The 230,686-nt window shown below is 42.2% G+C and carries 237 protein-coding genes, 7 tRNA genes, 3 rRNA genes, 1 riboswitch and 2 other annotated features (2 of these 250 cut by a window edge); of the genes, 53 read left to right on the top strand and 194 right to left on the bottom strand.

The window, feature by feature from the left end; all coding sequences use genetic code 11:
• The 5 genes from MKY11_RS01845 to MKY11_RS01825 form a co-directional block, all read right to left on the bottom strand.
• Positions 1-891: the 5' portion of an MFS transporter gene (locus MKY11_RS01845; RefSeq protein WP_058336338.1), read on the bottom strand. It extends 486 nt beyond the left edge of the window; 891 of the gene's 1,377 nt are visible here — the first part of the coding sequence; its start codon is at positions 889-891; its stop codon lies beyond the left edge, outside the window.
• A 120-nt stretch (positions 892-1,011) separates the two neighbouring features.
• On the bottom strand, positions 1,012-2,019 hold the full coding sequence (locus tag MKY11_RS01840) for a LacI family DNA-binding transcriptional regulator (protein WP_017358562.1): 1,008 nt from the start codon (positions 2,017-2,019) through the stop codon (positions 1,012-1,014).
• A 77-nt stretch (positions 2,020-2,096) separates the two neighbouring features.
• Entirely contained in the window at positions 2,097-3,044 is a 948-nt protein-coding gene (locus MKY11_RS01835; protein ID WP_272511976.1) for a dihydrodipicolinate synthase family protein, read from the bottom strand.
• 412 nt (positions 3,045-3,456) lie between these two features.
• On the bottom strand, positions 3,457-4,014 hold the full coding sequence (locus MKY11_RS01830; protein WP_007498270.1) for a shikimate kinase: 558 nt from the start codon (positions 4,012-4,014) through the stop codon (positions 3,457-3,459).
• Between the two features lie 85 nt (positions 4,015-4,099).
• Positions 4,100-4,873: an IclR family transcriptional regulator gene (locus tag MKY11_RS01825; protein WP_079920407.1), complete on the bottom strand. Its 774-nt coding sequence runs from the start codon at positions 4,871-4,873 to the stop codon at positions 4,100-4,102.
• Positions 4,874-5,016: 143 nt separating this feature from the next.
• Between MKY11_RS01825 and MKY11_RS01820 the strand changes: the two genes are divergently transcribed.
• Positions 5,017-6,378, top strand: coding sequence for a hypothetical protein (locus tag MKY11_RS01820; protein WP_041508219.1), 1,362 nt, complete (start codon positions 5,017-5,019; stop codon positions 6,376-6,378).
• Positions 6,379-6,620: 242 nt separating this feature from the next.
• Here the strand turns inward: MKY11_RS01820 and MKY11_RS01815 are convergent, their stop codons facing one another.
• From MKY11_RS01815 to MKY11_RS01775, 9 genes are all read right to left on the bottom strand, one after another.
• Entirely contained in the window at positions 6,621-7,931 is a 1,311-nt protein-coding gene (locus MKY11_RS01815) for an MFS transporter (RefSeq protein ID WP_342501775.1), read from the bottom strand.
• 45 nt (positions 7,932-7,976) lie between these two features.
• On the bottom strand, positions 7,977-9,179 hold the full coding sequence (locus MKY11_RS01810; RefSeq protein ID WP_008342089.1) for a CoA transferase: 1,203 nt from the start codon (positions 9,177-9,179) through the stop codon (positions 7,977-7,979).
• An 87-nt stretch (positions 9,180-9,266) separates the two neighbouring features.
• The gene (locus MKY11_RS01805) at positions 9,267-9,647 is read right to left on the bottom strand and encodes a cupin domain-containing protein (RefSeq protein WP_024718975.1); all 381 of its coding nucleotides are present in this window, start codon (positions 9,645-9,647) and stop codon (positions 9,267-9,269) included.
• A 23-nt stretch (positions 9,648-9,670) separates the two neighbouring features.
• On the bottom strand, positions 9,671-11,431 hold the full coding sequence (locus tag MKY11_RS01800) for a thiamine pyrophosphate-binding protein (RefSeq protein ID WP_342501774.1): 1,761 nt from the start codon (positions 11,429-11,431) through the stop codon (positions 9,671-9,673).
• 38 nt (positions 11,432-11,469) lie between these two features.
• Positions 11,470-12,243, bottom strand: a complete 774-nt coding sequence (aroD, locus tag MKY11_RS01795; RefSeq protein WP_041508216.1) for a type I 3-dehydroquinate dehydratase — start codon at positions 12,241-12,243, stop codon at positions 11,470-11,472.
• Between the two features lie 9 nt (positions 12,244-12,252).
• Positions 12,253-13,686, bottom strand: a complete 1,434-nt coding sequence (locus tag MKY11_RS01790) for an aldehyde dehydrogenase family protein (RefSeq protein WP_217967579.1) — start codon at positions 13,684-13,686, stop codon at positions 12,253-12,255.
• The gene (locus tag MKY11_RS01785; protein ID WP_025206709.1) at positions 13,683-14,540 is read right to left on the bottom strand and encodes a citryl-CoA lyase; all 858 of its coding nucleotides are present in this window, start codon (positions 14,538-14,540) and stop codon (positions 13,683-13,685) included. The genes MKY11_RS01790 and MKY11_RS01785 overlap by 4 nt, the downstream gene beginning before the upstream one ends.
• Before the next feature lie 324 nt (positions 14,541-14,864).
• Positions 14,865-15,686, bottom strand: a complete 822-nt coding sequence (nadE, locus tag MKY11_RS01780; RefSeq protein WP_024718980.1) for an ammonia-dependent NAD(+) synthetase — start codon at positions 15,684-15,686, stop codon at positions 14,865-14,867.
• A gap of 195 nt (positions 15,687-15,881) precedes the next feature.
• Positions 15,882-16,478: an urea carboxylase-associated family protein gene (locus MKY11_RS01775; RefSeq protein ID WP_144679673.1), complete on the bottom strand. Its 597-nt coding sequence runs from the start codon at positions 16,476-16,478 to the stop codon at positions 15,882-15,884.
• An 82-nt stretch (positions 16,479-16,560) separates the two neighbouring features.
• On the opposite strand from MKY11_RS01775, the gene MKY11_RS01770 reads away from it, so the two are divergent.
• Entirely contained in the window at positions 16,561-17,910 is a 1,350-nt protein-coding gene (locus tag MKY11_RS01770; protein ID WP_268373329.1) for an amino acid permease, read from the top strand.
• On the opposite strand, the gene MKY11_RS01765 is transcribed toward MKY11_RS01770, so the two are convergent.
• Positions 17,905-18,663, bottom strand: coding sequence for a YqcI/YcgG family protein (locus MKY11_RS01765; RefSeq protein ID WP_342501773.1), 759 nt, complete (start codon positions 18,661-18,663; stop codon positions 17,905-17,907). The genes MKY11_RS01770 and MKY11_RS01765 overlap by 6 nt on opposite strands.
• A gap of 229 nt (positions 18,664-18,892) precedes the next feature.
• Between MKY11_RS01765 and MKY11_RS01760 the strand changes: the two genes are divergently transcribed.
• Positions 18,893-19,174, top strand: coding sequence for a DUF2651 family protein (locus tag MKY11_RS01760; RefSeq protein ID WP_342501772.1), 282 nt, complete (start codon positions 18,893-18,895; stop codon positions 19,172-19,174).
• Here the strand turns inward: MKY11_RS01760 and MKY11_RS01755 are convergent.
• The 6 genes from MKY11_RS01755 to MKY11_RS01730 all read right to left on the bottom strand — a co-directional run bounded on the left by MKY11_RS01755 (position 19,169) and on the right by MKY11_RS01730 (position 24,881).
• The gene (locus MKY11_RS01755; RefSeq protein WP_041508211.1) at positions 19,169-19,552 is read right to left on the bottom strand and encodes a UPF0715 family protein; all 384 of its coding nucleotides are present in this window, start codon (positions 19,550-19,552) and stop codon (positions 19,169-19,171) included. The genes MKY11_RS01760 and MKY11_RS01755 overlap by 6 nt on opposite strands.
• 119 nt (positions 19,553-19,671) lie before the next feature.
• Positions 19,672-20,301 carry a LysE family translocator gene (locus MKY11_RS01750; protein WP_024718986.1) on the bottom strand — a complete coding sequence of 210 codons (630 nt, stop codon included), beginning with the start codon at positions 20,299-20,301 and terminating at the stop codon, positions 19,672-19,674.
• Between the two features lie 125 nt (positions 20,302-20,426).
• Positions 20,427-21,614 (bottom strand): MFS transporter, encoded by a 1,188-nt coding sequence (locus MKY11_RS01745; RefSeq protein WP_255816843.1) that lies wholly within the window; start codon positions 21,612-21,614, stop codon positions 20,427-20,429.
• Positions 21,615-21,671: 57 nt separating this feature from the next.
• Positions 21,672-22,718, bottom strand: coding sequence for a Gfo/Idh/MocA family oxidoreductase (locus tag MKY11_RS01740; RefSeq protein WP_047945856.1), 1,047 nt, complete (start codon positions 22,716-22,718; stop codon positions 21,672-21,674).
• Complete coding sequence (locus MKY11_RS01735; RefSeq protein ID WP_159145373.1) at positions 22,715-23,581, bottom strand: HAD-IIB family hydrolase; 867 nt, start codon at positions 23,579-23,581, stop codon at positions 22,715-22,717. Before MKY11_RS01735 ends, MKY11_RS01740 begins: the two co-directional genes overlap by 4 nt.
• The gene (locus MKY11_RS01730; protein ID WP_135010183.1) at positions 23,556-24,881 is read right to left on the bottom strand and encodes a DegT/DnrJ/EryC1/StrS family aminotransferase; all 1,326 of its coding nucleotides are present in this window, start codon (positions 24,879-24,881) and stop codon (positions 23,556-23,558) included. Before MKY11_RS01730 ends, MKY11_RS01735 begins: the two co-directional genes overlap by 26 nt.
• A gap of 109 nt (positions 24,882-24,990) precedes the next feature.
• Here MKY11_RS01730 and MKY11_RS01725 point away from each other — a divergent pair, with 109 nt between their 5' ends.
• Complete coding sequence (locus MKY11_RS01725; RefSeq protein ID WP_255816840.1) at positions 24,991-25,980, top strand: LacI family DNA-binding transcriptional regulator; 990 nt, start codon at positions 24,991-24,993, stop codon at positions 25,978-25,980.
• A 52-nt stretch (positions 25,981-26,032) separates the two neighbouring features.
• Here MKY11_RS01725 and MKY11_RS01720 read toward each other — a convergent pair whose 3' ends face one another.
• The 3 genes from MKY11_RS01720 to MKY11_RS01710 all read right to left on the bottom strand — a co-directional run bounded on the left by MKY11_RS01720 (position 26,033) and on the right by MKY11_RS01710 (position 30,294).
• Positions 26,033-27,655 carry an L-lactate permease gene (locus MKY11_RS01720; protein WP_041091225.1) on the bottom strand — a complete coding sequence of 541 codons (1,623 nt, stop codon included), beginning with the start codon at positions 27,653-27,655 and terminating at the stop codon, positions 26,033-26,035.
• A 43-nt stretch (positions 27,656-27,698) separates the two neighbouring features.
• Positions 27,699-28,646, bottom strand: a complete 948-nt coding sequence (locus MKY11_RS01715; protein WP_025206699.1) for an L-lactate dehydrogenase — start codon at positions 28,644-28,646, stop codon at positions 27,699-27,701.
• Positions 28,647-28,863: 217 nt separating this feature from the next.
• Positions 28,864-30,294 carry a YfcC family protein gene (locus MKY11_RS01710; RefSeq protein ID WP_007498311.1) on the bottom strand — a complete coding sequence of 477 codons (1,431 nt, stop codon included), beginning with the start codon at positions 30,292-30,294 and terminating at the stop codon, positions 28,864-28,866.
• 153 nt (positions 30,295-30,447) lie between these two features.
• Here MKY11_RS01710 and MKY11_RS01705 point away from each other — a divergent pair, with 153 nt between their 5' ends.
• Positions 30,448-31,575, top strand: a complete 1,128-nt coding sequence (locus MKY11_RS01705) for a M20 peptidase aminoacylase family protein (protein ID WP_256688976.1) — start codon at positions 30,448-30,450, stop codon at positions 31,573-31,575.
• Positions 31,576-31,622: 47 nt separating this feature from the next.
• Here the strand turns inward: MKY11_RS01705 and MKY11_RS01700 are convergent, their stop codons facing one another.
• The 15 genes from MKY11_RS01700 to MKY11_RS01630 form a co-directional block, all read right to left on the bottom strand.
• Positions 31,623-32,345, bottom strand: coding sequence for an SDR family oxidoreductase (locus tag MKY11_RS01700; protein ID WP_024718996.1), 723 nt, complete (start codon positions 32,343-32,345; stop codon positions 31,623-31,625).
• Between the two features lie 85 nt (positions 32,346-32,430).
• Positions 32,431-33,306 (bottom strand): alpha/beta hydrolase, encoded by an 876-nt coding sequence (locus tag MKY11_RS01695; RefSeq protein ID WP_342501771.1) that lies wholly within the window; start codon positions 33,304-33,306, stop codon positions 32,431-32,433.
• A 39-nt stretch (positions 33,307-33,345) separates the two neighbouring features.
• Positions 33,346-34,227, bottom strand: a complete 882-nt coding sequence (locus MKY11_RS01690) for a glycine betaine ABC transporter substrate-binding protein (RefSeq protein ID WP_024718998.1) — start codon at positions 34,225-34,227, stop codon at positions 33,346-33,348.
• Complete coding sequence (gene opuAB / locus MKY11_RS01685; RefSeq protein ID WP_024718999.1) at positions 34,227-35,072, bottom strand: glycine/proline betaine ABC transporter permease subunit OpuAB; 846 nt, start codon at positions 35,070-35,072, stop codon at positions 34,227-34,229. Before opuAB ends, MKY11_RS01690 begins: the two co-directional genes overlap by 1 nt.
• Before the next feature lie 10 nt (positions 35,073-35,082).
• Positions 35,083-36,351 carry a glycine/proline betaine ABC transporter ATP-binding protein OpuAA gene (gene opuAA / locus MKY11_RS01680; RefSeq protein WP_045034621.1) on the bottom strand — a complete coding sequence of 423 codons (1,269 nt, stop codon included), beginning with the start codon at positions 36,349-36,351 and terminating at the stop codon, positions 35,083-35,085.
• A gap of 400 nt (positions 36,352-36,751) precedes the next feature.
• A complete protein-coding gene (locus tag MKY11_RS01675; RefSeq protein ID WP_024719000.1) occupies positions 36,752-37,846 on the bottom strand; it encodes a toxic anion resistance protein in 1,095 nt (364 codons plus the stop codon).
• Between the two features lie 14 nt (positions 37,847-37,860).
• Positions 37,861-39,477, bottom strand: a complete 1,617-nt coding sequence (locus MKY11_RS01670; protein ID WP_337903000.1) for a YceG family protein — start codon at positions 39,475-39,477, stop codon at positions 37,861-37,863.
• Between the two features lie 70 nt (positions 39,478-39,547).
• A complete protein-coding gene (locus MKY11_RS01665; protein WP_058336322.1) occupies positions 39,548-40,363 on the bottom strand; it encodes an HAD family hydrolase in 816 nt (271 codons plus the stop codon).
• Positions 40,360-41,469 carry a cysteine protease StiP family protein gene (locus MKY11_RS01660; protein WP_135010191.1) on the bottom strand — a complete coding sequence of 370 codons (1,110 nt, stop codon included), beginning with the start codon at positions 41,467-41,469 and terminating at the stop codon, positions 40,360-40,362. The genes MKY11_RS01665 and MKY11_RS01660 overlap by 4 nt, the downstream gene beginning before the upstream one ends.
• On the bottom strand, positions 41,462-42,793 hold the full coding sequence (locus MKY11_RS01655; RefSeq protein WP_135010338.1) for a phosphoribosyltransferase family protein: 1,332 nt from the start codon (positions 42,791-42,793) through the stop codon (positions 41,462-41,464). Before MKY11_RS01655 ends, MKY11_RS01660 begins: the two co-directional genes overlap by 8 nt.
• On the bottom strand, positions 42,777-43,970 hold the full coding sequence (locus MKY11_RS01650) for an HpcH/HpaI aldolase/citrate lyase family protein (protein WP_135010193.1): 1,194 nt from the start codon (positions 43,968-43,970) through the stop codon (positions 42,777-42,779). The genes MKY11_RS01655 and MKY11_RS01650 overlap by 17 nt, the downstream gene beginning before the upstream one ends.
• An 82-nt stretch (positions 43,971-44,052) precedes the next feature.
• A complete protein-coding gene (locus MKY11_RS01645) occupies positions 44,053-44,832 on the bottom strand; it encodes a TerC family protein (RefSeq protein ID WP_007498342.1) in 780 nt (259 codons plus the stop codon).
• A gap of 140 nt (positions 44,833-44,972) precedes the next feature.
• Positions 44,973-45,551: a TerD family protein gene (locus tag MKY11_RS01640; protein WP_342501770.1), complete on the bottom strand. Its 579-nt coding sequence runs from the start codon at positions 45,549-45,551 to the stop codon at positions 44,973-44,975.
• 41 nt (positions 45,552-45,592) lie between these two features.
• Positions 45,593-46,174, bottom strand: coding sequence for a TerD family protein (locus tag MKY11_RS01635; RefSeq protein WP_008342133.1), 582 nt, complete (start codon positions 46,172-46,174; stop codon positions 45,593-45,595).
• A 20-nt stretch (positions 46,175-46,194) separates the two neighbouring features.
• Positions 46,195-46,797, bottom strand: a complete 603-nt coding sequence (locus MKY11_RS01630) for a TerD family protein (protein WP_008342134.1) — start codon at positions 46,795-46,797, stop codon at positions 46,195-46,197.
• A 417-nt stretch (positions 46,798-47,214) separates the two neighbouring features.
• On the opposite strand from MKY11_RS01630, the gene MKY11_RS01625 reads away from it, so the two are divergent.
• Both MKY11_RS01625 and MKY11_RS01620 read left to right on the top strand, forming a co-directional pair.
• Positions 47,215-48,207, top strand: coding sequence for an LLM class flavin-dependent oxidoreductase (locus MKY11_RS01625; protein ID WP_045034624.1), 993 nt, complete (start codon positions 47,215-47,217; stop codon positions 48,205-48,207).
• 213 nt (positions 48,208-48,420) lie between these two features.
• On the top strand, positions 48,421-49,461 hold the full coding sequence (locus MKY11_RS01620) for an acyltransferase family protein (RefSeq protein ID WP_178929540.1): 1,041 nt from the start codon (positions 48,421-48,423) through the stop codon (positions 49,459-49,461).
• A gap of 19 nt (positions 49,462-49,480) precedes the next feature.
• Here MKY11_RS01620 and MKY11_RS01615 read toward each other — a convergent pair whose 3' ends face one another.
• Positions 49,481-50,263 (bottom strand): glucose 1-dehydrogenase, encoded by a 783-nt coding sequence (locus MKY11_RS01615; RefSeq protein WP_072367531.1) that lies wholly within the window; start codon positions 50,261-50,263, stop codon positions 49,481-49,483.
• A 112-nt stretch (positions 50,264-50,375) separates the two neighbouring features.
• Complete coding sequence (locus MKY11_RS01610; protein WP_008342138.1) at positions 50,376-50,804, bottom strand: cell wall hydrolase; 429 nt, start codon at positions 50,802-50,804, stop codon at positions 50,376-50,378.
• 539 nt (positions 50,805-51,343) lie between these two features.
• Between MKY11_RS01610 and MKY11_RS01605 the strand changes: the two genes are divergently transcribed.
• Positions 51,344-52,405 (top strand): DUF4352 domain-containing protein, encoded by a 1,062-nt coding sequence (locus MKY11_RS01605; RefSeq protein WP_024719008.1) that lies wholly within the window; start codon positions 51,344-51,346, stop codon positions 52,403-52,405.
• 230 nt (positions 52,406-52,635) lie between these two features.
• A complete protein-coding gene (locus tag MKY11_RS01600; protein ID WP_251211054.1) occupies positions 52,636-53,187 on the top strand; it encodes a hypothetical protein in 552 nt (183 codons plus the stop codon).
• Between the two features lie 56 nt (positions 53,188-53,243).
• Here MKY11_RS01600 and MKY11_RS01595 read toward each other — a convergent pair whose 3' ends face one another.
• Together MKY11_RS01595 and MKY11_RS01590 are read right to left on the bottom strand one after the other, a co-directional pair.
• Positions 53,244-54,425, bottom strand: a complete 1,182-nt coding sequence (locus tag MKY11_RS01595; RefSeq protein ID WP_046526598.1) for an ABC transporter permease — start codon at positions 54,423-54,425, stop codon at positions 53,244-53,246.
• Complete coding sequence (locus MKY11_RS01590) at positions 54,425-55,165, bottom strand: ATP-binding cassette domain-containing protein (protein WP_007498365.1); 741 nt, start codon at positions 55,163-55,165, stop codon at positions 54,425-54,427. The genes MKY11_RS01595 and MKY11_RS01590 overlap by 1 nt, the downstream gene beginning before the upstream one ends.
• Before the next feature lie 160 nt (positions 55,166-55,325).
• Between MKY11_RS01590 and MKY11_RS01585 the strand changes: the two genes are divergently transcribed.
• A complete protein-coding gene (locus tag MKY11_RS01585) occupies positions 55,326-56,027 on the top strand; it encodes a LytTR family DNA-binding domain-containing protein (RefSeq protein ID WP_007498366.1) in 702 nt (233 codons plus the stop codon).
• Between the two features lie 11 nt (positions 56,028-56,038).
• The gene (locus MKY11_RS01580) at positions 56,039-57,004 is read left to right on the top strand and encodes a GHKL domain-containing protein (RefSeq protein WP_251211055.1); all 966 of its coding nucleotides are present in this window, start codon (positions 56,039-56,041) and stop codon (positions 57,002-57,004) included.
• A gap of 35 nt (positions 57,005-57,039) precedes the next feature.
• On the opposite strand, the gene MKY11_RS01575 is transcribed toward MKY11_RS01580, so the two are convergent.
• Positions 57,040-57,969, bottom strand: a complete 930-nt coding sequence (locus MKY11_RS01575) for an aldo/keto reductase (protein WP_178896794.1) — start codon at positions 57,967-57,969, stop codon at positions 57,040-57,042.
• A gap of 498 nt (positions 57,970-58,467) precedes the next feature.
• Between MKY11_RS01575 and MKY11_RS01570 the strand changes: the two genes are divergently transcribed.
• A complete protein-coding gene (locus MKY11_RS01570) occupies positions 58,468-59,508 on the top strand; it encodes a DUF4352 domain-containing protein (RefSeq protein ID WP_008342147.1) in 1,041 nt (346 codons plus the stop codon).
• 48 nt (positions 59,509-59,556) lie between these two features.
• Here MKY11_RS01570 and MKY11_RS01565 read toward each other — a convergent pair whose 3' ends face one another.
• From MKY11_RS01565 to MKY11_RS01555, 3 genes are all read right to left on the bottom strand, one after another.
• Complete coding sequence (locus MKY11_RS01565; RefSeq protein WP_251211056.1) at positions 59,557-60,648, bottom strand: SEC-C metal-binding domain-containing protein; 1,092 nt, start codon at positions 60,646-60,648, stop codon at positions 59,557-59,559.
• Positions 60,649-60,841: 193 nt separating this feature from the next.
• Entirely contained in the window at positions 60,842-61,780 is a 939-nt protein-coding gene (locus MKY11_RS01560) for a response regulator (RefSeq protein WP_285529009.1), read from the bottom strand.
• A gap of 4 nt (positions 61,781-61,784) precedes the next feature.
• Positions 61,785-63,071, bottom strand: coding sequence for a sensor histidine kinase (locus tag MKY11_RS01555; protein WP_017358607.1), 1,287 nt, complete (start codon positions 63,069-63,071; stop codon positions 61,785-61,787).
• 517 nt (positions 63,072-63,588) lie between these two features.
• Here MKY11_RS01555 and MKY11_RS01550 point away from each other — a divergent pair.
• On the top strand, positions 63,589-64,569 hold the full coding sequence (locus tag MKY11_RS01550; protein ID WP_008342152.1) for a glutaminase: 981 nt from the start codon (positions 63,589-63,591) through the stop codon (positions 64,567-64,569).
• A 33-nt stretch (positions 64,570-64,602) separates the two neighbouring features.
• The gene (locus tag MKY11_RS01545) at positions 64,603-66,030 is read left to right on the top strand and encodes an alanine/glycine:cation symporter family protein (protein ID WP_017358609.1); all 1,428 of its coding nucleotides are present in this window, start codon (positions 64,603-64,605) and stop codon (positions 66,028-66,030) included.
• A gap of 39 nt (positions 66,031-66,069) precedes the next feature.
• On the opposite strand, the gene MKY11_RS01540 is transcribed toward MKY11_RS01545, so the two are convergent.
• The 4 genes from MKY11_RS01540 to MKY11_RS01525 form a co-directional block, all read right to left on the bottom strand.
• Positions 66,070-66,930 (bottom strand): alpha/beta hydrolase, encoded by an 861-nt coding sequence (locus MKY11_RS01540; protein WP_024719018.1) that lies wholly within the window; start codon positions 66,928-66,930, stop codon positions 66,070-66,072.
• Between the two features lie 157 nt (positions 66,931-67,087).
• Positions 67,088-67,453: a VOC family protein gene (locus MKY11_RS01535; RefSeq protein ID WP_008342155.1), complete on the bottom strand. Its 366-nt coding sequence runs from the start codon at positions 67,451-67,453 to the stop codon at positions 67,088-67,090.
• A 100-nt stretch (positions 67,454-67,553) separates the two neighbouring features.
• Positions 67,554-68,936: an amino acid permease gene (locus MKY11_RS01530; protein ID WP_019743569.1), complete on the bottom strand. Its 1,383-nt coding sequence runs from the start codon at positions 68,934-68,936 to the stop codon at positions 67,554-67,556.
• A 67-nt stretch (positions 68,937-69,003) separates the two neighbouring features.
• A complete protein-coding gene (locus tag MKY11_RS01525; RefSeq protein WP_061417791.1) occupies positions 69,004-70,512 on the bottom strand; it encodes an AMP-binding protein in 1,509 nt (502 codons plus the stop codon).
• Positions 70,513-70,774: 262 nt separating this feature from the next.
• On the opposite strand from MKY11_RS01525, the gene MKY11_RS01520 reads away from it, so the two are divergent.
• Positions 70,775-71,212: a MarR family transcriptional regulator gene (locus MKY11_RS01520; protein WP_007498406.1), complete on the top strand. Its 438-nt coding sequence runs from the start codon at positions 70,775-70,777 to the stop codon at positions 71,210-71,212.
• Between the two features lie 21 nt (positions 71,213-71,233).
• On the opposite strand, the gene MKY11_RS01515 is transcribed toward MKY11_RS01520, so the two are convergent.
• The 4 genes from MKY11_RS01515 to MKY11_RS01500 all read right to left on the bottom strand — a co-directional run bounded on the left by MKY11_RS01515 (position 71,234) and on the right by MKY11_RS01500 (position 75,725).
• Positions 71,234-72,367 carry a zinc-dependent alcohol dehydrogenase gene (locus MKY11_RS01515; protein ID WP_035390568.1) on the bottom strand — a complete coding sequence of 378 codons (1,134 nt, stop codon included), beginning with the start codon at positions 72,365-72,367 and terminating at the stop codon, positions 71,234-71,236.
• Between the two features lie 161 nt (positions 72,368-72,528).
• Positions 72,529-73,551 carry a quercetin 2,3-dioxygenase gene (locus tag MKY11_RS01510; protein WP_058336306.1) on the bottom strand — a complete coding sequence of 341 codons (1,023 nt, stop codon included), beginning with the start codon at positions 73,549-73,551 and terminating at the stop codon, positions 72,529-72,531.
• Between the two features lie 80 nt (positions 73,552-73,631).
• Positions 73,632-74,195: a TetR/AcrR family transcriptional regulator gene (locus MKY11_RS01505; RefSeq protein ID WP_024719023.1), complete on the bottom strand. Its 564-nt coding sequence runs from the start codon at positions 74,193-74,195 to the stop codon at positions 73,632-73,634.
• Positions 74,196-74,240: 45 nt separating this feature from the next.
• Complete coding sequence (locus MKY11_RS01500) at positions 74,241-75,725, bottom strand: amidase (RefSeq protein WP_342501769.1); 1,485 nt, start codon at positions 75,723-75,725, stop codon at positions 74,241-74,243.
• Between the two features lie 188 nt (positions 75,726-75,913).
• On the opposite strand from MKY11_RS01500, the gene MKY11_RS01495 reads away from it, so the two are divergent.
• On the top strand, positions 75,914-77,527 hold the full coding sequence (locus MKY11_RS01495) for a S8 family serine peptidase (protein WP_342501768.1): 1,614 nt from the start codon (positions 75,914-75,916) through the stop codon (positions 77,525-77,527).
• Positions 77,528-77,564: 37 nt separating this feature from the next.
• On the opposite strand, the gene MKY11_RS01490 is transcribed toward MKY11_RS01495, so the two are convergent.
• Positions 77,565-78,101: a DUF402 domain-containing protein gene (locus tag MKY11_RS01490; RefSeq protein WP_342501767.1), complete on the bottom strand. Its 537-nt coding sequence runs from the start codon at positions 78,099-78,101 to the stop codon at positions 77,565-77,567.
• A gap of 114 nt (positions 78,102-78,215) precedes the next feature.
• Here MKY11_RS01490 and MKY11_RS01485 point away from each other — a divergent pair, with 114 nt between their 5' ends.
• Positions 78,216-78,422, top strand: coding sequence for a hypothetical protein (locus tag MKY11_RS01485; protein WP_008342164.1), 207 nt, complete (start codon positions 78,216-78,218; stop codon positions 78,420-78,422).
• A gap of 57 nt (positions 78,423-78,479) precedes the next feature.
• Here MKY11_RS01485 and MKY11_RS01480 read toward each other — a convergent pair whose 3' ends face one another.
• Entirely contained in the window at positions 78,480-79,016 is a 537-nt protein-coding gene (locus tag MKY11_RS01480) for a GNAT family N-acetyltransferase (protein ID WP_008342165.1), read from the bottom strand.
• A gap of 211 nt (positions 79,017-79,227) precedes the next feature.
• On the opposite strand from MKY11_RS01480, the gene MKY11_RS01475 reads away from it, so the two are divergent.
• Complete coding sequence (locus tag MKY11_RS01475) at positions 79,228-80,445, top strand: multidrug effflux MFS transporter (protein WP_342501766.1); 1,218 nt, start codon at positions 79,228-79,230, stop codon at positions 80,443-80,445.
• A 13-nt stretch (positions 80,446-80,458) separates the two neighbouring features.
• Here MKY11_RS01475 and MKY11_RS01470 read toward each other — a convergent pair whose 3' ends face one another.
• Genes MKY11_RS01470 through MKY11_RS01460 form a run of 3 tightly spaced genes read right to left on the bottom strand, consistent with a single transcriptional unit; the run spans position 80,459 to position 81,523 of the window.
• Entirely contained in the window at positions 80,459-80,629 is a 171-nt protein-coding gene (locus tag MKY11_RS01470) for a hypothetical protein (protein WP_162835678.1), read from the bottom strand.
• Positions 80,626-81,213, bottom strand: coding sequence for a DUF1700 domain-containing protein (locus MKY11_RS01465; RefSeq protein ID WP_072367545.1), 588 nt, complete (start codon positions 81,211-81,213; stop codon positions 80,626-80,628). Before MKY11_RS01465 ends, MKY11_RS01470 begins: the two co-directional genes overlap by 4 nt.
• Positions 81,206-81,523: a PadR family transcriptional regulator gene (locus tag MKY11_RS01460; protein WP_008342169.1), complete on the bottom strand. Its 318-nt coding sequence runs from the start codon at positions 81,521-81,523 to the stop codon at positions 81,206-81,208. Before MKY11_RS01460 ends, MKY11_RS01465 begins: the two co-directional genes overlap by 8 nt.
• A gap of 426 nt (positions 81,524-81,949) precedes the next feature.
• On the opposite strand from MKY11_RS01460, the gene MKY11_RS01455 reads away from it, so the two are divergent.
• Entirely contained in the window at positions 81,950-82,138 is a 189-nt protein-coding gene (locus MKY11_RS01455) for a hypothetical protein (protein WP_253718706.1), read from the top strand.
• A 74-nt stretch (positions 82,139-82,212) separates the two neighbouring features.
• Here the strand turns inward: MKY11_RS01455 and MKY11_RS01450 are convergent, their stop codons facing one another.
• Entirely contained in the window at positions 82,213-83,043 is an 831-nt protein-coding gene (locus tag MKY11_RS01450) for a YitT family protein (protein ID WP_058336350.1), read from the bottom strand.
• 336 nt (positions 83,044-83,379) lie between these two features.
• On the opposite strand from MKY11_RS01450, the gene mmuM reads away from it, so the two are divergent.
• The 3 genes from mmuM to MKY11_RS01435 all read left to right on the top strand — a co-directional run bounded on the left by mmuM (position 83,380) and on the right by MKY11_RS01435 (position 86,501).
• Positions 83,380-84,318 (top strand): homocysteine S-methyltransferase, encoded by a 939-nt coding sequence (gene mmuM / locus MKY11_RS01445; protein WP_212339050.1) that lies wholly within the window; start codon positions 83,380-83,382, stop codon positions 84,316-84,318.
• A 46-nt stretch (positions 84,319-84,364) separates the two neighbouring features.
• A complete protein-coding gene (gene mmuP, locus MKY11_RS01440) occupies positions 84,365-85,768 on the top strand; it encodes an S-methylmethionine permease (protein ID WP_178896788.1) in 1,404 nt (467 codons plus the stop codon).
• 112 nt (positions 85,769-85,880) lie between these two features.
• A complete protein-coding gene (locus tag MKY11_RS01435) occupies positions 85,881-86,501 on the top strand; it encodes a hypothetical protein (protein WP_017360397.1) in 621 nt (206 codons plus the stop codon).
• A gap of 345 nt (positions 86,502-86,846) precedes the next feature.
• Here MKY11_RS01435 and MKY11_RS01430 read toward each other — a convergent pair whose 3' ends face one another.
• Together MKY11_RS01430 and MKY11_RS01425 are read right to left on the bottom strand one after the other, a co-directional pair.
• Complete coding sequence (locus tag MKY11_RS01430) at positions 86,847-87,329, bottom strand: hypothetical protein (protein WP_007498435.1); 483 nt, start codon at positions 87,327-87,329, stop codon at positions 86,847-86,849.
• 108 nt (positions 87,330-87,437) lie between these two features.
• On the bottom strand, positions 87,438-90,104 hold the full coding sequence (locus MKY11_RS01425; protein WP_255816830.1) for a S8 family peptidase: 2,667 nt from the start codon (positions 90,102-90,104) through the stop codon (positions 87,438-87,440).
• 242 nt (positions 90,105-90,346) lie between these two features.
• Between MKY11_RS01425 and MKY11_RS01420 the strand changes: the two genes are divergently transcribed.
• Genes MKY11_RS01420 through MKY11_RS01395 form a run of 6 tightly spaced genes read left to right on the top strand, consistent with a single transcriptional unit; the run spans position 90,347 to position 97,836 of the window.
• Positions 90,347-90,805 carry a PTS sugar transporter subunit IIA gene (locus MKY11_RS01420; protein WP_024719036.1) on the top strand — a complete coding sequence of 153 codons (459 nt, stop codon included), beginning with the start codon at positions 90,347-90,349 and terminating at the stop codon, positions 90,803-90,805.
• Positions 90,802-91,131 (top strand): fructose PTS transporter subunit IIB, encoded by a 330-nt coding sequence (locus MKY11_RS01415; RefSeq protein WP_007498438.1) that lies wholly within the window; start codon positions 90,802-90,804, stop codon positions 91,129-91,131. Before MKY11_RS01420 ends, MKY11_RS01415 begins: the two co-directional genes overlap by 4 nt.
• Before the next feature lie 36 nt (positions 91,132-91,167).
• Positions 91,168-92,286 (top strand): PTS fructose transporter subunit IIC, encoded by a 1,119-nt coding sequence (locus tag MKY11_RS01410; RefSeq protein ID WP_017358746.1) that lies wholly within the window; start codon positions 91,168-91,170, stop codon positions 92,284-92,286.
• Positions 92,287-92,314: 28 nt separating this feature from the next.
• Positions 92,315-94,978 carry a mannosylglycerate hydrolase gene (gene mngB / locus MKY11_RS01405; RefSeq protein WP_342501765.1) on the top strand — a complete coding sequence of 888 codons (2,664 nt, stop codon included), beginning with the start codon at positions 92,315-92,317 and terminating at the stop codon, positions 94,976-94,978.
• 57 nt (positions 94,979-95,035) lie between these two features.
• Complete coding sequence (locus MKY11_RS01400) at positions 95,036-95,920, top strand: ROK family protein (RefSeq protein WP_072367550.1); 885 nt, start codon at positions 95,036-95,038, stop codon at positions 95,918-95,920.
• Entirely contained in the window at positions 95,917-97,836 is a 1,920-nt protein-coding gene (locus tag MKY11_RS01395) for a BglG family transcription antiterminator (protein WP_041091186.1), read from the top strand. The genes MKY11_RS01400 and MKY11_RS01395 overlap by 4 nt, the downstream gene beginning before the upstream one ends.
• Positions 97,837-97,897: 61 nt before the next feature.
• Here MKY11_RS01395 and arr read toward each other — a convergent pair whose 3' ends face one another.
• Positions 97,898-98,314: an NAD(+)--rifampin ADP-ribosyltransferase gene (gene arr, locus MKY11_RS01390; protein ID WP_041508172.1), complete on the bottom strand. Its 417-nt coding sequence runs from the start codon at positions 98,312-98,314 to the stop codon at positions 97,898-97,900.
• Between the two features lie 294 nt (positions 98,315-98,608).
• On the opposite strand from arr, the gene MKY11_RS01385 reads away from it, so the two are divergent.
• The gene (locus MKY11_RS01385) at positions 98,609-98,926 is read left to right on the top strand and encodes a hypothetical protein (RefSeq protein WP_052320704.1); all 318 of its coding nucleotides are present in this window, start codon (positions 98,609-98,611) and stop codon (positions 98,924-98,926) included.
• 21 nt (positions 98,927-98,947) lie between these two features.
• On the opposite strand, the gene MKY11_RS01380 is transcribed toward MKY11_RS01385, so the two are convergent.
• The 3 genes from MKY11_RS01380 to MKY11_RS01370 all read right to left on the bottom strand — a co-directional run bounded on the left by MKY11_RS01380 (position 98,948) and on the right by MKY11_RS01370 (position 103,320).
• Positions 98,948-100,369: a glycoside hydrolase family 1 protein gene (locus MKY11_RS01380; protein ID WP_342501764.1), complete on the bottom strand. Its 1,422-nt coding sequence runs from the start codon at positions 100,367-100,369 to the stop codon at positions 98,948-98,950.
• Between the two features lie 18 nt (positions 100,370-100,387).
• The gene (locus tag MKY11_RS01375) at positions 100,388-102,247 is read right to left on the bottom strand and encodes a beta-glucoside-specific PTS transporter subunit IIABC (RefSeq protein ID WP_342501763.1); all 1,860 of its coding nucleotides are present in this window, start codon (positions 102,245-102,247) and stop codon (positions 100,388-100,390) included.
• A gap of 236 nt (positions 102,248-102,483) precedes the next feature.
• Positions 102,484-103,320 carry a PRD domain-containing protein gene (locus tag MKY11_RS01370; RefSeq protein WP_008343858.1) on the bottom strand — a complete coding sequence of 279 codons (837 nt, stop codon included), beginning with the start codon at positions 103,318-103,320 and terminating at the stop codon, positions 102,484-102,486.
• A 185-nt stretch (positions 103,321-103,505) separates the two neighbouring features.
• Here MKY11_RS01370 and MKY11_RS01365 point away from each other — a divergent pair, with 185 nt between their 5' ends.
• Positions 103,506-103,706, top strand: a complete 201-nt coding sequence (locus MKY11_RS01365; RefSeq protein WP_024719046.1) for a hypothetical protein — start codon at positions 103,506-103,508, stop codon at positions 103,704-103,706.
• A 33-nt stretch (positions 103,707-103,739) separates the two neighbouring features.
• Here the strand turns inward: MKY11_RS01365 and MKY11_RS01360 are convergent, their stop codons facing one another.
• Positions 103,740-105,359, bottom strand: a complete 1,620-nt coding sequence (locus MKY11_RS01360; RefSeq protein WP_024719047.1) for an APC family permease — start codon at positions 105,357-105,359, stop codon at positions 103,740-103,742.
• 343 nt (positions 105,360-105,702) lie between these two features.
• Positions 105,703-106,671, bottom strand: coding sequence for a rhodanese-related sulfurtransferase (locus MKY11_RS01355; protein ID WP_007498459.1), 969 nt, complete (start codon positions 106,669-106,671; stop codon positions 105,703-105,705).
• A 199-nt stretch (positions 106,672-106,870) separates the two neighbouring features.
• Between MKY11_RS01355 and MKY11_RS01350 the strand changes: the two genes are divergently transcribed.
• Positions 106,871-107,953 (top strand): iron-containing alcohol dehydrogenase family protein, encoded by a 1,083-nt coding sequence (locus MKY11_RS01350; protein WP_058336291.1) that lies wholly within the window; start codon positions 106,871-106,873, stop codon positions 107,951-107,953.
• 253 nt (positions 107,954-108,206) lie between these two features.
• On the top strand, positions 108,207-108,344 hold the full coding sequence (locus MKY11_RS01345) for a hypothetical protein (RefSeq protein ID WP_156409652.1): 138 nt from the start codon (positions 108,207-108,209) through the stop codon (positions 108,342-108,344).
• Positions 108,345-108,591: 247 nt separating this feature from the next.
• Here the strand turns inward: MKY11_RS01345 and MKY11_RS01340 are convergent, their stop codons facing one another.
• From MKY11_RS01340 to MKY11_RS01325, 4 genes are all read right to left on the bottom strand, one after another.
• On the bottom strand, positions 108,592-109,419 hold the full coding sequence (locus MKY11_RS01340; protein WP_008343867.1) for an aldo/keto reductase: 828 nt from the start codon (positions 109,417-109,419) through the stop codon (positions 108,592-108,594).
• A gap of 180 nt (positions 109,420-109,599) precedes the next feature.
• On the bottom strand, positions 109,600-110,061 hold the full coding sequence (locus MKY11_RS01335) for a DUF523 domain-containing protein (RefSeq protein WP_160758225.1): 462 nt from the start codon (positions 110,059-110,061) through the stop codon (positions 109,600-109,602).
• Positions 110,058-110,300: a hypothetical protein gene (locus MKY11_RS01330; RefSeq protein ID WP_235632430.1), complete on the bottom strand. Its 243-nt coding sequence runs from the start codon at positions 110,298-110,300 to the stop codon at positions 110,058-110,060. The genes MKY11_RS01335 and MKY11_RS01330 overlap by 4 nt, the downstream gene beginning before the upstream one ends.
• A gap of 109 nt (positions 110,301-110,409) precedes the next feature.
• Positions 110,410-110,868 carry a MarR family transcriptional regulator gene (locus MKY11_RS01325; protein WP_024719151.1) on the bottom strand — a complete coding sequence of 153 codons (459 nt, stop codon included), beginning with the start codon at positions 110,866-110,868 and terminating at the stop codon, positions 110,410-110,412.
• A gap of 207 nt (positions 110,869-111,075) precedes the next feature.
• Between MKY11_RS01325 and MKY11_RS01320 the strand changes: the two genes are divergently transcribed.
• Both MKY11_RS01320 and MKY11_RS01315 read left to right on the top strand, forming a co-directional pair.
• Positions 111,076-111,843, top strand: a complete 768-nt coding sequence (locus MKY11_RS01320; RefSeq protein ID WP_251211351.1) for a GNAT family N-acetyltransferase — start codon at positions 111,076-111,078, stop codon at positions 111,841-111,843.
• A gap of 137 nt (positions 111,844-111,980) precedes the next feature.
• Entirely contained in the window at positions 111,981-112,358 is a 378-nt protein-coding gene (locus MKY11_RS01315) for a hotdog domain-containing protein (protein WP_024719150.1), read from the top strand.
• 42 nt (positions 112,359-112,400) lie between these two features.
• On the opposite strand, the gene MKY11_RS01310 is transcribed toward MKY11_RS01315, so the two are convergent.
• The gene (locus tag MKY11_RS01310) at positions 112,401-113,573 is read right to left on the bottom strand and encodes an MFS transporter (protein WP_285528951.1); all 1,173 of its coding nucleotides are present in this window, start codon (positions 113,571-113,573) and stop codon (positions 112,401-112,403) included.
• Positions 113,574-113,650: 77 nt separating this feature from the next.
• Positions 113,651-113,750, bottom strand: a riboswitch (purine riboswitch).
• A gap of 400 nt (positions 113,751-114,150) precedes the next feature.
• Here MKY11_RS01310 and proS point away from each other — a divergent pair.
• Both proS and MKY11_RS01300 read left to right on the top strand, forming a co-directional pair.
• Positions 114,151-115,584, top strand: a complete 1,434-nt coding sequence (proS, locus tag MKY11_RS01305) for a proline--tRNA ligase (RefSeq protein WP_274660737.1) — start codon at positions 114,151-114,153, stop codon at positions 115,582-115,584.
• Positions 115,585-115,874: 290 nt separating this feature from the next.
• Positions 115,875-116,051: a hypothetical protein gene (locus MKY11_RS01300; RefSeq protein ID WP_164071373.1), complete on the top strand. Its 177-nt coding sequence runs from the start codon at positions 115,875-115,877 to the stop codon at positions 116,049-116,051.
• 52 nt (positions 116,052-116,103) lie between these two features.
• Here the strand turns inward: MKY11_RS01300 and MKY11_RS01295 are convergent, their stop codons facing one another.
• The 10 genes from MKY11_RS01295 to MKY11_RS01250 all read right to left on the bottom strand — a co-directional run bounded on the left by MKY11_RS01295 (position 116,104) and on the right by MKY11_RS01250 (position 121,626).
• Entirely contained in the window at positions 116,104-116,880 is a 777-nt protein-coding gene (locus MKY11_RS01295; RefSeq protein ID WP_274660736.1) for a sulfite exporter TauE/SafE family protein, read from the bottom strand.
• A 58-nt stretch (positions 116,881-116,938) separates the two neighbouring features.
• Positions 116,939-117,169, bottom strand: a complete 231-nt coding sequence (locus MKY11_RS01290) for a sulfurtransferase TusA family protein (RefSeq protein ID WP_256688959.1) — start codon at positions 117,167-117,169, stop codon at positions 116,939-116,941.
• Positions 117,170-117,203: 34 nt separating this feature from the next.
• Positions 117,204-118,331, bottom strand: coding sequence for an MBL fold metallo-hydrolase (locus MKY11_RS01285; RefSeq protein WP_342501762.1), 1,128 nt, complete (start codon positions 118,329-118,331; stop codon positions 117,204-117,206).
• A gap of 15 nt (positions 118,332-118,346) precedes the next feature.
• Positions 118,347-118,907 carry a sulfurtransferase TusA family protein gene (locus MKY11_RS01280; protein ID WP_342495165.1) on the bottom strand — a complete coding sequence of 187 codons (561 nt, stop codon included), beginning with the start codon at positions 118,905-118,907 and terminating at the stop codon, positions 118,347-118,349.
• Between the two features lie 52 nt (positions 118,908-118,959).
• Positions 118,960-119,316, bottom strand: coding sequence for a rhodanese-like domain-containing protein (locus tag MKY11_RS01275; RefSeq protein WP_008343884.1), 357 nt, complete (start codon positions 119,314-119,316; stop codon positions 118,960-118,962).
• Between the two features lie 14 nt (positions 119,317-119,330).
• The gene (locus tag MKY11_RS01270) at positions 119,331-119,813 is read right to left on the bottom strand and encodes a DsrE/DsrF/DrsH-like family protein (protein ID WP_342501761.1); all 483 of its coding nucleotides are present in this window, start codon (positions 119,811-119,813) and stop codon (positions 119,331-119,333) included.
• 125 nt (positions 119,814-119,938) lie between these two features.
• On the bottom strand, positions 119,939-120,199 hold the full coding sequence (locus MKY11_RS01265; RefSeq protein WP_003217059.1) for a metal-sensitive transcriptional regulator: 261 nt from the start codon (positions 120,197-120,199) through the stop codon (positions 119,939-119,941).
• Between the two features lie 122 nt (positions 120,200-120,321).
• Positions 120,322-120,786, bottom strand: a complete 465-nt coding sequence (locus MKY11_RS01260; protein ID WP_138278038.1) for a DMT family transporter — start codon at positions 120,784-120,786, stop codon at positions 120,322-120,324.
• A 13-nt stretch (positions 120,787-120,799) separates the two neighbouring features.
• Positions 120,800-121,228 (bottom strand): DMT family transporter, encoded by a 429-nt coding sequence (locus MKY11_RS01255; protein ID WP_008343887.1) that lies wholly within the window; start codon positions 121,226-121,228, stop codon positions 120,800-120,802.
• Positions 121,229-121,311: 83 nt separating this feature from the next.
• Positions 121,312-121,626: a metalloregulator ArsR/SmtB family transcription factor gene (locus MKY11_RS01250; protein ID WP_008343888.1), complete on the bottom strand. Its 315-nt coding sequence runs from the start codon at positions 121,624-121,626 to the stop codon at positions 121,312-121,314.
• Positions 121,627-121,794: 168 nt separating this feature from the next.
• Here MKY11_RS01250 and MKY11_RS01245 point away from each other — a divergent pair, with 168 nt between their 5' ends.
• The 5 genes from MKY11_RS01245 to MKY11_RS01225 all read left to right on the top strand — a co-directional run bounded on the left by MKY11_RS01245 (position 121,795) and on the right by MKY11_RS01225 (position 128,404).
• Positions 121,795-122,775, top strand: coding sequence for a DUF4917 family protein (locus MKY11_RS01245; RefSeq protein ID WP_041091708.1), 981 nt, complete (start codon positions 121,795-121,797; stop codon positions 122,773-122,775).
• A gap of 115 nt (positions 122,776-122,890) precedes the next feature.
• Positions 122,891-124,954: a thioredoxin domain-containing protein gene (locus MKY11_RS01240; RefSeq protein ID WP_342501760.1), complete on the top strand. Its 2,064-nt coding sequence runs from the start codon at positions 122,891-122,893 to the stop codon at positions 124,952-124,954.
• 152 nt (positions 124,955-125,106) lie between these two features.
• Positions 125,107-125,877 carry a SurA N-terminal domain-containing protein gene (locus MKY11_RS01235; RefSeq protein ID WP_008359353.1) on the top strand — a complete coding sequence of 257 codons (771 nt, stop codon included), beginning with the start codon at positions 125,107-125,109 and terminating at the stop codon, positions 125,875-125,877.
• A gap of 218 nt (positions 125,878-126,095) precedes the next feature.
• Positions 126,096-127,430, top strand: coding sequence for a glycerol-3-phosphate transporter (gene glpT / locus MKY11_RS01230; RefSeq protein WP_008343899.1), 1,335 nt, complete (start codon positions 126,096-126,098; stop codon positions 127,428-127,430).
• Between the two features lie 92 nt (positions 127,431-127,522).
• On the top strand, positions 127,523-128,404 hold the full coding sequence (locus tag MKY11_RS01225; RefSeq protein ID WP_342501759.1) for a glycerophosphodiester phosphodiesterase: 882 nt from the start codon (positions 127,523-127,525) through the stop codon (positions 128,402-128,404).
• Between the two features lie 40 nt (positions 128,405-128,444).
• On the opposite strand, the gene MKY11_RS01220 is transcribed toward MKY11_RS01225, so the two are convergent.
• The 14 genes from MKY11_RS01220 to MKY11_RS01155 all read right to left on the bottom strand — a co-directional run bounded on the left by MKY11_RS01220 (position 128,445) and on the right by MKY11_RS01155 (position 140,087).
• Positions 128,445-129,833, bottom strand: coding sequence for an amino acid permease (locus MKY11_RS01220; RefSeq protein ID WP_342501758.1), 1,389 nt, complete (start codon positions 129,831-129,833; stop codon positions 128,445-128,447).
• Positions 129,834-130,403: 570 nt separating this feature from the next.
• The gene (locus tag MKY11_RS01215) at positions 130,404-130,913 is read right to left on the bottom strand and encodes a hypothetical protein (protein ID WP_274660731.1); all 510 of its coding nucleotides are present in this window, start codon (positions 130,911-130,913) and stop codon (positions 130,404-130,406) included.
• 30 nt (positions 130,914-130,943) lie between these two features.
• Positions 130,944-131,459, bottom strand: a complete 516-nt coding sequence (locus MKY11_RS01210) for a stage II sporulation protein M (protein WP_274660730.1) — start codon at positions 131,457-131,459, stop codon at positions 130,944-130,946.
• Positions 131,437-132,045 (bottom strand): ATP-binding cassette domain-containing protein, encoded by a 609-nt coding sequence (locus MKY11_RS01205; RefSeq protein WP_274660729.1) that lies wholly within the window; start codon positions 132,043-132,045, stop codon positions 131,437-131,439. The genes MKY11_RS01210 and MKY11_RS01205 overlap by 23 nt, the downstream gene beginning before the upstream one ends.
• Positions 132,035-133,525: a hypothetical protein gene (locus MKY11_RS01200; RefSeq protein WP_274660728.1), complete on the bottom strand. Its 1,491-nt coding sequence runs from the start codon at positions 133,523-133,525 to the stop codon at positions 132,035-132,037. The genes MKY11_RS01205 and MKY11_RS01200 overlap by 11 nt, the downstream gene beginning before the upstream one ends.
• 41 nt (positions 133,526-133,566) lie before the next feature.
• Positions 133,567-133,866: a circular bacteriocin, circularin A/uberolysin family gene (locus MKY11_RS01195; protein ID WP_274660727.1), complete on the bottom strand. Its 300-nt coding sequence runs from the start codon at positions 133,864-133,866 to the stop codon at positions 133,567-133,569.
• 394 nt (positions 133,867-134,260) lie between these two features.
• Positions 134,261-135,151, bottom strand: a complete 891-nt coding sequence (locus MKY11_RS01190; protein ID WP_342501757.1) for an AraC family transcriptional regulator — start codon at positions 135,149-135,151, stop codon at positions 134,261-134,263.
• Between the two features lie 93 nt (positions 135,152-135,244).
• Complete coding sequence (locus tag MKY11_RS01185; RefSeq protein ID WP_342501756.1) at positions 135,245-136,192, bottom strand: alpha/beta hydrolase; 948 nt, start codon at positions 136,190-136,192, stop codon at positions 135,245-135,247.
• 55 nt (positions 136,193-136,247) lie between these two features.
• Positions 136,248-136,547 (bottom strand): hypothetical protein, encoded by a 300-nt coding sequence (locus MKY11_RS01180; protein ID WP_008343907.1) that lies wholly within the window; start codon positions 136,545-136,547, stop codon positions 136,248-136,250.
• Entirely contained in the window at positions 136,544-136,759 is a 216-nt protein-coding gene (locus MKY11_RS01175; protein ID WP_008343908.1) for a helix-turn-helix transcriptional regulator, read from the bottom strand. The genes MKY11_RS01180 and MKY11_RS01175 overlap by 4 nt, the downstream gene beginning before the upstream one ends.
• 184 nt (positions 136,760-136,943) lie before the next feature.
• On the bottom strand, positions 136,944-137,549 hold the full coding sequence (locus MKY11_RS01170) for an ABC-2 transporter permease (protein WP_035390634.1): 606 nt from the start codon (positions 137,547-137,549) through the stop codon (positions 136,944-136,946).
• Positions 137,533-138,408 carry an ABC transporter ATP-binding protein gene (locus MKY11_RS01165; protein ID WP_274660725.1) on the bottom strand — a complete coding sequence of 292 codons (876 nt, stop codon included), beginning with the start codon at positions 138,406-138,408 and terminating at the stop codon, positions 137,533-137,535. Before MKY11_RS01165 ends, MKY11_RS01170 begins: the two co-directional genes overlap by 17 nt.
• 5 nt (positions 138,409-138,413) lie before the next feature.
• The gene (locus tag MKY11_RS01160) at positions 138,414-138,785 is read right to left on the bottom strand and encodes a GntR family transcriptional regulator (RefSeq protein WP_008343911.1); all 372 of its coding nucleotides are present in this window, start codon (positions 138,783-138,785) and stop codon (positions 138,414-138,416) included.
• Between the two features lie 174 nt (positions 138,786-138,959).
• A complete protein-coding gene (locus tag MKY11_RS01155) occupies positions 138,960-140,087 on the bottom strand; it encodes a DUF418 domain-containing protein (protein ID WP_138278030.1) in 1,128 nt (375 codons plus the stop codon).
• A gap of 386 nt (positions 140,088-140,473) precedes the next feature.
• On the opposite strand from MKY11_RS01155, the gene MKY11_RS01150 reads away from it, so the two are divergent.
• Positions 140,474-143,476, top strand: coding sequence for an amino acid adenylation domain-containing protein (locus MKY11_RS01150; RefSeq protein WP_342501755.1), 3,003 nt, complete (start codon positions 140,474-140,476; stop codon positions 143,474-143,476).
• Between the two features lie 120 nt (positions 143,477-143,596).
• Here the strand turns inward: MKY11_RS01150 and MKY11_RS01145 are convergent, their stop codons facing one another.
• The 9 genes from MKY11_RS01145 to MKY11_RS01105 all read right to left on the bottom strand — a co-directional run bounded on the left by MKY11_RS01145 (position 143,597) and on the right by MKY11_RS01105 (position 150,525).
• Positions 143,597-143,794: a hypothetical protein gene (locus tag MKY11_RS01145; RefSeq protein ID WP_243173187.1), complete on the bottom strand. Its 198-nt coding sequence runs from the start codon at positions 143,792-143,794 to the stop codon at positions 143,597-143,599.
• 70 nt (positions 143,795-143,864) lie between these two features.
• Positions 143,865-144,257 (bottom strand): RidA family protein, encoded by a 393-nt coding sequence (locus MKY11_RS01140; RefSeq protein WP_274660723.1) that lies wholly within the window; start codon positions 144,255-144,257, stop codon positions 143,865-143,867.
• Positions 144,258-144,383: 126 nt separating this feature from the next.
• Positions 144,384-144,896 carry a PadR family transcriptional regulator gene (locus MKY11_RS01135; protein ID WP_041508142.1) on the bottom strand — a complete coding sequence of 171 codons (513 nt, stop codon included), beginning with the start codon at positions 144,894-144,896 and terminating at the stop codon, positions 144,384-144,386.
• A 5-nt stretch (positions 144,897-144,901) separates the two neighbouring features.
• The gene (locus MKY11_RS01130) at positions 144,902-147,367 is read right to left on the bottom strand and encodes an FtsX-like permease family protein (protein WP_342501754.1); all 2,466 of its coding nucleotides are present in this window, start codon (positions 147,365-147,367) and stop codon (positions 144,902-144,904) included.
• Complete coding sequence (locus tag MKY11_RS01125) at positions 147,336-148,055, bottom strand: ABC transporter ATP-binding protein (protein WP_342501753.1); 720 nt, start codon at positions 148,053-148,055, stop codon at positions 147,336-147,338. The genes MKY11_RS01130 and MKY11_RS01125 overlap by 32 nt, the downstream gene beginning before the upstream one ends.
• 155 nt (positions 148,056-148,210) lie before the next feature.
• Positions 148,211-148,975, bottom strand: coding sequence for an ABC transporter permease subunit (locus MKY11_RS01120; protein ID WP_342501752.1), 765 nt, complete (start codon positions 148,973-148,975; stop codon positions 148,211-148,213).
• On the bottom strand, positions 148,972-149,889 hold the full coding sequence (locus MKY11_RS01115) for an ABC transporter ATP-binding protein (protein ID WP_342501751.1): 918 nt from the start codon (positions 149,887-149,889) through the stop codon (positions 148,972-148,974). The genes MKY11_RS01120 and MKY11_RS01115 overlap by 4 nt, the downstream gene beginning before the upstream one ends.
• A 14-nt stretch (positions 149,890-149,903) precedes the next feature.
• Complete coding sequence (locus MKY11_RS01110) at positions 149,904-150,095, bottom strand: PLD nuclease N-terminal domain-containing protein (protein WP_017358881.1); 192 nt, start codon at positions 150,093-150,095, stop codon at positions 149,904-149,906.
• A gap of 157 nt (positions 150,096-150,252) precedes the next feature.
• Positions 150,253-150,525, bottom strand: a complete 273-nt coding sequence (locus MKY11_RS01105) for a DUF2200 family protein (protein ID WP_144668367.1) — start codon at positions 150,523-150,525, stop codon at positions 150,253-150,255.
• 417 nt (positions 150,526-150,942) lie between these two features.
• On the opposite strand from MKY11_RS01105, the gene MKY11_RS01100 reads away from it, so the two are divergent.
• Together MKY11_RS01100 and MKY11_RS01095 are read left to right on the top strand one after the other, a co-directional pair.
• Entirely contained in the window at positions 150,943-151,485 is a 543-nt protein-coding gene (locus tag MKY11_RS01100; RefSeq protein WP_144668369.1) for a tyrosine-type recombinase/integrase, read from the top strand.
• Positions 151,486-151,524: 39 nt separating this feature from the next.
• Positions 151,525-152,757: a DNA cytosine methyltransferase gene (locus MKY11_RS01095; RefSeq protein WP_144668371.1), complete on the top strand. Its 1,233-nt coding sequence runs from the start codon at positions 151,525-151,527 to the stop codon at positions 152,755-152,757.
• 51 nt (positions 152,758-152,808) lie between these two features.
• Here the strand turns inward: MKY11_RS01095 and MKY11_RS01090 are convergent, their stop codons facing one another.
• The 13 genes from MKY11_RS01090 to MKY11_RS01030 form a co-directional block, all read right to left on the bottom strand.
• Entirely contained in the window at positions 152,809-153,633 is an 825-nt protein-coding gene (locus MKY11_RS01090) for a hypothetical protein (RefSeq protein ID WP_342501750.1), read from the bottom strand.
• Between the two features lie 731 nt (positions 153,634-154,364).
• Complete coding sequence (gene glmS / locus MKY11_RS01085) at positions 154,365-156,167, bottom strand: glutamine--fructose-6-phosphate transaminase (isomerizing) (RefSeq protein WP_282746396.1); 1,803 nt, start codon at positions 156,165-156,167, stop codon at positions 154,365-154,367.
• 579 nt (positions 156,168-156,746) lie between these two features.
• Complete coding sequence (gene glmM / locus MKY11_RS01080; RefSeq protein WP_008360584.1) at positions 156,747-158,093, bottom strand: phosphoglucosamine mutase; 1,347 nt, start codon at positions 158,091-158,093, stop codon at positions 156,747-156,749.
• 25 nt (positions 158,094-158,118) lie between these two features.
• Positions 158,119-159,525: a YbbR-like domain-containing protein gene (locus tag MKY11_RS01075; RefSeq protein ID WP_327862475.1), complete on the bottom strand. Its 1,407-nt coding sequence runs from the start codon at positions 159,523-159,525 to the stop codon at positions 158,119-158,121.
• The gene (gene cdaA / locus MKY11_RS01070) at positions 159,518-160,339 is read right to left on the bottom strand and encodes a diadenylate cyclase CdaA (protein ID WP_008344027.1); all 822 of its coding nucleotides are present in this window, start codon (positions 160,337-160,339) and stop codon (positions 159,518-159,520) included. Before cdaA ends, MKY11_RS01075 begins: the two co-directional genes overlap by 8 nt.
• Before the next feature lie 203 nt (positions 160,340-160,542).
• Complete coding sequence (gene rsiW / locus MKY11_RS01065) at positions 160,543-161,169, bottom strand: anti-sigma-W factor RsiW (RefSeq protein ID WP_008344028.1); 627 nt, start codon at positions 161,167-161,169, stop codon at positions 160,543-160,545.
• 14 nt (positions 161,170-161,183) lie between these two features.
• Positions 161,184-161,747: an RNA polymerase sigma factor SigW gene (sigW, locus tag MKY11_RS01060; RefSeq protein WP_007498553.1), complete on the bottom strand. Its 564-nt coding sequence runs from the start codon at positions 161,745-161,747 to the stop codon at positions 161,184-161,186.
• 185 nt (positions 161,748-161,932) lie between these two features.
• Positions 161,933-162,844, bottom strand: a complete 912-nt coding sequence (rocF, locus tag MKY11_RS01055) for an arginase (RefSeq protein ID WP_039170230.1) — start codon at positions 162,842-162,844, stop codon at positions 161,933-161,935.
• 137 nt (positions 162,845-162,981) lie between these two features.
• Positions 162,982-163,053 (bottom strand) — tRNA-Gln (locus MKY11_RS01050).
• Positions 163,054-163,057: 4 nt separating this feature from the next.
• A tRNA-Tyr gene (locus tag MKY11_RS01045) sits at positions 163,058-163,142 on the bottom strand.
• A gap of 28 nt (positions 163,143-163,170) precedes the next feature.
• A tRNA-Thr gene (locus MKY11_RS01040) sits at positions 163,171-163,243 on the bottom strand.
• A gap of 3 nt (positions 163,244-163,246) precedes the next feature.
• Positions 163,247-163,322, bottom strand: a tRNA-Val gene (locus MKY11_RS01035).
• Positions 163,323-163,328: 6 nt separating this feature from the next.
• Positions 163,329-163,403 (bottom strand) — tRNA-Glu (locus MKY11_RS01030).
• 220 nt (positions 163,404-163,623) lie between these two features.
• Here MKY11_RS01030 and murQ point away from each other — a divergent pair.
• From murQ to MKY11_RS01000, 6 genes are read left to right on the top strand one after another with little or no spacing between them, the layout of a single operon-like run.
• A complete protein-coding gene (murQ, locus tag MKY11_RS01025; RefSeq protein WP_342501749.1) occupies positions 163,624-164,535 on the top strand; it encodes an N-acetylmuramic acid 6-phosphate etherase in 912 nt (303 codons plus the stop codon).
• A 12-nt stretch (positions 164,536-164,547) separates the two neighbouring features.
• Positions 164,548-165,417 carry a MurR/RpiR family transcriptional regulator gene (locus MKY11_RS01020; RefSeq protein WP_007498558.1) on the top strand — a complete coding sequence of 290 codons (870 nt, stop codon included), beginning with the start codon at positions 164,548-164,550 and terminating at the stop codon, positions 165,415-165,417.
• Complete coding sequence (locus MKY11_RS01015; protein ID WP_008344031.1) at positions 165,414-166,793, top strand: PTS transporter subunit EIIC; 1,380 nt, start codon at positions 165,414-165,416, stop codon at positions 166,791-166,793. Before MKY11_RS01020 ends, MKY11_RS01015 begins: the two co-directional genes overlap by 4 nt.
• 12 nt (positions 166,794-166,805) lie before the next feature.
• A complete protein-coding gene (pbp4b, locus tag MKY11_RS01010; protein ID WP_168948421.1) occupies positions 166,806-168,161 on the top strand; it encodes a penicillin binding protein PBP4B in 1,356 nt (451 codons plus the stop codon).
• Between the two features lie 13 nt (positions 168,162-168,174).
• Entirely contained in the window at positions 168,175-170,094 is a 1,920-nt protein-coding gene (locus MKY11_RS01005) for a glycoside hydrolase family 3 protein (RefSeq protein ID WP_342501748.1), read from the top strand.
• Between the two features lie 11 nt (positions 170,095-170,105).
• Positions 170,106-171,353 carry a DUF1343 domain-containing protein gene (locus tag MKY11_RS01000; protein ID WP_017358872.1) on the top strand — a complete coding sequence of 416 codons (1,248 nt, stop codon included), beginning with the start codon at positions 170,106-170,108 and terminating at the stop codon, positions 171,351-171,353.
• Positions 171,354-171,391: 38 nt separating this feature from the next.
• On the opposite strand, the gene MKY11_RS00995 is transcribed toward MKY11_RS01000, so the two are convergent.
• From MKY11_RS00995 to MKY11_RS00965, 7 genes are all read right to left on the bottom strand, one after another.
• Positions 171,392-172,357 carry a bile acid:sodium symporter family protein gene (locus MKY11_RS00995; RefSeq protein WP_342501747.1) on the bottom strand — a complete coding sequence of 322 codons (966 nt, stop codon included), beginning with the start codon at positions 172,355-172,357 and terminating at the stop codon, positions 171,392-171,394.
• Between the two features lie 61 nt (positions 172,358-172,418).
• A complete protein-coding gene (locus tag MKY11_RS00990; RefSeq protein ID WP_342501746.1) occupies positions 172,419-173,858 on the bottom strand; it encodes a SulP family inorganic anion transporter in 1,440 nt (479 codons plus the stop codon).
• 361 nt (positions 173,859-174,219) lie between these two features.
• Positions 174,220-174,292: transfer RNA gene (locus MKY11_RS00985), tRNA-Thr, on the bottom strand.
• A 1-nt stretch (position 174,293) separates the two neighbouring features.
• A tRNA-Asn gene (locus MKY11_RS00980) sits at positions 174,294-174,368 on the bottom strand.
• 43 nt (positions 174,369-174,411) lie between these two features.
• A 5S ribosomal RNA gene (gene rrf / locus MKY11_RS00975) occupies positions 174,412-174,527 on the bottom strand.
• A 61-nt stretch (positions 174,528-174,588) separates the two neighbouring features.
• Positions 174,589-177,519, bottom strand: a 23S ribosomal RNA gene (locus tag MKY11_RS00970).
• A 183-nt stretch (positions 177,520-177,702) separates the two neighbouring features.
• Positions 177,703-179,251: ribosomal RNA gene (locus MKY11_RS00965) — 16S ribosomal RNA — on the bottom strand.
• Together the 16S, 23S and 5S rRNA genes with 2 tRNA genes alongside form the textbook arrangement of a ribosomal RNA operon.
• Positions 179,252-179,625: 374 nt before the next feature.
• On the opposite strand from MKY11_RS00965, the gene pdaB reads away from it, so the two are divergent.
• Positions 179,626-180,390 carry a polysaccharide deacetylase family sporulation protein PdaB gene (gene pdaB / locus MKY11_RS00960; protein WP_342501745.1) on the top strand — a complete coding sequence of 255 codons (765 nt, stop codon included), beginning with the start codon at positions 179,626-179,628 and terminating at the stop codon, positions 180,388-180,390.
• Here pdaB and MKY11_RS00955 read toward each other — a convergent pair.
• On the bottom strand, positions 180,383-180,985 hold the full coding sequence (locus MKY11_RS00955) for a KinB-signaling pathway activation protein (RefSeq protein WP_008345196.1): 603 nt from the start codon (positions 180,983-180,985) through the stop codon (positions 180,383-180,385). The two genes, pdaB and MKY11_RS00955, sit on opposite strands and share 8 nt — an antisense overlap.
• Positions 180,986-181,075: 90 nt before the next feature.
• Here MKY11_RS00955 and gerD point away from each other — a divergent pair, with 90 nt between their 5' ends.
• Positions 181,076-181,654, top strand: a complete 579-nt coding sequence (gene gerD / locus MKY11_RS00950) for a spore germination lipoprotein GerD (protein WP_007496366.1) — start codon at positions 181,076-181,078, stop codon at positions 181,652-181,654.
• Between the two features lie 38 nt (positions 181,655-181,692).
• On the opposite strand, the gene MKY11_RS00945 is transcribed toward gerD, so the two are convergent.
• From MKY11_RS00945 to MKY11_RS00935, 3 genes are all read right to left on the bottom strand, one after another.
• Positions 181,693-182,751 (bottom strand): Mrp/NBP35 family ATP-binding protein, encoded by a 1,059-nt coding sequence (locus MKY11_RS00945; protein WP_045035076.1) that lies wholly within the window; start codon positions 182,749-182,751, stop codon positions 181,693-181,695.
• Positions 182,752-182,854: 103 nt separating this feature from the next.
• A complete protein-coding gene (gene cwlD, locus MKY11_RS00940) occupies positions 182,855-183,568 on the bottom strand; it encodes an N-acetylmuramoyl-L-alanine amidase CwlD (RefSeq protein ID WP_017359175.1) in 714 nt (237 codons plus the stop codon).
• 58 nt (positions 183,569-183,626) lie between these two features.
• Complete coding sequence (locus tag MKY11_RS00935; RefSeq protein WP_035389125.1) at positions 183,627-184,070, bottom strand: YbaK family protein; 444 nt, start codon at positions 184,068-184,070, stop codon at positions 183,627-183,629.
• Positions 184,071-184,216: 146 nt separating this feature from the next.
• Between MKY11_RS00935 and MKY11_RS00930 the strand changes: the two genes are divergently transcribed.
• A complete protein-coding gene (locus MKY11_RS00930) occupies positions 184,217-184,786 on the top strand; it encodes a DUF4825 domain-containing protein (protein WP_327872193.1) in 570 nt (189 codons plus the stop codon).
• 37 nt (positions 184,787-184,823) lie between these two features.
• Here the strand turns inward: MKY11_RS00930 and MKY11_RS00925 are convergent, their stop codons facing one another.
• From MKY11_RS00925 to gltX, 63 genes are all read right to left on the bottom strand, one after another.
• Positions 184,824-185,822: a serine hydrolase gene (locus tag MKY11_RS00925; protein WP_327872194.1), complete on the bottom strand. Its 999-nt coding sequence runs from the start codon at positions 185,820-185,822 to the stop codon at positions 184,824-184,826.
• A gap of 110 nt (positions 185,823-185,932) precedes the next feature.
• Positions 185,933-186,406, bottom strand: coding sequence for a GNAT family N-acetyltransferase (locus tag MKY11_RS00920; protein ID WP_160758349.1), 474 nt, complete (start codon positions 186,404-186,406; stop codon positions 185,933-185,935).
• A 36-nt stretch (positions 186,407-186,442) separates the two neighbouring features.
• Entirely contained in the window at positions 186,443-187,189 is a 747-nt protein-coding gene (locus tag MKY11_RS00915; protein WP_342501744.1) for an amidohydrolase family protein, read from the bottom strand.
• 97 nt (positions 187,190-187,286) lie between these two features.
• Positions 187,287-187,802 (bottom strand): GNAT family N-acetyltransferase, encoded by a 516-nt coding sequence (locus MKY11_RS00910; protein ID WP_342501743.1) that lies wholly within the window; start codon positions 187,800-187,802, stop codon positions 187,287-187,289.
• 176 nt (positions 187,803-187,978) lie between these two features.
• The gene (gene rpsI / locus MKY11_RS00905) at positions 187,979-188,371 is read right to left on the bottom strand and encodes a 30S ribosomal protein S9 (RefSeq protein ID WP_007496354.1); all 393 of its coding nucleotides are present in this window, start codon (positions 188,369-188,371) and stop codon (positions 187,979-187,981) included.
• 20 nt (positions 188,372-188,391) lie between these two features.
• The gene (gene rplM, locus MKY11_RS00900) at positions 188,392-188,829 is read right to left on the bottom strand and encodes a 50S ribosomal protein L13 (RefSeq protein ID WP_003217042.1); all 438 of its coding nucleotides are present in this window, start codon (positions 188,827-188,829) and stop codon (positions 188,392-188,394) included.
• Positions 188,830-188,993: 164 nt separating this feature from the next.
• On the bottom strand, positions 188,994-189,737 hold the full coding sequence (truA, locus tag MKY11_RS00895) for a tRNA pseudouridine(38-40) synthase TruA (protein WP_342501742.1): 744 nt from the start codon (positions 189,735-189,737) through the stop codon (positions 188,994-188,996).
• 11 nt (positions 189,738-189,748) lie between these two features.
• A complete protein-coding gene (locus tag MKY11_RS00890; RefSeq protein ID WP_008345215.1) occupies positions 189,749-190,546 on the bottom strand; it encodes an energy-coupling factor transporter transmembrane protein EcfT in 798 nt (265 codons plus the stop codon).
• Complete coding sequence (locus MKY11_RS00885) at positions 190,543-191,412, bottom strand: energy-coupling factor ABC transporter ATP-binding protein (RefSeq protein WP_024718300.1); 870 nt, start codon at positions 191,410-191,412, stop codon at positions 190,543-190,545. The genes MKY11_RS00890 and MKY11_RS00885 overlap by 4 nt, the downstream gene beginning before the upstream one ends.
• A complete protein-coding gene (locus MKY11_RS00880) occupies positions 191,388-192,230 on the bottom strand; it encodes an energy-coupling factor ABC transporter ATP-binding protein (RefSeq protein WP_008345218.1) in 843 nt (280 codons plus the stop codon). Before MKY11_RS00880 ends, MKY11_RS00885 begins: the two co-directional genes overlap by 25 nt.
• Before the next feature lie 124 nt (positions 192,231-192,354).
• Positions 192,355-192,717: a 50S ribosomal protein L17 gene (gene rplQ / locus MKY11_RS00875; RefSeq protein WP_003216944.1), complete on the bottom strand. Its 363-nt coding sequence runs from the start codon at positions 192,715-192,717 to the stop codon at positions 192,355-192,357.
• Between the two features lie 75 nt (positions 192,718-192,792).
• The gene (locus MKY11_RS00870; protein WP_003217009.1) at positions 192,793-193,737 is read right to left on the bottom strand and encodes a DNA-directed RNA polymerase subunit alpha; all 945 of its coding nucleotides are present in this window, start codon (positions 193,735-193,737) and stop codon (positions 192,793-192,795) included.
• A gap of 175 nt (positions 193,738-193,912) precedes the next feature.
• A complete protein-coding gene (gene rpsK / locus MKY11_RS00865) occupies positions 193,913-194,308 on the bottom strand; it encodes a 30S ribosomal protein S11 (RefSeq protein WP_003217231.1) in 396 nt (131 codons plus the stop codon).
• 20 nt (positions 194,309-194,328) lie between these two features.
• Positions 194,329-194,694, bottom strand: coding sequence for a 30S ribosomal protein S13 (gene rpsM, locus MKY11_RS00860; RefSeq protein ID WP_003217023.1), 366 nt, complete (start codon positions 194,692-194,694; stop codon positions 194,329-194,331).
• Positions 194,695-194,715: 21 nt separating this feature from the next.
• Positions 194,716-194,829 carry a 50S ribosomal protein L36 gene (rpmJ, locus tag MKY11_RS00855; RefSeq protein ID WP_003156543.1) on the bottom strand — a complete coding sequence of 38 codons (114 nt, stop codon included), beginning with the start codon at positions 194,827-194,829 and terminating at the stop codon, positions 194,716-194,718.
• 31 nt (positions 194,830-194,860) lie between these two features.
• Positions 194,861-195,079, bottom strand: a complete 219-nt coding sequence (gene infA, locus MKY11_RS00850; protein WP_003217190.1) for a translation initiation factor IF-1 — start codon at positions 195,077-195,079, stop codon at positions 194,861-194,863.
• A gap of 310 nt (positions 195,080-195,389) precedes the next feature.
• Positions 195,390-196,136 carry a type I methionyl aminopeptidase gene (gene map, locus MKY11_RS00845; RefSeq protein WP_017359166.1) on the bottom strand — a complete coding sequence of 249 codons (747 nt, stop codon included), beginning with the start codon at positions 196,134-196,136 and terminating at the stop codon, positions 195,390-195,392.
• Positions 196,133-196,786, bottom strand: coding sequence for an adenylate kinase (locus tag MKY11_RS00840; protein ID WP_007496336.1), 654 nt, complete (start codon positions 196,784-196,786; stop codon positions 196,133-196,135). Before MKY11_RS00840 ends, map begins: the two co-directional genes overlap by 4 nt.
• Positions 196,787-196,841: 55 nt before the next feature.
• A complete protein-coding gene (secY, locus tag MKY11_RS00835; protein WP_007496334.1) occupies positions 196,842-198,134 on the bottom strand; it encodes a preprotein translocase subunit SecY in 1,293 nt (430 codons plus the stop codon).
• Position 198,135: 1 nt separating this feature from the next.
• Positions 198,136-198,576 carry a 50S ribosomal protein L15 gene (gene rplO, locus MKY11_RS00830; protein WP_003216888.1) on the bottom strand — a complete coding sequence of 147 codons (441 nt, stop codon included), beginning with the start codon at positions 198,574-198,576 and terminating at the stop codon, positions 198,136-198,138.
• Positions 198,577-198,606: 30 nt separating this feature from the next.
• Entirely contained in the window at positions 198,607-198,789 is a 183-nt protein-coding gene (gene rpmD / locus MKY11_RS00825; protein ID WP_003217067.1) for a 50S ribosomal protein L30, read from the bottom strand.
• A 13-nt stretch (positions 198,790-198,802) separates the two neighbouring features.
• Complete coding sequence (gene rpsE, locus MKY11_RS00820) at positions 198,803-199,303, bottom strand: 30S ribosomal protein S5 (RefSeq protein ID WP_007496332.1); 501 nt, start codon at positions 199,301-199,303, stop codon at positions 198,803-198,805.
• 24 nt (positions 199,304-199,327) lie between these two features.
• The gene (gene rplR / locus MKY11_RS00815; RefSeq protein ID WP_003216951.1) at positions 199,328-199,690 is read right to left on the bottom strand and encodes a 50S ribosomal protein L18; all 363 of its coding nucleotides are present in this window, start codon (positions 199,688-199,690) and stop codon (positions 199,328-199,330) included.
• A gap of 32 nt (positions 199,691-199,722) precedes the next feature.
• The gene (gene rplF / locus MKY11_RS00810) at positions 199,723-200,259 is read right to left on the bottom strand and encodes a 50S ribosomal protein L6 (protein WP_008345395.1); all 537 of its coding nucleotides are present in this window, start codon (positions 200,257-200,259) and stop codon (positions 199,723-199,725) included.
• 31 nt (positions 200,260-200,290) lie between these two features.
• Positions 200,291-200,689 carry a 30S ribosomal protein S8 gene (rpsH, locus tag MKY11_RS00805; protein ID WP_007496327.1) on the bottom strand — a complete coding sequence of 133 codons (399 nt, stop codon included), beginning with the start codon at positions 200,687-200,689 and terminating at the stop codon, positions 200,291-200,293.
• A gap of 31 nt (positions 200,690-200,720) precedes the next feature.
• Positions 200,721-200,906 carry a 30S ribosomal protein S14 gene (rpsN, locus tag MKY11_RS00800; RefSeq protein ID WP_008356542.1) on the bottom strand — a complete coding sequence of 62 codons (186 nt, stop codon included), beginning with the start codon at positions 200,904-200,906 and terminating at the stop codon, positions 200,721-200,723.
• Positions 200,907-200,928: 22 nt separating this feature from the next.
• Positions 200,929-201,468 carry a 50S ribosomal protein L5 gene (gene rplE, locus MKY11_RS00795; RefSeq protein WP_003217159.1) on the bottom strand — a complete coding sequence of 180 codons (540 nt, stop codon included), beginning with the start codon at positions 201,466-201,468 and terminating at the stop codon, positions 200,929-200,931.
• Positions 201,469-201,493: 25 nt separating this feature from the next.
• The gene (rplX, locus tag MKY11_RS00790; RefSeq protein ID WP_007496325.1) at positions 201,494-201,805 is read right to left on the bottom strand and encodes a 50S ribosomal protein L24; all 312 of its coding nucleotides are present in this window, start codon (positions 201,803-201,805) and stop codon (positions 201,494-201,496) included.
• Positions 201,806-201,840: 35 nt separating this feature from the next.
• Positions 201,841-202,209, bottom strand: coding sequence for a 50S ribosomal protein L14 (gene rplN / locus MKY11_RS00785; RefSeq protein WP_003216882.1), 369 nt, complete (start codon positions 202,207-202,209; stop codon positions 201,841-201,843).
• Between the two features lie 39 nt (positions 202,210-202,248).
• Complete coding sequence (gene rpsQ, locus MKY11_RS00780; protein WP_003216906.1) at positions 202,249-202,512, bottom strand: 30S ribosomal protein S17; 264 nt, start codon at positions 202,510-202,512, stop codon at positions 202,249-202,251.
• Between the two features lie 25 nt (positions 202,513-202,537).
• Positions 202,538-202,738 carry a 50S ribosomal protein L29 gene (gene rpmC / locus MKY11_RS00775; RefSeq protein ID WP_003217155.1) on the bottom strand — a complete coding sequence of 67 codons (201 nt, stop codon included), beginning with the start codon at positions 202,736-202,738 and terminating at the stop codon, positions 202,538-202,540.
• Positions 202,728-203,162 carry a 50S ribosomal protein L16 gene (gene rplP / locus MKY11_RS00770; RefSeq protein WP_003225801.1) on the bottom strand — a complete coding sequence of 145 codons (435 nt, stop codon included), beginning with the start codon at positions 203,160-203,162 and terminating at the stop codon, positions 202,728-202,730. Before rplP ends, rpmC begins: the two co-directional genes overlap by 11 nt.
• Before the next feature lies 1 nt (position 203,163).
• The gene (gene rpsC, locus MKY11_RS00765; protein ID WP_003217241.1) at positions 203,164-203,820 is read right to left on the bottom strand and encodes a 30S ribosomal protein S3; all 657 of its coding nucleotides are present in this window, start codon (positions 203,818-203,820) and stop codon (positions 203,164-203,166) included.
• Between the two features lie 3 nt (positions 203,821-203,823).
• Complete coding sequence (gene rplV / locus MKY11_RS00760) at positions 203,824-204,165, bottom strand: 50S ribosomal protein L22 (RefSeq protein WP_007496316.1); 342 nt, start codon at positions 204,163-204,165, stop codon at positions 203,824-203,826.
• A gap of 17 nt (positions 204,166-204,182) precedes the next feature.
• Positions 204,183-204,461, bottom strand: coding sequence for a 30S ribosomal protein S19 (rpsS, locus tag MKY11_RS00755; RefSeq protein WP_003216920.1), 279 nt, complete (start codon positions 204,459-204,461; stop codon positions 204,183-204,185).
• Positions 204,462-204,518: 57 nt separating this feature from the next.
• Entirely contained in the window at positions 204,519-205,352 is an 834-nt protein-coding gene (gene rplB, locus MKY11_RS00750; protein WP_007496314.1) for a 50S ribosomal protein L2, read from the bottom strand.
• A gap of 28 nt (positions 205,353-205,380) precedes the next feature.
• Entirely contained in the window at positions 205,381-205,668 is a 288-nt protein-coding gene (gene rplW / locus MKY11_RS00745) for a 50S ribosomal protein L23 (RefSeq protein WP_342501741.1), read from the bottom strand.
• Positions 205,668-206,291, bottom strand: a complete 624-nt coding sequence (gene rplD, locus MKY11_RS00740) for a 50S ribosomal protein L4 (RefSeq protein WP_007496312.1) — start codon at positions 206,289-206,291, stop codon at positions 205,668-205,670. The genes rplW and rplD overlap by 1 nt, the downstream gene beginning before the upstream one ends.
• A gap of 27 nt (positions 206,292-206,318) precedes the next feature.
• The gene (gene rplC / locus MKY11_RS00735; RefSeq protein WP_007496311.1) at positions 206,319-206,948 is read right to left on the bottom strand and encodes a 50S ribosomal protein L3; all 630 of its coding nucleotides are present in this window, start codon (positions 206,946-206,948) and stop codon (positions 206,319-206,321) included.
• 37 nt (positions 206,949-206,985) lie between these two features.
• The gene (gene rpsJ, locus MKY11_RS00730) at positions 206,986-207,294 is read right to left on the bottom strand and encodes a 30S ribosomal protein S10 (RefSeq protein WP_003156464.1); all 309 of its coding nucleotides are present in this window, start codon (positions 207,292-207,294) and stop codon (positions 206,986-206,988) included.
• Positions 207,295-207,512: 218 nt separating this feature from the next.
• Positions 207,513-208,472: an alpha/beta hydrolase gene (locus tag MKY11_RS00725; protein ID WP_072368411.1), complete on the bottom strand. Its 960-nt coding sequence runs from the start codon at positions 208,470-208,472 to the stop codon at positions 207,513-207,515.
• A gap of 108 nt (positions 208,473-208,580) precedes the next feature.
• On the bottom strand, positions 208,581-209,771 hold the full coding sequence (tuf, locus tag MKY11_RS00720; protein WP_007496302.1) for an elongation factor Tu: 1,191 nt from the start codon (positions 209,769-209,771) through the stop codon (positions 208,581-208,583).
• Positions 209,772-209,888: 117 nt separating this feature from the next.
• Positions 209,889-211,967, bottom strand: a complete 2,079-nt coding sequence (gene fusA / locus MKY11_RS00715) for an elongation factor G (protein WP_007496301.1) — start codon at positions 211,965-211,967, stop codon at positions 209,889-209,891.
• A gap of 54 nt (positions 211,968-212,021) precedes the next feature.
• A complete protein-coding gene (gene rpsG, locus MKY11_RS00710) occupies positions 212,022-212,492 on the bottom strand; it encodes a 30S ribosomal protein S7 (protein WP_003216884.1) in 471 nt (156 codons plus the stop codon).
• 121 nt (positions 212,493-212,613) lie between these two features.
• Positions 212,614-213,033, bottom strand: coding sequence for a 30S ribosomal protein S12 (gene rpsL, locus MKY11_RS00705; RefSeq protein ID WP_003216962.1), 420 nt, complete (start codon positions 213,031-213,033; stop codon positions 212,614-212,616).
• Positions 213,034-213,146: 113 nt separating this feature from the next.
• Positions 213,147-213,395, bottom strand: coding sequence for a 50S ribosomal protein L7ae-like protein (locus MKY11_RS00700; RefSeq protein WP_008345416.1), 249 nt, complete (start codon positions 213,393-213,395; stop codon positions 213,147-213,149).
• A 146-nt stretch (positions 213,396-213,541) separates the two neighbouring features.
• Positions 213,542-217,141: a DNA-directed RNA polymerase subunit beta' gene (gene rpoC, locus MKY11_RS00695; protein WP_007496298.1), complete on the bottom strand. Its 3,600-nt coding sequence runs from the start codon at positions 217,139-217,141 to the stop codon at positions 213,542-213,544.
• A 61-nt stretch (positions 217,142-217,202) separates the two neighbouring features.
• Positions 217,203-220,784: a DNA-directed RNA polymerase subunit beta gene (gene rpoB / locus MKY11_RS00690; protein WP_024718298.1), complete on the bottom strand. Its 3,582-nt coding sequence runs from the start codon at positions 220,782-220,784 to the stop codon at positions 217,203-217,205.
• Between the two features lie 255 nt (positions 220,785-221,039).
• Complete coding sequence (locus MKY11_RS00685) at positions 221,040-221,645, bottom strand: class I SAM-dependent methyltransferase (RefSeq protein WP_007496296.1); 606 nt, start codon at positions 221,643-221,645, stop codon at positions 221,040-221,042.
• A gap of 96 nt (positions 221,646-221,741) precedes the next feature.
• Positions 221,742-222,107, bottom strand: a complete 366-nt coding sequence (gene rplL, locus MKY11_RS00680; protein ID WP_008345418.1) for a 50S ribosomal protein L7/L12 — start codon at positions 222,105-222,107, stop codon at positions 221,742-221,744.
• Positions 222,108-222,149: 42 nt separating this feature from the next.
• Entirely contained in the window at positions 222,150-222,650 is a 501-nt protein-coding gene (rplJ, locus tag MKY11_RS00675) for a 50S ribosomal protein L10 (protein WP_003217048.1), read from the bottom strand.
• Between the two features lie 69 nt (positions 222,651-222,719).
• Positions 222,720-222,860, bottom strand: a sequence feature (ribosomal protein L10 leader region).
• Positions 222,861-222,906: 46 nt separating this feature from the next.
• The gene (gene rplA / locus MKY11_RS00670; protein ID WP_017359164.1) at positions 222,907-223,605 is read right to left on the bottom strand and encodes a 50S ribosomal protein L1; all 699 of its coding nucleotides are present in this window, start codon (positions 223,603-223,605) and stop codon (positions 222,907-222,909) included.
• Positions 223,606-223,704: 99 nt separating this feature from the next.
• On the bottom strand, positions 223,705-224,130 hold the full coding sequence (gene rplK / locus MKY11_RS00665) for a 50S ribosomal protein L11 (RefSeq protein ID WP_003216956.1): 426 nt from the start codon (positions 224,128-224,130) through the stop codon (positions 223,705-223,707).
• Positions 224,131-224,301: 171 nt separating this feature from the next.
• Positions 224,302-224,835: a transcription termination/antitermination protein NusG gene (nusG, locus tag MKY11_RS00660; protein ID WP_003217197.1), complete on the bottom strand. Its 534-nt coding sequence runs from the start codon at positions 224,833-224,835 to the stop codon at positions 224,302-224,304.
• A gap of 171 nt (positions 224,836-225,006) precedes the next feature.
• Positions 225,007-225,183 (bottom strand): preprotein translocase subunit SecE, encoded by a 177-nt coding sequence (gene secE, locus MKY11_RS00655; RefSeq protein ID WP_008345422.1) that lies wholly within the window; start codon positions 225,181-225,183, stop codon positions 225,007-225,009.
• A gap of 34 nt (positions 225,184-225,217) precedes the next feature.
• Entirely contained in the window at positions 225,218-225,367 is a 150-nt protein-coding gene (rpmG, locus tag MKY11_RS00650; RefSeq protein WP_008356502.1) for a 50S ribosomal protein L33, read from the bottom strand.
• A gap of 76 nt (positions 225,368-225,443) precedes the next feature.
• Positions 225,444-226,100: an RNA polymerase sporulation sigma factor SigH gene (sigH, locus tag MKY11_RS00645; protein ID WP_008345424.1), complete on the bottom strand. Its 657-nt coding sequence runs from the start codon at positions 226,098-226,100 to the stop codon at positions 225,444-225,446.
• 63 nt (positions 226,101-226,163) lie between these two features.
• Entirely contained in the window at positions 226,164-226,676 is a 513-nt protein-coding gene (gene rae1, locus MKY11_RS00640) for a ribosome-dependent mRNA decay endonuclease Rae1/YacP (protein WP_007496285.1), read from the bottom strand.
• 2 nt (positions 226,677-226,678) lie between these two features.
• Complete coding sequence (gene rlmB / locus MKY11_RS00635; protein ID WP_017359163.1) at positions 226,679-227,428, bottom strand: 23S rRNA (guanosine(2251)-2'-O)-methyltransferase RlmB; 750 nt, start codon at positions 227,426-227,428, stop codon at positions 226,679-226,681.
• Positions 227,412-227,843, bottom strand: a complete 432-nt coding sequence (locus MKY11_RS00630; RefSeq protein WP_008345428.1) for a Mini-ribonuclease 3 — start codon at positions 227,841-227,843, stop codon at positions 227,412-227,414. The genes rlmB and MKY11_RS00630 overlap by 17 nt, the downstream gene beginning before the upstream one ends.
• 3 nt (positions 227,844-227,846) lie before the next feature.
• The gene (gene cysS / locus MKY11_RS00625) at positions 227,847-229,247 is read right to left on the bottom strand and encodes a cysteine--tRNA ligase (protein ID WP_024718297.1); all 1,401 of its coding nucleotides are present in this window, start codon (positions 229,245-229,247) and stop codon (positions 227,847-227,849) included.
• A complete protein-coding gene (gene cysE, locus MKY11_RS00620; RefSeq protein WP_017366453.1) occupies positions 229,244-229,897 on the bottom strand; it encodes a serine O-acetyltransferase in 654 nt (217 codons plus the stop codon). The genes cysS and cysE overlap by 4 nt, the downstream gene beginning before the upstream one ends.
• A gap of 81 nt (positions 229,898-229,978) precedes the next feature.
• Positions 229,979-230,208 (bottom strand) — a binding site (T-box leader).
• Positions 230,209-230,686, bottom strand: the 3' end of a protein-coding gene (gltX, locus tag MKY11_RS00615) for a glutamate--tRNA ligase (protein ID WP_007496275.1). It continues 974 nt past the right edge of the window; 478 of the gene's 1,452 nt are visible here — the last part of the coding sequence; the start codon falls outside the window, past its right edge — the gene reads right to left on this strand; the stop codon is at positions 230,209-230,211.

Below are 230,686 nucleotides of genomic sequence, written 5' to 3'. Positions count from 1 at the left end.
CGTATTATAAAGACTCGGTAACCAGTTATTTAATCCATTCGATACAAAGTAGGCAGAAAACCATAGTCCCCATACGATCAATGTTCTTTTACGATAAAAAGTAGAAAAGAGCTCTTTCCAGTCGCCTTTTTCAGTGCTGCTGGACACTTGCTTTGCAACAGGCATTCGTTTGTCTGTACTAGCTTCAATCTCTTCAATGATTCCTTCGGCTTCATCTAACCTGCCTTTTGAAATAAGCCATCTTGGAGACTCGCGTAACATGAAAAAGAAGACAAAGACGATTAAACCGCCAATTCCACCAATCAAGAACATCCATTTCCACCCAAAGCTAGGTACAACAAATGCACCAATTTGAGCTGAGATCATTAATCCTAATGGAAAAATCATCTCATAGAGCATAAAAAATCTCCCTCTCCCTTGGGCCCGGGACAACTCATTGATATATGAGGCCGCTACTGGCACTTCTCCTCCTACTCCAATCCCCTGTATAAAACGAAAAATAAAAAGGGCCATAAAGTTACCTGAAAATACACATGCGATACTCATAATAGACATGAGAAATACAGTCCACTTTGCACTAAATACACGGCCACGTCTTTCTGCTAACCATCCAAAGAAAATAGCACCAATCGCTTGTCCGATATAACCAGACCCAATAAGAAGACCAATTTGAGCAGGTGATAAATTCCACATGCCGATGAGAACTGGGAGAACAAACGCTAAAGATAGTGCATCAAAAGCATCAAAAAAGGTAGCAGATCCCATAATGATACGAGGTTTTAAATGCCATCTCGAAAAAGGTACACTTTCCATCCTAGTCAATAGTTGCGAAGCTCTATCAACAACTTGCTCATCATGAGAATTTGAATTTCCGCTGAGTTCTAACGTCATGATATCTCCTCCTTAATAGAGGAAATGATGCAAAAGTACATGCTGATGAGCACAAAAGAAATCGCTTACATTTTAAATGAAGAGACATTCTAAAGCGATCATATGAGTTTTCAGCATCTATCATTTCTTTTTTGGCGTTCCCGTGGTGCCACGATCTACATAGTACATCGGGAAGATATGTTCCATCTTCTCTAACTGTTCTCCTTCTACTAACTGCGTTAGTAAAGAAACCGCTTTTCTTCCCATTCCAACTAAATCAACATGAACAGAAGATAAAGAAGGGGTTAGAAAACTTGCAATGGGCACATCATCAGCACCAACGACAGACAAATCATGAGGTATTGACACATTTGCGATATCTGCCGCTTTCATGACCCCTATCGCCAAAAAATCTGAAGAGCAAACAACTCCAGTCATGTGCTGGTTTCCTTGGAGAAATTGAGAAACCACTTCTACTACTTTTCCCCCATCAAATTCATCTAACTCAAACACAAGCTCTTTGTTCATTGTTAATCCTAAACTTTTCAGTGTACGCTCATACCCCTTGTAATACCTCACACTATGCATCGAACTCATTGGACCATTGACCAGTCCAATGGTTCGATGACCTTTATCAAATAAGGCCGTGACAGATTGACACACACCTTCCTCATCATCTGGCCTGACACATGGAAATGGAGAATCCTCTAAGTAACTTCCGACAACGATAATGGGAATAGCTAAACTTTTTAACCAATCCATGCTCAATTCTTCATTTCTTGGAGAAAATAAAATGGCACCATCTACAGCCTGCGTTTCAAGTAATCGCTGCTGCTGCACAGATGTAAATGACATCAACATATTAAATTCAGTCTCATCTAATTCCTTCGCTATCCCATCTAAAATCGTCGAAAAAAATGGATTATTCAAAATATATGATCCACGAGGAACCACGACAGCAATATTGCCAGTCTTTCTTTTAACGAGCCCTCTAGCTCCTAAATTAGGACGATAGCCTAATTCATCAATCACTTGTTTGATTCTTTCAGCCGTTTGAGCACCTACTCCTGGTTTGCCACTTAATACTCGGGAAACAGAAGCGATAGATACTCCAGCTTTCAATGCGACATCTTTAATACTTACTGACACATTTCATACCTCCGGGAGTCTGTTGTTTTATACTCTATTATAACCTGACTCACCTTCATCATGAAATCAATGGTCTGTTATTTACTAACGTTTTCCTTAAGTAAACCAACACTTTGAAGGCCCTGACGAATCTCTTCTTTTTCCTTATGAGTTAAAGGTAATACTGGCTTCCTCGCAAGCGAACTGCTGATCAAACCTCGCTGGAACATCGCTTCCTTCATTCGCAGATGAGAGGTAGAGGAAGGTTCATCCATTTTATACACAGCATGCTTTAATTCAAAGATTCTATCATACACTTTATTAGCCGCTACAAGGTCTTGTTCTTTCACACATTTCACAAGCTCAGCAATCAAATCTGGTACAAAACAGCCGAAACCTACAAGCGCCCCATCAATTCCTTGAACTAATGTTGGCAATAAATATTCATCGTGACATGTGAGCAACGATACATCTGGTGCATGCTTTTTCAGTGCGCGCACATCGACTTCATATTGCGCCATGTCTCTTTGACCGATTTTAAATGAGACAACGTTTGGAATCTCCGACATTTCTAATAATTGACTGGTTGTATAAGAGGTTTTTGTCCATGTTGGATACTGATGGACGATGATTGAAATATCAATGGCTTCTGCAACATCTTGAAAGAATTGGACAGGTGACTCAGGCTGCATACCGAATCTCAGCCATGAATGTGGCGGCATAAGAAGAATACCTTCTCCGCCAGCTTCCTCCACTGCTTTTGCATGCTGGATCGCTTCGATTGTCCCTTCAGCAGAAACCCCAGAAATGACAGGAATTTCTCCCTTTAATTCGTCGGCTGCAATACGCACAGCTTCAGCTCGTTCATGTGGCAGCAAAGTCATAATCTCGCCAGTATGTCCATTGACAACGATCCCATTAATCCCTTCGTGCTCCGCCACCCAGCGAACAAGCTTACGAAAAGCAGGTTCATCAATTGAATAGTCATCTTTAAAAGGAATTAAGACTGCCGGGAATACACCGCTCCATTTTTCTTTATTTTTCATCAACAAATTCCTCCCCATCCGTTATAGTAAACGTTTACGGTAAGCGTTTACGTTAATAATCATAGAATGATCTAACCGAAGGTGTCAACAATATTTTTAAAAATTATAATAATTCAAAAAATTATTATTAGAATTTAGATACTATTTTATTTTTTCAAAAAAAGAAAATGAGAGATATATTTCGTTTCCCACATCAATCAAAAAACCTCGTCATCTTGAACTCGTTGTAGTCTAATCACCACTTTTTTCAAACGGCTAGACACACCACATAAAGGATGCATACATTTTGATATAATGACGAAGGAAAAAACATCTTTTCTTCTTTTTTTCATCCATCATCCAACTTAGACTGTGATTTCTTTGACTACTCCTGATCTAATAGAAAAAGTCTACCCCCTTAGGATAGACTTTTTTATTTCGAATATAGATCCCAGCCAAGCTTGAGTGTGTCGACAATATAATTGGCGACTTCTTCAGCTTCTAGATGATCTGTTTCCACTCTTGAGTTATGAAGGGAATAAATTTCCCGGCGCTCTTCAAACAACTCTTTCATCTCGTCAAGCGTGCGGTTATGAAGAACAGGACGGTTTTCAATTAAAATATCCAGCCGCTGTTTCCAATTCTCCCAAGATAGGTCAAGGAAAAGAACCGTACAATGCTTTAAGCAAGATCGTTTGATTTCTTCCTGTTTAAACGCACCGCCTCCAAGAGACACGATCTTTAGCTGAGTATGTTCACATAAATCGACGATATAGTCCTTTTCAGCCTGTCTGAAGAACGCTTCTCCTTTTTGCTGAAACATTTCTGGAATCGTCATGTTGTACTTTTTCTCAATCTCCTGATCAACATCAATAAAATCTCTATATAACTTTTTGGCAACGAGCTGCCCAATGGTTGTTTTCCCAACGCCCATAAAGCCAATGAGGACAATATTTCGCTGTCTCACAGGAATCTCTCTATTGTTTTTCATGTTCGTGACACGTCCTCCTTACGACAAGGAATGCTACATAATGTTTCTATTATATGATAAATGGACTGAGAAAAGATAGGCATTCTTAAAAATTGTGTTTAACGACGTAACCGAGCTGTTCGGAGAGCTTCTCGGCATGCTCTTTCACTTTTTGCTGCAATTGAGGGATGACATCTTCAGTAAATCGTTGGGTCGGTCCAGATATGGATAAACATGCCTGCACCTCCCCATGAATGTTAAAGATCGGTGCCGCCACTGCCGCCGATCCGACTTCCCGTTCATCAATACTGCAAGCGGTATGCGTTTCAAGAATATGACGACATTCTTTTTGCCATTGCTCCATCGTCATGTGATCAGCCTCAGACGCGAAAACTTGCTGTTGAAACTCTTCGCTTTGGAAAGCAAGCAGCACCTTTCCACCAGCACCAGCGTATAACGGCAGCTTCTCACCGATTTTCACAAGATGCCGAATCGATTGCAGCCCTTCGGCTTGTTCAATACATACCCTGCTTTTGTGATCGAGCACATACAGGTTGACGGTTTCCTTTGTTTCATCACGAAGTGTGTACATGAGCGGTTTTGCCAGTTCCCTCAATTTGATGGACTTCCCAGCAATATAACCGAGAAGATAAAGTCTTTGACCGAGCCGGTACTTCATTGTCTCTTGGTTCTTTTCTACAAAATGATTCATTTCAAGTGCCTTAAGCAGTCTCGTTGTGGTAGACATTGCTAAGTTCATCTCTTTTGAAATGTCCGTTAGCGTCAGCTCTTGACGTTCTTCGCTAAAGCAAGAAAGAATATCCAAAGCGCGCTGAACGGTACGCAATCCTGATTCTTCTTTTGACTTTTTGTCAGCCATGTTCACTTTCTCCTTTTCCCCTTTGATTTCTTATCGACATGATTAACCAATTTTGCTATAATCCATTTTAAATGTTCCATTAAAAGAAAACAAATTCCATTGTACGGAATAAAACCGATAGATGTTTTGATGGAGGAGATATCATGATCTACCTGCTCATTTTCACACTTCTTATTAGCTTATACATCGTTCATCAACTATTCCCTGCTCCCATTCTCTCCTATTTGGTTGGTCTGCTGGCGGCTGCTTCGCTTACCATTTCCTTCAAGAAGGCCAATGGGCTTTATTTGAAAACGGGTGCTATGTTTCTCTTGATTGGATTGGTGTTATTTTTCTGGTCAGAACAGCCTTTGCATACGCTTTTCCTTCATTTTCATTCCATGCTAGGCTTGCTTTCTTTATTTTTCATGTTGCCATTTATTCATTCTCTCATACATGTTGGACATTTCGATACTCAATTAAATAAACTGCTTACCTTACATACAACGAGTACAAATCAGCTTTATCGCAAGAGTTCATTTGTCACTCATGTTCTTGGCATGTTTTTAAATATCGCAACGATTCCCTTATTATATACATCCTTGAAACCGTCGCTGAATGCCCTTCAGGAACAAGTCAAACAGCACCTTTATACGCGCAATCTTTTAAGGTCATATGCGCTATGTCTTAGCTGGAGTCCTGTCGAAGTACTGGTGAGTGTCACCATTGATGCAACCAAATTGAAATATTATCAGATTGCACCCGTTACCTTTTGTTTAATGGGGCTTGTGCTGTTGACGGATTGGTTGCTGTTTTCTCGTCAAAGCAAACGATTGCCGCATATCATCCAGCCGGCAGAAGCTCACTCCAACCCTCATCGCATCAAGAGAAAAACCATTCAGCTTGCTTTCATGCTGCTCAGTTTTATGACAGTCGTTTCGCTTGTTGACGCCTGGATTGGGAAAGGTTATCTGTTCGCTGTTGTGCTGACGATTATTCCTTTCGCTCTATTATTCTCGTCTATCATCAAAAAACGAAAACAATATGTAGCCGTCTCTATTCCCCATTGGAAAGAACGGACCCGCCAGCTCTCCAATTATATGTGTCTATTTTTAAGCGCGGGCTTCTTTGTCGATATGCTGCTTGTCACAAACAGCTTGCAGCCGATTCAAGCATTTATCGTCAGTATATCAGATCATGCCATTTGGGTTTATGGGGTCATCGGGCTGTATTTTCTCATCACCGCTCTTTGCGGTTTCCACCCGCTCGTTTCGCTTGCTCTCTTAGTGAGCTTGATGGCACCTGTCATTCATGAACTGCCTGCCCTTCCCATCGCAATCATGCTCATTATCGCTGGAACCTCAACGGTCATGTTTAGCCCATATAATGTATCTGTCTCCCTATTAGCCGATTTGATGAAGGTCAACCCTTACCGAATCACTCGATGGAATATCTGGTTTGCTGGTTTTTATATCAGCATGGGTATCGCATGTGCAACGATCATCACCGTCATCTTTTATTCATAGAAAAAGAGAACCCAATGAGTTCTCTTTCAAGTTTGTTGACAAGGGGCTAAAATGAATTTGATTTTAGCCCCTTGTCTTTTTTTCAGTGTGATAGAAAACCTTTGCAGCCCTAGGAAGGACGAGTACCGGCGCGGAGCGAATTTGACATTCGTGAGCACCGGCACGCAGGACTGACACCGAATGCGAGGGTTTGTCTACACGCTGAAAGAGAACCCAATGAGTTCTCTTTTTCTTACTCTCTATTATTTTAATTGAATCCGTTCAATCTTACCTACAATAAAGATATACGACAACGCTCCGCCTAATGCCACTAGGCTGACGAATAAAATACCGCCGTTGTAAGAGCCTGTCGCCGATACAATGAATCCGATGATCAGCGGGGTGATGATGCCGGATAAGTTAGCAAAAAAGTTGAATACGCCGCCAGCCAGCCCGACCATTTCTCTTGGTGCTACCTCAGACAGCATGGTCCAGGAGATATTAGACAGTCCTTGCGCAAAGGACGCGATGGATAAAATAGTCAGCACAAGCGGGATATTCGTTGTAAAATTCGCTAAAACAATGGTACTTGTCAGAAGCAGACCGACCACAACCGGCAGCTTTCTCGCTACATTGACCGATACACCCTTTTTAAGCAGCCAGTCAGACACATAGCCTCCAAACAGCACTCCAAAGAATGCAGCGATGTATGGCAGGGATGCCGCAAAACCCACTTTGAGAAAGGCCATATTTTTCGCCTCTGCTAAATAGGTCGGAAACCATGTTAAAAAGAAAAAGAGGGTAGACGCAACAGAAAATTGACCAATATAGAGTCCAATCAATTTACGATATTTTAAAAGTGCGGCAAAGTCTGCCCATTTCAGTTTCTCCTGTGATGCCACTGTCAGCCCTTCGCCTTGACGGATCAATTCTAACTCATCTTCATTGATCTTTGGATGCTCTTTCGGTTCGTGATAATACTTGTACCAAAAGAAAGCAAATATAATACCGAGCGCACCAGCAGTGATAAAGACGGTTCTCCAATCGAAAGTTGTCATGATCCAAAAAAGAAGAGGTGTCGCAAATGCAAGCCCCACATACTCTCCAGCGGTATAAACCCCTGTTGCAAATGCGCGTTCCCGCCTTGGAAACCATGTGGTCACAATGCGATTATTCGCAGGAAATGCGGGAGATTCTGTAATTCCGATAAACAAACGGCAGCCAAATAAGAAGGCAAAGCTGTTCGCAAACGCCTGTAAACCGGTGAAAATAGACCAAGTAATGAGTGATATTCCATACGTTACCTTTGATCCAAACTTATCAAGAATAAAGCCGCCAGGGATCTGCATGGCTGTATAGGTCCAGCTAAATGCTGAAAAGATGAGGCCTAATAAGGCAGGGTTCAATTGCAATGAAGACTGAATCGCAGGTGCAACAATGGATACACTGGCTCGATCAATATAGTTAATAGCGGTAATAAAAAACAACAGAATCAAGATGCTGAAACGAGCTTTTGTTGGTTTCGCATAAGCAGGCCGCAAGTCGTTCCCCTTCAGTTCTGAATGCACTTTCATAACCATCCTCCTTTGTTTCCGCAGCGTGCGGATCGGTTGAGTGTCTTAAATGACCCCTTTTTCTTCTAACTGTTTACACTCTTCTTCTGTGAAGCCAAGCATTTTCGTTAAGATTTCATAATTATGTTCACCTAAATCAGGCGCAATATGGCGAATACGGCCGGGGGTTTTTTCAAACTTCGGAATGATTCCAGGCACCTTCACTTTTCCAAGACGCGGATGATGCACCTCGACAATATTTTCTCGTGCTTTAAATTGCGGATGCTCAAAGATATCTCGAATGCTTAGAATCGGACTCACAGGCACACCATGTGTATCTAGAATGTCTAGGACGTCATCTCTTGTTTTGGACGCAATCCACTGCGAGACGATCGCATCCATTTCATCGTTATGCTTCAGCCTGGCTGCATTCACAGAGAATTTCTCGTTCTCTAGTAAATCTAAGCGATTCATCGCCTCTGCCAATCGATTAAAGGTCGAATCTGTACTCGTCACAAGAACCAAATAATGCCCATCCTTTGTCTCATAGGTGCCGGCAGGGCTTGAATGACCGCTTAACCCTGGTGAACGCTCACGTACCTTCCCTAGCTTGTCATATTCAGCAACCAAAAATTCTAACATGCGGAACACAGATTCATAGAGGGCCAAATCCACCATTTGCCCTGTTCCTTCTGGATGTGTGTCACGATAATACATCGCTGTCACAGTGGCAAACGCCACATAGATTCCTGCGATATAATCCGTAAGGGAAAAGGACGGGCTGACTGGATGCCGATCTGGAAACCCTTGAATATATGTAAAGCCGCTAAATGCCGTCGCAGGTGTACCAAACCCCGCCTTGTCCTTAAATGGACCGGTTTGCCCATAACCGGAAACACGAATCATAATTAAACGAGGGTTGATTTCTTTTAATACATCGTACCCAACGTCCCATTTTTCAAGTGTGCCCGGACGAAAATTTTCAATGATCACATCAACCTGCGCTGCAAGCTTTTTAAAAATGTCTTTTGCTTCTTCTTTGTGTAGATCGAGTGTAAGAGATTTCTTATTCCTTGAGAGCCCTGACCATCTCAAAGGTTCACCATCTGCAAAAGGGCCAACATGCCGCAGTGTATCCCCTTTTCCAGGAATCTCGACTTTAATGACCTCTGCACCGAAATCCCCTAGAAGCACCGCGCCGTATGGTGCAGCAATCATCGTTGAAACATCTAATATTTTGATTCCTTCAAGTGGTGTATTCTTATTCATTGCTTGACTCCCTTTCGTTCAATTGATAAAGGGCTAAAATGCTTTCTATTTTAGCCCCTTTTCTTCTTTCTCTCGTGCAAGGTTTCTTTAGTCCTTCGGAAGCTGCCCTTGCGGTGTATAGAGCCAAATCAGCCATAAAGGTTCGTCCCCTGTGTTCACATGCTGATGCGAGACACCGTCTGGAATAAACATAAAGTCATTTTGTTTAAATGATTGTCTTTCTCCATCGCAAATGACTTCGCCAGACCCTTTAATCACATAATCAAATTCCTCTGAACCCGGGTGATTGTGTACTGAGCTTGCTTCTCCCGGCTCAAAAATAGTGAGACCTGCCATCATATGCTCTGATCCAACGGTATCTGGTGTGATCGTTTGAAACACCTTCCGAATCATGTTCTCTTCTGGATGATCTAAACCTAACCATAATGGATGACCGTCTTGAAATGGATTTAACACTTTAATTTTCATTGTTGATTCCTCCCTATTCATGTTTAGTTCACACTGACATGTGAACGTTTTGTATTTGGTGAATAAATATCATTAATGTTCCAATGTCCATCAGTAGGCACAGGATCATTTTTCATCGCTACATCAATGACACATGGTTCCTGAGAAGCGATCGCTTCAGCCAAAGCTTCTTTGAATTCAGAAGCCGCCGTAATTTTGATCCCCTTCATCCCATAACCTCTTGCAATGGCTGCAAAATCAGGCGAATAGCTTTCTCCATCTTTTCTAAAAACAGTGCCGTATGTCGTTTCATAGTGTGCCATTTGCAAGCCGGCGATCGTTCCAAACGCACTGTTGTTCATCACAATCCACACGACAGGAATTTTTTCTTCCATAGCTGTTGCAAGAACAGATGGATTTTGACCGAATCCGCCGTCCCCGACAAGTGATACAACGACACGGTCAGGCTGGGCAATCTTTGCTCCAAGTGCAGCAGGAGCGCCAAATCCCATCGTCGCAAAACCACCTGGGGTTAAAATAGTGCCTGGGGTGAATACAGGAAATTGCTGTCCGACCCCATTTTTATTCCAGCCAACATCGGTTGTAATGAAGGCATCAGGCGGCAATACTTCCCGCACCTCCTGCAAAATACGTTGTGGTTTCATCGGGAAAGACTCGTCTTGAATATTCGTCAAATTGCTCTTCTGAAATTCCTCACGATATACCGCAATGTCCTTTTTCAATTGAGGGCGATCCAGACCTTCTGGCAGCCTTTCTTTCGCCACACGATTGAGTACGGTCAACGCCTGCTTGAGATCTGCTACCGCTCCAATTTCCGCAGGATAATTTCGGCCAATTTCATTCGGATCAATGTCAATATGAATGAGCTTGGTTGATTGGAAATTGAACGTATACTCCGATTCCCACGAACTCGCATCTGCTTCAGCAAAACGGGTGCCTAAAGCCAATATATAGTCCGCTGCTTTACACTGATCATTGATAAATTTCGTCCCCCAAAACCCTGTCATGCCAAGGGTCATTGGATGATCATCTGGCATCGCCCCTTTCCCCATCAAAGAATGGGCAACAGGGATACTCAAATGGTCAGAAAATGCCTTTAACTCTTCTGCTGCATCGGCTAGTAAAATGCCTCCCCCTACATATAAAAGCGGTTTGTCTGCCTGCAGCAATCGATCTAATATCCGATTCGCTGTTTGATCATCAATAGATGGTTTTTCAACGGTGTGTGTATGATGAGCGATTTGTTCAAATAACGACACATCTAAGTCTTTTGAGAACACATCCATCGGAACTGAAATCAGGACTGGCCCAGGGCGGCCGCTTTCAGCTAACTGAAACGCTTTTGATAAAATTTCTGGAAATAATTCTGGAATGTCGACTCGCCATGCTCTTTTCACAAACGGGCGATAAATTTCGTATTGAGAAGCATCGGAATGAAGATTGATTTCTTGGTGTGGGTGCTTTCCGTAGTAATGACTTGGAACATCTCCTGCAATGACAACCATTGGAATGGAATCGAGTGCAGCATTCGCTACGCCTGTTGCCGCATTGGTGAGTCCAGGACCTAAGTGACTGAGCACAACAGCCGTCTGTTTTTTCGCTCGTGCATAACCGTCTGCTGCATGCGCAGCTATCTGTTCATGTCTGACATTCACAAATTGAATACGGCTTTTTTCTAGCGCTGATAAAAAAGCAATATTCGTATGACCGCACAGACCGAAGATATGCTCAACTCCTCGATTTTCTAAATACTGAATGACCTGTGTAGATATATTCTTCTTCATGTTTCTCTCCTCTCACGGTGCAGCTATGAATCTGCTACTCACTGATTCTTTGAAAACACAATCGATAGAACGGTATTCAAATCCTGTATCGCAACTTGTCCAGGTGCTGAGCTTTCTTTCCCTACAGCAAAGGTCATGATAGACCCAAAGAGTCCACCTACCATTCTTGTGAAGGCGCCATATTCCCCCATCGCCATCGAAATAACGGGGATGGACAGATGCTTGTTCGCCTTGCCCGTCGCAGAAAGCAGTGTCAATGCATCCTCATAGGAATGCGGCATGACGGCGATCTTTGCGATATCGGCGCCAACCGATTCTGCATGGGTGAATAGCTCCACAAGCCGATCCGCCGCAGGGGTACGCTGGAAATCGTGGTACGACACAATCAAGATGACCCCGTTTCTCTTAGCCGCCTGACTGACTTGCTGGATATGCGAGACATCATGCATTAATTCAAAATCAACGGCAGCCACAAGCTGAGTGGAACAAAGCTCGACAAGCAGGGAAACCTTTTCATCCTCTGAGAGTGAGATGCGTTCGCCTCCCTCTTTTTCAGAACGAATGGTGAATAAAAATGGGATGCTATCTGCCTTTTCGATCATCCCTTTCAAGGTGGCGATGACTTGTTCCTTGTCATTGAGGTGATTGAAAAAATCCGCTCGCCACTCTATCACATCAGGCTTTTTCTCAGCTAACACCTCAACTTCAAGAAACAATTCTTCCTTTGTTTGTCCAATGAGCGGCGTACAAATCATTGGCTGACCGCCATTTTGCACATTTTTTAACTTTTGCTGAAAGACATTCACATCCATCTGCCCCCTTTATAGCCCATTTGGCAGCACAACCATTTTGGTTTCGGTCATCTCCTCGATGGCGAAACGTGGGCCTTCCCTTCCAATACCGCTTCGTTTAATCCCGCCATATGGCCAGTGATCTAGTCTGAAATTCGATGTCCCATTGATGACTACGCCGCCAGTTTCAAGCTCTTTTGCTGCGTGTAACGCAACATCTAGCTGATTCGTAAAGACACCTGCCTGCAAACCATATCGACTATCGTTTGCTTCTTTGATTGCCTCATCCAGCTCCTCATATGGGAGAATGCTGACAACTGGACCGAACACTTCTTCACAGACGACCTTGGCTTGTTTTGGCGGGTTTAGCAAAATAGCCGGTGTGATGCTTGCGCCATTTCGTTGTCCTCCAGATAGAAGCTCGGCACCCATTTTCTCTGCCTCTTGTATCCATGCCTCCACACGTTTTGCTGCCTGTACATCAACCATACAGCCGATATCACTTTCACTAGACAGCGGATCTCCAACGACAAGCTGCTCTACTTTTTGTTTAAGTGTCTCAGTAAATGACGACATAATTTGCTTGTGAACATAAATTCTTTGAACAGAAATACAGCTTTGACCAGAGTTGCTAAAGCCCGTTTTGGCACAAAGAGATGCGGCTTGCTCGATATCTGCATCATGATGAACAATCGTCGCTCCATTTCCTCCGAGTTCCAGTAGTACCTTTTTTAATCCAGCAGAGTTTGAAATATGTTCTCCGCCCACCGCACCGCCAGTAAAAGAAACAAGATTGGTTCTTTCATCAGTGACTAACTGTCTGCCGGCGTCTACTCCTCCAATCACAAGCTGCAGGCTCTTTTCTGGAAACCCTGCTTCAAGCAGGAGCTTAACAAACGCTGTGGCAACAGCTGATGTTTGCGGTGCTGGCTTTAAAATAATGGCATTCCCTGCCGCAAAAGCTGGACCGATTTTGTGACAAATTAAGTTGAGAGGCGCATTAAAAGGCGTAATCGCCAACACAACCCCAACCGGCACTTTAAATGTCATCGCCATTGCTCTCTGTCCACGGGAAGATACATTGCCAGGAATGGTCTCACCGATTAGTCGATTGGCTTCTTCGGCTGACTGCGCCAGCGTTTCAATTGATCGTGAGACTTCATCTCTTGTATTTTTAAGCGGTTTGCCTAATTCTAAAGAAATGAGTTTTGCAAAATGCTCTTTTTGTTCTTCCAATAAGGCAGCTGCCTTTGTTAGAAGCGTTGAGCGTTCTAATGCTGATATTGCCGCTAATTGTTTTTTAGCTTGCTGCGCAATAGAAAGCGCCTGTTCTATATCTTCTGAGGATGCAAGATAGGATGTACCGATCATTTCCCCAGAGTATGGATTGATAATGTCTTCTTTGACATGGTTTGCATCCAGCCATTCGCCGTTTATATATGACAACGCTTTCAATTCACTCAAATTCTCTCACCCTCCTTCAAGTGACGCGTCCCGACCCCCGCATAACGAACAAGTCTTTCTTCATTCGGACAAGGACCTTTCACTAGGGCACCTTTGGTCAGCTCTTCATATGCATGCGCCACGATGCCCATTCCTCTGGATAAGGAAAAGATGCCTTTTGCCGCTTCAGCTGGAATGTTTAATTCACATTGGATAGCAGCAGATACACCATCTATGTTCATCGTAATTTTTTTCCCTTTTAATTGTTCAAGTTCATGTCTAATCGCCTCAGCTAACCGTAAGTACGTTCCGCTGATATCACCTTGCTGCACATATGTTTGACTCAGCTCATACAGCCGTCTCACTCTCGGATCATCGTCATGCAGCTGATGACCGATTCCCGGAATTTTTTCCTTGCGGGCTAACCATGTCTGACATACTTGCTTTGCAGCAGACTTGATATCCTTGTGTTCATCGTAGGCTGCTTTGGCTTCGTATAACATACGCATCGCCTTTTCACCAGCTCCGCCATGAATATCACCTAATAGATTCACCCCTGTTGCAACAGAAGAATTAAACGAAATGCCGCACGTAACCGCCATTCTTGCCGCTGCAATAGACGGTGCTCTTGGCCCATGATCCGCACCTGCGACAAGAACACTTTCAAAAAGAGCTGCCTTCGAATCATCTAGTAATTCACCAACAAGCAGTAGATAAAGCATCTGTGGATACGATAATTGACCAATAAGCTCTTCAATTGGATAGCCCCGAAGTTCAATTGAATTTTTTTGAATATGACTAATCTCAGTCTCCCACCAAGCGCCTCCTTCTTTGTATATTTCCAGTGCACTTCGATTTTTCATTGTGTGAATCATTCCTTTAGCCACTTATTTGGAGATGAACGACTCCTTTTATTCCGTCTAGTGGAATTCAATTTCACTTTTTGGAATGTGTTTTCATTGTAAGCGCATTCGTTTTTATCGTCAATCATTTTTTCTGAAAATACTGTCTTTTGATGAGAAATTAAGTGAATCGAACTAATTATTTCACCACTTCTTCTTCAATTTACCCTTTATTTAGTCAAACAGACTTATGTAGATCGTTCTACTAATTAATGAACCATTTTCGTTTCATTCTGTCAAATTCAGCTGAAATTTGACATAAAAAAACCTCTCCATCTACTGGAGAGGTCACTTATTTTATTTCCACCAGTCATCAAACATGGAAGCGGGTACTTGACGTTTATGTTCTGATTGAACATAGCGTTTTTCAATCGCTTCTGCTGCTTGATCTGAAACTGGTTTTCCTTCTAAGTAATCATCAATTTCATTGTACGTAATACCAAGTTCTGTTTCATCCGTTTGCTGAGGTTTATCATCAAGCAGATCGGCTGTTGGTTTCTTTAAGTATAGACGCTCTGGTGCTTGCAGCGCTTCTAGTAGCGTCCGTCCTTGGCGTTTCGTCAGACCTGTGAGCGGAAGGACATCTGCACCGCCATCACCATACTTCGTGAAAAAGCCCGTCACAGCTTCAGCTGCATGATCCGTTCCAATGACAAGTAAGCCTTCCTGTCCACCGACGGCATACTGTGCGATCATTCTCATGCGTGCTTTGACGTTCCCTTTATTAAAATCAGACAGCGCACCGCCTGTTTCCTTTTGATATTGTTCACTGAATGCCGTCACGGCAGGTGCGATGTCATATTTCCAAGACTTGTCCGGCTGAATAAATGATAGAGCCAGCTGCGCATCGTCTTCATCTTGCTGCGTGCCATGCGGTAGACGGACTGCAATAAAGACAGCATCCTCTTTTCCTTCTTGACGAAGCTCACTTACAGCGAGCTGAGCGAGACGGCCGGCAAGCGTTGAATCCTGTCCGCCGCTAATACCGAGAACGAATCCTTTTGCACCGGTCTTTTTCAAGTAAGCCTTTAGAAATCCAACCCGTTTTTCGATCTCCTGCTTTGGGTCAATTGAGGGCTGCACATGCAACTCTTGGCTGATTTTTTTCTGCAAACTCATACACTTTTCCTCCTAAGCATCCTCTACATGAAGAGAACAGGTTTTACTTCCATTTCAATTGATTTACCTACGATTTTAGCCACTTTATTATATCATGTTTTGAAAAAAGATATTTTTTAGACGTTCCCCTTTTTCATAAATGATCAAACATTCACAAACGAAATAGACCAAGCCGTTTTGACTGGTCTTTCCTTTTCAATCAATCTCCACCCGGATGGATGTACAGCTTGAGCCATTGCATTTTCCAATGTCGGCAGGACATGCAGACACCGCGACGATGAGGTCCATTTCTGCACGCAGACGAATGTAATCACCGGAGAGCGATTTTGGTAGCTCGACAGACAGCTTTCCTTTTTCATCAATGACTGTATTCATAAACGCATTAAAAGGATAATACATATCTTCCTTTGGAATCCCGAATGGCTCAAAAGCCGTTCTGAGATTATCGTAGCATGTATGCATGACCTCTAGGTGCGTCCTGCCGTATAAGAGCTGATACATTTCTTGCCGGCACGCAGGCATATATAAATCATGACATTCGACTGTATCTTCAATGACCGTAAACATTGGTTTATATAAATTAGAATAAAGCTGATCTCCCTTTTTCACCTTGGAAGAGAACAGGCTATCCATTGTAGCGCCTTGATCAAATTTTTCATAAAAATCCTTTTCATGATAGGCCATCACGTCTGCTACTTGCTGCCCTTCGACATCAACCACTCGCATACATTGTCCTTTTCCTAACCGAAAGCCAAATCCATCCTTTGGTAAAATCACGTATTCTCCGTTCATCACATGCACTCCTTTCCATGTTGACAGTATGCCCAAAACGTCCTCTTGATCATGTATAAAAAAAAGAGGCGGTCACAAGCTAATGCTATTGAATCGGAAAGGTGTTGCACATGCATTGAAAGAAGAACAATCTTTATCTTGGTGGCAGCTTTCTCTTATCGGAGTCGGCTGTACAATCGGCACTGGTTTCTTCCTTGGTTCCAGCATCGCTATTACAAAATCCGGTTATTCCGTCTGCATTTCATTTTTGCTTGCGGCAGTCGGCACATATCTCGTCTTTAAACACCTGGCTGCGATGACAGCCGAGAACCCAGATAAGGGATCATTTTGTTCCTATGCCCGAAAAGCCTATGGGCGCTGGGCGGGTTTTAGTAATGGCTGGGTGTATTGGTTTTCAGAAATGCTGATTACAGGTAGTCAGCTGACGGCGATTTCTCTTTTTACTCGTCACTGGTTTCCATCCATTCCACTTTGGGTATTTTCAGCGATTTATTCCGCTCTTGCCCTGCTTGTGATTATCATTGGGCTTTCTTCTTTTCAAAAGACGGAAAATGTTCTTGCCGTGCTGAAAACTGGGGCGATCCTATTGTTTGTCGTCCTTGCCGTTCTTGTTTTATGCGGCATTCTCACAGAGCATAGGCCCACCCTCCACCTGCCAAATAAAGACCATGAATGGATGCCGCTCGGCCCACTCGGTCTATGGAATGGGCTGATTTATGCGTTTTATGCTTTCGGGGGAATTGAAGTCATGGGGCTGATGGCGGTTCATTTAAAAGACCCGAAAGACGCCGCAAAATCTGGACGTGTGATGCTGATCATTCTTGCTGTCATTTATATCGTCTCCATCGGACTTGCGCTTTTGCTTGTTCCAGTGACAGCCTTTAACGAGAATAGCAGTCCATTTATTACATCACTGGAACCATTTCATTTATCGATTTTCCTTCATATCTTTAATGGCATTTTCATTATTGCCGGGTTTTCCACATTGGTTGCCTCCCTCTATGCAGTCACGACATTGCTTGGCACGATGTCGGAACATCACGATGCACCTGCTTGTTTTAAACAAAAAGAACCATCTCATGTCAGATGGTCTTCGATCTTGTTAACTGCTGCTGGATTGATTGTCTCGATTTTGCTGGCACTCTTTTTGTCCAAACACATATATGAGCATCTCACAACAGCAGCCGGTTTAACTCTTTTATACACATGGGTGTTTATTCTGCTATCAAGTAAAAAGCTGTCAAAACCATCTACTCGTCAAACGTGTGAAACGGTTCTTGCCCTGCTCTTAATCGGTGCGGCCGTTACAGGCACTCTGACAGAGGCAAGCGGACGACCCGGCTTTTTTATAAGCCTTGGGATCATCGCCGTGATTGGCATCATGGTACTCTTTATGAGAAAAAAGTGGAAACAGGATCAGGCCGCATCATAATTTCATCATGTTTTTTAAAGCAGTAAATGGACATTTGGCGGAGGCTGGTTTCTCCGCCTCATCATCTGAGAGAAAATATTGCTTCCATTCATGATTTGTTGGATCACCGTACCATTTTAACGATGGATGGACGTCAACTTGATCATATGCTTTGAGCCGCTTGCGAACGAGCTGGCTCATTTTTTTTCCAAACTTGGTCGATCCATTCAATTTTTCGAACACCCATCTAGGCTGAAATGCCATCATGACATATGGAAAGTGGCGGCTCTTTCTGAGCTTATGAGCTGGTGTCGAACACAGAATAAAATAAGCCTCGCCATGAAAACAGTACTCCCATTCATGGTGATGAGGGTCCAGTGGAACCTCTTCAGGCCATGGCACTGCATCTTTTTGATGTAACCGTTGAAGCAATGACCAGAACTGCTGCTCAAATTCTTCAATTGAGCTTTCCTTTAAATCCTGCGGAGTTTCAAAAAAGCAGATAAATGAAGCGTATTGACCAGTTTGTTTAGCGCAGCCTTGATATTCTGTTAGCAGCTCTGCTAACTCATTCACTGCCCCGTCTCCCCGCAGATCACCGACAAATCCATAGCGTAAATGATCGAGAAAAAATCCTTGTCTGCCTGGTACACACGGAAATGTATCTGCCTCATCCCCTACCATCTCTCCAAACTGCGTGAAGGCATCCTGCTTCCATTCTTCGAGTGATCGTAGATTTTGATCAAGGCAACTTTTTGCATACAGCTGGGCCATTTTCTTCCACCTCGTTTTAGCGTCTTCTCCATAGCCTATGAGGAGGAAAAAGCTGTGGTGACTGTCCTTCAACGACTTTCACTGGACATTCACAAGGTGATTGATTTGCCGGATGAAGCAGGAATTCACTTCCATTTATCTAATCATGTATGAGTATGCTTCTGCATATCATCATTTAGCCGTCTCTATCTAATAGAGTTGGTCATTATAAAAGAAATGGGTGAATGACATGCGTCTTCTTTTTCTCCATCCGATGTATCTGATCTTATTTACACTACCAGTGATGGCTTTCCTTTGGGGATTTGTTGGTTATCTGCTATTTAAACAGATATGGCCTGTCCTCATATTAACGTCCGTGATTTCGATGATTTTCATCTTCGCTTATACTGGATTTGACCTTAGCAATCTATATTGGGTCCTTCTGATGACGGCTCTTGCTTTTGTATCAAGCGGACTCTCGAAGGTCATACACGTTCATGTTCAAGAGAAAAAACGGGAAAAGCCTTTATGATTGTTTCTTCTTTAAAAAGACGGAATCAAGCAGCCAATAAATAAAGGCCGCGCAAAAGCTAAATAGATAAACTTTGTAGCTAATAAAGACGACAACACCATAATCAATCCATAATGCGAGCGCCGTACAAACCACCCACGCCCCGATAAAATAAACCAATAAATCACGGCGTCGAAACTTCTCAGGATGACGGTGTAAAACCATTTGGATAGGTGCAGCAAATAGGACATAAGCGATCAAAATGAAAAGACTGGTGACCTCCACATAACTGAATCTCGTATCAGGTGGGGCAAACAACATGGTATAAACAAATGTCGCTGTGATCACAGACAAAATCAGCATACACACATAGTTGAATGCTGGCAGGAACATACGCATGGCAAAAACTCCTTCAATTTTATGTATCTTCCATCATTATTGAAGAGTGTCCTATTTCTGTCAAATATGAAAAAGGGCTAAAATGATTTAGATTTTAGCCCTTTTTCTTATCAACCATTCTATCCAATGAGCGCCATGATCCCTTGATATCCAAAATAGGCACCGAAGCCAAGTAAAGAGAGACCTGCCAGAACGGATAAGCCGTGCAACATTCGTTCATTTAAATACCGTCTAAACGTACTGGCGAGTAGCGCCATACAGAAATCCCATAAGAGCATGCCGATAAAAATAGCCACGCTATACATCAGCATTTGAGATGCTCCATACTTTTCGATCGTATTGGCTAAAATACTGCCATAGATTCCAAGCCAAAATAAAATGCTAAGCGGATTGGAAAGAGAAATGAAAAAGCCCGTCATGAATGAATGCCCGATCGACGTGTTTCCTCCATCCTTCTTTGGACTTTCCTGCAAATTGATTTTACGAAGGCTTTCAATACCGGTATAGGTCAGAACGAAAAAGCCGAACAGCCACAAAAAGGTTTTCACAAGAGGTGCAGTCAAAAGCTGGGCGACACCAAAATAGATGAGGAGCATATAGACAATATCCGCAGCCATAGCCCCCACACCAAAAATCCAAGCGTGCCAAAATCCACTTTTAATCCCTCTGTCGATTTGGGCTGCATTGACTGGCCCAACAGGCGCTGAAAGTGACAACCCTAAAAAGATATAACCAAAAAACACCGCCACATAGACGTCCTCCTTTTGATGCTGACTTGTACATGTTATTCACGCTTTCGTTGTTTTAGTACAAGTCCTTCGTCACCTTTTCTGAAGATATGCTATACAAAAGGAGGAGCCACCAGAGCAGCTGCTTATCGATCGGCTTTCATCGCCGGCGGCTGTGTGGGTATGGTTTCTTTTTTCCGAGATCGATTCATTTGAATGGCAGCCGCAAAAAGGAGAACAGCTAAAAAGGCGAAAACAAAGACGGCGCTTGCCGCACCTGCCCACTCAAGGCTAAACCCAATCAAAAAGGACAAACAAGCTCCACCTAAACTAGCGGCGGCAATAAAATAACTCGTGGCCTCGTCGATGGCATTTTCAATCATTAATGCAGAAGCCGTCAAGGCAATGGGGAACATGCCAGCTGCGCACAGACCGATGAAAAAGATAAGAATTAGCTGCGCGGCGATGTGGGTGGCTAGAGCAAATACGGCGAGTAGCACAATCATCAGCGCTGCGCTTAACTTTAAAAAACGAAGCGGATGCAGCTGATCGGCTTTTCTCGCAATGACAGTTCTGCCAATGACGATCGCTGTCCAAAAAGTAGAGACCGCAAAAAGACCCCAGTTGTCTCCCCCTTTTTCTAGCATGATCGACGGTAAAAAGTTCGCAAAGTTCGTTTCAATTCCTGCGTAGAAAAACGCAAAACAGATCATCAGCACCACAATCATTCGATTCCCTCGATCAAACAGCAAGGACGGTTTCTTCATGTCTTGAATAGGAGCCGCCATCTGCCCACGAGGGAGCTTATTCATAAAAGTAAGCCACAGCATAAGGAAAAAAGTCAGTGCACCGACTTGAAATAAAAACACATAATGCCACGTTTCCTCTGTCACAGTCAGCAGAATCAATAGAGGAAATAATAATGCACCTAATCCAAAAAAGACCTCCATGATGCTGATTCGCTTTGCACTGTTTGCCATTGAAATGACATACGCCCCGGCCGTTGTCTCAAGACTGCCAGCACCGCTCCCAAGGAAAAAACCTGCCACCACAAGAATCGTCCAACCTGGCACCAAAAGGCCAAGAAGAAGCGCTCCGATCATCAGCAGCAATCCCATCGTCAGAACAGCGCCGTAGCCTTTTTTCCTCACAAGAATGGGCGACAAAAGAACGCCTGTCAAAAAGCCAATAAACTGAAAGAAGATTAAAGAAGATAATTCCCCAGGACCCTTATCGTAACTAGACAGCAAATAAGGCGTTAAACTGCCAAAAAACACATGAATGGTCCCAATAAAAAAATAAAAGATACAGCCAAAATAAAACACCTTTTTCATCTTTTCACTTCCTCTAAAAAGGAGCGGAGTCATGATATCCTCCGCTCCACCTCTTCATTAATATGCGCGGGCAGAGACGACAGCCTCTTCCCTCTCGAAGCACGTATTCAGCGCAGCCTGCGCGCGATAACCATCTGCAAAATCAGCTACCTTCATATGAGATGGATATGAGTTTGTATTTACCCAATGCATCAGCTGATCACGGAATGTATCAGACCATCCATAAAATTCATTTGGTGGATCTGTCAGCAATGTTTGCGGCATTTGATGTCGCTCTACACACAAGCCATCACTGATCTCATATTCGTTTTTCATGTTTGTATGGTATTTAAAAACCTTGTCATGCCCCACCACTTCTACACTAAATCCACATTCCTCCGGCTGCGTACTTTTGGACGTCACCAAATGAAAGAACACTTGATTCTCCATTTGCCCAAAAATTTCGGTATGGTCATCAACCTGTACCTTTTTCTCTTCTTTTTCCTTTACATGTGTCAGCATCTTCGTATTAAGGGATTCTTTTTTCATTTCACTGCCAAATAAGTACCACAGCATATCAATCAAATGAATCCCTAAATCTCCTAATGCACCGCTTGTACGCAGACTTTCGCCGCTGTCTCTCCACGAAAATGTCTTTCTTCTAAGGGCACTATTTTTCTTAAAATGTGTCCGTACTGTCAAAACGCGTCCTAATTCACCATTGGCGATCAAGTTCTTCAAAATATTCACAAAGGATAAATAGCGATAGTTAAAGCCCATACTGGCTTGAATCTGGAACTGTTTGGCTGTCTCCACCATTTCCTTCGCTTCTTTTAACGATACAGCCATCGGTTTTTCGCATAAAATCGGCTGTCCTGCTCTAAGCGCCTGAAGGGCATGGTCCTTGTGACAGAAGTTAGGGGAAGCAATGATCAATCCATCTGATGCATCCGCTAGTGTTTCGATACTGGCATACACCCGTCCACCGTACTGTTTAATAAATCCTTGTGCGACGGATTCGTGCAAGTCATAGACCCCAGATAATTCTGTACCTTTGATCGTTGATAATGCTCTAGCATGTGCTTTTGCAATATTCCCTGCTCCAACAATTCCAATTTTCTTCATGAATGTGCCTCCTCATGTTTATACATCACTGTTTTCAATGTTTCATAGATTCCTTTTGCATACCCATGATGACAAATTTGATGATGGTGCCGTTTGGCTTCGGCTGTTGCATTTTGGACAAGAAAGCCGTGCGTGACGGATTGAAGCATCCGCAGATCATTCCCACTATCACCAAAAGCAAAGCCCTTATCTTTTGACAGGTTATATTGATTCAGCATAAACCGAACGATTTCATCCTTTCCTGTTCCCACTGGTAAAAAATCAACGTCATAACAATCCGCAGGGTCACCCGCAAGTGGGTTGCATTTGTTGATGTTCACCTCCACTCCCCGCTCCTTCGCAAGTGTTTGGATGAATGATAGATGATGGAGATCTGTTCGTTCATCCTGCTCCTGATAATAGAAATTCTTTTTATACCCAGAGCTGCCTAGCTGCGTTTGCGGCCTAAGGGTGATCCCCTTTTCACGTACGGCTTGCAGAATATCTTCAATTTTTTCGTCTGAAAAGCCCTGTGCATCAAGCCGTTTCATCCATTCTGCATCCGGCTGTCCAAATTTCCCATCTGATGTATACACGATTTCAGTTCCTAAATTCGACGCAATAAAATGCGGGAATTGATAGAAACCGCCTTTCTCCATTTTGCTCGTAACAGAATCAAGGCTGCTTCCCGTCACCCAGCCCAGCATGAGCTGTCCGGCTTCGCTCTTTTCTGCCACAAAAGCTTCCAGCCGTTTTACATCCTCTCTCTGCTCCTCGGTCATTCCGTGAGAATAATAGGTCTCATCGAAATCACAGAAGACGATCCACTGCGGATGTTGTGGTTGATGCACCAGCTTTTTATTGAATGGAAGATTTGATAACATGATGGACCCCCTCGATGACTTTCTCCTGATCTTGCAGCGGCATACCTGGATAAAGCGGCAAATGGAGTAATTGCTGTACGGCTTTTTCCGTATGTGGAAGTGCCGTTTGTTTATACTTTTGAGAAACAAGATTCGTTTGATGCTGATGCGATAAAATTGGGTAATAGACATCTGTTTCTATGCCCATTTCCAGTAATTTCTCTGCCAGCTCATCTCGGCTTCCCTTCACCACTCTGATCGGGAATAGATGCCATACATGATCCTCTGTTAGCTTCGGAAGCTTTATATAGCCCTCGTCCTCCAGCGTTTGCAGCTGATCTATGTATCTCTTTGCCAAGTAAAAGCGTTTAAAGTTTTGTAAACCTAAATATTTCATTCGTTCTAGCCCGATTGCGGCCTGTAAGTTATCAATCTTAGAATTAAAGCCATAGTCACTGCGCTTCACGTTTTTCTTTCCTGGTTCAAAACCGTGATAGCTGATTTCCATGCATTTTTCGGCTAGGGCTTCATCATTTGTCGCGATGGCTCCTGCCTTTCCGCAAACTCCAAGGTTTTTGTAAGGATTAAAGCTGAGAACAAGTCCATCCCCAAATTCCCCAAGCCCGCTACTGCCAATCGCCTGACAGCCATCCTCAATGATCGATAGACCATGCCGTTTCGCAATCGTCGAAATGGCCTTCATATCCGCTTGCTTTCCATACAAATGAACCGGAAGAATACATACTGTCTTATCTGTAATATGCTTTTCTATTTCATTCGGCGCTAGGCAGTAGGTGTCTGGATCAATATCGGCATAGACTGGAACCGCACCAATCGCAAGCACTGCATTTTCTGTTGCAGCAAAGCTGTTGGCAGGCAGGATGACCTCATCTCTAGGATGGACGCCTGCTGATATTAAACTGATCATCAAGGCATCTGTTCCACTTGATGTGGCAATGACATATTTTTTCCCTAAGTATGCTGCGAGCGTCTTTTCAAACTTTGGAATATAAGGGCCTGATGTAAAACGGCCTGAACTTAATACTTCTTTCAGCACCTGCATAATATCATCAATCTCATCCTCTGAAATCAGTTTATCGACCGGCAGGAACGGTATCTTTTTTTCCTTATTTTGTTTATAATGGAAGAGAATTTTTTCCAAACCTGTACGCGCAATATCTTGCTCAAGGAACGCAGCAAGCTTATCATTCGCTAGATTCTTTTCAACTGAATCAGCCTTTACTTGAACACCTTGATTGATCATATCCAGCAACGGTAGATAATCCTTGCTTTTACCTGATATCTTCGTCAATATTTGCATTCCATTCCCTCCAATTAATCAATTCCATTTGTTAATATTTAACTTGTTTCACATTGTAAATGATGTTATCGATTTCAGAACAATAACTTTGTGTAAAGGATTTGTTAATATGTGTACAATTTATGAAATTGCCAAACGCTGTGGGGTTTCAACGACCACTGTTTCTCGGGTGCTGAACAACCATCCATATGTATCCGAAGAAAAGCGCCAGCACATTTTACAGGTGATGAAGGAAATGGAGTATACACCAAGCTCAGCAGCCCGCACCCTTCGGTCACATCAGACAAAAACCATTGCTGTGTCTGTTCCAGCTGTGGACCATCCTTTTTTTGCACAATTGATTAAAGGCATTTCAAAGGAAGCGCTGGATCAAGGGTATAAAGCCATCGTGCTCCAGACGTTTTATCAAGAATCAGCAGAACTTGAAGGGCTTCAATTATTAAAAAGAAAAGAAGTAGATGGTGTCATATTGGGGGCGTTAGAAAATAAGTGGGCAACAATCGAGCCATTTTTAGCAAACGGCCCGATCGTCATGGCAAATGAATTTCATCAAACAGCAGACATTCCGATTATCGGATATGATGAGCGGGAAGCTGCTTATAAAGCGGTTGACTACTTGATTCAATCAGGGCGTACATCCATTGGATTTTGCTTTGATACAGAAAGCAGTGAAGCGCAAAAACAAAGAAAGCAAGGCTATCTTGATGCGCTTTCTGATCACGGTTTGCCGCTTAAAGAAGATTGGCTGTTCGGCGAGGCTTTTACCATTGAGGACGGCTTTCGTTTAATGGACTTAATCCACCGGATGCCGGATGCGCCGGATGCGATTTTCACCGGCAATGATCAAGTGGCAGCAGGCCTCATTAAACAAGCCATTTCATATGGATATCACATTCCTAAGGATTTAGCGGTGATCGGTTATGACAATCAAGACATTTGTGAGGTGACAGCACCAACGATCACGACCATCGACATCCCCATCGTCGAGCTCGGCCAGCAGGCTGTAAAACAAATGATTCAGCTGCTCCAAGATCAAAAACCATTACAACGTGAACATATTCAGCTACCTACTCGGCTTGTCACACGAGAATCCACATAAAAAAAAGACTGAGAAATCTCTCAGTCTTCCATTTTTCAATCAATCGATCAACCTATATAAATTGAGCAAGAATAAATGTCCATATACATACGATGCCGAGCAAAATGAAGCTGTACTTCACTGTTTTTTGGAAGAGCTCAGATTCTTTACCTGTTTCTCCAACAGCTGCTGTTGCAATGGCAATGGATTGTGGAGAAATTAATTTCGCCATCACACCACCGGTCGTATTTGCCCCGATTAACAAACCTGCCTGAGAGCCGATTTGAGAAGCGGTGACTGCTTGAAGGTTGCCGAATAAGGCATTGTTACTCACAACAGATCCCGTAATAAACACGCCGATCCAGCCAAGCACTGGGCTGACAAGCGGGAATAAATCGCCTGTTTTAGCAAGCGCTAGTCCGATAGCAGAACTTAGACCTGCAAAGTTCGCCAAATTGGCAAAGCCCATAACAAAACAAATTGTAAGAACAGGGACCCAAAGCTCTTTGACCGCTGCATTTAAGCAGGTAGCCCCTTCTTTTAATGTAATATGTCTGCTGAACAATCCTGTCAGCATCACTGCAATTAGAATAGCGGTACCTGTTGCACTAATAACATCAATTTTAAAGATCGCATCAATCGGTGTTTCTGTTTGGGCAATTGGCGGTAATTTCACAATTTGCTGATGCAGAAACGGCATTTTCACTAAAATGGTTGTCCAGTTAAGCGGTCCTCCTTCAGCAAATAATGCTTTAAAAGCTGGTAGGCTCCATACAGTAATGACGGCAGTTAAAATATAAAACGGAGACCATGCTTTCAGCACCTCAACCCCGCTATACGTTTGTTTCTTCTCAATGGCTGGTGCCCCTTCTTCACGATAAATATGTTTCGGCTGCCATTTTCGAAGAAATAAAGCCAAAATTCCCATACTCGCTAAAGCTGAAATAATATTGGCAAGCTCAGGGCCCATCGTGACCATTGTAACAGCCTGCAGAATCGCGTAGCTTCCACTCACAACAAGCAAGGCCGGAAGCGTTTCTTTGATCCCTTTAAAGCCGTCTACAATGAGAATAAGCAGAAACGGGATACAGAAAGAAATAAACGGAATGGTGTACACAAGGGTTTGAGACAGCTCAAGCGGCGTCATATTCCCCATTTGTGCTCCAGTAATAACCGGGATACCTACTGCACCAAAAGCGCCAGACGCAGCATTTGCAATCAAGCAAAGCATGGCGGCTTTTAGTGGTTTAAACCCAAGCTCTGTTAAAAGAGCGGCACTAATCGCAATCGGAACACCGAATCCAGCGGCTCCCTCTAAAAATGCGTTAAAACTAAAACCAATTAATAAGAGCTGTAACCGTTGATCTTGAGAAATTCCTGCAATACTAGAACGAATGACATCAAACTTTCCAGACTTCACAGCAATTTTATAGAGCCATACGGCCATGATGACGATATATCCAATCGGCCACAGCCCATTAGATACACCGAGCACCACAGCAGATAATGCTTTTTCAATTGGCATATGAAAGAAGAAAACAGCTGTTACAAAACTGACGATCAAGGTAAAACAAGCGGCTAATACCCCTTTTAACTTAAATACAGTTAATGCTAGTAGGAAAAACAAGATTGGAAGCATGGCCACCAATGCACTGACGAACTCATTACCAAACGGATCATATATTTGCTGCCACATAGTGATTCATCCTTTTCTGCTCAGATAGGTTGCCTTTGATTGATTAAAAATGAGGAGCTAAAATTTCTTTTAACACATTCACACTGTGTGCGAACTTTTCTTTTTCTGTGTCATTCAGTGCAAGCTCCATAATTTCAGTTGCACCATTTCGGTTCACGAGGGCAGGTACACCAATGTAGACATCTTCTGCTCCGTATTCTCCATCTAAATAAGTGCTGACAGTCAAAATGCTGTTTTCATTGTGTAAAATGGCTCTAGTAATACGGGCTAAACTCATCGCTACACCGTAATAAGTCGCGCCTTTTTTCTCAATGATTTGGTAAGCGGCATGACGGACATTTTCCATGATGTCGTCTAAATCTTCTTGTTTGTATTGGTCATTTCTCTTCATTAATTCTGTGATTGGTACACTTCCGATATTCGCATGGCTCCAAACAGCAAGCTCTGTATCCCCATGCTCTCCAATGATGTACGCATGCACATTGTGCGCCGCTGCTTCAAAGTACTCACTAAGCATGTATCTGAATCTTGCCGTATCAAGCGTTGTTCCACTACCAATCACTCGTTCTTTTGGCAGTCCACTGAATTTCCAAGTCGCATATGTCAAAATATCAACTGGGTTCGTAGCAACTAAGAAAATACCATCGAATCCGCTTTTCATCACATTGTCTACAATGCCTTTAAATATATTTAAATTTTTCTCAACAAGATCAAGTCTCGTTTCACCTGGCTTTTGGTTTGCACCAGCGCAGATACATACAATGTCAGCATCCTGACAATCCTCATAATCTCCATACCAAGTATTCACAGGATGCGGGGCGAATGCTTTCCCGTGGTTTAAATCCATGACATCACCCATTGCTTTGTCTTGATTCAAATCGATGACTACCAATTCATCTGTGATCGCTTGATTTATTAATGTAAAGGCATAACTGCTGCCGACAAAACCTGCTCCAATAAGTGCTACTTTGTTTACTTTTTCGTTTGTCATTTATCTCATCCTCCTGAGTAAAACTAGGTTGTTTTTCTTATGTGAAGTATTTCACATTCTTATTGTGCAATACTTCACAAACTTTTGCAAGGGGATTGCTCAAAAAAATAATGTAGCCATTTTGTGAACACTCTTATTGTGGTTTTAAACCGCTGTCCCCATACATTTTCTCATAAGAAAAAAGCCGCCAAACACTCTTTGGCAGCTTCTTTCTTATTTAATAAGGTCCCCAATTGATCATGACACCGATACAAATAAAGACAAGGCCGATGACGAACCAAATGAGCGCAAGCGGCACCATAAAACGCAGCCATTTCACGTAAGGAATCCCACTTGCAGCCAAGACAGCCATCAACACACCTGAAGTCGGATTCACGCAGTTGACCACCCCTTCACCGAGCATCACTGCTTCTACCGCTACTTGTCTCGTGATACCCATTAAATCAGCAAGCGGCGCAAGAATCGGTATAAAGACAACCGCTTCTCCTGATCCTGATGAAATCAAAAAGTGAAGGAGCGCACTGGCGATATACATGCCGATCGCACCAGCGATTGGACTAAACCCTGTCAGCATACTCGCAAGCCCATTCACCACAGTATCAAGCAGCTTGCCGTTTTCCAAAATGACTGAAATGCAGCGTGCCATGCCGACAATGAGTGCGCCGTATACAAGGCTTTGACAGCCGACAATAAACGTTTTTGCAATATCATTGGCAGCTAATCCCCCAAGCAGACCAGCAGCAATTGCCATGAAAATGAATACACCAGCCATTTCCTTATCGGTCCAGCCGAGCTGAAGCGCACCATATAAAAAACCCCCAAGCGACAAACCGCACACCGCTAAAATCAGCTTATGTCTACCGGTGAATTCAGGCTTGTCCACAGATTCCGCATCAGCTCCTCCTAGCCCTTTAGCTGGAAACCACTCGTCACCAAGCAGGCTTCCCTTTTCTTTATTTTTCAAGCGTTTTGTATATAAATAGATGTACACAATACTAGATAGAAGAAAACAAAGATAAATGATGACACGCAGCCCAATACCAGAAAAAATCGGCAGTTCTGCAATCGTTTGTGATAAACCTAATGGAGATGGAGACAAAATGGTTGCGTTAAAACCTGCATAACAGCCGATGTAAATAACCGCCGCTCCCGCCACTGCATCCCACTTTAAAGAACGTGCCACAATGATCCCAATAGGAATAAAGCCAATGACCGAGTTCACCACAATTCCGGTCGTCCCAAGTACAGAAAACAATCCGCCAACAATACAAATAAACAATAGCTGTTTCGTTTGGAACCGGCTGATGACATTGTGAATCATCCCGTTAATGGCACCTGTCTTTTCCAAAATCGCAATGGTTCCGCCAGTAAAAAGAATCAGAAAAATAATAGAGGATGAACCAACCATCCCTTCTTGAATCGCTGTAAAAAAACCAACCGGACTAACTGGTGATTGATCAATACGGTGATAACTGCCAGGAACAGCTGTTGTGATCTCTCCTGACGTTTTCCGATCAAATTCACCGGCTGGTACAAAATACGTTGCGATCGTACAAATTAAAGCAATCATAAATAAGAGTACATACGCATCCGGCATCTGAAGTTTTCTTTTTTGTTTCTCAGGTGCTGATACTGTTGCTGTTTTCATCTGTCAAAACCCCTTTGTCCCGATCGGAATTTCACTTAATTTTCTGAATAATCAAATGATGTGTTATATTATAAACACTGATGATATTTAAGATCAATATTATTTCACTAAAAGAATGTTTTGGCAGATTATCTGTCAGCAAGGAGGCTTCTCATGACAACTTTGACAAACGAGATGAAACAAACCGTGACAGACATCTTTGAACATCTGCACGCCCATCCAGAAATCAGCTGGGAAGAGACAAATACGACAGCTTATATTGAAGCTCTATTAAAGAAATTAGGCTGTAAAACGAGAACATTTGAAGACTGTACAGGGGTAATCGGTGAAATTGGGGAAGGCGCACCAGTGGTTGCTGTGAGAGCCGATATTGACGCACTGTGGCAGGAAGTAGATGGCGTATTTCAAGCCAACCATTCATGCGGACACGATGCACATATGACGATGGCACTTGGGACATTCATGGCATTGAAAGAAAAAGAACTTCCAAGTGGCACGATCCGATTCATTTTTCAGCCTGCCGAAGAAAGAGGCGGCGGCGCTTTAAAGATGATCGAAAAAGGTGTGTTAGCTGACGTCGATTATTTATACGGGGTGCATGTGCGCCCAATTCAAGAAACCTTAAACGGACGCTGCGCTCCTGCCATTTTGCACGGATCAAGTAATCATTACGTCGGGACCATTCTAGGGGAGGAAGCACACGGTGCACGCCCGCACCTTGGGGTCAACGTCATCGAAGTTGCGTCTACGCTTGTGCAGAGACTGGCGCATATCCATGTCGATCCACGAGTCGCCCATTCTGTGAAAATGACCAATTTAAATGCAGGCGGCGGCAGCTCCAACATCATCCCTGGCAAGGCCTCTTTTACACTAGACGTTCGGGCACAGACAAACGAAGTGATGGATGAATTAGAAAAGGAAATTGAAAGAGCATGCCATTCTGTAGCGGATGCTTTTGGCGCCTCTATCACACTTTCAACTGATCATCGTCTTCCAGCTGCGACATTAAATGAAGAAGCTGTGGAGATCATGTCACATGCCATTGAGCAAGTGCTAGGCAAAGAACAGCTCGATCCACCGATCGTGACGACAGGCGGAGAGGACTTTCATTTTTATGCAGCTGAAGTTCCGCATATTAAATCGACGATGCTTGGTTTAGGCTGTGATTTAAAACCAGGGCTTCACCATCCTTATATGACATTTGACCGCTCTGCCATTTTTACCGGAATTGAGATTTTGACGGAAGCTGTATACGAAACACTTCAGCAGCATTCATCGTAAAATAAAAAAACCACCCGTCTTTCCTGAAGCGGGTGGTCTCCTTTATTTTACGCATTCACATCTGTCATTGCCGGTACATTGATTTCTTTCACACAGGACACCCTGGATAGATGAATGACACATCTCGCCAGCTCGACAATATCTTGTACAGGTATTCTCGTTTCATCATACAGAGCAATGGCTTTTTCAGCGCCATCTTCGTACGGAACTTCTGCCGCCAGCTCTCCTGGATTGATACAGGTAACGGATATTTTATCTTTCCTTACGTGCTCTCTTAGTGCGTTCACAATACCACGAAGCCCAAATTTAGAAGCAACAAAAGAAACCTGAGGCAAATTCGTATGGTCAAGTCCAGCAGTAGAACCAATGACGATGATCTTTCCATTCTCAGATGTCCTTACGTGCGGAAGCAGGGCTTGGATGTAGGTAATCGTTGAGGTAACGTTCACATTGATTAAATGAGCGATATCCTCCGGTTGATCAAGATCGAAAGAATAATCATCTTCAAAGCCGCGTTTCTCCCATAAACCTACGTTATAAATGAGTACATCAATCGTTTGATTCTTCAATGCTTCGAGCATAAAAGGGATATGGGTTTGGCTTGATAAATCGATCTTCAGCCAAATTCTACGCACTCCATCATCTATGTTCAAACTGCTTGGTTCACTTCGTGACACAATCCATACTGTATCTCCACTTGAAGGAAGACCTTTTACAAAGGCATCCCCTAATCCTTGACTCGCACCAAATATGATATAGTTTTTACTCATGCTTCCTCCTTCATGGCTCACTTACAAGCTTCCATCCATACACCCATTCATCTGTAAGCGTTTTATACCTATATCATACAATGTCTTATACATGCCTGCCCCTTTTATGCTCATCTTCACTTTCTAAATGGCCTAGCTTCCTTATTTCCTTTAATTCCGCTGGTAACGCACGCTCTTCTATAAAGCTTTTGATCATGTCGACAAAAAGTTCTTTCTTTTCAAAAGTAAACGTATGTCCAATGTCAGGAACGATGAACCCGGCTGCATTCGGGTGTGCATTCGTGATTTTTTCTGCTGACCTAGTCATAATGCTCTTTTCCTTTTCTCCCACTGTCACAAGAATCCGTGCCTTCGCTTGTTGAAACGTCTCAGGGAGCTTGTAATGAAGATTTTCTTGAAACATCGTAAGCAATGTCTTCTTCTGCAATTGTTTGGAATCCGCTGCATAATGATCCAGTACATCGTTTGGAAGTCCCATCTTTTCTGCTTGCAGCTGGATGAACCAATCTTTCTTTAATAACGGATATGTAAGAGGTAAAATGGGCCTTACCATCAAATAGAGCCATGGTAATGGCAACACAAGGGCGCTATTGATAATGGCGATGTCTGCGATGTCTGGCTCTCTCGATAACACATCAACGGCTACCTGTGCACCTAGAGAGAAGCCAATTAGAATGACTGTACGACCATGTGCATGCTCCTTTATCCATGAAATGATTTCAAAAGCACTTTCTCGCATGGAAAACGATGTTTCATTTGCTCTTGTCCCGTGACCGATAAAATCAGGGGTATAGCATTCATACGTTTCCGTGAATATTTCCATATGCTCCTGCCACATCCAGCTGCTTACGCCTCCACCGTGCAGGAAAATCATCATTGGTTTTTCCACCATCGACAACTCATCCACCATCCTTATATATAAGAAAAAGCAGTCGCTTTTTGAGCAGACTGCTTTTTCCATATGCTCCCTTCTATTATAAGGGAACTGTTATACAATTGGCTATTTTTTCAAATCTTCGATCGAGTTGACGTTTTTCATATAAGTCGGAACAACGAGACCCATGCGAAGACCCTTCATACTTGTACCGAGGTCATCATATTTTCCTTTAAACTTCGCTGCATACGTTTTATGCGTATTTGGAAGCCATGCAGATAATGATGCATCAGCACTTCCGGTTGCAATTGCTGTCCACATTGGGCCTGCTTCAACCTGAGTCAAGGTCACTTTAAAACCAAGCTCACGCAATACCTCTGCGGCCACATTGGTACTTGCAATCTCACTATCCCACGCAACGTAGGCAAGATTGATTTTGTCACCGTTTGACTTTTTCACGCCTTTTGTCCATTTCGCTACTTGATCTTTATGCTTTTTCACATATTTAACAGCAGCATCCGTTGGTTTGACGCCATCTTGAATATCAAGCATCACTTCGCCCATATCATCTTGAGACCATTTAAATTGACTGAGCATTTTGGCTGCTTCCGGTTGATCCTTCGCAAATCCTTTACGTGAAATGGTGTGAATTTCTTCTTCTTCACCATATGATTTTTTCGGATCATCTAAATATTTTAAATCGTAGCGGGAAAACATCCAGTGAGGATTCCAGCCAGTGATGATAATCGGTTTTTTACGGTCATACGATTTCTTCAATGTCGCTGTCATCGCTGCACTTGAGGCAGACACAACCGTCCAATCCTCTAAACCGTAGTCCTTTTTCGCTTGATCCGTCAGCGCCATAATACCTGAACCCGGATCAATACCGATAATGGTTTTATTCACTTGCTGTGCTGCACTCGCATTTGAGTCCGACTTTGCACCACAAGCAGCTAGTAAAAAGACAAGCAGGGCGGTCATCCCAATGTAGAGAGACTTTTTCCACATTAAGCATTCCCCCTGGTTTTTTTCGTTTTAATGTTTTGTGTAATACGATCCAGTGTAATCGCCACGATAACAATGGCAATACCTGCTTCAAAACCAATCCCTGTTTTCAGCTGTGTTACCGCACTATATACTTCCGAACCAAGTCCTGGTGCACCAACCATTGCCGCAATGACGACCATGGATAGAGCAAGCATAATACTTTGGTTAATCCCAGCTAAGATGGTTTTTGTAGCAAGTGGAAGCTGAACTTTGAACAAACGCTGGAATGTCGTTGAACCAAAAGCTTCTGTTGCTTCAATTAAATCAGATGGTACTTGTTTAATACCGAGAATGGTCATACGAATCGTTGGCGGCATAGAGAAAATAACCGATGCCACAACGCCAGGTACTACTCCGATGTTAAAGAAGAAGATTGCTGGTAAAAGATAAACGAATGCAGGCATTGTCTGCATTAAGTCTAAAATAGGTGTGACAATTTTACGCACCGTTTCCTTCTGTGATGCCCAAATACCGATCGGAACCCCGATCACGATAGAAATGACCACAGCTGTCAGAACGAGCGCAAGTGTTTGCAGCATTGGCTGCCAGTAGCCTAAATAGTCGATCAGTAAGAATCCAATAAGTGTGAAAAGAGCAACTCCTCTTGTACTGATCCACCAAGCAATGCCGGCAAAGATAAGCGTTAAAATAATGGATGGAATGACGCCAAGTGCAGCTACAATACCATTTACTGTTCCAGCTAATCCATTTGTGATGCCATCAAAGAAACCACCAAAGGTTAATGTTAACCAGTCAACAAATTGATCGATATAATCCGCGAACGGAATTCTAGGTAAATCACTCATACTAAACATCTTATTCTACCTCCTGTGCAGAAGGCTCTTGTGCTTTAATTTCCTCTAGCTTGTTAGAAGACATGTTGATATATTCATCATTACCTGATAATGCACCAATCAATGCACCTCTGACCACAATACCCTTCATTCTGTTTTTCTCATCTACAACGGCAATTGGAATATTTGCCGCATCAGATACTGCATCAAAGATCTCTGTTAAATACGTTGATTCCAATACTGTCGTAAATTCTTTATCAAGAACAGTTTCTAGCGACGCACCCGTTTCTGCCGCTTTTTTCGCTGCTTGTGCAGAAATAACACCTAATAAATGCTTTTTCTTATCAACTGCATAGATAGACGAAATACCAAGGTTCTTCATGAGCGTGAGCGCAACACGTGCCCCTTTATCAATCTGAACTGTTTCTGCACGTTTCATAATATGACCAGCGGTTAATACTTTAGAAAGGTCTACATCTTCAACGAAACGTTCAACATACTCGTTCGATGGGTTCATCAGAATTTCTTCTGGTGTTCCGATTTGAACGATATTCCCGTCTTTCATGAGGACAATGCGGTCGCCAATACGAAGCGCTTCATCTAAATCATGCGTGATGAAAATAATTGTTTTTCCTACAGACGTATGAAGCTCAAGCAATTCATCCTGCATGTCTTTACGAATTAATGGATCTAGTGCGCTGAATGCTTCATCCATTAACAAAATATCAGGGTCATTAGCTAGTGCACGTGCCAATCCAACACGCTGCTGCATACCGCCACTTAATTGATTTGGGTACTGCTCTTCAAAACCTTCAAGTCCAACAAGCTTTAAAGATTCAAGCGCTTTAGAGCGGCGCTGTTCTTTCTCTACACCTTGCAATTCAAGCCCGTATTCTGTATTCTCCAGAATGGTACGATGCGGGAACAATGCGAAGTTTTGGAAGACCATGCTGATCTTTTTCCGTCTGACTTCACGCAATTGATCCTTTGACATATTTGTTATCATATCCCCATCAATATAAATTTCGCCGGAGGTTGGTTCGATTAACCTATTCAGCAGCCGCACAAGTGTGGACTTTCCGCTCCCTGATAGCCCCATGATGACAAATATCTCGCCGTCATACACATCAAAATTTGCTCGATTGACACCAACTGTTGCGCCGGTCTCTTTTAGGATTTCTCTTTTTGTCTTCCCTTTTTCAAGCATTTGAGATGCTTTTTTAGCATTTTTACCGAAAATTTTAGATACATTATTTATCTTGATTTTGATCTTTCTCTCTTCAGAATTCATTTTTTCCCTCCAAATTAGCATCTTTATAACCGTAACATAAGCGTTATGATGCGAACAATCTTTAGAATTCGCTTATTTCCGTACAATATGTATGAATTCCATATAGAGGTCTGGTGATTACAGTTTATACGCCGTATTACTCGTAAATCCTATAGAATGCTTCATAAACTACATATTTTACGGGGTATTTTCTCTCACCAGACAATATTTTACTGGAAATTCCTTATTGTGCTAAAAAATAAGTCGAATCCTTGTGGTAGCGGGCTTTTTCTTTCATGGGTGAACCATGCCCCTGAACAGGATTTACCCGAAAAAGGTCACATAAAAACCTTTTTTCTCAAATTTTAATCAAATTCATGAAAAAACTGCCTGCAACTTTCGTTACAGACAGCCTGTTTTTTTAGGACTCTAGGGCAGCTCTCTTAATATTATCTTGAAGTTCAAGCATACGTTTTGTTCCGTCCTCACGTAATCGTTTGTTTTCTTCTTCAATCTGCTTCGTCTCTTTCATCCCTTGTACAATCGTATTAAAGGATGATTCGATCGTTTCAATGTCGATGCTTGGACGACCTGATAATTTAGCAATCTCAACACTTTGACTTGAGATATTTTCAGCATTTCGTTTCAGCATTTCATTCGTTCTTCTATCCAGCTCACTCATGGAATCAGCCACAAGCTTTTGTCTCTTCGCTGTTACCGCTTGAATGATTCCATTTTTGAAAATTGGAATCGTAATGATGAAGGCAGAGTTAATTTTCCCGATTAATTTCGTATTACCACGCTGCAGCAAACGGATTTGTGGTGCCGTTTGAAGTGCCACCATCCGTGCCATATCAAGATCATATACACGCTCTTCAAGCGCTTGAATCCCATTACGAAGCGTATCTAGCTCCATTTGTGCCAGCTGGTTTCCCCCCGCCGCTTTTTCTTCATAAGAAGGAACCAATTGTTTTAATTCTTCGATCTTCATTTGCCCTGCGACGACATACTTTTCAAGCTCCATATAGTATTGAATGTTATGCTCATACATTTCTTCAAGCGTAACCGTCGATTTGGTCATTTCATCTTTGTATTTACTGATTTCCACATTGATTTTTTCAATTTCTGCACCGAGCGTTTGATATTTGCTGAAAATCTTCTCGATCATGCTGCCACCGCGTTTAAAGATTTTTGATAACAAACCGCCCTTTGGCTCGTCAAAATCATTTTTATCAAAACGATCCATAATCTTTCCAAGCTGTGTAAGCATCGTTCCTGAGTCTGTGACACTTGTTGAACGCATCATAGAGAGGATACGGTCAGAAAACTTAGAGATTTCGACAGCCGGCTGTTTTCCGTATTCAAGCAGTTCAAGCTGATTTTTGGCATCAATCTGTCTCGCAATGTTTTGGACTTCTGGTTCATTGCGCAGCTGAACGCGAATATCGTCTGCCTTTTCAATCGTGATTTCCTCTTTATCAATTGAAATGATGTCATTTCCGTTTGTATTTGTCATAAGCTTTGATCTCCTTATCGGTTTTTAATGGATTGAAATAACTTTCTCACAATGGACGGCTCTTTAAACTCTTGGTTCATGACCATTTCATCAAGCCAATGTGTATCAAATAATTGATCGTCTATATACCGCTCTATACACTGATAGCCGGCGGGATGATACACGAAGAGATCCACACCCATTTCATTTAGGAAAATCAGGGCAGCCGCATCAGAACGAGTCAGCTCACCATTATATTCCGTATGGTATAAAATCACTTTCGGCACAGTTTGGGCATAATCAAAGGTTTGAATGAGTTCAATTACATCTTGGTTCATATGCAAAAGCTGCTTGAATAAATAAATACGCACATCTAATTCGGTCTCATGGCCTTCTTTTAACAGCTTTGGATGCTGACATATGCGAGAAATGGCCTCTGCGATCGCACGCTGCGTGCCCTCATATAAATGCGAAAACTGCCACACATTGCTTTTCATTAACAAATCAGGGTCAACCTCTCCTGCTTTAGAGAGTGCATGCTGATAATGAAATTGATAATTCGAAGACACTTCTTGTGTGAAAGGGAAATGACGGATCGTTTTCGTTTCTTTCCCCTCCATTAGCGTATGGATACGGTCCCAATATTCTCGCTTGTCTCTCGTCACCCCCATCATCTTCGCAAAAAGATTCGGAATCTGTATGGTGTCACGGTCTGCTTTGAAATTCGGGCGGATAAACGACCGTTCCTTTGCAATTAAAAACAGCTCATCATACGTTGTCTTTAGCGTAATAGAATGAGGGGTATGATCTCTGAATTGCCATGGCTTATACAGCATGGAATCTTCTGTGTGAAGTACCTCTTCAAGCTCTCTTGTCGAACGGTACGCCACCGTTGATTTCCTCTCAGGCTTTTCAGTAGGGAACGGTTCAAGCTTTGACGTCCCTGGATACTGATCAATAAAAGTCAGCTTTTCTTCTGGATCTAATTCACGAAATTGATCCTTGCCTTCTGGATGAAACAGCACCACATCACAGCCAATCAGCATGACATAGTAAAGAAAATAAAGCTGACTTTTATTCGCCTCTCCATACCAAATGACAGCTGGCATTTTTTCTTCCAAATTGCCTTCCTTCAGCCATGGTCCTAGATGATTATTTGAAAACTTCACTACATCTAGCAGCACGCGGCGGAAATCAGGATGCTGGAATCCCCCTTCATGCAACTGCTTGAAATGTTCAAACACCTGGATTAACGAAAGGCGAATATGCCGGTTCATCACTGGGTTTGGATGACGGACAATGAGCTGTTCACCATCTAAGAAAGCCACAAATCGATTCACGGACAATCCCTTTTCTTCCTGATTGATCATATGAATCCGCTGGAGCGCTTGAAAGTGCTCCGGCTCAATATGCCGGTTGAGGGTTTCACTTAAAATATGCATGCCGGCAGTTTCGTATAATTCATGTAAATAAATAAAATAATCGGTTGCATCATGCGGAGTTCCAAGGACACGGGCGGCGAGACGCGGCAAGGATAAGGTGTGCTCGTCCTTGACGTAGCCGTCTCGTTCAGGGAGCGGCTTTTTCAGCAGGTTTTTCCAGGCTTCCTGTTTCGCCCGTGTCTGGGTTACATTGATTTCTTTATAGCTCACGCCGCTCCTTCCTTTCTCCTATATTTTCTCGAAAGCTACTACTATCATATCATTCAGCCTTCTACTTCTGCTATCGAATCGAAGGCTTTTTTGCTGTGTTCATCTTCTTTGCGACAGAAGCGGCGATTTCGTCTGCCGCCGCCATGCCAGAGGCTGTCGTCGGTTCAAGCGATAGATCAACATCTAAGACTTCCCCATGACTCGGAGCGAAGCCTTTATCCGCTTGACGTATGAGATCAGCATCTAACAAGGAGTCGCCCGCACCATATACATATTCAAGGTGTAGCCTTTCTTTTAGAAAAGCAACAGCAGCCCACTTATTGAGCGGCTTTGGAATAAAATACAGTTTCCGGCCTTGAAGGGAAACTTGCCAGCCTCTCTCCTCACCCCACAGCCTTAATTCAGCGAGCGGAATATGAGAAAGAAACTCGTCTTTCATAATTAAATAAAGAAATCTTCCCTCAGCTGTTCGAGTACGTTTCACCCAAGCGGCAACCGGAAGTTCAGAGATCGCCCGCAGCATATCTATCACTGGCATACACTCTTGCAGTCTCTCATCTACAATCGCCTGCCACTCCTCAAGTGGCTTGCCGTGATGAAGGATACAGCCGCCGTTTGTCGTGACGGCATACTCTGGTTTAATCTCTTGCTGAAAGAGAGTGATTCGTTCAAATTGTGCTGTCGTTCTTGTCGTCACTGGGATAAACCAGCCTGCTTGATGAATTGCCTGTAAGGATGCTTTCGTTTCAATAGACATGTAGGAAAGCGGCCGGTCGTCCAGCACCTCAATTAATTCGTATGCTCCCTTGTATGCATACTGCTCCAGCATTCGATGTGAGTATATCAGTGTCCGGTCTAAATCACTGGCAAATGCGATATTCTTCATGACGATTGCTCCAACGGACGGATGAGTCCGCAGCATGTGTAGGACATGTTGGCATATTCAATGACGGGCACGCCTCTGTCCTCTGCGAGTAGTAAAATGTGCTTGAGCTTTTCCCGAGATCCAGGCTGAATAAGTATTTTCCAAGGGACTCTTCTGAGCAGCACACGGGTCGTCTCACCGACGCCCGGCTTAATCAAATGTGTATTGTCTATTTTGAACTCCTGACCAATTGCTTCAATGGATGTCATCCCCCGCCAATCAGGAGGCGTTCCTTGTGAGAGCAGAGTCTCTGCTTTCTCTTGTACATTTGCCTTAAGTTCAGAAAATGCTTCTTCAATTGTATTCACGTACAGATTAGAGACATCCTCATCAATGAGCTCTTCATAATACTTGGCCCCATGGAAATCATCGGCATGGATCCAGCGGTTGTTTAGCACCGTTCGACTAACTAGGCCAGAGACCGTTGAATTCAAGCAGGCACTTGGAATGAGGAAATCCTCTCTCGTTCCGTAAACACTCGTACAATAACCAGGATCAGCAAGCACAGCTAGCTCACTCGAAAGACGAATTCCATATTTCTGTTCAAAATCAAGCACCGCTTTTTGAAGCTCTTTAGAAATAGCACCCTTTCCGGTCCAGCCGTCAATAAAGGCAATCTCAAAACCTGGATGTTCTTTGAGGATATAATGTAGCGCATTTTCATCTATTCCACGGTCACGAATAATAGAGATGCTATAATGCGGCAAATCGAGACCATACGTCTTTCTGATATACCGTTTAATGAGCACCCCGATTGGTGTCCCAGCCCGTGCCAAGCTGCACAGAACGGTTTGAAATCCTCGCTTTTTCACAATTTGTTCTGCGACAACCGCTACGGCTTCCGCTACCTTTTGCTTACTTTCTTCAAGAGATTGATAGAATAAGTCCATATAAGATGCCGTCGGCTTATATTCAATTGGCAGCATTTCTGAGTAATGGGCACCGCTCTGAATAGAGCGCTCCCGCTCCTCAGTACTTTTCTCCATCTCAATCGACGATAAATCCTTGAGTAAGAAGGTTACGTCCTGCTCTGGATAGCTTCCCATCTTTGTATACACGTTAGTCATTCACCTTCACCTCATCTGATAAAGTCACAATATGCACATGCTTCACATGCCGCTCAGCAAATAAGTGGATCAGCGGCATCAAAGCTTCTTGAGACACCTTTTTCTCAAAAAACAAAAAGACATCATCGTACTGATCTTTAGGGATATTGTACACATAGTGCTGAATGCGGGCATCTTCTGGACTCAAAAATGCGAATCCGTTTTGAACAGCGTACCCTTCCTTTTCAACCGGATGAATCGGACTTCTTGTCGTCGAATGAAAAAGGACACCTTCGCCCATATGAGTTGCAAGCCTCATCGGCACATACATCAATTCTCCTGTTCCTAAGCAGAGTGTCTGTTTTCCTTTTCGTTTTCGCTGAAGCTTCAGCCCAGCCTCAGCAGCTGCTTGATCAATGGCATCCGTGTCCGCTGCGCTTAAACCGAAACGACCTGTTTCATGGATATACGGCGAATGCCCCGCCGGATTGACTGCATGGGAAAGTGAATATGGCACTTGCTTAAAGAAGGATTGAAGAGAATGAAAAGAGAGTTCAGGTCTTTTCTCTTGCGCAGCAATTTCATACGAATAAGCAGGCTCATCCAGCGTTGTCCCCCGAAACATCATCTGCCCTTTTAATAAAGATAATGATGTGATATTTACACCTAGCTCCTCTTGAAGCTGAAGCATCGCTTCCTCGTGCTCCTCTGTTCTCCAATCTAAAATGGATAGAATCGTATAAGAGGATCTAGGGTGCTTTGCGTGCAGATCCCGAATGATGTTCATATTTGTCCGGCCTGTCGTGACCTCATCATCTACTAGCACAATCGGGCGATCCGTCCGAAGTAAGGCGTCGTCTGCGTAGCAAAGCTGATCTGTCGCATGAGAATGTTCCTCTTCAAATACGAGTGAAGGATCAAGATCCAACAGCTGTTCACGTGTCGTATGAATGTAAGATGCTCCTTCTATGACGTCATACACACCATGACCAAGCGCAGTTGCCGTTTCAGCAAAGCCGATCACAATCGGCTCGTTTACCGCCGAAAGCTTCTCTTTTTTGAGCGCAGCATAGGCTTCGGTTAACTTAACATGATCATTCGTTTTTAGTGCTTCTACTATATCGTCTTGATGCGGGGGCGTCTTGCCTGTTTGTTCTTTTGCATAAGCCATTGCCAAAAGACCTGAGACGAGGAGTGGTTTCAACGGGTGAACAGGCATATGTTTCCCGAGCACCTTACTAACAAATAAAAAGGCTCTCTTTTTGTTCACCCGTGCCGCCATGTCAAAAAGATGTTCTTTTTCAAGCTGAAGCGTACCCCCTTTGAGGTTAAGCTCCACCTCCATATGTTCCAAGATGTTCAGCGTATGCGGCTTCTGATTCTGTGAGTATGTCGATATAGCTTCTATTTTCATGAAACACCCCGTAAATGTCTGACTTCATTAAAATGTTTTCCGCCCAGCGATAGTGCGGCTTCGTTTCGTTCATTTTATTAGAGAAGGTACTCTTCATCACGCCGACTGTACCATCTGCATGCTCTAAAATACTTAATGCATCCATGTACTCTTCTTTTGTGACAACGTACATGCTTTGAACTGGCTTGAGATGCGTTGGATGGATGACTGTCTTGCCATGAATACCGTTTACCACATCCAGCCTTGTCTCTTTGAGCAGACCTTGCATATGATCGAGTTCAGATGAGGAAGACTCACCGCTCTTAGAAATTGCACGGATGAATGGATTTTGTTCTTTTCGTGCCGGTCCAAAATGCTCCCATACAGCACCTGATATCACAAATGAACGACCAAAATAATTGATGATATCTGTGATCAACTCAGCAATGACTCTGATCTCATAAATAGTGGTCTCGCGATCACGGCGAATGCCGTATAATCCACACAGATCCGTTGCCCCAATGCGAATATTCAAAATATATTCCTCATCATTCAGCATGATCTGCTTTAATTCAGACAACACCTGATATCTCGTTTCTTTTTCTAATAAATCTGGTGTTTCTAAAATGGGCATTCCGTAAAGTGTTTTCTGAGTTTGTGCTGAAGCCTGTTTCAAACTGTCCACATATTCCTTTGCATTGTGAACGGAGCACTTTGGAAACACAAAACCAGTCAGTAAATGAAGAGAGGGACCAAGCAAATCTGCCATTTTGAGCAGCTGTTTGGGCGAACGGACCCGAATAAATAAAAGCGGCAAATGCTCAGCCATTTCTGGAGAGTGATGAAATGTCTCAGAAAGGCAGGTCAATTGTGCCACTATATTCTGTTCAGCCATGTCCACTTCCTGATCACCAATGGCGTCCTCCAAGCAAAACACAACAGAGCAAAGCGCTTCATATTTCTGCGAAAGCAGCATGTCTGCTACATCCTGTCTTGTCGCAGGCATATACAAAGTAGCACCTAATGCATGCGCAAGTACATGCCTTGGCGTCAATGAATGAACTGCCGCCGGCCGCTTAAAAAAAATATCGTGCTGCCTCGTCTCTGATAAAAAACGAAAATATCGCATGCAGTGCCACCTCCTGTTGTAATGACTTGATGATTCAAAAAAGGATGGAGCCGCTAGTCAACTCCATTCCTTTTTGATCGTCCTATTCTTCTTTTGAAGCCGCAGCTTCGTTTGTTACACCTTGATGCTTCTTCTTATTGATTTTATGAACAATAAACGTTCCGATAAACGCTAGGATAATAATCGCAAAGAATGCAAGATGCGGGATTTCAATATGAGCAGCACTTAAGCCCATTTTGATGGCAATAATTCCAATGAGAATAAATGCCGTATTCTCAAGCTCTGGTATCCGGTCGATGAGCACAAGGAATAATTGTGCCACTGTACGCATCATGAGAATTCCAAGCATTCCACCTAAAAGAAGAATCCATACTTCCTCAGATACAGCGAATGCAGCAAGAATACTGTCTACCGAGAAGGCAAGGTCCATAATTTCTACAGAAATAACAGTTGCCCAGAAGACGCCAAATACACGAATCATCCAGCCTTCTTTTTTCAATTCCTTCGCTTCGTCATCTCCGTCACCTAACCAGAAGTGCTTAATGACCAGCCAAGCTAAGTATGCAGCGCCTAGAACCTTAATCCACCAAAACTTAATAAGTAGCATCCCTACGCCAATAAATAGAAAACGGAAGAAATAAGCGCCAATTAATCCGTAGGTTAATGCCTTTTTACGCTGCTTTTCAGGTAAATGTTTCACCATAACAGCTAATACAAGTGCATTATCCGCTGACAACAAACCTTCAAGCACGACAAGGGTCCCAATAAGCCCCCAAGAGACAGGGTTTGTTAATACCTCTGCCCACATATGCCAATCAAAAAACGAGGCATACGTGTCCAACATATGTTTCAAAATGTCCAACTGGTTTTCCTCCTATAAGTGTAGAAGCATCAGCAGGCTTTCGCCTGCTGTTATTCTTGATCGCTGTTTCTTTCTCACTTTGGAAAATACCCTCATATGAGTCATTGGCAGCGCCTCTTGAATGAAGTTGTTTCTTCTCTTTACACTTCTAACCCATAATTTTGACAAAGAGCTGCAAGACCGCCAGAGAATCCGCTTCCGATTGCGTTAAACTTCCAATCGCTGCCGTGTCTGTATAGTTCGCATACAACGACAGCTGTTTCAATTGAGAAGTCCTCCCCTAAATCAAAACGAATCAATTCTTCCCCGCCCTCTTCATTTACAACACGAACAAATGCATTAGAGACTTGTCCAAAATTCTGGCTGCGCGCCTCTGCATCATGAATCGTAACTGTAATTCCGATACGATCAATGTTAGCAGGAATTTTCGAGAAATCAACGAGAATTTGCTCGTCATCTCCATCTCCTTCACCCGTACGGTTATCACCGGTGTGAGTGACACTGCCGCTTGGATGCTGCAGATTATTATAGAACACAAAGTCTGTATCTTGTTGACAACGATTGTTTGCATCTACTAAGAAAGCCGAAGCGTCCAAATCAAATTCGGCTCCGTCTGAATATTTATTCGTATCCCAGCCAAGTCCGATCATCACTTTTGTCAGCCCTGGGTTGGTTTTCGTTAAATCGACACGTTGTCCTTTTGAAAGCTGAATCGCCATATTCGTATCTCTCCTATCTTCTGAAAATATGAAAACGGGCGTTACCCGATATCTAAGCCGAAGTCTGTTGCAATGCGGGCAAGTCCGCCTTGATAGCCTGATCCAACAGCTGAGAATTTCCACTCTCCGCCATGACGGTATAATTCACCTACAATAATCGCTGTTTCAATTGAAAAGTCTTCTGCCAAATCATAGCGAATGAGCTCTTCATTTGATGCCGCATTTAAAATACGGACGTAAGCGTTAGACACCTGTCCAAAGTTTTGGCTGCGTGCTTCTGCATCATGGATTGTAATGACGAAGGAGATTTTCTCAATACTTGCTGGTACAGTTGAAAGATCAACATTGACCTGCTCGTCATCTCCGTCTCCTTCACCTGTACGGTTATCGCCTGTATGTACGATACTTCCGCCACCGCCAGTTGTTTGATTGTAGAAGACAAAGTCAGATGGAGAGTTTGCTTTCCCTGCTGCATCTAAAAGGAATACGCTTGCGTCTAGATCAAAGTCATGTCCGCCATCATACTTGTTTACATCCCAGCCAAGACCTACGACTACTTTTGTTAAACCTGGATTCGTTTTTGTTAAATCAATTTTTTGACCTTTCGCTAAAGAAATTCCCACTAGGAACCTCTCCCTTCTAATTAAATGTAGTTTCTCGTAATATCGGCAAGCTTCGCATCGTTTGTACCATTTCCTACAGCTACAAACTTCCACTCATTCTCGTGGCGATAAAGCTCTCCAACGATTAATGATGTTTTACCTGCATATTCATCTTTCAAATTATATTTCACTAATTCTTGATTGTTTGAACGGTCAACAATTCGGATGTAAGCATTTTGAATCATACCAAAGTGTTGGTTTCTTCTAAGTGCATCATAAATGTTCACAACGAACACCAATTTATTCACATTGCCTGGCACCTTGCTTAAGTTGACGAGAACTTGTTCATCATCTCCGTCTCCTTCACCTGTCAGGTTGTCACCTGTATGCTCAACACTGCCGCATTTGCTTTTCAAGTTACCAAAGTAAATCAAATCTTTATTTTCAACAAACTTATCATTTTTCAGCATCAGCACTGAAGCGTCACAATCAATATCAGCGCCGCCTCCGCCGCCAAACAGCTTTCCAAGAAAACCGCCGCCTTGTGACACAGGGTCCCAGCCAAGTCCAACTAGAATATTGGTTAGTCCTGCTTTTCCTTTTGTTAAATCAATACGTTGACCTTTTTCTAATGTAATCGCCAAATCAATCACTCCTCCAGCATAATAAAAATCTATTTATTAAGCGATGGACCCTATTAAAATCATCATACATGAAAATTCGACAAAATTCATGAAATGACATTGGAGCCTCTTACTCTTTTTTCTATTTACTAGTATATACGATCTATGTATAAAAGAGGTTTCAATATGATGATATTTTTTTAAAGAAAGATCCATGGCAAAAATGATTCATGTCGTAAAAGAAGTGTTTCATGTGAAACATTGTCGAATGTTCCCGTTACACAGCCTCTCGCTTAAACGAAGGGATCGATGCCGCTTCATATGTTGATATAGAAAATTCATGTACATAGCTGTGATAAACCCTTTCATTTCCTTCCGTTCCTGACTTTCTTTATACTTATGAATAGAATTCAACGTATTGATGAAAGGGTGTTGATGATGCCATCACTTCATATATTAGATCAAGTCGCCATCCCTAAAGGCCAATCCGCACAAGAAACATTGGTTCATACGACAGAGCTGGCCAAGCTTGCGGAAACACTGGGGTATGAGCGATATTGGTTTGCTGAACACCACAGCACGAGAGGACTCGCGAGTACAGCGCCTGAAATATTAATGGCACATATTGCTTCACACACATCGACTTTGCGCACAGGCTCTGGGGGTATTTTACTCCCGCAATACAGCCCTTTTAAAGTAGCAGAAGTCACCCGCCAGCTTGAAGCCCTTTACCCTGGGCGGATTGAGATCGGGGTTGGTAAATCCCCAGGCGGAATTGAACGGACGAGACTTGCTTTGACAGACGGCGTGAAGAAAGAACTATCTCAATTTGACCGCCAGCTGGAGGACCTTCTTTTTTACTTATCTGACAGCCTGCCTTCTGGTCATCGGCATGCAGGAGTGAAAGCGGCTCCGCTCGTTGATTCTTATCCGCCAGTCTGGCTGCTTGGACTCGGGGAAAACAGTGCCATCCAGGCGGCATCACTTGGAATCAACTATATTTTCGGACATTTTATTCATCCTGCACGAGGCCGGCAAGCTTTTGAAGCGTATCGGTCACACTTTTCTCCATCCGTTTTCTCACGTCAGCCTCAGTCTATGTTTGCTGTCTTTGTGATCTGCGCAGACACAGACGAGGAAGCAAGCCGCATTGCCACCAGTACAGATTTATGGCTACTTCGGGTTGAAAAAGGGCTGGACAGCCGCGTTCCTTCTATAGAAGAAGCAGAGAACTATCATTACACTGAGCAAGAAAAGAAAAAAGTGTTACAAAACCGCCAGCGAATGATTGTTGGCTCAAAGCAAACAGTGAAAGAACAGCTGCAAATCTTAATGGACCGCTATCAAACGGACGAGATGATGATATTAAACAATTCATTTGATCCAATGGAAAAACAGCGTTCCTTTGAACGAATCGCAGAACTATTTTGAAGCCAATCTTTCATTGGCTTCTTTTTTACATTGTCATAAAAAATGGGAAATGTAACATCGAGATGTCAAAAAGCTTCCTTCTGTCATCTGATCGCAAATGTGTCTTCTAATCGTTAGCGAACTGTAAACGCATGGTAGGTGTACCTTTTATATAGTAGAGGTACATATGAAGTAACGGTTTACAATGCTGAGAAAGGAAGGAGATGACTGGCCATGAATAAACGACTCGACTGGGTGGATGCGGCTAAAGGAATCGGCATTCTGCTCGTCGTTATGGCACATGTACCCATTCCTGATTCATTCAAGCAATTTATATACTCTTTTCATATGCCACTCTTCTTTTTACTATCAGGTATGATGTTTCGATCATCCTCACAACCTGCTCTGTCATTTATACAGAAAAAAGCAAAAAGCTTGCTCTTACCTTATCTCTATTTCTCCATTATTACGTACGTTTTCTGGTTCACGGTGACCCGATTTTTCGCCTTTAAGGGGCAAACAGATATTGATCCCTTCGTTCCTTTTACAGGGATTTTCATTTCAAATGCCGATGAAGCAAGACTGACGCATAACCCAGCCATCTGGTTTTTAACGACGCTCTTTTTAGTGGAAATGTTGTTTTTCTTGATGCATCGTCTGACAAAAGGAAAACCAGCTGTATTGATTTTACTGACCGTCCTTTGCGGCGGAGCCGGATATGCTTCCACGCTATTGTTAAACCAGAGTCTCCCTTGGAATGCCAACGTTGCGTTAACGGCTGTTGTGTTTTATTCAATCGGATTTTTAGCAAAACAATGGTTTGTGGAATTAAAAACAGATCCTACCCTTCTGTTATGTACAGGTCTGCTTGTACTGACTGCATATATGCAAAGCTTTAATTCACGAATTGATATGCGGGTCAATGACTATGGGGATCTATTCATTTTTTATGCTTGTGCACTGCTCGGTTCAGCTGCTGTTATTTATTTAAGCTTCAAATTGAAAACGTCCACGATATTGACGTATCTCGGACGTCATTCCATTGTGATTCTCGTCCTGCAATTTGCCGGTATCGATATCATGAAGGCATTTGTTTATTACGGACTAGGCATCAATATCTCTGATACAGCGCAGCTTTCTTGGACGCTCTTTTATACGATCGGTACATTGCTGCTCATGGTGCCATGTATCTCTTTCTTGAGCAAGTATCCTATGCTGCTCGGCAAACCAGCAAAGTCAGCACACCGCTACAAAGAAAAAACATCCGCCGGCTAATGGGGCGGATGTTTTTCTATTATTCATCATTTAATTGAGAAGGATAAAGCGTCATTCCTCCATCAACAAATAATGTAGTACCTGTAATATAGGCAGCTTCTTTCGATACGAGAAATGCAGCGGCGGACCCAATCTCCTTTGGCTCGCCAAACGTTCTCATTGGAATTTTCTCAAGCTGCTTTTGTTTTTTCTGTTCATCTTGAAGGTCGTCATTTGATTCCGTTGCCATTGTACCTGGTGCAATCGCATTGACCCGAATACCCGCTTCGGCATAATCAAGAGCCAGCGTCTTCGTCATCATATTCATTCCTCCTTTAGAAGTAGAGTAATGAACATTGAACGGACGCGGGATCTCTTGATGGACACTGGATATATTCAAGATTGATCCTTTCACATCATGCTCCATCATATAGGCGATTGCTGCCTTTGCTCCTAAAAATGAGCCTGTGATATTCACATCAATGACCTTTTGCCATTGTTCCAACGTCATTTCATGCGGCATTGCTTCTTCACCATTAAATCCCGAATTATTGACGAACACATCTAGTGCGTTAAAATTCTCCAGCGCGGCATCCATTAACGCCTGAATCCCTTCCTCTTTGGAGACATCTGCGTGTACTTTCACCGCCCTACCTCCATGCTGCTGAATGGCTTGTACCGTTTCTTCAGCACCCTCTTCATCACCTTTATAATTCACAACCACGTTCATTTGTTCTTGTCCAAATCTCAAGGCAATGGCTTGTCCTATGCCTTTAGAAGAACCTGTCACAATGGCTGTTTTCCCTTTTAAATCTTGATACATCTTCATTTCCTCCAATCACGTGCTTCATCTTGTTGATACACAATGGTTACCCATTTTGAAAAAAAGAAAAACACAATCCTCTTGAATACAAAGGATTGTGCTGTTCATCAAGCTAAAAGGTGTTATAAACATTCTCACATGTTTCAGCTGTGGGCTGGTAAAAGCAATGTGACTTATACCTTGCCACAAACGGCTGATTGTACCAAGTGGATGGACAATTTCCAGGCGGTTTGAAATACCAAAGGCTGAATTTCGCAGGCCAAAATCGTTCACCATTAATGTTCCTCCGTGCAAGTGTCTTTTCACTTTCTCGTGCTCGCTGATAAAAATAGCCATGCGTGACTGCCTCAAACGCATGCTCCTGATAAATCATTTGTGGAATCGTACGCAGCCCTTTAAAGTCAGAACAGTTGGCACGCAAACGATTGATGCCTACATTTCCTACAAGCAGCATCCCTTGTTTCCCTTCACCTTCCGCTTCGGCTCTCAGCAGTCTGGCCATTAAATCAATATCAGAGCTTGTCGCTCTTACCACTGCCATACATCCACCTCCCATTCATTTCTCTTTTATTTTATGTAGGGTTTCTGTGTAGATGACTGCCATTTTGAAGGGAAAAGACACATTCCGTGTCGAGAGCCTGTCTAAATACCTCAACATTTCGCTGGACAAGTGTCTCTATGTCAACAACACACAAACCTAGTGATCATACACATCACAGGAAAAAATATTCATTACTAACGACTCATTTACAAGTCATAAAAATCCTTCTATTTGCTACATCTTCTTCAAAAACAGTCATTTGAACCTATTCAATAATCCGACTCAAAACCTTAAAATATAAAATGTTGAGTTTTTACAGGAGATTTCAAACAATAAAATACACATTTCTCCTCTCAACATAGTGTCATTTTTACTACTTGAAGTGGATGAACCTTTCGAACGCACTGAGGTATTGACAGTACTTTCGCTTCATTCTACAGTAAAAAACATACAGTATTTTTCTTTTTGTGCAAAAAGAACGATATGAACTAAAGCTTTCCAATGAAATTCACCATAAAACCCGAGGAGGAAAACATCTCATGTTTAAAAAGAAATTATCCCTGTTTCTTCTGATTTTGTGTGTAACTGTTGTCGCTGCTGCTTGTAGTGGTGGAAAAGACAAAACTGCTGCGAAAGAAAGCGATACAAAAAAATCCCTTGATGCAGCTGAAGTAAAAGTAGAAAGTGCTGAGTACACTTTACCACCTCAATACGATACATCTGTTCAGGATGATCAATATGTCCTAAAAGTGAATGTATCTGTAAAAAACATCAGCAAAGAACCATTGAATGTGGATAAAAGCAACTTTACGCTTTACCAAGATGACGCTCAGGTGTCTACCATCTCTCCTGATGACTACAACGAAGTATTATCTTCAAGCTCTCTAAATGCAGGTAAAGTATCAAAAGGCGGTCTTTTCTTTGTGGTTGATAAAGAAAAAGACTATCAACTTGTCTACACAGAGCCTGGTACTGGATCGAAAAAAGATGACAAAACACTAGAATTCGATATTAAAGGAAAAGACTTGATGAAAAAGGCAGATACACTTCAAGCGTCTGCAAAAGCCCTTTCTTCTTATATTGATGTCATGATCTTTGGTAAGAAAAATGACGATTTCGAAAAACTAACAGGTGATAACAAATCAACTGTCGTAAACGAATTTGATAAATCATTCAAACAAGGCTACATTTCTTCTTCTGGTATTTCATCTAGCTCAGCAAAAGACGAAAACCTTGATAAGCTTCTAAAAGCTGTGAAAGAAACATTAGCTGAAAAATCAAAAGTATCAACGAAAACAAAATCAATCAGCGGTGATAAAGCTGTCGTGACTGTGACACTTACACCAATTGATGCAAGCCCGCTTGTCGATCGTTTAAAAGAAAAAGCAACTGAATTCTACAGCAAAAACCGTACAGCATCTTATGATGATGCACAGAAATATCTACTTTCTATCTATCCAGATGAATTTAAAAAATTAGGACCATCATCTTCTGAAGAAACAGTAGAAGTGAACATGAAGAAAAACGATATCGACCAATGGAAACTTGATTTGAACGACTACAAAACAAGCTCATTGGTTGAAAAGTTCATCAAGAACTAAAGAAAAACCCCCGGTTCCCGGGGGTTTTTTGTTATAATTTATCATCTGGTTAGCGACAGACAAGAAGTGTTGCAGCTGGAGCTAATACAAAAGGTAAACCATTTAAAGAAATAGATAAATCAAAAACAAGCCCCAAAAAGGGTATTATTATCACTGGCATCCCTATAAAAGGACTCCAAAAGCTCATGCTTATTACGGAGGTCCTGTTAAATAGTAAATAGAGGTGAATCATGTATCATTACGAAAAGCTATATAAACAGTATTTATATAAAAAAGATCAATTGACTTTTACTAAAGAACAAGTCGTTGAGATGATAACGTCTAAATTTAAAGCTAGAGAATTTTCAAAAACAAAGATTTTAGATTTAGTAAATGATGATCACTTTGAATATACTAAGATATATAAATGTTTTGTCATTGATGATCCGAGTATATTGATTCAATTGTTTTCGAATGAGGAAAAAAAGGATCATCGTGAACAAGTACTTCATAATCGTCTCCATCCGTTAAATCCTAAAAGAGTAAAAGAATGGGATTATAATCATTTATTGCTTGATGAACAAGAAGGTAGAAGAATTGATATTATTTTAGAAAGTAAAGATGGAGTATATGTTTCAGAATTTACCGTAAGAGCTAGTTGCGAAAAGCTTGATAGGTATATAAATGCTTTAATTGTAGGTGCACTTATTGAAAATGAGTTAGAAGAATATCCAGTTGATATTCATGACGAGTATTTTCAATTTTATTTAGAGAACTTGTATCAATTCGGTTTCTTAGACTAAAACATACGGTGATCGGCATTCACTTGAAAACGCCCTCTATCATAGAGGGCGTTTCTTTATTTCGCAAGCATCCATTTCTCTTTCATAAACAAGCTTCTCACGATGACAAACAAAATCATCACTGTCAGCGCCGAGGAGCCGAGCGTCAGGGCAATCGACATCGGGTCAACGATGCCAAACATCAATTGCTTGCATAGTGCGTGAATATTAAGGAATGGGATCGCAAAGTAATACGTATCTAGCTGCGTAGCGCCTGCTCTCATGGTGAAAAACATCGGAATCACACCTAGTGTAATGATCATGGACATGTACGATTGTGCTTCTTTCACTGAGCTTGAAACGACACTGAGCAGCAGTTCAATCATGGATACCATGAATGAGAAAATAATTAATGCCGCTAACATAACGCCGATGATGCTCCACACTTGATCTCCGAAGTTCAGCGCTTGTTTCAGTTTTTCTGTAAAGAGCAATGTAGAGAGCAGAAGCATGCCAATCGCCACAATGCCACTTAATATACCAAACATAGAAACAGCTAGCCATTTTCCAATTAAAAGCTGAAGTCTGCTGGCCGGTGTCAGGAATAAAGCTTCAATTGACTTTCTATCCTTTTCACCTGCTACGATATCAAGCGCAGCTGGCAAAGCACCTGAGATCACAGAGGTCACTAAAATCATTGGAAGAAGAATCGACAGCAGCATGGTGGTCACCCCGTTTTCTCCATCCCCGTCCTCTCCTTCTTGCACATCAACCGATTGCACCTCAAACGGATGAATCACTGACGATTTGATCTGATCCTGTGCCAAACGCTTTTCTACGACTTGATTTTGATATTGTTCAAGCAATGATTGCAGCATTTGAACCGCAATCACTGAATCATCATCTGTTGGATACCCATGGACTTTAATGGCAAACGATGTTTGATGCTGAAGCATATCGCCTGCATCTTTTGGCATTTCTAGATAAGCATTTGCCTCACCGTCTTTAACGGCTTGCTGCGGGTCATCAAATGTTTCAAGTTTCAGGTTTTTCACTTCTTTGATCATGTCATTCATATCGGACGGAAGCTTTTCATTGATTGCGACTGTATACGTTTTATCGCCTGGATCAGCGATCATGCTTTCGTAGAAAAACACGAGTCCGAGCATCGTCAAAAGAGGGATCAACACTGTTAAGAGCAACGTTTTCCTGTCTCTGAGCGAATCTGTCATTTCTTTTAAAAAGACGGTTTTCCACATTATGCATTCCCCCTTGCGAGCTTCGACATAAAGATGTAATTCAAGTCTTCACTTTGTTCCTGTGCATATAATTCTGGAAGCGTTCCTTTGTACACGAGCTCCCCTTGATGAATCATCATGACACTGTCACAAAGCAGGCTGACTTCTTCCATGATGTGGCTTGAAAATAGAATCGTTTTATTTTGCTGTTTCAACTGATGAATAAACTCTCTGAAAATATTACTCGATGTGATATCTAAACCTGTTGTCGGTTCGTCAAACAAAATAATGTCAGGGTCATGAATCAATGTTCTGGCAATCGCCACCTTTTGCTTCATCCCTCTTGAAAATCCTTTTACCTTGCGATCCATGTACTGCCTCATCCCGAATCGCTTTGCTAAATCCTCAATTCTTGCTTTGATCTCATGCTGATCCAAGCCATATAATTTCCCAAAGTATTCAAGGTTTTCACGAGCCGTCAAACGGTCATAAAGTCCCGTCTCACCGCCAAACAAGACCCCAATTCGCTTTTTCACTTCAGTTGCTTCTTTGACTGTATCAAAGCCTGCAACATTGACTGTTCCATGAGTAGGCTCCAATAATGTCGCAACGGCGCGTAATAATGTGGTTTTCCCCGCACCATTTTCTCCTAAGATGCCGACGACTTCTCCTTCCTTCACGGAGAATGTCATATGTTTCATCGCCTTTACGACTTTTTTCTTATCTGTAAACCAGCAACTACAATCGCTGAGAGTAATCATTTGGTTCGCCCCTTTCGACTATCTACGTCTATGATAGAAAAAATACCGCCTGTCTGACATAAAAATGTCGCGAAACGTCCTTTTTCTGTCTTGAAATGATCCATTTTAAAAAACAAATGGTAAAATAGACAAATAATAAGAAGAGTCATAGGTGATTTTTATGATAAAAGTAGGTCTTGTCGATGATTACCGAGTGGATTTAGAAAAGCTGCATGCCATTGTCGGCAGAATGGATGCCGTTGACATCGTTTTTGTGACGCAGTCAGCGGAGGATGCATATGAGAAGGTCAAACAGGGCGACATTGATCTATTGTTTGCAGACATTGAGATGCCTGGCATGTCAGGCTATGAATTAGCAGACCTTATTCACTCTCACGCACTGAATGTGGATGTTGTATTTGTGACGGGAAACAGTGGGTATGCTGTCCATGCCTTTGATTTGAATGTCCATGATTATATTATGAAGCCTTATCAAGCTGATCGAATCGCCAAATCCTTAGAGCGCTACATGTCCACCAAGCAGGAGAAAAGCATTCACGGACGGCTTCTCATCAAGCAGCAATCAGATATCCATGTACTGCAAAAAAAGGATGTCATCTTTGTTGAACGTACTGGCAGGTCGACGACCATTGTCACAACAACAGGAGATATTCAAACATACCAAACTCTCAACGAGTTAAAAGGTGATTTAGCTGAGAAAGACTTTATCCGCTCCCACCGCTCGTTTATCATCAATATTCATTACATTAAGAACTTTTCGGCGTATGCCAAAAATTCATTTATCGTGTCTTTTGAAGGGACTGATAAAAAAGCCATGATGACGAAGCAGCAATTAGAATACTTTAAGAAATACTACTTTTAAGGAGAACGAACGTGAACGCTTTCTATCTTGGATTTCGCATATATACGCTCATCTGGCTCGGTCTTGCAGTTCAAGCTGCTGCTAAAGCTGTTCTGCCTTTGTCATCAAGCATGGTGTGGCTTCTGACCTTTTGCATCATGTGCCTTTACACCTTTTTCATTTACAAAAGGTTTTGGCTAGGTATGAGTGGTTACGTGATATTAGGCGCTTTTGTGCTCATCACCTGTTCAGGCATTTCACTTTTTCTCACGCACGGAAATGGACTAAGCCATCTTTTAACTGTCATCATCATTTTGACAGCCGATCTCCTTTCCTTCAAGGTGATGCAAACGGAGCAACGATTAAATGGACGGCTTCAAGAGCTGATCCATGCTGAGTCGAGGACCAATGACTTGCTGCTTGAGCTGCGAAGTAAACACCATGAAACAGCTAGACATTTAAATGCCTTTTCCGCATCGAATGACGAGCATGAGATCAAAGATTTGATTCAGCAATACGTAAAACATTTCCCTTGGATCAAAGGGGAAAATGCTTATTTGGCTTCCACCCTTCATTCCTTTTTCCAGCGGGCTGAAAAAGAGGACATTGCCCTTTCACTAGATCTTCAAGCACCCTTTTCTTCTCTTCCTTTTTCTAAGGCGGATCAGGTGAGTTTTACTGGCAACCTGCTTGATAACGCATTAGATGCCGCCATTGAAGCGAAGCAAGCTGGGAACGAGGGAAGCATCTCGATCACGACTTCCATACGGAGCGGGCTCTTTTTGATTCATTGTGAAAACAGTACTAAGGGCATGGAAAAACACGTATTAGATCATCTGTTCAAGACGTTTGGCCGCTCGACAAAAGGCGGTGATCATCAAGGTATGGGTACTTATATCATTCATCAGCTTGTTGAAAAGGCAGACGGCACGCTTGATTTTACGTATCGTTCTCCAAACCTGAGGCTCGTGATCAAGATTCCTCTCACAATGGCATAAAAAATAAGGTGCTACTTGGCACCTTATTTTTTATATTATGAAAAGATCTGATCGATTTCGTTGATTTCTTCTTTTGTTAATTGAACATCGTTTGTTTTCAAGTTTTGTAAGACTTGCTCGGCTCGTTTTGCACCAGGAATAATGGCATCAATGCCATCCTGCGCCAACAGCCACGCCAGCGCTACATGGGCTGTTTCGGCATGTTTTGATTGCGCAATGGTCTTCAGTTTGTCTACTTTTTCGAGGTTTTGAAGGAAAGCATCGCCTTGGAAAAGCGGGTCCTTTGCTCGAATATCATCAAATGTCGCATCCTTTGTAAACTTCCCAGTCAACAGGCCTGACGCCAATGGAAAATAAGGGATAAAGGAAATCCCATGCTCCACGCAGTATGGGAGAAGGTCTTGCTCGGCCTGACGTTTCAGCAGAGAATACTCTGATTGAAGCACGTCTAAGTATCCATCTCGATTAAAGGTTTGAAGCTGTTCAAAATCAAGGTTTGATGCCCCAATTGCCCGGATTTTCCCCTCATCCTTCAATTCCTTTAAAGTACCTGCCACTTCATCCAGCGGCGTGCGGCCGTCTGGGAAATGCATATAGTACAAATCAATATAATCGGTTTGCAACCTCTTCAGGCTGTCTTCGACCTGCTGTCTTAAGAAATCACGGCTATTGTCCAGTTCGATTTGTCCGTTTACTTCTTTATGAGCCCCTTTTGTCGCAAGAACCAGTTCGTCTCTGCCGCCTCTTTTGGCAATGATCTCACCAATCAATTCTTCTGAACGGCCCAGCCCATAAATAAAAGCAGAATCTAAGAAATTGACACCATGATCAAGAGCAGTTTCTACTAGCTCCCGCCCTGCATCTTCACTCAGATTCGGGAATAAATTATGGCCACCTACTGCATTTGTTCCAAGCCCTATCGGATTCACCTGTAAATCAGTTCGTCCAAGCGTTACTTTTTTCAAAAGCTCATCTCCCTTATCTGCTTAATCATCCTTATTTTCCCATGAATCATTTTCAACATTCAAGTATTCTGCTCTCTGAAAATCAATCTGGAGGTGGACGCTTTGAAAGAAAAAGATTCGTATGATGAAGATATACTTAAACGAAAAGCTTTGCGATGTGAATCCTAACACATCTTTTAAAATGAAAACTACCTCCATTTCAAGATTTTTACACACAAAACATTTAAAACTCATGATAAATAGATAAATTAATTCTTATTAACTAGTATATTCTACTTATTAAATTCCGTTTTTTATAGGTATTTGTGTAAAAATCTATCAAAGATAGGGACTACAACCTATTCCTCATCACGAATGAAATTCGATAGAATGAATAGTGCAAATCGTCATTAGGAGATTTTCCCCTTTAACACCCGAATATACCATTCTATCTGTTTCTTTTTTCTCAGTCAGATAGCGGGAAGAAAATGACGAAAGAAAAGCAAAGGAGCATCAACTGTGAATCTTAAAAAAATAAGTGCACTCCTCATGATTTCATTCGTGATGATCATCTCTGCAGCCTGCCAGAGCTCAGCAAAATCAACAAAGGCTGACCAAAAATCAACAAAAACAGCAGAGGTAAAAGTGAATAGCTACGAATATACGTTACCAGAAGACTCAACCACTACCTTGCGAGACAATGAATTGGTGTTAAAAGTCAACCTGACGATCACCAACAAAGGTGACAAAGCCCTTTCACTATATAACTCTGATTTCACCCTTTATCAGGACGATGCCAAAGTCTCTGATTTAAAATTCTACGGCAGTAAAGACCGCCTTGATCTTGGGTCCTTGAACAAAGGGAAATCACTATCAGGAGCGCTTTATTTCCTAGTAGATAAAGGCAAAAAATATCAGTTCGTGTACCAAGATAGCATCAAGAAAAACAGCGATTCGATCGAAATTGAACTAGATGGCGAAAAGATACTGGACACAGCGAAAAAGCTAGATAACCCAGCAAAAGCACTATCTGCTTATACAGATCTCATTGTTTTTGACAAAAAGAATGATCAATTCTCAGAATTAACAGGTGACAATCAATCAGATGTCGTTAATAAATATCACGAAATGTTTGTGAAAGACTTTAAAAGAAGTGCAGGCATATATGGAAACGAAGTCAGTGACCGCGATATTTTATCCATGTACAAACGCATGCAAAATACAATGAAGGATAAAGCGAAAGTGGAAACAAGTGTGAAAACCATCTCAGATGACGAAGCGAAGGTTGTCGCTCAAGTAACCGGTATTGATGCTTCTAACTTAAAAGACAAACTAGACAAACAAAGAGATGAGTTTTACAACGGCAAAATCCGTTCGAAAGAAGAATTGTATAAGAAAAGCTTGAATATGTACGCATCTGAGTTTGAAAAGCTTCCTCCAGTCTCAAGCCCTGCTGAGTATGAAGTGAAAATGAAACGTAACGGAGATGGTCAGTGGAAAATTGACCTCAATGATTATAATACAGAGCAATACATGAGTGGTTTTATTAAAACAAGATGATGAAAAAAAGACGCTGGCTCCTTGAAAGGTACCGCGTCTTTTTTCATGCTATGATACAGTCGTCTCTTGCTCTTCTTTGACCGCTTTTTCAATATCTTTAAATCGGCTCGATACAGTAGACGCACTAATGCCATACTTTTTAGCAACTTGTGCTTGAGAAAGCGGGGCATCGCTTGCAAGTGAATGAATATAATATTCGATTCCAGCAGCAAATGACGCCGCTTTCCGGATCACAGGTGCTTTCTGATCACAGTAAGCTTTCCAAACTGTTAAAGCGCCATCTGTCAGGCTTTGGTCACCGTGCTCTTTCATCCCGTCTTCAATCAGCTTGGCTGTTTCCAGCTGAACGTCACTAGCCCAGTCCATCCGATCTGCTGATAGTCCTACTGTACTTCCTTCTGTTTGAGCAGGCGCTTCTATTTCTTCAGCTTCTTGCTTCGCAAACATACACTTCAGCACTTCAGGGAAGGCTTCTCTCATAAATGTGCTACGTGCTCCTCCGTTTGCCTCATGTGCTTCAACGAGCTGGCGAACCTGAAGAAGAAGCGTATCAGTAAACTCTTTCGCGAACATCGTATATTGAATGAAAAACTCTGCTTTTTCTTCAAACTGAACAGGGAAACCTAGAACAAGACTACCTTTCTCTGGCAGCACGGTTTGATCCGGCTTCACATCAACTTCAACCTTCTCAGCTGTCACCATATTCTCAAAGTAAAGAGACTCGTCCGTTTTTTCATTTAATAAAAGCAAAGATGGCTCCATGTCTGTCCAAGATTCAACCACTTGTCTTGTTTTAGGACGGGTAATATCTTCTGCTTTTTTTGTCAGGAATTCTTGGAAGATAGTCTCTTTCTTATCTGTTAATGGGCGGAAGAAAATGCCCCATACACTCAAATGAAAGACTGAGATTTGTTGCGTTTCTTTATCCATATCTGCTAGGAAAGAAAACTCATTAATGAATTGATTGATCGCTCTCTGATGCTTAGAGAACGCATAATTCATTAAATCCTTTTGAACTTGTACAGCTTCCTTAAACACAAGCTCAGACGTTTGTTCTCCGCCTGACTTTTGACCACAGCAATGTTTATATTTTTTTCCGCTTCCGCATGGGCAGAGCGCATTTCGTTTAATTTTTCCCAAAATAAAACCTCCGACATTCTAGTCTAACCTCACTATTTTAACAAACGATTGCACAGGAGAGTTTTATTTTCAAGAAAAAAGAAAAATCAGAATGATCAGATAAATAACAAAGACGTCTAAAAGAGCAAGGCGGCTCATAGTCAAAAGCACTCTGTCTCTGTTTATTTTCTCCAATCATTCCAATAGATTTCCCTCAGCTCATCCCTTCGAATAGCTGCTTTGCTTCAAAATAAAAGATTTGCACGAACTTTTTCGTATTGACTCTGCCTGTTGACCCTGCGGGCGAAGAAGTCTTCTGCATTTCTTTCATTCTTTGGCTGACATCAGTGAAATCAAAAAACTTCGACGCATAGTGCTCAAATTTAGGATTTGAAAAATCTGTGAGCCCAAGTGATGCGAAATGATTTAAGGAATGATGGATGGCTCGTCTAATTCGCTGCTCTGCTGCTTTCACTTCCCGCATCACTTCCACATCCGCCGCACCACGACCAAGCTTTCGTTCCGCCGTTTTGATAAATAGTTGCTTTAATGGCGGAAAATTCACCTCATGAGAATTGGCTGTCTGCGTTTCATGTAAGTAGATCAATATCTCTAGTAAATCCTTAGAGCCACTCTCTCCGACAATTCCTAATTCAGATAGGAGGAATTCCCCTGCCTCTTTCATCGTTCTTCGCTTTGATCCAGTACCTGTCTCATGAGAAATCACTGGCTCTAATGGCAGCACATGCCGAAGAGAAGCTTGAATATCGTAAATTGATTTTTCGAGCTTGATCCGCTCCATGACCTTTCGAATGACACTGACAATCTCAATTCGATTGACGGGTTTATGAATATAATATTCAATTCCAAGTTCATAGGCTTCTGCCATCATCTCTTTTGCTTCTACTTGAGATATCATGATGACCTTTCCTTTGAATTCAGGGTGAATATGGCGTATGGTTTGAATGCCGTCTCTAGCTGGCATTAAAAGATCAATCAGAAGGATGTCTACTTTTTTCAGGTTCAATGAATTCGCTTCTAATCCAATGCCGTCATCAGCTTCATCCACGACCTCTCCTAGATCCTCATCCTCAATGATCTGACCTAAAATCGAGCGTATTGCACGATCATCATCTGCAATGAAAAATCGCATACACTCACCCTCTCTGTATTAAATTTTTTATCGGAAGGACAAGCTGAAAAGCTGTTCCTTTCGTTTCTTTCTGCTCAATCTGGATTTGACCGTCCAGCTCTTGAACCAGCTCTCTCACATAGGATAAGCCAATCCCAGTTGACGGTGTTCCATATGCATCAAATTTTGAGGTATATCCAGGATCAAATACAATCTCTCTCAATTTCTCAGGAATACCCGGTCCATCATCCTCAACCCGAATCTCTATTTTATCATGACTCCCTTTTAATACGAGTGAGATGGCTCCATCATCCTTGATTGCTTCAACTGCATTTGCCATTAAATTATTAATCAGCGATAAGAAAATGAACACATGATACTCATGCAAGTGAATGCCTTTTATATCAGATGTAAAGGAAATGTTCTTCCCGAGAGATAGCGCATATTTCTCTTGAATGCGAATCACGATTTGAACAAGATCCTCTGCCCTCATATAATCTTGCATATTTTCCTTTGAAATCAGCTTTGAAAGCCCAGCGTAAATACGCTGATTGTCCTTTTTGACTTCATGTATTTCCCCTGCAAGCTTCAGCAGCTCCTGACTCACTTTCTTTCCTGCCTCATGTTCATTCAGCAGACGATAGAGCCGATAGGATTCTTGCGTTATGTGCTCTGTATGATTTAACGTTTTCTTTAAATGAACTGTTTCCTCATATAAATTTGAAATGACCATCATCATATGCTCATTTTGCTTCATGATTTGTTTCTCTCTTGATTGTGCCTCATACAGCCTCATCATATTAAAAAAGCTGATGACCACGAAGCTGTGAGCAAATGCAATGAGGATCATATCACTCAGCTTTGAGAAAGTCATGGTTGTATCAAACACTAAAAATTGTACAAACAGCTCAACAAAATCAGCCAGCAGTTCAATCATCAGTCCGATCAGCCCAATAAAAATGGAACGTTGCTTGAAACGTCCTGTACGGACAACAAAGAAAAGAAAAGCATAAGTAAAGTAAAAAAAGAAGCTCGGAAACTGCTGATAAAATGACAGAGCCAGATCAGCTTTTTGCTGAATAAGATCTAAACCTACCCGAAATAGGACAATGGCTGCGCCTGTTAAAAACCCTGGCAGCAATGGTCTTGATTTTCTTAAAAGTAATAAGCAAAAGAAAAACGCAGGTGCCCCAAAACTAATACGAAATGTTTCATTCACAGGATAAAACTTCAGCTCTCCCGCAAGCGGCACAATGACGATCATAAAAATCAAAATAAATGCGTCTTTTTTGACAAGCTGGTTTAAACTCAAATGACTGACATCCCTTCCCCTGTTTACATAGCCACAGTATACAAGGAGACTCTTTGCTTCACAATGAGCAAAAAAATTATTTTCACGGCTACTTCTCTCTTCAAAATCATTTTTTATGACTATTCTCCGAGAAGGCAAGGTGACCTTTCAGCCATTCTACGATTTGGAGATTGTCTACAATAATGGGAATTGTTTAGACAATTACATGCAGACTGATTTTTATTTGTAAGTTTTTCTGTAGATTTTCGTCAGATTGTGTAGTTTCCAAGATAAATTGAATGAACAATTTTAGTGAAACTATATGTAAGCGTTTTCTGAATTTTCACTAAAAACCCTTTTTGTTGTTTCGCCGCCAAAGCCTTCATTTGAACATATATTTAGGTGTAAAGGAGTGGTACAAGCAGCGCATGACAAGTTCTTTGAAGATGTGTAACATGTTTTCGTGCCTATTTGATCGCATTTTTTGTCATCCGCCAATTCAATAGGGTACTTTTTGATTTTTGATTGGAGGAATCGTATGAAAACAGCAATTTCTAATAATACACAACACGCATGCCAGTCTTCTGTTGATCAATGGGCAGAAGAAATACGTCCGTATTACAAAAACGGGCAGAACGCTGGCTACATTCCAGCACTCGGAAAAGTAAATTCCTCTCAACTTGGTATCAGCGTGATAGGCCCAGATGGATCATCTGTACGTTATGGTGATTGGGACGTTCCCTTTACCCTGCAAAGTATCTCAAAAGTCATCAGCTTTATAGCTGCCTGTTTAGGAAGAGGCGTTCCGTACGTCTTGGATCGGGTAGATGTAGAGCCAACTGGTGATGCATTTAATTCCATCTACCGCCTTGAGATGCATAAACCAGGGAAGCCCTTTAATCCAATGATTAATGCTGGAGCTATTACCGTATCCTCCATCCTTCCTGGAAAGACTTCTACAGAAAAGCTAGCATATATTTTCGATTTAATCGAAAACTTAATAGGGAAGCGTCCTTCTGTTAATGAAGAGGTTTATCAATCAGAATGGGCAACTGCCCACCGCAACCGGGCACTTGCTTATTATTTAAAAGAAACCAATTACTTAGAATCAGATGTCGAGGACACGTTAGAAGTGTATTTAAAGCAATGTTCCATTGAGGTCACAACAGAGGACATCGCCTTGATTGGACTGATTATTTCAAGTGATGGCTACCATCCCTTTAAACAAGTCCAAGTCATCCCAAAAGATATCGCAAGACTAACAAAGGCATTGATGCTGACATGCGGCATGTACAATGCGTCTGGTAATTTTGCCGCTTTCGTAGGCGTTCCAGCCAAAAGTGGTGTGTCTGGAGGAATCATGGCTTGCGTTCCGCCAAGCGCAAGAAGAGAATTCCCATTTCAGACAGGCTGCGGTATCGGCATTTATGGTCCTGCCATTGACGATTGTGGAAATAGTATTACTGGTGTCATGATGCTGAAGAAACTCGCCAAAGAGTGGGATCTCAGTATTTTTTAAAAAGAACAGTGATGAATTCGAAGAGGTGATGTTATGAACGAAAAAGCTTTGCTATCTTATTTAACAACTACAAATGATTTTATTTGGACTTATCTAATCATTGCTCTGTTACTTGGAGTAGGGGTCTACTTCACATATAGATCACGCTTCCTGCAAGTCAGAATGCTCAAAGAAATGCTGCGTGTTCTAAAAGAAGGAAGAAAAGAAAAAGAGGGGATCTCACCGTTCCAAGCTTTTGCCATCAGTATGGCAGCACGTGTAGGAACAGGGAATATCACAGGGATTGCCATCGCTATTGCGATCGGTGGACCTGGCGCAATCTTCTGGATGTGGATCGTCGCAATTATCGGTTCTGCTTCAAGCTTTGTTGAAAGTACACTAGCTCAGGTGTATAAAGTAAAAGATAAAACAGGATTCCGCGGTGGACCTGCTTATTACATGGAAAAAGGGTTAAATAAGCGCTGGATGGGGATTTTATTTGCCATCCTGATCACGATCTCTTTTGGGATTGTCTTTAACGCAGTGCAATCAAATACAATCACCGTCGCTTTTAAAAACTCTTTTGGCCTAGATCGTTTAACTGTCGGAATCGTTATGGCTGTTATTTTTGCGTTCATTATTTTCAAAGGAATCAAAGCGATTGCAAAAGCATCTGAATATATTGTCGTTTTTCTTGCCGTTGCTTACATCGGGATTGCTTTCTTTGTCATTATCACAAATATCACTGAACTACCAGGTGTCATCAGTACGATTGTGAAGCATGCTTTCGGATTTGAACAGTTTGCCGGCGGTACATTAGGTGGAGCATTGTTACAAGGGATTAAACGCGGTCTCTTCTCAAACGAAGCCGGTATGGGTAGTGCCCCTAACGCAGCAGCAACTGCTGTCACGAGCCACCCAGTCAAACAAGGATTAATCCAAGCATTTGGTGTGTTAACAGATACGTTAATTATTTGTACAAGTACAGCCTTTCTTGTTCTGTTCTCTGATGCGTATAAAACAACCAATCTGGAAGGAATTGAGCTAACTCAGGCTTCATTAAGCCAGCACATTGGGCCTTGGGCTTCTGGATTCCTGGCGATCATGATTTTCTTATTCGCTTTTAGTACGTTAATTGGTAACTATTACTATGGTGAAACGAACATTGAGTTCTTGGGAGCGAATAAAATTTGGCTCAACATCTATCGTGTTGCTGTCATTGGCATGGTTCTATTCGGAGCCGTTGCCACTGTTCCTCTCGTTTGGGGTCTAGCTGACTTATTCATGGGTCTCATGGTCATCGTCAACCTCATTGCCATTACCATGTTGTCCAAAGTCGCCTTTGCAGCACTGAAGGATTACATGAGACAGAAAAAAGAAGGCAAAGATCCTGTTTTCTATAAAAATGCCGTTCCAAACAATGAAGAGATTGAATGCTGGGACGACGAACCGGTTTCCTTGAAAAAGAATCAAATCGGATAAAACAAATAAGCTCTGGTCATATGATCAGAGCTTTTTCCTTTATGCTAAAAATTCGAGAATGAGCTTATTCACGACATCTGGTTTCTCATGATTGATCCAATGAGTCGCATCATCGACAAAAATCAGCTGTCCATTTGGGCAAATTTTGATCGTTTCTTTTGCGAGCTTTCTGCTTAGAAATTTGTCCTCCATTCCCCAGATCATGCGGACAGGAACGAGAATTCGTTTGGAAATCGGTTTTTCAAAGCCGCCTTTTTTAATACCTCGATACCAATTCAACATGGACGTAATGGCTCCCGGCTGCGTCCATGCCAGCTTATAGCTTGAGACATCTTCCTTCGTGAACAGATGAGGTCTAGCAGACAGTCCAATGGCTTCATCCAGTCTTTGAAAGTGATTTTCTTGAAGGGCTGCCTCGGGTACATTTGGAAGCTGAAAGAACGCGATATAAGAGCTCTTCTTCCACTGCGGCGGATAAAACGGAAGGACCTTCATCATCACACGGGGATGCGGCATGTTGACGATGATTAATTTCTCTACATATTGAGAACGGGTTGAAGCAAGGTGCCAAGCAACCGCTCCGCCCCAATCATGTCCGCCGACAATAGCCTTTTGATTTGGGCTCAGCGCCTTAATTAATCCCACGATATCATCTCTTAATTTGTCTAAGACGTATGATTCGACTCCTTCTGGTTTGTCACTCAGATGGTATCCCCTTTGATCAGGAACAACGACACGATACCCCGCCTCAGCCAGGGGGAGGATTTGATTTTTCCAACCATACCAAAACTCAGGAAATCCATGCAGCAGAACCAGCAGTGGGCCATCTTCAGGACCAGCCATTGCCGTATGGAGCTTTATGCCGTTTGTTTGAATATATTGAAACTCAACTTGATCCATTCCTTTTCCACCCTTTCCCCATGTCTTATCATTCTTCCAACATAGCATATTTTCCATTTTTCAGAAAATAAAAACACTCACAAAAAAACCTTCACAAGGGTGAAGGTCTCAGATTACTGACAACGAATGCGAGGGTTTGTCTTCACGCAAAACGTCTTTATTTCATATAATTCAGCACCCATATCAGACCATTCTTCCGATCTTGTACTTGTCCATGAAGTGCGCCAAAAAACGTATCCTGTAATTCCACAAGGACATCTCCGTCAGCTTCAAGCGCCTCGTATACAGCCTTTAACTCTTCCTCATTGTCAAACTGCATGATCAATCGAAGATTCTCTGGTTTTGGTGTGCGGCCAAATGTATCTGAAAAGTGGAGCAGTGATTCTCCAAGGTGCAGCTCAGCATGCAATACACGGTCTTGATGTTCATTTAAGATACGAATATCTCCGCCAAAAATTCCTTGATAATATTGAAGAGATTCTTTGACGTCTTCTACGACAATATATGGACTAACGCTGATCATTTCCCTCATCCTCCTCTTGTTCCGTTCATTATCTCTTATATAGCTTATCCCAAATCGTATGAAAAAAGGCACAAATCGTCAACGGATTTGCACCTTTTTCTCAAGCAGATTTCGCTAATTCACTGTGTTTGTTAGAATACGCTGCGTACATGACGACACCGATAATCAGCCAAACCCCGAAGTACAGCCATGTCCGGCCTGGTAAATTGAGCATCAGAAACACACAACAGCCCATCGAGATAATTGGCAAAACCGGTACAAACGGAACCCGGAATCCCCTTTCCAGCTGTTTATGTGTCTTTCTCAAAATGAGTACGGATAAGCTCACCATCGCAAACGTTAATAATGCACCGATATTGGCTAGGTTGGACAGATCCTTCAAATCAATAAACCCTGAAATAACAGCTGTCATCCCGCCAATCACCCATATACTTGCAACAGGTGTATCACTTTTGTTTGTTTTTGAAAACACTTTAGGCAAGAGCCCGTCCCGCCCCATCGCAAAAGCAATTCGAGTTGCCGCATAATTATTGGCGAAAATCACAGCCATCAATCCAATCACAGCACCGACAGAAATAATACCAGCCACGCTATGTTGATGGACACTTTGCAATACATAAGACATTGCCTCTGTCACATTCAACTTCGTATAGTGCACCATGCCTGTCATGACCAAACAAACGACAATATAAATGATCGTACAAATGAGCAATGAACCAATGATACCAATTGGCAGGTTCCGCTGTGGATTTTTCACCTCTTCTGCAGAAGCTGAAATGGCATCGAACCCTAAAAAGGCAAAAAACACAGCAGCGGCTCCAGCAATAATCCCTTCCGTACCAAACGGCATGAACGGCTGCCAATTGGCTGGCTCTACATAAAAACCACCTACTACAATGAAAAGAACAATAATGCCAAGTTTCACAAACACCATGATATTATTGAATTTTTTACTTTCTTTCGTTCCTCTAGATAGGATCCACGCAATGAGTAAAGCAATGATAATTGCTGGCAAATTCATATATCCGCCTTGTTCTGGACCAGCTAAAAATTGATGTGGAATTGAGATTCCAAACCCCTCCAGCAGGCTGTTAAAATAACTCGACCAGCCACTCGCTACAGCTGAAGCAGTCAGCATATAAACAGATAATAACGTCCACCCCATGAGATGACCTACGAGTTCACCCATTGTGGTATATGAATAAATGTACGCACTGCCGAACACAGGCAGCGCGGAAGCCATTTCTGCATAACAAAGTGCTGCTAAACTGCACACAATCGCTGCGATCGCAAAGGAGAAAATAACAGCCGGTCCTGCATCCTTAGCTGCTGTAATTCCGGTTAACACCATGACCCCCGTCCCAATCACAGCCCCTATGCCAAGGAGCGTGAGATCGAGCCCGCCCAGTGTTTTCTTTACCTTTTGCTGTCTGCTCTGTTCTAACAAATCGTGAATGTGTTTCTTACGAAGTATATGTCGCAAACCCTTTCCCTCCAAAACGTTAGAAAAACAAAAAAATCATTCAAATTTCATTATAGCAGAATAGGTCCTACGCATTCACAACCAATTCACGTAAATCTTTCTTCATGATTTTACCAAGTTTATTTTTTGGCAGATCCTGCGTGAAATGAATGGATGGCACTTTGTAATCTGCTAAACGTTCCTTGCAGTAATTCACCACATCTTCTTCGCAGAAATCGACAGATTCGTCTTTTACGATATACGCACTTGGTACTTCACCATATAAGTCATCTGGTACCCCAATGACAGCAGATTCAATTACACCTGGAATTTGATCAATGACCTCTTCCACTTGGTCAGGATAAATATTATCCCCACCGTATAGAATCACATCTTTGTATCTCCCTGTGATGTAAAGAAAACCGTCTTCATCCAGATAGCCTGCATCCCCCATATGGAACCAGCCATCTTTGAGCACTTTCTCTGTCGCTTCAGGTTGATGATAGTAGCCTAAGAAATAAAATGGGCTTCTCATGACGACCTCGCCAATTTCTCCAGCTGGGAGCGCCTCTTCTGTCTCAGGATGCACGATTTTGACTTCTACATCCGGATCCACTTTACCAGCAGAGCCCATCTTATCCTCGCCCATCGCTGGATGCCACGCACTCACAACCCACGCTTCTGTACTTCCATAGCCATGCATCATCTGAATGCCTACTTCTTTGTAATCTTTAATTAAGCGTACCGGTACCTTCGTACCACCAGAAATCGCAATTTCAAAAGATGAGAGATCGTACGAACCGCGCTTCATTTCTTCTAGCATGTACGTATAAGCTGATGGGAAAGCCATCATAAACGTAATTCTTTCTTTCTCAATCGTTTCTAAAATGCGTTTCGGTGTTGCATCATGTAAGAAGACTAACGTATACCCTTCAATTGCAGCTGCAATCAAGTGATTAATAGAACTCATATGATACAGCGGATGACTTGCCAAGTACCGTTTTCCTTTCAGATCAAATCCTCGATTCCCACGTCGTGTTAAAAATTGATAGATTCGTCCATGTCCGACCATACAGCCTTTTGGATTGCCTGTTGTACCTGAGGTGAATAAAATCATGGCCAAATCTTCTTCTGATACCTCTTCAGCAAGATCACTTCCATCATTAGACGCCAATATGTCTTCAAACAGCTGTGTTGTTTTCGCATTGACACCAGATTCCACCATGAGACAATCTTCTAAAGACACATTCACTGCCGCAATGATGTCACGGAATTCACGGTCAAAAAATAAAGCCTTTGGCTCTGCTTTTTTCAAGATACCTTCTAGCTCAAAAGAGGTAAGCTGCCAGCTAAGCGGTACGGCGACTGCACCTGCTTTAATGGCTGCCAGCATAATCGTAGAAAAGTGATGATGGTTTTGACAAATAAAGCACACCCGGTCACCTTTTCGAATTCCTTTACGGTGTAAGTAATGTGCCAGTTGATCAATGCGTTTTGCATATTCTTCAAATGTATAAGACACACCTCCGCCAGTTACCGCTTCAATTTGTGAAGAGCGTTCCATTCTGTCGTTTAGTAATGCCTGTAAAGTATTCAATATCTTCATCTCCAAACGTTTGATGTCCAATAGCCAATTTCCAGAGAATTGGATTGGCAGATTTTATCTCATTCACATTCTAAAATAAAAAAAGGTGAAAGTAAAATCATTTCATTTTGGAATTGTTCTTTTTATTAATTGATAATATAGGTAATTTTATAGCCGTCTTCCATTTTGGTTTAAATGATGATGCTTATTATGATAAGATAGACCTAGTAATTGATCGGAAAATGCGAATGCAATAGGAAAAGAGGTATGGAGAATGCAACATTTCGAGCTAGAGGCAAGTTTGTTAGACCATGCACTGACAAAGTATTTAAAGGCGACGAAACGAATAGATGAAGAGAATATCCCGAAAAACGTCACGAATGTAAAAGGGTTTATTTTACGCATCATCTACCGCCATCAATCATGTACTGTGAAAAATATTCTGCAGGAAGTTTCATTATCTCCCTCCGCAACAACAACCGCTCTCAATCACTTAGAAGATGAAGGGCTGATTATCCGCTCTAGAAATAACAATGACCGCCGTACGGTATGGATTACACTCTCTGAATCAGGTGAACAAATCGCCAGACAAATGATCGACAATCGTCAGCTGCTTGTCAATCAACTGTTCAATCACCTATCAGAAGAAGATAAAAAAACATTTTTTGAATTAATCGAAAAAATGATGGACGAGCGCACATTAAAGGCTTAGGAAATATCCTAAGCCTTCTTTTTATGGCTTTAAGATGACTTTTATACAATCATCTTGTTTTTCATTGAATATGTGATACGCATGAGCTGCGTCATCTAGCGGTAATTGATGTGTGATGATCGCTCTAGGATCAATTTCCCCGGTTGTCACTTTTTGATAAAGCTTTGACATGTACCCTCTCGCTGGCGCCTGTCCCATTTTCAGCGTGACGTTTCTTGCGAAAAAAGCACCCAATGGGAACATATTGTAAAGACCTCCATACACACCCGTCAGCTGAACAGTCCCGCATTTCCTCACGGCTTTTGTGGCAATTTGAATGGGCCCTATCGTTCCGCCTTGCAGCTTGAGCTTCTGTTCAATCTTTTCAAGCGGTGACTTTTTCCCATCCATCCCCACACAATCAATGACAACATCCGCCCCACCTTTTGTGAGCTCTTTTAGGGTTTCTCCCATGTCAGGGTCTTCTGTAAAATCAAATACTTCTACGCCGCTCATTCGTTTTGCATGGTGAAGGCGATAGTCTATGTAATCAACAGCAATGACCCGCTCTGCGCCCTTTTGCCAAGCAAATTGCTGTGCCATTAACCCAACAGGTCCACATCCTAGCACAATAACCGTATCCCCCTTTTTTACACCTGCGTGTTCTACACTCCAATAAGCAGTTGGCAGAACATCTGATAAAAACAGCAATTGTTCATCCTCTAACTCACAATCATCCGGCACCTTAAATGGTGTATAGTTTCCAAAGGGCACACGTAAATATTCAGCCTGTCCTCCGGGGTAATTCCCATATTTCTCACTGTATCCAAAAAGTCCGCCTGAATCATAATGGGGATTTGAGTGATCGCATTGACTTTCTAAATGGTGATGGCAATACTGACATTGACCACACGCCACGGTAAATGGAATGACGACACGATCTCCCTTTTTCACCGCAGTGACATCCGGCCCGACTTCCTCTACCACCCCCATCGGTTCATGCCCAATCACATAGCCGATAGGAAGCGGGAAATTCCCTTGATATAAATGTAAATCTGACCCACAAATAGCTGTAGATGTAATTCGAACGATGACATCTTCACGATCTTGAATAGATGGTGCAGCTACTTCCTTTACCGCAATGCGGCTTTTCCCTTGATAGGTGACAGCTCTCATCTGCATTTCCTCCTTTAGTTCAAGTCAGCATTTCTATAGCTTCACCTTGAATGGATGGTTCATGCATATGAATATGGATGCTGTTCCATAAGGGAAAACAAAATAACCCGCCGATTGATTCAGCAGGTTGTTTACTTCAATATGTGTAACGCGTTACACAGCTATTTTTCTTCGACAAACACCAAATCATACTGAGCAGAGGTCTCCCCACCCTCCATCATGTTCCCTTCCTGTATAAAATAAGGGCACATACCTGGACTTTGTGCTTCTTCAAATTGTTCAAACACTTGCTCAATATAGCCAGGCAGCAGCAAAACCAAAAATTTATTTGAATGAGACACTAATTCATACGAGTGAACGGTATTCGGAGGAATATAAGCAAAATCCCCCGGCATCAAGCAAATATTTTCTCCGTTTAACTGAAGATTCATTCTGCCTTCAACACAATAAAGTGCTTCTGTATGCACTTCATGATAATGCGGACGTAAGCCTTTTCCCTTTGTCCCTTCAATCACAAAATAACTGAATCCGCCTCCTGTTGTTTCTGTTGTCGCAATCAGCTCATGAAGCTGACCTTCGACCAAGTATTGCTTTCCTTCACCAGCCTCCAGCACATATGGCTGCACTGCGCGCGGGAGCTGACTATGAAACAAAACAGCTGGCTTGGTTGTATTGGATAGCTCCCTTATGCCGTGCATCAACATGATATCGCTTTCTTTTTCAGCCTGATGAAAGCTGTCTGCATCAAATGGGTGATCAGTCATCGGCCATTCATTCTGCAACAGCCTCTTTCCGATTTGCTGATAGACATCTGTCATTTGCCCGCCCAGTGCATAAGAAATAAACCGTGTTTTGTGACTATGCATTCTATAGCCATGAATTGTTTTGGGCGGTATATGAATATAATCACAGGCCGTCACCATATACTTTTTACCGTCCAGTATCACTTCCAGCTTCCCTTCCAGCACAAAGATGGTTTCAAATAGCGTCTCATGACAATGCAGCGGAAAGTAAGCACCTTTCCCACCTGTGATTAAGACGAGCTCAAACAGTTGATTTGTTTGATTTGCTTCTGCCAGCACATGTACAAGCTGATTTTCCAAACCATACAGCTCCCCCGAACCTGACACGGTATAAAAAGAGGTATCTTCGGATTGCTTGATCGATTGTGGTTGCTCCGACATCCCATCACTCCTCATGACTAATTGACTATCTTTATTATATAGACCAATTGATATAATAGATAGGCAATATGCGAGAGATTTTACTCTTCTCGCATAAATAAGTGTCTAAGGTAACATTTTACGTGCTCTAAAGGTGTCGTTTGCTTTAATGCAGTAGTCATTGATAATCCGCCGATGACCATTGAATGAAGGAGAGATGCCCGCTCATCCGCTTTTGTTTCATCATATCCGCTATTCATCAACTTTTCTTTGACAAGCTCTTGCCAGCGAATCATTTCTTGTTTACATGCAGCATGAAGTTTTGTATGTTCAGGTTTTGACTCTGCCGCCAGTAAGACAATCGGTATCCCTCTTTCACTTTCTTGCTCCATAAAACCCCGAATGATATTTGTCATAAAATGATCGACGGCGACATATGGGTCATCAGAATAGGCAAAACTTTCTTCAATTTGATCGATGACCCTTTGACTAATATATTCAACGGCTGCTATGGCTAGCTCTTCTTTTCCATTTGGAAAGTAATAATAAAGAGACCCTTTCGGCGTGCCGCTCTCTCTAATGATTTGATTCAACCCTGTCGCATGATACCCCTGTTTACGTAAAAGAAGTGCGGCCGTTTGAATGATTTTGTCCTTCGTACTCACGTGTGACACTCCTTTCCTCCATAGACCAACGTCAATGCCATTGTATTATTGATTCAGTAATGGATGCGTTCCTTTCCATAATGAGGATGATTCTATTTCTGACGCCAGTCTGAGCAGCCAGTCCTCTTTTCCTTTTGGTGCTGTCACCTGTACGCCTAAAGGCATGCCTGCTTCTGTGAGATGAACTGGCACACTCATAGATGGCTGGCCGGTTAGGTTAGCCAGCTGTGTAAATGGTGTGTAGGTCAAACTCTTGAGGAACATTTCATAAATCAGATCCTGCTGTGCTTGCATTGAAAGGGATGACACACGTAACAATGCAGCCATTTCTTGATCGTTATGCATCAGCTCGCCAACCTTTGGAGCCGAATAGGCAGTAGCTGGGGTCACATATAGATCGTAGGTTTGATGAAATGCGGCCATTTTTGCAGCGGCCATATCCCATGCATCAAGACTTTCTGTATAAGCAGCAGCCGTCACATTTTTTCCTGCTTCCGCCAGTACCCATGCCACAATATCTGTCTCCTCCGGCTTCACCGGACGCCCGAATGAACGAGCCAGAGAGGTAAATAAGGCAGACATTTCACCGCTGTTCATGACGTAATATTGCTGCATCAGATGGACACCATCAATGTCCGGCTTCACTTCTTCTATTTGATGCCCTTGTTCACTCAGCCATTTCACAGTGTTCAAGACTGCCTGCTTTGCTTCCTCACTCACCTTCGTGCCTACTGGAGAGTCTACACTGTAAGCAATTCGCATAGAAGAGGTTCGTTTCACCAAATCCTCCTGATAGCTGCCGTCATATAATGGCGTTTGGAACGCAGCTTCTGGCTGAATGACTTGAAGCAAATCAAGCAGGGCTGCACTGTCTCGAACTGTTTTTGTGAGTGTAAAGTCAATGGAAGCTCCTTGCCACTGCCTTCCTGCACCCGGGCCGACCGGTGTTCTCCCCCTTGTTGGCTTGAGTCCAAATAAACCAGTAAAGGATGCCGGAATCCGAATAGACCCTCCGCCATCACTCGCTCCACCCGCAGGTACGATGCCGCTTGCCACAGCTGCTGCCGTCCCGCCGCTTGAACCGCCCGGAGAATAGTCAGCATTCCAAGGGTTTCTCGTCGGACCATATAAAAAGGGTTCTGTCACATTTCTCAATCCGAATTCAGGTGTGTTCGTATGACCGATCATGAGGAGCCCAGCCTGCTTCAATCGACGGACAAAGTGGGAATCTGTTTGCGCCTTTACATCCTTTAACAGCAAAGCACCCGCCGTCAAAGGTTCATGCTCCAGCCCCTGCGATATATTTTTCAACACAAACGGAACACCAGCAAAAGGCTGATCCGCATCTAGTGACTTCATGTCTTTGAACACTTGATCTCGTCTAGTCTGAATCACCGCATTTAGTACTGGATTCACTTCTTCCAATCTAGTAAATGCAGCTTGTACAAGCTCTTCGGGTGTGACCTGCTTTTTCTGCACAAGTGACGCCAGTCCCGTCGCATCATACATCATATACTCTTTTACATTCATCGGCATGTCCTTCTTTCTCATATTATGATCTCTCTATTGTCTACTAGAATTCTATGAAATTCAATTTCGGGATACGTGTGAAAAAAACTTTCTTTCTAGACTATGATTCTTCTAACCATCTATCTTATTTCTCCGATATAATAAAGAAAAAAAGACGGAGGTCACCTCATATGCAAGGAGCCATTGCCTTGAAAAAGAAAATCGTCGTGGTCATCGCGTTTCTTCTTGCTTTGACAACTGCTTTGCCCTTCCATTCGCAGGCAGCTGCACCACCAAAAGAAACAGATGTCATCATCGTCTATAAAAATCAAAAAGGAAAACAAACGGCTATTCAAGAAAGTGAAAAAGTGAACGCTCAATACATACATCTTCCAGCTGTAGCAGTGACAGCAGATGAGCAAGCTGTCACCTCACTTAAAAAAGACCCAAACATCGCTTATGTTTCAAAAAACGTTAGGGTCAAACTCGCTTCTTCTACCGTGAAAAAAACGGCTGCTGCTACTGGTCAGGATGCTTTGGTACAAAAATCTTATAACTTGCAGAAGCTCAATGTAAAGCAAGCAATCAAAGAAGGCGTGACAGGGAAAAATGTGAAAGTAGCCGTTCTCGATACTGGTATTTTCCCACATGAAGATTTAAAGGTAGCCGGCGGTAAATCATTCGTCGATTACACGTCTTCTTACAAAGATGATGAAGGACATGGAACACATGTCGCCGGTACAATTGGGGCGCTCAATAATGATTACGGTACGGTCGGTGTCGCTTCTGGTGTGAAGCTGTATGCTGTAAAAGTATTAGATAAAAAAGGAGAAGGCGACTTATACAGTCTGCTCCGAGGCATTGATTGGGCAATTAGCAATAAGATGGATATCATCAACCTAAGTCTAGGTTTTGAAGATAACATTCCGATTTTACGTTCAGCAGTTGATGAAGCATACAAAAAAGGACTGCTGGTCGTTGCTGCAAGTGGAAATGATGGAAAGAAGAATGGGATTAGTTATCCTGCCGCATACAATAGCGTCATTGCTGTTTCCGCAACGACTGACAAAGACAAACTCGCCTCCATCTCTAATACGGGGAAAGGAATTGAATTTTCCGCTCCCGGCGAGAACGTCATCAGTACCTATTTGAAAAATGAATATTGGTATGCAACGGGTACATCACAAGCGGCACCACATGTCACAGGAATGCTGGCGCTGTTAAAACAGCTACATCCTAAGAAAACAAATGTTCAGCTCCGCACTTTATTGCGCAGCTATACAGTGGATCTTGGCGCAAAAGGAAAAGATCCACAATTCGGCTATGGCCGCGTGCAATATGTGCCGCAGTCAACCTTTTTAAAGGCTGCGACAAGCGCAGTCAAGACAGCCGAAACATCTAAAAAACAGACAGATGTTGATCAAGCCAAAACGAAAATTGGCAGACTCACTGCCAGCAAGCAAAAAACCGCACTCACTGACCGAGTCAAAAAAGTCCAAACAGCCATTGATATTCGTGACGCACGAGCGAAGGTCAAATCAGCTGAAAAAAGTAAAACCCAAGGCTCGATTAAAAGTGCCCAAACGGCCATTAAAAAGCTATCCAAAGGCAAAGAAAAAACAAGCCTGCAAAACCGGCTCGACAAAGTCAAAAAACAAGTCGCCTATCAAAAGAAAGTGACAGATGCCAAACAAAAAGTCAAAAAAGCCGAAGCCAAACGAACAAAGAAAACAAAAGCAACCGCTCAAAGTGCGGTCAAACAACTAAAAGCATCTAAAACAAAAACTGCTTTACAAAAACGACTAAACCGGATCAAGGTTTGATAAAAAAACGATTCCTTTCAGCAAGGAATCGTTTTTTCTATTTCAACATCTTCTGAAAGAGGGTGTGATGATACTTCCCTTTCGCATCCAGCCTCACTTGATCGAGGATGTGCGCTAACGAATGGATGACATCACGGAGTGCTCGATGAACCGAGCCGTGTTCAAAGGAAGCTAAACTCTCCGGCAGTTCATCTTCATCCAAAACAAAGAAATCACCATTCGGAAGAACGAGTAGATCAATCAATAAATCTTCAAATATCACCACCCGTTCTTCAAACCATGTATGTCTGACGATATTCAAATAAGAGCCAAGTTCATTGCCTTGATCATCCCGCCAAAAATAGACATTGTAAGGCCGGTCCGTCCAATAATAGGCGGTCGTATAACTCCCTTTTGGAATCGTGACAGTGCCATCACCAGCAACCATTGTAAATGGTTCTTGAATTTTATGAAACAACACGACTTGCTGCTCCTGTGCATCTAACAGCTGACACGTATGTTCCACAACCTGATCATCATATTTGATTTTTCTCTCAATGACGTCCTCCCAAGAATTTGCATATAGCGGAAACAATCGGTCACAACCCCTTCTGCATCTACTTCTTATTCTAGTATACACTGCTTTCTTTTGAAGAAATAAAGGTTCACTGCTGCTGCCTATGGAAGACATATGGTGAGGTGAAAACAAATGAACGGAATCACAATCATCGAAACCGTAGCAGAACTCGGACAAATCATCTTGGTTTTTTGTGGCTATGCCCTTTACTGGCGGCTTGTGAAAACGAAAAGAGATCGAAAGCTGACCCCTTATGAACATGTGTTGAAATTCTTTGTCATGTTCGGATTAATCTCATGGTGCTTTTCATATATGGCACTGAACGTATGGGTATCATGAGAAAGAGGAAGAGCCCCGTCCATGCAGGACATGCTCTTCCTCTTCTTATACAGCGTGTTATGAGCCAGCCGGCTGTTCTTTTTTGATCACATACTGATAGCTCTTCACATGCGTCCCATTTTGATTCACAAATTCTTTATCAAGTGCCCGTTCAAAGCCCATTCTTTCATATAAACGAATGGCGGCCTGCATTTTATCCGACGTATGAAGGTACAGGACGTTCTCGCCCCACGATTGCGTCAGTTCTATACTTTTACGCAACAAGGACTCTGCAATACCTTTTCCTCTCACATCAGGATCTACCCCTAAAAACCGGACAATCGCTGAAGTAATGCCCATCTCCGGCTTGTCATATGCCTGTTCTGATGATCGGAACATTTGAAGGGTCCCCACGACCTTGCCCTCAAGCTCGGCCACAAGCATCAACTCCATGTTTGGGTTATCTACAGCCGCTCGCAGGGCTGCAGAATAATTTTGCCAGCCTTCCTCTGTAAATTGAGGCTCATACTGTGCGTATGATTTGATCAGCACATGTGTGATCGCCTCATGATCTTCACTCACCGCTTGACGAATGATCAACTCTTGCTGCTCCATGCCAGCACCTCCTGTTTGTCTATGAATGGATATACGTATCATGCAATCACTGCATGCCGATGATCTGATTCTTTTCTCTACTCATTCAATGTAAAGAGTCTTCTTTTAAAGATCAATTATTTTGCACGAAATTTTCTTTGAAAATTTTGATTGAAATGGAAAGCTTGATTCATTATGCTGATTTGAGGACGTATACGAGGAGTGTCATCATATGAATTCTTTATCTTATCCCCAAGAATCGAAAAAAAATCGATTCCTCCTTGCCGCGCTTCTTGGCTCTTTAACAGCCCTTGCACCGCTGGCAATGGATATGTATTTACCTGCTTTACCTAATATCGCCCGTGACTTTGAAGCAAGCACGGCGCTGTCTCAGTTAAGTCTCATGGCTTGTTTGATTGGACTTGCGCTTGGACAGCTGATTGCAGGTCCAATCAGTGATACAGTTGGCAGAAGAAAGCCGCTCATGATTGGATTGATCATTTTTATTGCGGCCTCTCTTTTATGTACAGTGGTCACATCAATTTGGACATTCATTCTTTTAAGACTGATTCAAGGACTTGCTGGTTCAGCAGGCATTGTCATTGCACGAGCCATCGTACGAGATCATTATGAAGGCTCAGAAATGACGAAATTCTTTGCTTTGCTCATGTTAGTCAACGGAGTGGCTCCAGCAGCGGCACCGATCGTGGGCGGACAAATGTTACGGTTCACGACGTGGCAGGGTGTGTTTGTTCTGCTAGGAATCCTCGGGGCGCTCATGCTTCTAAGATCGTTGTTTTCATTGAAAGAAAGCTTACCTGTGGAACGTAGACAGACTGGAGGCTTCAAACAGATCCTAGGTGCGATGAAAATTCTAGCGAGCGATCGACTCTTTGTCGGATATGCTCTCTCACAAGGACTTGTCTTCGCCGCCATGTTTGCGTATATCTCTGGATCACCGTTTGTATTGCAGGAGATTTTCAACCTTTCTCCGCAAGGCTTCAGCGCTGCCTTTGCGTTGAATAGTCTTGGCATCATCACAGCCGGACAAGTATTTGCCCGCGTTGCTGCGAAAATTGGTGAGGAGAAAGTCCTTCGCATTGGGCTGATGACAGCTGCTTTAGGGGGCGTCACCTTGTGTGTGATGATCTCTATTGATGCAGGGCTTTATGGCATCCTCATTCCGCTCTTTTTTGTGGTCTCAAGTGTTGGGATTGTCGGCACCTCTGCTCCTTCTCTTGCGATGCAGCATCACGGTGCGCATGCTGGAAGTGCCGCTGCCCTCATCGGTGTGGCACAAATGCTTCTTGGCGCATGCATGACACCCCTTGTCGGCTTAGCTGGAAGCCAGACTGCCTTTCCCATGGGGCTGATTATTATGCTCTGTGACCTTGGCGCACTCTGCTGTTATTTTTTCTTTGTTGCCAGAGCGAAAAAAAGACCCGCATAAGCGGGTCTTTCATTTATGGCTTGCTCCAATTGATCGTGCGGAACACATTGTTCTGGTCATTGTTTTGATATGCATCTAGGTCAAAGCCTGAAAGTCCAAAACCAATTGCCATGACAATTCCTCCGGCAACGGTGAAGATGATCCCCCATTTGATGCATTGCTTTTTTAAATCATTCACGTTCATACTCTCACGACCTTCTTTTTAAACATTCCCATGAATGCCTTAGTGGTTTGAACAGTCCCTTGCACAAATAGCTTTGTTAAATACGCCGTGGCTATGCCGCTTAATAATCCGACACCTAATAGAAGAATCCCAACTCCGATCTGCGTCACCACCACATGCAAACCATCCTGAAAAATAAATGGAGAACCAATGATACTCCAAAAACCACCGAGCAAACCAACTAGCGTCATTGTACCTGTCACGAGTGGAACGCACCAAATCACCATATACACAGAAAGAATCAGCAGGAAGACTGTTGCTAGAATGCTGCCCCATAACGGAAAGCCTAAAATGAGGATGGAGAGCCTTGTGGCTTTTTCTCCAAACGTCGGCACCTGAATGGTTTTGATTCCTTGTTCCTTCAAAATTCCTTCAGCGATGATGGCAGGCTGACCGACTTGATGAACTGCTTCCTGTTCACTGTAGCCATCTTCCTGATAATCCTCGATCATTTCATCGTAATACTCGATGAACCGATCACTTTCTTTTTCGCCTAGACGATGCAGGTGCTTCTCTAAGCTAGCTAAAAATTCTTTTTTATTCATTGCCCTGTCCTCCAGAAATAAAGTCGTAAATCGCCATCACTTGATCCCATTCCGCTAAAAATTGCGCGATATGCTCCCGTCCGTTCTTTGTCATCCGGTAGTATTTTCTTAATCGACTGTTATGTTCCTGTGAATAGGTCTCCACATAATTGTTTTGCTCTAACCGCTTTAATATCGGATATAATGTCGATTCTGAAATCTCAATACAATGGGACATATCTTTAATCATTTGATAACCATAGGAATCGCCTTTCTTTAATACCGCCAGTACACAGAATTCCAGTAATCCTTTTTTTAGTTGTGCATTCATGTTTACAACTCCTAACTATTTATACTATACAATACATAGTATGGTGTGACAAGAGGTATCTTTTGCAACTTTTCACTCTCAACGTCCCTATAAATTTTCATACAGGAAGTTTCTCTTTCTTCAAGGCTTCACCTAATCAAGATAAATCTAGCGTGTGTCTATTGTAGACAACAAACATACACAGGAACGAATATCATAGGAAACAACTCATTTAATCTCTTTATTTTAAAGGGATAAGCTGAATTGTATGGAATTAAGAAGTTCATTCACAATGGCTTATCCTTATGAACTTCATACTAAGTTTTACGAACACTCAACTCGAATTAAAGTGATGAGAACGGCTGAAAGTGGCTAGTTCTTTTCAACCCAACCAATACCGAATAATGGTAGACCTTAAAAAACGAGGAGCTGATGACCTTGAAAAAAATGTGGAGTAATTATCTCACTTTAGTCATTACACTAACTTTGTGTTATATCGTGTATTTGTTCATCTTCAAACAACCTTTTACCATTACACCCATCATCCTGTTTGTGGTGGGAGCGGCCATTGCTGAGTGTATACGTTTTTTCGTTCTGAAAAGTAACGAGAAAAAAGATGATACCTTGAAAAAATAGTCCCTTAAACATAAGATCACTCAACATATGAAAAGACACCCCCACTTTATAGTGGAGGTGTCTTTTTTCACTTTTTATATATTCACAAATCCTTCTCCAAACACATCACGCACGTCATGGACAACAACGAATGCGTCTCGATCAATTTTCTTAATGATTTTCTTTAAACGCATAAGCTCTTGCTTTTGAATAACCGCATAGAGAATTTCCTTCGATTCCTTCGAATAATGACCGCGACCGTTTAAAATGGTCACGCCTCGATCCAAGGTGTGATTGATTTCTTCTGCAATATCATCTTTGCATGAAGAAATAATCGTCACTGCTTTTTTCGTGTTAAGCCCTTCTATGACGAAATCCATCACCTTAGTCGCCACATACAGCATCACAATCGTAAACATTAATTTTTCCGCACCAATAATAAAGTAAGAAGCAAAAACAACGATCAGATCAAAGAACAAGATGGCGTAGCTCACGTTCCAGTCTAGATACTTATTCGCAATTCGGCCAAGAATGGCAGATCCCGCTGTTGTACCGCCCGCTCTTAAAACAAGACCAATGCCAATACCAATGATGATCCCTGCGAAAATAGAACCAATGATCAATTCATGGACATTCACCACCCATGTAGTGGTCAAATGTAAAAATAGAGAGTTACTTGCGACAGCTACCACTGTGTAGATCGTGGTCTTCTTGTCCAAGTATTTATACCCCACAAGTAATAAAATCGCATTCAACACAAGGTTTGTCAGCCACGGCGCAATCTCAAACATATAGTAGAAAATGATGGACAGCCCGGTTACGCCGCCTTCACCAAACTCAAGTGGAATGACAAACATGTTCACAGCTGCAGCAAATAAAAAAGAACCAACTAGAATCATTGCAATATCTTTTAAACATTTTTTCAATTTCTTCTTTCCTCCTTTTTTAAGCATATAAAAAACCCTCTTTCTGCACGAAAGAAGACAGTCGTTGGACAAAATAAAAATCAAAAGACGGCGCCTTTTGATGAAGCTTTCTGAAATGAACCTTTCCATAATATATATCTCTTTTTAGAGGCTGTCAATGACTTGGTTTTCTATTATTTCAACTGTATGTTTATGCACTCAAACCCGCATGTTTTCAGGGTTTTTCCGTCATGTGATGCTTATTCCTCTCCTTGACAAAAACACTTTAGTCATTTAAACTACTGCCTCATATCATATCCATTATTTCCGATCGACAAAGGAGGCTGTTTGATTTATATGAATCCTATTCAAAGCCGTTTACAGGCTCACACACCTTTGATTTTAGATGGTGCACTTGCAACGGAGCTTGAACGAAAGGGCTGTGATTTAAACGACAGTTTATGGTCAGCCAAAATCCTCATTGAACAGCCAGAATTGATTCAGCAAGTACACTTGGACTACTTCCAAGCAGGTGCTGACTGTGCAACAACAGCCAGCTACCAAACGACAATTGATGGCTTTGCTGAAAAAGGCTATACAAAAGAAGAAGCCATCGAATTAATGAAACGATCTGTCACGTTAGCAAAAGAAGCATGCGAGCAGTTTTGGCAGGATGAGACACATCGTAAAGAGCGGACAAAACCATTTGTCGCTGGATCTGTGGGGCCCTTCGGCGCTTATTTGTCTGACGGTTCAGAATATAAGGGAAATTACGGACTCACAGAACAGGCGCTCATTGATTTTCACAGACCAAGAATTCAAGCATTGGTAGAGGCTGGTGCAGATATTCTCGCTTGTGAAACCATCCCTTGTCTCATTGAAGCAATCGCTATCGCTAAACTGCTGCAGGATGAGTTCAGTGGTGTATATGCCTGGATTACATTTAGTGCAAAGGATGGTCAGCACATTAGTGAAGGAGATTTACTTAGAGACTGTGTACAAGCACTTGAGCCATATGAGCAGATCGCTGCTGTTGGCGTAAACTGTACACCGCCGCAATATATGTCTTCTCTTATTCAGGAGATGAAAAAAGGGACAAGCAAACCGATTGTCGTGTATCCGAACTCAGGGGAATTATATGATCCTGAAGAAAAGGTTTGGAGCGGCGATACGTCTCACCATACATTTGGTGAATGTGCGCAGCAATGGTATAAAGACGGTGCACAAATCATCGGCGGCTGCTGCCGGACGACACCAGAGGATATTACCGATATCTTAAAACAGGCAACATCGTAGCATCATGACTCAACACACATACTTTTAAGCAAAAGGGCGGGAAGACATGGAACAAGCAAAAGATCAGTCACAACAATATCAACGAAAAATGACAAGCCGTCACCTGTTCATGCTTTCTTTAGGTGGCGTGATTGGCACAGGACTCTTTTTAAGCTCAGGATATACGATCAATCAGGCCGGACCTGCGGGAACGATTTTGGCTTATCTGGTTGGGGCATTAATTGTGTACCTCGTGATGCTCTGTTTAGGTGAACTGTCTGTCGCAATGCCGGTTACAGGCGCTTTTCACACATATGCAACAAAATACATTGGGCCCGGCACTGGCTATACAGTGGCTTGGCTCTACTGGCTGACATGGACCGTGGCACTTGGTTCAGAATTTACAGCGGCAGGTCTTTTAATGCAGCGCTGGTTCCCGGACACATCAGTTTGGATGTGGAGCGGTGTTTTTGCCATTCTCATCTTTTTACTCAATGCTTTTACAGTTAAGTTTTTTGCAGAATCGGAATTTTGGTTTTCTAGTATTAAAGTCATGGCTATTATTCTCTTTATTATCCTTGGCGGAGCCGCGATGTTTGGATTGATTCCACTAAAAGGCGGTGAGGCCGCTCCGTTCTTCTCTAACTTCACTGGAGATGGGGGTCTCTTCCCAAACGGCTTTTTACCGATTTTAATGACCATGCTGGCTGTTAATTTTGCTTTTTCGGGTACTGAGCTAATTGGGATTGCTGCGGGCGAAAGCGTCAATCCAGATGAGACCATTCCCCGGGCGATTCGCACGACTGTGCTACGTCTTGTCCTGTTTTTCGTCGGAACGATCGTGGTCTTAGCCGGCTTAATTCCTGTAGAAGAAGCCGGGGTGATCAAAAGTCCTTTCGTTGTGGTATTTGACCGCATCGGTATTCCTTATGCGGCAGATTTCATGAATTTTGTCATTCTGACGGCGATCTTATCTGCTGCAAACTCAGGGCTATACGCCTCATCTCGCATGCTATGGTCCCTTTCTGAAGAACGAACATTACCTAAAAAGCTGGCAAAATTGACGTCAAAGGGAATTCCTTTGAATGCACTCATTTTGAGTATGATTGGGGGCATTCTCTCTTTGCTATCGAGTGTCATCGCACCTGAAACGGTGTATCTGGTTCTTGTGTCAATCTCTGGACTCGCCGTTGTTGTTGTATGGATGGGAATTGCAGCTTCACAGTTCATGTTTCGCAAAAAATTCTTACAGGATGGCGGACAGCTTCATGATTTATCTTTCCGAACCCCGCTCTATCCGGTGGTTCCGATTGCTGCCTTCCTCCTATGCCTTGCATCTGTGATCGGCATTGCTTTCGATCCAAATCAGCGTATTGCTCTTATCTGCGGTATCCCTTTTATCGCACTCTGCTATGCTGCCTATTACGTGACAACATGGATTCAGAAAAAACGAGAAAAACCTGGTGTATAGCACCAGGTTTTTTGTTTGTCCCAAAAAAGGATATCACTAGCAAAACAAAGACATTTTGGTATATGATAGGAATCTATGATTTTCAGGACGAATCAAGGGAGCTGTTTTTAATATGGAAATGACCATTACAAGAGCATTAAGTGAACTGAAAATGTTAGATAAAAGAATCAACCGAACGATTGATGAAGCTGTACTCGGTGGCTTGGTCATCGGGAAACATATACAGAACGGATTTCAAAATCAAGAAGAAGTAGAAAAAAAGGCAAAAGCAGATGACCAATCGATTCAAGCATTAATCAAACGCCGAAATGCCATTAAATCAGCCATCGTTGTGTCGAATGCTACGACAACGATTGAGGTGGCGGGTGTTAGCATGACCGTAGCAGAAGCCATTGAACGCAAGACATCCATAGATTACGATATTCGTTATTTACGAAAATTAAAAAAGGTCTATACAGAGCTGGTTGACCGGTCAGAACAAATCAATGAAGATGTGAAAAAGAGACTGGATCAACATTTAGAAACACTATTTGGGAAAGACGGAAAAACACAAGCCGCTGCCAACCAAGAGATCGTCAAGTCATTCCTAGCTGAAAATGAGGCGGCGATCATTGACCCTCTTCGTCTTCGAGTGAAGATTGAACAGCTTTCGAAAGAGATTGAAGACTTCCAAATGGAAGTGGATTTCTCCTTATCAGAAAGCAATACCTTGACAAAAATACAGATCGACTAGTCGATTTTGTTAGTGAGCCGAAAATCGATAGGACTAAACACCTCCGAGGGAAAGGTCATTCCCTCCTCATCTGATGATCATCTTAGGATGATCCATGATAAAAGCTCAAAGCTGAACGTTCAAAGCTGAAAGCTCAAGTATTCAAAGTTCTTATCCATCAAAGCTCAAGATGTAAAGCTCAATGCTCGATCGAATCTGGGAGAAACGGCTCATGAGTGTTTGTTTAGCGACTCTTTCGGTTGCCGCCCAGCAGGTTTGCTAACAAAAAGAAAAGGATGTCACTAGCTGACATCCTTTTTTCTATGAAAACGACAGGGCTTGCGCCAAGTCGCCTCTTCTAGCAGATTAGTAACGTGATGTATATGCCAAATGGTACACACTTGTCACATTTGAAGATAGCGTGATGTCGTTTGAAGTGAAAGTCACTGGAACGATATCGTAGTAATGTGTAGACCAGCCTGCATTATTGTATGTACGGTAGCCTGCACCTGCAGGAACTTGAATCGTTAGTGAAAATTGTCCATTCTCGTCTGTTGTACCTGTCGCTGTTTGAGCATATGATTTGATTGCTGCTTCAAAATAAAGCTGAATTGGCTGATTCGCCATGAGTTGACCACTTGTGTCCTTTAATGTTCCTTTAAAAGTAGCTGGATAATATGAACCTACACGATATTTACTGCCAGAACCGTAATTGACCATACCACCGTCTGCTGCTGTGACGCCTGTTACTTGTACGGATGCTGGTACTGCTCCTGTTTCCTCTGCATGTGCAAAGCTTGGGAAAACGAGAAGCAATGATAGAAAGAAAGCAAACATGATTTTTTTCATCGATAAATCCTCCTTTTTTTTCCTACTATATTACTATCGACAGTTATTGTCATTTTTCCAGTAAAAAACAAAAAACTTCCCTTTTTATTCAAAAGGGAAGCTACAAGACTATTTTTTCACAACAACTTTCACTGCTTTACTTTCTCTTTTTCTCACATCTGAAGCCGTCACATACAAGACGGTTTTGACTTTTTGCGGCTTGATTTTAGCCGTAAATGCGCCTTTGCTATTGGTTTTGACCGTTTGAATGACTTTCTTTGATTTGTTCTTCACCTTGATCGTCAAGCCTGCACCCGCAGTTCCTTTGACCGTTTTACTTTTCACTGTTACTCGATTCACCTTTGGCTTAGCTGGCGCTTTGCCCTTTTTCACGACCGTTTTGAGCGAAGTCGCAGCCTTTCCTTTTGACATCTTGATGTGAAGCACTTTATTTTTGTTTTGATGCTTGATCTTCACACTAAAGGTTCCTTTTTTGCTTGCCGTGCCTTTTCCAAGCAGGGTTTTGCCTCTATACACAGAAATGGCAGCGCCGGCTTTCGCCTTTCCTGTCACCTTTTGATGCTGATCTTCTACTTTGTTAACTGATGCGTTTAATTCAACAGCGCTTAACGCGGCAAAAGCATTGAGTCTGCCATGTCCTGTCATCCAATCGATACCCGGAATTTTCGGATCAACAACAGGCTCGTCATATTCATCATAGAAAATGTCATCTGTTCCATCAACAGCTTTAAATGAAATATCATCCGCTGTATTTTGTAAAATATTTCTCACTTGATTTGGTTTCAGGGTTGGATTTTTAGAAAGCAGTAATCCTGCTGCTGCTGCAACATACGGTGTAGCCATTGATGTCCCGCTCAGGTATGAAACATTCCCATCAGGCATTAAGCTTGGGATATCAGACCCTGGTGCAGACATGCTTAATCCTTTCCCATAGCTTGAGAATTCAGCGGCAATATCCATGCGATTGCTTGCACCAACTGCCATGGCGTACTTGGAAGTCGCAGGATAACCCATTTCTGGAATGCCATCGTTTCCGCTCGCCACTACCACTAATACATTTTTTTGTGCAGCATAGTTCATCGCATATTCAATGACCTTGCTGTAGTAGCCGCCAAGGCTCATGTTAATGACCTTTGCACCTTTGTCCACTGCATGTTTAATGCCAAGAGCAATATGCTCTGTATCTCCATATCCATACGCATCCAGCACTTTGACTGGGATGATTCCTGTATGTTGATTCAGCCCTGCCATGGAGTAATGATTATCGGCTTTTGCTGCAATGATACCTGCCACATGGGTACCGTGGCCATTGTCATCAATTGCATCTTTATTACGGCCAATCAGATTGGCACCTAAGTCTGTACGAACCGTTCCGCTTAAATCGGACAAACGGCTGTCGACACCTGTATCCACAACAGCAATTAACGTTTGCTTCATTTTGCTTGTGCCGATCAATGTATTCATTTGTTCAAACTTCACATCAGCGCCTTTTTTCCCACTGTTTTGGGCACTGTTTTTCAGCGGCCACTGGTAACCATACTGCGCGTCATTGCTGAGCGCACGATACGTTTGTACAGGCTCTGCAAATTCAACATTCGGCATACTAGAAAGCTTTCTCGCCGTGCTTTTGATCACAGCTTTGCCTGCTTTAAGCGTTTTGCCAGCTGATTCTTTCCCTGCCGGTACATCATAAACATACATTCCTTTAAATAAAGGATTTACTGACTGAGATGTCACACGGTTTTCTTGAATTCCGTAGCTTTTCATTTTCTTTTTTGCGGATTGGAGCGTTTGTCCATCCTTTAATTTAAAGATGATTTTGTTTGTGTTGACCTTTTCTTCTGGAACAAGCTTTTGTTTCTCTAATACATAACCGATCGATTTTCCTTCAAGCTGATCGATTCCTACTTTTTGCCCCACTGCTTCTAATTCCTTTTTTAAATAGGCTGGACTTGCCTCTTTGAGCATATCAAAAAGGGAACGGATCGCCTGTTGCTCTTTCTCTGTGACGATATGACCGCTGAATGCACCATTTTTCTCTACGTCATTCAGCAATGATTTTAATGTCAGCAAATGATTGTACACCGTTTGCTGCTTTTTTTGATTGTTGATGAGTTTAGATTTGAGAAACGGCTTTGTTTTTTGTAGCAGACGTGTAAGCTTCTGACCATCGGCTGTTTCATTGAATCGTTTGTCTTCGATCGTACGAATGGATTGAAGAATTTCACGTCCATGCTTTTTCTCAATAATGATGATCGTTGGCTCTTCTTCTTCAGGGAAAATCGGTTCAGATGGCGGAAGATTCGCACCTTTATACCCGATTGTATATGCTGCATCCTCTTCCTCATCACGGCTGTCTTCCTCTGAACCTAAATACAGCACTTTGACATAGTAAGGACCTGACCATGCATGCGGGAAGTTGATTTCTGTCTCTCCACTTGCTGTGTCCACACGATATCTCGAATAAGTGTCATCCTTTATCGCTCTATCCTTACTTGGGTAGACCGATACAGATAACACTTGTTTGCTTTTGACAGAAATTTGCATATGTGTATGTTTTGCCACATCATCTGCAGATGGCGTAATTTGGTACCATGACTCTTCTTTTTCATTCTGTAATGTACCTGAGATGACTTCACCATCTTTCAACCCAATGGCTTCATTGACACTTGTGCCTTTACTAACTGCTGATGCTTCGTACCCAGGTAATACAGCCATACATAGAATGATGGCCATGAGTACAACCACACAGGATTTGACCTGCTTTTTAAACATGAAAAGACCCCCTTATCTTTTACAATACCTTGGAAGAATATCACAGAATCCCTTTTAGTAGAATCTGTTTTTGACATAATTAAACTCGTTTTAAGCTAGGATTTGAGATATTCAGATGGCTAGTCTGATCGCTTCATAAACTTTTTGCCATTTCAAACGGAAAATGATGCTATTTAACCATGTCGAAAAGTACATTACAATCAAATTGTAAGCGCTTAACAAACAAGAGAGAAGGGATCAGCTTGTTCCAAAAAGATCATGTTTTTACACAAGTAAACGGTCGATCAAAGAATGAGATTTTACAATACATTTCCGAGAAAGCTGAAGACCTTCACATTACAAACGATCAGTCAGGGTTATTAACAGATTTGTTGAAACGCGAAGACGAAGTCTCAACAGGACTTCAGCAAGGTTTTGCGATTCCTCATACAAAAAGCTCTGCTGTTCAAACGGCTTCACTTCTCTTTTTAGAACTTGAACAACCCATTGAATGGGGAAGCTTCGACGATTTGCCAACAAGCTATTTATTTACACTGCTCGTTCCACTTGAAGAGGCCAATGTCACACACCTCAAATTACTGTCTGGCATTGCCACAAGTTTAATGGAGCCTGCTTTCATCGAAAAGATTCAACCCGGTCAAACAGCAGACTATTATTACGAAGTCATTGAACAACAATTGAAAGAGGGGATTACACAATGAAAATTGTCGGTGTCACTTCATGCCCAGCAGGGTTAGCTCATACACCAATGGCAGCAAAAGCATTAGAGAATGCGGGTAAACAGCTTGGACACGAGATTAAAATCGAACAACAAGGAATTATGGGACAGGTGAATGGCATTACAGCAGAGGAAGCTAAGCAGGCAGACCTTTGCATTATCGCCTCCAATCAGCACATTAACGACGCTGAACGCTTCTCAGGTATTCCTACTGTTCGTGTCGAAATCGGACGCGCCCTAAAAAATGCCGAGCAAATCATCACAAAAGCCGTTGCGCTGGTTGAAAAGAAAAAATCTGAATCCCAATAAACAAGAGCAATGCCATATAGAAAGGAGCAAAGCAGAATGAAAGCAAAATTAAAAGTCATTGAAGGCCACCTCATGACCGGTATTTCTTATATTCTTCCGGTGATCATCGGAGCTTCACTTATCGTTGGTTTAGCCAAACTAGTCGGGTTAGGTTTTGGTGTGTCAGATTTAAACGCCTATAAAGATGCAGGCGGCATTTTACATGGTGCCTATTTGATGGAACAGGTTGGCTGGACAGGCATTGGCTTAATGAACGTACTGCTCGCTGGCTTTATTGCCTATTCGATTGCGGATAAATCTGGTCTTGCGGCCGGCTTTATCGGCGGAGCTCTTGCCAGCTCAACAAATGCTGGTTTTATCGGCGCCGTCATTGCAGGTTTCTTTGCCGGATATGTCGCTCTCTTTGTGAAAAGAAAAATTCAAATTCAAGGCTCTGCAGCTGGACTCGTCCCTCTGCTCATCTTACCGCTCATTACTGTTGGCTTAACCGGACTTCTCATGTCCGTTCTGCTAGGCGGTCCATTAGGAGCCTTGAACACCGCATTAATTGAATGGATCAAAGGCATGGTCGCAGATGGAACGAGCACACTCGCACTTGCTCTCATTCTAGGTGCAATGATCGGCTTTGACCTTGGCGGCCCAGTGAATAAATCAGCTTGGATGGCTGGTAACGCACTCTTCCTATCAGGTGTCTATCTTCCTGCCATTCTCGTCAATATCGCGATTGTCATTCCGCCGCTAGGATACGGGCTTGCGACATTGATTCGAAAACGCAACTTCTCTCCTACCTTCAGAGAAGCTGGACGAGGCGGCCTTGTGATGGGGATTATCGGGATTACAGAAGGAGCCATTCCCTTTACACTCGTCAATCCTTTGAAATTGATTCCGCTGAATGTCGTCGCTTGTGCTGCAGGAAGCGGGGTTGCTGCCTTATTAGGTGTCCATGACATCATGCCGCCAATTGGTGGACTATACGGATTCTTCTCAGTAGGAAACTGGTGGGCGTATTTAATCGGCGCACTAACTGGCGCACTTGTTATTGGAATTGGCGCCAACCTACTTGTGAACTTCTCTGAGAAAAAAGAACCCCAAAAGCCAGAACATGATCAGAAGCAGAAAGAAGAAGATGATTTTGACCTTGTGCTAGAAGGATAATTTGAACAAAGAAAGGTGTCGTTACACAATGACTGTCAATGTACATGTGATTCCACATACTCACTGGGACCGGGAATGGTATTTTACCACCTCCCGCTCCCGTATCTACTTAATGAAAAGCGTAATGGACATATTGGACACCCTCGAAACAGATGAACGGTTCCATTACTTCATGCTCGATGCACAAGCATCCTTGCTAGATGATTACTTGAAATGGCGCCCAGAGGATGAAAATCGAATCAAACAGCTCGTCACAGCAAAACGCCTCATCATCGGTCCGTGGTATACACAAACGGATCAGCTCGTTATTTCTGGGGAATCGATTGTACGGAACCTGCAATATGGGATTGAGCGCTGTCAGCAGTTTGGGCATGTCATGAAGGTCGGTTATGTCCCTGATTCCTTCGGTCAATCTGCACAAATGCCTCAAATTTATCAAGGCTTTGGAATTGTCGATACAGCCTTTTGGCGCGGCGTTTCTGATCATATGACGAATCACACAGAATTTAATTGGCGCGGGGCGGATGGCAGTGAAGTGTTTGCAGTGAATCTGCCATTTGGCTACTACTACGGAGGAAATATTCCTGAGAAGGATGAAGACCTGCAAGCCTTTCTTTCTGAAAAAATCGGGGCGCTGCAAGCAAAAGCTACGACCAAGAATGTCTATTTCCCAAATGGCTTTGACCAAGCGCCTATTCGTAAAAACCTGCCTGACTTATTAGAAAAAGCCAATGAAATAGACGAGCACCACTATCAAATCAGCAGTTTAGAAGACTACATTGCAGCAGTGAAAAAAGAGCGGACTTCTTTTGAGACATTAGAAGGAGAGCTCATTCATGCCAAGCATATGCGAATTCATAAGTCTATTTTTTCAACAAGAGCAGATTTGAAAATCTTAAACAACCAAATTGAAAACTATCTTGTCAATGTGATGGAGCCGATCCTTACAATCAGCTATTCACTCGGACATGACTATCCGCATGACACGGTGCGTGATATTTGGTACCTCATGTTTGAAAATGCAGCGCATGACAGCATTGGCGGCTGTAACAGTGATACGACGAATCAAGACGTTTTCTTCCGCTACAAGCAGGCAAAAGAAATCGCCGAGAATCTGGTGGACTTACACATGCGTCTCATCGCCATCCGGCTGCAAACTGAGCAAGAAATCACGTTCACTTTATTTAACACACTGCCTTCAAAGCGCTCTGAAGTCATTGAAGTCGAAACCTTTATCACAGAACGTCCATTTACACTAAAAGACGCTGATGGACGAACTCTTCACTACACAGTCAAAAACAAAACCGATGTGACAGATTATGTCTTAGCACAGCAGATTTCACTTAACCCAAGCAAAGAAGTGTACATGCCAAAGCAAGTATGGAAAGCTGTTTTACTCATTGAAGCAGTCGACTTGCCATCCGTTGGTTATACACAAGTCAGCATGGTTTTCGATGAATCTAGTGAATCCATTTTGGAAAAAACAGAAGGTCGTGTCATTGAAAATACGTTTTACCGCATTGCAGCAAATGACAATGGGTCATTAGAAATTACGGATAAACAGACTGGACGAACGTTCTCTGAGCAAATGATCTTTGAAGACAACGGAGATGATGGGGATTCTTATAACTATTCACCACCGCGTGAGGATCTTTATGTATCATCTAAAGATATCTCATCAGCAGACATTACCGTATCTAAAAGCAGTTTACAGGAAGAGCTCACCATCAAGCTTCAATTGACTGTCCCATATGATTTAGAGGAACGTTCGGAGCAAAAGGGGACGATTTCCCTCCCGATCACAGCGAAGGTGGCTTTAAATAAAGAGGAAGCGGTCATCCGTTTTCATGTGAATGTGGACAACCATGCGCTAGACCACCGTCTACGGGTACTCTTTGATACAGGTATTGCGTCAAACGTATCACTCAGCGATCAACAGTTTGGCACCATCGAACGTCCAACGGAGCTGACGCAAGAGCTTGAATGGTGGAACAATGAACATTGGGAAGAAAAACCGATTACCATTGAACCCATGCAATCATTTGTTGCACTTCGCGATGAAGTATATGGTGTCTCTCTTTTGACGGACTGCGTCAGAGAATACCAAATCACAGGCGAAGACTACACAACCATTGCTTACACACTCTTCCGCTGTTTCGGAAAAATGGGGAAGGAAAACCTTCTTTACCGTCCCGGCCGGGCTTCTGGAGAAAAAATCGTGGAAACACCTGACGCCCAGCTTCAAGGATCGCTATCTTTCTCCTTTGGCATGCACTATAGCCAAGAAGCGGTGAGTGAAGGACACTTGGCTCAGCTTGCTAAACGTTACACCACCCCGGTTCAGTGCTACGAGCGGGCAGACTTTTTAAACGGTCGTTTAATTTTCTCTTTCCGAGATGAAAAAGAAGACTTACAATCTACTTATAGCCTGCTTGACATTGAGACAGACGGGGTCGTTCTAAGCGCTTTGAAAAAGGAAGAGCATGGAACAGGCATTGTCATTCGTCTCTTCAATCCATATTTAACACGTAAAACAGCCGCTTCAATCAATAGTTCATCTCTACAACATGGAGAAACAGCGAATTTAGGCGAAACACCTGAAGGACATATACTGAAAGCACAACATGGATCATTACACATTGAACCGCTCACACCTTGTCAGGTACAAACCTACATTGTAAAGAAAAAATGAACATGTAGGGGCGGGATCCATTTGGATTCCGCCTCTCTTTAATGGAGGGCATTGATCATGCGAATTGGAGGCATCGAAGCAGGCGGTACAAAATTTGTCTGCGGCTACGGAACAACAGACGGAACGATTAAACATATGACTTCCTTTGCAACAGGGAACCCAGAAGAAACATGCCGGCAAGTGATCGAATACTTTACAGAGCATCCAGTTGATGCGATTGGCATAGGCGCATTCGGACCTGTCGATGTAAAAGAACACAGCCCCAGCTATGGAACGATTCTCGAAACACCCAAAACAGCTTGGCGCCAATTTCCATTACTCTCAACCTTAAAACAAGCACTCGGTCTCCCTATGAAGCTTGATACGGATGTGAACTGTGCGGCGCTCGGTGAAGCTCGTTTTTCAACGGAAACAGATAGACCAAATTCCTTGATCTATATCACGGTTGGGACGGGAATCGGCGGCGGTGCCTATATTGAAAACCGCCTCATCCACGGACTGCTTCATCCAGAAATGGGACATATCACCGTTCAGCGCCACCCTCATGACACCTATGGGGGCTGCTGCCCGATCCACCATGATTGTTTAGAGGGACTAGCATCTGGACCTGCCATAGAAGGCCGCTATCATACATTGGCACAAATGCTGCCAGAGGAGCACCCTGCCTGGTCACTTCAAGCTTATTATCTTGGGCAAATGACCGCAAATTTATTACTCACCCTTTCACCAGAACGCATTATTTTGGGTGGAGGTGTCATGAAACAGCCGGCCTTGCTGCCGCTCATCCTTGAAGAAACAGACGAGCGACTTCATGGTTACTTACAACTACCAAAGCCATTAAATGAAATCGTCACAAAGCCTTCCTTTGACGGATTATCTGGTTTAATGGGAGCCATCGCCCTTGGAGCTGATGCCTTAAAGGAACAAGGAGCGGCGCAATGATGATGACGGCAGATACTCGAACCTACCAGCTCATTCAGCGGCTATTTGAAACGAAAGGGTTCGTGAAGCTGGAGGAGCTCACTGCCTCTTTTCGCTTATCTGACCGCTCCATCCGCAATTTAATCAAAGAAGCAAATGAGCTGTTAACACAAGCTGGAGCCATGATCAAGACCATCCGCGGGAAAGGGTATACACTCTTAACAAGTGACCAAGACGCTTTCCTGCTTTGGCTTCATCAGCAAAAGCTTCCTGCCCGCTCTCTCGTACCCGTCATGCCAGAAGAGCGCATACGATTTATGATGAGAAAACTATTGCTTCAATCAGACTACTTAAAAATTGATCAATTAGCAGAAGAATTGTTCATCAGCCGTATGACGGTCAGCAGTGATTTAAAAAAAGGACGGGAGCTGTTAGCCCGTTACGGTATGACCCTTGTCTCAAAGCCTGGATTTGGCTTAAAAGTAGACGGAGACGAATTGCAAAAAAGGACGTGCTACGCAGACTTACTGCTTGAAGAAGAACCCGCCCTATCTCATATAACTGAGCGGGAACAGCTTCATTTCCCTGACATTTCACTCGAAACCATTCGATCCATTGTGCTGACAAATCTATATCAAGAATCACTGCTCATTAAAGATATTGCCCTAAAGAATTTAGTGATTCACTTAGCGATTGCCATTCAACAAACGCAAAAAAAACAGCGGATACCCGCCAGTACCACTCACACACAAAGACCGCCAGTGTTAACAAGAATCGCTCAAAAGATCACTCATCAAATAAGCGACACGTTTCATGTCACCTTATCAGAGGATGAAACAGATTACTTGGTGATGCATCTCTTAGCGAATCAAACGTGGAAAGAAATTGATGAGCACCAAACGACAGAAGAAGTACGTCAGGCGGTGACACGATTTCTCCAGCACATTGAAAAAACAAGCGGTCATCGTTTTGTAGATGACGATATCCTGCGTCAAGATTTGATGCTGCATATGAAGCCATTATTAAATCGAATTCAATACGGCGTGTCTTTACAAAATCCGCTTTTGCATGAGATCAAAACATCTTACCCTTATCCGTTTGATTTGGCCGTCAGCGGGCTCAATGCCTTACAGCTGGTGCGGACGCCAAATGAAGATGAAGCGGCATATGTTGCCTTACATATTGCTGCTTCATTTGAAAGAAGTCATCTTGACACCTCGCAGAAAAAGAGGGCCATTATTGTATGCGGATCTGGACTAGGAACGGCACGGCTACTTGAAATTAAATTGAAGGCGGCCTTTCAACATGAGCTTGAGATTGTTGAGCTTTATTCTTATCAGGATTACGCTTTTAGCACCACTTTGCCATGTGATGTGATTATTACAACCGTACCTCTCGCACCAAAGGGGAAACCAATCATTCAAGTGAATGCTTTTTTTGAACATCATGATGTCCAGCGTGTGAGTGAGGTCATTCACCTGTTAAACGGACACGGTGCCCCTTCGCAGGAGCTGATGGCTTTTTTCCAAGAACGATTGACCTTGTTGGATGTGGACCTTTCAAGCAAGGAAGAGGTATTAGATACGCTTTGCAGCCGGCTGGAGGCGCATCAGCTTGTTTCATCTTCTTTTCGTTCCTCCGTGCTGGAGCGGGAGCAAATGTCATCTACTTATCTTGGCAAGGGGATTGCAATGCCTCACCCGCTCATCACAAATGAAGGCACCTCCTGCGTGGCAATTGCACGATTGAAACAGCCAATTGATTGGCAGGGCGATCAAGTATCTCTGATTTTCTTGTTAGCCATTCAGAAAGATGACGCTGCCTGCATGAATCAATTTTTTGAACAAGCTGTCGATTTGTTAGACAGTCCTGACCGCCTTCACTCCTTGACACATGCAAGGACATTTGATGAGCTAATGCATGTCCTGTTTCAATAGCACATAAGGCCGCCCAAGTGAAATCGGGCGGCCTTTTATTCATCTATTCCTCACATACGAATCAATCGTATATGACATTTTTTCCTTCTTCCCTTAACTTTTTCAACGACGTCAGCATATGGTTGATTTCTTCATCGGAATGTCTTTCCCAAGCACCTAATTCTGCGACAATTTTCAAAGGGGATTTCGATCGATAAGAACGGGTCGGGTTACCGGGAAATTTTTTGTCAGTCAAATTCGGATCGTCTTCAAACTCGCCTGTCGGTTCTACAACATAAATTCTCTCTTTTGCATCAGACCGGGCTAATTCAGCTCCCCATTTGGCTGCATTTAATGTTCCGGTGAAATAGATGTGGTTCGATTGTTTATCCTGATAATTGGATAAATGCAACGGTTCAAGCAGGTCCCCAATCTTCAATTCCGCTTTCGTCCCATGAAAAAACGGCCCAGGATCTAAAACATCTTTCTTGTCATTCATACAGCCACATCCCTTATCGTTTTTGACTTGCGTATAACAGTATACGGGCTGATGCGGGCGGAAAACAGTCTATAAATGAGATGAAATTCGGGGTATAATGATAGTAGAGAGTACGATGTGATTTATAAACTCCAGTAAGTTAAAATAACAGCAAGAATACATACAAAGCAGTCTTCTTGAAAGAGATAAAAAGCTGTTAGACGCCATAAAAGCCAAAGAGACGTTTGACGTTTTATGTGGTTGGCGTGTTGGCACATAATCAATTAAATTCTTCAGGAAGGATGTAATGAGAGAATGAAAGATAGAGATAAGATTTGTCATATATATGCTCAAAAAAGTTGGCATATGGATTCTTATATTATTGGTAATCGTGAGGGTTTAATTGAATTAAAGAGTGCTATTGACCAAGCATTGAAAAGTAATGTTGGTCAAGCTGAATTGTTTCCATCAGATTTAGAGGATTATACAACTTACGTTGCTTTAGTCAATGATAAAGAAGAGTTGGATTCACTTATTATGCCTTACACTGATGAGGATAATGATGATGAAAACTTGATACATCCAGTTGATATAGTTACAAGTCATGAAGAGAAAAAAACCCCTAAAAATTAGGGGTTTTTTAGTGTGATATTGTTACTTCCCGATGTTCTCTCCATTTTGCTCGATCAATGTTTCATACCAATAAGAGCTCTTTTTCCGAATTCTCTTCAGGTCTTTTAGGTCAAATTCATCACGGTTGACGTAGATAAAACCGTAACGTTTTGAGCAGCCTTGGTGTGTACTGATTAAGTCGATGGCTGACCACGGGCAGTACCCGAATACCTCAACACCGTCAGTGATCGCCCATTTGATTTGTTCAATATGTTTTTCTAAATAATCAATTCGATAATCATCCTGAATCGATCCATCCGCTTCTAACTTGTCAAAAGCGCCTAGCCCGTTTTCCGTAATAATAAGAGGCAGCTGATAGCGGTCGTAAATCTCACGCATCGTTGATCGGAAACCGGTAGGGTCAATCTCCCAGCCAAACGCATTTTTACTTAAGAACGGGTTGTTGCCGCCTTTGTAGACGCCATCTTCACCAGATTTCAAATGCTGATCTCCGCCGCGTGCAAATTCATCGTTGCCATCTCCTTTACTCGCTTCAACCGTTTGAGATGTGTAGTAATTAAAGGCAATGAAGTCTGGTTTTGCACTTTTCAAAATATCCATATCTCCCTCTTCAATCACAGGAAGAATGTCTTTTTCCTTCATGTATGCCCATGCAAGGTTGTTATAACGACCGAATACCGCCATATCAAGATATAGCCAGTTGCGGATCGCATTGTAATTAGCCGCAGCAATGACATCCTCAGGTTTTGGAGATGCCGGGTAAATAAGGGCAATGTTTGGCGCTGGCCCGATTTTCGCCTCAGGCAGCAAACGATGACAAAGCGTCATGGCTTTCGCCTGTGCCACAAGCATATGGTGGTTCTGCTGATATAATTCTTTTTTCGGATTTTCTAAATTTGGATCCAGTGTACCTAATGCTGACCCATGTAAGATCATCATGTTTTGTTCATTAATCGTCAGCCAATATTTTACCTTCTCGCCATACTCCTGGAACAAAACCTCCGCATAACGTTCAAACGCATCGACTGTCGAACGATTTGACCAGCCGCCTTTCACTTGAAGCGCATGAGGTAAATCAAAGTGATACATCGTCACAATTGGTTCAATGTCATAGCGGCGCAATTCATCAATGAGAGAATGGTAGAAGTCAATTCCCTTTTGATTGATCTCCCCATCTCCATTTGGAATGATCCGTGTCCATGCAATGGAGAAACGATAAGCCTTCAAGCCCATTTCTGCAAACATCTTCACGTCCTCTTTATATCGATGATAGTGATCGCTGGCTACCTTAAAACCAGTTGTTCCTTCAGGATAGCTTTCTCTCATATCAATGACTGAAGGCCCCTTGCCATCCTCGTTCCATGCACCTTCTACTTGATAGGCGGAAGTCGATCCGCCCCAGAAAAAGTCTTTTGGAAATGGTGCTAGTGTTGAATATCTCATGATTATGTCCTCCCTTTCTTAAACTAAGTGTAAAAATGATTGTCCTGGTGTCACTTGTTTTTCTTCTGTCTCAATGATATCGCTAAATTCACCGGAATTGGTAATAATCACAGGTGTTGTGACAGAAAGACCTGCTGCTTGAATGGCCTCAATATCAAACTCCGCAAGCAGTTCACCTTCTGTAATGGTTTGGCCTTGCTCAACCTTCGGCGTAAAATGACGGCCCCCAAGTTGTACAGTATCCAGTCCAATATGAATGAGTACTTCTGCTCCGCTTTCAGAGGTGAGACCGTATGCATGTCCTGTTGGGAATACCGTTGTCACGACTCCAGTTACTGGTGCAAACAGCTTGCCTTCTGATGGAATAATGGCTGCCCCCTTACCTAAAGCGCCAGATGAGAAGGCTTTATCTTGCACCTCTTCTAGCTTGATGACTTCGCCAGATAAAGGACTTTTCACATGAGCTGCTTTGACACCATGTTCATTTTCAGATGCTGGTGCAGAACTAGCTGCAGGAGCATCTTCTTCATCCACAGGGTCTTTGAATCCAATCAAATAGGTTAAGACGATTGAAAGGACAAATGAAACGGAAATTCCGATTAAGAATCCTGTAAACCCTTGACCATAGAAGATCGGAAGTGTCAGTAAACTCGGAAGACCTGATGCGATCGCAATACTTTGTGAATAACCGATAATGGCACCACCGACACCGGCAGAGATAACCGCTGCAATAAATGGTTTTTTCAAACGAAGTGTGACGCCGTATACAGCAGGCTCTGTAATTCCAAATACAGCAGAAACCGCTGTCGATCCAGCTAATGATTTCAGCTTTTTGTTCTTTGTTTTCAGCATAACACCGATTGAAGCACCGGCTTGTGAAAATACAGCTGGCGCAGTAGCCGGCTTAATATGATCTTTTCCATGAACCGCAATATTATTTAAAATGACTGGCACAAGCCCCCAATGGATACCGAAGATGACAAGAACCTGCCATGCCATCGCAATTAAAGCACCGGCAAGTGTAGGGCTAAAGGAGAATACTTTCAGCAGGACGGCTGCAATTCCGTTCCCTGCATACACACCAAATGGTCCAAATACGATCAGTGTCAGTGGAACGACCGTGACCAGTAAAATCAGTGGTGTAATAAAGTTTTTCACACTTTCATGAATGACTTTGTTAAAGAAACGTTCGATATATCCCATCACAAACACTGCCAAAATAATCGGGATAACCGTTGATGTATAAGACATTAAGACAACCGGAATGCCGAAGAACGACACATCTCCGCCGCCTTTTGTGAGCTCTTGAATAGTCGGGTAGATCAGTGCACCTGCAATCGTCACAGCGACAAATGGATTCGCTTTAAACTTCCTAGCAGAAGTGAATGCGAGCAGCAGCGGCAGGAAGTAGAACAAGCTGTCAGATGCGGCAAATAAAATTTGATACGACGTATCTTCAGGTGATAACCATTTTGCATTGATACAGACGCCTAGAAGTCCTTTTAAAATACCGGCACCCGCCATGACACCTAGAAGCGGTGTGAAAATTCCAGAAACAATGTCGACGAATTTTCCGAAAAGACTTGTACTTTCTTCACTTGATCTTGCAGATGAAGAAGTGGAATCCTCTAATAGATTCGTAAACTCCCCAATCTCTCGATATACCTCTGGTACGGTGTTGCCAATGACCACCTGAAACTGGCCGCCGCTTTCCATGACAGTCACCACACCATTTAATTTTTCAATGGCCGCTTTATCTGCTTTTGATCTGTCATTTAATGTGAAGCGAAGTCTTGTGGCACAGTGAACCAATGAATGAACATTTTTCTCTGTCCCGATATGTTTGATAATGTCTTCTGCTAATTGACGATGACTCATACAAAAACCCCCTTTTTTTCAAAAAAATACGTTTTTAGGCAAAATAAAAACCTAAACGGGCACCAAAAATAGTCGCAACTTGCTATTGCGCTTTTTCAGTGAACGTTTAGGTTTTGCCTGCCGAACAGTCACAATCCTCTAAGACGATCATTGTGAAACCGTATTCTTTTATGTTTATGAGCAAATAGTACCACTCACTTTTTATGATGTCAACGCTTTCTTTTAAATTTCTATCTTTATTTTTCTCGTTTGATGAGTCGATTCAAATGAATCGATAGATAGAGCATCTCCTCTGATGTCAGGTCGCGATGATACGTTTGATACACATATTCCGCGATTTTCTTTGCGCATTCGTACGCCTTCGGATATTTCACTTTAATCAGCTGATATAAATCTTGATCTTCACTGACGAGTAACGTTTCGTTGATGAGACGCTGTACGAAAAAGCGTAAATGTGTGAGAAAACGATAAAAGTTGAGCGAGTCTTCATCAAATTCCATGTTCAGATGATATTTCACAATGGTCAGTATGGCATTCACTTCTTTTGTGATATTGACCGTTGTATTCATGTCTTCATTGAGCTCTGCATTAATGATATGCATGGCAATAAAGCCCGCTTCATCTTCAGGCAGTTCAATATGAAGACGATCTTCAATCATCTCAAGGCATTCCTTCGCCACGAGAAACTCATCTTTGTATAAACGTTTAATCTCCCAAATCAGCGAATTCTCAATCAAGTGGTTTTTCTTTAATCGTTCAATGGCGTAATGAATATGGTCTGCCAGCGATACATGCAGACTTTCGTTTAATCTTCGGTTCAGCTTTGTATGTGCGTATTGGATCATTTCCTCGGTCACCTTGACGACATCATATGGAACCTCTTGAAGCAGCATTTTCATCCGCTCATGTACGGAATGATCTTCTAGGCGGAACACTTTATCAATTAACGCCTCGTCCACCGGGTCGCCGGGACGTCTTTGAAAAGCGATGCCTCTGCCCATGACGACGATTTCTTTTCCTTGTTCATCTATCACACTAATGACATTATTGTTTAGAACCTTTTGAATCTGCATCTCCAAACACCTCCGTCTATAACCAGCCATCTACACTCAAAATATGCTCTCATCTTAACACAACTGTCAAATCACTTGGCGTTTTTATCTGACTTTTGAAATAGATTTAACGATATTTTCACTTCTTTCTTGCTGGTCTGATCCTCCCTCGGCCTGCATACAATACCCCGAGGAGGTGACCTTCGATGAAGGCTTTTTTCTGGTCAGCATCTTTTTTATTCATGTTCATTCTGACTCTCTTTATTCTAGGTATTGTTTTTTGGCTTAGTGGACAAGGCTTAGATCAGCTATGGAGATATGCGCTTATCTGTCTTGTGACAGCCACCGTTCTACACGGCGTTACCACTTGGCTAAAGCAGCATGTCATGCATCACTCATCCAAATAAAAGGCTGCCCGCAGTATTCAGGCAGCCCTTCCGTTATTCCTTAGATGAGGCGGCTTCTTTCTGAGAAGCACGCAGTTCATCATTAATTTTTTTCGCATCTTCTAAAAACTCTGTTTCAAATCCACTTTTGAGTGCCCACATATAAAATAACAACGCCACAACTGCAATGAGCGCCATATCCCAGCCATAATGAATGACGTTATACCCGCCAAATTTATCACTGCCGAGACAAGAAATCGTCATCATCACAAGCAAATACACAACCATCCAAGCACCTGCTTTAAAGTGACGGCCAAAGCCCTTCCACTTCGCTTTTGCTTGATAGTAAAAATAGATTGGCAGACCGATGAGGATAATGAACAACACTTGACCCGTCAGCGGCCATCTCGCCCAGTAGAGTGTCAATGATGCAAAGACAAAACCAAGCGGAGCAATGATGCTGAGTCCTTTAATTCGCAATGGACGATATAAATCTGTGCCCGTCTTTCTCAGCGTCATCACTGTCACAGGTCCTGTCAAATAGGAAATCAGGGTCGCCACAGAGATAATTTCAGCGAGAACCCCCCATCCTCTAAACAAAAACAGAAAGATAAACGATACGCCTAAGTTAAAAAACATCGCTGGACGAGGCACACCGTAAATTGGATGCAGACGGCCAAGTACACTCGGCATGTACTTGTTTTTTTCCATCCCATAAATCATACGAGACGTCGTCGCCGTATAGGTAATTCCTGTTCCAGAAGGAGAAACGAACGCATCTGCATATAAAATAAGGACAAGCCAGTTGATCCCTAGCGCAATGGCAAGGTCAGCAAATGGCGAGTTGAAATTCAAATGCCCCCAGCCATTCACAATCATTGATGGATCGACAGCGCCAATAAAAGCGATTTGCAGCAGCACATAAATGACCGTTGCAATCAAAATCGATCCAACAATGGCGATTGGAATCGAACGCCCTGGATTTTTCGCTTCTCCTGCCATATTAATCGGGCTTTGGAAGCCATTAAAAGCAAACACAATCCCTGATGTTGCGACAGCTGTGAGCACACTCGCCCAGCCGTTCGGCGCAATACTTGTTCCAGAAGTAAAATTCTCACTATGAAAACCTACGAATAAGAGCGCACCAATTGTTAATCCTGGAATGACGATTTTAAAAACCGTAATGAATGTATTCGCCTTTGAAAACAACCCAACTGTCCAATAATTGAGCAGAAAATAAATCACCAGCAGCACACTTGCCACCATGAGCCCCTCGGTCGTCAAAACCCCTTTTGTGACCAAATGGCTTGTCCACTTTGCCCACTCCCAAGGCCATGAGCTCATGTATTGAACGGAGGCCACTGCCTCAACAGGAATCACTGATACAATGGCGATCCAGTTTGCCCAAGCAGCGATAAATCCAATAAAAGAGCCGTGTGAATATTGCGTATATTTGACCATTCCGCCTGCCTCTGGAAACATCGATCCGAGTTCACTATAAGACAATGCGATAAATAAAATAACAACCATCCCGATCAACCATGACAAAATAGCAGCAGGGCCGGCGATTTGAGCAGCCCGCCACGCACCAAAGAGCCATCCTGAACCAATGATTGAGCCAAGACCTACCATCATTAAAGCGAAAGTTCCCATCCTACGATGCAAATGATTCATGTTCATAACACCTTTCGATTAAAATACAGAGCATGTGTCGAGCAAGCGCCTTTCTTTTATAGCAGCTCACCATTCATTCCATTGGCAAATACTTTCTGATCTGAACTTTTATCTTTGTTCATTTTTTTGCCTGTTATATTATCTCTCAATTCTCCATTTTCTGAAATAGTCGAACATGCTTATTTCAAAAGAAAGCGCTTTTTCAACAGTTCAATCTATTAGACTGATTAACTACCTTTACCCTTATTTTGAAAAAAACAAAACAAAAAAGAAAGAGGAAATGACTTCCTCTTCCCTCTGAACACGTATCATTCAAAGAAAAAAGGATAAAAGGGAGACCCTCTTATCCTTGTGAGATTGCTTGTTCTTTTTCAATGACAGCTAGTCTTTCTTGAACTTCTTCTTCAGATAAATTGTGCTGTTTCACATAAAGGTTACGTTCGCTTGTGCGGCATTCATGGCTGCAGCTGCGCATATATTTATGCTCGCTTTCTTCTGTTGCAATCATTTTGCGGTTACACGCAGGGTTCGCACAGTTCACATAACGCTCGCAAGGTTCGCCAGTGAAGAAATCTTTTCCTACCACGACGTGCTCTGTTTGATTGACTGGAACCGTTAGGCGGTTATCAAACACATAACATTGACCGTCCCATAGCTTTCCTTGAACTTCCGGGTCTTTTCCGTATGTGACAATTCCACCGTCAAGCTGGGATACATCTTCAAAGCCTTCACGCTTTAACCATCCTGAGAATTTCTCACAGCGTACACCGCCTGTGCAATACGTCAGAATTTTTTTCCCTTCAAGAATCTCTTTGTTGTCACGGATCCACTCAGGTAATTCACGGAATGTCTCAATGTCAGGGCGCACAGCACCTCTGAAGTGACCGACATCAAACTCATAATCATTACGTGCATCAATCACGACCGTATCAGGTGATTGCATTTGCTCGTAAAATTCAACTGGGCTGAGATGTTTCCCCGTTAATTCTAGCGGATTCACATCATCTTCAAGACTTAAATTCACCAATTCATTTCGGTGGCGGACGTGCATTTTCTTAAACGCATGACCATCTGCTTCGTCAATTTTAATTGGCATGGACGCAAAGCGTGGATCTTCTTTCAATGCTTGCATGTACTTGTCCGTCTGCTCAATGGTACCAGAAACGGTTCCGTTTATGCCTTCAGATGAAACAAGAATACGACCTAACAAACCAAGTTCCTTACAGAATGCTAGATGCTCTGCTGTAAACGTTTCTGGATCCTCAATGGGGACATATTGATAGTAAAGTAATACACGATATTGTTTTTCCATATATATAAACACCTCTTAAATTTAATCAAAACATACCATTTTATATCATACAGGAAATACATACCTTAAGGCAATGTCAGCAGTTCAATTCCATAAAACGGAAGAGTCTATGGTCTCATATTGTCCGTTTATTTGACAGAACTTTCTGTAAAATGAGATGATTTAAGTACTATATGATTTCGTAAAGGAGCATAAGTCAATGATCCAGCCAGAAGAGATCGTCAGAAGCGGTCCTAACCAGTTTATTTCTCAAAAGGGGATTTATCATGAAATCGAGTCATTTGTTACTCCCTTTCAGTCACCAGCTATAGTGACAGGATATGACTCATATCAAGCCTTTTCACAGTACACAAAGCTTCCATCCGAGTGGCCTGTTGTTCAGCATAAAGGTTACAGTTCACCAAATGCGATCACACGAATTGCGGAAGAACTCAAGAGTTCAGACGTGATCATCGGGATCGGTGGCGGCACGATTTTAGATACAGCGAAGTCTGTTGCCGACGCTCTCCAAATTGAAGTGATCATGGTGCCGACGATTCCTGGGACATGTGCGGCTTCTACACCGCTCAGCGTCATTTATGATGACAAGGGGAATTTCATGAGGGTCGACTATCATAAGCGGTCCAGCTATCTCACGTTAATTGATCATACTTTTTTGCTTTCATCTCCTCTTTCCTATCTCCAAAGCGGAATTGGGGATACGCTGGCAAAATGGTATGAAGCGGAAGCCATTATTCGCAACACAAAAGGCACCTTGCCGCTCATGGTACATGCTGCATTAAAGCAGGCAGTGTACGTTCGTGACATTCTTCTGACTCATAGTGAAGAAGCCGTTAGCAGTTTAAAAACAGGTCAGCTTTCTCAAGCCTTTGCAGATGTAACAGATACGATCATTACGTTAGCCGGAACAGTCGGCGGCTACGGAGGACGTTATGGCAGAATGGCAGGAGCCCATGCCGTTCATAATGGATTAACATTTATTGATGAAACACATCATGTGTTACATGGACAAAAAGTGGCCTATGGCATTCTCGTTCAACTTGCTGCAGAAAACCGTATGACGGAAGTAGAAGAATTACTTGAGCTTTATCAAACACTCGGATTACCTAGAACGATGCGTGAGCTTGGCATCACAGCTCATCTAGAGGAAGCAGCACATACAGTGGCAAACCATGCTGCAAGTAAAGATGAAACCTTTTGTTTGATTGGAGACTATACGAAAGAGCAAATTGTCGACGCCATTCAAATCATTGAGACCTATCAGCCTCAAAAAACGGTCTGAACATACCGGCAAATAAAAAGCACAGGCATCTCGAAGTAATCCATTTCAACTAGACAGAATTAAAAAGACCCTTAGCAGCCTAAGTCCTATATATTTATATGGGCTTAGGTTGTTTAATGTCTTTTGAAATCATGGACGCGCTTTATTAATAGTAAGTATTTTCAAATAATGGTACGGTATTGAAAAGATTCGAATGATTTCAGTTTAATAAGACACAAGACAATTCAACATATTGTGATAGGAGGGAATTTGATTGTTATTTGTGGGTATGGCCATTTTAATTGTGGTGTGTATTTCTGGGTCTATGATCGAGAAAAGAATAAAAAACATGGAGCAACAAAACGACACCATCATAGAACTGTTAAAAGAACAATTGAACAATAAAAAATAAATGATAAGTTTAGAAAAACCCGTAAGCCAACTAAACAGTTAGCTTACGGGTTTTTAGCTTAGTTGTAATTTCATCTTGCATACATCTTATCTTTCTTTGCATATAGTGTGAGGGTTATTGAAACTGTATAAAGCCCAGCTTTATGTGAGAACTGGTTAGTATCATCAGCTCTTGCAGCTGCAGTTTGCGTTTCGTGTACTTTCTCTTTCTACTATAGGGAATCATATTACCTTACCCTTTTCTTATATTAAAAATCGAAGTTATCTGGGTCTGGACCCGTGCGCTCATCTTCATTGAGCTGATCAATGACACTCATTTCATGGGCGGACAACTCGAAATCAAATACGTTTGTGTTTTCGATGATTCGGCTCTTCGTCACAGATTTCGGAATGGTGATAATGCCATGCTGCAAGTCCCATCGAAGAATGACTTGCGCCACTGACTTCTCATGTTTTTTCGCAATATCTTGAAGCACCGGATGGTTAAGAAGTTTCCCGCTGCCTAATGGCGACCATGCTTCTACATGAATGCCTTTTGCCTTGCAGTAGTCACGTAAAGGCTCCTGCGTCAGCTTCGGATGCAGCTCAATTTGATTGACCATTGGTACCACTTCTGCCTCTTCTAATAAATCTTCTAAATGGTGCTGATGGAAGTTACATACGCCAATGGCTTTCACGCGGCCATCCTTATACAGCTTTTCTAGCGCCTTCCACGTTTCTTTATATTTGCCTTCAACCGGCCAATGGATTAAATAAAGATCCAATACATCCAGACCAAGTTTGTTCATACTCGTTTCAAAGGCTTCAAGCGTTGACTCATATCCTTGATCACTATTCCACACTTTTGTCGTAATGAACAGATCATCGCGAGAGATGCCTGATTGCTGAATGGCTTTGCCAACACCTTCTTCATTTTGATAGGCCGCTGCTGTATCTATACTGCGATAGCCCGCTTCTAGTGCGTCTTTGACTGCATTTACAGCCTCATCCCCATCTTTTACTTGCCATACACCAAAGCCAAGCTTCGGCATTTTCACTCCGTTTGCTAATGTGACTGTATCTGTTAATCCACTCATCAAACAAACCTCCGCTTCATTTTTGCTTACCATGCACTATACCCGAATGTGCGAAAGATCATGCATGAAAATAGACCATGCAAGGGCTACTATGATCTAATTTCATTTTCCACATACTAACAACACAAAATTTTTATGTAAATATATTTGTTTTTTAATTAAATAGATTTCTACTTATCCCTATACAAACAGCGAGGTCCAATCATCCTCCTCAGAGAATACTTGAATCCCATGCTGTTTCAGCAAGGCAGACGTCACACCGTCCCCAGCCTTTGTCTTCCCGTTAAACTCTCCCCGATAGATCATCCGGCTTCCGCAAGAAGGGCTGTACTCTTTTAACACGACGGATGTTGCGCCAAGAGTCTGAGCCTGCTTAAGCGTGGCTTGTGCACCATTTACATACATCTCTGTCACATCTGTTCCATGAACATCAACAACAGAAGCCTGCCCCCGTAAGACATCATGACCATCTCCACCAATAATTTCTGCGGGAGGTCTTGGTGTAGAGAAGCCGCCAAGCAGCTCAGGACAAACTGTTACCGCCTTTCCTTCCTGCACAAGCTCCTCGATACGTTGATCTAATCGATGGCTGCCATTATAACGGACCTTTAATCCCGCAAGACAAGCGCTAACAACGATCATGTATGTTCCTCATTTCTATGTATTGAACGTTTTTTGCTGACTTTAAAATAAATCCATAAAGGCAAACAGAGTATCGCGTTGATCAAAAAGGGCAGAGCACAATACAAAACAGCCGCCCACATGGACCCTTCAACTCCTGTCACTCCAAAAAAATAAATAAATAATAGCAAGCTGACAAACAATCCAACGAACGGCATGATAAATACATATTTTTTGAAATTTTCCATCATCTCTTCCACCAACACGGTTCCCTCCCTCAATCATCATCACGAATAACGTCAATATATGTTAATTTTACCATAAAAAAACCGAAAGCATCTAGTTTATAGAAAGCTTTCGGTCCGTTATTTATATCTTTTCCTTCCAAGCCTTTAAGAAGCGCTCAATAACCTGTAGTTCGTCTTCATTAAATTCATGGAGGAATTCTAAATAGGAGGAGACTGCCTGTTCATGAAGCTCATCATGCAGTGCCGCAAGCTGTGTGCCTTCCTCTGTGAGTGAATAATAGACGGATTTCTTGTCACCTTGCCGGTGGCAATAGTCGACCATGCCTTTTTCGATGAGCTTTTTCACAGCCTTTGTAATGGCTGGTTTTGATAGTTTTAGTTGTTGTGAAAGAAATGTATTATTGGATTCATTAGGGTTTGCTTGAATCATAGATAAAATATGAAGCTGTGTAAGTGTCCAATCTTGCTTGAGTGTATCAGTAGTGGTAATCAGTGGATCTGTTGGATCGTTCCGTTTCTTTTCCCTATGCATAATCAAATCTTGAATCGCTTTTAAGACAATCTGCTCGTTTGTTTCCATCTGAACCTCCACTCTTAACTGGTTAATAAAATGGTACTAATAATCAATAAAGGAGTCAAAAGAAATGTGGGGATGAGGAAAAGAATGGGTCATCAGACCTGATAAATAAGAGAACTTTTTTACTAGATTACAAGAGACCGCACAATTTCCTTTTCTTTGCTATTATTTATGATAGGTAACCCTCAATCAAAAAAAGAAGGTGAGAGAATGAAAACAGAGCAGCAAATGGCCATTCGCCAGTTAGAAGAAAAAATAAATTTGTTTTCTTCTGTTGTCAACGGATCATTCCTATCAACAGAAGATTTCGTTCTATCAAACACGCATATATCAACTGACACGTTCAATTTGTTATTACCCATTTCAGCGCACATACAAGATCAACAAAAAGCGGAAGCTGCCATCGAACAAATGCAGCAACAGCAACTAACATTCAGCACATGGATCACTCAAAGCCTGCTCCACCCCGATTGGTCGAATATCATGCAGAAATATGGGCTTCAAGAAGTGGAACGCAATACCATCATGATGCTTGAACATACAAACGACATCGATCAAAGGACCTCTCAATCGCTTACGATCAAGGAAGTGACTGACGATCAAACCTTTCTCTATTATCAACATTTATTTATCGAACTTTTCGAAGGATCACCTGAGGCAATCTCTTTAAACAGCTATTTCCAGCGCTTTTCGATTGAACGATTACACCCGAGTACCCGCATGTTCGTTGGATATGAACACAACAAACCGGTCACAACGGGCTTATTGATTGAAACAGCAGACAGCTACGGTATTTATGATGTCATCACAAAGGCAGAACACCGCGGAAGAGGACTTGGCAGTGACATGTTTCATTACCTTCTGACCCAGACAGATAACAAACAAAAGTGTGTGATGTTACAAGCCTCAAATGACGGCAAACATATCTATCAGCGTGCCGGATTTCAACCAATTGGAGAAATGGTAGTTTTTGAATAGAAGATGACATTTTTCCTGATTTATCAAGGGCAAAGAAAGGCATCCTGTCTCTTCTTTGCTTCCAACATCTCACCACAAAAATGAATGTACATTCATTCAGTCCTTTGGTACATTTAAAAAAAGGAGCTGAAGAACAGATGGTTCGACCAGGCGATCAATTTCAAACAAGCAAAACCTATACGCATGAAGATGTGATTCAATTTGGTGACATGACGGGTGATCTCGGCAAACATCATACCGAGCTAGATGATCAAGGCAGGCTCATGGTACACGGCTTTCTCACAGCAAGTCTAGCCACGAAGCTTGGCGGTCAGTTTCATTTTATCGGTCAAGAGATGACATGTACCTTCATACGCCCTGTTTATACAGGTGACACCATTACCTGTCAGATGGCCGTCACCAAAGTAGAACCCCTTGAAAAATACCATCGTGTCCACCTTTTTTCCCGTTATATCAATCAGCATGGAGAAGAAGTCATTACTGGTAAAAGTGAAGGTGTGGTTTTCAAAAAATAAAAAGCTGCCTATGATGAGGCAGCTAAACGATCTTATTCTCTTCTATTCAGCCTGATGCTGACGATCCATATAAAGCGGCGGTCTCTTTAATGAAATCACTGCACAGCTAAAGGCAATCAGCACAAAAATAGCGCCGAATTTAGCCAAGTCAACGGATGAACCAGTCATTGTAAACATGACGCCGCCCACTGCTGATCCAATGGAAATCCCAATTTGCAAAGCGGATGTATTCAAACTCTGCTGAATATCAGACGTCACAGGGTCTGTTTGAATCAAATAGCTCTGCAAAGCAGGTGTCAGTGCCCAGCTAAGAGCACCCCATAGGACAACCATCACCATAAAGAGCATAAACACTCCCGCTGTATAAGGAAGGATAAACATCACAATGGCAAACGTGATTGTCACCAGCAAAATGGCTTTCCCTGAACCAAGCTTGTCACTAAGCCAGCCGCCAAATCCATTCCCACCAATCGACGCAAGCCCGAAGACCAAATAACAAATACTAATCCAAAACGGAGTCATATGCAGAACTTCCATCAGAAATGGCGTGAAATAAGAATACAGCATATAATGACCAGCAAGCATGAACAAGCTAATCAAATGCGCACTGAAAATTTTTGGATGCCCTAAAGAACGAATTTGTTCTTTAAGCGGTGTGACTTTTTCAACAGGCATTTTCTCCAATAGAAAATAAATGAGCACCATGGATATGGCTGACAGAATACTGATTCCTAAAAACATCACTCTCCAGCCAAAGCTCTCTGTAATAAAAATACCGATCGGTACACCAAGAACAAGTGATGAGCTAATCCCAATAAAAATCAGACCTAATGCTTTCGCTCGATGCGCCGGTTCCACCAGCTTGGCGGTAATCGTCAATGATAACACCACAACAAGCGCTGTACTCATGGCAATCAAGACCCTAGAGATCATGACAAGGGCAAAAGTGGAACTAAAATATGTGAATACATTGCCTAATGTAAAGACCAATAATGCGATTAAATAAAGACGCTTTCGTTCGATTTTGGCTGTGACGGTCAGTAGCACCGGTGCTGAAATAGCATACACAATCGCAAATACCGTGATCAGCTGCCCAGCTGTCGCAAGAGACACATTGAGATCCTCTGCTAAACTTGGCAAAATGCCCCCGACCACAAGCTCAACTAATCCAACCGCAAAAGTAGAAACAGCTAATAAATAAACTCTCCAGTTCATGTCTAACATCCCTTCTCTATATCATGGCTTTCACTTTTGATACAGGGTGCAGACAAACAAAAAAACCCTGATTACAAAAAAGGAAAGCGCGCTTTTGTAATCAGGATTTATCGGATCCTGGTAGAAACCCTCAAACCATATTATTGAGGTTATACAAGTCTATTTTTTTCTTCAAATATATTAGCATAGCCTTCCATAACGTGCAAGCTGCAAAAATAGAAAATGTTTGCCAATGGCTCTTCGACATAAACGACCTCAGAAAGGCATGAAATGAACTTGCGGACCAACTTGCTTTCTCCCCCATTTACAGGTAAACTGATGAAAAATCAACGAACAAGGATCAACGTAGATCTGGAATAGTAGCTTGAATCGATCTTTACCAGAGAGGGAACGGTGCTGAGAAGTTCCTACTGACATCTTCAAGTGAACCTGCCGATTTAGTTCTGTTTCATACAGCGGTTCATACCGTTATCATGATCGAGTGTAAAGCTGTGCTTTAAATTAGGGTGGTACCACCAGGAATGGTCCCTAACTTAAAGCACAGCTTTTTTGTTTTTTTAAAAGGAGGAAAAAGACGATGTCAAAGAAACAATTTGTTGAGAAAATTACAAGCATGGAAGACGACTTTGCCCAGTGGTATACAGATGTTGTCACAAAAGCGCGTCTCGTCGATTATTCAAGCGTTAGAGGCAGTATGATTATTCAGCCATACGGTTTTAAAATTTGGGAGAATATTCGCGACGAACTTGATCGTCAAATCAAAGAAACGGGTCACGAGAATGTCTATATGCCGCTCTTTATCCCAGAAAGCCTTCTCCAGCAAGAAAAGGATCATATCGAAGGCTTTGCTCCTGAAGTGGCGTGGGTGACACATGGCGGTGATTCGGAATTACAAGAAAGACTCTGCGTCAGACCAACCTCTGAAGTGCTGTTCGCCGAGCATTATAAAAACATCATTCACTCCTATCGTGATTTACCAAAGCTATATAACCAATGGGCCAATGTCGTCCGCTGGGAAAAGACAACACGTCCATTCCTTAGAACCCTTGAATTCCTCTGGCAGGAAGGGCACACTTGTCACGAGACTGAGCAAGAAGCGATTGAAGAAACAGAAAAAATGCTCCATGTCTATGCGTCTATTTGTGAAGAGCTTCTAGCGATCCCTGTCATTAAAGGAAGAAAAACAGAGAAAGAAAAATTCGCTGGCGCTCGCTTCACCTATACGGTTGAAAGCTTGATGCATGACGGAAAAGCCCTGCAAACCGCCACTTCTCACTTCTTCGGCAACGGATTTGCCAAGGCGTTTGGCATTGAATTTTTAAATCGAGAAGGAAAATTAGAGCATGTCCAACAAACATCATGGGGCTTCACCACAAGAATCATTGGCGCTATGATCATGGTGCATGGCGATGACAGAGGGCTTGTCCTGCCGCCAAACATTGCGCCAACCCAAGTACGTGTTGTGCCAATTGCTTCCCATAAAGAAGGTGTCCTCGATCATGCCTATGAATTAAAGGATCGACTCGCCCGCATCGCACGCGCTGACATCGATGCAAGTGATAAACAGCCAGGCTGGAAATTCAACGAATGCGAAATGCAGGGCATCCCATTACGCGTAGAAGTAGGACCAAAGGATATGGAAAAAGGCCAAGTGATGCTCGCAAGACGAGACACTGGTGAAAAGCAAGCCGTCACATTAGATGCACTTGAACAAACCATCACGTCCACGCTTGAAGACATTCAGCAGACGATGTACGAAAAAGCAAAAGAACGATTACATGAAAAAACATCAAACGCCCACACAATCGAAGACATCGAGCAGCTTCTTACCGAAGAAAACAGGTTGATCAAAGCCATGTGGTGCGGTGATGAAGACTGCGAAAACGACATCAAAGAGAGAACAGGGGCGACATCACGCTGTATCCCGTTTGAACAAGAATCCGTTTCTGACACATGTGTCTGCTGCGGGAAACCTGCTTCTGATATGGTGTTCTGGGCAAAAGCCTACTAATCATACTTCAAATTGTTGACAAGGGCTAAAATGAACTTTATTTTAGCCCTTTGTCTTCTTTTCAGCGTGACGGAAAGCCTTCGGACTCTTGCGAAGCGAAATTAAAAATCATGAGCGCCAGCATGCAAGGCTGACAAAGACTGCGAGGATTTGTCTACACGCTGAAGCATCTTATACGATGCTTCTTTTTTGTTAAAAAGAGCCAAATATCCATTGACCTCCTTCACACAATCCCCTATAATTCATATTAATATAATCGGTTTTTAAGACTTTAACTGGAGTGGTGATCTATGAAGCGCTGGCTCTCAATTTTTAACGAACGCTGTCCAAAATGTAAAACAGCATTAGATGTCTCGAAGTCCAATGCCTTGCAAGGCAAAGTCGTGAAAACATGCCCCAATCTTCATTATCAAAAAGAGTACCACCCTGCACTTGAAACGTATATCGAGCACGATGACATAAAATAAAAAAGACCAACACATGGAAAAGAGCCCTTGCTCTCAGTTGTTGGTCTTTTTCTTATAATAAATCCACCCAGATTTTGATGGCTGTGGCTGTAATCATCACGGCAAGCGCCCATTGCAAATAAACGGCATTGATTTTCTGGCCAATTTTCGCCCCAATCGGCGCGGCCATCAAACTGGCTACCATTAAGATAAGCGCAGGCAAGAAAATGACTTGACCAGTCAGCACTTTCCCAGCCGATGCGCCGATCGCGGAGAGAAACGTAATCGCCAGAGACGAGGCAATCGTCATCCGCACAGGGATTTTGAGAATCGATAGCATCACCGGCACTAAAATAAAGGCACCGCCTGCACCTAATACACCCGATACACTTCCGATCACAAAGGCAATACCAGCCGCCAGTCCTTTATGAAAGGTCACCTCTCCATCCGCTTCTGCCTGCTGACCTTTTTTCGGAACAAGCATTAAAATGACAGCGACAATGGCAAGCAGGCCATAGACTACATTGATGCCTTTCTCTGGAAGGAAATGTGATAAATAGCTGCCTAATAAACTCCCTGCCAATATACTGCTCCCCATATATAAAATCAATGGTCGATGTAAAAATCCGCTTTTTCGATACGCCAGCACACCGCCGAGTGTCGAAAATAGGACTTGAATGGCACCAATCCCTGAAACCTCGTGTGCCGATAATGCCATCACTCCGACTAGAGGCGGGATATAAAGCAGCATGGGATAGTTGATCACCGATCCTCCTATTCCGACCATTCCTGATAAGAAGGAACCAATAAATCCGATGATAAATAAAGTAATGAAAAATGCAAAATCCACGCTGGTCTCCTCCTTTGCAAAAGGAAAAGGGGCTCCCTCATAGATACCCCTCTCCCCTTTAGGACCTTTTTCTCACCCAGAACTTCAGCACATGTCCTTCATCGGTCTGCGTGATCAATTCATGTCCGCTTGACTTAGCCCATGCAGCCAAATCAGCTTTGGCTCCTTTATCTGTTGCATGTATTTCTAATACTTGACCTTCAGCCAAGTCATTCATTTTTTTCTTCGTCCGAATAATTGGCATTGGGCATGCAAGCCCGGTTACGTCTAAAATGTGATCTGATGTCATCTGATCATCCCTCGCTTCTTTATTTTATTGAACATTATCGAATCGCACAACGGTTTGGACCAATTTCCATGTCTCGCTGCGCTTCCTCGTCTGGATGCAGCTTCCCCATATTGGTAGACCGAATGTCTTGATAAGCGTTTGGCTGTGCAGGTAGATGCTGCGTGACCATTTGTCTAAATACGTCTTCATCTTCAATGTTCAGCCCGTGATTTTCTTCAAACAAAGCGCCTAGCTCCTTCCAAACGCTCCCGTCTTCATTAAGCTCATCCACGATCATAAAATGTGCAGGCAGCACAATCAATTCTGCCGAAAGCGCCGTATATCGTGTATAAAGGGTTTCTCTCAAATCACCTACCCAGTCCTCCGCCATACCGGCTAGATCAGGTCTTCCGATCGAATCAATGAACAAAATATCACCTGAAAGGAGATAACGGCCGTCTACGATAAAAGAGGTTGAACCAATCGTATGGCCCGGTGAATAAAGGGCATGAATATCAATCTCCGTCGCTCCAATCGTCACACGCTGTCCTTCTTCAAGGTGATTGTAATCAAATGTCACCTCTTCGGCGTCTTTTGGCGGTAGCCAATAGATAGCACCAGTCTGTTCAGACAGCTTTTTCCCGCCAGATATATGGTCCGCATGAAGGTGCGTATCAAACACATGCGTCACCGTGACTTGATGTTTTTTAGCAAATTGCGTATAGACCTCCGTCATTCTAGCCGCATCAATAATCGCAGCTTCCCCATTCGACATGATCATATAGGACAAGCACCCCTTGCCCATTCGCACAAATTGGTACAACTCTCCACCGCCAGTTAAATCACCGATCTTCACTGGCTCTAAATACTCACTCCATGCCTTCATGCCGCCTTGCAAATAATGGACCGTTCTGCCTGCCTCTGACAGCATCTCTGCCACCATAATAGAAGAGCCTTCTTTCGCACAAACGACCAGTACATCTAGGTCATCCGGTATGTTCTCCACCATATCCTCTACGCCATCAAGAAGCTCAAAGTAAGGCACATTTAAATATTCAACGGCTTTCCCTTCAATTTTCCAGTCCTGCACATCTGATTCGTTTCGTACATCCAACAAAAAGATCGGCTCTTTGTTGATGATCTTTTTTGTTAACTGTTCTGCTGTCATTGCTTTTACAGTCATTGGTTCATTCAGCTCCTATTTTTCAATCTCTCCTGTCCAGCTGTTCATGCCTGGCACTACATTGATCAATTGATGAAATCCTTTTTCTTTTAACTTTTGTGCGGCTAATTCACTTCTTCTGCCTGAATGACAGATGAGGTAAATGAGCGTCTCTCGGTTCAATTCTTCAGCACGTTGTTCCACCTCACCGAGAGGGATGTGAACAGCTCCTGGAATATGACCCGCTTCGTATTCATCTGGCTCTCGTACATCTAAAATAAACAATGACTGATCTTCTTTTACCTTCTGTTGAAACATGTTCAACGACATTTCCGAAATCGTTGACTGCTCCTCCTCCTGTTTCGCTCCGCCTTTACGAATCAAATGATGAAGCACCTGTCCTTCTACTTTTGTTCCTAAAAATTCATGACCGGCGCTTTTTGACCAAGCTGCTAAATCCGCTGTAGACCCTTTATCGGTTGCTTGCACTTCAAGCACATCTCCTGGCAAGAGCTCATTCATTTGTTTTTTCGTTTTGACAATGGGCATTGGGCATGCCAATCCTTTTGCATCTAGAATTGCTGTTGGTTGCTGCATTGTTTTTCCTCCTTTTATAGGGGTGGGGGTATATTTTAAAGCCTATTTATACCTATAATCGCCAAGCATTCATGCCACCCTTGATATTCGTAATGTGGGTAAATCCCTGTTTTTTTAACAATTTAGCCGCCTGCATACTTCTCATCCCGCTCTGGCAGATCACATACACTTCTTTGTCTTTCTCAAGCTCATGCGCTCGATTCCTTAACTGTGGTAAGGGGATATTTTGAAAGCCTTTTATATGATTTGTTTGAAATTCTAAAGGTGATCGCACGTCTATCAGCTGTTGGTGCCGACTATGCAATTTAGGTTTCAGATGAGCTGCGTCCATTTGTTTCACACCCCGTACGGGAAGAAAACGGCTCACAAGCAAAGCGATCACAATAATGAGCAAAAGCGTTTGAATCATGTATGGACACCCCCCTAGATAAATAAGTTCACATTCCCGATTTCTGCCTCTGCTAAATACGCTGCCACACCGGCATATTGAATGTCTGCTAATAATTCATTCTCCTGCATCCCTAAGAGATCCATCGTCATCGTACATGCCACGAGGTTGATCTCTTGTTCCTTCGCCATATCAATGAGCTGCGGCAGGGTCATGGCATTGTGTTTGTTGATCACATGCTTGATCATCTTCGGTCCCATTCCTGCAAAATTCATCTTTGACAGCCCCATTCGATCAGCGCCGCGCGGCATCATTTTGCCAAACATTTTTTCTAAAAATCCCTTCTTCAGTGGCACCATCTCTTCCTTACGCAACGCATTCAGCCCCCAAAAAGTATGAAAAATAGTCACCTCGTGATCATAAGCTGCTGCGCCATTTGCAATAATATAAGCGGCCATCGCTTTATCATAATCTCCACTAAATAAAACAATTGTCGTTCGTTTCTTTTGTTCTTCCATCATGCTCCTCCTTATATCAATTACCCATAGGGGTATACTAAAAACAAAAAATATATACACATACCGGTAAGGGTATGTTATAACAAGTAAAAAAATTCGTCAACCTCCAAAGGCTGAGGAATTTCTTACCGGCTTTTCACCAAGAGCTCAACCGCTTCTTTGACAAGCCCCTCTGTATCCTTACCCTGCTCAAGACTTTCACGGACACATTGTTCAAGGTTTGTACTCACAATCACACCCATTGCACGATCAATGGCATTGCGTGATGCAGATAGCTGCGTCACCACCTCGCGGCAATCCTTTCCCTGCTCCATCATCGCAAGAACTCCTTTAATCTGCCCTTCAATCCGGCGAAGACGATTCTTCATCTGCTGATTATACTCCACGTTTAACACTCCTTTCTCTTTTCCCTATGATCAGATAGTATACCCTGATAGGTATTTAGTCAAACATGATGAATCAGTATAAAAGAGCTGCTGAGAGCAAATGTCGCAGCAGCCCGTTCTCTTTAAGCACTCGCTTCTTCTCGAGAGCGCTTATTTCCTTTGTAAATAAAATAAAGAGCGATCAGCATAAAGAACAATGCCAATATGCGTTTGAGATCAAGTGAAATCACCAAGCTATGGAACCAGCCAAAATGATCAATGACCATTCCAATGACAAGCTGCCCAGCAATCCCCGCAATATTCGCAGCAATGACACCGATTTTCGGAACAGCGATCACTGTCAGAATTAAATAAGCCGTTCCAAGAAAAGCCGCACTCAACTGCCACTTCGGCGCATGCAAGAGATTCAACAGATGGCCGCTCCCAAAGAATAAAATCAGAATGGTTAAAAACATCGTACCCGTTAAAAAGGTCAAAAAGGTCGTTTCAATCGTACCCGCTCTCCTGCTAAACGTACCGTTTATGGAAGATTGCGCACTTAACGTAATGCCTCCGATTAAAGTAAATAAAATTAACAATAATGCCATATCGACTTTCCTCCTAATGAATAAGAATAAGGGCAATGATCATCGAAATGACCGCAAATACCTTCTCTTTGTTTACTCTCGTTCTCTGACTCCCAAGCCAGCCAAAATGCTCAATCACCATACTCATCAACAGCTGACCAATAATGACAGCGACCATCGTTACCCCCACACCAACGAATGGAACACTCACCACAATAGACGTTAAATACACAACCCCCATCGCTCCGCCAAGTAGCGACCATTTTGGTGCCTTCAACGTATAGGAAAGGTCACCTTTGCCAAAAAAGAGCCACAATAGCCCCATAATAATTGAACCGACAAAAAAGTTATAAAAACTCGTTTCTAACTGTCCGATCGACTTCCCAAGCTCCGCATAGATGGCTCCTTCAAAACTAAGTGCCGCACCCGCTAATAGTGCAAGCACATAAAAAATTAAACGCATCATTAAATCTCCTTTTATTCATATATTTATATATCTAGATAAACAGATATATAGAATAGAAAAAAACAGAAATCACACATCCTTTAGATCTCTGTTTTCATATATTGTCCGATCTGTTGGATAAATTCTTCATTTCGTCTATAGTATGTCCATTGTCCATGCCGTACCGATTCAAGCAGACCAGCCTTTTGCATCAAATGTAAGTAGCTAGAGACCGTTGATTGAGAAATTTGCGCCTTTTCTTGAATATCCCCAACACAAACGCCCCCCTTATAACTAACCTCCTTCGGTAAATGAGCGCCTTGCTTAGGAAAATGCTTCTCAGGTTCCTTAAGCCACTTTAAAATATTCAACCTTGTTTCATTCGATAATGCCTTAAACACATCAATAGGTTCCATGGCAGACATTGTATATCCAGAAATACCGATATGTCAAGTAATGCTGTTTTGGAAGAAATTAAACCAGAAAATTATTCATAAGAGCTTTATATGAAATTTTTGGGAATAAGTGAAATGCTTCTGTTACAATAATAATAAAAATGGCTCCAAAGAAGAGGAGAGTTATCGATGATTGAAAGCTTTCAAGATTTATACGAAACTAAAAGAATAAAAACTGATCACTTACTTATTGGGAATGGTTTTTCAATTGGCATTTGGCAGGACTTTAATTATAAATCACTATATGATAACCAAAAGGAGTCACTCAAAAAACAAGATAGATTATTATTTAGTGAATTAGAAACAACAAACTTTGAGTATGTCTTAGAGAACTTAAAGCGAGCTATAAGTATAAATGAAATATTCAATCATAATAATGAAGAACTTTCGTACAGTTATGAAAATGTTAAACAGGCATTAATAAATGGAGTTGCAAATGTTCACCCCAATAATTTTGATAGACAGTTATATAGTAAAATCGGAGCTAATCATACGTTTAATATATTTAAAAAGAGTATCTTCACAACTAATTATGATCTTATACCTTATTGGTTACATATTAAATTGTCTAAAAAAGAAAGGGCAATCAATGATTTTTTCAGATTGAATGGATTAGATTTCTTAAATTTTGCACCTTCAAAAAATACCAATTCCTTAAACTTATATTATTTACATGGCGGACTACACATTTTTGTTAATAAGGTAGACTTAATTGAAAAAGTTAAAAAAAATAATCAGAAATACCTAATTGATGCAGTCATTGATTCTATGGAAAATAATAATATACCGCTCTATGTTTCAGAGGGCAATTGGGAAGATAAGTTAGAGCAAATTCAGTCAAATAAATATTTAAGGTTTTGTCACGAAGCACTATCAGAAATAGACGGACATCTAACTATTTATGGACATGATTTAAGTGATTCTGCGGACAAACATATAGTAGATGCAATTAACAAATCTAAAGTTGAAGTTATCGCGTATGGTATTTATGAATTAGATAAAAAAGAGTCAATTTCTGAAAGAATTAGAGCGTACTTCCCTAAAAAGAAAATACATTTTTTTAACTCAAACAGTTTTGATAAATCAGTTGAATTTTTAGCCAACCTTTAGTTCGGGTAGATAGTTTTCAAGTGTAACACAATTGAAAAAAGACATAGATGATGCAAATCTTTTGTGATGAATATAAACATACCTTTATAAAGAAATAGAAAGTAGGTGATCTCCCATGCCAAACAACCAAACACCCAACCCACTCATCACGGAAAAATCACCTTATCTCCTTCAGCACGCTCACAACCCAGTTCACTGGTATCCGTGGGGGCAAGAAGCCTTCGACAAAGCGAAACGTGAAAATAAACCGTTGCTTGTCAGCATTGGCTATGCCACTTGCCACTGGTGCCACGTCATGGCACACGAAAGCTTTGAAGATCAACAAGTCGCCGACATCCTAAACGAGCATTTCATTTCAATCAAAGTCGATCGTGAGGAGCGTCCAGACATTGACTCGATGTATATGTCCGTTTGTCAGATGATGACTGGGCAAGGCGGCTGGCCGCTCAACGTGTTTGTCACGCCTGATCAAAAGCCTTTTTATGCGGGGACATACTTTCCAAAAAGAAGTGCTTACGGCCGTCCTGGCTTCATTGAAGCACTGACGCAATTACTGGATGCGTATCACAACGACCGAGATCATATTGAATCATTGGCAGAAAAGGCAACAAATAATTTGCGGATCAAGGCAGCAGGGCAGACAGAAAATACGCTCACTCAGGAGTCGATTCACAAAGCCTATTATCAGCTCATGAGCAGCTTTGATACGCTGTATGGCGGCTTCGGTTCTGCGCCTAAATTTCCTGCGCCTCATATGCTCTCTTTTCTCATGCGTTATTTTGAATGGACAGGGCAAGAAAATGCGCTATATGCTGTCACAAAAACGTTAAACGGTATGGCAAACGGCGGTATTTATGATCATATTGGTTCTGGATTTACTCGATATTCAACAGATGAAAAATGGCTTGTGCCGCATTTTGAAAAGATGCTGTATGATAACGCCTTGCTAATAAATGCCTACACTGAAGCCTATCAAATCACTCAACACCCTGAGTACGAAAAGCTTGTCCAAGACCTCATTCATTTTATCAAACGAGACATGATGAATCGTGACGGCTCTTTTTATTCGGCAATCGATGCCGATTCAGAAGGAAAGGAAGGGCAATATTACGTTTGGACAAAAGAGGAGATCATGACCCATTTAGGCGATGACCTCGGCACTTTATTTTGTGCGGTCTACCACATCACAGAGGAAGGGAACTTTGAAGGACAGAACATCCCTCATACCATTTCCACCTCATTTGATGACATCAAAGCAGCTTTTTCAATCGACGACAAAACCCTTCATTCCAAACTGCAATCCGCTCGACACATCTTACTCACTGTAAGACAGCAGCGGCCTGCACCGCTAATCGATGACAAAGTACTCACCTCGTGGAATGCGCTGATGATTTCCGCACTTGCCAAAGCAGGGAGTGTCTTTCATGAAGAAGAAGCCATCTGCATGGCAAAACAGGCAATGTCTTTTCTCGAAACACAGCTCGTTCAACAGGGACGCCTCATGGTCCGCTATAGGGAAGGGGACGTAAAGCATCTAGGCTTTATCGAAGATTATGCTCACATGCTCACAGCGTATATGTCTTTATACGAAGCGACCTTTGACCTAGATTGGCTGACAAAAGCCAGAGCCGCTGCTGAAAATATGTTTGAACTGTTTTGGGATGAACAAATCGGGGGCTTTTTCTTCTCAGGCTCAGATGCAGAAGCGCTTATTGTTCGTGAAAAAGAAGTATACGACGGGGCCATGCCGTCTGGTAACAGTACTGCACTCCAACAGCTTCTGAAACTAAGCAGAATGATCGGACGTCAAGACTGGATCGAAACACTAGAGAAGATGTTCAGCGCCTTTTACGTCGATGTCTCTTCCTATCCAAGCGGACATACCGCCTTTTTACAAGGACTATTAAGCCAATATGCCGTAAAACGAGAAATCATTATTCTCGGGAAAAAGGGCGATCCGCAAAAAGAACAGCTTCTACAAGCATTGCAAAAACGATTCATGCCATTTGATCTCATTTTAACTGCCGAAACAGGGCAAGAATTAGCAAGGCTCGCACCTTTTGCAAAAGATTACAAAACGATCAACGACAGCACGACGGTCTATATTTGTGAAAACTACAGCTGCCGCCAGCCGATCACCAATCTCGACGAAGCGATGGAACAATTATTCCAAACTTGAGCTGTCATATGATGACTATGAGAAGACAAAATGAGGACAAACAGATAAAAAAAATGTCAATCCGCTAACAATTCGTCTATACGGTTTTATTTTTCCTCTAAAACGGATAGAATGCGCACTAGATGTTCTCATACCGAAGGGAGAGAAAATAATTGAAAAAAGTATCATATACACTCATTGCTTGTCTGTTATCAGTGGGGCTTGCAGCCTGCTCATCAAACGATGCGAAACAGGATAAGCAAAACGATTCAGCCAAAAGCAAGGAAACAACACAGGCTGACCAAAAAGAGCAGCAAAAGCAAATGGAAGAGATGCAAAAGAAATTAGACGCACAAAAAATTGATGATCAAAAGGTCGTTGCGACCGTCAACAAAGATAAAATCACAGGAAGTGAATACAATAGCGCTCTATCGACCATTCAAGGTCAACTTCAGCAGTCAGGACAAGACCCAACATCTAAAGAAGGCGCTAAAGCTGTCAAGAAGCAAACCATTGATGCGCTCGTAGGTCAAGAGCTCATCCTGCAAGATGCTGAGAAGAAGGGCTATAAAGCCTCTGACAAGCAAGTCGATAAGCAGCTAAAAGAAGAAAAGAAACAATTTAAAGACAATGCTCAATTTGAAGAAGCACTCAAAAAGAGCGGACTGACAATGGATCAGCTGAAAAGTGATATTGCCGACAGCATCAAATACAGCCAATATGTCGACAAAGAAATCAAATCAGCCTCTGTGTCTGAAAAAGACGTCAAAGCGTACTATGACCAATACGCCGAACAAATGAAAAAGCAAAAACAAAAAGCACCTGATTTCAAAGACGTCAAATCACAAATCAAGAAGCAGTTAGAATCTCAAGAAAAGCAAAAAGAAGTACAAAAAGAAATTGATCAACTAAAGAAATCTGCAAAAATTGATGTATCAATTTAACCACTATTAAAAATCCGCCATTGTGCGGATTTTTTTCATCACTTCATGAACTGTTTTTCCAAAATAATGACAAAAGCCTCATCATAAACATCTTCTCCATCCGATATGATGGGAGTACAAAAGAAAGCGTTATCAATTCTTTTGTCTCTGAAAAAGTACAAGATCAAAGACAGACCTCGTACTTTTGTTTCAGTCATATCTACAAGAGGAGGATGTTTATGTTCAAATGGTTTAAACCAGCTCCGCATATCGACAGGCTCGATGATGCCAAAACAGACGAAACCTATAAACGGTTGCGGCTGCAAGTCTTTTTGGGAATCTTTATCGGATATGCGGGCTACTATTTGCTGCGCAAAAATTTCGCATTTGCCATCCCTTATTTACAGGAAGAGGGGTTCACAAAAAGTGAATTAGGCTTTGTACTGGCGGCTGTTTCAATCGCTTATGGCTTTAGTAAATTCATTATGGGGATGATCTCAGACCGGTGTAACCCAAGATACTTTTTAGCCGCTGGACTCTTTCTATCAGCTCTTATCAATATTCTATTTGTCTCATTTCCATGGGTGACATCCAGTGTATGGATCATGTTTTTATTCATGTTCTTAAACGGCTGGTTTCAAGGAATGGGGTGGCCGCCATGCGGACGAACGATGGCGCATTGGTTTTCGGTGAGTGAACGTGGTACGAAAATGTCCATTTGGAACGTCGCTCACAATATCGGTGGGGGAATTCTTGCACCGCTTATCACATTAGGAATTGTTTTGTTTGCGACGTGGAAAAGTATCTTTTTCTTCCCTGCCATCATCGCCATTATCGTCTCCTTCGTCATCATTCTTCTCGTACGGGACACCCCGCAATCCGCTGGTCTTCCGCCAATCGAAGAATACCGAAATGACTATCCGGCACAACAATATGAAGATCAAGAAAAAGAATTAACCGTAAAAGAGATTTTGTTTAAATATGTACTCAACAATAAATTCCTTTGGTATATCGCCATTGCCAACGTCTTTGTGTACTTTGTCCGTTACGGGGTCGTAGACTGGGCACCTACCTATTTAACAGAAGCAAAAGGATTCTCACCAGAGCATTCACGCTGGTCTTATTTCCTTTATGAATATGCAGGCATCCCTGGTACATTATTGTGCGGGTGGATTAGTGACCGCTTCTTTAGAAGCCGCCGCGCACCTGCTGGCGTACTCTTTATGATTGGCGTATTAATTGCGGTTCTTGTGTACTGGTTAAACCCTGCTGGCAATCCAATGGTTGATAACATTGCCCTCATCAGCATCGGGTTTTTAATTTACGGACCCGTCATGCTCATTGGACTGCAAGCCATTGATCTCGCTCCGAAAAAAGCCGCTGGCACTGCTGCCGGGTTGACAGGATTCTTTGGATATATTGGTGGCTCTGCTTTTGCTAATGCCATGATGGGCGTCGTCGTCGATCACTATGACTGGACAGGAGGTTTCATTTTACTAGTTGGTTCTTGTATCCTTGCGATTGTGTTCCTCGCCATGACATGGAATACAGGAAAGCGCGTAGAGCAAGCTTAATGAAAATCACATAAAAGATTCATCTCCGCCCAACATGCCCTTTACATCTATTTCTTATGATGGAGGCAGTTACCGTAAAAGGAGGATAAAATATGAAGAAAAGTAGATTACTTGCTTTCGTGTTACTCTCTTTTGCTTTACTGTCTTTTGGTTGGGTGCCGACCACCATATCGGCACATGAACATCTTTTATCTCCAGATCGCATTTTAACCGTTGCACACCGCGGAGCATCAGGGTATGCCCCAGAGCATACCCTAGCTTCCTACAAGCTCGCCACAAAGATGAATGCAGATTACCTCGAACTCGACCTTCAAATGACAAAGGAGGGACACCTCATCGTCATGCACGATGAAACGGTTGACCGGACGACAAACGGAACCGGCTGGGTCAAAGACCTCACACTCGCCGAAATCAAACAGCTTGATGCCGGTACATGGTTTAACGAAACCAACCCCGACAAACAAAATGCCCACTTTATTGGACAGCAAGTCCTCACATTAGATGAGGTATTACGCTACTTCGGTAAACGAGAAAATTATTATATTGAAACCAAAAAACCAGACATCTATCCGCAAATGGAAGAAAAACTATTGGCCGTCTTAAAGAAACATCATCTTCTTGGAAAACATACGAGAAAAGGGCAGGTCATTATCCAATCTTTCAGCCAAGAAAGTCTATTAAAATTGCAGAAACTCGCCCCTCGGCTTCCAAAAGTACAGCTATTAGATAGAGCACAAATGACGTCTATTACAGATGATCAGCTCGACTTCATCAAATCGTATGCAGTGGGGGTCGGACCGAATTTTAGAGCTTTGACACTTGAAAATGTACAGCAGGTCAGAAGCCATGGACTCCTCCTTCATCCATATACGGTAAACAGCGAAGCAGACATGACACGTCTTCTGCAATACGGCGTCACCGGTCTTTTCACAAACTTTCCAGATGTCTTTCAGCGTGTCAAAGCTTCTCTGTAAACGACAAAAGCCTTACGGGTCCACTCCGCAAGGCTTTTGATTATTTCACCGTTTGATCAGAAGAAGCTGTTTCAATCGGTTTTCGTTTACCAATTCCAAATACAAAAAAGCTAAGCGCCACTAAAATCAAGAACCCAATTGCCACAATGAGAGAAATTCGTGTATCCTGATTAATCAGCATAAACACAAGCACCATCAGCAAGAATCCGATTGTCAAATAGTTAGAAAATGGCGCAAGCGGTAGCTTAAATGGATGCTGATCAAGCGCTGCCCCCTTCGCCTTTCTGAAGCCAATGTGACTAATTAAAATCACAAACCAAGGCACCATACCAGGAAGGACACTCGCACTATACACATAAACGAAAATGTTTGGCGGAGAAACGTAATTTAAGACCACCCCAACCGCTAAACCAATCAGCACAGCAAATGTCCCAAAATACGGTACACCATTCTTCGAAATTTTTGTAAAGAAAGCAGGTGCCTGTCCATTCACACCTAATGTATAAAGCATACGTCCCGCACTGAAGATTCCACTATTACAGCCGGACATCGCTGCTGTAATGACAACAAAGTTAATAATACCTGCTGCTGCCGTAATTCCAATTTTCGCAAACGTCGCCACAAATGGACTGCCGAGCGTATTCAGCTGATCCCACGGATACACCGTCACGATGACAAATATCGCACCGATATAGAAAATCAAAATACGCCAGATGATGCTTTTGATGGCATTTGTCAGCGTCTTTTGCGGATTTTGCGCCTCACCTGCAGTAATCCCAATGAGCTCTACCCCTTGATAGGCAGCAATCACTAGGGACAATGCAAACAAGAAACCGCTAAATCCACCTGTAAAGAATCCGCCGTGCGCCCAAAGGTTAGACAAACCAATCGCTGTTCCACCATTGCCAAACCCAAAGAAAATAATGCCTAAACCTGCAATGATCATTAAAATAATCGTCACAATCTTGATCATCGCAAACCAGAATTCAAACTCACCGAATGACTTAACCGAAATCAAGTTGGCCGCACCTAAAATGATCATGGCGATTAATCCGGGAATCCACGCCGGTAACTCCGGGAACCAATATTTCATATAAGCACCTACGGCGATAATCTCAGACATTCCAACAATGACCCACTGGAACCAGTTACTCCAAGCTGTCATATACCCCGCAAGCGGATGAATATATTGATGCCCAAATGTAGCAAACGATCCCGTACTCGGTTCAAGATACAACATTTCTCCCATCGCACGCATAATAAAAAAGATAAAAACACCACACACTGCGTACGCTAGAAGAACCGATGGACCTGTCCACTGAATGGCTTTAGCTGACCCCATAAATAAGCCAACACCAATTGTGCCGCCAAGCGCAATCATTTGAATATGACGAGCACTTAATCCTCTCTTTAATTCCTTTTGAGCCACTTCTATTCCCCCTCATCAACAAACAACATAAAAAATAAAAAATCAGAATTTTCATTCTGATTCAAAATCTTCAATCTTTCGATGTATATTATCATAATAAATCTACCCTTAAAAAACAATTGTTTTTTCGAGGAAAACACCGTTATTATAATATTCAGATATTTAAATTCCTTAAATTTTGTTATTTGCATATAAAAAGTTAGAAACCTTTTATAACTAAATATATTTTTAAAACACGACATTCTTCTACTAAATAAAGACCAAACAACGATAATCAAAAAGACATAATCAAATGACTATGCCCTTCAATCATATTCTCATAATATTTCTAAAACACCGTACGCTTAATAAAGACTCTACTGCTTTCTATCTTTTTTTTCTCTAGTAAGAATCTTTATTGTAAATAAGGAGACTAAGCCGATTAATATCAACACGACCTCCATCGTACCGGAAATATGACTAAACTTCAAAAAGGCAATAAGTAGAATAACAATTCCAACACCTATATAAAAGATTAAATCATTATTTTTTTTTGATTTCGACATATACTAAATCTCCTTTTTTGTATATTTAAATAAATACAGTTAAAGATTTATATATACAAATAACAGTCGCAATCACAATTATTTGTACATTTGGTTTCTTCTCAACATATCTTAACCACAGACTAACAACAACTAAACCTAGATAAAAGAACGGATTGAAGAAGATATTCGTTGAGAAATTTTCTGCTGTCAAATTATTTGCGTTTGATAACACAATAGTGTCTAACACTTGGTTTACATTTAAAATGAGATTAAATAAACTAGCAATGAAAAAGCTTTTCATCATATTTACTCTAATGTTCATCATGACAGAGCTAATATGAATGAGTAAAGAAACAATCACAACATCTATTAATGACGCTAAAATTAAAAGTATAATTGTCATTAAAATCACCGTATTGTCCCCTACATTGATAGATGATTTTTTTAATAAGGGGGCAGAAATAGCATCTGTAATGTAAAGCGATACAATGAAATGAATGAATATAATGACGCTCCAAATGAATAGTAAATTAAGCTTTTCTTTTTTTAACATGTCCATCTCCCTATATACAAAAGAAGTTCACTATAATAAGAATTCAACCACTGCAGCTAATAACAATAAAGCTGTCCCATAAGTAAAGTATCGGATGACTGTATAAATATCTCTCCAAAAATCAAATCTGTGATCAAAAACGAAATATTTCAAAAACAAACTGACTGGATAAATACCGATTTTAAAGAAAAAATAAATTGCAGGAAGTTCAATCACTCCATGCAAAATATGATAAAGAACGTATCCTATATCATGCCCTAACAATAGAGCTCCCTTCATTGTCACTCCAAGCAGATATGCATTTGAAGCGATGAGAAAAGTGGTGAGCAGGCCTGCTGTAACGACACCAACGACAAGAACCATACAGTATAAAAAATTGTTAGTAAAATAAAGGAACACACTATCCTCTACATACATGACATCCGAGGGTGCTTTTTTAGTTATTATAAAACCAATAACACCGAATACTACATGAAGGAGTATAAATGATAGAGTAGAGACTGCTGAAAGTCTAACTTTAATTTTATTTATGAACAATTTCTTCATACTGCTCCTCTAAATAAAAAACCTTATCACATATCCCTCTTAATGTTTCAATTTGATGTGTTGAGAATATAATCGAACACTGTTTGCTCGCAAGTTCTTTAAATTTTTCAATGATCACTTTTTGACTTTTCTCATCAATACCTGTAAGTGGCTCATCTAATAATAAATAATGAATATTTTCATTGATGAGTGCGGCACAAAGCGCCAATTTTTGTTTCATTCCGTGAGAATAATGTTTGATCAATTTATCCTTATTCGGATATAGAGTATAGTCCTTTAAAATACTATGAATCTTTGCAACATCTTTTTTCTTAGAAACAGACTGTATAAATACAAGGTATTCATATCCTGTTAAATATTCATATGATCTAGGTACGTCAGGCACAAACACTACATTTTCCTCGGCCTCTTTCACGATATCACCACTATGTAACTCATAAATACCAGCTAAACATTTTAATAATGTCGATTTACCCGAGCCATTAGAACCAACTACAGCAACAATTTCGCCTGGTATTAACTCTAAATTGATCTTTTCAAAGATCAAACTGTTTCCATAACTAAAAGATGCTTTCTTAATTTGCATTTTTCATTACATCCTTCACCTTGGTATTTCTCAAATACAAGATCGCGACGACGAGAATTGAAATTTGGATCACGATTAACGTCACTATGTACTTTCCTAATTGAAATGGCATCTCCAGACTAAAAATTTCCATGATGAATATAAAGGAAAGCAAAATAGAGATTATGTACAAATAAACATTTTCAAATACGACTGCCTTACTTGAGTTTCCTATTTCATAATCACTCTCTGGATTTATTTTCGGAAAGAGTATGGCACCAATCGTAGCAGCTAGCCCCATGTTGATAAATACAAAAACAATTAAAAGAGCAACGCCAGTAATGAATGAATAAGGAATATGTAAGATGACCATAGTTATGGCACTAAAGATTACTGGAATCCCAGATAAAATCAAATAGATATATACTTTCTGAACCAAGATTTCATTTAAAGAAATATTCCATGCAGTATTTGGTGGCAATGCAAAAAATTCAATATCAGGGCTAATCACCTTTTTTAGATAATCTGTTATAAAATTTGAGAAAGCCACAGCGATAAATATGATGGATAACATAATATAGGAATCATTCCCTTTTAATAATAAACTAACCAATACCGGAACTATCGCTAAGGCACATACATGTAGGACATATAAATATTTCAAAAACCTGAGTTTATTGTAGTAAGTTCTTTTTATAAGTAAGATATCTTTGTTAAAGAATACCCTCTTTTTAAACCCCACCTTATGCTGAACAACAGTTTCCTTTGCATTTAACTCTTCTTTACCAATTTTTCGAAACACCTTATGATGGTGAAACACCATAGACAAAATAAATAGAACTAAACAGGTAATTAATAGTTCAGTCAAGATGTTGAATAGATCAAATTGAAAATGATTATAGACTTGTATAATCTCCGATTTAAAATAATGGAAAATGGCTAACAGTACGATATACGCAGTAAAACATACTAAAATGAGCTTGACTAACCGTATATTTTGGCCAATACCTTTTTGAAAGTAGCTTCTATAAAAATGATAAGAAGAAAAGTTCATCACTGTTATAATGATGATTATCACTAATAACACAAAATAAATAATGTTTAATTGATTCTCAACCATAAACATAGGCACAAAAAAAATCAAGGAGAATTTAAAGACAGTTTTACCGAAAAAATAAAAATAAATATGCCGATAAATTTTTCTAAATGATTCTGTTCTATCCACAATTACATTTTGATGTAACGTGTAAATCAAATAATTCTTTATAGGGAAATCTCTCGCATCTATAATTGCTAAGATGCAACATAACGTACTTATAAGGGTCATGTCTAATATACGAGCTTTTAAAACAAAAAATAAACCTATGCCTATTGCAGGGTAAATGATGAAAAATCTTAAAGATAGAAATAAATATGTAGCATGACCTAACCATTGTGGTAATGATGCTTCATCTATTTTCTTCCTAAGATACATTTTTTCAAATAGTAAAGCTAATCTCATATATATCACCTAATATAGTGTATTGGGGGAGAAGACAAAGCTTAGTAGTTAATAACTGCTTTTCTTCCCTGTGCCTTTGCTATTGCTTTTAAAGCACCGATTGCTCCAGCTAGAGCAAGTCCTACACCTGTGGCTGCGCCAACAATACCAATAATAGATGCAATTGTTCCGCCTGCCATAATAAGGTCTGCAATTTTTTCAGCTGTACTTAGTTCAATGCCAAGCTTCGCTACTAAAAAGTTCTGATTAATACTCATAAAAGCAACAGAAGTTGCAGCGACCGTTGCGATTAATGACATAAAACCTAATCCAAATAATTTTTTACGTGTTGATAAGCTCATAAGTATTCCCCTTTTCTTTGATTATTTTCTCCCCCTTATTTATATCTTGTCATTTAAATTGTATAATTTCAACATTAAATACAAATTATATTATAATTAGTAAATTAATACTATTACACTAGGTCTATCAATTAAAATGAAAATGAGAATTAAGACTGTTCTTGAAATAGGAGACATTGTAAAAAATAAACCTAAAGACCCCGAAATCATTTCGTCAAAAAGATTGTCTACACACTATAATTCTAGTATTTACTACTAGGTCCAGCTCACAGTAGCCTTTTATAATACCTAAAAAAGTTGTAACACGGATTAGTTAATTTCAATCAGTTCCATAAGGTAGATCATATCAAAAAAACTCGTAGAGAAACTTTGTTTCTCTACGAGCTGAGACCGCTCACACGGTCTTCTCAAGCTCAAAATGCAAATTCATCGGCACATCTGGCAGAGCCGAAGCCTCCACCATATTCGTTGTAGGTGTTTTCTCATCCACTTCCTCAAATCGAAAACCGTCAGCCCAGACTGTTCCATGACCGCTGAGTAGCACTCCAAAATGAATGGATTCACTACGCGTAGGAACATCTAATATGATCGCATATTGATTCCATTCCGTAGAATCTGTCACAGGTCGATTCTGCATATTATCAAACTGCACCGTATCACCCTTTCCGTCATCTACCCGCATCCAAATTCCTGCTGAAGATACATTCTCTGTTTTCAAGAAAGCAGAGAGCTTCAATCGCTTGCCTACATACTCTTTTGCTTGAAACCCCTGCATCATCGTCGCAAACTGTCCTTCTTGTACGCCTTCTTTAGATGATAAAACACCTGATTGCTTTCCCGTATGAAACTCTGCTGTATCAACACCCATCTCATACATATGCGGATGTGAACCACTCAAACCCCAGCCAGGTACTGCTTCATGTAATGTCATCGAATCTTCCTCCTTTTTCATTTGCATGTCTCTCATCATGGACCTGTACATTCCGGGAGGTAAAGAATAAAGATGCTTAAAAGCACGCGTAAAGGCTTCCTGCGATTGGAATTGTAACGAAAAAGCGATGTCTAAAATCCCCTGATCCGTATACAAAAGAAGCTGTGCAGCCGTAGCTAATCTTCGTTTCCGCACATATTCCCCCATCGACAGCCCGGTTTCTCGTTTAAATACACGCAGCAAATGAAAATGTGAATATCCTACTTTCTCATGCACCTGTTTCAGCGACAGCTCATCCATCAAATGCGACTCCAAATAAGAAATCACCTCTTGCGTCACCCGACTATACATCATCTCCCTCACCTCTTCTTGATCATAAAACAAATCAGTTCATTCGTTTTGATCAAAATTGCGATGTTTCATCTGTCCAGCTGAGGAGGAAAAACGCTAACGTGAGCGCTCGTTGTTCGATAGAAACTCCCTCACATCATCTGCGATTTCTTTTGATTTCGTATGATGCAAATAATGGCCGCCTTTGAAAGTAACGACTTTTCCGTGGTCTACATTTTTCAGCAGCTCTTCATGCATTGGTTTCCAGTTTGGTGTTTCTTTCTCCGTTTGATCCGCTAGATAGAAAGCAACAGGGAGCTTCTTAGGGAAATGTAGGCGCTGAGCGTTTTTAAAATTGTTTCTAAAGTTTTCTGCCTCACTAGCTTGGCTTTCATCCAAGAAATTTCGGAAAGTCAGCATTTTAATCTGAGCTTTCGTTTGATCATCTACTTTAGGCATCACCAGTTGATCTGGATTCATTTTCACTATCAATCTGTAAAAGCCGGATTGATGAAGCAGCTGTAAGCTGGAGACTGGCAATTCATCTGCATCCTCCTGCTTAGGAAAACTACTATCAATTCCAACAAAGGCTTGGACTTCTTTTTCGTATTGATTCACATATTCTAATCCATAAATGCCAGAAATCGAATGACCCATCAGCGTATATTTTTTAATGTTGAGTTTCTGCAAACATTCATGAATCTCATCCACAATGTTTTGACTTGTCCTTACTTTATCTGTGTCGTCACTTAAACCATAACCAAACGGTTCAATCACTACGACTCTATAATATGGCGATAACTCCTTGACTAACGGTTCAAAATCCAGCACGGGTGAAGCAGTTCCATAGCCTGGTAGAAGGACAATCGTTTCTTTCCCATCGCCTTGAATGAGCACATTCATCTGCTTCCCATCCACCAAGACCTTTTGCCCATAAGCTTCTATTTTCCCTTTCTCCCGTTCATTACTAATGAGGTTTACAAAATAAACACTAGCTAGAAAAACAACCATGACCGTGATAATGGTGCCTATGGAGATCAACATGATTCTCAATATTTTTTTCATTGGTTTTCTCTTCCCTTCATGATGAAGAACTCTAGCTTACATCCATCGATGAAAATTAATATTTTCTTTCACAATAGATGATGCCGATTGTATTTGCGCAAACACTTGATACATACATAAACGTAATTGCTATATAAAACCACTCTGTTGGAGATGAGAATTGATGGACCAAAGATTGAACGACAGCAACCAATATATAGGCTAAAGCCACACCTATAATGGAAAAACTTCCGGCTTTCGCTAAAATAAATTGACCTCGTTCATCATGTTTATATTCACGGTTTTTCTTAAATTGAAAGGCCGTGCTTAAAATAGAAAGGGTAATGAGAGAATAAAGTATGATCGTCGTTATCATTGTTGTTCCTCCTTGTCGACCTCTTGAAATACGTCATACAAATCAACTTCAAATGTCCTAGCAATTTGAAATGCTAATTTTAAAGACAAAGAATATTTACCATTTTCAATCGCTGCCACAGTTTGACGAGTCACACCTAACTTCTCTGCCAAATCCTTTTGTGTCCAGTCTCTTTCTGCCCGTAATACTTTCATTCTATTTTTAATTTCCATTTCAGATTCCTTTCTTAAAGGATGTTTTATTTAACATAATGTTAAAAATAATTAACATTATGTTAAATAACAATAACCTCTTTTCTTCTGTATGTCAATTTCACCGGATGCAAAAAAGAATCATCCATTTTGAAAGGTCTACCTCAAAATGAATGATTCTCTATAAATGATGTGATCATCTGATTTAAAACACTTTCCTCTGGTAAATCGCAGTAGAAAGTCCCCAAGACAGCAAGTAGATGAGCATAATCAGTACAGTTGACCCCGTATATACAATAGGGATCGATAAATTCATGATAAAATCAGTGATCCCACTGAATTGCTCTGCTAAATAGAAAACAACAGGCGGTCCCATAGCAGATAATACGATAAAGCCAATGATCACTGCCGTTGTGATATAACCAGGCTTTAAGATATAAAACAATGGAAACGTACATGCTGCGAACAATAAAAACAACCCGCTGCCAATCGCAATATCTGACAGCGAAAACAGCTTCCCAAACACAAATAATGCAGCACTTGTCAGCACGATCGCAATACTCATATAGAAAATGGCGCCAAGATAACGTGATGCGATAATTTCTTTACGTGTATAGGGCAAGGAATTTAATAGAATATTCGTTTCTGCCTTCTCATCATAAGCATATGTGTTAAATGGAATAAAGACACTAGCGACTAGAAACGTTAAAACTGGGTGGACATCCATGAAAATGAAAAATAAGATAAACGGAATAAAAATAAGTAACTGCTTCTTTTGCAAAATCACATCACGCTTAATTAAATGAAACATGCGCAACCCCGCCTTTCAAATAAAACATGATATCCTCAAGCGACGCCGGTTCAATCACAACAGCATCCCCAAAAATAAGTTTCACCTCATCAATCCGATCTGTTAATGCTTCAAATCCGGCTGCCGTACGCTGAATATGGATAAACGCCTTTTCTGTGTCTCGATCCAGCAAATCCAGGCTCCCCTTCACCAGCGCATAATTCTCCGTCACCTCATGAATCGACTGTTGAAAGACCAATCTTCCATTTTGTATAAACGCAATATAATCCGCGATGCGATCTAAATCAGTCGTCATATGCGTTGAGAAAAAAATCGTTCGATTTCCATCAATCATCAATTCTTGTAACGTGCCGAGCAGCTCTCTTCTAAAGACCGGATCTAGCCCAGCAGTTGGTTCATCCATAATAATCAGCTCTGCATGGTGCGACAGCGCAATCGCAAGCGATGCCTTCATCTGCATCCCTTTTGAAAATGTTTTAATCGCTTTATTCAGCGGCAGGCCAAACTGTTCAATATATTGATAAAATAGTCTATCATCCCAGCGTTTATAGGCAGGTGCCACAATCCGTTTGATGTCTTTTAAATTCAATCCTGGGAAAAAAACGTTAGCATCGTAAACAAAGCCAATTCGTTCCTTAATCTCTTTTTCATGGGTGCGATAATCTAATCCAAAAATTTTAACCTCACCAGAATCTGGTTTTAACAAATTCATGATCATTTTAATCGTGGTCGACTTACCGGCTCCATTTTCTCCAATAAACCCTGTAACAAAGCCCTTTTTGACCTGTAAATCAAGATTCTGCACAGAAAAGTCTTTGAACCGTTTTGATACTCCTTTGAATTCAATCACGTGCTCCACTCATCTCACTCCTCATACAAGAACTTTAATAACTGCTGCAATTCATCAAAAGATAAGCCTAATTCCTTGCCGTTTGTAACAACCGCTCCAAGCTGTTCCTCAATCACCTTCAATTTTTTCTCTCTCATGACCTCTAGGTTTTGCTCGGCAACAAATGATCCCTTACCGACAATCGAATAAATAAATCCTGCCTTCTCTAACTCTTCATATGCACGTTTTGTTGTGATGACGCTGATTTGTAAATCCTTCGCCAGCTTTCGGATAGACGGCAGTCCCGCACCTTCTGCAAGCTCACCCGTTAAGATCAACGATTTGATTTGCGTCGTAATTTGCTCATAGATAGGCTCCTTAGAATGGTTAGAAATCGTAATTTGCATATAAAAAACCTCTTTTTTCTGTACTGGTATTCGCAATGAAATATTGTATATACACTATATATACATTATATACACACTGAAAAAATATTCAACTCCTTTTATTAACTTTTTTGAATGCGATCCAACTAAAAAACCGCACAGCTCTTCAGCCATGCGGTTCCTCAACAAATCAATTTATCTCCAATATACCCATTTTCCCATAAGCCATTCCACAGGCCCTCTTCTCCACTTTTTCAAATATAGATAGCTGATGAACAGCTGAGCTGTGTAAAGTCCAACAGCAAGTAGCAGTCCAAACATTGAGCCCATTTGTCCGAATAACCCAAGTCCGTAAGAATAGAAAATCGTTGTACAAATAATAGATTGAGCCAAATAGTTTGATAAAGACAATCGGCCCAGTCCTGCAAGCAGACGTTTCAACCCTTGTGCAGCCTTTGAATAGTAAAAGACAATGAAAGCTTGAATATAACCGATCGTCAGGACATAGGCTCCTAACGTCAACACCATTTCACTCCAAGGAGCATCACTGAACGTTGCACATTTTAAAGCGAGCCCGATGATAATCATCCAAACCCAGCCTTTACGATAAGCCATGCCTCGATCTTCTTCTGTCAAATGACCTTTTTTCCCGATCGCCATGCCAAGCAGTGCAAATGGACCGATCATGATAGGAGCATAGAGAAGACTTAAAATTGGTGTCAGAGTAAGTGTTACAATTGCCATCATGATGGAGACGATTACCATATCATCTTCGATTGTAATCCGGCTCAACACAATATCGCCATATGTACCAGTTCCATATACATTTGTTAATAATTCAGAATTTCCGTAAATAAAATTCATTAGAGATGGATAAATCACTAAAGATACGGCACCTAAAATACCCGACCATATAAACACTGTTTTGATTCGGCTGTGTATAAACATCATTAGGAAAAACGTACAAGCTCCATAATAGAGAAGAATGTCACCATTCCAAATAAAGATTAAATGCAGCATCCCAAGCACAATAAGACCAAAGCCGCGGCGAACGACGATGGCATTCGTATTCAGCCCCTTTGCCTTTGTGGATTCAATCAACTTGATAAAAGAATACCCAAACAAAAAGGAGAAAATCGGATAAAATGACCCCTGGAACAAGATCTCCGTCACATATACCCCAAACTCCTGTCCCCATATGCTCGGATCAAACATCTTCTCAAAATCATAATCATATTGAAAATTAAGCATATTCACAATCAAAATACCTAATAAACTAAAACCTCGTAAACTATCAATAAACTCAACCCTAGATCCCTTCAACACGACAGCTCCTTAAACAATATATAACAAATTTAAGATATACCTGTATATTTTACCAAATATTTTTCGAAATAGTATATATATTTCTAATAAAAAAGTGATCTTTCATCCTATCAGTGAATCCAGCCTATCTTATGATTCAATTTCCCCCTATTTTCATCTCCTCTTGATCATCAAAACGCTCATTCAAGGAAAAAGCCGAGGGTCCCATACATTTTATCTCTAAATAGGACAATATATCTGCATATTATTTCAATTATTATATAAATTTTACATTTTATTGTTGATATGACCTTCATTGACAATGAATATTTCTTCATATACACTTTGGGTGGATTTAGGAATAACATTCCTAATCTATCAAATTCTAGAGGGGGAATATCATCATGAATGATCAAAATTTATGTGATATCATGAGACACCACGCCACTCACACGCCGCATCATCCAGCTTTAGCGTGCAACCATCAGAACATCACATATGCTGAACTTGAGAAACAAAGTAACCAGTTCGCCAATTACCTTATCAAAATGGGCGTAACGAAAGCTTCTCATATTGGCCTAGCCTTAGAAAGATCACCACAATTGATTGTCTCTATTCTCGCTATCACCAAAATAGGAGCCGTTTATGTGCCTATAGATATAAATTACCCTAGTGAACGTATTCAATTTATGATTGAAGATGCCGAACTATCGTTTTTACTCACAACATCCCATGTCACTCAAAGCCTAACCTCCTTGCCTATTCCTACTATCTACTTAGATAAAGAAAAACATCTCATCCTTACACAATCAACGTCAAACCCGTCTTTTGATGTCAAACCTTCTGATGCCGCTTATATCATGTATACCTCTGGCACAACAGGAAAACCAAAAGGTGTTGTCATTACACATAGATGTATCATGCACCTAACGCATAACCCTTCCTTTCTGCCCGTTAATTCTTCTGATACCTTAGCATTATTATCTACCATCTCTTTTGATTCCTCTACATTTGAAATATGGTCCGCTTTATTAAATGGAGCGACACTCGCTATTCCTCCTTCTGGAAAACTGACTCCTGAACTCGTCAGTCAAACCATTAAAGACTATGATGTATCGATTCTTTTTTTAACTACTGGATTGTTCAACTTGATGATGGAGTCACACCTGAACGATATCAAATCAGTTAAATACATCGTCTCTGGCGGAGATGTCATGTCTCCTCAAGTCGTTCATCAAGCATTAAAGGAGCTCCCACATACGACCATCATTAATGGCTATGGCCCGACAGAAAATACAATCTTTACAACAACTTTTCAACTGCCAGACACCTGGGATGATCTCGTCAGTATACCAATTGGCAGACCTGTAGCAGGAACCATCATTGACATCACAAATGAACAAGGTGAATCTGTCTCTCAAGGACAAATAGGGGAACTCATCACTTCAGGAGATGGACTAGCATTAGGCTACTGGCGAAGAGAAAACCTAACAAAGGAACGTTTCATCGAACGGGATGGAAGAACCTATTACAAAACAGGGGATCTTGTTCGACAACAACCTGATGGGCTGATTGAATATATTGGTAGAAAGGATGACCAAGTCAAAATTAGAGGCTTTCGTATTGAGCTTAGCGAGATAGAGCATGTGTTGATCCAGCACCCAAGTGTTAAATCCTGTTTGGTGACAGCCACAGAAGTGATACCTGGGGATAAACGCATCATTGCATACATCATTCCGTCCAACAAAAAGACATGGGATCTATATACCATTCAAACTTATGCAAAGAAAACATTCCCTGATTTCATGCGCCCTGCACATTATGTTCTATTGACAAACTTCCCTACGACCACAAATGGAAAAGTCGATCGAAAAGCACTACCAAGACATCATTTCGACAGACCCAAACTGCAAACTGAATATGTCGCACCAACTAATCAAACCGAAGAAGCACTCTGTGAAATATGGACAGACCTATTAAAGGTAGAGCCCATTGGCACAAACGATCACTTCTTCGACTTAGGAGGAAACTCCATCCTTGCCGCCAAAACCTTAATGCGTATGCAGGAAACATTACACGTTGAACTACCTGCCAGCACCCTTTATGAACATCCTACGATTCAACAAGTTCATCTTATGCTACAAAATCAAACACCTGAGCCGAAACAACAGCTCACATCAGAGGGATTTTTAGATGAAAAGATTCAGCCAAAGCACCTATTCGATTCTAAATCCTTTAAGCAGAATGCCGTGTTATTAACAGGAGCAACCGGCTTTCTAGGCGCTTATCTCATTAAAGAGCTTGTTCGAATGAATCCCTCCATCCAAATCTATTGTGTCATCAGAGCAAGAGACAAACAGCACGCAAGACAGAGAATACAAGTAAATATGGAGAAATATCACCTATGGGACGAACATTATCTGAAACAACTAAAACCGATTGTAGGTTACTTGGACAAGCCTCAACTAGGACTCTCAACAGAGGAATTTCAACAACTCGCCCAAACCATTGATGCCATCTATCATAATGGAGCAAAAGTCAATTACGTTCAGCCCTATCACATGCACAAGGATACAAATGTCACCGGCACAGAAAATATCATCAAACTCGCCTGCACAGAACAGGTAAAGCCTGTTCATTTCTTATCGACCATTGCCATATTCGGACCTACCGGGTATCTAGATGGCACGACCGTTCTTTTTGAAGATACATCCATCGATGCTTATCTTCCTATTGTAGAAAAGGACATTGGGTACTCTCAAAGTAAATGGGTGGCAGAAAAAATCATGTGGGAAGCAAAAAAACGTGGCGTGCCGATCACAGTCCTTCGCCCCGGCTTCATCATGGGCGACAGTCAAACAGGCGTTCATAATACAGAGGATTACATGGCGAGACTAATCAAAGGATGCATCCAATTAAAGGCTTACGGTGAGCTACCGAATCAACGAAAAGAATTCGTACCCGTCGACTTTGTTTTAAAAGCAATTACAACCATATGCAAGGATCCAGCCAACTTCGGCAAAGCCTATCACCTCGTCCCACCTCAAGAAGAAAGCATGGAATTAGGTGAATTTTTTCAAAAAATCACAGAAGAAATAGGCTATCCATTAGAAAAGAAAGCATATAACGATTGGGTAGAAGCTCTCATTCAAGCAAGCGACCAACACGCAGACAACGCCCTTACGCCATTTCTTCCAATGCTCACTGAAAAGGTAGAACGAGACAAAACAGTCTGGGAACTATACGAAAACATGGCGCACTTTGACTCAACAAATACTCAAACAGTTCTCCAAGCACATGGAATGACCTATCCCCCTATGGATGCTCATTTAATCAAACGCTATTTCAAATACATGGAGGATATTGGATTTTTAAAATTTGATTCAAACACTGCCCTGAGAATATAAAAGCATTCCCTTGTTTTTAAACTCAATACAGGAAGTAATAAAAGGTTGGATTCAACATCCAACCTTTTATTACTTACCTTTCATCAACTGTACCTTTCTTAAATCACCTCGGTAGAAAACTTATGCCTTATGATCTTTTTCTTCTTTAAAAAGCACACGCTTCACATAAAACAAAATCCCCAATCCAAACAAAATCAACGGCAACTCCCAGTCTGCAGAAATCGGCAGCCATTTCAACACCATGAGAATCAGCAAAACAGCTCCCACACTTGCATAAAAGACCACCGTTTTTTTCAATTCTTGGTTTGATTGAAACAAAAAACCACCTCTTTATTAACACTTTTTATACCATTTTTAGCATATTCAACTGATATAAACAATCATTTCATCAATCCATATCCCGACAAGCCCAAGCATCCACCTCAACCTTTAAAGCAGGTGAAGCCAAAGCCACCACATAAATCATCGTCATACAAGGCAGCTGATCCCCTAAAAACTGACCCATGATTCGTTTTCTACTCTCGGCATCAAACTCACCTACCAAATAAAACACAAGCTTTGTTATATCTTCTACTTTCATATCTGCCGCTTCTACATTGCGTTTTACATTCTCTAACGCTAGCTCGAGCTGTTCCATCGGGCTCGCTGGGATGGTCCCATCGACTTCCATCCCCACTTGTCCTGATAAGGTTAACCAACGCTGCGGCCCTGTTGTCTCTATTTGATGGATGTACGGTGCAACTGGCGCGTGAATGGTCTCAGGATTACGTGATGTTTTCATTGATCAAACCCCTTTTCTGAAAATACAATCAATTTACACCTATCATACCAAACTTTCTTCCCATCCTATCTGCGTATGCTCCGAACGAAGCCAAAAAAAAGACCTTTCTTCAAAAGAAAGACCTCTCTAAAATGATGCTCCGCTCCGATGCTCAATTTGATGAATCCAATTCAAATCTGCCTCTAAATGAAGCAGCGTGCCAGAAATCAATAAGTACCGACTCTCATCACCTTGCACAAGACATTCTGTTTTCAGCTTCGTGAGTTCCATCACATCTTTCATGATGACGGCTTTCTGCTGCTGAAGCATTTCTTTTTCTTGATGAAATCTGATTTTCCGTGCACAGCCCCATTTAAAGTGAAAATCATCCTTTACAGCATGATACGGAACAGGCGCCAACAGCCATGATTCCAGCTCTTGTCTGCCTTCTTCCGTCACGTCGTACAACTTTCGATCTTGGTCATCTATTCCCACTGCTGTCACCAATTGATCACGAATTAACCGATCAAGCGTTGTGTAGATTTGACCCGGATTGATTTTTCCTTTTATTCCGAGCAATGACTCCAGCTCTAGCTTTAATTCATATCCATGATGTTGCTGCTGACAGAGCGATGTTAAAATTCCGTATTTCACTGACATATGATTTAACCTTCTTTGAGAGATGATATCATCTCTATTTTACTCGCTGTCGCACTAGAAATCCACGAAGCCGCTAAACTGAGCGCAATTCCTGCGATCACTGCCAGCAACACATGCACAAATGGCAGCTGAAATGAAACAAATCCACCGAGCCAATCAGATTGGCTTGAGACATATAGAAGAATCACACCAAATAAAATGCCGCCAATCACACCTGATAACCCAATGAGCACACCTTCTCCGACGATCATTTTTCTCACCTGCTGCTTTGTCAGCCCAAGCGCCCGCATGGTGCCAATGTCAGATGTACGTTCAAGCGTATTCATCAGCAGTGTATTGGCTGTTCCAATGCTCGCGAGCCCCATAATGAAAATGAGCATCATAGAAATTAACTCGTTCATACCAGTTAAAGCCGATGTCGTTGATTCAATCTCATCCTCTACTGTTTTCACCTTTGAAAGCCGCTGCCCAAAGTCTTCCCATAGTTGATCTCGTAAAGTCTCACCGGCACCTTTGTCTTTTAACGTAAGCAGTAGATCAAGGGGCTGCGTCCACCCTAAATCCTCTTGTAAAAATGTCTGATCGACAAATGCCACATAACCCGAATGATGAGAAGTCTTGACCACATCAATGACTTGTAACTGCTGCCGACCAGAAGGTGCATTGAGATACACACTCTCTCCAATACGCCCACCCCATTCATCAAACGCACGCTCTCCTAACACGATAGAGGGCTTTTCTGCTAAATGTTGATACAAATCGCCTTTATTGTCATCTTCTATAAAAGACGGTCCCTTTTCCTCTACGCCGATCAGAGAAAATTGTCTTTTCTCTCCATCAGCCGTTTCCCATGTCAAAGGAGCCGCTTCCATCATCGCTTCCACCCGCTCAACAGCCTCATAGGATGACAGCTTTTCTTGATCCGCTTTCGTCCATGGGGCTTCAGAAGTAACCCTGAGATCGCCTCCATACGTTTGACGAATCTCTTTTTCGTAGCCATCTGGAGCCGATTCAATGACCGCACTTAAAAGCAAGATCACAGCAATCCCAACAGCTAGAATCGCCGCCGTATTAGCATTTCGATTCAGTTGCTGCGTGACATGCTGCGAGGATAGATGACCCGGGTAACCAAAGACAAACTTCAAAAGAGGCGCCAACAACCGGTTCAAAAAGAGCAGGAAAAATGGGAATAACAGAACCATGCTGGCTAAAATGGCAAGATAAGCAGCCGGATGATCCACCCATACAAATGAAAGCAAGCCTATCCCTATCGCCGCTCTAATGACCGATTGTTTCTTCGGTGCAGAAGGTTGGGTGGTGGATTTTAAAGTCAGCAGCACAGACGTTTTCCCTGCATAATAGATCGGAAATAACGAAAACAGCACAGGGAACACAATACCAATGATCACTGCTATTACAACAGGCACTTGCCAATCTAACGAATACACCATATCAAAAGCAAACACACCAAGCAGTGTTTGCATGAACACATCCCCAAGCCAAACGCCAATCGGCACCCCAATGACGGTTCCAATACAAGCCAAGATCAAAACCTCAATCAACATCAGCTTAGAAACAGAACCCTGTGTATAACCGAAGCTCTTCATAATCGCAAATTCTTTTTTTCGTTCCATCACACTCGTATAAATCATATTAAACACGATAAAACCGCTCATAAACATCGACAGCCCTGCGATGAGGTAAAAGAACGTGTACAACCCGCCAATGTCATTACTTTGCCGGTCATCCGCCACCACAGGCTGGACAAAAACATCGGCATCCTTGAACTCTTTCTGTAAAGATTGAAAGAGCTGTTCCCCGCCTTCATTTGTCTGAAATCTCATATAAGAAAGCTGATCATCCATTCCCGTCCAGTCTCTCAATATATCAAGCGGCGCCATCACACGAAAGCTCGATGATTCTGCACCCTCCCAGTCACTTGGACTTGAAAGCAGCTGTGTATATTCCACAATGGCAGATACCTTCGCTTCGCCCAAATCAGAAAAACGAATGGTATCTCCCACTTTTTTATTCAGCAGCTTCGCCACAACATCTGGTATGACCAACCCCTGATTATCCAAACGCCCTTCAATCACAGGCAGCTTCAGTAAAGAGCTCGTTTGATCTTGCACCCCGGTAATGCGCACCGCCCGTTGGTTAAGAGAGTGATCACCTTCTACCTCAAAAAACGTCTGTTTATCCAGCGCTAATAATGATCCTGTCACATCAGGATGTTTTAAAATGGAGGAGATCTGTTCCTCATCATACGTATGATCATCACTCAACACCCAATAATCTGCATCAGCGACATACATTTGCTCATAGTAATGAAACACATCATTTGTCGTTCGATCGGCAATGAGCATCGACGTGACAAAAGCGATCCCCACCATGATGCCTAAGACAGAAATGGCGAACCGCTTTTTATGCTGAAGCATGTTACGCCATGAAATTCGCCACATACTGAGCATAATCATCATCCTTTCTAGAAATCACTTGATCAATAACACCGTCTTTAAAAAGGATGATTCGATCCGCAAACCCCGCTGCGAAAATATCATGCGTCACCATGATAATCGTCTGCTTGCTTTCTCGATTGAACTTGCACATTAACGCCAAAATATCCTCCGCTCTATGCCGGTCCAAGTTCCCCGTCGGCTCATCTGCTAACAGCACTGACGGCTGATTGACTAGAGCTCTTGCAATCGCTACACGCTGCTGCTGCCCGCCGCTCAGCAAACTAGCCCGTTTCCGCCCAAGCCCATTCAAGCCAACAGCCTCTAACAGCTCTACAACCGTCTGTTGATTCTCCTTTGTTAAACGTCCATCTGCATGCAGCGGAAACGCCACATTTTCTTCGACAGTTAATGTAGGCAGCAGCTGATAATTTTGAAACACAAACCCAATCTGTTTTCTGCGAAAAATCGTTCTCTCTTTCTCAATCATCTCACTTAACTGATGCTCATCTATCAAAATCTCTCCATCAGTAGGCAGATCAAGCCCGCCTAACAGCTGAAGTAATGTACTTTTTCCAGAACCACTCGGTCCCATCACCGCTACAAACTCCCCTTCTTCTACCGTCAAATCAACGCCCCTCAGCACCTCAGTCCGCTCCTGGCCTTGAATGAACTCCTTCTTCACATGCTTGATCTGAATCATCTGCAAACTCCTCCCATCCCTTTACGGAGTAATTATATACTAAGTATATATTATTTCAACATTTAAATCATGATAATATGTATTTATATCTTATTTATTACTTACTAAATATATAAAAAACCCTTTAGATTTTCATATCCAAAGGGTACACCATGCTACAATTCTTGTTTTCTAAAAAGAAACCATCCGATGAGAAAAAAGAAACCAATCAATACCGATACACCAAGAAAGCTTGTAAGCGCCTGATCCGAATAAGTCCCTCTATGAATCATCTCCTCAGCCGCACTTGTGACGCCTTTAGGTGCAAACTTCCCTAATGCATCCTCATAAAACGAAGGAACGGTAAACAGGATGAGGTTGATCAAAAGGGAAACGCCGCCCGCAGTCACTGAACGCTTAAAGAATGCCGATGCACAAATGGTCGACACCACAATAAGCAGTAGGTTTGGATAATACAAAAGCGTTCCTTTTAACACATCGCCCCAAGCCACATGCCCAAATTGAATGTTCACATAATAAACGGAAGCTAGCACCGCCACTATCAAACTAAACAAAGTTAAACAGGCATAGGCGCATACTTTTGAGGCATAATAACTCATTCGACTGATCGGTTTCACCATAATCATCGCCGTCACCCCAGAGGCACGCTCTCCAGCAATCGTCCCCATCACGATCATAATCAGGATAAACACGCCGAGCGAATCAAATTTACTCAATGCACTGGCTAAAGCTTCTCCAGCACTAGGCTCTGGTATATAAAATGTAGACCCTTCAGGTAAATTCGCTGATTTCGACAAAAGATCTGGCAGCATTTTGAGTGTAATAGGCTGTGTGATCATTAAAATCGTAAAAATGATTGGCACAAATAAGATTTTATAACTAGTGAATAACTCCCTAAATTCCTTTTTCAACATCATCATGCCGTCACAACCTTCATAAAAATATCTTCAAGCGTTAGCTTAGATAGTCGATATTGGAGAAGAACACCGCCAGCTTCAGTGATGAGACCCGGCAGCTCTCTCAATGCCATTTGTTGATCTTTCACTCGTACCTGATAAGTGTCCCCTGTCTCCATGCATTCCTCCACCCAATCCCGTTCTTTTAACAAAGCCACTAGTTTCGGATTCTGTTGTTCTAATTGAAATTCAATCACGGGCTGGATATAGTCTTCTTTGAGCTGTTTCATCGAAGAGGACATCTCAATTTTGCCGCTGTTGATCATGATAATATGATCCGCCACTCGTTCAATGTCATCTAAAATATGGGTCGACATAAAGATCAGCATCTCATGCTTTAGACGCTCAATCAAAGTCAGGACGTCTTTTCTCCCCATAGGATCAAGTGCCGACACTGGTTCATCTAGTATGAGGACCTTCGGGCTGTTGATCAATGCCTGCGCAATGGCAAGTCTCTGCTTCATCCCTCCGCTGTAGCTGCCAATGGCACGATCCTTCGCCTCATACACCCGGCAAAGCTTCAACAGCTCCTCTGTTTTGGAACGAATGGTGTGTTTCTCTAATTGAAATAACCCGCCAACCCAATGCATCCATTCCTGCCCCGTCATATCCTGATAAAATGCAGGATGCTGCGGACAGTACCCAATCACCTGACTGATTTGATCCATGTCCTTTTCGACATCAAAACCTGCCACCTTCACAACGCCAGACGTAGGACGAGCAAGCCCAGTCAAAATCCGGATCGTCGTTGTCTTCCCCGCTCCATTGGCTCCTAAAAAGCCAACACATCCAACCTCCCCAACAGAAAACGAAACATCTTTTAACACTTCATGCCGTCCATACGATTTCTTCAGCCCGTGACACTCCAACATATTCAAGCAAATCCCCCCTACTAAGATTGTTTACGACCAAAAATGAAATACGCAATAGGACCGGCACTCGCCACAAACACAATCACCAAAGCCCAAACCCACTTCACTTCTCCCCTAATCCTCGATGGATCTCTTTTCAGCAAATCAAACAAACCAATCACCATTAAAATCGCTTGCAGCAAAATAAGAGGTAAAATCAGCTTCATATCCATCCACACCACTCCCTTTTCAAACGCCAATTTGTTTTGGTATTACTTCTTTTGACGACATGAAAAGTGAATTCGTTCAAATGGATTTTATTTTTATTGGTCGAATGGTCTATAAATATAAAAAAGCCCAGTGAAAGTTCACTGGGCTTGATTGTGATGATCATGACGAATCTCGCAAAATCTTTTCCATTTTCTTTTCTTTCGCTAATTCATCAATCAGCTTAGAAGGATGAAGCTCAGGAGCCTCAGCAAAGAAGGTTTCAACGTCTATCTGTTTGTTCAACTGTTTGTGTAACTCATCTGGACTGTAACCCGTTAACCAGCAAATGATCGTATCAACTTCAGCCTTCGTTCGTCCCTTTCTCTCCACCTTTGCGATGTAGAGAGGATAGACTTTTGCGAAGCTCATTGTGTAAATTTCGGGGTTGGTCATGTGTTCTTCTCTCTTTCATTTTTGAATATTCAAGCTGTATTACCTTCTCTAGGTGCCGCTCTCTTAGTATGCCCATTCCCTTTTTATTACCTGCATCTTTTTTGAAAGACCTATATTTAAGAAATTGAACGAAACAGAGTCTTAGAAATACACAAATCGGTCCTTCAACGGTAGCAGGACCACAAATCAACAAAAAAGAGCTTATAAACAATGCGATATAAACGATTAAGAAAAAAATAATTCCCCATTTTTCTTTTTTTAAGTACCGATAAAAATGACATCCCCCCTTATAAATGTGCATCTCTAAAAACACGATAAAGTTCTATAATGTAGATATATAGTATCTCATAATATGTAGACAAAATTAAGGAAAAATGATACATTGAATGTATAGTTTTATTCAAAAGGATGATAGTAATGGTAAAAGTAAATAATGTTCAACCACTACGTTCAATAGAGGACATACAGAAAATGAAAAACTCTCTGATTAGATACTGCTCCTATAGAGACTATTTTTTATTTGTTTTGGGTATCAATACAGGCTTTAGAATTAGCGATATACTTCCTCTAACAGTCAAAGATATAAGAGATAAAAAACATATAGTTATTAAGGAAAAAAAAACAGGCAAACTTCGGTCAATCCATGTAAATAAGTGTTTAAAGAAAGAGATAGATGAATACACCTCTCTCATGAGTTATAGAGAGCTTTTATTTCCTTCTCGAAAGGGATTAGAACCAATCACTTTAACGCAAGCTTATCGGGTGCTACAAAAAGCATCTAAGATTGCAGGTATTGAGCATGTCGGGTCCAGAACACTCAGAAAAACGTTCGGTTATCATCATTATCAAAAACACAAAGATATTGCAGCACTTCAAGAATTTTTTTCTCACCCTTCTATACGAATTACTAAATTGTATATTGGAGTTATAGAAGATGAAATTGAAGATAAATTAAAGTAATTTAGTTAATAGTTTAACTAGTAATGGAGGATTCATATAATGATAAAGTTACAAGAACGAGGAAGAGGTAAATTTAAACCTGCCCCAAATTATAAAATAGATGAAGTAAAAGCTATATTGTATGAAAAAATAGCTGAAGAAACACAAAATGTTAATGATGAACCAGATAGTTATCAACTCGAGGACTTAATGTATGCTACTGACAAATTCAATATAGTTTCACTTTTCTGTGGAGCTGGTGGTTTAGATTTGGGGATAGAATTAGCAGGGCTTGATGTAATTATAGGAGAAGAGAATACTAATGAGTCATTTGAAAACAAGGAAAAGTTTGAGATGGTACGTGCGAATGGTCTATTTCATCATTTATATTCTAATGATTTTTTCAAAGAAGCATTAGAAACATACAAAAAAAACTTTCCTGATTCAACCTACACACATAATAAAGATATAAAAAAGGTAAAACAATTCCCAACTGGGGATATTGTTCTCGGGGGATTTCCTTGCCCTGGCTTTTCAGAGGCTGGACCTCGCCTCGTGGATGACCCAAGAAACTTTTTATACATCCATTATATTCGTTGTTTAATACAAACAAAACCAAAATTTTTTATAGCAGAGAACGTTAAAGGGATGCTGACTCTAGGTAAAGGAGAGGTATTTAGACAAATTAAAGAAGACTTTGAGGCCGCAGGATATCGAGTTTATCATAAACTTGTTAATTCAAGAGATTATGGAGTCCCGCAAGTGCGAGAAAGGGTATTTTTAGTAGGTGTTAGAGAAGATATTGATTATGAATATGAATTCCCAGAACCTACACACGGTCCAAATTCTGATTTGTTCTTACAACCATACGTTACATTGAGGGAAGCCATTGGTGATTTGGAGAATAACCCTGGTCCTTACTTTACAGGGTCCTACTCTTCAATCTTTATGAGTCGTAACCGTAAGAAAAATTGGGAAGAACAGAGTTTTACTATCCAGGCTTCTGGCAGACAAGCTCCAATACATCCTGGTGGTCTCCCTATGAAAAAAGTTGAAAAAAATAAATGGACTTTTCTTGATGGTGAAGAAAACAATCGCAGGTTATCGGTCAAAGAAATAGCAAGAATTCAAACTTTTCCTGATTGGTATGAATTTAGTGACGGTAATAATGATAAGATGTCTGTAAATGGACGTTTAGATAAGATATACAAACAAATCGGCAATGCAGTTCCTGTTCAGTTAGCTCGTGCCATTGCAAAGCCAATTGCTAACTGGTTATATGAAAACAAATAAGAGTGACCATTTGAGATTTGATATTCAAATCTCAAATGGCCATATTTAATTTTAAAGCTCTTCTTTAACTGGTATGTAAATATTGTAATCACTCTTTAATTCTTTTAATAGTCTATTATGATTCAGAGCGTTAGGACTGACCTTAACATATTCACCTAATTGGTTTAACTGAGATAAAGTTGTCACTGTTGTCATTTGTGGGAGACGATTATAAGGTTTAAACTGAGTATATATGCCTTTTCCTCTATTAGTTCCTTCAGTCAAAGGATTAATCGGTCGATAAATAATTTTAAAATTTCTACTTAAACGCAAAATTACCTCTTCATTGATTGGCTCTAGGTTTGAAAACAATTCATTAATATTTTGTGGCGATCTTTCTGAAACGTATAAGCAATTAGCAACATGAAGCCCTGAACCAAACCCTGCCACCACAGTTAAAATATCTTCATATGTAAAGACTTCTGTAAACTCTTTCGCAGTATTACCAGAACGTTTTCCGAAACAGATACTTACACCAACATACAGAGAAGCTGACGGATGGTCTCTCCACCAATTAGACCATTCAGTGCAGTCTAAAGTCAGTCTATTAAATGCTTCTTCTCCAAACTCTCCAATCACTCGTTTATGAGAATACCAATTCCCGAAATAATCAGCACTACTGAGTTTTGCTGATATTTTGATTGGCTCAGAGTTCTCTAATTGGATAATGACATCAGTTTTAGAACCTGAACCCCCAACTCTTTTCACTTCAATAATTCTTGCACCAGGTCGTACTCCTATATCCTCCATCCACTGTGGTATATTAAAAGGTATTGTTGAACTACTTCGTATGGATTGAACAATATCGTGTTCAAACTGGTCAGTTATTTTAGACAATTAATTCTCCTCCTATTATTTTTGGCAAATAGTCTATTTGTCATTAGGTATATACTAACATCCATTACTGAGGAAAAAAAAGCATTTCACTATAAATTATTAAATGAACAAACCTTTAGAAGATGAACAAAATAAAAAATACTCACATATATATTACAAATTCTTCTTAATTATTTTGAACATGTCTTGATAATCCACAGCTCATCGATTTTGATAAAGCATCGTCCAATTCCGTATACTGTACTTGTTTCCACTCATCTTCTCACTCCCCTCTTTCTTTTAATTAATTCAATTTCTTGACCATGATTTTCGAGTGATTCAGGAATGAATATTAGCGATCATACTTATTTTCTTATTCTACAATCTTTTTTTGTGGACCTTGCCTGTACTTAAGTGAACAATCGTCCACTGTTTATAAATAATGGCTTTAAAATTACTATTATCTCACCTCTCTGCTCCAATTGATTATTGAACTTGCACTACCGAATATTGTAGTTTGACTACTACAATTAATGAATGCTCCTATATTTCCATTAATCAATAATTTGCGACCATTTCGTATTTACCGCCTTCTTTTCCAAAAAAATCTTTACTCAATCTTTTCATACAACAAAAAACACGAGCGAAAATCGGACGTGGTGATTCCAATTTTCGCTCGTGTTAAGGGAACGTTTTATTTGACCAAGAGTACAGTTTATTCTGGCTAGAGAATGAATTGCTCTAAAACTTCCCTACTCCACCGTCACACTCTTCGCAAGGTTACGTGGTTTATCCACATCACACCCGCGGTGAAGGGCTGCGTAGTAAGCGATCAGCTGTAATGGCACAACAGATGCAAGTGGTGCAAGTGCTGGGTGTACAGCTGGAAGGACGAAACGGTCGCCTTCGTCTTCTAGGCCTTTTAGTGAGATGACACATGGGTTTGCACCACGTGCAACGACTTCTTTGACGTTACCGCGAATGCTGAGGTTCACGTGCTCTTGCGTGGCAAGGGCAATGACCGGTGTGCCTTCTTCAATTAAAGCAATGGTGCCGTGTTTGAGTTCTCCGCCAGCAAAGCCTTCTGCTTGGATGTAAGAGATCTCTTTTAATTTTAGTGAACCTTCAAGGCACACATAGTAATCAAGTCCTCTTCCGATAAAGAATGCGTTACGTGTCACTGTGAAGAAATCACGAGCGATTTGTTCCATTTCATCCTTTTGATCGACAAGGGCTTCCATTGCGTTTGCTACAATTCCAAGCTCTTTCACAAGATCAAAGTCAAGAGATTGACCATTTAATTCAGCTGCAACGGATGCAAGGATCGCAAGAACAGCGATTTGCGCTGTGTAAGCTTTTGTTGAAGCCACTGCGATTTCTGGTCCTGCATGAAGAAGCAATGTGAAGTCTGCTTCACGAGAAAGCGTAGATCCTGGTACGTTTGTGATCGTTAATGCTTTATGACCAAGCTCTTTGACTTGAACAAGTACAGCACGGCTGTCCGCAGTCTCTCCAGATTGAGAAAGGAAGATGAACAACGGCTTTTTCGATAGAAGCGGCATGTTGTAAGAGAATTCACTTGCTACATGGACTTCTACAGGTACTTTCGCCCAGTCTTCAATGTATTGTTTACCAACAAGTCCAGCATGGTAGCTCGTTCCACAAGCCACGATGTAAATGCGGTCTGCTTCTGCTACTGCGCTTGCGATATCGCCAGCGACTGACAACTTGCCGTTTTCGTCTTGATATTCTTGGATGATTTTGCGCATCACTAGCGGCTGTTCATCCGTTTCTTTTAACATGTAGTGAGGATATGTGCCTTTCTCAATGTCGCTTGCATCAAGCTCAGCGATATAAGAAGGACGTGTCATGATATCACCGTCAAGGTTTTTAATGATGACCTCGTCTTTTGTGACAATGACCATTTCTTTATCCATTAATTCCGCATATTCGTTTGTTACTTGAAGCATCGCCATTGCGTCAGAAGCCACAACGTTGAAATCTTCGCCGAAACCAACCAATAACGGGCTTTTGTTTTTCGCCACATAGATTGTTTCTTTGTTTTCGTTATCGAAAAGGGCAATTGCGTAAGAGCCTTTTAGTTGAAGAAGCGTTTGACGGAAAGCTTCCTCTGTATCAAGACCTCTATTCACAAATTGTTCGATGACTTGAACAACAACCTCTGTATCTGTGTCGCTTTTTAGTGTGACGTCTTGTAAATATTCGCGTGTCAATTGTACATAGTTCTCGATGACACCGTTATGAACAAGCGTAAAACGGCCAGAAGCACTTTGATGCGGATGCGCATTTAGATGGCTTGGTACACCGTGTGTTGCCCAGCGTGTATGTCCAATTCCTGCTGAAGATGCCACGTTTGTATCAACGACTTCACGAAGCTCAGCGATACGTCCTTTTTCTTTGAACACATGCACGCCATCTTCGTTTGCCACAGCGATACCTGCTGAGTCATACCCACGGTACTCAAGCTTCTCTAAACCTTTTAATAAGATTTCCTTCGCATCATTCTGACCAATATAACCTACGATTCCACACATAAATATTCTTCCTCCCGATCATGTGAAAGGGACAAAGAAAGCCTACTAAAATAGAAGGGACATTTCTTCGTCCCTCTCTACATGTTTAATTTGGGAGATCATGTGTATTCCCTTTGTACAAAGAGTCACCTCTTTGCTTTAAAGAAACACTTACGGCTGTGATCTCTATATTTGATCAGCCGGGAGGCATCCGCCGAAAAATTCGATAACCTCCATCCTCGTCAACTAAGCATCTGTCTCGTTCGATCGCTTAGTTCGGGCGCTATAATTATAAGAGTGGCTGAACATCTACCCTGCCTTTCCTGCTAGAATAAAAATCCAGTAACACAAGGATGATTGTACTATAAGGTCTGACCTCCGTCAATCACAATTTAGCGGGTGATCCCCATCATGTTAGAAAGTAAGACCTCCCTACACTATATGCGATGAGGCTTGTCACGTTCTACCTTTGATGTGCTCTCTTATGTATGAAAGCAAGCAGCAAATTGCCCTCGCTTATATCATTCGTATAGAACTTTCCTCTTATGACGTTTATTCGAAAAAAAGCAAACCGCTGCTTAGCGATTTGCTTTACATCAATTACTCAATACCCATTTCTTCTTTGACAACAGCCGTAATGCGAGCCACGTATTCATCACACAGCTCTTTTGTTTTCGCTTCTGCCATGACACGTACAAGCGGCTCTGTTCCTGATGGACGCACAAGGATACGTCCGTCACCGTTCATCTCTTTTTCAACCTCTTGGATCACAGCTTTTACTTTTTCATTTTCTTCCACTTTATACTTATCGGATACCTTCACATTCACTAGAAGTTGCGGGAATTTCTCCATTTCAGCTGCAAGCTCTGACAATGTTTTTCCTGTTGCTTTTAGTGTATTCACCAGCATGATCGCAGAAAGCATGCCGTCACCTGTCGTATTATAATCAAGGAAAATCAAGTGGCCTGACTGCTCGCCTCCGACATTATAGCCATCCTTTTTCATCGCCTCGACCACATAGCGGTCACCAACAGCGGTTTGAATGCTCTTAATGCCTTGCTTCTCAAGCGCTTTATAGAAACCTAGGTTACTCATGACCGTTGACACGACCGTGTCATCCTTCAATCGGCCTTCACCCTTTAAATAACGTGCGCATATGTACATAATTTGATCGCCGTCTACAATATCACCTTTTTCATCAACTGCAATTAAGCGGTCGCCGTCGCCATCAAACGCAAGACCAATATCCGCTCCTTTTTCTTTCACAAAAGCAGAAAGTGCCTCTGGATGAGTAGAACCTACGCCATCGTTGATATTCAATCCGTTTGGTGATGTTCCCATTGTTGACACATCTGCATCTAAATCTGCAAATAAATGTGTTGCAAGAGAAGAGGTTGCACCATGTGCACAATCAAGCGCTACGTGAATACCTGTGAAATCCTCGTCCGCTGTCTGTTTCAAGAATTGCAAGTATTTCTGACCGCCTTCAAAGTAGTCATTTACTGTTCCAAGATCCGCTCCAACTGGGCGTGGCAATTGATCGACCGGCTGATCCATCAGCTGCTCGATTTCATTCTCCTGTTCATCAGACAGCTTAAAGCCGTCACCGCCAAAAAATTTAATTCCGTTGTCTTGAACTGGGTTATGCGAAGCTGAAATCATGACACCTGCTTCTGCATCCATTGCCTTCGTTAAATAAGACACACCAGGTGTTGAGATCACACCTAAACGCATGACTTCAGCCCCAATTGAAAGTAAGCCTGCTACGAGTGCTCCTTCTAACATATGACCAGATACACGCGTGTCTCGTCCAACGAGTACCTTTGGACGTTCTTTATCCTTCGTGAGCACATAGCCGCCAAATCTCCCAATTTTAAATGCGAGCTCTGGCGTTAATTCGCTATTAGCCACACCCCTTACACCATCAGTTCCAAAGTACTTGCCCATGTTTCAATCGCTCCTTTTTTACCATTCAAGAGGACGCTGCGTCCTCTTTATTATCTTCTTTGACCCGCTGTCTTTGACTCGATTCTTTTTTTGCTTTATCTTGTGTTGATTCCTTTTGACTCTTCTCTTCCTGATCATCATCGGATGATTGATCTTTCCGACCATTCGTAGAAGCCGGCTGATCTTCTGTATCAGTAGAAGTCAGTTTCACTTTGACCTTCGATCTAGATAATGTCCACGTCACATTTTGAGGGCCATTCACTTGTACTTTGACCTCATGTGTTCCTTCGTTTAAGTCCCCGACATTGATATAGGCTTCAATATCTGAAGCCTTTAGTTTATCAATTGCACTCTTTGATCCTTTTGCTGTTAGTGTGAGACGCCCAGAAGACGGACTCACAAATGCAGAGCTAAGATCCTTGCTCAGACCCACGACAGAAATTGGGACATTATCGATCTTTTTTTCTTCAGCTGTTGCAACCTTCACTTTGATTTTAACAGTTTCAGGTGATACCTTTTTCACACCATCTGGCAGTGGAATGTCGGCATCAATCTCTGTATCATCTTTAATCTTGCTTAGGTCGAGCTTAACGCCGTCAATAAAATCAAGTGCATCCAGCACCTTTTGAGAACCGTAGACTGTCACCTCACTTGGGCTTGTCTCGATGCTTGAGATACTGATCCCATCTGGCAAGCTGCCCGTCCGCTCAATCTTAAACGGAACTTTCTTGCTTGGACTCGTAATCGGGACCGTAATATCTACCACAGACGGACTCACTTCGACCGGCAGCTCATTCCCACTGCTATCATACACAGTGAGCTTCGCTTCTTTCTCAATTTGCTGATCGACATCCTCTAAGTTAACAAATGCTTTAATGACAGAAATTTTGTCGATCACGTCTTTTGAGCCAGTAACCGTGACATTTTTCGGATTCACAATAGGCTGCTCTGGTGAATAGCCGTCTTTGATTTTATTTTGATTATAAAATTCAGTTTCAACAGGAAATTCAGCTGTCGTTTTTTCTTGTATCGTCACAGTCGTCACAGACGGATTAATCGTTAACGTGATTCCTTTCGATACATCTCTTGCCTTCAATTCGACTTTATGTGTACCTGTCGTCAGGTTTTGCATATCTGCGTAAATTTCAAAATTTTTCGTTTGTCTTGCTGTTTTCACAGCACTAGTTGATCCTTTAATCGTGACATTGACTGTCTGCGGCACACCAGTGACTACATACTTTTCGTCGTCATAATATGCTTTAACAGGTATGTCCGTTAAGGTTGCTTCGTCTGTTGTCGATGTTGGGAAAAAGGATTCACCGATTTTTTTCGGCGTGGGCGCTTGCGCTGAATTGACTGCACCATACAGCAATAAAGCGAAGACCAATGCAAGAAACTTAACGGCCCAGCGATTATTCAAAATCTTATCCATTTTTCTTGCCCCTCCAATACCATTTGGTCGAGGAAGCATCTTTGCTGTTCTTACTAAACTCAGCAATCAGCATTTCTTCAAGCGCTTCTTCTGTCAATTCTCGATGGAGATCACCATTTCTTGCGACACTAATGCCGCCTGTCTCCTCGGAGACAATGACGGTTAAACTGTCCGTTACTTCACTAATACCAACTGCCGCGCGGTGACGTGTACCGAGCTCCTTAGAGATAAAAGGACTTTCAGACAGCGGTAAATAACACGCTGCAGCTGCAATCTCATCACGCTTCATAATCACAGCGCCGTCATGGAGCGGTGTATTCGGAATGAAGATATTAATCAGCAGCTCAGAACTGACCTTTGCATTTAAAGGAATTCCGGTCTCTATGTAATCATTCATCCCAGTATCGCGCTCAATCGTTAATAGCGCGCCTATTCTTCGTTTTGCCATATAGTTAATTGCTTTTGTAATTGCCTCGATCGTTTTCTGCTGCTGTTCCTCTACAGGTGTTCCGCTTCTAGAGAAGAAACGGCCGCGCCCAAGCTGCTCAAGCGCTCTCCTTAGCTCTGGCTGAAAAATAATAATGATCGCAAGGAACCCCCACGTAATCGCTTGATCCATCAGCCATTGAAGTGTGTTAAGACCGAGATACGCACTTCCCATCCTGACGAGAACAATGACGACAATTCCCTTTAAAAGCTGAACCGCTTTTGTTCCGCGGATGACCATCATTAATTTATATATCACATACCAAACAACGAGAATATCAACAGCATTACCGAGGTACTGCAAAAAAGGAATATCCCCTAAAGCCATTTCCTCGTCCTCCAGAATTTTCAGTTATTCTTCGTTCGATTTATTTTTTATAAAAAAAGAGCCTATGTGTAAGTACATAGCGTGGCTATTATACCACATTTTGTTTCAGCAAGGAAAATAGTTGCCATATCTGGCTAGCATTCAAGTCTGTCCATCAATAGAAAAAGAGCAGTCCCTTAGAGACTGCTCTCAAACTGTTTGATTTACTTTTGCTCCTCTGGCCCAATGACCCGCATCACGTCTTGTGCTGTAGACTTCATTTTGTACCAAACCCAATCAAACACTTCATTAATTTCATTGATTTGACCAGTGACTTGTCCGGCAGAAGCAGTCAGCTGTTCTCCATTGACGACTGTTACGTTTCCATCAACCTTGCCTTCTACAATCAGCTTGCCATTTTTCACAGTGACATCACCTTTGACGGTTTCCCCTTTAGGTACCGTCACTGTATCATTTTCAACCACGAGATTCGGCTGCTTTGACACACTGAAATTATGATCCGTATTCCAGCTAGTAAACAGACTGCCTCCCATCAATATGACAAAGAGGGCAGCGGCGACCATTAGCGGATGAGCTTTGATCCATCTTTGAATCGACACACGCTTTTTCTCCTTTGGAAGACCTGCCATCACCTTTGCAGTGAAATCAGATGGTGCTTCTATATGAGATGTACTCTGCACGAGCGCGATGGATTTCTCAATTTGTTGAAAATGAGTACGGCATTCCTCACACGATTGCAGATGGCTCTTTAATTCTTTTTCATCTTCGGGCTCTATATCCCCGTCTAAATACTGATGCATAAGCAGGACGATTTTTTCCTGACAGCTCATCAAAATCACCTCACTCAAAGGTCTCTCAACTGTTTCCGGAGAGCCTCTCTACCCCTGTGTATTCTCGTTTTCACCGTACCAACTGGTATATTCAGAATCTCACTAATTTCTTTTAACGAGAGTTCATCAATATACTTTAATACGATGACCGAGCGATATTTATCGGGTAATCTTAAAATTTTTTGCTGAATGGTGCTCGATAATTCAAGCGACACCACCTCGTCCTCTGGCAAAATGCCGTCAGCCGCAATTTGAGAATACATATTCAGTCCTTCTGTCCCTGCCACCTCTGCATCTAAATAATAATCCGGCTTTTTTTTACGAATACGGTCGATGGTCAGGTTGGTTGCAATGCGGTACAGCCACGTGGAAAACTTACGATTCACATCAAAGCTCTCAATATTCACATAGGCACGAATAAACGCCTCCTGCGCAATATCTTCTGCTTCATGTGCATTCCCAAGCATACGATAGCACAGCTGATAAATTTTGTCTTTATACAGGTCTACGATGTCTGCAAATGCGTTCTGGTCGCCTTTTTTCACTTGCTTAATTCTCTTTTTAATCATTGTTTCCATAGTATATTCAACCTCTGCCTTCACCGGTCTTTATGTATACGAACCTCGTTCCAAAAGGTTTCATTCTCCTCTAAAAAATAGTGTAACAAATTTTTGACAGCATGTTACGCTTATCAGCCGGTAAAAACCTTAACATATCCTTAAATTTCCCCAAAATTAAAAAAAGAACGGGAACAAGTCCCGCTCTATAATAGCTTTTCACCCATTAAAGAACCAATTAATGCAACTGCCGCTTCTGCTGTTTTATTTTTCTCATCTAATACGGGATTCACCTCAACAAACTCAGCAGATGTCAAAATACCTGCTTCCTCTAAAAGCTCCATTGCAAGATGACTCTCTCTATAACTGATGCCGCCAGCAACCGGCGTTCCCACGCCAGGGCACTCTGCAGGATCTAGCCCATCTAAATCAAGCGACAAATGAACACCATCTGTTCTTTCTTTTAAATAGGCAATGGCTTCCTCCATTACTCTCGTCATCCCTAATCGATCGATTTCATGCATCGTATACACTTTAATGCCTTTTTCTCTAATCAATGCCCGCTCTCCTTCATCTAAAGAACGAGCACCGATCAAGATCACATTCTCAGGCTTTACTTTAGGTGTATAACCGCCAATATTGATTAAATCAGCATGCCCAAAGCCGAGACTGACAGCGAGCGGCATCCCATGAATATTTCCAGAAGGAGAAGTTTCCTCTGTATTTAAATCACCGTGCGCATCATACCAAATGACACCCAAATTTTCATAATGTTTGGCTACACCGGCTAGTGTACCAATTGCAATGCTATGATCCCCGCCTAAAATCAGCGGAAACGAACCTGACTGCACAATACTGCTAACCTTTTCAGCAAGAAGCTGGTTTGCGCCAGCATTCTCCGTTAAGTTTTTCAGTTTTTCACTTGTATAGAGACCTTTCTCATCATCTCTTTGCTCAACAGGAATATCCCCTAGATCTTCAACATCAAATGAAAGCGATTCCAATTTTTCTTTTACACCAGCACAGCGAATGGCACTCGGCCCCATATCGACGCCCCTTCTCATTTGACCGAGATCCATCGGCACCCCAACAATCGTGACCTTCTTTTGATCTCCCATATGTACATCCCCTTTCCGTTCATGCTTATATTTTACTTTCTCGGTGCCTTCTGACTCAACTCAACAATATTTTGAATAGTTATACATTCCAATCGTCAAAATAAAAAAAAGACACCTTTTTAAAAAAGGTGTCTTAACTGGGCTAGCTGGATTCGAACCAACGCATGACGGAGTCAAAGTCCGTTGCCTTACCGCTTGGCTATAGCCCAAAAATGGTGGAGGGGGGCGGATTCGAACCGCCGAACCCGGAGGGAGCGGATTTACAGTCCGCCGCGTTTAGCCACTTCGCTACCCCTCCACATATGGAATTGATAAAAGAAAAACAGTGCCGGCAAGAGGACTTGAACCCCCAACCTACTGATTACAAGTCAGTTGCTCTACCAGTTGAGCTACACCGGCATATGGTGGAGGATGACGGGCTCGAACCGCCGACCCTCTGCTTGTAAGGCAGATGCTCTCCCAGCTGAGCTAATCCTCCACATGATGGTGACCCGTACGGGATTCGAACCCGTGTTACCGCCGTGAAAGGGCGGTGTCTTAACCGCTTGACCAACGGGCCAGTTTGTCAAGTTTACTGTTTCCGTGAAGCTGACAAAAGTTATTATATACAGGTTGTCCCCCTTTTGTAAAGGGGATTTTTATTTTTTTTATTTTCTAACTATTCAACCCTCATCAGCACAACATTTCGACTGAAATATAATTTCAGTATTTAAATATAATATTGAAATTTCATGTCATACTCAATATACTGAAAATGAAGAAATAAGGAGGTATGTCACATGCAGCCATCTCAACTGCGTTCTTTGACAACAGAATCAAGAAACCCTAACACCATGAGAATTTCACAAGCAAGCCCGCTAGAAATACTCCAAATGATCAATGAGGAAGATATGAAGGTCGCTCAAGCCGTCAACCGTGTCCTTCCAGACGTAAAGACAGCAAGTGACTTGGCCTTTGAATCCATCTCGAATGGGGGCAGACTCATTTATCTAGGCGCTGGAACAAGCGGCAGAATTGGGGTAATGGATGCGGTCGAATGTCCACCTACCTATAGCATTTCACCTGATGTCATCGTAGGCATCATGGCCGGTGGAGACTCTGCCTTTTCACATGCAGCAGAAGATGTGGAAGACAGTGAAGAAGCTGGTCAAAAAGATTTAGAACACATTCACCTGACATCAAAAGATACGGTTGTCGGCATCGCGGCGAGCGGTAGAACACCCTATATCATTGGCGCTTTAAACTATGCTAGAACCATTGGAGCAAAAACAGTAGCCCTCAGCTGCAATGAACAAGCAGAGATTAGCGAACTAGCAGACTGCGCCATTGAAGTCGTCGTAGGAGCAGAAGCCATCACTGGGTCAACACGAATGAAAGCCGCATCCGCTCATAAAATGATTTTAAATATGCTTTCCACCTCTGTCATGATCAGACAAGGCAAAGTATATGAAAACCTGATGGTAGATGTAAAAGTAAGCAATCATAAACTAAAAGAACGCGCCATCACCATCATTCAGCATGTGACCAATGCTTCCTACGAACAAGCCGTAAAAGCCCTTGAAGCAGCCGATTTAGAAGTTAAAACAGCCATCGTCATGCTCCAAACCAAAACAGATAAAAAGACAGCCAAAGACCTGCTCAACAAAGCAGATGGTCACATCGACAAAGCCATCTTACGTCATCAATCTTAAAGGAGGAAACTCATGTCAGCAGGCGGACTCACCCTACTACACACAATGAAATCAAAGCTTCCCCAATCTGAAAAAATCATTGCAGACTATATCCTTGCCCATCCTGACAAAGTCATTAAAAGCACAGTGCATGAAATCAGTCAGGCTGCCGGTGCAAGCAGCTCTGCCGTCATCCGCCTCTGTAAGTCTCTCGGGCTGGATGGCTATCACGATTTGAAAATGCGGATCGCTGGAGATTTAATGCACACTGATAAACAAGGCTACCGGGATATCGAACAAGATGAACCACTTCAATCCATTATTCAAAAGACAGCAGGAAACACCATTCAATCGATCAAAGATACAGCCTCTATTTTAAATGTAGAAGCTTTAGAAAAAGCTGTTCAACTGCTGCTGAATGCAAACCAAATCCATTTTATCGGTGTGGGTGCATCTGGCATCGTCGCAGCTGATGCCCAGCAGAAATTTCTCAGAATCAATTATGCAGCTACAGCCTTTACTGACATGCACATCGCATCTACGGTCATCGCAAATGCTGGAAAGAATGACATTGTGTTCGGTATATCCTTTTCTGGAGAAACGTTAGACATCATCCAAGCCCTTCAGCTCGCCAAAGAAAATGAAGTAAAAACCATTGCTTTAACGCATCCAGGGCATACAAGCGTTTCTGCATTGTGTGATGTTCATCTATCGACGTCTGGTTCCAATGAAGCACCTTTTCGCAGTGCTGCCACTTCCTCTAGAATGGCACAGCTCTATTTAATCGATGTCTTGTTCCTCAGTTTAGCCTCTCGTCAATATGAACAGACGGCACAATATATTGACAAAACAAGGCATGCCATCCGCTCCATGAAACGAAAAACAAAGGGGGATTCAACATGAGTCATCAAAAGAAATATCAGCAGTTGGCGAAAGAAATCCTTTCACTCTGTGGTGGTTCTGAAAACATTTCTTCCCACACACATTGTATGACACGTCTCCGAATTACACCCATTGATCGTGAAAAAGTGCAAACCACCGCGATCAAAGAACTCGATGGCGTCATTGGCGTCGTCGAAGCGGAAACACTGCAAATCATTTTAGGAACAGGTGTTGTCAACCAAGTATCAAGTGCATTTGAACAGCTGCTCAATGCCTCAGGTTCATATGACTTAAACAACGAAGCACAGAAAAACAAACAAGCCATTTCACAAAAGAACCGCACACCATTCAAGCTGTTCTTACGGCGGATCGCCAGCATTTTCATTCCCATTATTCCAGCACTCGTTGCATCGGGTCTTATAACGGGTATTACAAAAGCGGTCGTGCAAGCAGGCTGGCTCGATGAAAAATCTCAAGCTGCGATTATCCTAACCGTTATAGGCTCAGGCTTGTTTGCTTATCTCGGTATATTAGTAGGAACAAACGCCGCAAAAGAATTTGGTGGCTCTCCTGCATTAGGCGCATTAGCAGGTATTCTCATCATTAACCCAGCTGCCGCTGATATTATGTTATTTGGCACTAATATTCTACCAGGTAGAGGCGGACTTATCGGTGTTCTTCTTGCAGCTATTTTTATGGCACTTGTTGAGACCCGGATCAGACGCTTCGTCCCGCAATCACTCGATATCATCGTCACACCAACCATCACACTACTCATTACAGGCATTTTCACGTACGTTATCTTCATGCCAGTCGGCGGATTTATATCTGATGCCATCACCTCTGGACTTACTTATCTATTAAACATTGGCGGTATTTTTGCCGGATTTGTTCTTGGTGCGACCTTCCTTCCTCTTGTTGTCACTGGACTTCACCAAGGCCTAACACCTATTCATATGGAACTGATTAATTCAATTGGAGATGACCCGCTTCTGCCAATCCTCGCTATGGGAGGCGCAGGACAGGTCGGTGCTGCCTTTGCCATTTATATGAAAACAAAAAAGAAAAAGCTGAAAAGAGCCATTGCAGGCGGACTTCCTTCAGGAATGCTTGGAATTGGAGAACCGCTCATTTTCGGTGTCACACTCCCGCTCGGAAGACCCTTCCTCACTGCTTGTCTCGGCGCAGGAATCGGCGGAGCATTTCAAGCCTATTTCCAAATCGCCACTAAAGCAATCGGGGTATCAGGTCTCCCATTAACCTTTATCGTTCACACACATCAAATGCTGCTTTACTTAATAGGTCTCTTCATTGCATATGTCGCTGGATTTATCTTCACATACTTATTTGGATTTCATGATGATATGGCTGTTGAATTCGAGGAAAATAAGCAATAGGAGGTCTAGCTCTTGAAGAAATATTTTCTCATCATCACAACTCTGTTCATGCTCCTAGGGTTACCAGTACAAACATTTGCAACTAGCTCCCATCCTGTATCGTCTTTGTCTAAAACAGCACCTGAAGAATATCCCGTCTTAAAAAAAGCAAAACGACCGGAACAAGTAGGTTTTTCTTCTAGGCAGCTTAGGAAGGTTGATCACATGATTCAAAACGATATCAAAGCAGGGTTCCCGGGGGCAGCACTCATCATTATCAAGGATGGTCAGATCATCCATCAAAAAGCCTATGGCTATAGACAAAAATATAAAGGGACAACAGAACTCAAATTCTATAAGAAAATGAAAAAGAACACACTGTTCGATTTGGCATCCAACACAAAAATGTATGCCACCAACTATGCCCTGCAAAAGTTAGTATATGAACAAAAACTAGATGTAAATGAAAAAATACAAACCATCCTGCCTGACTTTCAAGATGAACCAGATGCAAAGGTAACCGGCAAAGATCAGCTTCGAGTCAAGGATCTTCTCACCCATTCTGCCGGACTGCCTTCCAGTGTTTTATTTTATAGCAAAGAGCAAGCGGGCTCTTTTTTCTCTCAAGATAGACAAACAACCATGAAATGGCTACCAAAGGTGCCTCTGCAATACAAGCCAGGCACTCAGCATATTTATAGTGATATTGATTACATGCTGTTAGGCATGATCATTGAGAAAAAAACCGGTATGCCACTTGATCAATATGTAGAGTCGACGATTTATCGACCGCTTGGTCTAAAACATACCATGTTCAATCCGCTGAAAAAGGGATTCAAGCCAAAGCATTTTGCAGCAACCGAGCGTCTAGGCAATACACGCGATGGTGTCATCGATTTTGAAAACATTCGCAGGTATACCTTGCTAGGTGAAGTCCACGATGAGAAAGCCTATTACTCAATGGCAGGTGTCTCCGGACATGCTGGACTTTTCTCTAATACATCAGATATGGCCGTACTGCTTCAGCTGATGCTCAATAAAGGAGGCTATGGGAAAACAACCATCTTTGACCAAGCTTCTATCGATCTCTTTACGGAATCATCAGACACGAACCCAACTTACGGGCTAGGCTGGCGGAAAAACGGCAATACTGACATGGAATGGATGTTTGGGAAATACGCAAGTAAAGAAGCGTATGGACACACAGGCTGGACCGGAACGATGACTTTGATTGATCCAAAACACAATCTAGGCGTCGTCTTGCTGACAAATAAAAAGCATTCACCCGTCGTTTCACCTGAAGTCAACCCAAATCAATTTGAAGGTGACCTTTTCCCAACTGGTACTTATGGAAGCATCATGACTGCAATCTACGAATCTTTTAAGTAAAAGGAGGAATTCGATGTTAAAAGCTCTGTTCCCCGCTGCACTCGTTTTGGCCCTGCTCACCTCTTCCATTCCAACGGAAAAGGTGAGCTCCGCCCCTCTCCCAACTGCCAAACAAATGGTTCAGGACATGTCCTTGGATGAAAAAATTGGCCAAATGCTCATGCCAGACTTTCGCAATTGGCAAGCAGAAGGTGAATTCGCTCCTACAGGCTTCACAAAAATGAATAAAGAAGTTTCTCACCTTGTAGAGAAATATCATTTAGGCGGTGTCATCTTATTTGCAGAAAATGTCGTTGATACGAAACAAACCGTCAAACTCACACATGAATTTCAACAAGCATCACCCAACATTCCTTTACTCATTTCCATTGATCAAGAAGGCGGAATCGTCACAAGACTACAAAAGGGAACACATTTCCCAGGAAATATGTCGATTGGTGCCTCTCGAAGTAAGAAAAATGCTTATGACACTGGAAAAATCATCGGCAAAGAATTAAACGCTCTAGGTATCAATACAAATTTCTCTCCTGTTCTTGATGTAAATAATAACCCGAATAACCCCGTCATCGGTGTCCGTTCCTTTAGCTCTGACCCTGAACTTGTCACAAGACTTGGTCTGCAAACCATGAAAGGACTTCAAAAGGAAAAGACCATTTCCACATTAAAGCATTTCCCGGGACATGGTGATACAGCTGTTGATAGTCACTACGGTCTTCCGCTTGTCGAACATGATCTAGATCGTCTTAAAAAGGTGGAGCTGTATCCATTTCAACAAGCAATCAACGCAGGGGCAGATATGGTCATGACTGCTCATGTTCAATTCCCAGCCATTGATGACACAACGTATAAAAGCAAAAAAGATGGCGAGGACATTATGGTTCCAGCAACCTTATCAAAAAAAGTCATCACAAATTTATTAAAAGAAGACATGGGCTTTCAAGGAGTGGTTGTAACAGACGCCCTCAATATGAAAGCGATTGCAGATAACTTCGGACAGGAAGAAGCTGTGGTAATGGCTATTAAAGCAGGCGTCGACATTGCCCTCATGCCAGCACCTGTCACGTCCTTAAAGACAGAAAAAAACCTAGAGAATGTGTTCAATGCTTTAAAAAGAGCAGTTCTCACAAACGAAATTCCGATATCTCAGATCAATCAATCTGTCGAAAAAATCCTTCAATTAAAGATCAAACGCGGCATCATTTCCGCCAATAAACCAGTAAGCCTTGAGAAGAAAATCAAAAAAGCCACACAGCTCGTTGGTCAAAAGTCGCACCGAAAAGCAGAACAAAAAATGGCACGTGAAGGAATCACTCTCCTTAAAAACAACGACAAAACCTTGCCTTTTAAGCCTAAAAAGAATGACAAAATCTTGTTCATGGCACCGTACGAAGATCAAACAAAAGCAATGTCCGTCACAATTGAATCACTAATCAAACAAAAAAAGATCAAACCTGTGCGTATCCAATCATACGCATTTGCAGATAAGAGCTTCTCCAAAGAAACAGCCAAACTCATTCAAGATGCTGACTATGTCATTACCGGCTCTTACGTTGTCCAAAATGACCCGGCTGTGAATGATGGCGTCATTGATGACGGTGTACAGGATCCGAAAAAATGGGCAACGGCCTTCCCTCGTGCTGTCATGAAAGAAGCAGCAGCACAAAACAAAAAATTGGTCATCATGAGTCTTAGAAACCCTTATGATGCGGCAAATTTCGAGGAAGCCGACGCCTTACTGGCTGTGTACGGTTTTAAAGGGTACTCAAACGGACAATTCAATCAACCGAATATTCCTGCGGGACTAGAAGTGATTTTTGGAGCGGCCTCACCTAAAGGGAAATTACCCGTCGCTATCCCATCAGTCACTCATCCTAATCAAACCCTTTACCCATTTGGCTATGGACTCAATTTAAAAGGAAAACAGATCAAATAGGAGGGATTCTCTTGAAAAAGACAGCAAGCTTGATACTCGCTAGCATTCTCATGATCAGCACATTGACCGCCGCCTCCCCCGCAGATTCAGAACGAACAGATACAAAAGGAAAAAAAGCAACAGTCAAAACAGGTATCGAAACATTACTCTCAAGTAACCTCTCTTGGCTTAAAGGGAAAAAAGTAGGGCTTATTACGAATCCTACAGGCATTGATGCAAACATGAAAAGCAGTGTCGATCTGCTATTTGAACACCCCGATATTAAACTGACTGCCTTGTATGGGCCTGAACATGGCGTGCGTGGTGATGCACAAGCAGGAGAAGGCGTCGAATCGTATACTGACGAAAAAACAGGCCTGCCTGTTTACTCTCTTTATGGAAAAACAAGAAAGCCAACTCCTGAAATGCTCAAAAATGTAGATGTCCTGCTATTTGATATTCAAGACGTTGGTGCTCGTTATTACACCTATATTTACACGATGGCCTATGCAATGGAAGCAGCTAAGGAAAACAACATTCCATTTGTTGTCTTAGATCGTCCAAACCCAATAGGCGGGCTAAAAGTAGAAGGACCCGTATTAGAGCCAGAACACGCCTCTTTTGTAGGTCTCTATCCCATCCCATTAAGACATGGGATGACGACTGGAGAACTTGCATACATGTTTAATAAAGAGTTTCATATCAACGCTGATGTAAAAGTGATCAAAATGAAACATTGGAAACGATCCATGACGTTCGATGACACGAAGCTGCCGTTCGTCCTCCCTTCACCTAACATGCCGACCGTTGATAGTACCTTTGTTTACCCAGCAACAGGATTAATCGAAGGCACAAACGTTTCTGAAGGCAGAGGAACGACAAAACCGTTCGAACTCATTGGCGCTCCATATATCAATAGCAACGAGCTAGCAGATCATTTAAATGGGTTAAAACTAAAAGGCGTTCAATTTAGACCTGTTTCATTTACCCCTACCTTTTCAAAACATGCCGGGACTTTGTCTCACGGGGTACAGCTTTATGTCACAGACCGAAAATCATTCGAAGCAGTCAAAACAGGTCTATCCATCATCAAAGCAATACATGACTTGTATCCTAATGACTTTCAATTCCTACAAACAGGCAGCTTTGATAAACTCATCGGGAATAGCTGGATCAAAGAAGAAATCAATAAAGGCACTTCCATCAAACACATCATGAAACAATACCACCATGACCTGAAAACGTTCGAAAAGAAACGGAAGAAATACCTCATCTATTAATCGCAAAAAAGCCTCCACCTTAAAGGATGGAGGTTTTTTCATGATAAAGACTTAGTCACAGCAGGTACTTTCAGCTCGAAACGATGAAGTAAAAAGCCAAACAAGGCTGCAAGCACTTGCTGAAACAGCATGCCAATCACAACAGGAACAGCAACAGCAGGCGGGAAAAAGCTAATGGCAAGCACAGCACCCGCGCTAATGTTCCGCATACCGCCCGTATACACAATCGCCACAATTTCTCCTTGGGTACATTTCATCGCCTTTCCAATCAACCACGCAAACGCATACCCACTCATCGCAATGAAAAAGACAGTCGCTGCTTTGCTAAAAAATGCAGCATCCAGTTCACGCAAATATGGGGCGACAACAGAACTGTTAATCGATACGACAACAAACAAGCCTAATTTTGAAAAAGGAGCCAAGGTCTGACTCATTGCTTTTGTCACCGATGGCTTTGCATACTGACGAACGAGCATCCCTAAAATAGAGGGCAGCACCACCATACCGAATAGTCCTTTCATGATCGCCACCATGTCCATATGGACCTGTGTACCAACGAAGATTGACAAGCTTACTGGTACAATCAATGGCGAAAGCAATGTATCAATTAATATGATAGATAACGTTAACCCCACATTCCCTTTATACATTGCCGCCCATATTAAACTAGACACACCTGTCGGAATCACCATCGCAAGCGTCAAACCGGTGATCGTCATAGAATCACCTGCAAATATCAAATGCCCCGCCGACCATGAATAAAGGGGCATCAGCACATGCAAAATCACAAACGATAAAATCAAAGGCAATGGATGCATCACCGTATGCTTTAAAGCTGAAAAAGTAGATGACAAGCTCCCTGAAAATGTCATCACAGCAAACACCCAAGGCACCAAAAAGGTGAAATCTTTTAAATACGCCGCCAATAATACACCAAGTAGCACGCTGACAGGCGTAATGAGCGGCATCATCCGGCCGAGCACCTGATTCAAACGGACAAGCATGCCGGCCACCTCCATCCTTCACTTTCTTCCTTGTTCTATTGTAACAAACAGAAAAGTCTTTTTAAGATCCGATCACTTGTTTCATAAGTTTTTGACTAGACATATCCATTCCAACTACGTCCACCTCTACACCAGCTGTACGATATTTTTCCTTCACACGTTCAATTGCGGCCACACCTGATTCGTCCCATATACGCGCTTCAGACAAATCAATCACAACCGTTTTCAGGTCGTTTCCATGATGGAAGGCTTGAATCAATTCAGTCACGGAAGCAAAGAAAATTTGTCCCTTAATTCGATAAATCCATGTACCAGCTTGGCTTTCTGTAGAGGTGATATGAAGTTTTGATATTTTAGCTACAAAGAATACGGCACTAAGCAGCACCCCCGCAAAAACACCCTTGGATAAATCATGAGTGAACACCACCGTCACGACCGTGACAAGCATCACAAGAGAATCTGTTTTTGGGTTCTTTTTTAGCTGCTGGAATGTACTCCAATCAAAGGTACCAATAGAAACCATGATCATGACAGCCACAAGAGCAGCCATTGGAATTTGAACGACTATATCACCCAAAACAAAAATCAATACCATTAAAAATGCACCAGCCACAAAGGTAGAAAGCCTACCTCGTCCCCCTGCCTTTGTATTAATCACAGATTGACCAATCATCGCACAGCCAGCCATACCGCCAAAAAATCCTGCCACCACATTGGCAATTCCTTGGCCTCTCGCTTCCTTATTTTTACGACTAGACGTTTCCGTCATATCATCTACAATCTGTGCTGTTAATAAAGATTCAAGTAAACCAACCATCGCAAGTGCTAAGGAATAAGGAAAAATGATAGCAAGTGTTTCCCAGCTAAACGGTACATTGGGAATAAGAAAAGTTGGCAAAGAGCTAGGAAGCTCTCCCATGTCCCCAACTGTTCTGACATCAATATGCCCAAATACAGCAATCATCGTCATCACAATAATCGCAATGAGTGGAGAGGGAACAACTTTGATGACCATCGGTAATACATAAATGATGAACAAAGCCCCACCTGTCATGACATACATAGCCATGGATTCCCCAACGAAATGCGGCAGCTGTGCCATGAAGATCATAATTGCCAATGCATTAACAAAACCAACCATCACAGACCTCGGAATAAATTTCATCAAACGAGAAACACGGCACAATCCAAACACAATTTGAATCAAGCCTGTTAAAATCGTAGCTGCGAACAAATACTGCAATCCATGATCTGCAATCAAATTGACCATAACCAGCGCCATAGCCCCAGTAGCGGCAGAGATCATACCTGGCCGTCCACCAACAAACGAAATCACAATCGCGATACAAAACGAAGCATATAAACCGACCTTAGGATCAACGCCCGCAATAATCGAAAACGCAATCGCCTCAGGAATCAAAGCCAAGGCCACTAAAATACCCGCCAGCACATCCTGACGCACATGTCCAAACCATTCTTGCTTTACAAATAAATCTTTCAAACCATCTACTCCTTTTTATATACATACCGTACAAGGAAAAAGTAGGCGAATAAAAAACCGGAGATACAAAAAGGAAAAAACAATAACCATTCAATTTCGGAGAAAAAGAGGAACGTACAGAGTCTTTTGTAAGAGAGGAAGTCATCACTTTAGTAAGGATAAAAGAAATACGCCGAAGAATCAAGAACAAATAGAAGGAGTATATAGAAAGCTAAGGCAAAGCTTCCATCAAAATCGCTCGAGTCATTTTCTATTTTCATGAGTAACTAAGATCAATAAACGTCAACTTATTTTAAAACAAACAAAAAAAGCCTTCTCATCAACGAGAAACCTTAACATTTACCATTATCATATAGAGGAAAGCTTCCAAGCGGGCTCGAACCGCTGACCTCTTCCTTACCATGGAAGTGCTCTACCTACTGAGCTATGGAAGCATGGCTCCGCAGGTAGGACTCGAACCTACGACCGATCGGTTAACAGCCGATAGCTCTACCACTGAGCTACTGCGGAATGGATAAAGTAACTTCTTCCATTGGAAGGATATAAACAAAAAGCTTGGCGGCGTCCTACTCTCACAGGGGGAAACCCCCAACTACCATCGGCGCTGAAGAGCTTAACTTCCGTGTTCGGTATGGGAACGGGTGTGACCTCTTCGCTATCGCCACCAAACCTGATGGAGAGAATGTTCTCTCAAAACTAGATAACAATGTTCATTTTTCACATTAGAATATAGGTTAAGTCCTCGATCTATTAGTATCTGTCAGCTCCACGTGTCACCACGCTTCCACCTCAGACCTATCAACCTGATCATCTTTCAGGGATCTTACTTCCTTGCGGAATGGGAAATCTCATCTTGAGGGGGGCTTCATGCTTAGATGCTTTCAGCACTTATCCCGTCCGCACATAGCTACCCAGCGATGCCCTTGGCAGAACAACTGGTACACCAGCGGTGCGTCCATCCCGGTCCTCTCGTACTAAGGACAGCTCCTCTCAAATTTCCTGCGCCCGCGACGGATAGGGACCGAACTGTCTCACGACGTTCTGAACCCAGCTCGCGTACCGCTTTAATGGGCGAACAGCCCAACCCTTGGGACCGACTACAGCCCCAGGATGCGATGAGCCGACATCGAGGTGCCAAACCTCCCCGTCGATGTGGACTCTTGGGGGAGATAAGCCTGTTATCCCCGGGGTAGCTTTTATCCGTTGAGCGATGGCCCTTCCATGCGGAACCACCGGATCACTAAGCCCGACTTTCGTCCCTGCTCGACTTGTAGGTCTCGCAGTCAAGCTCCCTTGTGCCTTTACACTCTGCGAATGATTTCCAACCATTCTGAGGGAACCTTTGGGCGCCTCCGTTACATTTTAGGAGGCGACCGCCCCAGTCAAACTGCCCACCTGACACTGTCTCCCTGCCCGATAAGGGCAGCGGGTTAGAAGGTCAATACAGCCAGGGTAGTATCCCACCGATGCCTCCACCGAAGCTAGCGCTCCGGTTTCCAAGGCTCCTACCTATCCTGTACAAGCTGTACCAACATTCAATATCAGGCTGCAGTAAAGCTCCACGGGGTCTTTCCGTCCTGTCGCGGGTAACCTGCATCTTCACAGGTACTATAATTTCACCGAGTCTCTCGTTGAGACAGTGCCCAGATCGTTGCGCCTTTCGTGCGGGTCGGAACTTACCCGACAAGGAATTTCGCTACCTTAGGACCGTTATAGTTACGGCCGCCGTTTACTGGGGCTTCAATTCGCACCTTCGCTTACGCTAAGCGCTCCTCTTAACCTTCCAGCACCGGGCAGGCGTCAGCCCCTATACTTCGCCTTACGGCTTCGCAGAGACCTGTGTTTTTGCTAAACAGTCGCCTGGGCCTATTCACTGCGGCTTCTCGGGGCTTTAACACCCTAAGAAGCACCCCTTCTCCCGAAGTTACGGGGTCATTTTGCCGAGTTCCTTAACGAGAGTTCTCTCGATCACCTTAGGATTCTCTCCTCGCCTACCTGTGTCGGTTTGCGGTACGGGCACCTCTCACCTCGCTAGAGGCTTTTCTTGGCAGTGTGGAATCAGGAACTTCGCTACTAAATTTCGCTCGCCATCACAGCTCAGCCTTCACGGGAAACGGATTTGCCTATTTCCCAGCCTAACTGCTTGGACGCGGATATCCAATACCGCGCTTACCCTATCCTCCTGCGTCCCCCCATTGCTCAAATGGTGAGGAGGTGGTACAGGAATATCAACCTGTTGTCCATCGCCTACGCCTTTCGGCCTCGGCTTAGGTCCCGACTAACCCTGAGCGGACGAGCCTTCCTCAGGAAACCTTAGGCATTCGGTGGACGGGATTCTCACCCGTCTTTCGCTACTCATACCGGCATTCTCACTTCTAAGCGCTCCACCAGTCCTTCCGGTCTGACTTCACTGCACTTAGAACGCTCTCCTACCACTGTTCGTAAGAACAGTCCGCAGCTTCGGTGATACGTTTAGCCCCGGTACATTTTCGGCGCAGAGTCACTCGACCAGTGAGCTATTACGCACTCTTTAAATGGTGGCTGCTTCTAAGCCAACATCCTGGTTGTCTAAGCAACTCCACATCCTTTTCCACTTAACGTATACTTTGGGACCTTAGCTGGCGGTCTGGGCTGTTTCCCTTTCGACTACGGATCTTATCACTCGCAGTCTGACTCCCAAGGATAAGTCATCGGCATTCGGAGTTTGACTGAATTCGGTAACCCGGTAGGGGCCCCTAGTCCAATCAGTGCTCTACCTCCGAGACTCTTACCTTGAGGCTAGCCCTAAAGCTATTTCGGAGAGAACCAGCTATCTCCAGGTTCGATTGGCATTTCACCCCTACCCACACCTCATCCCCGCACTTTTCAACGTGCGTGGGTTCGGGCCTCCATTCAGTGTTACCTGAACTTCACCCTGGACATGGGTAGATCACCTGGTTTCGGGTCTACGACCACGTACTCATGCGCCCTATTCAGACTCGCTTTCGCTGCGGCTCCGCATCTTCTGCTTAACCTTGCACGGGATCGTAACTCGCCGGTTCATTCTACAAAAGGCACGCCATCACCCGTTAACGGGCTCTGACTACTTGTAGGCACACGGTTTCAGGATCTATTTCACTCCCCTTCCGGGGTGCTTTTCACCTTTCCCTCACGGTACTGGTTCACTATCGGTCACTAGGGAGTATTTAGCCTTGGGAGATGGTCCTCCCGGATTCCGACGGAATTTCACGTGTTCCGCCGTACTCAGGATCCACTCTGGAGAGAACAACATTTCAGTTACAGGGCTGTTACCTTCTTTGGCGGGCCTTTCCAGACCTCTTCGCTTATATCGTTCCTTTGTAACTCCGTATAGAGTGTCCTACAACCCCAAGAGGCAAGCCTCTTGGTTTGGGCTGTTCCCGTTTCGCTCGCCGCTACTCAGGGAATCGCATTTGCTTTCTCTTCCTCCGGGTACTTAGATGTTTCAGTTCCCCGGGTATGCCTTCTCATACTCTATGTATTCAAGTATGGATACTACTCCATTACGAGCAGTGGGTTTCCCCATTCGGAAATCTCCGGATCAAAGCTTGCTTACAGCTCCCCGAAGCATATCGGTGTTCGTCCCGTCCTTCATCGGCTCCTAGTGCCAAGGCATCCACCGTGCGCCCTTTCTAACTTAACCATTTCTTACTTTAGAAAGAATCACTATGTGTGATGAACTTTGCATTGCATTCAATGTGAATGTATTACTTATTGTTATCTAGTTTTCAAAGAACAATCCTGTCTCGCTAGAGACATGTTTTGAAGGAATGATCCTTCAAAACTAAACAAGACGAAAAACGTACGCTGCTCCATATATCCTTAGAAAGGAGGTGATCCAGCCGCACCTTCCGATACGGCTACCTTGTTACGACTTCACCCCAATCATCTGCCCCACCTTCGGCGGCTGGCTCCATAAAGGTTACCTCACCGACTTCGGGTGTTGCAAACTCTCGTGGTGTGACGGGCGGTGTGTACAAGGCCCGGGAACGTATTCACCGCGGCATGCTGATCCGCGATTACTAGCGATTCCAGCTTCACGCAGTCGAGTTGCAGACTGCGATCCGAACTGAGAACAGATTTGTGGGATTGGCTAAACCTTGCGGTCTCGCAGCCCTTTGTTCTGTCCATTGTAGCACGTGTGTAGCCCAGGTCATAAGGGGCATGATGATTTGACGTCATCCCCACCTTCCTCCGGTTTGTCACCGGCAGTCACCTTAGAGTGCCCAACTAAATGCTGGCAACTAAGATCAAGGGTTGCGCTCGTTGCGGGACTTAACCCAACATCTCACGACACGAGCTGACGACAACCATGCACCACCTGTCACTCTGTCCCCGAAGGGAAAGCCCTATCTCTAGGGTTGTCAGAGGATGTCAAGACCTGGTAAGGTTCTTCGCGTTGCTTCGAATTAAACCACATGCTCCACCGCTTGTGCGGGCCCCCGTCAATTCCTTTGAGTTTCAGTCTTGCGACCGTACTCCCCAGGCGGAGTGCTTAATGCGTTAGCTGCAGCACTAAGGGGCGGAAACCCCCTAACACTTAGCACTCATCGTTTACGGCGTGGACTACCAGGGTATCTAATCCTGTTCGCTCCCCACGCTTTCGCTCCTCAGCGTCAGTTACAGACCAGAGAGTCGCCTTCGCCACTGGTGTTCCTCCACATCTCTACGCATTTCACCGCTACACGTGGAATTCCACTCTCCTCTTCTGCACTCAAGTTTCCCAGTTTCCAATGACCCTCCCCGGTTGAGCCGGGGGCTTTCACATCAGACTTAAGAAACCGCCTGCGAGCCCTTTACGCCCAATAATTCCGGACAACGCTTGCCACCTACGTATTACCGCGGCTGCTGGCACGTAGTTAGCCGTGGCTTTCTGGTTAGGTACCGTCAAGGTGCAAGCAGTTACTCTTGCACTTGTTCTTCCCTAACAACAGAGCTTTACGATCCGAAAACCTTCATCACTCACGCGGCGTTGCTCCGTCAGACTTTCGTCCATTGCGGAAGATTCCCTACTGCTGCCTCCCGTAGGAGTCTGGGCCGTGTCTCAGTCCCAGTGTGGCCGATCACCCTCTCAGGTCGGCTACGCATCGTCGCCTTGGTGAGCCGTTACCTCACCAACTAGCTAATGCGCCGCGGGTCCATCTGTAAGTGACAGCCGAAACCGTCTTTCATCCTTGAACCATGCGGTTCAAGGAACTATCCGGTATTAGCTCCGGTTTCCCGGAGTTATCCCAGTCTTACAGGCAGGTTACCCACGTGTTACTCACCCGTCCGCCGCTAACATCCGGGAGCAAGCTCCCTTCTGTCCGCTCGACTTGCATGTATTAGGCACGCCGCCAGCGTTCGTCCTGAGCCAGGATCAAACTCTCCGAAAAAGTACAAAACCGAAGTTTTGCTTTTCGCCAGTTTGACTGACTACCTATGATGTATCATAGGATTTTTTATAAAAACTTGAATTAACAGGTACGTTTTGTCTTGTTTAGTTTTCAAAGATCATCTTCGCCGTTCTTAGCGGCTTTAATAATATAACATTTCGCTTCATCTTATGTCAACAACTTTTTTTAAGTTTATTTCCCGAAGCGTTTGTGTTTGTCACTGTGTGTCAGCGACGATTAATAATATATCACGAAAACATTCTGTTGGTCAACGTCTTTTCAGAAATTTTTTTAAAATAGTTTTATCGTGCATGTTAAACCCTTGTCCTGCATACAATCAAGTAACAATCTTGGACAAGGCAGGAGTGTTTGAATTGAGTCGATTATATGTGTTGCCTATTAAACGGCTGAAGCAAGTAGTCATTATTCTTGTAGCAGCCCTTGCAGCTGCAACCTTTTTTTATGTACAAAAGGCACCGCCGCTGTCTGTATTTAAAACGGAACAAGGACCTCGAGCGATTTATAAAGGAGAGGCCTCATCAAAACATGCATCCCTTACGTTTAATATTGGCTGGGGAGACGAGAAGGCTGTTCCTATTTTAAATGTCCTTCGAGAGTACGATATAAAGAACGCCACTTTCTTTCTGTCTGCTTCTTGGGCTGAGCGTCACCCGGATATTGTGAAAAGGATTAAAGAGGACGGCCATCAAATTGGCAGCCTTGGCTATGCATATAAAAATTATAGCCAGCTTGAAGAAAACGAAATTAAGCGTGATCTTGTCCGTGCACAAAATACATTCCAAAAGCTTGGACTGGAAGACATTCAATTATTAAGACCGCCAACTGGGCAATTTAATGAAACGGTATTGAAAATTGCAACACAGTATGGCTATACCGTTGTCCATTACAGCATCAATTCTCAAGATTGGCTGAACCCGGGCGTCGACCAGATTGTTCATAATGTAAATGATCGAATGAAAAGCGGAGACATCATTCTCCTTCACGCCTCAGATTCTGCCACCCAAACCGCTCAAGCCTTACCAGCTATTTTAAAACACTTAAAAGATCAAAATTTAAGAAACGTCACGGTTGGCGAGCTTATCTCTAATACAAAAACAAAGTCAACTGAGGTTAAGTAGCTTTTGCTTTTGAAAACCGCGGCATAGCTAATAACTGAAACGCATTACAACCTAATAGTGGGAATAGCATTAAATACAGCCAGTCCTCTTCATTGACTCTAAGCGCCGGAAACCATTCTAACGACGTGATGACGACCATGAGAAACATTGCAGAAATAAATGTTTTCTTAGAGGACTGCTGCTGTTTAAAATAAGACACGATCAATGCAAACACACCGATAAAAACAGGCAGCCACAAGTATGGAAGAAATGATTCATTCTCCCCGAAAAACAAAAACCGCAAATAAGCTAAATCAAACAGCACGAAAATCACAAGGAATAACTGAATGGTATTCCATAAAGAATGCGACCTGAAAATCTCCAGCGCAAACCGGTGCACTGTCAAAAAGACAACAAACCCCATTTGACTGATTACACTAAAGATCATCCCCACACCAATAAACCAAAATAACACAGACGCAATCTCTAAAATCTCAAACGATACAAACAGCTTCTGATATTTCCCCCACTCCAGCGCAAAACCTACCACGCTTGTAATGACCGCTCCAACAGCCAGCACAGAGAAGAAAAAACGAACTAAATCCCGACTTTTCATTGAAATGACCCAACCCCTATTTTTGTTATGTATAAATTCATGTGAAACATTCATATTAAAAGTAAGACATGTAACGAAAGGAGCCACAGTATGTCAAAAGGCATCTTGCGTATAATGAGCTGTTTTCTTCTTTTATCTCTAACAGCTTGTGCTCCCAAAACCCAATCCTCATCTAATATGGACTATGACGAAACGAAAAAAATGGTCGTCGATATTTTGAAAACAGATGACGGTAAAAAGGCCATTCAACAGTTATTAAATGACGAGGCAATGAATGAAGCTTTGGTAATGGATGAACAAACTGTGAAAAAAACAATAGAGAAAACACTGACTTCTGATAAAGGCAAAGAGTTCTGGAAGAAGGTCTTTGAGGATTCTAAATTTGCCGAGACTTTCGCAAAATCCATGCAGCAACAGCATGAAAAGATGTTAAAACAATTGATGAAGGACCCTGACTATCAACAAATGATGATGGATATTCTCAAGGATCCTGAAATGGAAAAGAAATACGGTGAACTGGTCAAAAGCAAAGAGTTCAGAAAGCACTTAGAGAAAGTCATCACAGAAACATTGAGCAGCCCTCTCTATAAGAAGAAGTTCGAAGATGAGCTAAAAAAAGCAGTCTCTGAAAGCAGCAATGATTCCGGTTCACAAGGAAGCGGCAGTTAAACATCACCCGAGTGGCACAAGGTCCACTCGGGCTTTCATTATGCTTTGACTGTTAATTGTTCAATGACTTTATTGGCAATGTGTAGATACACTTCCCCTGTCGGATGACTCGCATCATAGACAGAAGGTGCAAAATCGTCCTCATTCCAATCAGGCTGTCTTAAAGGGATTTGACCAAGAACTGATACACGCAGCTCCTCCGCCAGCTTGTCCCCGCCGCCCTTTCCAAAGACATATTCCTTCTCACCTGTTTTTTTGCTTTCATAGTAACTCATATTCTCAACGACCCCTAGCACCTCGTGATCTGTTTGCAGTGCCATTGCGCCTGCTCTAGCAGCAACGAAAGCCGCTGTTGGATGCGGTGTCGTCACAATGATTTCTTTACAGCTCGGAAGCATCGTATGAATATCAAGTGCCACATCACCTGTTCCAGGCGGAAGGTCTAATAGTAAGTAATCTAATTCTCCCCACTCTACTTCGTGGAAGAAGTTATTTAGCATTTTACCAAGCATCGGTCCTCTCCAAATGACCGGTGCGTTTTCTTCAACAAAAAAGCCCATTGAAATCACTTTGACGCCAAAGCGTTCCACAGGAATAATCTTTTCCCCTTTAACTGTCGGTCTGACGGTGATTCCCATCATATCCGGTACGCTAAAGCCGTAAATATCAGCATCGATCAGTCCCACTTTTTTCCCTAGACGAGCCAGTGCCACAGCCAGGTTAACGGAAACGGTTGATTTCCCAACTCCGCCTTTTCCACTTGCAATCGCTAAGAACACAGGTGGATTTTTAGAGTTGAGCAAATTTTCTTCCTCATCCTGTGACGGAATAAACTTTTCAAGCGTTTCTTGAGGCAGTTCTTCAAAACGAAGTCCTACAGTGTTCGCGCCGGCTGCTTTTAAAGCTTGTACGATGTCTTGCTGCAGCTTCATCTGCTCAGCAGTGCCTGTTTTGGCAATCGCCACTTTTAAGCTCACATGCTCTTTTTCAGGCTTTAGGCTGATTTCCTTGATGGCATCCAGCTCACCAAGCGGTATATGAAGGAAAGGTTCGTCCATCTTCCCAACTAGTTTTCTCACATCATCTTGTCCGATCATAGCAGAACCTCACCCTTTATTGAATTCGTTTACAATCCAAGTATATCATACATATCCTTACAATGTCTGTCCTCTTTGCCTGCGATAAACAGGAAAAAGCCCCTTATTCAGGCGGCTCTTTTTGCTCTGTTAAATATCTTAAAATGCCTTTATAAATCGAAGCAGCAATTTGATCCTGATATTTAGGAGTCGCCAGCTGACCAGCCTCTTTTGGATTCGATAAAAATCCGATTTCGACAAGCGCTCCTGGCTTCGTGACATTTTGCATTAAATAAATCCCGTTGATTCGCTTCGCCTTGCGATCTGTGTTTTCAAGGTTGTTGCGCAATTCATCTTGAATGAACTTCGCTGCTTTTTCATTCTCTTCATACTTTCCGTAAAAGAACGTCTGTGCCCCGCTCCATTTGTTCGATGGGATCGCATTTAAATGAATGCTTAAATAGAGATCCGCTTCAGATTCATTGATGACTTTCACACGGTTTCTCAAATCCTCCGCTTTCTTTCGGGCATAACCCTTTGTATTCTTTGATGATAAATCAGAGTCATCCTCCCGGGTCATGAGAACAAGCGCTCCCTGCTCCTGCAAATAGTCTCTTATCTTCATGGACACATCCAGTGCAATCTCTTTTTCGAGTAACTCGCCGCCAACAGCACCGCCATCTGGACCGCCGTGACCCGGATCTAAATAGATGATCTTGCCGCTCAAAGGCAAGTTCCACGATTTCCACGAATCATCATTTAGAAACTGAAATCTGAATAAGAATAAGAGGACAATAAACCCGATTAAAAACCCTGTCCATTTCAGCTTTCTTTTCATCCCTGTCCCTCCCATACACCATTATTTTATAGATATGGGACAAGGGCTGGAAATATGCTTAGTGCAGTCGAAGCTTATGCCTTTTTTCTGATTCACGAAAGCCTTCCTGCCACCACTTACTTAAAAATTCCTTCGCAAATGGATACAGACACGACATCTTACGCTCCATTCGGAACATATTCCCCCACGATTGCAAACACCCTGCTAGCTCCTCAACCAGCTCATCTTCTTCATGAACTGACCGCTTTTTTATATCATCGAAGGATTCACCATACTTACTCGACTCACCGTATCTCCCACCTGCTAAAAAAGCCTCAATGGCGAAATCGATACAGCCATCACTCATAATCCCAGCTGGATCATCTGCAAATGGGAACAGCTTCCTCGTGAATTTCTCGGAAGCGACCGTCACCTGTTGAAGAGACAATGTACGCAACAGCTTCTTTTCAAGCGTGACATCTCGTTTTGTTTTTAATTGATAAAATGAAAGAACTTCTGCCATGGACTGAACTCCTTTTTTCTTTGTATTGTTCGTTGGTTTGAACAAAACATGCAGTTCAGTAAATGGAAATCAATGCGCTAACGGATTGGAAAATTGTGATAAAATGAACATTTATATATAGAAAGAATAGAAAAGGGGCAAAATTCATGAAGAAATGGATGTATATCCTGTTGCTACTAACAGTCGTCTTATCTGGATGCGGCAGTCAAGCGACAGAGCAGAAGAGCGACATAAAAGGAATAGAAGACATATCATTAAAACAGCTCTCCAAACACAAAAATTCTTATATTGGAGACAACGGAGCAGTCGGCGCTATTTTATCAGATCTTCCAGGTAACGTGATTCGCGAATATGAAATCGTAGATGAAAAAGCGCTAAAAGTGACATACGGCGTGAAAGAAAATACCAATGATACAGAAGAACAATTTGATGCATTTTGGTTTGATAAGAAGGATACCATTGAAAAAAACTACTTATATAATGCATTAGCACTTTTTATTCTTATCGATAACGTAGAGCAAGTGACGCTCAAGATGAACGCTAAAGACGAGCCATCCGTCACGTTTAAAAGAAAACAGCTAGAAAAAAAGCTGCCTCACTCTTTTAAAGTGTACAAACACGATACAGCGCTTTGGCAAAAGGAACTGGTTGATGGAGTTGTGAAGTCAAAAGATAAACGTCAAGATGTATACAAAGCGTTTCCCATCAAGAAATAATAAAAACAGAGGGGCGTCACCCTCTGTTTTTTGATAATTATGTAGTAAAAGCTTGAATCAATTGTTGTCGAAAGTTTTGATCTGCTACTACGGTAAGTATAAATTCATCGAACACTTCCCCCATCCAGTGAGAATTCTCCGCTTTCAGGTCATTGATGAATAGAGAAATCGATATAGTTGATGTATCCGTTTTTCGATATAAAGCAGCAGTGACAACAAACAACGTCGATCCACCTTTATACCAAATATATTGATCTGTTTCCGTCTTCAATGTTTCTCCCAACACAATTTGGCTAAAAAGACGCTTTTCTTCTGTTGTTAACAGCTCATCCTGTAGACGTTTCATAAAATGTGCATATTGATTCGTTGTAGACCTTGTCATCTTTTGCGTCAGTAAAGATTGAATACGCAAGCTTAACAAGTTCTTTTTCATCAATTTTTCTTCTAACGCCTTTTTATGCTCCGGGTCATTTTTCATGATATGAAAAATCTCAATCATCAGAGATTTGTATTGTTCATCAGTTACATCGCTTATTTGCTTTAATGCATCCTGCTCATGATCAGATACATAGGCTGGCCACAACACCTTGGGTGTCAGCGGCATGAGTTCATCATGTTCTGTAAGACCTGCTTGTTTCATCTGATTATTGATCTTCTCTAAGCCCAGCAGGTCAATCAAATAATCAGTACAAGCATTCGAACTGAATTGCATCATCCCTTTGGCAACATCTAATAAAGTTGCATGCTCAGAAAAATCGTTGACCTCCAGCCAGTATGTGTGCGCACCGCCATCGGTTCTATCAATATAAAACCGCTCTATATCAGACAATGCCACTTTTTCATCTAGCTTGATGTCACCGCTGGATACAGCTTTAACAAAATGAAACAAAACCATTAATTTCATCGTACTTGCAAGTGGTGTTTTTTGATCACCATTCCAATCTAATACCACATCTTCTTTTTCAATAATTGTTACTGATACGTCCTTTTTGTTTTTCGTGACAAATGCCAAAAGATCCTCTTTTGTTTTCTTCAAATGTTTCTCCTTTCCAAACCACTATAGATTCTCGTCTCCAATATAACAAATATTTGAAACAAAGGCACAAAAAAGCAAAGGATTGTGAATACCTTTGCTTCTTGGTGTGTTTATTTACGAAGAAGATGCAGTTTCATCCCATCATGCGTAGCTTCAAATCCCAACTTTTCGTAAAGACGGCGTGCTTCTGGCCTCTGTTTGTCAGTTGTCAGCTGAATCATATGACACCCGCGGTCACTTGCGCGTTGAATAGCCCGTTTGATCAACAATGTGCCAATTCCTCTTCCTCTATGAGTCGAGGCTGTACGAACTCCTTCTATTGAAGCTCTCCATCCTCCTTGATACGTTAGAAATGGAGTCATTGTTAATTGGAGAACACCGACTACCTCGTCCCGATCACAAGCGACGATTAGTTCAATATTGGGATCCGCTTCGATCGAATGAAAGGCATTGAGGTAGCTTTCTAATAATGGACGAGTGTAGCGTTCTCTCTTTTGGCCTAATTTGTCATCTGAAAGCATCAAAACGATGTTGTCGAGGTCTCCTTGGACGGCTTCTCTAAATGTCAATTGATTCAGATTCAATGAACACCCCTCCTATCACGGAATGGAAGCCTTTATTCATTTGCCAAAATACCAATTGATAGCGTTCTCATATAAAATTTTATCCACCGCTTCCTCATCAAACATCTGTTGAATTAATTCAACATCACCGTATTCAAATGGCCGTTTCGCCCTTGTAGAGGGAAGATCTGTACCAAACATCAGTGCATCAGGATTCGTTTGATAAATAGACGTCAATGCATGTTCGACCTTTAAATCAACACGCCCAAAGCCAGTCGCTTTCACACGAACCCCTTTATCAACCAGCTTGAGCAAATGCGGCAAACCTTCTTCTGATAAGCCTAAATGATCAATCGAAACGGCCGGCAGCTGTTCAAGCGTTGATGAGATGTCAGGGAGATGCTTAGCGTCTATGTAAATCTCACTATGCCACCCAGCCAGCTCATACACCCTTCTCGCAAAATAGTCGAGCTTTGAAATATCCTCCGAACCGCCCCGCTTCACATTAAAACGTAAAGCCTTTACCCCTTGTTGATTCAATTGAACAATCTCATCATCGGCTGTGGTAAAAGGTAATTGAGTCACACCGCAAAAAGCCGGTCCCATTTCATCTAGTGCTTTCAACAAATAACCTTGATCAAAGCCCTGAAATGACCCTGATACAATCGCTCCACCTACAATCCCTAAATCAGCCGTCTCTCTCCTATAATCATTCACCACATAACTCGGCGGTGTATATCCTTGGTTTTCTTGAATGGGAAAATCAAAATCAATGATATGAAAATGTGCATCAAAGATCCTCATGCCCGCGCCCCTCTTCTACTTATTTGACCTGATTATATCAATAGAGCAAGCCAAGGGATATTTGGAATGACGAATTACTTCATATCATGAAAACTTATCAAGTTTTCCATTCCTCTCGTAAGATGGCATAATAAAACTCATCCCACCACTCATTTCCTTGTGGTATACATTTTTTAAAATAGCCCTCTCTCCTCATCCCCATTTTCTCCATCACTCTCCATGACGGCACATTTTCAGGCTGACAAGTGGCAATGATTCGATGTAAATTCATTGTGTGAAAACCATGATGTAAGACAGCATACGCCGCTTCTGATGCATAGCCTTTGTTTTGATATGCAGAATTGAAGACCCAGCCAATTTCATATGTGTGCTCACCAAAGTAAGGATGAAACACGATATGCCCGATGCATGTATGATCTTCTTTTAATAGAACAGCAAAATTCTTGCCCGTCTCAAGACGATTATTTTTGACAAATTGCTGCGCCTCTTCTCTAGAAAAAACACCTTCTGGCATATACCTCATCACCACCGGATCAGATGTATATGCATAGACATCCTGCCAATCATCCTCATTAAACGGTCGAATGAGACATCTTTCTGTTGTTAGATTCATAAATGCCATCCCCCTTTAACATCATTTTTTAAACAGAAACCTGACTATGATCCTATTTTATATGTTTCCAGACAGAAAAAAACACAAATAAAAAAGCACCAGCAGGATGCTGATGCTTTTCATATAGGGTTTGTCTGTACAAACCCTTGTAAAACGTCCATACAATATAATATTGATTAACGTTTTGAGAACTGAGGTGCGCGACGTGCGCCTTTAAGACCGTATTTCTTACGCTCTTTCATACGAGAGTCACGAGTAAGAAGTCCAGCACGTTTAAGTGGTGTACGGTACTCAGGATCTACTTCTAGAAGAGCACGAGAGATACCGTGACGAATTGCTCCAGCTTGACCAGAGAATCCACCACCGTGAACATTTACAAGAACATCGTAGCTGTTAGCTGTTTCTGTGATGTTCAAAGGCTGTTTCACGTCTTCGATTAAAGCAGCGAATGGAATGTATTCAGTAATTTCACGATTATTAACGACGATACGGCCTTCACCTGGAACTAAGCGAACGCGCGCTACAGAACTTTTACGACGACCTGTACCGTAATATTGAACCTGTGCCAAATTGTTAACCTCCCTTATAATTAACCGCGAAGTTCGTAAACTTCAGGTTGTTGTGCTTGATGTGGATGCTCAGAACCACGGTACACATTTAATTTTTTGAACATTTGACGACCTAGTGGACCCTTTGGAAGCATACCTTTGATAGCAAGCTCCAACATTTTTTCAGGGTAGTTTGTACGCATCTCAAGAGCAGTTCTTTGTTTCAAACCACCTGGGTGCATCGTATGACGGTAGTAAATTTTGTCCGTCAATTTCTTACCAGTTAATTCGATTTTCTCAGCATTGATGATGATCACGTGATCACCTGTATCAACGTGTGGTGTATAAGTTGGTTTGTGCTTACCGCGCAAAAGTGATGCTACTTCAGTAGAAAGACGACCTAGAGTCTTGCCTGCCGCATCAACCACTAGCCATTTGCGCTCAATTGTGCTTGCGTTCGCCATTGGTGTTGTACGCATGAGTTTCCCTCCTAAATAAATCAATGAATTTTCCTGAATCAAATGCTACGTTCTATTTCAAAACACAGATAAGTCTTCCGGGGCTTATTTGTGGGGTTGAAATACATACCATATGATATCTTATAACTTTCTGCTTCCTGTGTCAAGAACATGTTACACCTGGTTTAGTTGTCATAGAAAACTTCCCATAAATACAGTCCGTGACTGGGCGCAGTCTTGCCTGCCGCTTCGCGATTTCGGGCGGCAAGCATGACTTTTATCTCCTCAGGGTGAAATTTACCAGAACCAATTTCAAGTAACGTGCCGGCTATAATTCGCACCATGTTATATAAAAAACCATTCCCTCTCACACGCATTTCAAGCCCGTCTGAGACGTTTTTCCACTCAAGGGCGTAAATCTCCCTCACCTTGTCTTGAACCTCTGTATTGGCCGCACAAAAGCTTGTGAAATCGTGTATGCCAATGAGGTGCCCAGCAGCTTCTCTCATTTTGTCTGCATCCAGCCGGTAAGGAAAGTGGCAGGCATACTGTCTCGTGAACACATTTTGGTGCGTTTCCGTTGAGACCTTATAACGGTACTCCTTCGAAACGACACTAAAACGTGCATGAAACGATTCATCCACTTCCTCAGCCTTTAGAACCCTGATGTCATCAGGCAGGAGACTATTGAGGGCAAAAGGCCATCTTTCCATCGGGATGGCAAGCGGGGTGTCAAAATGGATGACCTGCCCCTTTGCGTGAACGCCACTGTCTGTCCGGCCAGAAGCCACAATCGGAATCAGTTCATCTTGTTTATGCATTCTAGCAAGAGCAGATTCAATCTCCGTTTGTACAGTACGCTGTCCTGGTTGCACTTGATACCCTTTAAAATGTGTCCCATCGTATGATACGGTACATTTTACTTTCATCTAGGCATCACCTAATTTCTAAGCAGCACAAGGAGTGCTGTTAACAGGATGAATAGAAGCAGCGTGAACGTGTCTTTCATGCCCCAGACAAGCTGACGGTATTTCGTACGCCCTTCTCCCCCGCGGTAGCCTCTCGCTTCCATAGCGGTCGCCAATTCCTCCGCACGCTTAAACGCACTGACGAAAAGCGGGACAAGCAACGGAACAATCGCTTTTAAACGATCTTTCACGGGTCCGCTTGTAAAATCAACACCTCTTGCCATTTGGGCTTTCATGATTTTGTCTGTTTCTTCGAGTAAAGTCGGAATAAATCGAAGAGAAATTGACATCATAAGAGCAAGTTCATGAACAGGTAGCTTGATTTTACGGAAAGGATGCAGCAGCTTCTCCATACCGTCTGTCACTTCGATAGGCGTTGTGGTCAACGTCAGAAGTGTTGTCATCATGATGAGATAGACAAAACGGAGTGAAATGAAAATCCCCTGTTTTAGACCTTCTTCATAAATATTCAGAAAACCAAAGTGAAAGAGCAAAGCGCCATCCTTTGTCATGAAGATATGCAGAATAAAGGTAAACAGAACAATCCAAAGGATGGGTTTCATTCCTTTGAGAATAAAGTACAGCGGCACCTGAGACACCATCACCACAAGGATCGTAAAGACCCCTAAAAGCCCGTAAGTGATGTAGTTATTCGCAAAAAAGACAATAAAGACAAAAAAGAAAATTGATAACAGCTTTGTCCTTGGATCAAGACGATGGACAAAGGATGTACCTGGCACATATTTGCCGATAATCATACTATCCATCATGATGTCGTGTCCTCCTGATATAAAGCTGTTAAGGCTTCTGCCATTTCATCCATGGTCAGAAGCGGTCTTGGAAACGTCATCCCCAGCTTTTCTTCGACAGCCTGCTGGAATTTGATCGTTTCCGGGAGGTCCAGACCGAAAGAAGACATGTCGGTACGATTGGCAAATAGCTCCCTCGGCGTACCTGTCGCTTTTACTGTTCCTTTGTGCATCACAATCATTTGATCCGCATAATGAGCGGCATCTTCCATACTGTGTGTCACAAGGATCGTCGTCAGGTTGGCTTTTTGATGAAGCTCATAGAACATGTCCATGATTTCTTTACGTCCGCGTGGATCTAATCCCGCAGTCGGCTCATCAAGCACAAGCACTTCTGGCTCCATCGCTAGAACACCTGCAATCGCCACACGTCTCATTTGACCACCGCTTAATTCAAAGGGTGATCGAGATAACAAGGATTCAGGAAGGCCTACAAGCTTCAGCATCTCTTTAGCCTTGGCTTCTGCCTTTTCTTTTGGAACACCGAAATTCATCGGACCAAAACAGATATCCTTTAGAATCGTCTCCTCAAAGAGCTGATGTTCAGGAAACTGAAACACGATGCCGACCTTTTTTCGAAGGGGTTTCATATCCTTCTGCTTTTTATTGGCTTGTAAGACCGTATCTCCAAGCGCAATGCTCCCTTTTGTTGGCTTGAGCAGTCCATTTAAGTGCTGCAGCAACGTCGACTTGCCAGAACCCGTATGACCGATGACAGCCACATAGCTGCCTTCTTTGATGGAAGCATTGACATCATACAAAGCGAGACGCTCAAACGGCGTTTTCATTTGATAACGATGCTCTAATTCTTTGATCGTAATGTCCATAACTCTTTCACCAATCCTTCTTGTGTCAAATGGGCATTTGCAAGCGGCACACCTTGCTGCTTCAATTGCTTACTCAAACGGTAGGAAAATGGCAGATCAAGTCCAATCTGAACCAGCTGTTCATCTAGTTCAAATACTTCCTCTGGTGTTCCCTCGGCAAATTTCTTCCCACCATTCATCACAATAACGCGGTCTGCCTTCGCAGCCTCGTCTAAATCATGTGTGATGGAAATGACCGTGACCGTTCCTTGTTCCTTCAGCAGTCTGACGGTTTCTAACACTTCTTCACGGCCAATCGGATCAAGCATTGATGTTGCTTCATCCAAGATCATGATGTCAGGGCTTGCGGCAAGTACACCTGCGATTGCTACTCTCTGTTTTTGCCCGCCTGATAGATGGTGCGGCTCTTGATCAAGAAACTCCTGCATATTGACCTGTTTGACAGCCCAATCTACACGCTCTATCATCAATTCCCGCTCAACCCCGTTATTTTCTAAACCAAAAGCCACATCATCACGAACCGTTGAGCCAACGAATTGGTTGTCTGGGTTTTGAAAGACCATGCCGACCTTTTTGCGAATATCCCAAACACTTTCTTCTTTCAGCTCAATCTCACCAACCTTGACCGTTCCTGCATCCGGTAAAATAAGCCCATTCAGTACACGGGCAAGTGTGGATTTACCTGAACCGTTGTGGCCAACAATGGCAAGCCATTCATTTTGATTCACATGCAATGACACTTGGTCTAAAGCGGGCTTGTCCGCATCTTTGTGATAACGAAATACAATGTCTTTTACGTCAATTAATGTCTTCTCCATCTCTACCGGACCTCCTCTCAGCTCAACCTCTACTTTGCCTATTGCTAAAAAGCCGTAGTATCTAAAAAAGGGCATAGATCCAGTTATGAACTGTCCCGCCCTTTCTTAGATACACGATATGTGATTAAACTAATTCAATGACAGCCATTGGTGCGCCATCGCCGCGACGAGGTCCAAGCTTCATGATACGAGTGTATCCACCTTGGCGATCTTCGTAGCGAGTTGCAACGTCAGCGAATAATTTTTGAAGTGCATCTTGGTTTGTTTCAGCGTTAGCTACTTCGTTACGAATGTAAGCTGCAGCTTGACGGCGAGCATGAAGATCTCCGCGTTTGCCAAGAGTGATCATTTTTTCAACTACAGAGCGAAGTTCTTTCGCACGTGTTTCAGTTGTTTCGATGCGTTCGTTGATGATCAAATCAGTCGTTAGGTCACGAAGCATTGCTTTACGTTGTGCACTAGTGCGTCCTAGCTTTCTGTATGCCATGTGATGTCCCCTCCTTAATTAGAGATGCTGTATGAATAAAAAACACACGAAAATCCTAGTTCACAATGAAACTAGTCAATCGTCTTTACGAAGACCCAGTCCAAGTTCTTCTAGTTTCGCTTTCACTTCTTCAAGAGATTTACGTCCAAGGTTACGAACTTTCATCATATCCTCTTCTGTCTTGTTAGCAAGCTCTTGAACAGTGTTAATACCCGCACGCTTCAAACAGTTGTAAGAACGAACAGAAAGATCAAGCTCTTCAATTGTCATTTCAAGCACTTTTTCTTTTTGGTCTTCTTCTTTTTCAACCATGATTTCTGCATGCTGAGCTTCGTCAGTTAACCCAACGAAAATATTTAGGTGTTCAGTTAAAATCTTAGAACCTAGAGCGATCGCTTCTTTCGGTCCTGTGCTTCCATCAGTCCATACATCTAGTGTTAATTTATCATAGTTTGTGATTTGCCCAACACGGGTGTTCTCCACTTGATAAGTTACACGAGATACAGGTGTATAGATTGAGTCGATCGGAATCACGCCGATAGGCTGATCGTCTCTTTTGTTTGCATCAGCAGGATTATACCCGCGACCTCTTTGTGCAGTCAAACGAACACGGAAGCTCGCATTTTTGCCAAGAGTTGCGATGTGGAGATCTGGATTTAAGATTTCAATATCGCTGTCGTGTGTAATATCAGCAGCTGTTACAGTTCCTTCATCTTGTACATCAATTTCAAGCGTCTTCTCTTCTTCAGAGTAGATTTTGAGTGCAAGCTTTTTAATGTTTAAGATAATCGTTGTAACATCTTCAACCACGCCTTCGATCGTTGAGAATTCGTGTAAGACACCATCTATCTGGATCGATGTTACAGCTGCACCAGGAAGTGAGGATAAAAGGATACGACGAAGGGAGTTCCCTAAAGTGGTACCATATCCACGCTCAAGTGGCTCTACGACAAACTTGCCATACTTGGCATCGTCGCTGATTTCAACCGTTTCGATTTTTGGTTTTTCAATTTCGATCATCTAATAAAACCCTCCTTCAAAACGTCGAAACCTCGAATAGAATCATATGAGATTCCATCCGAAATTCCTCATTGTTTAGTCCCGTATGTGCTCAGGCAACGAGTCGTGTATTCGTCTCATAAATAACTGTATCATAACCCATTATTGACAGGGACACAAAATCTATACAAACAAATTACACGCGGCGACGTTTTGGTGGACGGCATCCGTTATGAGGAACTGGAGTTACGTCTCTGATTGCAGTAACTTCAAGACCTGCAGCTTGAAGCGCACGAATTGCAGCTTCACGACCAGAACCAGGACCTTTAACAGTTACTTCAAGTGTTTTAAGACCATGTTCGATAGAACCTTTAGCAGCAGTTTCAGCAGCCATTTGTGCAGCGAAAGGAGTAGATTTACGAGAACCTCTGAATCCTAATGCACCAGCACTTGACCAAGAAATTGCGTTTCCATGAACATCAGTAATCGTTACAATCGTGTTGTTGAAAGTGGAACGGATATGAGCGATTCCAGCTTCAATATTCTTTTTCACGCGACGTTTACGCGTATTTTGTTTACGAGCAGCAGCCATTCTTTAACTACCTCCTTTACTTATTTTTTCTTGTTAGCTACAGTACGACGCGGACCTTTACGAGTACGCGCGTTATTTTTTGTGTTTTGTCCACGAACAGGAAGTCCTCTACGATGACGGATTCCGCGGTAGCTTCCGATTTCAATTAGACGCTTAATGTTAAGTGAAACTTCACGACGAAGGTCACCTTCTACTTTAAGTTTGTCAATGATATCACGGATTTTACCTAGTTCGTCTTCAGTTAGATCGCGAACGCGAGTGTCTTCAGAAACACCTGCTTCTTTAAGGACTTGTTGAGCCGTCGTACGACCAATTCCAAAAACATATGTTAAAGAAATGACAACACGCTTATCACGTGGAATATCTACACCAGCAATACGAGCCATGATTTGGGCACCTCCTTGTTATTAGCCTTGTTTTTGTTTATGTTTTGGGTTTTCACAGATCACCATTACTTTTCCTTTTCTGCGAATCACTTTACATTTTTCACAGATAGGTTTAACAGATGGTCTCACTTTCATGTGTTTCCAACCTCCTTCTTCCGGAGTTGCTTTATTTGTAACGGTACGTAATTCTACCACGAGTTAAGTCATATGGAGATAATTCTACCGTAACTTTGTCTCCAGGTAAAATGCGAATGAAGTGCATACGGATTTTTCCTGATACATGAGCCAAAACTGTATGACCATTCTCTAGTTCAACTTTGAACATTGCATTTGGCAAAGTTTCTGCTACAGTACCTTCCACTTCAATTACATCGTCTTTCGCCATTCAAGTGTTCTCCCTTCTTCAAATCAGTAACTTGCTCTCTGATAAATGTCCAAATGAGATGTTCTCAATTGTCCATCTATCACCCGACCTGTTTTGAATATACTGTTCTGAACTTCCGGAGATACGCAATCATAAAAGGTTAAATGATTGATATTTTTTCTTAGGAGAATGAATTTACGCTTTTCTCCGTCTGCGATTAGTACATGGCAGCCATCGAACACGCCGATGACAACTGTATACTGATCTTGTTCTTTCCTTGGACTATACAGACAACCTGCCCGATTTGGGCCTGAAAGGCTTCAGTGAAGACCTAAATCTTAGTCAGTATATCAAAACCTGTATCTGTAATCGCAATCGTATGCTCAAAGTGAGCACACTTTTTCCCATCAACCGTTACAACCGTCCAGTTATCAGCCAGTGTTTTCACATATCGGCTGCCTGCGTTCACCATCGGTTCGATGGCCAACACCATTCCAGGTTTGAGCCGTGGGCCTTTGTTCGGCGGACCATAATGAGGAATTTGAGGGTCCTCATGAAGATCCTGTCCGACCCCATGTCCAACATATTCTCTAACAACTGAGAAATTCTCATCTTCAACATACGTTTGTATGGCATGGGAAATGTTTGACAGACGTTCACCTGGCTTTGCTTCCTGTAAGCCCTTATATAGAGATTCCTCTGTGACTTCCAGTAGTTTGCGGTCCTCATCACTGATTACCCCAACTGGATAAGTCCAAGCAGAGTCACCATGATAGCCATTTAACTTTGCGCCGATATCGATACTAATGATGTCTCCATCACGTAAAACCCGTTTACCAGGAATACCGTGAACGAGTTCTTCATTCACCGAAACGCAAATGCTCCCGCGAAAACCATTATACCCTTTAAAAGATGGGATTGCACCCTGCTTTGTAATAAAACGTTCGGCAATTTGATCCAATTCTTTTGTCGAAATACCTGGTTTTATATGTTTCTTCAGCTCTTCATGAGTCAGTGCGACAATGCGTCCAGCTTCTCTCATAATCTCAAGCTCGCGAGGAGTTTTACAGATAATCATTTATTTAATCCCCCAAGCAGGTCCTTGATATCAGCGTAAACATCGTTAATGTGCTTCGCACCATCAATGTTTGCAAGATATCCTTTTTCTGAATAGAAGTTCAGTAAAGGTTCAGTCTGCTTTAAGTTCACTTCAAGTCTTGTCGAAACGGTTTCTGCATTATCATCTGCACGTTGATAAAGCTCGCCTCCACACTTGTCACAAACATTTTCTTTCGCAGGTGGATTGAATACTAAATGATATGTTGCTCCGCAATCTTTGCAAATTCTTCGGCCAGTCAGACGCTCCATCAAAGCATCTTTATCGACTTTAATATTAATGACATAATCAATCGTTCTGCCAAGGTCCTTTAGAATGTCTTCTAAAGCTTCAGCCTGAGCGACTGTTCGCGGAAATCCGTCCAGAAGAAAACCTTGTTCACAATCATTCTTGCCAAGTCTTTCTCTAACAATACCGATTGTGACCTCATCAGGAACAAGCTCTCCTTTATCGATAAAGGATTTTGCTTCGAGTCCAAGTTGTGTCTCCTCTTTCATAGCAGCACGGAACATATCTCCTGTTGAGATATGAGGGATCCCATAATCATCAACAATTCGTTCTGCCTGAGTGCCTTTACCAGCACCCGGAAGCCCCATTAAGACTAAGTTCATTTCGGATTTCCCCTTCCTTACTTAGAGAGGTTGGGCAGGAGCCCAGCCCTCTGTTTTATTTCATAAATCCACGGTAGTTTCGTTTCACTAATTGGCTTTCAAGCTGTTTCATTGTTTCAAGTGCAACACCTACAACAATGAGAAGACTTGTGCCGCCAATTTGTGCAGCGGAAGGTAATCCAGCGAATTGAATGAAAAAGATAGGAAGTATTGAAATCACGGCTAAGAAAATGGCGCCCACAAACGTGAGTCGGTACAAAATGCTCGTAATTCTATCTTGAGTCATTTTCCCTGGACGAACTCCCGGGATATAGCCACCCTGCTTTTGCAGATTTTCAGCCATTTGTTCAGGGTTTACTTGGACAAAGGCATAAAAATATGTGAAAGCAACAATCAGTGCTACATAAATCGTCATACCGATTGGCTTAGTATAGTCAAAGTTGTTAGTTATCCAGGTTGTCACATTATTTGTTCCGAAGAACGATGCGATCGTCTGCGGAGTAATAATGAACGAAACGGCAAAGATGACTGGAATCACCCCTGCTGGATTCACTTTCAATGGAAGGTGCGTTGCTTGACTAGCAGACATTTGTGCACGGCCAGTTCCTTTTGAATACTGAATCGCAATCTTTCTCACTGCCATTTGAATGTAAATAACACCGATAACAATGACAAGAATAGCAATCACAATAAGGGCAATTTTCAGGATTTGCATGAACAGCTGTCCATCTCCACCTACAAATTGCTGAGCGTACACTTGCTTTAATGTTTGAGGGATACCTGCGATGATACCGGCAAAGATAATAATCGAAATACCGTTACCAACACCGTGAGCAGTAATCTGCTCTCCCAGCCACATTAAGAATGCTGTTCCCGCAGTGAGTACGACCGCAATTAAGAGATACGTTGAAACACCTGGGTTTTCAATCAGCATGCCTCCTGCCATATTGTTAAATCCATATGACATTCCTAAAGCCTGGATAAATCCTAGAACAATTGTAAAATACCTTGTGAATTGTGCTAATTTTCGGCGGCCAACCTCTCCTTGCTTTGACCACTCAGTAAACTTCGGTACAACATCCATCTGCAAGAGCTGAATGATGATCGAAGCAGTGATATACGGCATAATCCCCATTGCAAGAATGGAGAATTGGAAAAGTGCCCCGCCCCCAAACGTGTTGAGGATTCCGAAAACACTCATTTGATCCTGTGCCTGGAGAACTTCGGCGTTCACATTAGGCACAGGGATGAAAGCACCTATACGAAAGACGACTAACATTAAAAGTGTAAATATAATCTTATTCCGTATATCTTTCACGCGCATAAAATTGGAGATTGTCTTAAACAAGTTAGATCACCTCGGCTGTACCGCCAGCAGCTTCAATCGCTTCTTTAGCAGAAGCAGAGAATTTATTGGCTTTTACAGTTAATTTTTTTTCTAATTTACCGTTGCCAAGAATTTTTACTCCTGCTTTTAACTTGCTTATTGCACCAGTCTCTAGAAGAAGTTCAGGAGTGACTTCCGTTCCTTCGTCAAAACTGTTTAATCTGTCTAAGTTGATTACCGCGTAATCTTTACGGTTGATGTTTGTAAAACCACGTTTTGGAAGGCGTTGGAATAAAGGCATTTGACCACCTTCGAATCCAGGGCGTACACCGCCGCCAGAACGAGCGTTTTGACCTTTATGACCTTTACCAGAAGTTTTACCGTTACCTGATCCAATACCACGACCAACACGGTTGCGTACTTTACGTGAACCTTCTGAAGGCTTCAATTCATGAAGTTTCATTTGGGCACCTCCTTATCGATTAAAAATGTTTTATTGTTCTTTAACAGAAACTAAATGAGACACCTTGTTAATCATGCCGCGGATCGCTGCATTGTCTTCATGTACGACTGTTTGGTTTGTTTTCTTTAGACCAAGAGTACGAACAGTGACACGCTGATCTTCTGGGCGACCGATTACACTGCGTTTGAGGGTAATTTCTAATTTATTTGCCATTATTGTTCCCTCCTTATCCTAACAGGTCTTCTACAGATTTTCCACGAAGCTTCGCTACATCTTCAGCACGTTTAAGTTCACTTAAACCTTGAAGTGTTGCGCGGATCATGTTGATCGGTGTATTAGAACCTAGAGATTTAGAAAGGATATCAGCTAGACCAGCAAGCTCAAGTACCGCACGCACTGGGCCTCCAGCGATAACTCCTGTACCTTCTGAAGCAGGCTTCAATAGAACGTTTCCTGCACCGAATCGACCGATGATTTCATGTGGAATTGTAGTTCCAACCATTGGTACTTCAATTAAATTCTTTTTCGCGTCTTCAACAGCTTTGCGGATCGCTTCTGGTACTTCTTGTGCTTTACCAGTACCGAATCCTACATGACCGTTTTTGTCACCGACAACAACTAAAGCTGCAAAACGGAAACGACGTCCACCTTTAACAACTTTCGCTACCCGGTTAACCGTAACTAAGCGTTCTTCTAACTCTAATTTGCTTGGGTCAATACGACTCATTCGGATGTGTCCCTCCTTCTTTTATTAAAATTTAAGTCCAGCCTCACGAGCAGCTTCAGCTAGAGCTTTTACACGTCCATGATATAAGTATCCTCCGCGGTCAAATACCACGTTAGAGATGCCTTTTTCAACAGCACGTTTTGCAACAAGTTCGCCAACTTTAGTAGCAGCTGCAGCGTCAGAACTATTCTCGATCTTTAACTCTTTATCAAGAGTAGAAGCACTTACAAGTGTTACACCGTTAACATCATCAATTACTTGAGCGTAGATGTTCTTGTTAGAACGGAAAACGTTAAGGCGAGGTCTTTCAGCAGTACCTGAAAGTTTCGCACGAACACGAGCGTGTCTTTTAAGACGAGTAGCGTTTTTGCTAGTTTTCGTAATCATCCGAGTCACTCCTTTCTTCACATTAAGCGATCTTACTTACCAGTTTTTCCTTCTTTACGGCGAACGAATTCACCTTCGTAACGAATTCCTTTACCTTTGTAAGGCTCTGGAGCACGGACAGCGCGGATGTTAGAAGCTAGAGCTCCTACACGCTCTTTATCGATACCTTTAACGATTACTTTCGTTTGAGATGGAACTTCTACTTCAACTCCAGCCTCAGGAACGATTTCAACTGGGTGAGAGTATCCAACGTTAAGAACAAGTTTGTTTCCAGATTTAGCTGCACGGTAACCGACACCGATTAGTTCTAAACCTCTTTCGAAACCTTTAGATACACCTTCAACCATGTTTGCAATTAAGCTACGTGTTGTACCATGTAATGCACGGTGTTCTTTATTTTCAGACGGACGGCTTACAGTTAAGACGTTGTCCTCAATTTTAATTTCCATATCAGGGTGAAATGCACGAGTTAGTTCACCTTTTGGTCCCTTTACTGTCACTGTGTTATCGTTGTTTGTCACAGTTACTCCTGAAGGGATCTCGATTAGCTTTTTACCTATACGAGACATACCAAGCACCTCCATTCATCTTAAACTTTTTTTACCATACGTAAGCAAGTACTTCTCCACCAGCTTGTTTAGCACGGGCTTCTTTGTCCGATAAAACTCCTTGTGATGTAGAAATAATTGCGATTCCAAGTCCGTTAAGTACACGCGGTACTTCATTTGATTTCGCATATACGCGTAAACCAGGTTTACTGATTCTTTTAAGACCAGTGATAACACGTTCGTTGTTTTGGCCGTATTTAAGGAACAAACGGATAATTCCTTGTTTGCTGTCTTCGACGTACTCAACGTCACGGATAAAACCTTCACGCTTTAAAATTTCAGCAATTTCTCTTTTGATTTTTGAAGCCGGTACTTCTAGCTTCTCATGACGTACCATGTTCGCATTGCGAATACGAGTCAGCAAATCTGCAATCGGATCTGTCATAACCATTATTTAATAACCTCCTTCCCATTTATGGGGATTACCAGCTGGCTTTTTTAACGCCAGGAATTTGTCCTTTATATGCAAGTTCGCGGAAACAAATACGGCAAAGTTTAAACTTGCGAATTACTGAATGTGGACGTCCACAACGTTCGCAGCGCGTATACTCTTGAACTTTAAACTTTTGTTTGCGTTGTTGTTTCGCAATCATAGACTTTTTAGCCACGATTTCGCCTCCCTTTCATTGATTATTTCTGGAACGGCATACCTACTTGAGTTAATAACTCACGTGCTTCTTCATCCGTGTTGGCAGTCGTAACGATAACGATATCCATACCGCGGACTTTTGTTACTTTATCGTAATCAATTTCTGGGAAGATTAACTGTTCTTTAATACCAAGCGTGTAGTTTCCACGACCGTCGAAAGATTTCTTAGAAATCCCGCGGAAGTCACGTACACGTGGTAAAGATACAGAAATAAGTTTATCAAGGAAATCGTACATGCGCTCTCCGCGAAGTGTTACTTTCGCACCGATTGGCATTCCTTCACGTAGACGGAATCCAGCAATAGACTTCTTCGCACGAGTAACGACAGGTTTTTGACCAGCGATAAACGTTAATTCTTCAACAGCAGTATCGATTGCTTTAGCGTTTTGAACGGCGTCACCAACACCCATGTTGATCACGATTTTTTCGATTTTTGGCACTTGCATTACTGATTTGTATTCAAACTTAGAAACTAATGCAGGTGTAATTTCTTTTACATACTTTTCTTTAAGGCGGTTCATGAGAAAGACCTCCCTTCCTTATTTACTATTTATCTAGAACTTGCCCAGATTTTTTCGCTACACGGACTTTCTTTCCGTCCTCAACTTTATATCCAATACGTGTCACTTCACCCGTTTTAGGATCAAGCGGCATTACGTTTGATACGTGGATCGGCGCTTCTTGTTCAGAAATTCCGCCTTGAGGGTTAGCTTGGGTTGGTTTAGAGTGTTTTTTCACAAGGTTAATACCTTCTACTAAAACACGGTCCTTTTTAGGGAAAGCAGCAAGGATGACACCTTGTTTACCTTTATCTTTACCAGAGATAACCACTACTTTATCGCCCTTTTTAACATGCATTTAATCGCACCTCCTTGAGTCGCGGATTGTATTCATTAAAGTACTTCTGGTGCTAAAGAAACAATTTTCATATAGTTGTTTTCACGAAGTTCACGTGCTACTGGTCCGAAGATACGAGTTCCACGTGGGCTCTTGTCGTCACGGATGATGACACATGCATTTTCATCAAAACTGATGTAAGATCCATCGTTTCTGCGAGCTCCGCTCTTAGTACGAACGATAACTGCTTTCACAACTTCACCTTTTTTGACAACGCCTCCTGGTGTTGCTTGTTTAACCGTACAAACAATGACATCACCGATGTTAGCCGTCTTACGTCCAGAGCCACCAAGAACTTTAATCGTTAGTACTTCGCGTGCGCCAGAGTTGTCAGCTACTTTTAAACGAGTCTCCTGTTGAATCATTAATGTTACCTCCCTTCGGAAAAAGAAATCCGAACTTTATTAGATAATAACAGCTTCTTCGACAACTTCAACTAGACGAAAGCGTTTAGTCGCAGATAATGGACGAGTTTCCATGACCTTTACGATGTCTCCGATTTTTGCTTGGTTGTTTTCATCATGTGCTTTGAACTTTTTAGAGTATCTTACACGTTTGCCATAAAGTGAATGCTTTTTGTATGTTTCAACTACAACAGTGATGGTTTTATCCATTTTGTCAGAAACAACACGACCTTGATACACTTTACGTTGGTTACGTTCGCTCATGTTTGCGGGGCCTCCCCTCTAATTATTATTTATTAGCAGCGATTTCTCTTTGACGAATCACAGTTTTCATGCGTGCGATTGATTTACGCACTTCACGAATGCGAGCAGTGTTTTCAAGCTGCCCAGTCGCTAATTGGAAACGAAGATTGAAAAGTTCTTCTTTAAGAGACTTTACTTTTTGTTCAATTTCAGCAGTGGTAAGGTCACGAATTTCATTAGCTTTCATTTGATTCACCACCAATTTCTTCACGTTTTACGAACTTCGTTTTAATTGGCAATTTGTGAGATGCAAGACGAAGAGCTTCACGAGCAACTTCTTCAGACACACCAGAAATTTCAAATAAAACTTTGCCCGGTTTTACTACAGCTACCCAGCCTTCTGGAGCACCTTTACCGGAACCCATGCGGACCTCTAGAGGTTTTGCTGTGTATGGCTTAGAAGGGAAAATTTTGATCCAAACTTTACCGCCACGTTTCATGTAACGAGTCATAGCAATACGAGCAGCTTCGATTTGACGGTTAGTGATCCAAGAAGCTTCAAGAGCTTGGATACCGAACTCACCGAAATGTACTTCAGTGCCGCCTTTTGCACGACCACGCATTTTTCCACGATGTTCTCTGCGATACTTCACGCGTTTTGGCAATAACATATTATTTTCCTCCTTCCGCAGTATTCTTCTTAGTTGGAAGGACTTCTCCACGATAGATCCATACTTTTACGCCAAGCTTACCATAAGTAGTATCAGCTTCAGCAGTAGCATAGTCGATGTCAGCACGAAGTGTGTGCAATGGAACAGTACCTTCACTGTAATATTCAGAACGAGCAATATCTGCACCGCCAAGACGACCAGAAACCATTGTTTTGATTCCTTGTGCTCCAGCACGCATTGTGCGTTGGATTGTTTGTTTTTGTGCACGACGGAATGAAATACGATTTTCAAGTTGACGAGCGATGTTTTCAGCAACTAGCTGAGCATCAAGATCTGCTCTCTTGATTTCAAGAATGTTGATGTGTACACGTTTGCCAGTTAGGCTGTTAAGAGCTTTACGAAGTGCTTCAACTTCAGATCCGCCTTTACCAATTACCATACCTGGTTTAGCCGTGTGGATTGTGATATTTACGCGGTTTGCAGCACGTTCGATTTCTACTTTAGAAACAGACGCGTCAGACAAACGCTTGCTGATGAATTCACGGATTTTCAAGTCTTCATGTAAGAAGTCAGCGTAATCTTTTCCTGCGAACCATTTAGATTCCCAATCACGAATGACGCCAATACGAAGACCTACTGGATTTACCTTTTGACCCACGGATTATCCCTCCTTCTTTTCTGATACAACGATTGTAATGTGGCTAGTACGTTTATTAATTGCGCTCGCACGACCCATAGCACGTGGACGGAATCTCTTAAGTGTTGGACCTTCGTCAACGAATGCTTGAGTAATCACTAGGCTGTTAGCGTCCAACTCGTAGTTGTGCTCAGCATTTGCGATAGCAGATTTTAATACTTTTTCAATAATTGGTGAAGCAGCCTTTGGTGTAAGGTTTAAGATAGAAACTGCTTCTCCTACTTGCTTACCTCGGATCAGGTCCATTACTAGACGTGCTTTACGAGGAGCAATACGGACTGTTCTTGCGACAGCTTTAGCTTGCATTTAAAAGCCTCCTCTCATTAGCGTCTTGTTTTTTTATCGTCACTAGCATGACCTTTGTAAGTACGGCTTGGTGCGAATTCGCCCAATTTGTGACCTACCATATCTTCAGAAATGAAAACAGGTACATGTTTGCGTCCGTCATAGACAGCGATTGTGTGACCGATGAATTGTGGGAAAATTGTAGAACGACGAGACCAAGTTTTTACGACTTGCTTTTTGTCAGTTTCATTCAATTTCTCGACTTTAGCCATCAAATGATCATCAACAAATGGTCCTTTTTTTAAGCTGCGAGCCATTGTGGAACCTCCCTTCGTGATTGAACTACGGTCCTAAATGAACCGTAGACAACCCCGTTACTTGTTTTTACGACGACGTACAATGAATTTATCAGACTTGTTGGTTTTCTTACGAGTCTTGAATCCAAGAGTCGGTTTACCCCATGGAGACATTGGTGATTTACGTCCGATTGGAGCGCGTCCTTCACCACCGCCGTGTGGGTGATCGTTAGGGTTCATTACAGAACCACGAACTGTTGGGCGTACGCCTTTCCAGCGAGAACGTCCAGCTTTACCGATGTTGATTAGTTCGTGTTGTTCGTTTCCAACTTGACCGATAGTCGCACGGCAAGCAGAAAGGATCATGCGTACTTCACCAGAGTTCAAACGTACAAGAACGTATTTACCTTCTTTACCTAGAACTTGAGCAGAAGTACCAGCAGAACGAACTAATTGTCCACCTTTACCTGGTTTTAATTCAATGTTATGCACAACTGTACCAACTGGGATGTTGATAAGTGGAAGAGCATTACCTGGTTTGATGTCAGCTTCTGGTCCAGAAGTAACTTCAGTACCAACTTGGATTCCTTTCGGAGCAAGAATGTAACGTTTCTCACCATCTGCATAGTTTACAAGAGCGATGTTCGCTGAACGGTTTGGATCATACTCGATTGTAGCAACGCGTCCAGGTATACCGTCTTTATCACGCTTAAAGTCGATGATACGGTATTGACGTTTGTGACCGCCACCTTGATGACGAACAGTCAATCTACCTTGGTTGTTACGTCCGCCTTTTCTGTGAAGCGGTGCAAGCAACGATTTTTCTGGTTTGTCAGTCGTGATTTCAGCAAAATCTGAAGTAGTCATGCCACGACGACCATTACTGGTTGGTTTATACTTTTTAATCGCCATTTTGAATTTCCCTCCTTCTTTTTAAGATTTACGCTTCAAAAATTTCGATTTCTTTGCTGTCAGCAGTTAATTTCACGATCGCTTTTCTGCGACGGCTAGTCATACCAGTGTAGCGTCCAACGCGTTTTGATTTACCTTTGTAGTTTTGAACGTTGACTTTCTCAACTTTCACTCCAAAGATTTCTTCAACAGCGTCTTTCACTTCTGTCTTGTTAGCTCTGACATCAATTTCGAACGTGTACTTCTTCTCTGTCATTAGATCAGCAGAACGTTCAGTAATGATAGGGCGCTTTAGAACATCACGAGGATCTTTCATTATGCAAGTCCCTCCTCTACTTTTTCAACCGCTGCTTTAGTGATCAGAAGTTTGTCGTGGTTGACAACGTCAAGAACGTTGATACCGTTAGCTTCAACAACTGTTACTCCAGGGATGTTACGAGCAGATAAAGCAACTGTTTCGTTTGCATCCGCAGTGACGATCAACGCTTTCTTCTCAACAGATAACCCTTTAAGGATGCCTGCGAATTCTTTCGTTTTCACTGCATCAAGAGTAAGATCTTCAAGAACGATGATGTTGTTGTCGATTACTTTAGAAGACAATACTGACTTGATAGCCAAGCGGCGAACTTTTTTAGGTAATTTATAAGAATAGCTGCGTGGTGTTGGACCGAATACGATACCGCCTCCGCGCCATTGTGGTGAACGGATAGAACCTTGACGAGCACGACCTGTACCCTTCTGTCTCCAAGGTTTACGACCTCCGCCACGTACTTCAGAACGAGTTTTTACTTTGTGAGTTCCTTGACGTAAGGAAGCTCTTTGCATAAGAATAGCATCGAATACTACGCTTTCGTTTGGCTCAATTCCAAACACAGAAGCGTTTAATTCGATTTCACCGTTAGTAGAACCGTTTTGGTTAAATAATGCTACTTTTGGCATGACTTGTTTCCTCCTTTCCTAAGAGAGTTATTTAGTTTTAACTGCACTCTTTACAGTTACTAGAGATTTTTTAGCTCCTGGTACGTTTCCTTTGATCAAAAGAAGATTGCGTTCTGCATCAACTTTAACGATCTCAAGATTTTGGACAGTGATTTGCTCTCCGCCCATACGTCCTGGAAGAAGTTTACCTTTGAATACTCGGTTTGGATCAACAGGTCCCATTGAACCAGGACGACGGTGGTAACGTGAACCGTGAGTCATTGGTCCGCGTGATTGTCCGTGGCGTTTGATAGCCCCTTGGAATCCTTTACCTTTTGATGTTCCTGTTACATCTACGATATCTCCATTTGCGAAAATATCAACTTTGACTTCCTGACCAACTTCATACGCATCTAACTCCACACCGCGTAATTCTTTTACGAAGCGCTTAGGAGCAGTTTCCGCTTTAGCAACGTGGCCTTTCTCTGGTTTGTTAGAAAGCTTCTCACGTTTGTCGTCAAAACCGATTTGGATTGCTTCATAGCCATCCGTGTCAGTAGTCTTCTTCTGAAGAACAACGTTAGCAGCAGCCTCAACAACAGTTACAGGGATAAGATCACCGTTTTCTGCGAATACTTGCGTCATACCAATTTTTCTACCTAAGATTCCTTTGGTCATTCGTCACACCTCCTATAATATGTGTTTTCTATTTGAATTAAAGTTTGATTTCGATATCTACACCGGATGGTAAATCTAAACGCATAAGTGCATCAACTGTTTGTGGAGTTGGATTCACGATGTCGATTAGACGTTTGTGAGTACGCATCTCAAATTGCTCACGAGAATCTTTGTACTTATGCACCGCACGAAGGATTGTATAAACTGATTTTTCAGTTGGAAGCGGAATTGGACCAGATACACTAGCACCAGAACGCTTAGCCGTTTCAACAATCTTCTCAGCAGATTGATCAAGAATTCTATGATCATATGCTTTTAAACGAATACGAATTTTTTGTTTTGCCATTATTTTCCCTCCTTTTCGCCTACTTACGTTAGACAGTTCTCCGTGAGAAAAACCTGATCACCTTGCCATGGCAAAGCGGCCGGGTGTGTCAGCAACCTCTCACTTCATCGCAGTCAAAGACCAACATGCACTATTGTACCAAATTGGCCTGCGTGTTGCAATAATAAATCGGATAAATTTATGATTTGCACACTTTTCATATTATACAGGGGTTCAGCCTATAAATCAAGCTTTCCCTGAAGATGATGTGTAGCTGTCTTCCTGACGATACGAATAAATTCTTCTGGCTCTTCAATATGCGGAGAATGCGCAGATTCTTTAAAAGTAAACCACTCTTTTATTGGTGCTGTAAGTTGATCAACATATGGTTTTGATACAGCAGCTGGTGTAATCATGTCATGTTCCCCGATGATAAAGTAGCAGGGTATTAATATAGAAGAAACTCGGTATTGAATGCTTTCGTTCATCAGCTCGTCCCACAGTAAATCCTGGCTATACTTCTGTCCCATAAGGAATTTCCACTTATCTTTTAGCTGATAATGCTTACTAACAAGAAATGCATACAGCATTTGAAAAAGTGGCTTCCACCTATGCGTGAGCCCTACTTTTGCGAACTCTTTGTATAGAGAGAACAAAGCATGAGCAGAGGTGCGTTTCCAAGGGGGTGGTGTCAGCAATCTTAGACATCTAGTGAAGAAATGCTTGCCTTGATATTTTTTTAGAAGAAGTTCGTACGATACAATATCCTCTTTTAATACATCAACCACCTGACTAATTCCATAATAGGCATGATACAAATCTGGTCGTTTATGTACAGCTTGTATCGCAATTAATGACCCCCATGAATAACCCGCAATGTATATTTTCGTTTGATCATTATAAGAAAGCAGTTTTTCTGTAAGCTCAATCGTATCCTCTACGAATTGCCCAATGGTCATAGAAGACTCAGGAATGTTTTTTTGATAAGACAGTCCTGCACCGCGCTGGTCCCAATGAACAACAGTGAAGTCTTGATCAAGTTCCTTATGAAAGGAATCGATATAACTCATTTGAGCTGAGCCTGGGCCACCGTGTAAAAATAATAAAACAGGTTTTGTTTTTTCTGCTTGATCTTCTTTTATCATAATCCATTGATCAAGCCCGCCAATCGGCCACTTTTTCAACATTGTCTTCGCCATTCCAGTGATCCTCTCGGTTCCATTTAGATTCTATAGCTTATAGTAGCCGTTATGCACTGGAAAAGCAAAAAAAGAGACCCTTTTGCAAGGAGTCTCTTTTAACTGTTATTACTTAATGATAGTAGAAACGACGCCAGAACCTACAGTACGTCCACCCTCACGGATAGAGAAACGAGTTCCTTCTTCGATAGCGATAGTAGAGATAAGTTCAACTTCCATCTCAGTGTTATCGCCAGGCATTACCATTTCAGTACCTTCTGGAAGATGTACGATACCAGTTACGTCAGTTGTACGGAAGTAGAACTGCGGACGGTAGTTAGTGAAGAATGGAGTGTGACGTCCACCCTCTTCTTTAGAAAGTACATAAACTTCAGCTTTGAAACGGCTATGTGGAGTGATTGTACCTGGTTTAGCAAGTACTTGACCACGTTGGATATCTTCACGAGATACACCACGAAGTAGTGCACCGATGTTGTCACCAGCTTCAGCATAGTCAAGAAGTTTACGGAACATTTCAACACCTGTAACAGTTGTTTTACCGTTTTCTTCTTGAAGACCGATGATTTCAACTTCGTCACCGACTTTAACTTGTCCACGCTCAACACGACCAGTAGCAACTGTTCCACGACCAGTGATTGAGAATACGTCCTCAACTGGCATCATGAATGGCTTCTCAGTGTCACGCTCTGGAGTTGGGATGTACTCATCAACCGCATCCATAAGTTCGAAGATTTTTGCTTCGTAATCAGCATCACCTTCAAGAGCTTTAAGAGCAGAACCTTTGATAACTGGTACATCGTCACCAGGGAAGTCATAGTCAGAAAGAAGGTCACGAACTTCCATTTCAACAAGTTCAAGTAACTCTTCATCGTCAACCATGTCACATTTGTTAAGGAATACTACGATGTAAGGAACACCTACGTTACGAGAAAGTAGGATGTGCTCACGTGTTTGTGGCATTGGACCATCAGCAGCAGATACTACTAAGATCGCGCCGTCCATTTGAGCAGCACCAGTGATCATGTTTTTAACATAGTCAGCGTGTCCTGGGCAGTCTACGTGTGCATAGTGACGAGTTTCAGTTTCATACTCAACGTGTGCAGTTGAGATTGTGATTCCACGCTCGCGCTCTTCTGGAGCACCATCGATTTGGTCATAAGCCATAGCTGTACCTTTACCAGATTTCTTATGAAGAACTGTTGAGATAGCAGCAGTTAGAGTTGTTTTACCATGGTCAACGTGTCCAATTGTACCAATGTTAGCATGCGATTTGGAACGGTCGAATTTTTCTTTAGCCATTCTAAAAATCCTCCTTAAAGGTTCATTGTATTTGGTATGAGTGATAGAAAGTGAAGAGTTACCTCCCACTTTCTGATCTTCAATAGTAGTTATACTTTAGTTTAAAGGCAAAATCAATTATTCACCTTTATTTTTTTTGATGATTTCTTCACTGATGCTCTTAGGCACTTCTTCGTAGTGATCCATGTGCATAGTGAAAGTACCGCGTCCTTGTGTGTTAGAACGGAGTGCAGTTGCATATCCGAACATTTCAGAAAGTGGAACCATAGCGCGAACAACTTGAGCGTTACCGCGAGCTTCCATACCTTCTACACGTCCACGACGAGATGTGATATCACCCATGATGTCTCCCATGTATTCTTCTGGGATAACGACTTCTACTTTCATCATTGGCTCAAGTAGAACTGGGTTACATTTGCTGACAGCATTTTTCAATGCCATAGATGCAGCAATTTTAAACGCCATTTCGTTAGAGTCAACATCGTGGTAAGATCCATCGAATAATTTTGCTTTGATGTCGATTAATGGGAATCCAGCTAATACACCATTTTCTAGTGAATCTTCAAGACCTGCTTGAATTGCTGGAATGTATTCACGTGGAACAACCCCACCGACGATTGCATTTGTGAATTCGAAGCCTGCGCCTTCTTCGTTTGGTTCGAATTCGATCCAAACGTGTCCGAACTGACCGCGTCCACCAGACTGACGTACGAATTTACCTTCAACTTTTGCACTAGAACGGAATGTTTCACGGTACGCAACTTGAGGAGCACCTACGTTAGCTTCAACCTTGAACTCACGCTTCATACGGTCAACAATGATATCAAGGTGAAGCTCACCCATACCAGAGATGATCGTTTGACCAGTTTCAGTGTTTGTTTGTGTACGGAATGTTGGATCCTCTTCAGCTAGTTTAGCTAAAGCGATACCCATTTTATCTTGGTCAGCCTTAGATTTAGGCTCGATAGCTACATCGATAACTGGCTCTGGGAATTCCATAGACTCAAGGATAACAAGATTTTTCTCGTCACAAAGAGTATCACCAGTAGATGTATCTTTAAGACCAACAGCTGCTGCGATATCCCCTGCATATACAGTAGAGATTTCTTCACGGCTGTTTGCGTGCATTTGAAGGATACGTCCAACACGCTCACGCTTGTTCTTAGAAGAGTTCTTCACGTAAGAACCAGAATCAAGTGTTCCAGAGTATACGCGGAAGAAAGTTAGTTTCCCAACATAAGGGTCAGTCATAACTTTAAATGCAAGAGCTGCGAATGGTGCGTCATCAGTAGACTCACGTACAACCTCTTCATTTGTATCTGGCAATGTACCTTTGATTGCAGCAACATCAGTTGGTGCAGGAAGGTAGTCAAGCACAGCGTCAAGTACAAGCTGAACACCTTTGTTTTTGAAAGCAGATCCAACAAGAACTGGGTAGAATTCAACATTCAAAGTTCCTTTACGGATTGCAGCTTTCAATTCAGGGATTGTGATTTCTTCACCCTCAAGGTATTTTTCCATAAGCTCTTCATCAAGCTCAGCGACAGCTTCAATTAAGCTGCTGCGAAGCTCTTCAGCTTTGTCTTTATACTCAGCAGGGATTTCTTGTGCATCAGAGCGAGTTCCAAGGTCATCTTCGTAGAAGTATGCTACGTTTTCTACAAGGTCGATGATTCCTTCGAATTGATCTTCAGCGCCGATCGGCAATTGAATTGCATGAGCGTTCGCTTGAAGACGATCTCTTAATGTGCTTACAGAGTAAAGGAAGTCCGCACCGGTTTTATCCATTTTGTTAACGAATACGATACGAGGTACTCCGTAAGTTGTTGCTTGGCGCCAAACTGTTTCAGTTTGAGGCTCTACACCTGATTGTGCATCAAGAACAGCAACCGCACCATCAAGTACACGCAAAGAACGTTCAACTTCAACAGTGAAGTCTACGTGTCCTGGTGTATCAATGATGTTTACACGGTAACCTTTCCATTGTGCTGTAGTAGCAGCAGAAGTGATTGTAATACCACGTTCTTGCTCCTGCTCCATCCAGTCCATTTGTGAAGCTCCTTCGTGAGTTTCACCAATTTTATGGATACGACCAGTGTAGTACAAGATACGCTCAGTCGTTGTCGTTTTACCGGCATCGATGTGAGCCATGATACCAATATTACGAGTTTTGTCTAAGGAGAACTCTCTTGCCATTGGGTAATTTCTCCTTCCTTATTAGGGAATAGTTTTTTTAGTTTGGTATAAATCCTACCAGCGGTAGTGAGCGAATGCTTTGTTCGCTTCTGCCATTTTGTGTGTATCTTCACGTTTCTTAACAGCAGCACCAGTGTTGTTAGCTGCGTCAAGGATTTCGTTAGCAAGACGCTCTTCCATCGTTTTTTCTCCACGAAGACGAGCGTAGTTTACTAACCAGCGAAGACCTAAAGTCGTACGACGATCTGGGCGAACTTCTACAGGAACTTGGTAGTTAGCTCCACCTACACGACGTGCTTTAACTTCAAGAACTGGCATGATGTTTTTCAAGGCTTGTTCGAAAACCTCCATCGCTTCATTACCAGTACGTTCTTTGATGATATCAAATGACTTGTAGAGAATAGTTTGTGACTTTCCTCTTTTACCGTCGATCATCATTTTGTTGATCAAACGAGATACAAGTTTAGAATTGTAAATTGGATCTGGCAAAACGTCTCTTTTTGCTACAGGACCTTTACGTGGCATCTGAATAGCCTCCCTTCTCTTTTAAAAGGATTTCTATCTGTCTTTCATCTCAATTTCATTGTCAGCTGCCTGACTCCACTGATCTGAACTCAACTTCTAAAAACCCTTATGTTTGTTTATATTATTTGCTTTGTTTAGGGCGTTTTGTTCCGTATTTAGAACGTCCTTGCATACGACCGTCAACTCCGGCAGTATCAAGCGCACCACGAACGATGTGGTAACGTACACCCGGTAAGTCTTTTACACGTCCGCCACGGATAAGTACTACACTGTGCTCTTGTAGGTTATGTCCGATACCAGGAATGTAAGCTGTTACCTCAATCAGGTTAGACAAACGTACACGAGCATATTTACGTAGTGCTGAGTTTGGTTTTTTCGGTGTCATTGTACCGACACGAGTACAAACCCCGCGCTTCTGTGGAGATGTTACGTTAGTGTGCTCTTTTTTGAAACTGTTGTATCCTTTGTTAAGTGCAGGAGACTTTGAGTTTTCAACTTTACTCACGCGTCCTTTGCGTATTAGCTGATTAATTGTAGGCATGTTGTTATTCCTCCCTTCATTACTTTTTTTATAACCCACATACCCAGGTGGTTCATCAAAAGGCAAAAAACAATGCTTTTGCATTTTAAGCATGCAAAAACAAAACAAGTACGCTATAACATAATGGCAACAGCTGCTGCCCCAACTTCAATTCCGCAGGCCTTGCCGAGCTTTTTCATGGAATCTACCACTAAAATGTCTACACCCTTCTCTTGCGCTAGTTTCATTACACTAGCGGTTAAAGCAGGATCAGCATCTTTCGCTACGACGATTTCCTTCACTGAATCTCGTTTCAGAGCTTTTACTGTTTGCTTCGTACCAATAATAATGGATTGAGCCTGTGATACTTTATCATAAGACATCGAATATCCTCCAAAGTAACAGGTTTTATTTTGAGCACCTTGGTTATATTATCATCATGGCAGAAGGATGTCAATATCGTTTGACAGATAATCTTGACATCCTTCACCATTTTTTGATGATTTTTATAGAAATCTTAAGAGAAAGATTACTCTACAGGAACCATATCGTCAGACGGCTGCACTTGTGAAACCGGCTTAACTTTACGGTAGTTTGGCATTCCAGTTCCAGCAGGAACAAGTTTACCGATGATGACATTCTCTTTCAAGCCAAGCAGTTCATCACGTTTTCCTTTGATCGCCGCATCTGTTAGGACACGAGTCGTTTCTTGGAAGGATGCTGCAGACAAGAATGAGTCTGTTTCAAGCGATGCTTTTGTAATACCAAGAAGAACTGGACGGCCTGTTGCAGGGCGTTTGCCTTCGAATAATACTTTTTTGTTCGCTTCTGTGAATTGGTGTACATCAAGAAGTGTGCCTGGTAATACATCTGTATCCCCTGCATCAGCGACACGCACTTTACGAAGCATTTGGCGAACCATTACTTCTACGTGCTTATCTCCGATTTCTACCCCTTGCATACGGTATACTTTTTGTACTTCATGAAGCAGATATTCTTGAACAGCTGTCATGTCAGTCACTTTGAGAAGTTCTTTCGGATCGATTGAACCTTCTGTCAGTACTTGACCACGAGTGACTTTGTCACCTTCAACAACTTTCAGACGTGCATTGTAAGGAGCTGTGTAAGAGCGAGTTTCAACTTCGCCTTGAACCACAATTTCCTGTTGCTTGTCACGAACATCGTTAATTTCAGCAACGACACCATCAATTTCAGAAATGGTTGCCTGCCCTTTCGGATTACGCGCTTCAAATAACTCTTGGATACGAGGTAAACCTTGAGTGATATCGTCTCCTGCTACCCCACCGGTGTGGAACGTACGCATTGTAAGCTGTGTTCCTGGCTCACCGATCGATTGTGCAGCGATGATTCCAACTGCTTCACCGACTTCAACGTCAGTACCAGTTGCAAGGTTACGGCCGTAGCATCGTTTACATACACCATGAGGCGTGTTACATGTAAATGCAGAACGGATCCATACTTCCTCGATTCCTGCTTCAACTACTTCAAGTGCTTTATCTTCATCAATTAGTTCGTTTTCGCCAACAATGACTTCGCCCGTTTCAGGATGAACAATTGGTTTTCTTGCAAAACGTCCGATAAGACGTTCTTCAAGTTTCTCAATAATTTCATTTCCTTCTTTAATGGACTTCGCCAAGATTCCACGGTCTGTACCGCAATCTGTTTCACGGATGATAACATCCTGCGCAACGTCAACGAGACGACGCGTGAGGTAACCTGAGTCAGCTGTTTTAAGAGCTGTATCGGCAAGACCTTTACGCGCTCCGTGAGTAGAAATAAAGTATTCCAATACGGTTAAACCTTCACGGAAACTAGATTTGATCGGAAGTTCAATGATACGTCCAGCCGGGTTGGCCATCAGACCACGCATACCAGCCAGCTGAGTGAAGTTAGATGCGTTACCACGCGCGCCAGAGTCACTCATCATGTAGATAGGGTTGACTTCATCAAGGGACTTCATCAGTTTACCTTGGATGACATCTTTAGAAGAACTCCAGATCGAAATGACTCTCTCGTAACGCTCTTCTTCAGTAATCAAACCACGTCTGAATTGCTTCATGACGTTATCTACTTTTGCTTGCGCTTCTTCGAGGATCTTCTGTTTATCATCTAATACGACGATATCAGACACCCCAACCGTAATACCCGCTTTAGTAGAGTATTTGAAACCAAGATTTTTCATGCGGTCAAGCATTTTAGATGTCTCAGTGATATGGAATCTCTTAAAGATTTCCGCAATGATTTTACCTAAAATACCTTTTTTGAACGGCGCATTGATTTCTTGTTTCTCGATCGCAGCTTTGACATCTTCACCTTTTTCAAGGAAGAAGCGGTCAGGCGTTTTTTCTTCAATATTGCTCTTTGTCGGCTCATTCATGTAAGGGAATGATTCCGGTAAGATTTCGTTAAAGATTAGTTTTCCAACTGTTGTAATCAACAATTTAGAACGCTGTTCATCAGTGAATGTCACATTCTTCAACGAGTTAGCTGCAACAGCTACACGTGTATGAAGATGCACATACCCATTTTGATAAGCTAGAAGGGCTTCGTTCGTATCTTTGAAGACCATACCTTCTCCGATAGCACCTTTACGCTCAAGTGTAAGGTAGTAGTTACCTAGCACCATATCCTGAGATGGCGTAACAACAGGTTTTCCATCTTTCGGGTTCAAAATGTTTTGAGCAGCAAGCATTAAGATACGAGCTTCAGCTTGAGCTTCAGCAGATAATGGTACGTGAACCGCCATTTGGTCACCATCAAAGTCAGCGTTGTAGGCAGTACATACAAGTGGATGCAGACGAATTGCGCGTCCTTCCACAAGTGTAGGTTCAAACGCTTGAATACCAAGTCTGTGAAGAGTTGGTGCACGGTTTAGTAAGACTGGATGCTCACGAATCACTGATTCTAAAACATCCCAAACTTCCGGCTGCACGCGCTCAATCTTACGTTTCGCGCTCTTAATGTTGTGAGCTAATCCTTTTTCAACAAGCTCCTTCATCACGAATGGTTTGAATAGTTCAAGAGCCATTTCTTTCGGAAGTCCACACTGATACATTTTCAAATGTGGTCCAACGACGATAACGGAACGTCCAGAATAGTCAACACGTTTACCAAGCAAGTTTTGACGGAAACGCCCTTGTTTCCCTTTCAGCATGTGAGAAAGAGATTTCAATGGTCTATTTCCTGGTCCTGTTACTGGTCGGCCTCTACGTCCATTATCAATCAAGGCATCGACAGCTTCTTGAAGCATACGCTTCTCGTTCTGAACGATGATGCTTGGCGCGCCAAGATCTAATAAACGTTTCAGACGATTGTTACGGTTGATGACACGACGATAAAGGTCGTTCAAGTCAGAAGTAGCAAAACGTCCGCCATCAAGCTGAACCATCGGACGTAATTCTGGTGGAATAACCGGAAGTACATCAAGGATCATCCAAGACGGTTTGTTTCCTGAGTTACGGAAAGCTTCCAACACTTCAAGGCGTTTGATCGCACGTGTACGACGCTGTCCTTGAGCTGTTTTTAGCTCTTCTTTGAGTGTATCTACTTCTTTCACAAGATCGATATCTTGAAGAAGTTTGTTAATTGCTTCTGCACCCATAGCTGCTTGGAAGGTGTTACCGTATTTATCTAAATAAGCACGGAATTCTTTCTCAGAAAGAAGTTGTTTCTTCTCAAGCGGTGTGTTGCCCGGATCAGTCACGACGTAAGAAGCGAAGTAAATCACTTCTTCTAACGCACGTGGTGACATATCTAGAACAAGACCCATACGGCTTGGGATACCTTTGAAATACCAAATGTGGGAAACTGGGGCAGCCAGTTCGATATGCCCCATTCTCTCACGACGGACTTTTGCCCGTGTTACTTCTACACCACAACGGTCACATACAACACCCTTATAACGAACGCGTTTATACTTTCCACAATGACATTCCCAGTCTTTTTGCGGTCCGAAGATACGTTCACAAAAGAGACCATCTTTTTCCGGTTTCAGTGTACGATAGTTAATCGTTTCAGGCTTTTTCACTTCACCAAAAGACCAAGAACGGATTTTATCAGGTGATGCGAGACCGATGTTCATATACTCAAAATTGTTCACATCTAGCAAGGGGCCTACCTCCCTTTTAATCTTCGGGTTATACCCTAGTCACTTGCTCTAATCGTTTCTGCTATTCTTTTGTGACTGCGTCACGTTCAAGATCGACAGGTGCGAGGTCTGCAGCATCTTCGTCATTAGATAACGCTAATCCGTCTGCTTTCTTCGTTTCCTCATCGTCTTCTAAATCTCTCATTTCTATCTCTTCTTCATCGCCAGATAGGATTTTCACATCCATACCTAAACTTTGAAGTTCTTTAATTAATACTTTGAATGATTCAGGGACACCTGGTTCAGGTACGTTATCCCCTTTGACGATCGCTTCGTATGTTTTCACACGACCCACAACGTCATCCGATTTTACAGTTAAGATTTCTTGAAGTGTATATGCTGCACCGTAAGCTTCAAGTGCCCATACTTCCATCTCTCCGAAACGCTGTCCACCAAACTGTGCTTTACCGCCCAGTGGCTGCTGCGTAACAAGTGAGTATGGTCCAGTTGAACGAGCGTGAAGTTTATCGTCAACCATGTGAGCCAGTTTGATCATGTACATGATTCCGACTGATACACGGTTATCGAATGGTTCACCAGTTCGACCGTCATAAAGGACTGTTTTCGCATCACGGGACATACCTGCTTCTTCAAGCGTTTCCCAAACATCTTCCTCACGCGCACCATCAAATACTGGTGACGCAATGTGGATGCCTAGGTAACGTGCAGCCATACCCATATGAAGCTCAAGTACCTGACCGATATTCATACGAGATGGTACCCCTAGAGGGTTTAACATGATATCAATCGGTGTTCCATCTGGAAGATACGGCATATCTTCTTCTGGAAGAATCTTAGAGATAACACCTTTGTTACCATGTCGTCCGGCCATTTTGTCACCTTCAGAAATTTTACGCTTCTGAACGATGTATACACGGACTAACTGGTTAACACCTGGTGGTAATTCATCTCCATCTTCACGGTTAAAGACTTTGACATCGTGGATGATTCCGCCGCCGCCGTGTGGTACACGTAGAGACGTATCACGTACTTCACGAGCCTTTTCACCGAAGATTGCATGTAATAGACGTTCTTCAGCTGTTAGTTCTGTTACACCTTTAGGCGTTACTTTCCCGACAAGAAGATCTCCGTCTTTTACTTCTGCACCAATACGGATGATTCCACGCTCGTCAAGGTTGCGTAAAGCATCTTCCCCAACGTTTGGAATATCACGCGTAATTTCTTCTGGTCCAAGCTTTGTATCACGAGCTTCTGATTCATATTCTTCAATATGAATAGAAGTGTAGACGTCATCTTTTACAAGGCGCTCACTCATAATGATCGCATCCTCATAGTTGTAACCGTCCCAAGTCATGAAGCCGACCATGACGTTACGTCCTAGAGCCAATTCACCTTTTTCCATAGAAGGACCGTCTGCAAGGATTTCCCCTTTGACGACTTCATCTCCAACACTTACAATTGGGCGCTGGTTGTAGCAAGTCCCTTGGTTAGAGCGGACAAATTTCAGCAAGCTGTATTTGTCTAGGTTTCCTTTGACTTGTTGTCCGTCAACGTCTTCATAACGGCGAACCCAAATATTCTTCGCTTCAACACGTTCTACAACACCTGGGTAACGGCAGATCACAGCAGCACCAGAGTCTTTACCTGATACATACTCCATACCTGTACCAACAATCGGTGATTCCGGCTGCATCAAAGGCACAGCCTGACGTTGCATGTTCGCTCCCATTAGAGCACGGTTAGAGTCATCGTTTTCTAAGAATGGGATACATGCTGTCGCTGCAGAAACAACCTGCTTCGGCGAAACGTCCATGTAGTCAACGCGGTTTCGAGGAACAACGGTGTTTTCCCCTCTGAAACGAGCGATAATGTTATCATCGATAAACGAACCATCATCAGCTAGCAGAGCGTTCGCTTGTGCTACAACGTAGTTATCCTCTTCATCAGCGGTTAAGTAATCGATTCTCGGCGTCACTTTACCTGTTTCAGGATCAACCCGACGGTAAGGTGTTTCGATAAATCCGAAGCGGTTCACTTTCGCAAATGAAGATAGAGAGTTGATCAAACCAATGTTTGGACCCTCTGGTGTTTCAATCGGACACATACGACCATAGTGAGAATAGTGAACGTCACGAACTTCCATTCCTGCACGCTCACGTGTCAAACCACCCGGTCCAAGCGCTGATAGACGACGTTTGTGTGTCAATTCAGCAAGCGGGTTTGTTTGATCCATGAACTGAGAAAGCTGAGAGCTACCAAAGAACTCTTTGATAGAAGCGATCACAGGACGGATGTTGATCAGCTGCTGAGGTGTGATCGTGTTCGTGTCTTGAATAGACATTCTTTCACGAACAACACGCTCCATTCTGCTTAAACCAATACGGAATTGGTTTTGCAGAAGTTCACCTACAGAACGCAGACGACGGTTACCAAGGTGATCGATATCATCTGTGTCACCTACTCCATGAAGCAGGTTAAAGAAGTAACTGATTGAAGCAATGATGTCAGAAGGCGTGATGTTCTTCACAGCTTCCTCTACATATGCATTACCAATCACGTTGATCACTTGCTCGCCTTCTTGATCAGTTGGTGCATAAATCTTGATAGATTGAAGTTCTACTTCATCCTCTACTACGCCACCGTTTGGATAAAGCTTTCTAAATCCGATGCCGTTTTCTAAGTATGGAAGAACTTTATCAAGCACTCTTCTATCTAAAATTTGACCTTTTTCTGCTAGGATTTCACCTGTTTCAGGATCAACTAGCGTTTCAGCCAATTTTTGATTGAATAGTCTATTTTTAATATGAAGCTTCTTATTAATCTTGTAGCGTCCAACATTTGCTAAGTCATATCTCTTCGGATCAAAGAAGCGAGAGTCTAGCAAGCTTTTCGCATTTTCAACAGTTGGCGGCTCTCCGGGACGAAGACGCTCGTAGATTTCGAGAAGTGCTTTATCGGCATTCTCTGTATTGTCTTTTTCCAACGTGTTGCGTAAGTATTCATTCTCGCCAATGAGGTCAAGAATCTCTTGATCAGAGCTGAAGCCGAGAGCACGCAAAAGAACCGTAACCGGCAACTTACGTGTGCGATCGATGCGTACATAGACTACATCCTTCGCATCAGTTTCGTATTCTAACCATGCGCCACGGTTTGGAATGACAGTCGCAGTAAAACCTTTTTTACCGTTTTTGTCTACTTTACCACTGAAATATACACTTGGAGAACGTACTAACTGAGAAACGATTACACGTTCCGCACCATTAATGATAAAAGTACCTGTGTCTGTCATGATTGGGAAATCACCCATAAACACATCTTGGTCTTTTACTTCTCCAGTTTCTTTGTTAATTAAACGAACTTTTACTCTTAGTGGAGCAGAGTAAGTTACATCACGTTCTTTTGATTCTGCTACAGGATACTTAGGATCCCCTAGGCTGTAATCAATGAATTCAAGAGAAAGGTTACCAGTAAAATCCTCAATTGGGGATATATCTTGAAACATCTCTCTAAGACCCTCATCAAGAAACCACTGATAAGAAGAGGTTTGAATTTCAATGAGATTTGGTAATTCTAACACTTCGCTTATGCGTGCGTAGCTTCTGCGCTGGCGGTGTCGTCCATACTGAACTAGTTGACCTGTCAACTGATTCACCCCTCAAATCATGCGTATTATATGTGTAAAAAGTATTTCTGTCTTTCAAATGTCAGTAAAGAAATACTTTTACAAGACAAAAGAAAAAAGGGTTTCTAAAATAAGAAAACCACATCCAAAAACAAATACCGATTTTATTAGTTTTCCCAAGTATGCATAATTTATACAAAATAGTTGTTTTTTAAGCCTATCAAGCAAAATATACACATTGGCATTTTATAATGTTAACACAGCTAGGAAACTGCGTCAAACTTTTTTAGCTTTGATAATATAGTAGCCCTTTTTTTTCATAACGACCGTCACTTCTCCAAAAAGCTGCTCTAATTTCTCAATCGCAGATGGTCCACCTTGTTTTTTCTGAATAACCACCCACAACTCACCTTCCGGCAATAAATGATCAGCACTTTTTTCAAAGATCGCATGTACTACTTTCTTCCCTGCCCGTATTGGGGGATTGGTCAGTATAGAGGCAAAAGCAGCTGATGAATGAACATTCGAGAACAAATCACTTTGATAGATGCGGACATTATCAATGCGATTATGCTTAGCGTTTTCCTTTGAAAGTTCGACTGCTCTTTCGTTCACATCAATCATATGAATGGTGCGGCCTGTCATTTCGTTTGCTAACGATAAGCCGATCGGTCCATAACCGCAACCGACATCTAAGACGTCGCCATCCAAGTCAGGTTCTTCAAAAGCTTCAATTAAAAGCCTCGAACCATAGTCGACTTCTTTCTTAGAAAACACTCCACTGTCACTTGTAAAAGTAAAGCTACGGTTTCTCAAGGTGAAGTCCCATGTCTGTTTATTGCTTTTCACTGATGGCTTTTCCGTATAATAGTGGTCACTCATGGTGAATGGACCTCCTCTGGATTCAATCGTTTCAGGAGATAAGAAAAGAAAAAGCCCGCCAGTAAAAGCGAGCTTTCCCAAAAGATTAGGCGAAGATTACTTAACTTCTACAGAAGCGCCAACTTCTTCAAGCTTAGCTTTAAGTTCTTCAGCTTCTTCTTTAGCAATACCTTCTTTAAGTGGTTTTGGAGTGTTGTCAACAAGTTCTTTAGCTTCTTTCAAGCCAAGACCAGTGATTTCACGAACCACTTTGATAACTTTGATTTTTTGGTCTCCAGCACCAGCAAGTACTAGATCAAAATCAGTTTTTTCTTCAGCAGCAGCACCGCCACCAGCAGCTACAGCTACAGGAGCAGCAGCAGTTACGCCAAATTCTTCTTCGATTGCTTTTACTAAGTCGTTTAACTCAAGTACAGTTGCTTCTTTAACTGAAGCAATGATTTCTTCGATATTTAAAGCCATTTGTAATTCCTCCATTTTAAGTTTTTTTACGTCAAGTACGCATTAAGCGCCTTGTTCTTCTTTTTGATCTGCAACTGCTTTAGTAGCAAGAGCAAGGTTACGAACTGGAGCTTGAAGAACGCTAAGCAACATAGAAAGTAAGCCTTCGCGAGACGGAAGTTCCGCAAGAGCCTTCACTTCTTCTACAGTCGCTACGTTTCCTTCGATAACACCAGCTTTGATTTCTAAAGCTTCGTGGCTTTTCGCAAATTCGTTGATGATTTTCGCAGGTGCGATAACATCTTCGTTACTGAATGCGATAGCGTTTGGACCTGTTAAGAAATCGTTTAAACCCGTTAGTTCAACTTGTTCAACTGCACGGCGAGTCAAAGTATTTTTGTAAACTTTGAATTCTACACCAGCATCACGAAGCTGTTTACGAAGTTCAGTCACTTCAGAAACTGAAAGGCCGCGGTAATCTACGATTACAGTAGACATACTGTCTTTAAATTTAGAAGTAATTTCATCAACGACAACTTTTTTAGTATCGATTGCATTGCTCATGGTTACACCTCCTGTACATTCTTTGTGTAACACTTATACCGATCAGGCCATCACGTTCCTAACGAACGGTTCTCCATATAAAAAGCCTCCATTAAGACATGGAGGCTGTATATACAAGCATACGTTAACGTAAGACTGTGACATATACACCTCGGCGGGTTAATTAAGCCATAAGGCCCCTGCTGTCTACGGTATAAATGATTATTCTATTTTACAACATTTCGATATTATCAAAACGGTTGTGACAAGTCAAGAATTATTTTGCAGAGAAAGAAGATGGGTCCACTTTCACGCCAGGGCCCATAGTAGATGTAACAGAAACGTTTTTCACGTATACACCTTTAGCCGCTGCAGGTTTTGCTTTAAGGATTGTGTCATAGATTGTTGCAAAGTTCTCAACAAGCTTTTCGTCCTCGAAAGAAACCTTTCCGATTGGCGCGTGGATGTTACCAGCTTTATCAACGCGGTATTCTACTTTACCAGCTTTGATTTCATTGATTGCTTTTTCTACTTCGAATGTAACAGTTCCTGTTTTAGGGTTTGGCATAAGACCCTTTGGTCCAAGTACACGACCGATCTTACCAACTTCACCCATCATGTCAGGTGTCGCAACGATTACATCGAATTCGAACCAGCCTTGTTGGATTTTAGTGATGTAATCAGAATCTCCAACGTAGTCTGCTCCAGCAGCTTCTGCTTCTTTTGCTTTTTCGCCTTTAGCGAACACAAGAACGCGTTGAGTTTTACCAGTTCCGTTAGGAAGTACAACTGCACCGCGGATTTGTTGATCGTTTTTACGAGGGTCTACGCCCAAACGAAAAGCAACTTCTACAGTCGCATCAAATTTCGCTGTATTTGCTTTTTTTGTAAGAGAAACAGCTTCAGCAACATCATACGCTTTTGTACGATCGATCAGCTTAGCAGCTTCTACATACTTTTTACCTTTTTTAGCCATTATAAAAATCCTCCTTATGTGGTTTTAGCGGAATAACCTCCCACGAATAAGGGTTGCGAACTTGTCAAAACCAAACTCGCAACCCAACAAGACAAAAAATTAATCTTCGATGACAATACCCATACTGCGTGCAGTACCTTCAACCATGCGCATAGCTGATTCAACGCTAGCAGCGTTTAAGTCAGGCATTTTTGTTTCCGCGATTTCGCGTACTTTATCACGCTTAACAGTTGCCACTTTATTACGGTTAGGTTCACCAGAACCAGACTCAATACCAGCTGCTTTTTTAAGTAATACTGCAGCAGGTGGAGTTTTAGTAATAAATGTAAATGAACGGTCTTCAAAAACCGAAATTTCAACAGGAATGATAAGACCAGCTTGGTCAGCTGTACGAGCGTTAAACTCCTTACAGAATCCCATGATATTAACACCGGCTTGACCTAGTGCAGGTCCAACTGGTGGAGCTGGGTTAGCTTTTCCAGCAGGAATTTGCAATTTAACAACTTTTACTACTTTTTTAGCCACGAGACACACCTCCTTAAAGTCCGTGATGTGGTAATAGGGGAATCCCCCTCCCACTCAACAACTTCATTCTTTATATGAATGACGAAATAACTAGCTAGCGATCTTGAGCGAACTCAAGACGTACCTTTGCTATATTACCACTTCTATACACTCATTTCAAGCTCTTTTAAATTACAATTTATCGATCTGTGTGAACTCAAGTTCCACAGGAGTTTCTCTACCAAACATATTAACGAATACTTTGACTTTGCTTTTATCATAATCAATCTCTTCGATAGAGCCTGTGAAGTTAGCAAATGGTCCATCGATGACCTTGACTGTTTCTTTTAGTTCAAAGTCGATTTCTGTCTTGCGCTCTTCAAGTCCCATTCTCTTCAGAATGGTTTCCGCTTCGCCAGGTAATAACGCTGTCGGCTTAGAGCCTGATCCAGCTGATCCAACGAATCCTGTCACACCTGGTGTATTACGAACGACATACCAAGAATCGTCAGTCATGACGATTTCTACTAGCACATATCCAGGGAATACTTTCTTTTTCACTACTTTTTTCTTACCGTTTTTAATGTCCGTTTCTTCTTCTTCTGGTACAACAACGCGGAAAATTTTATCCTGCATGCCCATTGATTCAACACGCTTTTCCAAGTTCGCTTTCACTTTGTTCTCATAGCCAGAGTACGTATGCACAACATACCAATTCTTTTCCATTTTCGTTCAGGACTATTTAGTCCTTCCCTCCCCACATTTCGTAATGTCTATTTGACGAATCTCGAGTACCGGTAAATATTTTCAAGCAATTGAAAAAACCCGTAAAACGGGTTTTTTGGCAAGTCATATTATGATCTATTATAGCACGTTCAGCAGACCATTATTCAAGTATTAATGAATTAATTCGATTAATTGTGAGATTCCTATATCAAGAAAAGAGAAAAAGATGGCAAAAAATACGACTGTTAAAATAACAGTGATCGTGTAGCGGACCATTTCGTTTTTCTTTGGCCAGCTGACCTTTTTCATTTCTTTCCCGACACTTTTTAAGAAACTGATAATACGCATGTAAAAGACCTCCACAGATTAAAGAACGCAAATCCTACTTCGTTTCTAAATGTGTTTTATGTGAATTACAAGTCTTGCAATATTTCTTAACTTCTAATCTTTCAGCTGCTGAAGCAACACTTTTCATTGTCGTATAATTGCGGCTTCCGCAGTCTTTACAGGCTAGAGTAATCTTTTTCCTCATATTTACACCTATTTTCTCGACATCATTTCCTTAGTACCTTATCACAGTGTCGAAAAAGCTGTCAATATAGGTTTGATTAGAGACTGATCTCGCGCAGCTCTAAATATTTCTCTAATTTTCTCTTTACTCTTTGGAGTGCGTTATCAATTGATTTCACATGACGGTTTAAATCTTCAGAAATCTCCTGATAGGACCTGCCATCAAGATAAAGCACAAGTACCTTTCTTTCCAGCTCGCTTAGTAATTCACCCATTTTCATTTCAATATCATCAAATTCTTCTTTGCTAATGATTAAATCTTCTGGGTTAAGCGCTTTAGCACCGGAAATGACGTCCAATAATGTTCTGTCCGATTCTTCATCGTATATCGGCTTGTCTAATGATACATAGGAATTTAACGGGATATGTTTTTGGCGAGTAGCTGTTTTAATTGCGGTGATAATTTGGCGGGTAATACATAATTCTGCAAAAGCCTTAAATGAAGTAAGCTTGTCCTCTCTGAAATCGCGGATAGACTTATAAAGTCCGATCATCCCCTCTTGGACAATGTCCTCTCGATCCGCTCCAATCAAGAAATAAGATCTTGCTTTCGCACGTACAAAATTGCGGTATTTCGTTATTAAATAATCTAGCGCATCACTATCTCCGACATGAACCCTTTCAATGACTTGTTCATCTTCCAACTGGCAAAATTGCTCTCTGATGGACTTACCCTTGCTGTTGTTTAGATTCACTTCGATCCCCCCGACCGCACCTAGATAGAAATATTATACAATAATGGTTGAAATATCGTCAAGCTATTCCAAGTTTCCCCGCCGCCATTTTTCAAACGTTTTCAATACATCTTCTGACAATTCAATTTTGGATGCTGGTTTATCAGAAGTAATCTTTTTGACACGTGTTTCAATCTTCCGTTCAATCACTTCTATCTCTCTTAAGAGCTCTCGTGCTGACTTACGAAGTGCACCCTGTCCAAAAATCGCCCATTGTTCTGTATAATCAGAGGTCGCCACATGAATTTGCGTCCGAATGTTATTTAAGTCTTGTGCCAGTTTTTCAATCCGCTCATCAGCCGTTTCATTTTCTCTTGTAAAGATGACCTCTACTCGGTGGTTTGTCCGCTTCTTTTCGATTCCTTTGACCATATGGGCATCGAATACGACAATGACTCGATACCCTGTATATGCTTGATATTCTGCTAAATGTTGAATCAGCACGTCTCTGGCTTCTTCAAAGCTGTTTTCTTTTAAGTGCTGCAAACGAGGCCATGCACCTATCATGTTGTATCCATCGACTAAGAGGATGTCCATCTCTATTCTCCTAACGGATAACGTTTTCGATACACTTCATACATCAATAGACTAGCGGCAACTGATGCATTTAATGAAGTGACCTTCCCGGCCATTGGCAATTTAATCAAGAAATCACATTTTTCCTTAATCAATCGGCCAATTCCTTTTCCTTCACTGCCAATGACAAGAGCGAGAGGCATCGTGCCATCAAATTGTCTGTAGTCCTGCTTCGCAGATGCATCTGTTCCTGCGACCCAGATTCCTCTTTCTTTCATTTCATCAAGAGCTCTGGAAAGATTGGTTACTTTTGCGACCGGGATATGTTCAATGGCTCCAGTAGATGCTTTCGCAACAGTTGTCGTCAAGCCTACCGCTCGTCGTTTTGGAATGACGATTCCATGTGCACCAACAGCATCGGCCGTACGCATGATCGACCCTAAATTGTGCGGATCTTCAATTTCATCTAAGATGATGAAAAATGGTTGTTCATTCCGCTTTTCAGCAATTTGATACAGATCGTCCAATTCTGCATATTCATATGCTGCTACTTGTGCAACGATTCCCTGGTGCTGACCTGTTACCATCTGATCAAGCTTTTTCCTCGGAACATACTGAATGGTGATATTTTGCTTTTTCGCGAGTTCAATGACCTGCTGGGCTTGTCCTTTTACAGTGTTTTCTGCCATCCAGAGCTTGTATAACTCCCGATCTGACTTCAGTGTTTCAATCACTGCATTTTTCCCAATCACATAATCATGTTGCTGACTCATTTGTCTTCCTCCCTGACGTTCCGATTTCAATCGCCTGACTAATCAACTCTTCTAAGCGTTCGTCCTGCTTCTCAATAAATAAATAACCCATGAGCGCTTCAAACGCTGTACTATAACGATACGTTTGAACGTCTGTGTTTTTAGGCACTGTGCCTGATTTTGCATTTCTTCCTCTTTTCAGCACCGCTTCTTCCGCTTCTGTGAAAAAGCCCTTCTGCTGAAGCTCAAATAAAATAGCGGCCTGAGATTTAGCTGAAACGATCTTACTTGCACGTTTATGAAGCTCATTTGGTTTGGTCGCCCCCGTTTGGAGGAGGTGATGCCTCACGTATACTTCAAAAATGGCATCACCCATATAAGCAAGCGCAAGTCCATTCAACTGTTTTCCGTCTTTCAGCTTTTCAAAATTCAACATGACCTATTCTCCTCTTTTCCAGCGAGTACCTTGAGGAGTATCCTCCAATACAATATTCATGCTCTTTAACTGGTCACGAATTTGATCAGATAGCGCAAAATCACGATTTCTTCTAGCCTCATTGCGTTTTTCAATTAACGCTTCTACTTCTTCGTCAAGCGTATGCTTTTCTTCTAATGAGAAGCCAAGGACAGAGGTGATTTCTTGGAACAAGCCAATAAATGCCTTGATCACTTCCTCAGAAGTATGATCATTTTCCATATAGTAATTCGCTTGTTTCGCTAGTTCAAATAAAACAGAGATGGCATTTGCCGTATTGAAGTCATCATTCATTTCAGAAATAAATGTCGCACGCTGCTCTTCAATCTTTGTCAACCATTCAGTGTTATCTTCTGTGATATTCGTGCTGCTTTCAAGGCGATGATGTAAATTAGCATACGACGTTTTGAGTCGGTTAAACGCACTCTTTGTACTCTCTAGTAAGTCCATTGAGTAGTTAATTGGATGACGGTAGTGAACCGACAACATAAAGAATCGAAGTACGTCAGGATCTTGTTCTTTCACAATGTCATGCACGAGCACAAAGTTGCCTAGTGATTTTGACATTTTTTCATTCTCAATATTAATATATCCGTTATGCATCCAATACTTTGCAAAAGGTTTGCCTGTCAAAGCCTCAGATTGAGCGATCTCATTCTCGTGATGAGGGAACGTTAAATCCTGTCCGCCAGCATGAATGTCAATCGTATCGCCTAAATACTTTTTGACCATCGCAGAGCACTCGATGTGCCAGCCTGGGCGTCCTTCGCCCCACGGGCTATCCCAAGAAATCTCCTGATCCTTTGCGGCCTTCCATAATGCAAAGTCGAGTGCATCCCTTTTCTTTTCACCTACACGAATACGGGCACCTGTCTTTAATTCATCAATCGATTGGTGAGACAGTTTTCCGTAGCCTTCAAATGAGCGTGTGCTGTAATACACGTCACCATCTGCCTCATAGGCGTAGCCTTTTTCAATCAATGTGGCGATAAACGCAATGATATCATCCATATTTTCTGTCACTCGCGGGTGAAGGTCTGCTTTTTTGCAGCCTAATGCACTGACGTCCTCAAAGTATGCTTGGATAAATCGATCAGCAATCGTTGGGACATCCTCGCCTAATTCATTTGCTGCTTTGATGAGTTTATCATCCACATCAGTAAAGTTGGATACGAAATTCACATCATAGCCGCTATATTCTAAATACTTACGTACCGTGTCATATACAATGGCAGGTCTTGCATTCCCGATATGAATGTAGTTATACACGGTTGGTCCGCATACATACATTTTCACCTTTCCTGGTTCAAGTGGGACAAACTCTTCCTTCTTACGTGTCAATGTATTATAAATATTGATTGTCATGATTGTTCTTCCTTTCTGCTCAATGAAGCCAGCTCACGTTTTAGCTTTTCCATTTCTCGCTCCAATTCTTTGAAACGATCAGAAACGGGATCTGGCAAATCTTGATGATTGAGATCACGATTGATTTTCTTTCCATTTTGAACGACCACTCGCCCAGGTATACCTACAACAGTGGAATGGTCTGGTACGTCTTTTAACACAACAGACCCCGCACCAATCTTGGACCCTTTTCCTACGGTAATGGAACCGAGCACCTTAGCACCAGTCGCAATCAGGGCATCGTCCAAAATAGTTGGATGCCGCTTTCCCTTTTCTTTCCCTGTTCCCCCTAATGTCACGCCTTGGAAAACAGTGACGTTATCGCCAATTTCACATGTTTCCCCAATCACGACGCCCATGCCGTGATCAATAAAGAACCGCCGGCCGATGGTTGCTGCTGGGTGAATCTCAACCCCTGTGAAAAACCGGCTGACCTGAGAAATGATCCGCGCAAGAAAATACAGCTTACGCTTGTAAAATGCATGCGCAACACGATGAGCCCAAATCGCATGAAGCCCTGAATAGGTTAGCACTACTTCAAGATAGCTTCTAGCAGCAGGATCTTGATCAAACACAGTATCAATATCTTCTTTCAGCATTTTGAAAAACACATGCTCCCCCCGTTCTTCCCCATCAATCTCTCTTAGGACTTGCTCTCTTTTTTGGACAAATAAAAAACGCCTCTGCCATATGACAGAGACGTTTTGAAAACGCGGTTCCACTCTGTTTAGAAAGCCCTCATTTCGCAGCCTTCTCAACTTCATCCCATAACGGAGGGTACCGCCCTTGCATACTAACATACGTGTTCCTCAAGGGTCTTGAGGGTGCATTTCCAACGTCTGCCCATAAGTCTCTTTCAGCCGGTGAAGACTCTTTCTGTGATGGACGATAACATTGTACTTCTCCCTCGCAACGATTTTCCTTATATTTGTTTAATGCGGTTTAATACCGTCTCTTTACCTAGTAGTTCAATACTTTGCGGAAGCTCTGGGCCATGCGTTTGTCCAGTGACAGCCACACGAATTGGCATGAATAGTTTCTTACCTTTATGCCCTGTTTCTTTTTGTACCGCTTTAATGGCAGCTTTGATTTCATCAGGTGTGAAAGACTCAAGACGTTCAAGCTGACCTGCAAACGAAGCCATCACTTCTGGTACTTGCTCTTCTGCAAGAACTTCCTTTGCCTCTTGATTATACTCAATTTGTTCCTTAAAGAACAACTCTGTTAACTCAACAATTTCTGCTCCGTAGCTCAATTGCTCGTGGTATAGAGAAATGAGTTTGCGCACCCACGTGTTTTCTTCTTCTGTCAGCTGCTCACTTACCTTGCCTGCCTTTTGAAGATGTGGAAGTGTAAGTGCCACAACTTGATCAAGATCAAGTGCTTTCACGTATTGGTTA

It is taken from the genome of Bacillus sp. FSL W7-1085, assembly GCF_038595035.1.
GTDB lineage: Bacteria > Bacillota > Bacilli > Bacillales > Bacillaceae > Bacillus > Bacillus altitudinis.
This window is presented reverse-complemented; position numbering and strand designations above follow the sequence as displayed.

Coding starts and splice junctions, on each gene's coding strand:
- MKY11_RS01835 (WP_272511976.1), bottom strand. CDS start 3,044: ATGAAAAATAAAGAAAAATGGAGCGGTGTATTCCCGGCAGTCTTAATT.
- MKY11_RS01830 (WP_007498270.1), bottom strand. CDS start 4,014: ATGAAAAACAATAGAGAGATTCCTGTGAGACAGCGAAATATTGTCCTC.
- MKY11_RS01825 (WP_079920407.1), bottom strand. CDS start 4,873: ATGGCTGACAAAAAGTCAAAAGAAGAATCAGGATTGCGTACCGTTCAG.
- MKY11_RS01820 (WP_041508219.1), top strand. CDS start 5,017: ATGATCTACCTGCTCATTTTCACACTTCTTATTAGCTTATACATCGTT.
- MKY11_RS01815 (WP_342501775.1), bottom strand. CDS start 7,931: ATGAAAGTGCATTCAGAACTGAAGGGGAACGACTTGCGGCCTGCTTAT.
- MKY11_RS01810 (WP_008342089.1), bottom strand. CDS start 9,179: ATGAATAAGAATACACCACTTGAAGGAATCAAAATATTAGATGTTTCA.
- MKY11_RS01805 (WP_024718975.1), bottom strand. CDS start 9,647: ATGAAAATTAAAGTGTTAAATCCATTTCAAGACGGTCATCCATTATGG.
- MKY11_RS01800 (WP_342501774.1), bottom strand. CDS start 11,431: ATGAAGAAGAATATATCTACACAGGTCATTCAGTATTTAGAAAATCGA.
- aroD (WP_041508216.1), bottom strand. CDS start 12,243: ATGGATGTGAATGTCTTTCAGCAAAAGTTAAAAAATGTGCAAAATGGC.
- MKY11_RS01785 (WP_025206709.1), bottom strand. CDS start 14,540: ATGATTCACACAATGAAAAATCGAAGTGCACTGGAAATATACAAAGAA.
- nadE (WP_024718980.1), bottom strand. CDS start 15,686: ATGAGTTTGCAGAAAAAAATCAGCCAAGAGTTGCATGTGCAGCCCTCA.
- MKY11_RS01775 (WP_144679673.1), bottom strand. CDS start 16,478: ATGAACGGAGAATACGTGATTTTACCAAAGGATGGATTTGGCTTTCGG.
- MKY11_RS01770 (WP_268373329.1), top strand. CDS start 16,561: ATGCTATTGAATCGGAAAGGTGTTGCACATGCATTGAAAGAAGAACAA.
- MKY11_RS01765 (WP_342501773.1), bottom strand. CDS start 18,663: ATGGCCCAGCTGTATGCAAAAAGTTGCCTTGATCAAAATCTACGATCA.
- MKY11_RS01760 (WP_342501772.1), top strand. CDS start 18,893: ATGCGTCTTCTTTTTCTCCATCCGATGTATCTGATCTTATTTACACTA.
- MKY11_RS01755 (WP_041508211.1), bottom strand. CDS start 19,552: ATGCGTATGTTCCTGCCAGCATTCAACTATGTGTGTATGCTGATTTTG.
- MKY11_RS01745 (WP_255816843.1), bottom strand. CDS start 21,614: ATGAAAAAGGTGTTTTATTTTGGCTGTATCTTTTATTTTTTTATTGGG.
- MKY11_RS01740 (WP_047945856.1), bottom strand. CDS start 22,718: ATGAAGAAAATTGGAATTGTTGGAGCAGGGAATATTGCAAAAGCACAT.
- MKY11_RS01735 (WP_159145373.1), bottom strand. CDS start 23,581: ATGTTATCAAATCTTCCATTCAATAAAAAGCTGGTGCATCAACCACAA.
- MKY11_RS01730 (WP_135010183.1), bottom strand. CDS start 24,881: ATGCAAATATTGACGAAGATATCAGGTAAAAGCAAGGATTATCTACCG.
- MKY11_RS01725 (WP_255816840.1), top strand. CDS start 24,991: ATGTGTACAATTTATGAAATTGCCAAACGCTGTGGGGTTTCAACGACC.
- MKY11_RS01720 (WP_041091225.1), bottom strand. CDS start 27,655: ATGTGGCAGCAAATATATGATCCGTTTGGTAATGAGTTCGTCAGTGCA.
- MKY11_RS01715 (WP_025206699.1), bottom strand. CDS start 28,646: ATGACAAACGAAAAAGTAAACAAAGTAGCACTTATTGGAGCAGGTTTT.
- MKY11_RS01710 (WP_007498311.1), bottom strand. CDS start 30,294: ATGAAAACAGCAACAGTATCAGCACCTGAGAAACAAAAAAGAAAACTT.
- MKY11_RS01705 (WP_256688976.1), top strand. CDS start 30,448: ATGACAACTTTGACAAACGAGATGAAACAAACCGTGACAGACATCTTT.
- MKY11_RS01700 (WP_024718996.1), bottom strand. CDS start 32,345: ATGAGTAAAAACTATATCATATTTGGTGCGAGTCAAGGATTAGGGGAT.
- MKY11_RS01695 (WP_342501771.1), bottom strand. CDS start 33,306: ATGGAAAAAGCAGTCTGCTCAAAAAGCGACTGCTTTTTCTTATATATA.
- MKY11_RS01690 (WP_024718998.1), bottom strand. CDS start 34,227: ATGTGGAAAAAGTCTCTCTACATTGGGATGACCGCCCTGCTTGTCTTT.
- opuAB (WP_024718999.1), bottom strand. CDS start 35,072: ATGAGTGATTTACCTAGAATTCCGTTCGCGGATTATATCGATCAATTT.
- opuAA (WP_045034621.1), bottom strand. CDS start 36,351: ATGAATTCTGAAGAGAGAAAGATCAAAATCAAGATAAATAATGTATCT.
- MKY11_RS01675 (WP_024719000.1), bottom strand. CDS start 37,846: ATGACAAATACAAACGGAAATGACATCATTTCAATTGATAAAGAGGAA.
- MKY11_RS01665 (WP_058336322.1), bottom strand. CDS start 40,363: ATGAAGAATATCGCATTTGCCAGTGATTTAGACCGGACACTGATATAC.
- MKY11_RS01660 (WP_135010191.1), bottom strand. CDS start 41,469: ATGACTAACGTGTATACAAAGATGGGAAGCTATCCAGAGCAGGACGTA.
- MKY11_RS01655 (WP_135010338.1), bottom strand. CDS start 42,793: ATGGAGGTGGAGCTTAACCTCAAAGGGGGTACGCTTCAGCTTGAAAAA.
- MKY11_RS01650 (WP_135010193.1), bottom strand. CDS start 43,970: ATGCGATATTTTCGTTTTTTATCAGAGACGAGGCAGCACGATATTTTT.
- MKY11_RS01640 (WP_342501770.1), bottom strand. CDS start 45,551: ATGGCGATTCAGCTTTCAAAAGGACAACGTGTCGATTTAACGAAAACC.
- MKY11_RS01625 (WP_045034624.1), top strand. CDS start 47,215: ATGCCATCACTTCATATATTAGATCAAGTCGCCATCCCTAAAGGCCAA.
- MKY11_RS01620 (WP_178929540.1), top strand. CDS start 48,421: ATGAATAAACGACTCGACTGGGTGGATGCGGCTAAAGGAATCGGCATT.
- MKY11_RS01615 (WP_072367531.1), bottom strand. CDS start 50,263: ATGTATCAAGATTTAAAAGGGAAAACAGCCATTGTGACAGGTTCTTCT.
- MKY11_RS01610 (WP_008342138.1), bottom strand. CDS start 50,804: ATGGCAGTGGTAAGAGCGACAAGCTCTGATATTGATTTAATGGCCAGA.
- MKY11_RS01605 (WP_024719008.1), top strand. CDS start 51,344: ATGTTTAAAAAGAAATTATCCCTGTTTCTTCTGATTTTGTGTGTAACT.
- MKY11_RS01600 (WP_251211054.1), top strand. CDS start 52,636: ATGTATCATTACGAAAAGCTATATAAACAGTATTTATATAAAAAAGAT.
- MKY11_RS01595 (WP_046526598.1), bottom strand. CDS start 54,425: ATGTGGAAAACCGTCTTTTTAAAAGAAATGACAGATTCGCTCAGAGAC.
- MKY11_RS01590 (WP_007498365.1), bottom strand. CDS start 55,165: ATGATTACTCTCAGCGATTGTAGTTGCTGGTTTACAGATAAGAAAAAA.
- MKY11_RS01585 (WP_007498366.1), top strand. CDS start 55,326: ATGATAAAAGTAGGTCTTGTCGATGATTACCGAGTGGATTTAGAAAAG.
- MKY11_RS01560 (WP_285529009.1), bottom strand. CDS start 61,780: ATGCGATTTTTCATTGCAGATGATGATCGTGCAATACGCTCGATTTTA.
- MKY11_RS01550 (WP_008342152.1), top strand. CDS start 63,589: ATGAAAACAGCAATTTCTAATAATACACAACACGCATGCCAGTCTTCT.
- MKY11_RS01545 (WP_017358609.1), top strand. CDS start 64,603: ATGAACGAAAAAGCTTTGCTATCTTATTTAACAACTACAAATGATTTT.
- MKY11_RS01540 (WP_024719018.1), bottom strand. CDS start 66,930: ATGGATCAAGTTGAGTTTCAATATATTCAAACAAACGGCATAAAGCTC.
- MKY11_RS01535 (WP_008342155.1), bottom strand. CDS start 67,453: ATGATCAGCGTTAGTCCATATATTGTCGTAGAAGACGTCAAAGAATCT.
- MKY11_RS01520 (WP_007498406.1), top strand. CDS start 70,775: ATGCAACATTTCGAGCTAGAGGCAAGTTTGTTAGACCATGCACTGACA.
- MKY11_RS01515 (WP_035390568.1), bottom strand. CDS start 72,367: ATGAGAGCTGTCACCTATCAAGGGAAAAGCCGCATTGCGGTAAAGGAA.
- MKY11_RS01510 (WP_058336306.1), bottom strand. CDS start 73,551: ATGTCGGAGCAACCACAATCGATCAAGCAATCCGAAGATACCTCTTTT.
- MKY11_RS01500 (WP_342501769.1), bottom strand. CDS start 75,725: ATGAATGTAAAAGAGTATATGATGTATGATGCGACGGGACTGGCGTCA.
- MKY11_RS01485 (WP_008342164.1), top strand. CDS start 78,216: ATGAACGGAATCACAATCATCGAAACCGTAGCAGAACTCGGACAAATC.
- MKY11_RS01480 (WP_008342165.1), bottom strand. CDS start 79,016: ATGGAGCAGCAAGAGTTGATCATTCGTCAAGCGGTGAGTGAAGATCAT.
- MKY11_RS01475 (WP_342501766.1), top strand. CDS start 79,228: ATGAATTCTTTATCTTATCCCCAAGAATCGAAAAAAAATCGATTCCTC.
- MKY11_RS01470 (WP_162835678.1), bottom strand. CDS start 80,629: ATGAACGTGAATGATTTAAAAAAGCAATGCATCAAATGGGGGATCATC.
- MKY11_RS01465 (WP_072367545.1), bottom strand. CDS start 81,213: ATGAATAAAAAAGAATTTTTAGCTAGCTTAGAGAAGCACCTGCATCGT.
- MKY11_RS01460 (WP_008342169.1), bottom strand. CDS start 81,523: ATGAATGCACAACTAAAAAAAGGATTACTGGAATTCTGTGTACTGGCG.
- MKY11_RS01455 (WP_253718706.1), top strand. CDS start 81,950: ATGTGGAGTAATTATCTCACTTTAGTCATTACACTAACTTTGTGTTAT.
- mmuM (WP_212339050.1), top strand. CDS start 83,380: ATGAATCCTATTCAAAGCCGTTTACAGGCTCACACACCTTTGATTTTA.
- mmuP (WP_178896788.1), top strand. CDS start 84,365: ATGGAACAAGCAAAAGATCAGTCACAACAATATCAACGAAAAATGACA.
- MKY11_RS01435 (WP_017360397.1), top strand. CDS start 85,881: ATGGAAATGACCATTACAAGAGCATTAAGTGAACTGAAAATGTTAGAT.
- MKY11_RS01430 (WP_007498435.1), bottom strand. CDS start 87,329: ATGAAAAAAATCATGTTTGCTTTCTTTCTATCATTGCTTCTCGTTTTC.
- MKY11_RS01425 (WP_255816830.1), bottom strand. CDS start 90,104: ATGTTTAAAAAGCAGGTCAAATCCTGTGTGGTTGTACTCATGGCCATC.
- MKY11_RS01415 (WP_007498438.1), top strand. CDS start 90,802: ATGAAAATTGTCGGTGTCACTTCATGCCCAGCAGGGTTAGCTCATACA.
- MKY11_RS01410 (WP_017358746.1), top strand. CDS start 91,168: ATGAAAGCAAAATTAAAAGTCATTGAAGGCCACCTCATGACCGGTATT.
- mngB (WP_342501765.1), top strand. CDS start 92,315: ATGACTGTCAATGTACATGTGATTCCACATACTCACTGGGACCGGGAA.
- MKY11_RS01400 (WP_072367550.1), top strand. CDS start 95,036: ATGCGAATTGGAGGCATCGAAGCAGGCGGTACAAAATTTGTCTGCGGC.
- MKY11_RS01395 (WP_041091186.1), top strand. CDS start 95,917: ATGATGATGACGGCAGATACTCGAACCTACCAGCTCATTCAGCGGCTA.
- arr (WP_041508172.1), bottom strand. CDS start 98,314: ATGAATGACAAGAAAGATGTTTTAGATCCTGGGCCGTTTTTTCATGGG.
- MKY11_RS01385 (WP_052320704.1), top strand. CDS start 98,609: ATGAAAGATAGAGATAAGATTTGTCATATATATGCTCAAAAAAGTTGG.
- MKY11_RS01380 (WP_342501764.1), bottom strand. CDS start 100,369: ATGAGATATTCAACACTAGCACCATTTCCAAAAGACTTTTTCTGGGGC.
- MKY11_RS01375 (WP_342501763.1), bottom strand. CDS start 102,247: ATGAGTCATCGTCAATTAGCAGAAGACATTATCAAACATATCGGGACA.
- MKY11_RS01370 (WP_008343858.1), bottom strand. CDS start 103,320: ATGCAGATTCAAAAGGTTCTAAACAATAATGTCATTAGTGTGATAGAT.
- MKY11_RS01365 (WP_024719046.1), top strand. CDS start 103,506: ATGAAGGCTTTTTTCTGGTCAGCATCTTTTTTATTCATGTTCATTCTG.
- MKY11_RS01360 (WP_024719047.1), bottom strand. CDS start 105,359: ATGAATCATTTGCATCGTAGGATGGGAACTTTCGCTTTAATGATGGTA.
- MKY11_RS01355 (WP_007498459.1), bottom strand. CDS start 106,671: ATGGAAAAACAATATCGTGTATTACTTTACTATCAATATGTCCCCATT.
- MKY11_RS01350 (WP_058336291.1), top strand. CDS start 106,871: ATGATCCAGCCAGAAGAGATCGTCAGAAGCGGTCCTAACCAGTTTATT.
- MKY11_RS01340 (WP_008343867.1), bottom strand. CDS start 109,419: ATGAGTGGATTAACAGATACAGTCACATTAGCAAACGGAGTGAAAATG.
- MKY11_RS01335 (WP_160758225.1), bottom strand. CDS start 110,061: ATGATCGTTGTTAGCGCTTGTCTTGCGGGATTAAAGGTCCGTTATAAT.
- MKY11_RS01325 (WP_024719151.1), bottom strand. CDS start 110,868: ATGGAAACAAACGAGCAGATTGTCTTAAAAGCGATTCAAGATTTGATT.
- MKY11_RS01320 (WP_251211351.1), top strand. CDS start 111,076: ATGAAAACAGAGCAGCAAATGGCCATTCGCCAGTTAGAAGAAAAAATA.
- MKY11_RS01315 (WP_024719150.1), top strand. CDS start 111,981: ATGGTTCGACCAGGCGATCAATTTCAAACAAGCAAAACCTATACGCAT.
- MKY11_RS01310 (WP_285528951.1), bottom strand. CDS start 113,573: ATGAACTGGAGAGTTTATTTATTAGCTGTTTCTACTTTTGCGGTTGGA.
- proS (WP_274660737.1), top strand. CDS start 114,151: ATGTCAAAGAAACAATTTGTTGAGAAAATTACAAGCATGGAAGACGAC.
- MKY11_RS01300 (WP_164071373.1), top strand. CDS start 115,875: ATGAAGCGCTGGCTCTCAATTTTTAACGAACGCTGTCCAAAATGTAAA.
- MKY11_RS01290 (WP_256688959.1), bottom strand. CDS start 117,169: ATGACATCAGATCACATTTTAGACGTAACCGGGCTTGCATGCCCAATG.
- MKY11_RS01285 (WP_342501762.1), bottom strand. CDS start 118,331: ATGACTGTAAAAGCAATGACAGCAGAACAGTTAACAAAAAAGATCATC.
- MKY11_RS01280 (WP_342495165.1), bottom strand. CDS start 118,907: ATGCAGCAACCAACAGCAATTCTAGATGCAAAAGGATTGGCATGCCCA.
- MKY11_RS01275 (WP_008343884.1), bottom strand. CDS start 119,316: ATGATTCAAACGCTTTTGCTCATTATTGTGATCGCTTTGCTTGTGAGC.
- MKY11_RS01270 (WP_342501761.1), bottom strand. CDS start 119,813: ATGGAAGAACAAAAGAAACGAACGACAATTGTTTTATTTAGTGGAGAT.
- MKY11_RS01260 (WP_138278038.1), bottom strand. CDS start 120,786: ATGGCATTATTGTTAATTTTATTTACTTTAATCGGAGGCATTACGTTA.
- MKY11_RS01255 (WP_008343887.1), bottom strand. CDS start 121,228: ATGCGTTTAATTTTTTATGTGCTTGCACTATTAGCGGGTGCGGCACTT.
- MKY11_RS01250 (WP_008343888.1), bottom strand. CDS start 121,626: ATGGAACCTATTGATGTGTTTAAGGCATTATCGAATGAAACAAGGTTG.
- MKY11_RS01245 (WP_041091708.1), top strand. CDS start 121,795: ATGATTGAAAGCTTTCAAGATTTATACGAAACTAAAAGAATAAAAACT.
- MKY11_RS01240 (WP_342501760.1), top strand. CDS start 122,891: ATGCCAAACAACCAAACACCCAACCCACTCATCACGGAAAAATCACCT.
- glpT (WP_008343899.1), top strand. CDS start 126,096: ATGTTCAAATGGTTTAAACCAGCTCCGCATATCGACAGGCTCGATGAT.
- MKY11_RS01225 (WP_342501759.1), top strand. CDS start 127,523: ATGAAGAAAAGTAGATTACTTGCTTTCGTGTTACTCTCTTTTGCTTTA.
- MKY11_RS01215 (WP_274660731.1), bottom strand. CDS start 130,913: ATGTTAAAAAAAGAAAAGCTTAATTTACTATTCATTTGGAGCGTCATT.
- MKY11_RS01210 (WP_274660730.1), bottom strand. CDS start 131,459: ATGAAGAAATTGTTCATAAATAAAATTAAAGTTAGACTTTCAGCAGTC.
- MKY11_RS01205 (WP_274660729.1), bottom strand. CDS start 132,045: ATGCAAATTAAGAAAGCATCTTTTAGTTATGGAAACAGTTTGATCTTT.
- MKY11_RS01200 (WP_274660728.1), bottom strand. CDS start 133,525: ATGAGATTAGCTTTACTATTTGAAAAAATGTATCTTAGGAAGAAAATA.
- MKY11_RS01195 (WP_274660727.1), bottom strand. CDS start 133,866: ATGAGCTTATCAACACGTAAAAAATTATTTGGATTAGGTTTTATGTCA.
- MKY11_RS01190 (WP_342501757.1), bottom strand. CDS start 135,151: ATGATGTATAGTCGGGTGACGCAAGAGGTGATTTCTTATTTGGAGTCG.
- MKY11_RS01185 (WP_342501756.1), bottom strand. CDS start 136,192: ATGAAAAAAATATTGAGAATCATGTTGATCTCCATAGGCACCATTATC.
- MKY11_RS01180 (WP_008343907.1), bottom strand. CDS start 136,547: ATGATAACGACGATCATACTTTATTCTCTCATTACCCTTTCTATTTTA.
- MKY11_RS01175 (WP_008343908.1), bottom strand. CDS start 136,759: ATGGAAATTAAAAATAGAATGAAAGTATTACGGGCAGAAAGAGACTGG.
- MKY11_RS01170 (WP_035390634.1), bottom strand. CDS start 137,549: ATGTTTCATTTAATTAAGCGTGATGTGATTTTGCAAAAGAAGCAGTTA.
- MKY11_RS01160 (WP_008343911.1), bottom strand. CDS start 138,785: ATGCAAATTACGATTTCTAACCATTCTAAGGAGCCTATCTATGAGCAA.
- MKY11_RS01150 (WP_342501755.1), top strand. CDS start 140,474: ATGAATGATCAAAATTTATGTGATATCATGAGACACCACGCCACTCAC.
- MKY11_RS01140 (WP_274660723.1), bottom strand. CDS start 144,257: ATGAAAACATCACGTAATCCTGAGACCATTCACGCGCCAGTTGCACCG.
- MKY11_RS01135 (WP_041508142.1), bottom strand. CDS start 144,896: ATGTCAGTGAAATACGGAATTTTAACATCGCTCTGTCAGCAGCAACAT.
- MKY11_RS01130 (WP_342501754.1), bottom strand. CDS start 147,367: ATGCTCAGTATGTGGCGAATTTCATGGCGTAACATGCTTCAGCATAAA.
- MKY11_RS01125 (WP_342501753.1), bottom strand. CDS start 148,055: ATGATTCAGATCAAGCATGTGAAGAAGGAGTTCATTCAAGGCCAGGAG.
- MKY11_RS01120 (WP_342501752.1), bottom strand. CDS start 148,975: ATGATGATGTTGAAAAAGGAATTTAGGGAGTTATTCACTAGTTATAAA.
- MKY11_RS01110 (WP_017358881.1), bottom strand. CDS start 150,095: ATGGATATGAAGCTGATTTTACCTCTTATTTTGCTGCAAGCGATTTTA.
- MKY11_RS01105 (WP_144668367.1), bottom strand. CDS start 150,525: ATGACCAACCCCGAAATTTACACAATGAGCTTCGCAAAAGTCTATCCT.
- MKY11_RS01100 (WP_144668369.1), top strand. CDS start 150,943: ATGGTAAAAGTAAATAATGTTCAACCACTACGTTCAATAGAGGACATA.
- MKY11_RS01095 (WP_144668371.1), top strand. CDS start 151,525: ATGATAAAGTTACAAGAACGAGGAAGAGGTAAATTTAAACCTGCCCCA.
- glmS (WP_282746396.1), bottom strand. CDS start 156,167: ATGTGTGGAATCGTAGGTTATATTGGTCAGAATGATGCGAAGGAAATC.
- glmM (WP_008360584.1), bottom strand. CDS start 158,093: ATGGGCAAGTACTTTGGAACTGATGGTGTAAGGGGTGTGGCTAATAGC.
- MKY11_RS01075 (WP_327862475.1), bottom strand. CDS start 159,525: ATGGATAAGATTTTGAATAATCGCTGGGCCGTTAAGTTTCTTGCATTG.
- cdaA (WP_008344027.1), bottom strand. CDS start 160,339: ATGGCTTTAGGGGATATTCCTTTTTTGCAGTACCTCGGTAATGCTGTT.
- rsiW (WP_008344028.1), bottom strand. CDS start 161,169: ATGAGCTGTCAGGAAAAAATCGTCCTGCTTATGCATCAGTATTTAGAC.
- sigW (WP_007498553.1), bottom strand. CDS start 161,747: ATGGAAACAATGATTAAAAAGAGAATTAAGCAAGTGAAAAAAGGCGAC.
- rocF (WP_039170230.1), bottom strand. CDS start 162,844: ATGGGAGATCAAAAGAAGGTCACGATTGTTGGGGTGCCGATGGATCTC.
- murQ (WP_342501749.1), top strand. CDS start 163,624: ATGCAGCCATCTCAACTGCGTTCTTTGACAACAGAATCAAGAAACCCT.
- MKY11_RS01020 (WP_007498558.1), top strand. CDS start 164,548: ATGTCAGCAGGCGGACTCACCCTACTACACACAATGAAATCAAAGCTT.
- MKY11_RS01015 (WP_008344031.1), top strand. CDS start 165,414: ATGAGTCATCAAAAGAAATATCAGCAGTTGGCGAAAGAAATCCTTTCA.
- MKY11_RS01005 (WP_342501748.1), top strand. CDS start 168,175: ATGTTAAAAGCTCTGTTCCCCGCTGCACTCGTTTTGGCCCTGCTCACC.
- MKY11_RS00995 (WP_342501747.1), bottom strand. CDS start 172,357: ATGCTTGTCCGTTTGAATCAGGTGCTCGGCCGGATGATGCCGCTCATT.
- MKY11_RS00955 (WP_008345196.1), bottom strand. CDS start 180,985: ATGAAAAGTCGGGATTTAGTTCGTTTTTTCTTCTCTGTGCTGGCTGTT.
- gerD (WP_007496366.1), top strand. CDS start 181,076: ATGTCAAAAGGCATCTTGCGTATAATGAGCTGTTTTCTTCTTTTATCT.
- MKY11_RS00945 (WP_045035076.1), bottom strand. CDS start 182,751: ATGATCGGACAAGATGATGTGAGAAAACTAGTTGGGAAGATGGACGAA.
- cwlD (WP_017359175.1), bottom strand. CDS start 183,568: ATGAAAAGAAAGCTGAAATGGACAGGGTTTTTAATCGGGTTTATTGTC.
- MKY11_RS00935 (WP_035389125.1), bottom strand. CDS start 184,070: ATGGCAGAAGTTCTTTCATTTTATCAATTAAAAACAAAACGAGATGTC.
- MKY11_RS00930 (WP_327872193.1), top strand. CDS start 184,217: ATGAAGAAATGGATGTATATCCTGTTGCTACTAACAGTCGTCTTATCT.
- MKY11_RS00915 (WP_342501744.1), bottom strand. CDS start 187,189: ATGAGGATCTTTGATGCACATTTTCATATCATTGATTTTGATTTTCCC.
- MKY11_RS00910 (WP_342501743.1), bottom strand. CDS start 187,802: ATGAATCTAACAACAGAAAGATGTCTCATTCGACCGTTTAATGAGGAT.
- rplM (WP_003217042.1), bottom strand. CDS start 188,829: ATGCGTACAACACCAATGGCGAACGCAAGCACAATTGAGCGCAAATGG.
- truA (WP_342501742.1), bottom strand. CDS start 189,737: ATGAAAGTAAAATGTACCGTATCATACGATGGGACACATTTTAAAGGG.
- MKY11_RS00890 (WP_008345215.1), bottom strand. CDS start 190,546: ATGATGGATAGTATGATTATCGGCAAATATGTGCCAGGTACATCCTTT.
- MKY11_RS00885 (WP_024718300.1), bottom strand. CDS start 191,412: ATGGACATTACGATCAAAGAATTAGAGCATCGTTATCAAATGAAAACG.
- MKY11_RS00880 (WP_008345218.1), bottom strand. CDS start 192,230: ATGGAGAAGACATTAATTGACGTAAAAGACATTGTATTTCGTTATCAC.
- rplQ (WP_003216944.1), bottom strand. CDS start 192,717: ATGGCATACAGAAAGCTAGGACGCACTAGTGCACAACGTAAAGCAATG.
- MKY11_RS00870 (WP_003217009.1), bottom strand. CDS start 193,737: ATGATCGAAATTGAAAAACCAAAAATCGAAACGGTTGAAATCAGCGAC.
- rpsK (WP_003217231.1), bottom strand. CDS start 194,308: ATGGCTGCTGCTCGTAAACAAAATACGCGTAAACGTCGCGTGAAAAAG.
- rpsM (WP_003217023.1), bottom strand. CDS start 194,694: ATGGCTCGTATTGCTGGTGTAGATATTCCACGTGATAAGCGTGTTGTC.
- rpmJ (WP_003156543.1), bottom strand. CDS start 194,829: ATGAAAGTGAGACCATCTGTTAAACCTATCTGTGAAAAATGTAAAGTG.
- infA (WP_003217190.1), bottom strand. CDS start 195,079: ATGGCGAAAGACGATGTAATTGAAGTGGAAGGTACTGTAGCAGAAACT.
- map (WP_017359166.1), bottom strand. CDS start 196,136: ATGATTATCTGTAAAACTCCTCGCGAGCTTGAGATTATGAGAGAAGCT.
- MKY11_RS00840 (WP_007496336.1), bottom strand. CDS start 196,786: ATGAACTTAGTCTTAATGGGGCTTCCGGGTGCTGGTAAAGGCACTCAG.
- rplO (WP_003216888.1), bottom strand. CDS start 198,576: ATGAAACTTCATGAATTGAAGCCTTCAGAAGGTTCACGTAAAGTACGC.
- rpmD (WP_003217067.1), bottom strand. CDS start 198,789: ATGGCAAATAAATTAGAAATTACCCTCAAACGCAGTGTAATCGGTCGC.
- rpsE (WP_007496332.1), bottom strand. CDS start 199,303: ATGAGTCGTATTGACCCAAGCAAATTAGAGTTAGAAGAACGCTTAGTT.
- rplR (WP_003216951.1), bottom strand. CDS start 199,690: ATGATTACGAAAACTAGCAAAAACGCTACTCGTCTTAAAAGACACGCT.
- rplF (WP_008345395.1), bottom strand. CDS start 200,259: ATGTCTCGTATAGGTAAAAAGCTAATCGAGATCCCTTCAGGAGTAACT.
- rpsH (WP_007496327.1), bottom strand. CDS start 200,689: ATGGTTATGACAGATCCGATTGCAGATTTGCTGACTCGTATTCGCAAT.
- rplE (WP_003217159.1), bottom strand. CDS start 201,468: ATGAACCGCCTTAAAGAAAAGTATGTAAAAGAAATTACACCTGCATTA.
- rplX (WP_007496325.1), bottom strand. CDS start 201,805: ATGCATGTTAAAAAGGGCGATAAAGTAGTGGTTATCTCTGGTAAAGAT.
- rplN (WP_003216882.1), bottom strand. CDS start 202,209: ATGATTCAACAGGAGACTCGTTTAAAAGTAGCTGACAACTCTGGCGCA.
- rpsQ (WP_003216906.1), bottom strand. CDS start 202,512: ATGAGCGAACGTAACCAACGTAAAGTGTATCAAGGTCGTGTTGTTTCT.
- rpmC (WP_003217155.1), bottom strand. CDS start 202,738: ATGAAAGCTAATGAAATTCGTGACCTTACCACTGCTGAAATTGAACAA.
- rplP (WP_003225801.1), bottom strand. CDS start 203,162: ATGTTATTGCCAAAACGCGTGAAGTATCGCAGAGAACATCGTGGAAAA.
- rplV (WP_007496316.1), bottom strand. CDS start 204,165: ATGCAAGCTAAAGCTGTCGCAAGAACAGTCCGTATTGCTCCTCGTAAA.
- rpsS (WP_003216920.1), bottom strand. CDS start 204,461: ATGGCTCGCAGCTTAAAAAAAGGACCATTTGTTGATGATCATTTGATG.
- rplB (WP_007496314.1), bottom strand. CDS start 205,352: ATGGCGATTAAAAAGTATAAACCAACCAGTAATGGTCGTCGTGGCATG.
- rplW (WP_342501741.1), bottom strand. CDS start 205,668: ATGAAAGATCCTCGTGATGTTCTAAAGCGCCCTATCATTACTGAACGT.
- rplD (WP_007496312.1), bottom strand. CDS start 206,291: ATGCCAAAAGTAGCATTATTTAACCAAAACGGTTCTACTAACGGTGAA.
- rplC (WP_007496311.1), bottom strand. CDS start 206,948: ATGACCAAAGGAATCTTAGGTAGAAAAATTGGTATGACGCAAGTATTC.
- rpsJ (WP_003156464.1), bottom strand. CDS start 207,294: ATGGCAAAACAAAAAATTCGTATTCGTTTAAAAGCATATGATCATAGA.
- MKY11_RS00725 (WP_072368411.1), bottom strand. CDS start 208,472: ATGGCGAAGACAATGTTGAAAAAGTGGCCGATTGGCGGGCTTGATCAA.
- tuf (WP_007496302.1), bottom strand. CDS start 209,771: ATGGCTAAAGAAAAATTCGACCGTTCCAAATCGCATGCTAACATTGGT.
- fusA (WP_007496301.1), bottom strand. CDS start 211,967: ATGGCAAGAGAGTTCTCCTTAGACAAAACTCGTAATATTGGTATCATG.
- rpsG (WP_003216884.1), bottom strand. CDS start 212,492: ATGCCACGTAAAGGTCCTGTAGCAAAAAGAGACGTTTTGCCAGATCCA.
- rpsL (WP_003216962.1), bottom strand. CDS start 213,033: ATGCCTACAATTAATCAGCTAATACGCAAAGGACGCGTGAGTAAAGTT.
- MKY11_RS00700 (WP_008345416.1), bottom strand. CDS start 213,395: ATGTCTTATGATAAAGTATCACAGGCTCAATCCATTATTATTGGTACG.
- MKY11_RS00685 (WP_007496296.1), bottom strand. CDS start 221,645: ATGAGTGACCACTATTATACGGAAAAGCCATCAGTGAAAAGCAATAAA.
- rplL (WP_008345418.1), bottom strand. CDS start 222,107: ATGGCTTTAAATATCGAAGAAATCATTGCTTCAGTTAAAGAAGCAACT.
- rplJ (WP_003217048.1), bottom strand. CDS start 222,650: ATGAGCAATGCAATCGATACTAAAAAAGTTGTCGTTGATGAAATTACT.
- rplA (WP_017359164.1), bottom strand. CDS start 223,605: ATGGCTAAAAAAGGTAAAAAGTATGTAGAAGCTGCTAAGCTGATCGAT.
- nusG (WP_003217197.1), bottom strand. CDS start 224,835: ATGGAAAAGAATTGGTATGTTGTGCATACGTACTCTGGCTATGAGAAC.
- secE (WP_008345422.1), bottom strand. CDS start 225,183: ATGCGTATTATCAGTTTCTTAAAAAGTGTCGGGAAAGAAATGAAAAAG.
- rpmG (WP_008356502.1), bottom strand. CDS start 225,367: ATGAGGAAAAAGATTACTCTAGCCTGTAAAGACTGCGGAAGCCGCAAT.
- rae1 (WP_007496285.1), bottom strand. CDS start 226,676: ATGGACATCCTCTTAGTCGATGGATACAACATGATAGGTGCATGGCCT.
- rlmB (WP_017359163.1), bottom strand. CDS start 227,428: ATGAGTCAGCAACATGATTATGTGATTGGGAAAAATGCAGTGATTGAA.
- MKY11_RS00630 (WP_008345428.1), bottom strand. CDS start 227,843: ATGTTGAATTTTGAAAAGCTGAAAGACGGAAAACAGTTGAATGGACTT.
- cysS (WP_024718297.1), bottom strand. CDS start 229,247: ATGACAATCAATATTTATAATACATTGACACGTAAGAAGGAAGAGTTT.